The organism is Nocardioides marmorisolisilvae, assembly GCF_003725775.1.
Taxonomy (GTDB): Bacteria; Actinomycetota; Actinomycetes; order Propionibacteriales; family Nocardioidaceae; genus Marmoricola; species Marmoricola marmorisolisilvae.
In genome coordinates this window covers 728,625-950,947 of the sequence record NZ_RJSG01000002.1, presented here as the reverse complement: position 1 = coordinate 950,947, position 222,323 = coordinate 728,625, and the positions used below count along the sequence as shown (strand labels likewise).

Annotated in this window: 238 protein-coding genes, 3 tRNA genes, 1 other RNA gene and 1 pseudogene (2 of these 243 cut by a window edge); 102 read left to right on the top strand and 141 right to left on the bottom strand. The window is 69.7% G+C overall.

Annotated features, from left to right (window positions below):
• Positions 1-638: the 3' portion of a DegT/DnrJ/EryC1/StrS family aminotransferase gene (locus EFL95_RS08515; RefSeq protein ID WP_123233573.1), read on the top strand. The gene continues 502 nt to the left of window position 1, outside the view; the window shows 638 of its 1,140 coding nt (coding positions 503-1,140); the start codon falls outside the window, past its left edge; it ends in the stop codon at positions 636-638.
• Here EFL95_RS08515 and EFL95_RS08510 read toward each other — a convergent pair.
• The 6 genes from EFL95_RS08510 to EFL95_RS08485 are packed head-to-tail and all read right to left on the bottom strand — an operon-like array spanning position 610 to position 6,952.
• Entirely contained in the window at positions 610-1,686 is a 1,077-nt protein-coding gene (locus EFL95_RS08510; protein WP_123233572.1) for an ATP-grasp domain-containing protein, read from the bottom strand. The genes EFL95_RS08515 and EFL95_RS08510 overlap by 29 nt on opposite strands.
• Positions 1,683-2,342, bottom strand: a complete 660-nt coding sequence (locus EFL95_RS08505; protein ID WP_148045013.1) for a metallophosphoesterase family protein — start codon at positions 2,340-2,342, stop codon at positions 1,683-1,685. The genes EFL95_RS08510 and EFL95_RS08505 overlap by 4 nt, the downstream gene beginning before the upstream one ends.
• Before the next feature lie 11 nt (positions 2,343-2,353).
• A complete protein-coding gene (locus tag EFL95_RS08500; protein ID WP_183407097.1) occupies positions 2,354-3,229 on the bottom strand; it encodes an NAD-dependent epimerase/dehydratase family protein in 876 nt (291 codons plus the stop codon).
• On the bottom strand, positions 3,226-4,182 hold the full coding sequence (locus EFL95_RS08495; protein WP_123233569.1) for an NAD-dependent epimerase/dehydratase family protein: 957 nt from the start codon (positions 4,180-4,182) through the stop codon (positions 3,226-3,228). The genes EFL95_RS08500 and EFL95_RS08495 overlap by 4 nt, the downstream gene beginning before the upstream one ends.
• Entirely contained in the window at positions 4,179-5,162 is a 984-nt protein-coding gene (locus EFL95_RS08490; protein ID WP_183407096.1) for a glycosyltransferase family 2 protein, read from the bottom strand. The genes EFL95_RS08495 and EFL95_RS08490 overlap by 4 nt, the downstream gene beginning before the upstream one ends.
• Positions 5,159-6,952 carry a hypothetical protein gene (locus EFL95_RS08485; protein ID WP_123233567.1) on the bottom strand — a complete coding sequence of 598 codons (1,794 nt, stop codon included), beginning with the start codon at positions 6,950-6,952 and terminating at the stop codon, positions 5,159-5,161. Before EFL95_RS08485 ends, EFL95_RS08490 begins: the two co-directional genes overlap by 4 nt.
• A 152-nt stretch (positions 6,953-7,104) precedes the next feature.
• On the opposite strand from EFL95_RS08485, the gene EFL95_RS08480 reads away from it, so the two are divergent.
• Genes EFL95_RS08480 through EFL95_RS08450 form a run of 7 tightly spaced genes read left to right on the top strand, consistent with a single transcriptional unit; the run spans position 7,105 to position 14,127 of the window.
• A complete protein-coding gene (locus tag EFL95_RS08480) occupies positions 7,105-8,580 on the top strand; it encodes a DUF2142 domain-containing protein (RefSeq protein ID WP_148045012.1) in 1,476 nt (491 codons plus the stop codon).
• 37 nt (positions 8,581-8,617) lie between these two features.
• Positions 8,618-9,550 carry a glycosyltransferase family 2 protein gene (locus tag EFL95_RS08475; RefSeq protein WP_183407095.1) on the top strand — a complete coding sequence of 311 codons (933 nt, stop codon included), beginning with the start codon at positions 8,618-8,620 and terminating at the stop codon, positions 9,548-9,550.
• Positions 9,547-10,149 carry an acyltransferase gene (locus EFL95_RS08470; RefSeq protein WP_123233564.1) on the top strand — a complete coding sequence of 201 codons (603 nt, stop codon included), beginning with the start codon at positions 9,547-9,549 and terminating at the stop codon, positions 10,147-10,149. The genes EFL95_RS08475 and EFL95_RS08470 overlap by 4 nt, the downstream gene beginning before the upstream one ends.
• Entirely contained in the window at positions 10,142-11,227 is a 1,086-nt protein-coding gene (locus tag EFL95_RS08465) for a DegT/DnrJ/EryC1/StrS family aminotransferase (RefSeq protein WP_123233563.1), read from the top strand. The genes EFL95_RS08470 and EFL95_RS08465 overlap by 8 nt, the downstream gene beginning before the upstream one ends.
• Positions 11,220-12,215 (top strand): Gfo/Idh/MocA family protein, encoded by a 996-nt coding sequence (locus tag EFL95_RS08460; RefSeq protein WP_123233562.1) that lies wholly within the window; start codon positions 11,220-11,222, stop codon positions 12,213-12,215. Before EFL95_RS08465 ends, EFL95_RS08460 begins: the two co-directional genes overlap by 8 nt.
• A gap of 2 nt (positions 12,216-12,217) precedes the next feature.
• Positions 12,218-12,832: a hypothetical protein gene (locus EFL95_RS08455; RefSeq protein WP_123233561.1), complete on the top strand. Its 615-nt coding sequence runs from the start codon at positions 12,218-12,220 to the stop codon at positions 12,830-12,832.
• A gap of 38 nt (positions 12,833-12,870) precedes the next feature.
• Entirely contained in the window at positions 12,871-14,127 is a 1,257-nt protein-coding gene (locus EFL95_RS08450; protein WP_246004860.1) for a lipopolysaccharide biosynthesis protein, read from the top strand.
• 3 nt (positions 14,128-14,130) lie between these two features.
• Here the strand turns inward: EFL95_RS08450 and trpD are convergent, their stop codons facing one another.
• From trpD to EFL95_RS08435, 3 genes are all read right to left on the bottom strand, one after another.
• A complete protein-coding gene (gene trpD, locus EFL95_RS08445; RefSeq protein ID WP_123233560.1) occupies positions 14,131-15,162 on the bottom strand; it encodes an anthranilate phosphoribosyltransferase in 1,032 nt (343 codons plus the stop codon).
• 3 nt (positions 15,163-15,165) lie between these two features.
• Positions 15,166-15,576, bottom strand: coding sequence for an Rv3143 family two-component system response regulator (locus tag EFL95_RS08440; protein WP_183407094.1), 411 nt, complete (start codon positions 15,574-15,576; stop codon positions 15,166-15,168).
• Positions 15,577-15,671: 95 nt separating this feature from the next.
• The gene (locus EFL95_RS08435; protein WP_246004859.1) at positions 15,672-16,622 is read right to left on the bottom strand and encodes a cytochrome c oxidase assembly protein; all 951 of its coding nucleotides are present in this window, start codon (positions 16,620-16,622) and stop codon (positions 15,672-15,674) included.
• Positions 16,623-16,749: 127 nt separating this feature from the next.
• Here EFL95_RS08435 and ctaE point away from each other — a divergent pair, with 127 nt between their 5' ends.
• The 8 genes from ctaE (at position 16,750) to EFL95_RS08395 (ending at position 24,639) form a co-directional block, all read left to right on the top strand.
• Positions 16,750-17,388 (top strand): aa3-type cytochrome oxidase subunit III, encoded by a 639-nt coding sequence (gene ctaE, locus EFL95_RS08430; RefSeq protein ID WP_123233559.1) that lies wholly within the window; start codon positions 16,750-16,752, stop codon positions 17,386-17,388.
• Between the two features lie 22 nt (positions 17,389-17,410).
• On the top strand, positions 17,411-18,271 hold the full coding sequence (gene qcrC, locus EFL95_RS08425) for a cytochrome bc1 complex diheme cytochrome c subunit (RefSeq protein ID WP_123233558.1): 861 nt from the start codon (positions 17,411-17,413) through the stop codon (positions 18,269-18,271).
• On the top strand, positions 18,268-19,299 hold the full coding sequence (gene qcrA, locus EFL95_RS08420) for a cytochrome bc1 complex Rieske iron-sulfur subunit (protein ID WP_123233557.1): 1,032 nt from the start codon (positions 18,268-18,270) through the stop codon (positions 19,297-19,299). Before qcrC ends, qcrA begins: the two co-directional genes overlap by 4 nt.
• A gap of 4 nt (positions 19,300-19,303) precedes the next feature.
• Positions 19,304-21,043 (top strand): cytochrome bc1 complex cytochrome b subunit, encoded by a 1,740-nt coding sequence (qcrB, locus tag EFL95_RS08415; protein WP_123234870.1) that lies wholly within the window; start codon positions 19,304-19,306, stop codon positions 21,041-21,043.
• A gap of 152 nt (positions 21,044-21,195) precedes the next feature.
• Positions 21,196-21,702: an RNA polymerase sigma factor gene (locus EFL95_RS08410; RefSeq protein ID WP_123233556.1), complete on the top strand. Its 507-nt coding sequence runs from the start codon at positions 21,196-21,198 to the stop codon at positions 21,700-21,702.
• Positions 21,695-23,107 carry a hypothetical protein gene (locus EFL95_RS08405; protein ID WP_123233555.1) on the top strand — a complete coding sequence of 471 codons (1,413 nt, stop codon included), beginning with the start codon at positions 21,695-21,697 and terminating at the stop codon, positions 23,105-23,107. The genes EFL95_RS08410 and EFL95_RS08405 overlap by 8 nt, the downstream gene beginning before the upstream one ends.
• Positions 23,108-23,173: 66 nt before the next feature.
• Positions 23,174-23,920 (top strand): FadR/GntR family transcriptional regulator, encoded by a 747-nt coding sequence (locus tag EFL95_RS08400; protein ID WP_123233554.1) that lies wholly within the window; start codon positions 23,174-23,176, stop codon positions 23,918-23,920.
• A complete protein-coding gene (locus tag EFL95_RS08395) occupies positions 23,917-24,639 on the top strand; it encodes a sterol desaturase family protein (protein ID WP_123233553.1) in 723 nt (240 codons plus the stop codon). Before EFL95_RS08400 ends, EFL95_RS08395 begins: the two co-directional genes overlap by 4 nt.
• 56 nt (positions 24,640-24,695) lie before the next feature.
• Here the strand turns inward: EFL95_RS08395 and EFL95_RS08390 are convergent, their stop codons facing one another.
• The 4 genes from EFL95_RS08390 to ctaC all read right to left on the bottom strand — a co-directional run bounded on the left by EFL95_RS08390 (position 24,696) and on the right by ctaC (position 29,064).
• Positions 24,696-25,892, bottom strand: coding sequence for a L,D-transpeptidase (locus tag EFL95_RS08390; protein WP_123233552.1), 1,197 nt, complete (start codon positions 25,890-25,892; stop codon positions 24,696-24,698).
• A gap of 144 nt (positions 25,893-26,036) precedes the next feature.
• Positions 26,037-26,432 carry a cytochrome c oxidase subunit 4 gene (locus tag EFL95_RS08385; protein ID WP_123233551.1) on the bottom strand — a complete coding sequence of 132 codons (396 nt, stop codon included), beginning with the start codon at positions 26,430-26,432 and terminating at the stop codon, positions 26,037-26,039.
• On the bottom strand, positions 26,429-28,168 hold the full coding sequence (ctaD, locus tag EFL95_RS08380; RefSeq protein WP_123233550.1) for an aa3-type cytochrome oxidase subunit I: 1,740 nt from the start codon (positions 28,166-28,168) through the stop codon (positions 26,429-26,431). The genes EFL95_RS08385 and ctaD overlap by 4 nt, the downstream gene beginning before the upstream one ends.
• Positions 28,165-29,064: an aa3-type cytochrome oxidase subunit II gene (gene ctaC / locus EFL95_RS08375; RefSeq protein ID WP_246004857.1), complete on the bottom strand. Its 900-nt coding sequence runs from the start codon at positions 29,062-29,064 to the stop codon at positions 28,165-28,167. Before ctaC ends, ctaD begins: the two co-directional genes overlap by 4 nt.
• Before the next feature lie 153 nt (positions 29,065-29,217).
• Between ctaC and EFL95_RS08370 the strand changes: the two genes are divergently transcribed.
• Together EFL95_RS08370 and EFL95_RS08365 are read left to right on the top strand one after the other, a co-directional pair.
• Entirely contained in the window at positions 29,218-30,342 is a 1,125-nt protein-coding gene (locus EFL95_RS08370) for a cysteine desulfurase family protein (RefSeq protein ID WP_123233549.1), read from the top strand.
• On the top strand, positions 30,339-30,581 hold the full coding sequence (locus EFL95_RS08365) for a sulfurtransferase TusA family protein (protein WP_123233548.1): 243 nt from the start codon (positions 30,339-30,341) through the stop codon (positions 30,579-30,581). The genes EFL95_RS08370 and EFL95_RS08365 overlap by 4 nt, the downstream gene beginning before the upstream one ends.
• A 73-nt stretch (positions 30,582-30,654) precedes the next feature.
• On the opposite strand, the gene EFL95_RS08360 is transcribed toward EFL95_RS08365, so the two are convergent.
• Entirely contained in the window at positions 30,655-31,629 is a 975-nt protein-coding gene (locus EFL95_RS08360) for a carbohydrate kinase family protein (protein ID WP_123233547.1), read from the bottom strand.
• Between the two features lie 125 nt (positions 31,630-31,754).
• Here EFL95_RS08360 and EFL95_RS08355 point away from each other — a divergent pair, with 125 nt between their 5' ends.
• The gene (locus EFL95_RS08355; RefSeq protein ID WP_123233546.1) at positions 31,755-31,982 is read left to right on the top strand and encodes a hypothetical protein; all 228 of its coding nucleotides are present in this window, start codon (positions 31,755-31,757) and stop codon (positions 31,980-31,982) included.
• A 52-nt stretch (positions 31,983-32,034) separates the two neighbouring features.
• On the opposite strand, the gene erpA is transcribed toward EFL95_RS08355, so the two are convergent.
• Positions 32,035-32,409 carry an iron-sulfur cluster insertion protein ErpA gene (gene erpA, locus EFL95_RS08350; RefSeq protein WP_123233545.1) on the bottom strand — a complete coding sequence of 125 codons (375 nt, stop codon included), beginning with the start codon at positions 32,407-32,409 and terminating at the stop codon, positions 32,035-32,037.
• 71 nt (positions 32,410-32,480) lie between these two features.
• Positions 32,481-33,578: a glycerate kinase family protein gene (locus tag EFL95_RS08345; RefSeq protein WP_123233544.1), complete on the bottom strand. Its 1,098-nt coding sequence runs from the start codon at positions 33,576-33,578 to the stop codon at positions 32,481-32,483.
• Positions 33,579-33,666: 88 nt separating this feature from the next.
• Between EFL95_RS08345 and nadA the strand changes: the two genes are divergently transcribed.
• Together nadA and EFL95_RS08335 are read left to right on the top strand one after the other, a co-directional pair.
• On the top strand, positions 33,667-34,839 hold the full coding sequence (gene nadA / locus EFL95_RS08340; protein ID WP_123233543.1) for a quinolinate synthase NadA: 1,173 nt from the start codon (positions 33,667-33,669) through the stop codon (positions 34,837-34,839).
• A gap of 50 nt (positions 34,840-34,889) precedes the next feature.
• Positions 34,890-35,444 (top strand): DUF3043 domain-containing protein, encoded by a 555-nt coding sequence (locus EFL95_RS08335; RefSeq protein ID WP_246004856.1) that lies wholly within the window; start codon positions 34,890-34,892, stop codon positions 35,442-35,444.
• 6 nt (positions 35,445-35,450) lie between these two features.
• On the opposite strand, the gene EFL95_RS08330 is transcribed toward EFL95_RS08335, so the two are convergent.
• On the bottom strand, positions 35,451-35,702 hold the full coding sequence (locus tag EFL95_RS08330; protein ID WP_342773190.1) for a hypothetical protein: 252 nt from the start codon (positions 35,700-35,702) through the stop codon (positions 35,451-35,453).
• On the bottom strand, positions 35,702-36,796 hold the full coding sequence (gene gcvT / locus EFL95_RS08325; protein WP_123233541.1) for a glycine cleavage system aminomethyltransferase GcvT: 1,095 nt from the start codon (positions 36,794-36,796) through the stop codon (positions 35,702-35,704). Before gcvT ends, EFL95_RS08330 begins: the two co-directional genes overlap by 1 nt.
• 86 nt (positions 36,797-36,882) lie before the next feature.
• Between gcvT and EFL95_RS08320 the strand changes: the two genes are divergently transcribed.
• Entirely contained in the window at positions 36,883-38,367 is a 1,485-nt protein-coding gene (locus tag EFL95_RS08320) for a leucyl aminopeptidase (protein ID WP_123233540.1), read from the top strand.
• Position 38,368: 1 nt separating this feature from the next.
• Here the strand turns inward: EFL95_RS08320 and EFL95_RS08315 are convergent, their stop codons facing one another.
• Entirely contained in the window at positions 38,369-38,746 is a 378-nt protein-coding gene (locus EFL95_RS08315) for a hypothetical protein (protein ID WP_246004855.1), read from the bottom strand.
• Between the two features lie 122 nt (positions 38,747-38,868).
• On the opposite strand from EFL95_RS08315, the gene lpdA (EFL95_RS08310) reads away from it, so the two are divergent.
• The 4 genes from lpdA (EFL95_RS08310) to EFL95_RS08295 are packed head-to-tail and all read left to right on the top strand — an operon-like array spanning position 38,869 to position 43,592.
• Positions 38,869-40,260 (top strand): dihydrolipoyl dehydrogenase, encoded by a 1,392-nt coding sequence (gene lpdA / locus EFL95_RS08310; RefSeq protein ID WP_123233539.1) that lies wholly within the window; start codon positions 38,869-38,871, stop codon positions 40,258-40,260.
• Positions 40,261-40,274: 14 nt separating this feature from the next.
• Positions 40,275-42,059, top strand: a complete 1,785-nt coding sequence (sucB, locus tag EFL95_RS08305; RefSeq protein WP_123233538.1) for a 2-oxoglutarate dehydrogenase, E2 component, dihydrolipoamide succinyltransferase — start codon at positions 40,275-40,277, stop codon at positions 42,057-42,059.
• Between the two features lie 28 nt (positions 42,060-42,087).
• Positions 42,088-42,861, top strand: a complete 774-nt coding sequence (locus tag EFL95_RS08300) for an alpha/beta fold hydrolase (RefSeq protein WP_123233537.1) — start codon at positions 42,088-42,090, stop codon at positions 42,859-42,861.
• A 47-nt stretch (positions 42,862-42,908) separates the two neighbouring features.
• Positions 42,909-43,592, top strand: a complete 684-nt coding sequence (locus EFL95_RS08295; RefSeq protein ID WP_123233536.1) for a YwaF family protein — start codon at positions 42,909-42,911, stop codon at positions 43,590-43,592.
• A 78-nt stretch (positions 43,593-43,670) separates the two neighbouring features.
• On the opposite strand, the gene lpdA (EFL95_RS08290) is transcribed toward EFL95_RS08295, so the two are convergent.
• A complete protein-coding gene (gene lpdA, locus EFL95_RS08290; RefSeq protein WP_123233535.1) occupies positions 43,671-45,068 on the bottom strand; it encodes a dihydrolipoyl dehydrogenase in 1,398 nt (465 codons plus the stop codon).
• A 60-nt stretch (positions 45,069-45,128) separates the two neighbouring features.
• Between lpdA (EFL95_RS08290) and EFL95_RS08285 the strand changes: the two genes are divergently transcribed.
• The 6 genes from EFL95_RS08285 (at position 45,129) to EFL95_RS08260 (ending at position 50,483) form a co-directional block, all read left to right on the top strand.
• Entirely contained in the window at positions 45,129-46,025 is an 897-nt protein-coding gene (locus EFL95_RS08285) for a TIGR01777 family oxidoreductase (RefSeq protein ID WP_123233534.1), read from the top strand.
• Position 46,026: 1 nt separating this feature from the next.
• Positions 46,027-46,755 carry a lipoyl(octanoyl) transferase LipB gene (gene lipB / locus EFL95_RS08280; protein ID WP_123233533.1) on the top strand — a complete coding sequence of 243 codons (729 nt, stop codon included), beginning with the start codon at positions 46,027-46,029 and terminating at the stop codon, positions 46,753-46,755.
• A 25-nt stretch (positions 46,756-46,780) separates the two neighbouring features.
• On the top strand, positions 46,781-47,773 hold the full coding sequence (locus EFL95_RS08275; RefSeq protein WP_123233532.1) for an ABC transporter ATP-binding protein: 993 nt from the start codon (positions 46,781-46,783) through the stop codon (positions 47,771-47,773).
• Positions 47,770-48,729 (top strand): hypothetical protein, encoded by a 960-nt coding sequence (locus tag EFL95_RS08270; RefSeq protein WP_123233531.1) that lies wholly within the window; start codon positions 47,770-47,772, stop codon positions 48,727-48,729. The genes EFL95_RS08275 and EFL95_RS08270 overlap by 4 nt, the downstream gene beginning before the upstream one ends.
• 41 nt (positions 48,730-48,770) lie before the next feature.
• A complete protein-coding gene (gene lipA, locus EFL95_RS08265; RefSeq protein WP_123233530.1) occupies positions 48,771-49,709 on the top strand; it encodes a lipoyl synthase in 939 nt (312 codons plus the stop codon).
• Positions 49,710-49,787: 78 nt separating this feature from the next.
• Positions 49,788-50,483: a DUF4191 domain-containing protein gene (locus tag EFL95_RS08260; protein ID WP_123233529.1), complete on the top strand. Its 696-nt coding sequence runs from the start codon at positions 49,788-49,790 to the stop codon at positions 50,481-50,483.
• Positions 50,484-50,530: 47 nt separating this feature from the next.
• On the opposite strand, the gene EFL95_RS20030 is transcribed toward EFL95_RS08260, so the two are convergent.
• From EFL95_RS20030 to EFL95_RS08240, 4 genes are all read right to left on the bottom strand, one after another.
• Positions 50,531-53,455, bottom strand: a complete 2,925-nt coding sequence (locus EFL95_RS20030; protein WP_123233528.1) for a helix-turn-helix transcriptional regulator — start codon at positions 53,453-53,455, stop codon at positions 50,531-50,533.
• A 16-nt stretch (positions 53,456-53,471) separates the two neighbouring features.
• On the bottom strand, positions 53,472-53,681 hold the full coding sequence (locus EFL95_RS08250; RefSeq protein ID WP_123233527.1) for a hypothetical protein: 210 nt from the start codon (positions 53,679-53,681) through the stop codon (positions 53,472-53,474).
• A 141-nt stretch (positions 53,682-53,822) separates the two neighbouring features.
• A complete protein-coding gene (locus EFL95_RS08245; RefSeq protein WP_123233526.1) occupies positions 53,823-54,533 on the bottom strand; it encodes an SCO4651 family lipoprotein in 711 nt (236 codons plus the stop codon).
• 9 nt (positions 54,534-54,542) lie between these two features.
• On the bottom strand, positions 54,543-54,938 hold the full coding sequence (locus EFL95_RS08240; RefSeq protein WP_123233525.1) for an RDD family protein: 396 nt from the start codon (positions 54,936-54,938) through the stop codon (positions 54,543-54,545).
• A 201-nt stretch (positions 54,939-55,139) separates the two neighbouring features.
• Here EFL95_RS08240 and glnA point away from each other — a divergent pair, with 201 nt between their 5' ends.
• Positions 55,140-56,561, top strand: a complete 1,422-nt coding sequence (gene glnA, locus EFL95_RS08235; protein ID WP_123233524.1) for a type I glutamate--ammonia ligase — start codon at positions 55,140-55,142, stop codon at positions 56,559-56,561.
• 142 nt (positions 56,562-56,703) lie between these two features.
• Here the strand turns inward: glnA and EFL95_RS19865 are convergent, their stop codons facing one another.
• Complete coding sequence (locus EFL95_RS19865; protein WP_246004854.1) at positions 56,704-57,753, bottom strand: alpha/beta fold hydrolase; 1,050 nt, start codon at positions 57,751-57,753, stop codon at positions 56,704-56,706.
• The gene (locus tag EFL95_RS08225) at positions 57,750-58,502 is read right to left on the bottom strand and encodes a hotdog family protein (RefSeq protein ID WP_123233523.1); all 753 of its coding nucleotides are present in this window, start codon (positions 58,500-58,502) and stop codon (positions 57,750-57,752) included. Before EFL95_RS08225 ends, EFL95_RS19865 begins: the two co-directional genes overlap by 4 nt.
• Positions 58,503-58,611: 109 nt before the next feature.
• On the opposite strand from EFL95_RS08225, the gene EFL95_RS08220 reads away from it, so the two are divergent.
• Positions 58,612-59,253, top strand: a complete 642-nt coding sequence (locus tag EFL95_RS08220; protein ID WP_123233522.1) for a class I SAM-dependent methyltransferase — start codon at positions 58,612-58,614, stop codon at positions 59,251-59,253.
• Between the two features lie 47 nt (positions 59,254-59,300).
• On the opposite strand, the gene EFL95_RS08215 is transcribed toward EFL95_RS08220, so the two are convergent.
• Positions 59,301-60,380, bottom strand: a complete 1,080-nt coding sequence (locus EFL95_RS08215) for a calcium-binding protein (protein ID WP_123233521.1) — start codon at positions 60,378-60,380, stop codon at positions 59,301-59,303.
• Between the two features lie 186 nt (positions 60,381-60,566).
• On the opposite strand from EFL95_RS08215, the gene EFL95_RS08210 reads away from it, so the two are divergent.
• Complete coding sequence (locus tag EFL95_RS08210) at positions 60,567-61,079, top strand: hypothetical protein (RefSeq protein ID WP_123233520.1); 513 nt, start codon at positions 60,567-60,569, stop codon at positions 61,077-61,079.
• Here EFL95_RS08210 and EFL95_RS08205 read toward each other — a convergent pair.
• The 4 genes from EFL95_RS08205 to EFL95_RS08190 form a co-directional block, all read right to left on the bottom strand.
• Positions 61,071-61,322, bottom strand: a complete 252-nt coding sequence (locus EFL95_RS08205; protein ID WP_123233519.1) for a (4Fe-4S)-binding protein — start codon at positions 61,320-61,322, stop codon at positions 61,071-61,073. The genes EFL95_RS08210 and EFL95_RS08205 overlap by 9 nt on opposite strands.
• 31 nt (positions 61,323-61,353) lie before the next feature.
• A complete protein-coding gene (locus EFL95_RS08200) occupies positions 61,354-62,733 on the bottom strand; it encodes an MFS transporter (protein ID WP_123234865.1) in 1,380 nt (459 codons plus the stop codon).
• 61 nt (positions 62,734-62,794) lie between these two features.
• Positions 62,795-63,358, bottom strand: coding sequence for an LOG family protein (locus tag EFL95_RS08195; RefSeq protein ID WP_123233518.1), 564 nt, complete (start codon positions 63,356-63,358; stop codon positions 62,795-62,797).
• A gap of 13 nt (positions 63,359-63,371) precedes the next feature.
• Positions 63,372-63,917 carry a sugar O-acetyltransferase gene (locus EFL95_RS08190; protein ID WP_246004853.1) on the bottom strand — a complete coding sequence of 182 codons (546 nt, stop codon included), beginning with the start codon at positions 63,915-63,917 and terminating at the stop codon, positions 63,372-63,374.
• Positions 63,918-64,024: 107 nt separating this feature from the next.
• Here EFL95_RS08190 and EFL95_RS08185 point away from each other — a divergent pair, with 107 nt between their 5' ends.
• Genes EFL95_RS08185 through EFL95_RS08175 form a run of 3 tightly spaced genes read left to right on the top strand, consistent with a single transcriptional unit; the run spans position 64,025 to position 67,245 of the window.
• Entirely contained in the window at positions 64,025-65,527 is a 1,503-nt protein-coding gene (locus EFL95_RS08185) for an NAD(P)/FAD-dependent oxidoreductase (RefSeq protein ID WP_123233516.1), read from the top strand.
• Positions 65,524-66,639, top strand: a complete 1,116-nt coding sequence (locus EFL95_RS08180; protein WP_123233515.1) for a hypothetical protein — start codon at positions 65,524-65,526, stop codon at positions 66,637-66,639. The genes EFL95_RS08185 and EFL95_RS08180 overlap by 4 nt, the downstream gene beginning before the upstream one ends.
• 3 nt (positions 66,640-66,642) lie before the next feature.
• Positions 66,643-67,245 (top strand): TetR/AcrR family transcriptional regulator, encoded by a 603-nt coding sequence (locus EFL95_RS08175; protein ID WP_123233514.1) that lies wholly within the window; start codon positions 66,643-66,645, stop codon positions 67,243-67,245.
• Positions 67,246-67,249: 4 nt separating this feature from the next.
• Here the strand turns inward: EFL95_RS08175 and EFL95_RS08170 are convergent, their stop codons facing one another.
• The 6 genes from EFL95_RS08170 to EFL95_RS08145 all read right to left on the bottom strand — a co-directional run bounded on the left by EFL95_RS08170 (position 67,250) and on the right by EFL95_RS08145 (position 74,465).
• Positions 67,250-68,761: an acetyl-CoA acetyltransferase gene (locus EFL95_RS08170; RefSeq protein ID WP_123233513.1), complete on the bottom strand. Its 1,512-nt coding sequence runs from the start codon at positions 68,759-68,761 to the stop codon at positions 67,250-67,252.
• Positions 68,762-68,839: 78 nt separating this feature from the next.
• A complete protein-coding gene (locus EFL95_RS08165; RefSeq protein WP_123233512.1) occupies positions 68,840-69,256 on the bottom strand; it encodes a nuclear transport factor 2 family protein in 417 nt (138 codons plus the stop codon).
• 87 nt (positions 69,257-69,343) lie between these two features.
• Complete coding sequence (locus tag EFL95_RS20025) at positions 69,344-70,864, bottom strand: HD domain-containing phosphohydrolase (RefSeq protein WP_123233511.1); 1,521 nt, start codon at positions 70,862-70,864, stop codon at positions 69,344-69,346.
• Between the two features lie 21 nt (positions 70,865-70,885).
• The gene (locus EFL95_RS08155; protein WP_123233510.1) at positions 70,886-71,245 is read right to left on the bottom strand and encodes a cupin domain-containing protein; all 360 of its coding nucleotides are present in this window, start codon (positions 71,243-71,245) and stop codon (positions 70,886-70,888) included.
• A gap of 84 nt (positions 71,246-71,329) precedes the next feature.
• Positions 71,330-72,523, bottom strand: a complete 1,194-nt coding sequence (locus tag EFL95_RS08150) for a cation:proton antiporter (protein WP_123233509.1) — start codon at positions 72,521-72,523, stop codon at positions 71,330-71,332.
• Positions 72,524-72,533: 10 nt separating this feature from the next.
• Positions 72,534-74,465, bottom strand: a complete 1,932-nt coding sequence (locus EFL95_RS08145) for a thiamine pyrophosphate-binding protein (RefSeq protein ID WP_123233508.1) — start codon at positions 74,463-74,465, stop codon at positions 72,534-72,536.
• 113 nt (positions 74,466-74,578) lie between these two features.
• Between EFL95_RS08145 and EFL95_RS08140 the strand changes: the two genes are divergently transcribed.
• The gene (locus tag EFL95_RS08140) at positions 74,579-75,193 is read left to right on the top strand and encodes a hypothetical protein (protein ID WP_123233507.1); all 615 of its coding nucleotides are present in this window, start codon (positions 74,579-74,581) and stop codon (positions 75,191-75,193) included.
• Here the strand turns inward: EFL95_RS08140 and EFL95_RS08135 are convergent.
• Complete coding sequence (locus EFL95_RS08135) at positions 75,190-76,134, bottom strand: DMT family transporter (RefSeq protein WP_123233506.1); 945 nt, start codon at positions 76,132-76,134, stop codon at positions 75,190-75,192. The two genes, EFL95_RS08140 and EFL95_RS08135, sit on opposite strands and share 4 nt — an antisense overlap.
• A 52-nt stretch (positions 76,135-76,186) precedes the next feature.
• On the opposite strand from EFL95_RS08135, the gene EFL95_RS08130 reads away from it, so the two are divergent.
• Positions 76,187-76,717: a CGNR zinc finger domain-containing protein gene (locus tag EFL95_RS08130; RefSeq protein ID WP_183407092.1), complete on the top strand. Its 531-nt coding sequence runs from the start codon at positions 76,187-76,189 to the stop codon at positions 76,715-76,717.
• Here the strand turns inward: EFL95_RS08130 and EFL95_RS08125 are convergent.
• The 5 genes from EFL95_RS08125 to EFL95_RS08105 are packed head-to-tail and all read right to left on the bottom strand — an operon-like array spanning position 76,677 to position 80,197.
• Positions 76,677-77,081, bottom strand: a complete 405-nt coding sequence (locus EFL95_RS08125; RefSeq protein WP_123233504.1) for a hypothetical protein — start codon at positions 77,079-77,081, stop codon at positions 76,677-76,679. The genes EFL95_RS08130 and EFL95_RS08125 overlap by 41 nt on opposite strands.
• Positions 77,081-78,244 (bottom strand): molybdopterin-dependent oxidoreductase, encoded by a 1,164-nt coding sequence (locus EFL95_RS08120; protein ID WP_123233503.1) that lies wholly within the window; start codon positions 78,242-78,244, stop codon positions 77,081-77,083. Before EFL95_RS08120 ends, EFL95_RS08125 begins: the two co-directional genes overlap by 1 nt.
• Positions 78,241-78,882 (bottom strand): class I SAM-dependent methyltransferase, encoded by a 642-nt coding sequence (locus EFL95_RS08115; RefSeq protein ID WP_221176354.1) that lies wholly within the window; start codon positions 78,880-78,882, stop codon positions 78,241-78,243. Before EFL95_RS08115 ends, EFL95_RS08120 begins: the two co-directional genes overlap by 4 nt.
• Complete coding sequence (locus tag EFL95_RS08110; RefSeq protein ID WP_123233502.1) at positions 78,879-79,541, bottom strand: TIGR04282 family arsenosugar biosynthesis glycosyltransferase; 663 nt, start codon at positions 79,539-79,541, stop codon at positions 78,879-78,881. Before EFL95_RS08110 ends, EFL95_RS08115 begins: the two co-directional genes overlap by 4 nt.
• A complete protein-coding gene (locus tag EFL95_RS08105) occupies positions 79,538-80,197 on the bottom strand; it encodes a glycosyltransferase family 2 protein (RefSeq protein WP_123233501.1) in 660 nt (219 codons plus the stop codon). Before EFL95_RS08105 ends, EFL95_RS08110 begins: the two co-directional genes overlap by 4 nt.
• A 112-nt stretch (positions 80,198-80,309) precedes the next feature.
• On the opposite strand from EFL95_RS08105, the gene EFL95_RS08100 reads away from it, so the two are divergent.
• Positions 80,310-81,641, top strand: a complete 1,332-nt coding sequence (locus EFL95_RS08100; RefSeq protein WP_123233500.1) for a hypothetical protein — start codon at positions 80,310-80,312, stop codon at positions 81,639-81,641.
• Here the strand turns inward: EFL95_RS08100 and EFL95_RS08095 are convergent, their stop codons facing one another.
• Genes EFL95_RS08095 through EFL95_RS08085 form a run of 3 tightly spaced genes read right to left on the bottom strand, consistent with a single transcriptional unit; the run spans position 81,642 to position 84,327 of the window.
• Positions 81,642-82,691, bottom strand: coding sequence for an NAD-dependent epimerase/dehydratase family protein (locus EFL95_RS08095; protein ID WP_123233499.1), 1,050 nt, complete (start codon positions 82,689-82,691; stop codon positions 81,642-81,644). It lies immediately after the preceding gene.
• Positions 82,688-83,473 carry an S-methyl-5'-thioadenosine phosphorylase gene (locus EFL95_RS08090; RefSeq protein WP_123233498.1) on the bottom strand — a complete coding sequence of 262 codons (786 nt, stop codon included), beginning with the start codon at positions 83,471-83,473 and terminating at the stop codon, positions 82,688-82,690. The genes EFL95_RS08095 and EFL95_RS08090 overlap by 4 nt, the downstream gene beginning before the upstream one ends.
• Positions 83,470-84,327: a GNAT family N-acetyltransferase gene (locus tag EFL95_RS08085; RefSeq protein WP_123233497.1), complete on the bottom strand. Its 858-nt coding sequence runs from the start codon at positions 84,325-84,327 to the stop codon at positions 83,470-83,472. Before EFL95_RS08085 ends, EFL95_RS08090 begins: the two co-directional genes overlap by 4 nt.
• 80 nt (positions 84,328-84,407) lie before the next feature.
• Here EFL95_RS08085 and EFL95_RS08080 point away from each other — a divergent pair, with 80 nt between their 5' ends.
• Complete coding sequence (locus tag EFL95_RS08080; RefSeq protein WP_221176353.1) at positions 84,408-84,878, top strand: GNAT family N-acetyltransferase; 471 nt, start codon at positions 84,408-84,410, stop codon at positions 84,876-84,878.
• Here the strand turns inward: EFL95_RS08080 and egtD are convergent.
• Both egtD and egtB read right to left on the bottom strand, forming a co-directional pair.
• Positions 84,856-85,836 (bottom strand): L-histidine N(alpha)-methyltransferase, encoded by a 981-nt coding sequence (egtD, locus tag EFL95_RS08075; protein ID WP_123233496.1) that lies wholly within the window; start codon positions 85,834-85,836, stop codon positions 84,856-84,858. The genes EFL95_RS08080 and egtD overlap by 23 nt on opposite strands.
• Positions 85,833-87,137, bottom strand: coding sequence for an ergothioneine biosynthesis protein EgtB (egtB, locus tag EFL95_RS08070; RefSeq protein WP_123233495.1), 1,305 nt, complete (start codon positions 87,135-87,137; stop codon positions 85,833-85,835). Before egtB ends, egtD begins: the two co-directional genes overlap by 4 nt.
• Before the next feature lie 137 nt (positions 87,138-87,274).
• Between egtB and EFL95_RS08065 the strand changes: the two genes are divergently transcribed.
• From EFL95_RS08065 to EFL95_RS08055, 3 genes are all read left to right on the top strand, one after another.
• Entirely contained in the window at positions 87,275-88,453 is a 1,179-nt protein-coding gene (locus tag EFL95_RS08065) for an aminotransferase class V-fold PLP-dependent enzyme (protein WP_123234862.1), read from the top strand.
• A 46-nt stretch (positions 88,454-88,499) separates the two neighbouring features.
• Positions 88,500-89,207: a flavodoxin family protein gene (locus EFL95_RS08060; protein ID WP_123234861.1), complete on the top strand. Its 708-nt coding sequence runs from the start codon at positions 88,500-88,502 to the stop codon at positions 89,205-89,207.
• 179 nt (positions 89,208-89,386) lie between these two features.
• Positions 89,387-89,734, top strand: coding sequence for a COG4315 family predicted lipoprotein (locus EFL95_RS08055; RefSeq protein WP_246004852.1), 348 nt, complete (start codon positions 89,387-89,389; stop codon positions 89,732-89,734).
• Here EFL95_RS08055 and EFL95_RS08050 read toward each other — a convergent pair.
• Both EFL95_RS08050 and EFL95_RS08045 read right to left on the bottom strand, forming a co-directional pair.
• On the bottom strand, positions 89,731-90,345 hold the full coding sequence (locus tag EFL95_RS08050; RefSeq protein ID WP_123233493.1) for a class I SAM-dependent methyltransferase: 615 nt from the start codon (positions 90,343-90,345) through the stop codon (positions 89,731-89,733). The genes EFL95_RS08055 and EFL95_RS08050 overlap by 4 nt on opposite strands.
• Before the next feature lie 5 nt (positions 90,346-90,350).
• Positions 90,351-90,941 (bottom strand): hypothetical protein, encoded by a 591-nt coding sequence (locus EFL95_RS08045; protein ID WP_123233492.1) that lies wholly within the window; start codon positions 90,939-90,941, stop codon positions 90,351-90,353.
• 172 nt (positions 90,942-91,113) lie between these two features.
• Between EFL95_RS08045 and EFL95_RS08040 the strand changes: the two genes are divergently transcribed.
• From EFL95_RS08040 to EFL95_RS08030, 3 genes are read left to right on the top strand one after another with little or no spacing between them, the layout of a single operon-like run.
• The gene (locus tag EFL95_RS08040) at positions 91,114-91,836 is read left to right on the top strand and encodes a response regulator transcription factor (RefSeq protein WP_123233491.1); all 723 of its coding nucleotides are present in this window, start codon (positions 91,114-91,116) and stop codon (positions 91,834-91,836) included.
• Positions 91,833-92,954 carry a sensor histidine kinase gene (locus EFL95_RS08035; protein ID WP_123233490.1) on the top strand — a complete coding sequence of 374 codons (1,122 nt, stop codon included), beginning with the start codon at positions 91,833-91,835 and terminating at the stop codon, positions 92,952-92,954. Before EFL95_RS08040 ends, EFL95_RS08035 begins: the two co-directional genes overlap by 4 nt.
• A gap of 8 nt (positions 92,955-92,962) precedes the next feature.
• Positions 92,963-93,253, top strand: a complete 291-nt coding sequence (locus EFL95_RS08030; protein WP_123233489.1) for a putative quinol monooxygenase — start codon at positions 92,963-92,965, stop codon at positions 93,251-93,253.
• Here EFL95_RS08030 and EFL95_RS08025 read toward each other — a convergent pair.
• Positions 93,250-94,374 carry a glycosyltransferase family 4 protein gene (locus tag EFL95_RS08025; protein ID WP_123233488.1) on the bottom strand — a complete coding sequence of 375 codons (1,125 nt, stop codon included), beginning with the start codon at positions 94,372-94,374 and terminating at the stop codon, positions 93,250-93,252. The two genes, EFL95_RS08030 and EFL95_RS08025, sit on opposite strands and share 4 nt — an antisense overlap.
• On the bottom strand, positions 94,371-95,453 hold the full coding sequence (locus tag EFL95_RS08020) for a lysylphosphatidylglycerol synthase transmembrane domain-containing protein (protein ID WP_183407091.1): 1,083 nt from the start codon (positions 95,451-95,453) through the stop codon (positions 94,371-94,373). The genes EFL95_RS08025 and EFL95_RS08020 overlap by 4 nt, the downstream gene beginning before the upstream one ends.
• A 112-nt stretch (positions 95,454-95,565) precedes the next feature.
• Between EFL95_RS08020 and EFL95_RS08015 the strand changes: the two genes are divergently transcribed.
• From EFL95_RS08015 to EFL95_RS07995, 5 genes are all read left to right on the top strand, one after another.
• A complete protein-coding gene (locus tag EFL95_RS08015; protein WP_246004851.1) occupies positions 95,566-96,339 on the top strand; it encodes a PIG-L deacetylase family protein in 774 nt (257 codons plus the stop codon).
• Between the two features lie 33 nt (positions 96,340-96,372).
• Positions 96,373-96,621, top strand: a complete 249-nt coding sequence (locus EFL95_RS08010) for a DUF2630 family protein (protein WP_123233486.1) — start codon at positions 96,373-96,375, stop codon at positions 96,619-96,621.
• A 96-nt stretch (positions 96,622-96,717) separates the two neighbouring features.
• The gene (locus tag EFL95_RS08005; RefSeq protein ID WP_123233485.1) at positions 96,718-97,029 is read left to right on the top strand and encodes an STAS domain-containing protein; all 312 of its coding nucleotides are present in this window, start codon (positions 96,718-96,720) and stop codon (positions 97,027-97,029) included.
• A gap of 3 nt (positions 97,030-97,032) precedes the next feature.
• The gene (locus EFL95_RS08000) at positions 97,033-98,763 is read left to right on the top strand and encodes a PP2C family protein-serine/threonine phosphatase (protein WP_148045011.1); all 1,731 of its coding nucleotides are present in this window, start codon (positions 97,033-97,035) and stop codon (positions 98,761-98,763) included.
• The gene (locus EFL95_RS07995) at positions 98,760-99,137 is read left to right on the top strand and encodes an ATP-binding protein (protein ID WP_123233483.1); all 378 of its coding nucleotides are present in this window, start codon (positions 98,760-98,762) and stop codon (positions 99,135-99,137) included. Before EFL95_RS08000 ends, EFL95_RS07995 begins: the two co-directional genes overlap by 4 nt.
• Before the next feature lie 55 nt (positions 99,138-99,192).
• On the opposite strand, the gene EFL95_RS07990 is transcribed toward EFL95_RS07995, so the two are convergent.
• Positions 99,193-99,528, bottom strand: a complete 336-nt coding sequence (locus EFL95_RS07990; RefSeq protein ID WP_123233482.1) for a plasmid stabilization protein — start codon at positions 99,526-99,528, stop codon at positions 99,193-99,195.
• Between the two features lie 89 nt (positions 99,529-99,617).
• Positions 99,618-100,229: a flavodoxin family protein gene (locus EFL95_RS07985; protein WP_123234859.1), complete on the bottom strand. Its 612-nt coding sequence runs from the start codon at positions 100,227-100,229 to the stop codon at positions 99,618-99,620.
• Positions 100,230-100,544: 315 nt separating this feature from the next.
• Here EFL95_RS07985 and EFL95_RS07980 point away from each other — a divergent pair, with 315 nt between their 5' ends.
• Positions 100,545-101,225, top strand: a complete 681-nt coding sequence (locus tag EFL95_RS07980) for a GAF and ANTAR domain-containing protein (protein WP_246004850.1) — start codon at positions 100,545-100,547, stop codon at positions 101,223-101,225.
• Positions 101,226-101,343: 118 nt separating this feature from the next.
• The gene (locus tag EFL95_RS07975) at positions 101,344-101,535 is read left to right on the top strand and encodes a CsbD family protein (RefSeq protein WP_123233481.1); all 192 of its coding nucleotides are present in this window, start codon (positions 101,344-101,346) and stop codon (positions 101,533-101,535) included.
• Between the two features lie 68 nt (positions 101,536-101,603).
• Here EFL95_RS07975 and EFL95_RS07970 read toward each other — a convergent pair whose 3' ends face one another.
• Complete coding sequence (locus EFL95_RS07970; RefSeq protein WP_123233480.1) at positions 101,604-102,467, bottom strand: sigma-70 family RNA polymerase sigma factor; 864 nt, start codon at positions 102,465-102,467, stop codon at positions 101,604-101,606.
• A gap of 121 nt (positions 102,468-102,588) precedes the next feature.
• On the bottom strand, positions 102,589-103,269 hold the full coding sequence (locus tag EFL95_RS07965; RefSeq protein WP_183407090.1) for an HAD family hydrolase: 681 nt from the start codon (positions 103,267-103,269) through the stop codon (positions 102,589-102,591).
• Between the two features lie 103 nt (positions 103,270-103,372).
• On the opposite strand from EFL95_RS07965, the gene EFL95_RS19480 reads away from it, so the two are divergent.
• Positions 103,373-103,540 (top strand): hypothetical protein, encoded by a 168-nt coding sequence (locus EFL95_RS19480; protein WP_183407089.1) that lies wholly within the window; start codon positions 103,373-103,375, stop codon positions 103,538-103,540.
• 20 nt (positions 103,541-103,560) lie between these two features.
• On the opposite strand, the gene EFL95_RS07960 is transcribed toward EFL95_RS19480, so the two are convergent.
• From EFL95_RS07960 to EFL95_RS07935, 6 genes are read right to left on the bottom strand one after another with little or no spacing between them, the layout of a single operon-like run.
• Positions 103,561-104,277 (bottom strand): hypothetical protein, encoded by a 717-nt coding sequence (locus tag EFL95_RS07960; protein ID WP_123233478.1) that lies wholly within the window; start codon positions 104,275-104,277, stop codon positions 103,561-103,563.
• Positions 104,277-105,506: an NRAMP family divalent metal transporter gene (locus EFL95_RS07955; protein WP_123233477.1), complete on the bottom strand. Its 1,230-nt coding sequence runs from the start codon at positions 105,504-105,506 to the stop codon at positions 104,277-104,279. Before EFL95_RS07955 ends, EFL95_RS07960 begins: the two co-directional genes overlap by 1 nt.
• Positions 105,503-105,967 carry a hypothetical protein gene (locus tag EFL95_RS07950; RefSeq protein WP_123233476.1) on the bottom strand — a complete coding sequence of 155 codons (465 nt, stop codon included), beginning with the start codon at positions 105,965-105,967 and terminating at the stop codon, positions 105,503-105,505. Before EFL95_RS07950 ends, EFL95_RS07955 begins: the two co-directional genes overlap by 4 nt.
• 17 nt (positions 105,968-105,984) lie before the next feature.
• Complete coding sequence (locus EFL95_RS07945; protein WP_123233475.1) at positions 105,985-106,524, bottom strand: hemerythrin domain-containing protein; 540 nt, start codon at positions 106,522-106,524, stop codon at positions 105,985-105,987.
• Positions 106,525-106,568: 44 nt separating this feature from the next.
• Positions 106,569-107,327, bottom strand: a complete 759-nt coding sequence (locus EFL95_RS07940) for a class I SAM-dependent methyltransferase (protein WP_123233474.1) — start codon at positions 107,325-107,327, stop codon at positions 106,569-106,571.
• A gap of 28 nt (positions 107,328-107,355) precedes the next feature.
• Positions 107,356-107,697 carry a DUF1801 domain-containing protein gene (locus EFL95_RS07935; protein WP_123233473.1) on the bottom strand — a complete coding sequence of 114 codons (342 nt, stop codon included), beginning with the start codon at positions 107,695-107,697 and terminating at the stop codon, positions 107,356-107,358.
• A gap of 29 nt (positions 107,698-107,726) precedes the next feature.
• On the opposite strand from EFL95_RS07935, the gene EFL95_RS07930 reads away from it, so the two are divergent.
• On the top strand, positions 107,727-108,050 hold the full coding sequence (locus tag EFL95_RS07930) for a YbjQ family protein (protein WP_123233472.1): 324 nt from the start codon (positions 107,727-107,729) through the stop codon (positions 108,048-108,050).
• Here EFL95_RS07930 and EFL95_RS07925 read toward each other — a convergent pair.
• From EFL95_RS07925 to EFL95_RS07910, 5 genes are all read right to left on the bottom strand, one after another.
• Positions 108,047-108,859: a pseudouridine synthase gene (locus tag EFL95_RS07925; protein WP_425463966.1), complete on the bottom strand. Its 813-nt coding sequence runs from the start codon at positions 108,857-108,859 to the stop codon at positions 108,047-108,049. The genes EFL95_RS07930 and EFL95_RS07925 overlap by 4 nt on opposite strands.
• 118 nt (positions 108,860-108,977) lie before the next feature.
• Positions 108,978-110,579: an AMP-binding protein gene (locus EFL95_RS07920; RefSeq protein ID WP_123233470.1), complete on the bottom strand. Its 1,602-nt coding sequence runs from the start codon at positions 110,577-110,579 to the stop codon at positions 108,978-108,980.
• Between the two features lie 32 nt (positions 110,580-110,611).
• The gene (locus tag EFL95_RS07915; protein ID WP_123233469.1) at positions 110,612-110,971 is read right to left on the bottom strand and encodes a hypothetical protein; all 360 of its coding nucleotides are present in this window, start codon (positions 110,969-110,971) and stop codon (positions 110,612-110,614) included.
• Positions 110,958-111,098 (bottom strand): hypothetical protein, encoded by a 141-nt coding sequence (locus EFL95_RS19475; protein ID WP_183407088.1) that lies wholly within the window; start codon positions 111,096-111,098, stop codon positions 110,958-110,960. The genes EFL95_RS07915 and EFL95_RS19475 overlap by 14 nt, the downstream gene beginning before the upstream one ends.
• Entirely contained in the window at positions 111,095-112,093 is a 999-nt protein-coding gene (locus EFL95_RS07910) for a DNA topoisomerase IB (RefSeq protein WP_246004849.1), read from the bottom strand. The genes EFL95_RS19475 and EFL95_RS07910 overlap by 4 nt, the downstream gene beginning before the upstream one ends.
• A 106-nt stretch (positions 112,094-112,199) precedes the next feature.
• Between EFL95_RS07910 and EFL95_RS07905 the strand changes: the two genes are divergently transcribed.
• From EFL95_RS07905 to EFL95_RS07845, 13 genes are all read left to right on the top strand, one after another.
• Complete coding sequence (locus EFL95_RS07905; RefSeq protein WP_123233467.1) at positions 112,200-113,120, top strand: NAD(P)H-dependent flavin oxidoreductase; 921 nt, start codon at positions 112,200-112,202, stop codon at positions 113,118-113,120.
• Between the two features lie 82 nt (positions 113,121-113,202).
• Complete coding sequence (locus EFL95_RS07900) at positions 113,203-114,909, top strand: putative Ig domain-containing protein (RefSeq protein WP_123233466.1); 1,707 nt, start codon at positions 113,203-113,205, stop codon at positions 114,907-114,909.
• A 171-nt stretch (positions 114,910-115,080) separates the two neighbouring features.
• Complete coding sequence (locus tag EFL95_RS07895) at positions 115,081-117,312, top strand: beta strand repeat-containing protein (protein ID WP_123233465.1); 2,232 nt, start codon at positions 115,081-115,083, stop codon at positions 117,310-117,312.
• Positions 117,313-117,376: 64 nt separating this feature from the next.
• The gene (locus EFL95_RS07890; protein WP_123233464.1) at positions 117,377-118,066 is read left to right on the top strand and encodes a response regulator transcription factor; all 690 of its coding nucleotides are present in this window, start codon (positions 117,377-117,379) and stop codon (positions 118,064-118,066) included.
• Positions 118,063-119,418 (top strand): sensor histidine kinase, encoded by a 1,356-nt coding sequence (locus tag EFL95_RS07885; RefSeq protein WP_123233463.1) that lies wholly within the window; start codon positions 118,063-118,065, stop codon positions 119,416-119,418. Before EFL95_RS07890 ends, EFL95_RS07885 begins: the two co-directional genes overlap by 4 nt.
• Before the next feature lie 103 nt (positions 119,419-119,521).
• The gene (locus tag EFL95_RS07880) at positions 119,522-121,051 is read left to right on the top strand and encodes an ArnT family glycosyltransferase (protein WP_183407087.1); all 1,530 of its coding nucleotides are present in this window, start codon (positions 119,522-119,524) and stop codon (positions 121,049-121,051) included.
• Between the two features lie 28 nt (positions 121,052-121,079).
• The gene (locus tag EFL95_RS07875) at positions 121,080-121,859 is read left to right on the top strand and encodes a polyprenol monophosphomannose synthase (RefSeq protein ID WP_123233461.1); all 780 of its coding nucleotides are present in this window, start codon (positions 121,080-121,082) and stop codon (positions 121,857-121,859) included.
• Between the two features lie 147 nt (positions 121,860-122,006).
• Entirely contained in the window at positions 122,007-122,456 is a 450-nt protein-coding gene (locus EFL95_RS07870; protein WP_183407086.1) for a CAP domain-containing protein, read from the top strand.
• A 26-nt stretch (positions 122,457-122,482) separates the two neighbouring features.
• Positions 122,483-123,445: an alpha/beta hydrolase gene (locus tag EFL95_RS07865; RefSeq protein ID WP_183407085.1), complete on the top strand. Its 963-nt coding sequence runs from the start codon at positions 122,483-122,485 to the stop codon at positions 123,443-123,445.
• A 106-nt stretch (positions 123,446-123,551) separates the two neighbouring features.
• Entirely contained in the window at positions 123,552-124,406 is an 855-nt protein-coding gene (locus tag EFL95_RS07860) for an LLM class F420-dependent oxidoreductase (RefSeq protein ID WP_123233458.1), read from the top strand.
• 4 nt (positions 124,407-124,410) lie between these two features.
• A complete protein-coding gene (locus EFL95_RS07855; RefSeq protein WP_123233457.1) occupies positions 124,411-125,046 on the top strand; it encodes a TetR/AcrR family transcriptional regulator in 636 nt (211 codons plus the stop codon).
• Complete coding sequence (locus EFL95_RS07850) at positions 125,043-126,548, top strand: FAD-dependent oxidoreductase (protein WP_123233456.1); 1,506 nt, start codon at positions 125,043-125,045, stop codon at positions 126,546-126,548. Before EFL95_RS07855 ends, EFL95_RS07850 begins: the two co-directional genes overlap by 4 nt.
• On the top strand, positions 126,545-126,979 hold the full coding sequence (locus EFL95_RS07845; protein ID WP_123233455.1) for a nitroreductase/quinone reductase family protein: 435 nt from the start codon (positions 126,545-126,547) through the stop codon (positions 126,977-126,979). Before EFL95_RS07850 ends, EFL95_RS07845 begins: the two co-directional genes overlap by 4 nt.
• Positions 126,980-127,012: 33 nt before the next feature.
• On the opposite strand, the gene EFL95_RS07840 is transcribed toward EFL95_RS07845, so the two are convergent.
• The 6 genes from EFL95_RS07840 to EFL95_RS07815 are packed head-to-tail and all read right to left on the bottom strand — an operon-like array spanning position 127,013 to position 134,858.
• Complete coding sequence (locus EFL95_RS07840) at positions 127,013-127,351, bottom strand: DUF4288 domain-containing protein (protein WP_123233454.1); 339 nt, start codon at positions 127,349-127,351, stop codon at positions 127,013-127,015.
• A 27-nt stretch (positions 127,352-127,378) separates the two neighbouring features.
• Positions 127,379-127,813 (bottom strand): alternative ribosome rescue aminoacyl-tRNA hydrolase ArfB, encoded by a 435-nt coding sequence (gene arfB / locus EFL95_RS07835; RefSeq protein ID WP_425463957.1) that lies wholly within the window; start codon positions 127,811-127,813, stop codon positions 127,379-127,381.
• A gap of 1 nt (position 127,814) precedes the next feature.
• On the bottom strand, positions 127,815-130,772 hold the full coding sequence (locus EFL95_RS07830; RefSeq protein ID WP_123233453.1) for a bifunctional [glutamine synthetase] adenylyltransferase/[glutamine synthetase]-adenylyl-L-tyrosine phosphorylase: 2,958 nt from the start codon (positions 130,770-130,772) through the stop codon (positions 127,815-127,817).
• 6 nt (positions 130,773-130,778) lie between these two features.
• On the bottom strand, positions 130,779-132,116 hold the full coding sequence (locus EFL95_RS07825) for a glutamine synthetase family protein (protein WP_123233452.1): 1,338 nt from the start codon (positions 132,114-132,116) through the stop codon (positions 130,779-130,781).
• A complete protein-coding gene (locus tag EFL95_RS07820; RefSeq protein ID WP_123233451.1) occupies positions 132,109-132,819 on the bottom strand; it encodes a type 1 glutamine amidotransferase in 711 nt (236 codons plus the stop codon). Before EFL95_RS07820 ends, EFL95_RS07825 begins: the two co-directional genes overlap by 8 nt.
• Positions 132,816-134,858, bottom strand: coding sequence for an NAD(+) synthase (locus tag EFL95_RS07815; protein WP_123233450.1), 2,043 nt, complete (start codon positions 134,856-134,858; stop codon positions 132,816-132,818). The genes EFL95_RS07820 and EFL95_RS07815 overlap by 4 nt, the downstream gene beginning before the upstream one ends.
• Positions 134,859-134,925: 67 nt before the next feature.
• On the opposite strand from EFL95_RS07815, the gene EFL95_RS07810 reads away from it, so the two are divergent.
• The 5 genes from EFL95_RS07810 to EFL95_RS07790 all read left to right on the top strand — a co-directional run bounded on the left by EFL95_RS07810 (position 134,926) and on the right by EFL95_RS07790 (position 138,237).
• On the top strand, positions 134,926-135,213 hold the full coding sequence (locus tag EFL95_RS07810; protein WP_123233449.1) for a DUF1330 domain-containing protein: 288 nt from the start codon (positions 134,926-134,928) through the stop codon (positions 135,211-135,213).
• 2 nt (positions 135,214-135,215) lie between these two features.
• A complete protein-coding gene (locus tag EFL95_RS07805) occupies positions 135,216-135,554 on the top strand; it encodes an antibiotic biosynthesis monooxygenase family protein (RefSeq protein WP_123233448.1) in 339 nt (112 codons plus the stop codon).
• Positions 135,551-136,087, top strand: a complete 537-nt coding sequence (locus EFL95_RS07800; protein WP_123233447.1) for a GNAT family N-acetyltransferase — start codon at positions 135,551-135,553, stop codon at positions 136,085-136,087. Before EFL95_RS07805 ends, EFL95_RS07800 begins: the two co-directional genes overlap by 4 nt.
• 114 nt (positions 136,088-136,201) lie before the next feature.
• Positions 136,202-137,059, top strand: a complete 858-nt coding sequence (gene panB, locus EFL95_RS07795) for a 3-methyl-2-oxobutanoate hydroxymethyltransferase (protein ID WP_123233446.1) — start codon at positions 136,202-136,204, stop codon at positions 137,057-137,059.
• A gap of 29 nt (positions 137,060-137,088) precedes the next feature.
• Positions 137,089-138,237 carry a PQQ-dependent sugar dehydrogenase gene (locus EFL95_RS07790; protein ID WP_123233445.1) on the top strand — a complete coding sequence of 383 codons (1,149 nt, stop codon included), beginning with the start codon at positions 137,089-137,091 and terminating at the stop codon, positions 138,235-138,237.
• Here EFL95_RS07790 and EFL95_RS07785 read toward each other — a convergent pair.
• Together EFL95_RS07785 and EFL95_RS19470 are read right to left on the bottom strand one after the other, a co-directional pair.
• On the bottom strand, positions 138,234-138,515 hold the full coding sequence (locus tag EFL95_RS07785; RefSeq protein WP_123233444.1) for a hypothetical protein: 282 nt from the start codon (positions 138,513-138,515) through the stop codon (positions 138,234-138,236). The two genes, EFL95_RS07790 and EFL95_RS07785, sit on opposite strands and share 4 nt — an antisense overlap.
• Positions 138,515-138,679 (bottom strand): hypothetical protein, encoded by a 165-nt coding sequence (locus EFL95_RS19470; protein ID WP_183407083.1) that lies wholly within the window; start codon positions 138,677-138,679, stop codon positions 138,515-138,517. The genes EFL95_RS07785 and EFL95_RS19470 overlap by 1 nt, the downstream gene beginning before the upstream one ends.
• 47 nt (positions 138,680-138,726) lie before the next feature.
• On the opposite strand from EFL95_RS19470, the gene map reads away from it, so the two are divergent.
• Positions 138,727-139,575, top strand: a complete 849-nt coding sequence (gene map, locus EFL95_RS07780) for a type I methionyl aminopeptidase (RefSeq protein WP_123233443.1) — start codon at positions 138,727-138,729, stop codon at positions 139,573-139,575.
• Between the two features lie 78 nt (positions 139,576-139,653).
• Here map and EFL95_RS07775 read toward each other — a convergent pair whose 3' ends face one another.
• Genes EFL95_RS07775 through EFL95_RS07765 form a run of 3 tightly spaced genes read right to left on the bottom strand, consistent with a single transcriptional unit; the run spans position 139,654 to position 140,784 of the window.
• Positions 139,654-140,064 (bottom strand): tetratricopeptide repeat protein, encoded by a 411-nt coding sequence (locus EFL95_RS07775; RefSeq protein WP_123233442.1) that lies wholly within the window; start codon positions 140,062-140,064, stop codon positions 139,654-139,656.
• Between the two features lie 43 nt (positions 140,065-140,107).
• The gene (locus tag EFL95_RS07770; protein ID WP_123233441.1) at positions 140,108-140,527 is read right to left on the bottom strand and encodes a nuclear transport factor 2 family protein; all 420 of its coding nucleotides are present in this window, start codon (positions 140,525-140,527) and stop codon (positions 140,108-140,110) included.
• A 50-nt stretch (positions 140,528-140,577) separates the two neighbouring features.
• Positions 140,578-140,784 carry a hypothetical protein gene (locus tag EFL95_RS07765; RefSeq protein WP_123233440.1) on the bottom strand — a complete coding sequence of 69 codons (207 nt, stop codon included), beginning with the start codon at positions 140,782-140,784 and terminating at the stop codon, positions 140,578-140,580.
• A 199-nt stretch (positions 140,785-140,983) separates the two neighbouring features.
• Here EFL95_RS07765 and EFL95_RS19465 point away from each other — a divergent pair, with 199 nt between their 5' ends.
• A complete protein-coding gene (locus EFL95_RS19465; protein WP_183407082.1) occupies positions 140,984-141,133 on the top strand; it encodes a hypothetical protein in 150 nt (49 codons plus the stop codon).
• On the opposite strand, the gene EFL95_RS07760 is transcribed toward EFL95_RS19465, so the two are convergent.
• The 6 genes from EFL95_RS07760 to EFL95_RS07735 all read right to left on the bottom strand — a co-directional run bounded on the left by EFL95_RS07760 (position 141,134) and on the right by EFL95_RS07735 (position 146,230).
• Positions 141,134-141,568, bottom strand: a complete 435-nt coding sequence (locus EFL95_RS07760; RefSeq protein WP_148045008.1) for a ScoMcrA-related endonuclease — start codon at positions 141,566-141,568, stop codon at positions 141,134-141,136.
• Between the two features lie 10 nt (positions 141,569-141,578).
• A complete protein-coding gene (locus EFL95_RS07755; RefSeq protein ID WP_123233438.1) occupies positions 141,579-142,157 on the bottom strand; it encodes a phosphatase PAP2 family protein in 579 nt (192 codons plus the stop codon).
• Between the two features lie 73 nt (positions 142,158-142,230).
• Entirely contained in the window at positions 142,231-143,499 is a 1,269-nt protein-coding gene (locus tag EFL95_RS07750; RefSeq protein ID WP_123233437.1) for a COG4705 family protein, read from the bottom strand.
• 101 nt (positions 143,500-143,600) lie between these two features.
• Positions 143,601-144,293 (bottom strand): hypothetical protein, encoded by a 693-nt coding sequence (locus EFL95_RS07745; RefSeq protein WP_123233436.1) that lies wholly within the window; start codon positions 144,291-144,293, stop codon positions 143,601-143,603.
• Positions 144,294-144,399: 106 nt separating this feature from the next.
• An RNA gene (gene rnpB, locus EFL95_RS07740) (RNase P RNA component class A) lies at positions 144,400-144,765 on the bottom strand.
• Between the two features lie 31 nt (positions 144,766-144,796).
• Positions 144,797-146,230, bottom strand: a complete 1,434-nt coding sequence (locus tag EFL95_RS07735) for an RNB domain-containing ribonuclease (protein ID WP_123233435.1) — start codon at positions 146,228-146,230, stop codon at positions 144,797-144,799.
• A 29-nt stretch (positions 146,231-146,259) separates the two neighbouring features.
• On the opposite strand from EFL95_RS07735, the gene yaaA reads away from it, so the two are divergent.
• Positions 146,260-147,039, top strand: coding sequence for a peroxide stress protein YaaA (yaaA, locus tag EFL95_RS07730; RefSeq protein ID WP_123233434.1), 780 nt, complete (start codon positions 146,260-146,262; stop codon positions 147,037-147,039).
• Here yaaA and EFL95_RS07725 read toward each other — a convergent pair.
• The 14 genes from EFL95_RS07725 to EFL95_RS07660 form a co-directional block, all read right to left on the bottom strand.
• Positions 147,026-147,277: an AbrB/MazE/SpoVT family DNA-binding domain-containing protein gene (locus EFL95_RS07725; RefSeq protein ID WP_148045007.1), complete on the bottom strand. Its 252-nt coding sequence runs from the start codon at positions 147,275-147,277 to the stop codon at positions 147,026-147,028. The genes yaaA and EFL95_RS07725 overlap by 14 nt on opposite strands.
• Before the next feature lie 15 nt (positions 147,278-147,292).
• Positions 147,293-147,556 (bottom strand): hypothetical protein, encoded by a 264-nt coding sequence (locus tag EFL95_RS07720; protein WP_123233432.1) that lies wholly within the window; start codon positions 147,554-147,556, stop codon positions 147,293-147,295.
• 160 nt (positions 147,557-147,716) lie between these two features.
• On the bottom strand, positions 147,717-148,895 hold the full coding sequence (locus EFL95_RS07715) for a bifunctional RNase H/acid phosphatase (RefSeq protein WP_123233431.1): 1,179 nt from the start codon (positions 148,893-148,895) through the stop codon (positions 147,717-147,719).
• The gene (locus EFL95_RS07710; protein ID WP_425463965.1) at positions 148,892-149,605 is read right to left on the bottom strand and encodes a zinc ribbon domain-containing protein; all 714 of its coding nucleotides are present in this window, start codon (positions 149,603-149,605) and stop codon (positions 148,892-148,894) included. Before EFL95_RS07710 ends, EFL95_RS07715 begins: the two co-directional genes overlap by 4 nt.
• A gap of 49 nt (positions 149,606-149,654) precedes the next feature.
• On the bottom strand, positions 149,655-150,785 hold the full coding sequence (locus tag EFL95_RS07705; protein ID WP_123233429.1) for a Nif3-like dinuclear metal center hexameric protein: 1,131 nt from the start codon (positions 150,783-150,785) through the stop codon (positions 149,655-149,657).
• A gap of 19 nt (positions 150,786-150,804) precedes the next feature.
• On the bottom strand, positions 150,805-151,443 hold the full coding sequence (locus tag EFL95_RS07700; protein WP_123233428.1) for an alpha/beta hydrolase: 639 nt from the start codon (positions 151,441-151,443) through the stop codon (positions 150,805-150,807).
• A gap of 2 nt (positions 151,444-151,445) precedes the next feature.
• The gene (locus EFL95_RS07695) at positions 151,446-152,975 is read right to left on the bottom strand and encodes an AMP-binding protein (protein WP_123233427.1); all 1,530 of its coding nucleotides are present in this window, start codon (positions 152,973-152,975) and stop codon (positions 151,446-151,448) included.
• 127 nt (positions 152,976-153,102) lie between these two features.
• On the bottom strand, positions 153,103-154,266 hold the full coding sequence (locus tag EFL95_RS07690; protein ID WP_123233426.1) for a sensor histidine kinase: 1,164 nt from the start codon (positions 154,264-154,266) through the stop codon (positions 153,103-153,105).
• Positions 154,263-154,937, bottom strand: coding sequence for a response regulator transcription factor (locus EFL95_RS07685; RefSeq protein WP_123233425.1), 675 nt, complete (start codon positions 154,935-154,937; stop codon positions 154,263-154,265). Before EFL95_RS07685 ends, EFL95_RS07690 begins: the two co-directional genes overlap by 4 nt.
• The gene (locus EFL95_RS07680) at positions 154,934-155,437 is read right to left on the bottom strand and encodes a hypothetical protein (protein ID WP_123233424.1); all 504 of its coding nucleotides are present in this window, start codon (positions 155,435-155,437) and stop codon (positions 154,934-154,936) included. The genes EFL95_RS07685 and EFL95_RS07680 overlap by 4 nt, the downstream gene beginning before the upstream one ends.
• Positions 155,438-155,593: 156 nt before the next feature.
• A tRNA-Val gene (locus EFL95_RS07675) sits at positions 155,594-155,668 on the bottom strand.
• A 188-nt stretch (positions 155,669-155,856) separates the two neighbouring features.
• Complete coding sequence (locus EFL95_RS07670; protein WP_123233423.1) at positions 155,857-156,318, bottom strand: peroxiredoxin; 462 nt, start codon at positions 156,316-156,318, stop codon at positions 155,857-155,859.
• 34 nt (positions 156,319-156,352) lie between these two features.
• Positions 156,353-156,772 carry a DUF3052 domain-containing protein gene (locus EFL95_RS07665; RefSeq protein ID WP_123233422.1) on the bottom strand — a complete coding sequence of 140 codons (420 nt, stop codon included), beginning with the start codon at positions 156,770-156,772 and terminating at the stop codon, positions 156,353-156,355.
• 100 nt (positions 156,773-156,872) lie between these two features.
• Positions 156,873-157,184 (bottom strand): hypothetical protein, encoded by a 312-nt coding sequence (locus EFL95_RS07660; RefSeq protein ID WP_123233421.1) that lies wholly within the window; start codon positions 157,182-157,184, stop codon positions 156,873-156,875.
• 83 nt (positions 157,185-157,267) lie between these two features.
• On the opposite strand from EFL95_RS07660, the gene aceE reads away from it, so the two are divergent.
• Positions 157,268-160,066: a pyruvate dehydrogenase (acetyl-transferring), homodimeric type gene (gene aceE / locus EFL95_RS07655; RefSeq protein ID WP_123233420.1), complete on the top strand. Its 2,799-nt coding sequence runs from the start codon at positions 157,268-157,270 to the stop codon at positions 160,064-160,066.
• 89 nt (positions 160,067-160,155) lie between these two features.
• Here the strand turns inward: aceE and EFL95_RS07650 are convergent, their stop codons facing one another.
• The gene (locus EFL95_RS07650) at positions 160,156-161,115 is read right to left on the bottom strand and encodes an alpha/beta fold hydrolase (RefSeq protein ID WP_246004848.1); all 960 of its coding nucleotides are present in this window, start codon (positions 161,113-161,115) and stop codon (positions 160,156-160,158) included.
• Between the two features lie 197 nt (positions 161,116-161,312).
• Here EFL95_RS07650 and EFL95_RS07645 point away from each other — a divergent pair, with 197 nt between their 5' ends.
• From EFL95_RS07645 to EFL95_RS07620, 6 genes are all read left to right on the top strand, one after another.
• Entirely contained in the window at positions 161,313-162,458 is a 1,146-nt protein-coding gene (locus EFL95_RS07645) for a PucR family transcriptional regulator (RefSeq protein ID WP_246004847.1), read from the top strand.
• Positions 162,459-162,537: 79 nt separating this feature from the next.
• On the top strand, positions 162,538-163,722 hold the full coding sequence (locus tag EFL95_RS07640; protein ID WP_123233419.1) for an acyltransferase domain-containing protein: 1,185 nt from the start codon (positions 162,538-162,540) through the stop codon (positions 163,720-163,722).
• The gene (locus EFL95_RS07635) at positions 163,719-164,738 is read left to right on the top strand and encodes a beta-ketoacyl-ACP synthase III (protein ID WP_246004846.1); all 1,020 of its coding nucleotides are present in this window, start codon (positions 163,719-163,721) and stop codon (positions 164,736-164,738) included. The genes EFL95_RS07640 and EFL95_RS07635 overlap by 4 nt, the downstream gene beginning before the upstream one ends.
• Positions 164,739-164,786: 48 nt before the next feature.
• Positions 164,787-165,035: an acyl carrier protein gene (locus EFL95_RS07630; RefSeq protein WP_123233418.1), complete on the top strand. Its 249-nt coding sequence runs from the start codon at positions 164,787-164,789 to the stop codon at positions 165,033-165,035.
• A gap of 47 nt (positions 165,036-165,082) precedes the next feature.
• On the top strand, positions 165,083-166,339 hold the full coding sequence (locus EFL95_RS07625) for a beta-ketoacyl-[acyl-carrier-protein] synthase family protein (RefSeq protein ID WP_123233417.1): 1,257 nt from the start codon (positions 165,083-165,085) through the stop codon (positions 166,337-166,339).
• Complete coding sequence (locus EFL95_RS07620) at positions 166,339-167,763, top strand: carboxyl transferase domain-containing protein (protein ID WP_123233416.1); 1,425 nt, start codon at positions 166,339-166,341, stop codon at positions 167,761-167,763. The genes EFL95_RS07625 and EFL95_RS07620 overlap by 1 nt, the downstream gene beginning before the upstream one ends.
• Before the next feature lie 111 nt (positions 167,764-167,874).
• Here EFL95_RS07620 and EFL95_RS07615 read toward each other — a convergent pair whose 3' ends face one another.
• From EFL95_RS07615 to EFL95_RS07605, 3 genes are all read right to left on the bottom strand, one after another.
• A complete protein-coding gene (locus tag EFL95_RS07615; RefSeq protein WP_123233415.1) occupies positions 167,875-168,378 on the bottom strand; it encodes a DUF3145 domain-containing protein in 504 nt (167 codons plus the stop codon).
• Between the two features lie 176 nt (positions 168,379-168,554).
• On the bottom strand, positions 168,555-169,490 hold the full coding sequence (locus EFL95_RS07610) for an alpha/beta fold hydrolase (protein WP_123234853.1): 936 nt from the start codon (positions 169,488-169,490) through the stop codon (positions 168,555-168,557).
• Positions 169,491-169,563: 73 nt separating this feature from the next.
• Positions 169,564-170,370, bottom strand: a complete 807-nt coding sequence (locus EFL95_RS07605; protein ID WP_183407081.1) for a PP2C family protein-serine/threonine phosphatase — start codon at positions 170,368-170,370, stop codon at positions 169,564-169,566.
• A 95-nt stretch (positions 170,371-170,465) separates the two neighbouring features.
• Between EFL95_RS07605 and EFL95_RS07600 the strand changes: the two genes are divergently transcribed.
• Both EFL95_RS07600 and EFL95_RS07595 read left to right on the top strand, forming a co-directional pair.
• The gene (locus EFL95_RS07600) at positions 170,466-171,830 is read left to right on the top strand and encodes a hemolysin family protein (RefSeq protein ID WP_123234852.1); all 1,365 of its coding nucleotides are present in this window, start codon (positions 170,466-170,468) and stop codon (positions 171,828-171,830) included.
• Positions 171,827-172,864: a hemolysin family protein gene (locus tag EFL95_RS07595; protein ID WP_123233413.1), complete on the top strand. Its 1,038-nt coding sequence runs from the start codon at positions 171,827-171,829 to the stop codon at positions 172,862-172,864. The genes EFL95_RS07600 and EFL95_RS07595 overlap by 4 nt, the downstream gene beginning before the upstream one ends.
• Positions 172,865-172,867: 3 nt before the next feature.
• On the opposite strand, the gene EFL95_RS20020 is transcribed toward EFL95_RS07595, so the two are convergent.
• The 4 genes from EFL95_RS20020 to EFL95_RS07580 all read right to left on the bottom strand — a co-directional run bounded on the left by EFL95_RS20020 (position 172,868) and on the right by EFL95_RS07580 (position 176,155).
• The gene (locus EFL95_RS20020; protein ID WP_123233412.1) at positions 172,868-173,053 is read right to left on the bottom strand and encodes a DUF5999 family protein; all 186 of its coding nucleotides are present in this window, start codon (positions 173,051-173,053) and stop codon (positions 172,868-172,870) included.
• A 236-nt stretch (positions 173,054-173,289) separates the two neighbouring features.
• Entirely contained in the window at positions 173,290-173,448 is a 159-nt protein-coding gene (locus EFL95_RS19460) for a GPGG-motif small membrane protein (protein ID WP_183407080.1), read from the bottom strand.
• Positions 173,449-174,061: 613 nt separating this feature from the next.
• Complete coding sequence (locus tag EFL95_RS07585; protein ID WP_123233411.1) at positions 174,062-175,249, bottom strand: SIR2 family protein; 1,188 nt, start codon at positions 175,247-175,249, stop codon at positions 174,062-174,064.
• A 99-nt stretch (positions 175,250-175,348) separates the two neighbouring features.
• Positions 175,349-176,155, bottom strand: coding sequence for a hypothetical protein (locus EFL95_RS07580; RefSeq protein ID WP_148045006.1), 807 nt, complete (start codon positions 176,153-176,155; stop codon positions 175,349-175,351).
• Positions 176,156-176,287: 132 nt separating this feature from the next.
• Between EFL95_RS07580 and EFL95_RS19200 the strand changes: the two genes are divergently transcribed.
• Entirely contained in the window at positions 176,288-176,623 is a 336-nt protein-coding gene (locus tag EFL95_RS19200; RefSeq protein WP_148045005.1) for a hypothetical protein, read from the top strand.
• Here EFL95_RS19200 and EFL95_RS07575 read toward each other — a convergent pair.
• From EFL95_RS07575 to EFL95_RS07555, 4 genes are all read right to left on the bottom strand, one after another.
• On the bottom strand, positions 176,584-176,841 hold the full coding sequence (locus EFL95_RS07575; RefSeq protein ID WP_123233409.1) for a hypothetical protein: 258 nt from the start codon (positions 176,839-176,841) through the stop codon (positions 176,584-176,586). The two genes, EFL95_RS19200 and EFL95_RS07575, sit on opposite strands and share 40 nt — an antisense overlap.
• Before the next feature lie 89 nt (positions 176,842-176,930).
• Positions 176,931-178,190, bottom strand: a complete 1,260-nt coding sequence (locus EFL95_RS19195; RefSeq protein WP_148045004.1) for a hypothetical protein — start codon at positions 178,188-178,190, stop codon at positions 176,931-176,933.
• A gap of 86 nt (positions 178,191-178,276) precedes the next feature.
• Positions 178,277-178,606, bottom strand: a complete 330-nt coding sequence (locus EFL95_RS07560) for a hypothetical protein (protein ID WP_123233406.1) — start codon at positions 178,604-178,606, stop codon at positions 178,277-178,279.
• Positions 178,607-178,895: 289 nt separating this feature from the next.
• A tRNA-Ile gene (locus EFL95_RS07555) sits at positions 178,896-178,969 on the bottom strand.
• Between the two features lie 200 nt (positions 178,970-179,169).
• On the opposite strand from EFL95_RS07555, the gene EFL95_RS07550 reads away from it, so the two are divergent.
• The 4 genes from EFL95_RS07550 to EFL95_RS07535 all read left to right on the top strand — a co-directional run bounded on the left by EFL95_RS07550 (position 179,170) and on the right by EFL95_RS07535 (position 186,287).
• Entirely contained in the window at positions 179,170-183,105 is a 3,936-nt protein-coding gene (locus EFL95_RS07550) for a DUF11 domain-containing protein (protein WP_183407079.1), read from the top strand.
• Between the two features lie 100 nt (positions 183,106-183,205).
• Positions 183,206-184,258: a phosphotransferase family protein gene (locus tag EFL95_RS07545; protein ID WP_123233404.1), complete on the top strand. Its 1,053-nt coding sequence runs from the start codon at positions 183,206-183,208 to the stop codon at positions 184,256-184,258.
• Positions 184,258-185,001, top strand: coding sequence for an SDR family NAD(P)-dependent oxidoreductase (locus EFL95_RS07540; protein WP_123233403.1), 744 nt, complete (start codon positions 184,258-184,260; stop codon positions 184,999-185,001). Before EFL95_RS07545 ends, EFL95_RS07540 begins: the two co-directional genes overlap by 1 nt.
• The gene (locus tag EFL95_RS07535; protein ID WP_123233402.1) at positions 184,998-186,287 is read left to right on the top strand and encodes an acyl-CoA dehydrogenase family protein; all 1,290 of its coding nucleotides are present in this window, start codon (positions 184,998-185,000) and stop codon (positions 186,285-186,287) included. The genes EFL95_RS07540 and EFL95_RS07535 overlap by 4 nt, the downstream gene beginning before the upstream one ends.
• Positions 186,288-186,318: 31 nt before the next feature.
• Here EFL95_RS07535 and EFL95_RS07530 read toward each other — a convergent pair whose 3' ends face one another.
• From EFL95_RS07530 to EFL95_RS07520, 3 genes are all read right to left on the bottom strand, one after another.
• Positions 186,319-188,646 (bottom strand): right-handed parallel beta-helix repeat-containing protein, encoded by a 2,328-nt coding sequence (locus tag EFL95_RS07530; protein WP_123233401.1) that lies wholly within the window; start codon positions 188,644-188,646, stop codon positions 186,319-186,321.
• A gap of 179 nt (positions 188,647-188,825) precedes the next feature.
• The gene (locus tag EFL95_RS07525; protein ID WP_123233400.1) at positions 188,826-189,734 is read right to left on the bottom strand and encodes an esterase/lipase family protein; all 909 of its coding nucleotides are present in this window, start codon (positions 189,732-189,734) and stop codon (positions 188,826-188,828) included.
• Between the two features lie 22 nt (positions 189,735-189,756).
• Positions 189,757-191,484, bottom strand: a complete 1,728-nt coding sequence (locus tag EFL95_RS07520) for a DEAD/DEAH box helicase (RefSeq protein WP_123233399.1) — start codon at positions 191,482-191,484, stop codon at positions 189,757-189,759.
• A gap of 59 nt (positions 191,485-191,543) precedes the next feature.
• On the opposite strand from EFL95_RS07520, the gene EFL95_RS07515 reads away from it, so the two are divergent.
• Positions 191,544-192,287: a PIG-L deacetylase family protein gene (locus EFL95_RS07515; protein ID WP_123233398.1), complete on the top strand. Its 744-nt coding sequence runs from the start codon at positions 191,544-191,546 to the stop codon at positions 192,285-192,287.
• A 13-nt stretch (positions 192,288-192,300) separates the two neighbouring features.
• Here the strand turns inward: EFL95_RS07515 and EFL95_RS07510 are convergent, their stop codons facing one another.
• The 7 genes and pseudogenes from EFL95_RS07510 to EFL95_RS19845 form a co-directional block, all read right to left on the bottom strand.
• Positions 192,301-192,714, bottom strand: coding sequence for a hypothetical protein (locus EFL95_RS07510; protein ID WP_148045003.1), 414 nt, complete (start codon positions 192,712-192,714; stop codon positions 192,301-192,303).
• Between the two features lie 11 nt (positions 192,715-192,725).
• Positions 192,726-193,667 carry a threonine/serine dehydratase gene (locus tag EFL95_RS07505; RefSeq protein WP_123233396.1) on the bottom strand — a complete coding sequence of 314 codons (942 nt, stop codon included), beginning with the start codon at positions 193,665-193,667 and terminating at the stop codon, positions 192,726-192,728.
• 4 nt (positions 193,668-193,671) lie between these two features.
• Complete coding sequence (locus EFL95_RS07500) at positions 193,672-194,058, bottom strand: TlpA family protein disulfide reductase (RefSeq protein WP_425463964.1); 387 nt, start codon at positions 194,056-194,058, stop codon at positions 193,672-193,674.
• A 237-nt stretch (positions 194,059-194,295) separates the two neighbouring features.
• Positions 194,296-194,368: transfer RNA gene (locus EFL95_RS07495), tRNA-Asn, on the bottom strand.
• Between the two features lie 39 nt (positions 194,369-194,407).
• Complete coding sequence (locus tag EFL95_RS07490; RefSeq protein WP_123233394.1) at positions 194,408-194,932, bottom strand: hypothetical protein; 525 nt, start codon at positions 194,930-194,932, stop codon at positions 194,408-194,410.
• On the bottom strand, positions 194,929-197,130 hold the full coding sequence (gene dnaG, locus EFL95_RS07485) for a DNA primase (RefSeq protein WP_246004975.1): 2,202 nt from the start codon (positions 197,128-197,130) through the stop codon (positions 194,929-194,931). Before dnaG ends, EFL95_RS07490 begins: the two co-directional genes overlap by 4 nt.
• A gap of 423 nt (positions 197,131-197,553) precedes the next feature.
• Positions 197,554-197,739: pseudogene (locus EFL95_RS19845) on the bottom strand (CHC2 zinc finger domain-containing protein); the annotation flags it as partial.
• A gap of 72 nt (positions 197,740-197,811) precedes the next feature.
• Here EFL95_RS19845 and EFL95_RS07480 point away from each other — a divergent pair.
• From EFL95_RS07480 to EFL95_RS19715, 3 genes are read left to right on the top strand one after another with little or no spacing between them, the layout of a single operon-like run.
• Positions 197,812-198,231, top strand: a complete 420-nt coding sequence (locus tag EFL95_RS07480; RefSeq protein ID WP_123233392.1) for a phage holin family protein — start codon at positions 197,812-197,814, stop codon at positions 198,229-198,231.
• Positions 198,228-198,437 (top strand): DUF3618 domain-containing protein, encoded by a 210-nt coding sequence (locus tag EFL95_RS07475; RefSeq protein ID WP_123233391.1) that lies wholly within the window; start codon positions 198,228-198,230, stop codon positions 198,435-198,437. Before EFL95_RS07480 ends, EFL95_RS07475 begins: the two co-directional genes overlap by 4 nt.
• 23 nt (positions 198,438-198,460) lie before the next feature.
• The gene (locus EFL95_RS19715) at positions 198,461-198,772 is read left to right on the top strand and encodes a hypothetical protein (RefSeq protein ID WP_221176351.1); all 312 of its coding nucleotides are present in this window, start codon (positions 198,461-198,463) and stop codon (positions 198,770-198,772) included.
• Between the two features lies 1 nt (position 198,773).
• On the opposite strand, the gene EFL95_RS07465 is transcribed toward EFL95_RS19715, so the two are convergent.
• The 10 genes from EFL95_RS07465 to EFL95_RS07420 form a co-directional block, all read right to left on the bottom strand.
• Entirely contained in the window at positions 198,774-200,015 is a 1,242-nt protein-coding gene (locus EFL95_RS07465) for a deoxyguanosinetriphosphate triphosphohydrolase (protein WP_123233390.1), read from the bottom strand.
• A 28-nt stretch (positions 200,016-200,043) separates the two neighbouring features.
• Positions 200,044-200,649 (bottom strand): response regulator transcription factor, encoded by a 606-nt coding sequence (locus EFL95_RS07460; protein WP_123233389.1) that lies wholly within the window; start codon positions 200,647-200,649, stop codon positions 200,044-200,046.
• Positions 200,646-201,764: a sensor histidine kinase gene (locus EFL95_RS07455; protein WP_123233388.1), complete on the bottom strand. Its 1,119-nt coding sequence runs from the start codon at positions 201,762-201,764 to the stop codon at positions 200,646-200,648. Before EFL95_RS07455 ends, EFL95_RS07460 begins: the two co-directional genes overlap by 4 nt.
• Positions 201,765-201,781: 17 nt before the next feature.
• Positions 201,782-202,570: an ABC transporter permease gene (locus EFL95_RS07450; RefSeq protein WP_246004844.1), complete on the bottom strand. Its 789-nt coding sequence runs from the start codon at positions 202,568-202,570 to the stop codon at positions 201,782-201,784.
• Positions 202,567-203,460, bottom strand: coding sequence for an ABC transporter ATP-binding protein (locus EFL95_RS07445; RefSeq protein ID WP_123233387.1), 894 nt, complete (start codon positions 203,458-203,460; stop codon positions 202,567-202,569). The genes EFL95_RS07450 and EFL95_RS07445 overlap by 4 nt, the downstream gene beginning before the upstream one ends.
• 75 nt (positions 203,461-203,535) lie before the next feature.
• Positions 203,536-204,465: a GTPase Era gene (era, locus tag EFL95_RS07440; protein WP_123233386.1), complete on the bottom strand. Its 930-nt coding sequence runs from the start codon at positions 204,463-204,465 to the stop codon at positions 203,536-203,538.
• Positions 204,458-205,228 (bottom strand): siderophore-interacting protein, encoded by a 771-nt coding sequence (locus EFL95_RS07435; RefSeq protein WP_123233385.1) that lies wholly within the window; start codon positions 205,226-205,228, stop codon positions 204,458-204,460. The genes era and EFL95_RS07435 overlap by 8 nt, the downstream gene beginning before the upstream one ends.
• A 14-nt stretch (positions 205,229-205,242) precedes the next feature.
• Positions 205,243-206,535, bottom strand: coding sequence for a class I SAM-dependent methyltransferase (locus EFL95_RS07430; RefSeq protein WP_123233384.1), 1,293 nt, complete (start codon positions 206,533-206,535; stop codon positions 205,243-205,245).
• The gene (locus tag EFL95_RS07425; protein WP_342773186.1) at positions 206,532-207,914 is read right to left on the bottom strand and encodes an FAD-binding oxidoreductase; all 1,383 of its coding nucleotides are present in this window, start codon (positions 207,912-207,914) and stop codon (positions 206,532-206,534) included. The genes EFL95_RS07430 and EFL95_RS07425 overlap by 4 nt, the downstream gene beginning before the upstream one ends.
• A gap of 43 nt (positions 207,915-207,957) precedes the next feature.
• Positions 207,958-208,293, bottom strand: a complete 336-nt coding sequence (locus EFL95_RS07420) for a cytidine deaminase (protein ID WP_123233383.1) — start codon at positions 208,291-208,293, stop codon at positions 207,958-207,960.
• Between the two features lie 33 nt (positions 208,294-208,326).
• On the opposite strand from EFL95_RS07420, the gene EFL95_RS07415 reads away from it, so the two are divergent.
• The gene (locus EFL95_RS07415; protein ID WP_123233382.1) at positions 208,327-208,704 is read left to right on the top strand and encodes a DUF6054 family protein; all 378 of its coding nucleotides are present in this window, start codon (positions 208,327-208,329) and stop codon (positions 208,702-208,704) included.
• Positions 208,705-208,856: 152 nt separating this feature from the next.
• Here the strand turns inward: EFL95_RS07415 and EFL95_RS07410 are convergent, their stop codons facing one another.
• From EFL95_RS07410 to EFL95_RS07390, 5 genes are all read right to left on the bottom strand, one after another.
• A complete protein-coding gene (locus EFL95_RS07410; protein ID WP_123233381.1) occupies positions 208,857-210,182 on the bottom strand; it encodes a hemolysin family protein in 1,326 nt (441 codons plus the stop codon).
• Positions 210,179-210,661, bottom strand: coding sequence for an rRNA maturation RNase YbeY (gene ybeY, locus EFL95_RS07405; RefSeq protein ID WP_123233380.1), 483 nt, complete (start codon positions 210,659-210,661; stop codon positions 210,179-210,181). Before ybeY ends, EFL95_RS07410 begins: the two co-directional genes overlap by 4 nt.
• Complete coding sequence (locus EFL95_RS07400; RefSeq protein WP_123233379.1) at positions 210,658-211,692, bottom strand: PhoH family protein; 1,035 nt, start codon at positions 211,690-211,692, stop codon at positions 210,658-210,660. The genes ybeY and EFL95_RS07400 overlap by 4 nt, the downstream gene beginning before the upstream one ends.
• An 88-nt stretch (positions 211,693-211,780) precedes the next feature.
• Complete coding sequence (locus EFL95_RS07395; RefSeq protein WP_123234849.1) at positions 211,781-212,950, bottom strand: hypothetical protein; 1,170 nt, start codon at positions 212,948-212,950, stop codon at positions 211,781-211,783.
• Positions 212,947-213,297 carry a histidine triad nucleotide-binding protein gene (locus EFL95_RS07390; protein ID WP_123234848.1) on the bottom strand — a complete coding sequence of 117 codons (351 nt, stop codon included), beginning with the start codon at positions 213,295-213,297 and terminating at the stop codon, positions 212,947-212,949. Before EFL95_RS07390 ends, EFL95_RS07395 begins: the two co-directional genes overlap by 4 nt.
• Positions 213,298-213,398: 101 nt before the next feature.
• Between EFL95_RS07390 and EFL95_RS07385 the strand changes: the two genes are divergently transcribed.
• From EFL95_RS07385 to EFL95_RS07375, 3 genes are read left to right on the top strand one after another with little or no spacing between them, the layout of a single operon-like run.
• Positions 213,399-213,926 (top strand): RNA polymerase sigma factor, encoded by a 528-nt coding sequence (locus tag EFL95_RS07385; protein ID WP_246004843.1) that lies wholly within the window; start codon positions 213,399-213,401, stop codon positions 213,924-213,926.
• The gene (locus tag EFL95_RS07380; RefSeq protein ID WP_123233378.1) at positions 213,923-214,933 is read left to right on the top strand and encodes a Gmad2 immunoglobulin-like domain-containing protein; all 1,011 of its coding nucleotides are present in this window, start codon (positions 213,923-213,925) and stop codon (positions 214,931-214,933) included. Before EFL95_RS07385 ends, EFL95_RS07380 begins: the two co-directional genes overlap by 4 nt.
• A 15-nt stretch (positions 214,934-214,948) precedes the next feature.
• A complete protein-coding gene (locus EFL95_RS07375; protein WP_148045002.1) occupies positions 214,949-216,010 on the top strand; it encodes a winged helix DNA-binding domain-containing protein in 1,062 nt (353 codons plus the stop codon).
• Here the strand turns inward: EFL95_RS07375 and EFL95_RS07370 are convergent.
• From EFL95_RS07370 to hrcA, 3 genes are read right to left on the bottom strand one after another with little or no spacing between them, the layout of a single operon-like run.
• On the bottom strand, positions 216,007-216,741 hold the full coding sequence (locus EFL95_RS07370) for a 16S rRNA (uracil(1498)-N(3))-methyltransferase (protein ID WP_123233376.1): 735 nt from the start codon (positions 216,739-216,741) through the stop codon (positions 216,007-216,009). The genes EFL95_RS07375 and EFL95_RS07370 overlap by 4 nt on opposite strands.
• Positions 216,738-217,895 carry a molecular chaperone DnaJ gene (gene dnaJ / locus EFL95_RS07365; protein ID WP_123233375.1) on the bottom strand — a complete coding sequence of 386 codons (1,158 nt, stop codon included), beginning with the start codon at positions 217,893-217,895 and terminating at the stop codon, positions 216,738-216,740. The genes EFL95_RS07370 and dnaJ overlap by 4 nt, the downstream gene beginning before the upstream one ends.
• Positions 217,896-217,915: 20 nt before the next feature.
• Positions 217,916-218,938: a heat-inducible transcriptional repressor HrcA gene (gene hrcA / locus EFL95_RS07360; protein WP_123233374.1), complete on the bottom strand. Its 1,023-nt coding sequence runs from the start codon at positions 218,936-218,938 to the stop codon at positions 217,916-217,918.
• 68 nt (positions 218,939-219,006) lie between these two features.
• Here hrcA and EFL95_RS07355 point away from each other — a divergent pair, with 68 nt between their 5' ends.
• On the top strand, positions 219,007-219,861 hold the full coding sequence (locus EFL95_RS07355) for an MBL fold metallo-hydrolase (protein ID WP_123233373.1): 855 nt from the start codon (positions 219,007-219,009) through the stop codon (positions 219,859-219,861).
• A gap of 4 nt (positions 219,862-219,865) precedes the next feature.
• On the opposite strand, the gene EFL95_RS07350 is transcribed toward EFL95_RS07355, so the two are convergent.
• Together EFL95_RS07350 and EFL95_RS07345 are read right to left on the bottom strand one after the other, a co-directional pair.
• Entirely contained in the window at positions 219,866-220,285 is a 420-nt protein-coding gene (locus EFL95_RS07350) for a DUF1707 SHOCT-like domain-containing protein (RefSeq protein ID WP_123233372.1), read from the bottom strand.
• A 4-nt stretch (positions 220,286-220,289) separates the two neighbouring features.
• Positions 220,290-220,937: a PadR family transcriptional regulator gene (locus tag EFL95_RS07345; protein WP_221176349.1), complete on the bottom strand. Its 648-nt coding sequence runs from the start codon at positions 220,935-220,937 to the stop codon at positions 220,290-220,292.
• A 176-nt stretch (positions 220,938-221,113) separates the two neighbouring features.
• Here EFL95_RS07345 and EFL95_RS07340 point away from each other — a divergent pair, with 176 nt between their 5' ends.
• Positions 221,114-221,956, top strand: coding sequence for a DUF3097 domain-containing protein (locus EFL95_RS07340; RefSeq protein WP_123233371.1), 843 nt, complete (start codon positions 221,114-221,116; stop codon positions 221,954-221,956).
• Between the two features lie 43 nt (positions 221,957-221,999).
• On the opposite strand, the gene hemW is transcribed toward EFL95_RS07340, so the two are convergent.
• On the bottom strand, positions 222,000-222,323 hold the end of the coding sequence (gene hemW / locus EFL95_RS07335) for a radical SAM family heme chaperone HemW (protein WP_123233370.1). The gene runs 876 nt beyond the window's last position; only the last 324 of its 1,200 coding nucleotides appear in the window; the start codon falls outside the window, past its right edge — the gene reads right to left on this strand; it ends in the stop codon at positions 222,000-222,002.

Sequence of the window (222,323 nt, the reverse complement as noted above, 5' to 3'; positions counted from 1 at the left end):
AGGGACGTCCATGCGGCTCCTTCGGCGACGTCGCGGTCTTCTCCCTCCACGCCCGCAAGGGCATCACCTCTGGCGAGGGCGGCGTCATCGTCACCGACGACGCCGATCTGGCCGCCCGCATGCGCAGCCTGTCGTGCTTCGGCATGCGTAGCGCGCTGTCGCGGCAGAACGCCGCAGTCCTGGAGATCCCCGAGTTCGCTGACCTCGGCTACAACTACAAGCTCTCGGACGTGTTGGCGGGGGTCGCACGGACGCAGCTCGGCAAGCTCGACGGCTTCCTCGACGAGCGCTGCCGAATCGCCGCGCGCTACTCCGAGCTGCTCGGCCAGATCGAAGGCGTCACCGTCCCGGCCACGCTCGACGACCGTCAGCCGACCTGGCAGACCTATGCGGTCACGCTCGCCGACGGTGTGGATCGGAATCGGACGGTGGTCGAGCTTCGTGAGCGAGGCATCGGCAGCAACATCGGTACCTACGCCCTTCACCAGCAGAGCGTCTACGAGCCGTCGACGAGCTGCCCGTCGTCAGCCCGGCTCTTCGCCCGGCACCTGGCGCTACCGATGTACGTAGGACTGCGCGAAGCCGATCAGGTCCGCGTCGCCTCAGAACTCACCAGCGTTCTGGCCGGTCTGCGCTGACTCCGATGCCCTCGACGAGGCCCCGCATAACGAGTCCAGATCGATATCCGATCCTGCCCTCCAGATCCTCACCGAGAACGTGGCGCCGCAAGAGCCAGCCGGGCTCGTTGTAGCCCACCAATGCACGTACCGAGGTCGTGCCAGAGAATCGCGGATTGATCTCGAAAACGACCGGGCGGCCCTCGGACAAGCGGCACTGAATGTTGATCGCACCGGTCGAACCGAGGTCGGCTGCAATTCGCTCAGCCTCGGCTGTGACCTCGCGATACGTATCGACCTGCCCTTGCGAGACGCCACTGCTGATGGACAGCATCGGGCCAAGCTCGGCCCGCGACGTTCGGTTGGGCACACGGATTCGGTTGCTCAAGCCGCTCGTGATGTCCCGGCGAACCGCGATCGAGTCCACCAGGTTTCCGTCGAGGTCGCTCAGCACACCTACCGTGAACTCGTCCGACTCGGTGCCGACGTACTCCTGAACAATGAAGGAACCGAGGCTCGCGAGGAGGAATCCACCGAAGACAATCAACTCCTCCGCGGTCTGGGCAAGCATGATGTTGGCCGAGCCGCCGCCACCCAAATGAGGCTTCAGGACTGCCGGGAAGTAGTCGATCGAGGCCAGATCGTCCTGACTCTCCACAAGCGTGGTCGCTGGTACTACGTATCCGTGATCGCGAAGCCACGCGGTGCTCAGATGCTTGTCCATGCACAGGTCGATGACGTGTGCGGGGCTGATCGGGAGGACGATCCCGCGATTGATGAACGCGTCCCGATCGGCGCTGATGCGTCTCAGCTCGGGCTCGCTGCCGGGAAACACCGCCTGAACCTCGTGCGTCGCACAGAGATCGAGCAGGGCTTCGAGGTACTCATCGTGATCGGCCGGAGGAATCCAGTAGCAGTGCTGTGCGGACGAGAATCCGAGGCTCATCTGGCGGGAGTCGGTGACGACCACCTCGAGCGGCAGACCACTCAGCTTGAGTGCCTTGAGGATCTGTTCGCCGACCCCAGCGCCGCCGACGCCCGTGACCAGGACGACCGTCTCGCGGGTCACGTTGGCCCCCGATCCAGGACGGCTCTGACAGATGGATGAGCCTCAGGGTAGTTACGCCGAACGAGGTCGACGTTCATCGGGACCTCCTCGATGCTCAACTGATCGGTGCTGGCGTCGTACACGCCGAACGTGGATCGACTTCCGATGTCCCGGGAGAGGCCAACCGATCCGACATTCACTACGGTGACCTGGCCTGCTTTTCGAAGCATGGCGCGATGGGTGTTACCCATGACGACGTAGTCGAACGTCAGGTTCTCGAACGCCGCCAGATCGCCGTCTGGATACGCGTAACCCTCCAGCGGGTCATCCGGAGTTCCGTGCACGAGCAACCACCGTCGGCCACCGAGCTCGAGCTCGCGACGAGGCTCCAAACCGGCCAGGAACCTGCGCTGCTCGGCTGACAGCTGCTCACGCGTCTCACTAAGCCGGTACACCGATTCAGCCCCAGCCGGAACATCGAGATCCCCGAGCAGCATCGCCTCGTGGTTTCCACGGAGGAACGACGCTCCCACGGAGCGCAGGCGGTCCAGGCACGCGATCCCGTCGTCCCAATAGCCGACAACGTCTCCGAGCACCAGCAGGTGTTCGCAGCCCCGTCGTTCAGCGTGTGCCAGACACGCATCAAGAGCCGGCAAGTTCCCGTGGACGTCCGACATGAAGGCAGTTCTCACGATGATCTCACCAGCGAGCGGAGACCCGTTAACAGGTCGATCGTGGGCACCCAGCCGAGCACCTCAGCAGCTCGCCGGATCGAGTAATTGGCTCGTTGGTGCTCTTGCGGGTCCGGCGTTCCAGACGCGCGCGCAAACCCGCCAAGTCCGGCCTCCTCTACGAAAAGCTCCGCCAGCTCTCGCATGCCGATAGGCCGCCCAGATCCGATGTTGAAAGGACCGGAGGCGCTCTCCGAGCCCAAGGCACTTACACAGGCACGGGCCACGTCAGCCACGTGGACGAAGTCTTGGGTCCGGGTGCCGTTTCCGAAGTAGATCACCGGCCCGCCTGCGCGGGCTTGCTCGGCGAAGATCGTCAGCACGGTGCGTTTCGTCATGTCCAGGCCGTACGGAGACGTGATCCGGAGTGAGACGCTCCCGCTTCCGAGCCCTGTAAAAAGGAGTTCGCTTTCTAGCTTCCCTCGGGCGTACGGGCCCTCCGGACTCGTTGGCCCGAACTCCTCGACCTCGTCGTCAGTGCTATGCGGTCCGTAGACGGATGCGCTTGAACACATGACCACCCTGCACAAGCGTTCTTGTGCCAGGCGAGCCACATGCGCGTCCATGGTGGCGTTGGCCAGTCTGCACGCCTCCGCCCCGTCTCCACTGTCGACCGCGGGGAAGACGGCTGCGCAGTGAATGACACCGCCGATCTCGCCGAGCTTCGCGAGGTCACTCTCCGCTTCCCGCGACACCAGGTCGATGCGAGCCTCACCGGACGCACGCCGACTCACGCCGATCACGCGCTGACCGGAGTGCTGCAGCTCGCGGACAACCGCAGAACCGACAAGGCCGGTTGCCCCGGTGACGAGAACCGGTGCTGCGGGACTCACGCCTGCGGATGTCCTGAACTCTTCAGCCAGTCGATGACCGTGCCGATGCCGTACTCGAAATCGATCGCTGGTTCCCAGCCCAGGACCTGATGAATGCGGTCGATCGAGGCCTCGCGCTGCGTCACGAGGACCTCACGCGGTGAGAACGTCGGCTGGACGTCGACGCCGAGGTGCTTGATCAGCACCTCAGCAAGCTCGGCGATCGTGGTCTGTCGTCCGGTCCCGACGTTGAGGGCCTCGCCTGTCGCCTCCGAATCGAGGGCCAGCGCCACGGCACGAGCCACGTCCTCGACGTGGACGAAGTCCATGGACTGACTGCCCTTGCCGTCGATCACCGGCGCCTCTCCACGGGCGATCCGGTTCAAGAAGGTGTTGACGACCGAGGTGTAGTACGCGTCCGTCGGCTGACCGGGCCCGTAGACGTTGAAGAAGCGCAGTGCGAGCCACGACATCTTCGTCCGTCTGCCGTAGAAGTCGAGCATCTGCTCACCTGCTAGCTTCGCTACGCAGTACGGAGTGATCGGTGCGAACGGGCCGCTCTCGAACATCGGCAGCGACTTCGGATCGCCGTAGACGGAGGCGGACGAGCCGTAGACGATGCGGCGCACTCCTGCCCGACCCGCGGCGTCGAGCACGTTCTGTGTCCCCATCAGGTTGACGTCGAGGCTCTCGGTGGGATCAGCGATGCTCTTGTTCATGCAAACCGCTGCAAGGTGAACGACCGCCTCGACGCCGCGGGTCGCCGACTCCACCATGTGCGCGTACCGGACATCGCCCTCGATGACCTCGACACGATCGAGGTCTGCGATCTGGCGCGCAACACCCGGGTCGGAGCGATAGCGGTTGTCGAGGACCCGGACCTTCCAGCCACGGTCGAGCACCTGGCGCACGACGTGCGACCCGATGTAGCCCAGTCCCCCAGTGACGAGCACAGTACTGTCCTGCGACTTCATGATTGCTCCCCTCCGTGCGAGCGCTCCGGTCGCTTCTCGATCCCTCGGACCACGTAGAGAGGTCTTCCCCTCACCTCTTCAACGGCTCGCCACACGTACTCTCCCATGATCCCGATGACCATGAGCTGGATTCCGCCGAGCACGAGGACGACGACAAGAATCGTCGGCCAGCCCGAAGGGGTCTCCACACCGAAGAACGAACGCACGACCAGGAACGCGGCGTAGATCATTCCCAGAGCCGCTACCGCGAGGCCCGTGAAGGTGCCTGCGCGGAGCGGCATCGAGGAGAACTGGATCAACGAGTCGACGGCCAGCTTCACCATCTTGCGTCGCGTCCAGCGAGACTCCCCATGTTCCCGAGGAAGCTGGTCGTAGGAAACCCGGACTTGCTGGTAACCCAGCCACGCGATGAGCGCCAGGACATTGCGGTTGCTCTCCTCGAGCTTGTTCAGCTCGTCGATCACCGCGCGGTCCACCAGCACGCCCGAAGGACCCTCCGGCGGGTAGTTCGCCAGATCGGCATACCTGGTGAAGAGGTAGGAGAAGGCGCGCGAGGGCAGTTCTGAACGCCAGCCACGGGTACGTGAACGTCGCACTCCCCAGACGACGTCGGCACCTGCACGCCACTCGTCCACGAAGTCGGCCACCAGGCTCGGCGGCTCCTGCACGTCCGCTCCCAGAACTACGGCGCAGTCACCGTGCGCCTCGCGAAGGCCGGCGCTGATGGCCTGGTGCGACCCGAAGCTTCGCGAAAGCCTCACGGACGTCACCGGTAGCCAGGCAGGCGCCTCGGCGTTCAATCGCTCGACGGTGCCGTCGGTCGAGCCGTCGTCAACAAGAACGAGCTCAAGCTCGCAGCCATCGAGACCGGCGCGCAGATCCCCGAGCCGTGCGAGGAGTGCCGGGATGCTGTCGAACTCGTTCAGTGCGGGCACGACGATGGAGATGCGCCGTCCTCTGGTGACACTCGAGTCGTTCACGATCGCTCCCTCGGTTCGATCGGACGGTAGACCAAGATCGACTTACCCGCGAGAAAAGGAACCAGGACCAGTCGATACCCGACACCCAGATCGATGCCGCAGCTACGCAGCGCCGTGAGGTCTTCCGGCTCAGGATCACGGTCGAAGAGAACCACGGGACGACGACCCGCGAAGGGGTTCGGCCTTGAGCATGCGTCTTCGATCCCGACACGAGTGCGGTGATGGTCGAGCGCCGAGTACCAGGCTTCACCCACCGAGCGACCGTCCAGAGCCAGCACGAAGCCGGCCATCTCGTCGAACCCGAGGATCGGGGTTCCCCGGCCGGGGTTACCTGCCGCTTGCTGCACTTCGGTCAGAATGCGAGCCTGGAGCTTTCCGACTCGAAGCCCCGCGGTGATGCCCTTACCGCCCAACTGCTGATCCGAGTCCGCGTACGACGACGTCCGGTACGGAATCTCGAGAAGGCCTGACGTCCCCACGGCGAGACAGACGGCGACGGCAACGGCCGTCGCCGTCCTCGCGACGACACGCAACGCCCCATCCAGACCTGCGCCGAGGATGACGAGGGCAGCGACCCAGCAGCCGAACGCATTGACGGCGATGAGGTACAGGGCGTTCCCGGTGCCGATCGCCTGCACCAGCGGCGCGAGAAGGAGCAAGACCAGCACGAGGGGTTCTTCCGACGCCTGGTCGGGGAGGTCGGCACCGGAGCGCTTCCTGTTCAGGACCGCAGCTCCCGCTGCCAGAGCGCCGAGCGCGATCAGAACCGCTGTGTAGCGCTCGACATTCGCCGCGCCACCCAGCGGCACAGCCCATCGGCTGGGCCAGGCAACGAACGGGACGGTTATCGGGGCCAGGACCAGGACGATCGCGGCAGACCGGACCGCACCACGGGTGGAAAGAACACGTCCAACGCCGACACAGACCAGTGCGGGGACTGCCAACAGCAAGGCCTGGCCAAGCGCGTGGGCACCGGTGTTCAGGTACATCCGGACGAGCTCAGCCGGCGAGTTGCCGGTCCTCGCCGCCAGCTTGTTCACGTCGACGATGGTGGAGATCACCGAAGTGCCTCCGGCCATGGACAGGAACCCGGCACCCAGGAACAGGACGCTGCCGAGGCCAACGAGCAGGAACCGGATCCATCCGCGCGCGCCGAGCCGTCGCAGTGCGATGGCTCCAACCACGACCACGAGAGCCAGGACAAGGGCTGCCGAGGACCACTTGGCCACGACCAAGAGCGTCGCGCAGAGGCCGGCAGCAACAGCGGGCAGCACCGGCAGCGGTCGGCCCAGATGGGCGGCTCGCATGCAGCGGAGAAGAGCCGCCACGAGTCCGAGCGAGGTGAGGACCGCGACATCGTTGTATCCGGGACTCAGGGGCAGCCATCCGTACTGAACCGCTCCGGCAGCCGTGATGGCGCCCACCGCGACCAGCTCCCCCGATGGGCTGAGCCGCCGAGGCGCGCCCCGGGCGCGCAACCAGGTCACGACTGCCCAGCCGAGCGTCGCGTGCAGGGCTATCACCGAGACGAGCCGGACGAGGCGCAACGCCGGCACGCTGTCCCCGACAGCATCGAGGACAGGCCCGTAGATGTACTGGACACCCGTGAACACCCTGGGCGTGCTGTCCCACCACCGGTACGAGAGGAGGTAGAAACCCTCGTCCGAGGTGTCCAGACCACGGTCCGACATCAGGGTCGCCGCCCCGACCCAGGCTGCGATTCCGAACCCGAGGCCGGCCAGCGCAGCCGTCTGCAGACGGTTGGCCCGTCGCCTCCCCGGTGTCGACATAGCCCAAAAGCGTACGGGCGGCCGGTCACAGTTGTGGGCATAACGGGTTACTGGACGCCCAGGAGTTCCTACGATGGGTGGTCGGCGACGTTGCACGAACAACCGGGGAGGACGCCATCGCACACGACCGCGCAGCAAGCCTGCCGTTGAGCATGCGCCGCCTTGTGCTCGCCGCGACCGGCATGCTGGTGCTCCAGCTGGCCTGGATTCTCGCGATTCCTGCCTTCGGTGGCATCGACGAGTTCGACCACGCCTATCGGGCGGCCTCGGTGGCCAGGGGTGAGTGGGCACCGAGACCCGTCGACGCCACACGAGGAACCGGCGCTTGGGTGCACGTGCCGGCGAGCTTCGTCGACGCGGCGCGCCCGGAGTGCCAGCTGCTGAAGTACACGACTGACGCTGACTGCGTCGGCACCCGCACCGGCGACACCGTGCGGATCGCGACGGGGGCCGGGCGCTACCACCCGCTGTTCTACGCGATCATCGGGTACCCCTCGCTGCCGTTCCACGGAGAAGCCGCCTTGTACGCGATGCGCGCGGCCAACGCGGTGCTGTGCTCAGCGCTCTTCCTGCTCGGCCTTCTCGCGATGCGCCGCTGGGCCAGGAGTGCCTGGGCCTACGCAGGCGCTATCGCCGCATGCACACCCGTCGTCCTGTACAGCACGGCGATCGCGTCACCGAACGGGTCCGAGATGCTCGCTGCATTCGCGTTCTGGAGCTCGCTGATCGGTCTGGTGACAGCTGCACCGGCGGCGATCGCCCGCCGGGTCGACGGGAGCCTGTTGGCGATCGCGACCACCTCGGGAGTCCTGCTCGCGACCATTCGGTCCCTCGGGCCCCTGTTCTGCGTGCTGATCGCTGTAACCGTCCTGATCACTTGTCCCGCCCCGGTGGCTAGGGTCCGCGAGCTGATCAGGACTCGTTCTGTCCAGGTCGCATCAACGATTCTCGTTCTCGCCGCGATAGGGAGCGTCGTGTGGATCGAGACGATGAAGGCCCTCGTGGTCGGCACCGAGCCGACCCGAGCGGTCACTCTGGGCGACAAGCTCTCGACTACGGCCGGATTCCTCCCGCTCTGGTTGTTCCAGTCGATCGCAGCATTCCCTTTCCGCGACCAGCCGAGTCCCGCGCTGGTCTACGTCCTGGTTCTCGCGATCGGAGTCACCGTCGTCGTTCAAGCGCTGCGAACCGGGGGCCACCGGAACCGCATCGCGATGATCACCGCGGTCCTGCTGTCAGGCGGCGTTCCGTTCGTCATCAGCCTGGGGACGATCGACCAGCACGCGGGCGCATGGCAGGGGCGCTACGGCCTCCCGTACTCACTCGGGCTACTGCTCCTCGCCGGTCAGGCGCTCGATTCCCGGCCTCGCGGACCGCACCGCCTTCTCATCGCCGGGGCCGCGACCTTCACGGCGATCGCGACGTACGTCGCCTTGAGCCGCGTGCTCGACATCGAGCGCGGGGTGAGCCCTTCGTACGCCTCCGGCGCCTGGAACGCCCCCTCGGCGATCCTGGTCCTGTCCCTGGCGTTGGTAGGTGCTGGTCTGATGTGGTCGGTCGCGGCAGATCTGGGCGCCGACTCGGCCGAAGACCGGCAAAATCCTCTTCCCGCGGCCGCGCATCACTAGCCTTGCTCCAGCAAACCGACCGAGGAGACGCGTCGTCGTGTACAGGAACAACCGCATCGCCGTGGTCGTCCCCGCGCACAACGAGGAACGACTGATTGCCCGGGTCATCCAGACGACGCCCGAACTCGTCGATCACATCCTGGTCATCGACGACGCGAGCTCGGACAACACGGCGGAAAACGCTGCTGCGGTCGGCGACGTCCGCGTCGAGGTGCACCGCCTGGACCAGAACCAGGGCGTCGGGGGCGCGATCCTGGCCGGTCATCGCCGCGCGTTGGAACTCGGCGCCGACATCTCCGTGGTGATGGCCGGCGATGCTCAGATGGACCCGGCGTTCCTTCCGGCGCTGCTCGACCCGATCGTCGACGGGGCAGCCGGGTTCACCAAGGCGAACCGGTTCTACGACGCCACCTCGTTCGAAGGGATGCCGCGCCACCGGATCGTCGGCAACATCGCCCTTTCGTTCCTCACCAAGGCTGCCTCGGGCTACTGGAACCTGTTCGATCCGCAGAACGGGTACACCGCCATCCATCGGACCGCCCTCGAGCGGCTTCCCCTGGACCGGATCGCCCGCCGCTACGAGTTCGAGAACGACCTGCTGATCAACCTGAACATCCTCAGGGTCCGCGCTCGCGACGTACCGATCCCGGCGGTGTACGGCGACGAGGTCTCCGGGATGAGACTTCACAAGGTTGCTCCCCGTTTGCTGCGCGCTCTGTTCCGGGGGTTCTGGCACCGGATCTGGTGGAAGTACGTCCTGCAGTCGTTCTCGGCCGTCGCGCTCCTGCTGTTCGCCGGGATCGGCTGCGTCCTCTTCGGCCTGGCGGTCGGCGTGTTCGTCATCATCAACACGCTCGGCGAACCGGTCGCGAGTCCCGGTACCGTCCTCCTTGCTGTCGCTCCGATACTCACGGGGCTGCATTTCCTCATCTCAGCCTTGATGCTCGACATCCAGGAGGGCAACCAGTGAGCTCTCCGTACGTCGATGCAGACGCCTTGGTCTCCCCCGACGCCTCGATCGGCGAGGGCACCAAGGTGTGGGGCCTGGCCCAGGTGCGCGAGGGAGCAGTCCTCGGCACCGGGTGCATCATCGGTCGTGGCGCCTACGTCGGCGCCGGCGTACGCATCGGTGACCGGGTGAAGATCCAGAACCTGGCTCTGGTCTACGAACCGGCTGTGGTGGAGTCGGGAGTGTTCATCGGCCCCGCCGTGGTGCTGACCAACGACCACTTCCCGCGCGCCGTGACCCCCACGGGCGAAGCCGCCACCGCTTCCGACTGGGAAGCTGTCGGCGTGACGATCCGCGAAGGCGCCTCGATCGGCGCCCGGGCGGTCTGCGTCGCCCCGGTGACGATCGGTCGCTGGGCCATGGTGGGCGCCGGCGCGACCGTCACCGAGGACGTGCCCGACCACGCCCTGGTCGTCGGCACCCCGGCTCGCTTCCTACGCTGGGTGGGCCGCGCAGGCCGACCACTCACCGAGGGCACGGACGGCCGATGGACGTGCCCGGTGACCGGCGAGACCTACACGTTGACCGACGGAAAGATGGAGCTGACCTCTGATGACTGACGCACGCATCGCAGCGGTCGTGGTCGAGCTGGGCGAGGAGGAGCGCGAGGCGGCCCTGGGGGTGCTGACCTCGGGCAAGCTCGTCCAGGGCGAGCAGGTCGCCGCGTTCGAGTCCGAGTTCTCCGAGGCTCTCGTCGCCGGCGCGGAGTGCATCGCCGTCAACTCCGGCACCAGCGCCCTGCACCTGGGACTGATCGCAGCGGGGATCGGACCGGGTGACGAGGTGATCGTGCCGTCGTTCACGTTCGCGGCATCCGCCAACTCCGTCGTGATGGCCGGGGCGACCCCGGTGTTCGCCGACATCGACCCCGCGTCGTTCGGCCTGGACCCGGTGAGCGTCGAGAAGGCGATCACCCCGCGGACGCGCGCGGTCATGCCGGTCCACCTGTACGGGCACCCGGCGGACATGACCGCACTGAACACCGTCGCCGAGAACCACGGACTGGTCGTCGTCGAGGACGCCTGCCAGTCGCACGGAGCACTCCTGGACGGCCGCCCGGTCGGGTCGCTCGGCGACGTGGCCGCCTTCAGCTTCTACGCCACCAAGAACATGACCACCGGCGAGGGCGGCATGGTCGTCTGCCGCGATCCCGAGGTGGCCCGCCGGGTCCGGTTGCTGCGCAACCAGGGCATGGAGCGGCGCTACGAGAACGAGGTTGCCGGTCTGAACAACCGGATGACGGAGGTCGCCGCAGCGATCGGGCGGATCCAGCTCACCCGGCTGCCCGCGTGGAACGCCCGTCGGCGCGAGATCGCCGCCGCGTACGACGCCGGCCTCACCACGGTCGTCGCTCCCCCGGTCGCCGAGGGGGTCGAGCCCGTCTACCACCAGTACACGGTGCGTTCGAGCGAGCGCGACCGCCTGCTCGAGGTTCTCGCGGCCGCGAACATCGACGCCGCGGTCTACTACCCGACCCCGACGCACCGGCTGCCGTCGTACGGTGATCCGGTGCTGCTCCCCGAGACCGACCGCGCCGCCGCTGAGGTCCTTTCCCTGCCGATCCGTCCGGGCCTGACCGACGCCGAGGTCGACCGGGTCATCGCGACCTGCAACTCCCTCGGAGGCTCTCGTGGCTGATCTGCGCGCCGGCCTCGTCGGCTACGGCCAGATGGGCCGCAACCACGCCCGGGTGCTCCAGCAGATGGCCGGCGTCGAGCTGGTCGCCATCGCGGAGCCCGACCCGCCGACGGTGCACGCCCCCGGGTTCGCGTTCGTGCCCGACGTGGACGCGCTCATCGCCGCCGGCATCGACCTTGCGGTCGTGTCGGTGCCGACCGCGGCGCACGAGGAGGTGGCGCTCAAGCTCGCGTCCGCCGGCGTGCACACTCTGATCGAGAAGCCGATCGCCCCGGACGTGCCGACCTCGTTGCGGATCGCGGAGGCCTTCGACTCCGCTGGTCTGGTCGGCTGCGTCGGACACATCGAGCGCTACAACCCGGCGCTCCAGGAGCTGAAGAAGCGCCTGAAGCAGGGTGAGATCGGGACCGTCTACCAGGTCGCCACCCGGCGGCAGGGGCCGTTCCCGTCGCGGATCGCCGACGTCGGCGTCGTGCTCGACCTCGCCACCCACGACATCGATCTGACCAGCTGGGTCACCAAGCGCGCCTACGTGAACCTCTCCGCCCGTACGGCGAACCGGTCGGGTCGCGAGCACGAGGACCTCGTCGCCGCCGTCGGAACGCTCGAGGACGGCATCGTCGTGAACCACCTCGTCAACTGGCTGTCTCCGCTCAAGGAGCGCGTCACCGTCGTCACCGGCGAGCGCGGGACGCTGGTCGCGGACACCATCACCGCCGACCTGACGTTCTTCGCGAACGGCGTCGAGCCGGTCCGCTGGGACTCCATCGCCCGGTTCCAGGGCGTGGTCCAAGGTGATGTGACCCGGTACGCGTTCGAGAAGCGGGAGCCGCTTCTGGTCGAGCTCGAGGCCTTCCGCGACGCGGTCCTCGGCGAGGACGTTCGGACGGTGTCCATCGCCGATGCCGCCCGTACCGTCGCGGTCGCCACCGCGATGGTCGCCGCCTCCGCGTCCGAGGAGACCCAGACGCCTCGCGAGCCGGACTGACCATGTCCTGGCTCGACGCCGTCGGCTGGCTCGGCTCCGCGCTGCTCATCTACTCGGTGATGCAGGCGCGGGTCCTCCGGTTCCGGGTACTCAACCTCGCCGCCTGCGTCGTCCTGATCGGCTTCAACGCGGCCCTCGGCATCTGGCCGATGGTGGCGATGAACATCGCCCTGTGCCTGATCAACATCTGGCACATCCGCCACCTCGTCCGGACCCGTGACGACGAGGCGTCCTACGCGGTGCTCGAGGTCGGTGGGCAGGACGAGTACCTCCGGCACGTGCTGCGGGTGCACGAGGACGACATCCTCGCCTTCCAACCGGACCTCGTCTGGGACGGCGCGGGCACCGATCACCTGGCCTTCGTCGTGCAGCGGGGGGACGAGACCGTCGGTATCGTGCTGCTGCGGGTCGAGGGCACGACGGCACGGGTGCTGCTCGACTACGTCACTCCGCGCTACCGCGACTTCTCCCCCGGCCGGTTCGTCTGGCGCAGCAGCGGCGTCCTGGCCGGACGCGGCATCAGCACGGTCGTCACCTCACCGACGATGGTCGGCGCCTACTACCAACGACTGGGCTTCTCGCCCCGCGACGACGGCTCGTACGAGCTGGCGCTTTAGACCCGCCGCGACGCCCACCTGCCCCTAGGGTTGGCCACGTGGAGGCGGGAAGCGGATCGGCGTCGACGCGCGACCGCCTGCGAGGGGGTGCCGCGATCACGCTCGCGCTGGGCGTGATGAACATCGCGATCTACGCGTTCACGATCCTCGCAGCGCACGACCTCGGCCCCGACCCGTTCGGCGCCCTGACCGCCCTGCTCAACGTGACGCTGGTGGCTGCGGTGCTCTCGCTGGCGCTCCAGGCCACCGCCGCACGTCGGATAGCCCGGGAGCCCGACGACGCCGCCCTGGTGGAGGACATCATCCTGAAGGTCGGGCTGCGCACGGCGCTCGGCCTCGGCGCCTTCTTCCTGGCGCTCTCCCCAGGCGTCAACGCCGTGCTCAAGCTGCACAGCCTCCCGACCGCGATCATGCTGGCGGTCGCCGTGGTGCCCCTGACGGTGATGGGGGCGCAGGCCGGGGTCCTCCAGGGGGAACGCCGCTGGGTCCCGCTCGCCGCCCTCTACGTCGCGGCCGGGGTGCCCCGCCTGATCATCGGCGTAGCACTCCTCGCGTGGCGTCCGGACGAGAGCGTGGCGTTCCTCGCGGTCACCATCTCAGTCTTTGCGCCGGTACTCGTCGGGTGGTGGGCCCTGCGTGACCGCCCGCACGGCCAACCACCCACCGGCGACCACACGGCGCGTGCGCTGTGGAGCGAGACCGTCTACAACTCTCAGGCGCTGCTCGCCTTCCTCGCCCTCTCCAGCCTCGACATCGTGATCGCGCGCAACACGCTCGAACCCAAGGAGGCGGGCCTCTACGCGGCCGGTCTGATCCTGGTGAAGGCGGTGGCCTTCCTGCCGCAGTTCGTGGTGGTGCTGGCGTTTCCCGACATCGGAGCCGATGAGGCACCGCGGGCAGCTCTCCTCGTCAGCCTCCTGATCATCAGCGTCATCGGTCTCGTCGCCACGCTCGGCGTGAAACTGCTCCCGGACCTGGCGCTGGTGTTCGTCGGGGGTGACCAGTACGACGCCGTCAGCGGACGGCTCTGGGCCTTCGCCCTGCTCGGCACCGTGATCTCGCTGGTGCAGCTCCTGGTCTACAGCGTGCTGGCGCGGCCGACCCGCCTGTCGGTGGCAGTCCTCTGGGCAGGGTTGGTCGCACTCGTCGCCGTGGGCTCGAGCAGCTCGTCGGTGACCGGACTCATCGAACGCGTCCTGGTCATCGACGCCGTGCTGCTGGTGGTGCTGCTCGCGGTCAGCCTGCGTCGCCTCGGCCAGCAGGCACCGGTGACGCCGGCTGTCGGAACCGACTGACGCTCAGCCGGCGGCAGCGGCGACCCAGCGGTCGAGCACCGCCTGTGCCGACCCGGAGTCCAGGGCCTCGTTCGCTCGGGAGATGCCGACCGCCACCCGGTCCTCCAGCGTCCCGTCGTCGGCCGCGTGCACAGCGAGAGCGGCGCCCGCGTTGAGCACGACGGCGTCACGCACCGGCCCCCGTTCGCCGGCCAGCAGCCGGCGTACAACGTCGGCGTTGTACTCGGCGTCCTGACCACGCAGCCCCTCAGCCGTCCCGCCCGGGATGCCCAGCCTCGTCGGGTCGAGGGTCGACTCGACGACCTCGCCACCGCTGACCTGCCAGACCTTCGAGGTGGTCGTCGTGGTCAGCTCGTCGAGCCCGTCGTCGCCGCGGAAGACCCAGGCGTCCACGCCGCGTCGCGCGAAGACACCGGCCATCACCGGCGCCATCCGGACGTCGGCGCACCCGATCGCCTGCGCCGCGGGTTTGGCCGGGTTCGCGATCGGGCCGAGGAAGTTGAAGGTGGTGCCGATGCCGAGCTCGCTGCGGGCCACCGCGGCGTGACGCAGGGCCGGGTGGAACGCAGCCGCGAAGCAGAAGGTGATACCCGCTTCCTCGGCGACACGGCGCACGTCGTCTGCGGGCAGGTCCAGCCGGATACCGAGCAGCTCGAGCACGTCGGCGCTGCCGGCCTTGCTCGACGCCGAGCGGTTGCCGTGCTTGACCACGGTCACCCCGGCGCCGGCCGCCACGATCGCGGCCATCGTCGAGATGTTGACCGAGAAGGAGCGGTCGCCCCCGGTACCGACGACGTCGAGCGTGCGCCCGGGCACCGAGAGCGGCGTGGCGTGGGAGTACATGGCGTCGACGAGGCCCTGCATCTCCTCGACGGTCTCGCCCTTGGAGCGCAGCGCGACCGCGAATCCGGCGATCTGCACCGGCGTGGCGTTGCCCAGGAGGACCTCGCCCATCGCCCAAGCGGTCTGGTCGGCGCTCAGGTCCTCACGACGCACCAGCGTGGTGAGCACGTCGGGCCAGGTGTGGCCGGCCACGGGTCAGGCCTGGGCAGGGACCCGCGAGCGCAGCAGGCGGGTGACCGCCTCGGCGAGCTCGATCGGGTCCAGCGGGTGCGACACGGCAGCCTCGGCGCGCGACCACGTCGCCAGCCAGCGGTCGTCGGGACGGCCGGTCAGCACCAGTACCGGCGGCGACTGGTAGACCTCGTCCTTGAGTTGGCGCGCGATGCCCATGCCACCGGCCGGGGTCGCCTCGCCGTCGAGGATCGCCAGGTCGATCGCCCCGGAGTCGAGCTGCTGCCAGACGACCGGCTCCGTCGCGACCTCGACGAACTCGAGCTCGGGCAGGTCAGGGTGCACCCGGCGACCGAGCGCGAGGATGACCTGCTGGCGCACGTCGGAGTCGTCGCTGTAGACGAGAACGCGGAGCGGAGCGGTGGTGGCAGTCACGGCGTTGATGCTACTAGGACCCCTGTGCGGTAGGTCACCAGGTTTCGACAAGCTCAACCAGCAAGAAGCACGGCTCAACCAGCAAGAAGACCGGCTCACCCACCGGGGGCGGTGCGCTGCTGGCGCTCGAGACGGTCGAGGCGCCGGTCCTCGCGCTTGGCCTCCTGCATCGAGGCCCGCACCCACTGCACGAAGAGCACCGCGAAGAACAGCAGGCCGATCAGGTCGCCCGAGCTCCAGAGGATGCCGCCGGCCACGTGCTGGTCGTCGAGTGGGTCCGGGAGCCAGGACATCGTCCGGTGCAGGTTCGGGTACCAGTCGCCGCCGATGAGCTTGGACTGGCTCATGATCGTGACGCCCAGGAACGCGTGGAACGGCAGGGTCAGGAAGATCATCAGCAGCCGGAACGGGTACTGCAGCCGACCGGGCAGCGGGTCGATGCCCATCAGCGGCCAGAAGAACAGCGACCCGACGAGCACCAGGTGCACGTGCATCAGCTCGTGCACGAAGGTGTGGTGCAACGAGGCGGAGTACCAGCCGGAGAAGTACAGCGCCCAGGGGCTGGCGATGTAGAGGGCCAGCGTCAGCGGGGCGAAGGTGAGCACCTTCGCGAGCCGGGAGTGCAGCAGCGCCATCAGGACCCCGCGCGGGCTGCTCGGCAGCGTGCGCAGGGCCAGCGTGACCGGGGCCCCGAGCGCCAGGAACAGCGGGACCACCATCGACAGGATCATGTGCTGGACCATGTGCGCGCTGAGCAACGTGGTGTCGTAGGCGCTCAGCCCGGACTGGGTGGCGAAGTAGAACGAGCCCATGCCGCCCACGACGAAGGCCAGCGTCCGACCCACCGGCCAGGCGTCCCCGCGGTGGCGCAGCATCCAGACCCCGACCAGGTAGAGCCCCGCGACCCAGACGGTCACCACGAACAGGATCGGGTCGATCCCCCACTGGGTGAAGATCGTCCCGACGGTGAATCGGGGCAGATCGGGCGTCGCGTCCGAGGCCGGCACAACCAGGGCGGGGAGGGTCTGGAGCAGGGGGTTCAGCACCAGAACAGGGTAGAAGGCCGGTGTTTCTCGTGAGTCACACCACCCCCTGCCGTAACCCTCCGCGAAACACGTCCGCAAAACAGGGGGTCGGGGTGGCACTGCGCTCGGCTCACGACATAATGACCGCGTGGCGACAGCATCTGTGATCCCAGCGTCCCGTCTGCACGGGCACCACGACCGTCCGAGCATGGTCTCCGTCGGAACGATCATCTGGCTCTCGAGCGAGCTGATGTTCTTCGCGGCCCTGTTCGCGAGCTACTTCACCATCCGGTCGGTCAGCCCGGACCTGTGGCACCAGACCACCGAGAGCCTGAACATTCCGTTCGCCTCGGTGAACACCACGATCCTGGTCCTCTCCTCGGTCACCTGCCAGCTCGGCGTCTTCGCCGCGGAGCGCGGCCAGGTCGGGCGCAAGGGCAGCGTGCTGAACGCCCGTCTCTGGGGCCTGCGCGAGTGGTTCGTGCTCACCTACATCATGGGCGCGGTCTTCATCGGCGGTCAGGCCTTCGAGTACACCAAGCTGGTCCACGAGGGCATCACCATCCCCTCGTCGGCGTACGGAACGATGTTCTACCTGACCACCGGCTTCCACGGTCTGCACGTGACCGGCGGTCTCATCGCCTTCCTCTTCGTCCTGGGTCGCACCTTCGTCGCGCGCCGCTTCACCCACGAGCAGGCAGTCACCGCGATCGTCGTGTCGTACTACTGGCACTTCGTCGACGTGGTCTGGATCGGCCTCTTCGCGACCATCTACCTCATCAAGTAAGCCTGAACCGATAGGACCTGTTGTGCGACTGCTCACGCGCAAGATCTCAGCTCGGCTCTCGGCCCGTCGCCGCAGCCGATTCGCCGCACCCGCGGTGCTGATCGTCGGCCTGCTGGCCAGTGGAGGCCTCTACGCCGCGCTGGCTCCGGCGAACGCCGACAACTCGACGGACGACGCGGCCACCATCGCGAAGGGCCGCGCCCTGTTCGCGGTCAGCTGCTCGTCGTGCCACGGCCTGAACGCCGAGGGCATCCTCACCGAGAAGGGCGGCAACTACGGTCCGTCGCTGATCGGTGTCGGTGCCGCTGCGGTCGACTTCCAGGTCGGCACCGGCCGGATGCCGATGGCCCAGCCGGGCTCGCAGGCCGCCCGCAAGCGTCCCGTCTTCAACGACGACGAGGTCGCGGCCCTCGCGGCGTACGTCGCCTCGCTCGGCCCCGGCCCGGCGATCCCGACCAAGGCTGAGACCGACACCTCGGACCTGAGCAACGAGGAGATGGTGCAGGGCGGCGAGTTCTTCCGCACCAACTGCACCGCGTGCCACAACTTCGCCGGCAAGGGCGGCGCCCTGCCCAAGGGCAAGCAGGCTCCCCCGCTGACCGGCGTCTCGGCCAAGCACCTCATCGAGGCCATGCTGACCGGCCCGCAGCAGATGCCGGTCTTCTCCGACGGCGTGCTGTCCATGAAGGACAAGCGCGAGATCGTCGCCTACCTGAAGAAGAACGAGGACTCCCCCGACTACGGCGGGTTCTCGCTCGGCGGCATCGGCCCGGTGTCCGAGGGCATGTTCGCCTGGCTGGTGGGTATCGGGGGCCTCGTCGGCGCCGGTATCTGGATCACCTCCCAGACCGCCCGGATCAAAAAGAAGGGGAACGCTGCGTGAGCGCCCACGACGACCACACCCCGGCAGTGATCGAGGAGCCGATCGCCAATCCCGGTCTCCCCGAGCACCTGCCGCGCCCGACCGACGTCGACGAGGCCGCTGCCAAGCGCGCCGAGCGCCAGGTGGCCACCCTGTTCGGCCTCTCCTCGGTGTTCGCGGTGCTCTTCTGCGTCGCCTACTTCACCCTGAACATCGGTGACGACCCGACCGTGTTCCTCGGCCTGGGCGCCTCCACGGTCGGCCTGGGCGCCTGCCTCGGCGCCGCGCTGATGTGCATCGGCATCGGTGCGATCCAGTGGTCGCGCAAGTTGATGAGCGACCACGAGATCGTCGAGTACCGGCACCCGGCCGCCTCCTCCGAGGAGGACCGCGCCGAGGCTGTGGCGTCGCTGATGACCGGCATCGAGGACTCCGGCATCGGCCGTCGTCCGCTGGTCCGCAACTCGCTGCTCGGTGCGATGGGCTTCCTGGGCCTGCCGGCCATCGTCGCGCTGCGCGACCTCGGCCCGCTGCCCGGCGACAAGCTCGCGCACACCGTCTGGAAGAAGGGCATGCAGGTCGTCCAGGACGTCGACGGCGCCCGGATCAAGCCCTCGGACATGGAGGTCGGCCAGCTCGTCAACGCCGAGCCCGCCGTGTTCTTCCCCGAGGGTGACCAGGAGGCCGAGTACGAGGGCACCGCGCTGCTCCAGGCGAAGGCCAAGGCCGCGGTCATCCTGGTCCGGATGAACCCCGACGACCTGCGCAACAAGCGCAGCGCCAACTGGGGCGTCGAGGGCATCCTCTGCTTCTCGAAGATCTGCACCCACGTGGGCTGCCCGATCTCCCTGTGGGAGCAGCAGACGCACCACCTGCTCTGCCCCTGCCACCAGTCCACCTTCGACCTGGCCGACGCCGGCAAGGTTGTCTTCGGCCCGGCCGGCCGGCACCTCCCGCAGCTGCCGCTCGCCGTGGACGAAGAGGGCTACCTGATTGCGACCAGCGATTTCCATGAGCCGGTCGGCCCGAGCTACTGGGAACGTGGGTGATCTGATGAGTACCGCTGCAAACACCAACGGCACCACCCCGGCCGCCGCGGCCAAGCCGAACCCGGCCGCCGCCGTCGCCACCTGGGCCGACGAGCGTCTCGGCATCGCGACCGCGACCAAGAAGCAGATCCGCAAGGTCTTCCCGGACCACTGGTCCTTCATGCTCGGCGAGATCGCGCTGTGGAGCTTCGTCATCCTGCTGCTGACCGGCGTCTTCCTGACGCTGTGGTTCAAGCCGAGCATGGGCGAGGTCGTCTACAACGGCTCCTACGACCAGCTGCGCGGCATCCCGATGTCGGAGGCCTACGAGTCGACGCTGCACATCAGCTTCGACGTCCGCGCCGGCCTGCTGATGCGGCAGATGCACCACTGGGCAGCCATGCTCTTCATCGCCGCGATGCTCGTGCACATGATGCGCGTCTTCCTCACCGGCGCGTTCCGCAAGCCGCGTGAGCTCAACTGGGTGATCGGCGGGGTCCTGATCCTGCTCGGCATCCTCGAGGGCTTCGCCGGCTACTCGCTGCCGGACGACCTGCTCTCCGGTACCGGTCTGCGCATCGCGGACGGTCTGGTGAAGGCCACCCCGGTCCTCGGCTCGTACATGTCGTTCTTCATGTTCGGCGGCGAGTTCCCCGGTGACGTGATCATCCCGCGGCTCTACATCGCGCACGTGCTGCTGATCCCGGGCCTGCTGCTGGCGCTGATCGCGGCGCACATGCTGCTGCTCGTCTACCACAAGCACACCCAGTGGCCTGGCCCCGGCCGGACCGAGGAGAACGTCGTCGGCTACCCGATGATGCCGGTGTACGCCGCGAAGGCCGGTGGCTTCTTCTTCATCGTCTTCGGCACGGTCGCCCTGATGGGTGGTCTGATGACGATCAACCCGGTGTGGCGCTTCGGTCCGTACAACCCGTCCGAGGTGACCGCAGGCTCGCAGCCCGACTGGTACATGGGTATCGCCGAGGGCCTGCTCCGCATCATGCCGGGCTGGGAGACGCACATCTTCGGCATCACGCTGAGCTGGAACATCTTCCTGCCCGGTCAGGTGGCGCCGATCGCACTGCTGATGGTGGTGCTGGCCTACCCGTTCATCGAGCAGTGGGTCACCGGCGACAAGCGGGAGCACCACCTGCTCCAGCGTCCGCGCAACGCTCCGACCCGGACCGCGTTCCTGGCCGCGATGATCTCCGTCTACGGCCTGCTCTGGGCCGCCGGCGGCAACGACATCCTGGCGACGCAGTTCCACCTGGACCTGAACACGATCACGTACTTCATGCGGGGTGCGATCTTCGTGATCCCGCCGCTCGTGTTCATCCTGACCAAGCGTTGGTGCATCTCGCTGCAGCGTCACGACAACGACATGCTGCTGCACGGCTACGAGAGCGGCGTCATCATGCGCGACGCCGTCGGTGGCTACAGCGAGAAGCACCTGCCGCTGTCCCCCGACCACGCCTACACCCTGACCGCGCGCGAGCGTGACGAGGTGTACGCCGGGATCAGCGGTCCGGACGCCAACGGCGTGCCGGCCAAGAAGCTGAAGCTCGACGGTCTGCGCGCCAAGGCCTCCCAGGCCTGGTTCGCCACCAACGTGCAGAAGCCGACGGTCGAGGAGCTCGAGGAGGGTCACCACCACGCCGAGCTCGAGCACGAGCACGACGCTCCCCTCGAGGGCCACGCCGCCGACGGTCACCAGTTCGACGGTCGTCACGACGTCGCCGACGAGAGCCTGCGGCCCTCGCACTGAGGTCTCGACAAGCTCGACCAACACATCGCAGAAGAGCCCGGAAGGAAACTTCCGGGCTCTTCTGCGTTAAAAAGGTTCTCGGTGGCTGCAACCCCGGGCCTCCCCCACGCGTATCTCCCTCGACAGCTCACTACTAGCTCGGGAAGGGCCCCATGGACGAGGCGGAGTTCGACGAGTTCTACACCTCCTCCTTCGGGCGCATCACCGGTCAGCTCTACGCGATGATCGGTGACCGCGACGAAGCACAGGAGTGCGTGCAGGAAGCATTCGTGCGTGCCTGGCAGCACCGCGGCAAGCTGGCCAAGGCCGACCATCCCGAGGCCTGGGTCCGCACCGCGGCGTACCGCCTGGCAGTGAGCCGCTGGAGGCGCAAGAAGCTGGCCGCGAGGCCGGCCGACCGGGCCCTCTCCTCCGCGCCGTACGCGGCACCCGTGGACGAGACCCGGGTGGCGCTCCTCGCAGCGCTCCAGCAGTTGCCCGACAAGCAGCGCCAGGCCCTGGTGCTGCACCACCTGGTCGATCTGCCGGTCCAGGACGTCGCCCGCGAGGTCGGCGTCCCCGAAGGGACCATCAAGGCCCGCCTCTCGCGCGGCCGCACCGCCCTGGCAAGCCTGCTGGCCACCGCCGGCACCGACGCGACCGGAGCCAACCATGTCTGAACCCACCCGCGACCCGATCGAAGCACTGACGAACTTCGGGACCGGAGGTGTCCCCGTGAACCCCCTCGACCCTGCCGCTGTCCGCCGCCTCGGCGACCAGCGCCGTCGGCGCCAGAACACGATGTACGGCGTCATCGCCGCCGTCGTGGTGGCCGCAGCCGTTATCCCGACTGCCCTGATCGCCACCAAGGACGACGGCAAGGCTGCCCCGCCCACCGGCGAGGTCACCCCGACGCCGACACCGAGCCCGACGCCGAGCACCACGATCGTCGCGTTCCCCAACGGCGGAGTCGCCATCAAGGCCCCGGAGGACACCGCGAAGCTCGTCGGTACCAGCGACGACTTCAAGACCTTCATCAAGGGCGTCTGGCAGAAGGACTTCGACTCCGGCTGCAAGACCGCCGAGATCGACGTCATGAAGTACAGCTCGGCCGGCCTCGGTTGGGGCGGAGTGGGCGGCTGTGGCGGGTACCAAGCGATCTGGGCGCTGAAGGACGGCACCTGGCGGGAGGCCCTGTACACCCAGGACGAGTGGGTGTGTGCCGACCTGGAGCGGTACGACGTCCCGGACGGGTTCGCCGGCGACTGCTACACCCCGGCCCCTGCCCCAGCGGTGGTTACCTTCCCGGGCAACGGACAGGGCGTACACAAGGAGTCCGACGCGGCTCTGCTCCAGGGCACCACGGACGACTTCAAGGAGTTCATCATCGCGGAGGTGGCTCGGCTGCACGCCGACGCAGAAAAGACCGCTGCCACCGACCCCGGGGCCTGCGCCGATGCCAACAACGCCGCGGTCTACGTGAGCAAGTTCGCCCAGGCGGGGTACGCCGTCGGCAGCGTATTCCTCTGCCCGACCGGCTACGCCGCGATCTGGAAGAAGGTCGACGGGACCTGGAAGGAGGTCGTCACCACCCAGGAGCAGTTCACCTGCGCGGACCTGGACCGCTACGACATCCCGCACTCGTTCATCGAAGGAGACTGCTTCGACGCGAGCAAGCAGTTCGGCCCGACATGGGCCTTCGCCTTCAAGATCGGCCAGACCACGGAGCAGGTCCGCGGCGTCGGAGGCACCATCACCGGAGATCCAGAAGGCGACTGCGCAACGGTGACGAAGCCGAACGTCGTCGGCAGCGACAACGACCCGCTCAAGGAGGTGGCGATGACCCGGGGAAAGGTGATCGCGATCTTCGCGAACGACGGCTTCTACACACCCGAGGGCATCGGGATCGGATCGACCGAGGACGACGTCAAGGCCGCGTACCCGAACGGCCACCGGGACGGCGTCGACGGGTACTGGCACGTGCCCATCAGTACAGGGAGCGAGTACGAGATCGGGATCGGCCAGGACAAGAAGGTCTCCGAGCTCCTGATCCAGACGACCGGCTCGCAGCGCTGCTACGGCTGAGTGAGGTGTCTCACTAACTGGTCTGACCACTTGACCACCTGACCTCTCGGGGGCGAGAGTGGTCTCGTGGAACTGACGCCCATCACCAAGCGCCTGGTGCCCGACGACGTCTTCGAGCAGCTGATCAGCTCGGTCGTCGACGGGTCCCTGGAGCCCGGGGAAGCCCTCCCCAGCGAGCGCCGGCTCGCGGAGCTGCTCGGGGTTTCGCGGCCGGCCGTTCGGGAGGCGCTCCAGCGCCTGTCCGCCACCCGCCTCGTCGAGGTCCGTCACGGCGGGTCGACCACGGTGCGGGACTACCAGAAGCACGCCGGGCTGGACCTGCTCCCCCGGCTGCTGGTCCGCGACGGCGAGCTGGACACGGCGGTCGCGCGCAGCATCATCGAGGCGAGGCTGGCCATCGGCCCGGACGTGGCCCGGATGGCTGCCGAACGGGCCGCCCACGCGCCGCAACCGGCCGGAGAGGCGCTGGGAGCCGCTCTGACCGCCCTGGAGGCCGCAGAGACACCTGTCGAGCGTCAGCACGCCGCCCTGGCGTTCTGGGACGTGGTCGTGGACTGCGCCGACTCGATCGTGTTCCGGCTGATGTTCAACAACCTGCGCCAAGCCTACGAGCCGGCCATCGAGCCGCTGGCACCACTGCTGGACGCCGAGGTCAGCCAGCTCGAGGGCTACCAGAGCATCCGGACCGCGGTGCTCGCCGGCAACGGCGTTGCGGCTGCCGCGGCGGCCGACGCTCTGCTGCGTCCCGCCACCGTGGCCATCGTGAACTTCCTCTCCGACTACGAGGACGACCCTGAAGGAGCAACACCATGAGCAAGCCGTCCCCCGAGATCGAGGCTCTCGCCCAGGAGCGCCTGGCGGCCGAGGAGTCCCGGATCACCGGCTCGCGCCGGGCCACCGTCGGCCTCGGCCAGACCTTCGTGGAGTTCCTCAAGCACCCGAGCCCTTGGATGATCCTGGCGACCCTGCTGACCGCCGCCAGCTGGCGCGTCGCGGAGGGCGACTGGCGGCTCTCCGACCTGTGGGCACCGGTGATCCTGGTGGCGACGTTCCCGGTCCTGGAGTGGGTCATCCACGTCTTCATCCTGCACTTCAAGCCGTTCAAGGTCGCCGGTGTGAAGATCGACAGCGAGCTGGCGCGCGACCACCGCCGGCACCACGCCGACCCGCGCAACATCCCGCTGGTCTTCATCCCGTGGCGCTCGCTCATCGCGGTGATCGCCGGCGAGTTCGCGATCGCGATCTACGCATTCCCCCGGCTCGGCCAGGGGCTGACGTTCCTCTTCGCCACCGCCGCGACCGGCCTGATCTACGAGTGGTCGCACTACCTGATCCACAGCGACTACAAGCCGAAGTCCGCGACCTACAAGGCGATCTGGCGCAACCACCGGCTGCACCACTACAAGAACGAGCACTACTGGTTCACGGTGACCAGCACCGCGACCGCCGACCGGCTCTTCGGCACCTACCCCGACCCCGGCGAGGTCAAGGCTTCCGCGACGGCGAAGAACCTGCACGGGTCCAACGCCTGACCAAGAACGCGAGAAGGCCGGCGCACCTAGGGGCGCCGGCCTTCTGCTGTGTCAGCTCAGAGAGCAGAGCCCTGCTTGTACTGGCTAAAAGGCAGGTTCCAGTCACCGATGCCGTTGGTCAGCGTCATCATCCGGCTCGTGCCGGTGTACTCGACGACGTCACCGACGATCGAGTTGCTGTAGAGCCAGCCCGCGTTCGCCGTGCTCATACCCGTGCAGCCGTGGCTGACGTTGGCGTGACCCTGGGAGGCGACCGACCACGGAGCCGCGTGGATGAACTCCCCCGAGTAGGTGAGCCGCATCGCGAACTCGACGCCCTTGAGGTTGTAGCCGTTCGGGCCGTTCGGGTCGATGCCGATCGTCTCCGAGTTCATGTCGTGACGACGGTCCTTCTCGATGATCACCTTCGTGCCGGAGCGCGTGGTGAACTCGGGCTGCCGGCCGGTGGTGATCGGGATCGTCCTGATCAGCTTGCCGTTCTTGAAGACCTGCATCTGGTCGGTCTTGGTGTTGACCTTGCTGATCATGGAGCGGCCGATGGTGAACGAGCTGCTCCGGCTCTTCTGGCCGAAGACGCCGTTACCGGCCGGAACGCTGTCGATGTCGGCCCGCACGGTGACCTTGGTGCCCGGGATCCAGTACTTCGCCGGCCGCCAGTGCACCTCGGTGTCGGAGATCCAATGGAACGCGCCGGCCTGGGCCGGAACCGTGGTCACCTTCAGGTGGCGCTGGATCGAGCGATGGTCCTTGACCGGCACGTCGAACTTGATGATCGCCGGCAGCCCGACGCCGACCGTGGCGCCCGGCTGCGGGAAGAAGCTGGGGTAGGTCTGCTTGTCCAGCGAGAGCTTCTCGGTGCGGAAGCGCGCGGTGTAGATCTTCTGCAGACCCTTGTCGTCGACCGCGACGCCGTTGATCCGGTAGGTGACCCCCGGCTGGAGGCGGCCGGTGCTCTGCCAGCTCAGCTTGTCAGCGGACAGCTCGCCCGCGAGCGGGCCGCCGCCTTCCACGGAGACCGAGCTGAAGGTGCCGTCGACGACGTTCAGGCGGACCGACCGGTTCACCTTCACGTTGACCGCACCGGAGGCGATGCTGGAGGAGATCGCAGCCGCGGACGTGGCGGCTGCCGACGAGCTGGGCGCGCCACCGGGCTGCGGGTTGGTTCCGGGGCTCTTCGAGCTCCCTCCGCAGGCCGTGGCGAACGCCATCAGCAGGGCGACCGAGGACGCAGCCCAGATACGACGCGAACGCATGCTTCTCCCCAACACAATTACAAGCCTGGTGGACCTCACAAGGGTAACAAGCGAACAAGGTCCGCCCGGACCATCCGTCCGTGGAACGCATCACGCCCCGGCGGAGAGCCCGCCGGGGCGTGAGATGCGTGGGTTCGTACCGCTTTAGTGAGCGTGCTCCCCGCGGTAGTACTCGAAGATCAGGCCGGACAGCGCGACCGCGCCGAGCGTCGCCCCGATGATCACGAGCCACCAGCCGATGACCACGCCGAGGACGATGGTGGCCAGGCACATCGTGCACCACATCGGCCACCAGCTGTACGGCGGGAAGAAGCCCAGCTCGCCGGCGCCGTCGGCGATCTCGCCGTCCTTGCGGTCCTCGGGCCGCGGCTCCATCTGCTTGGCGTGGAAGCCGAGGTAGAAGCTGACCAGCAGGGTCAGCAGCGAGGTCATGACCAGTGCTGAGGTGCCCGTCGGGTCACCCGTGACCAGCCAGTACGCCGGGGCGAACAGCACGAAGAAGAAGGTGCAGACGATGAATGTCCACGCTTCGGCCTTCACTTGTCGTTCCCTTCGTTGTCCTCGAGGTTGGCCTTGCGGCCCTCCATCTCAGGGGCGTCGGCGATGCCGCCGCCCTCGAGGTTGTCGTTGTCGTCGTACTCCAGCGCCGCGATCTCCGGGTGGTGCAGGTCGAACGCCGGCGACTCCGAGCGGATCCGCGGGATGGACACGAAGTTGTGCCGCGGCGGCGGGCAGCTGGTGGCCCACTCGAGCGAACGTCCCCAACCCCACGGGTCGTCCACGGTCACCTTCGGCGAGCGCTGCGACTTGTAGACGTTGTAGAGGAACGGCAGCGTCGAGGACGCCAGCAGGAAGGCGCCGATCGTGGAGATCTGGTTCAGCGTCGTGAATCCGTCCTTGGCCGCGTAGTCGGCGTACCGGCGCGGCATGCCCTCGACACCCAGCCAGTGCTGGACCAGGAACGTGGTGTGGAAGCCGACGAACAGCAGCCAGAAGTGGATCTTGCCCAGGCGCTCGTCGAGCATCTTCCCGGTCATCTTCGGCCACCAGAAGTAGAAGCCGGCGAACATCGCGAACACCACGGTTCCGAAGACCACGTAGTGGAAGTGCGCGACCACGAAGTAGGAGTCGGAGACGTGGAAGTCCAGCGGCGGCGAGGCCAGGATGATGCCGGTCAGACCACCGAAGAGGAAGGTGGTCAGGAAGCCGACGGACCAGAGCATGGGCGTGTCGAAGCTCAACGACCCGCCCCACATGGTGCCGATCCAGTTGAAGAATTTCACGCCTGTTGGCACCGCGATCAGGAACGTCATGCCGGAGAAGAACGGCAGGTCGACCGCGCCGGTGACGAACATGTGGTGGGCCCACACCGCGACCGAGAGGATCGCGATACCGAGCGTCGCCGCGACCAGGCCGACGTAGCCGAAGATCGGCTTGCGGCTGAAGACCGGGAGGATCTCGGTCACGATGCCGAAGAACGGCAGCGCGATGATGTACACCTCGGGGTGGCCGAAGAACCAGAACAGGTGCTGCCACAGGATCGGGCCGCCGTGGACGGCGTCGAAGACGTGCGCACCGAGCTTGCGGTCGGCCTCCAGGGAGAGCAGCGCGCCGGCGAAGATCGGGAACGCGATCAGCACCAGGAGGCTGGTGACCAGCGTGTTCCAGACGAAGATCGGCATCCGGAACATGGTCATGCCGGGTGCGCGCATGCAGATGATCGTGGTGATGAAGTTGACCGCACCGAGGATGGTGCCCAGACCGGCGAGCCAGAGGCCCATGATCCAGAGGTCACCACCGACGCCCGGCGAGCGGACGGCGTCGGAGAGCGGCGCGTAGGCGAACCAGCCGAAGTCGGCGGCACCGCCCGGGGTCAGGAAGCCCGAGGCGGCGATGAGGCCGCCGAAGAGGAACATCCAGTAGCTCATCATGTTCAGTCGCGGGAACGCGACGTCGGGAGAGCCGATCTGCAGGGGCATCACCACGTTGCCGAAGCCGAAGAACAGCGGCGTCGCGAACAGCAGCAGCATGATCGTGCCGTGCATGGTGAAGAGCTGGTTGTAGACCTCGTCGTTGACCAGCTGCTGGCCCGGGAACGCGAGCTCGGAACGGATCAGCAGGGCCATCAGGCCGCCGACCATGAACCACGCGAACGACGTGATGAGGTAGAGCTTCCCGATCAGCTTGTGGTCGGTCGTCGTCAGGATGCGAACGACCTGCTGACCCAGGGTCCGGGTGGGTGCGCCCACGGCGGGCGCGTCAGAGACCGCGGTCACTCTTCTCCTCCGTTGCTCTTGAGCCCGGCGACCGTGGTGACCTGCGAGCCACCGAGGTTCATGCCGACGTTGCCCTTGTCCTTGAGCTCCTGCATGTGCTGGTCGAACGACGCCTGGTCGGTGACCTTCACGTTGAAGAGCATGCGCGAGTGGTAGACGCCGCAGAGCTCGGCGCAACGACCGTCGAACGTGCCGGAACGGTCAGGGGTCAGGGTGAAGTGGTTCTGCGCCTGGCGACCGGGGACGACGTCCATCTTGAACAGGAACGCCGGCACCCAGAACGAGTGGATGACGTCCGGCGAGAACAGGTCGAAGGACACGCTCTGGCCCTTGACCAGCCACAGCGTGGGCCGGTTGGCGGTGGTGCCCGACTCCCACAGCGCGTGCTTGTCGGCCGGCAGACCGTCGATGACCGAGCTGCCCTTGGCGTAGTTGAAGGTCCACGACCACTGCTGACCGACCACGGTCACGTTGAGGTCGGCCTTGGCGTTCGCCGCGGTCAGGTCCTTCGGCGCGTGCAGGACGTCGTCCTGGGTCTGCACCGTGAAGAAGAAGAAGACGATGACCATCATCACCGGGGCGACGGTGTAGAAGATCTCGATCGGCAGGTTGTACCGGGTCTGCACCGGGATCTCCGACTCGGAGCGGCGCCGGTAGCGGACCACGCAGTAGAAGATCAGGCCCCAGACGATGACACCGGTGATGATCGCGGCGAGCCACGACCACAGCCACAGGTCGAACATGCCCTGGGCTTCCTTGGTCGCCGGCACCGGCATCGCGAGGCGCTTGACGTCGTTGTGCTCATCGACCGAGCAACCGCTGAGGAACAGCACAGCGGAGCCGGCAAGGACTCCGATGATGAGCTTCCGCGCGCGCTTGGGGACTTCCAGACCCACGAACGAGCCCTCTCTCTGAGGCGAACATCCTGCTTGAGACGAACAGGGGAACCCTACTACTGGCCGAGCCGGCAGTGACGCACAGGTGGCCCCTTGGACGCGTGTGCCTTTCACCACCCGTCGCCGTACCCCGCTGAGCGCTAGTTTTCCCTTGTGACCACCTATCTGGACAGCGCCTCGGGCGAGCCGTTGCACCCGGCTGCCCGTGCGGTCCTCGAGCAGGCCCTGGACGCCGGGTACGCCGACCCGCGCCGGCTGCACGGCCCTGCCCGGAATGCCCGGATCATGCTGGACAACGCCCGCGCCGCGACCGCGGAGGCGCTCGGCGTGCGCCCGGACGAGGTCACCTTCACGGCGTCCGGGACCCAGGCGGTGCACCTCGGCCTCCTCGGACTGCTCGCCGGGCAGGCACGCCGCGGTCGCCGGTTGCTGACCTCAGCGGTCGAGCACTCCGCCGTCCTGCACGCCGCGCGCTGGCACCACGCCCAGGGCGGCAGCCACGACGAGCTTCCCGTCGACGCGTTCGGGCGCGTCTCCCCCGACACCGTCGCGCAGGCCCTCGGCCGGTCCGATGAGCGCGCGGTGGTGGCGATCCAGTCGGCCAACCACGAGGTGGGCACCCTCCAGCCGCTCGGCGAGATCGCCGCGGTCTCCGGGGAGCACCCCCTCTTCGTCGACGCGGGCGCCTCGGCCGGACGCTTGCCACTCCCCCCGGGCTGGTCGGCCGCAGCCGCGTCCGCGCACAAGTGGGGCGGGCCCGGCGGAGTCGGGCTGCTCCTGGTCCGCAAGGGAGCGCGCTGGCGCCATCCGTTCGTCGCCGACGACGTCGACCAGTTCCCGATCGAGGGCGAGAGCGTCCCCCTGGCGCTCGCCGCAGCCGCCGCGCTCCAGGCCGTGGTCGCCGAGCGGGACGAGCTGAACCGCCGCCAGTTCGCCCTGGTCGACCGCCTCCGGGCCGGCGTCGCCGCGATCCCGGACACCGAGGTGGTGGGCGACCCGGTCGACCGGCTCCCCCACCTAGTCACCTTCTCCTTCCTCTACGTCGACGGCGAGAGCATCGTCGGTGAGCTCGACCGCCGTGGGTTCGCGGTCGCCAGCGGGTCGGCCTGCACCGCGAGCACGCTGGAGCCGAGTCACGTGCTGGCCGCCATGGGCGCCCTGACGCACGGCAACCTGCGGGTCTCGCTCGGCCGGGACACGACCGAGGACGACGTCGACCGTCTCGTCGCAGCCCTGCCCGAGGTCGTCGGCAAGATCCGGCAGGACGCGGGCCTGTGAGCGATCCGGAGATCGGGCTCGAGCTGGACTGTCGCGGGATGCTCTGCCCCCGCCCGATCATCGAGCTGGCCAAGCACCTCACCGACGTCGCCGTCGGGGATCAGATCGCCGTCGTCACCGAGGACATCGCGGCGGGCGTCGACGTACCGGCGTGGTGCCGGATGCGTGACCAGGAGTACGTCGGCGCCGACAACGCAGAAGACGGCGTACCCCGGTACCGGGTACGCCGCCTCTCGTAGGTCTGCATCGGTCTCACCCGGTTTTCGACGGGCTCACTTCGACAGGCTCAGTACAAGCAACCAGCACGGACGGTCAGCTGAGGTACTTGCCCACCTCGGCCGCGGCGTCGTCGCCGTAGGACGCGCCGAGGCGCGCGACGAACTCCTCGCGGGTGAAGGTGTACTCCTGGGTGCCCACCGTTTCCACGACGTACGCCGCGATGGTGCAGCCGACCTGCGCAGCACGCTCGTGCGAGAGGCCCCACTCGGTCGCGGCCAGGAAGCCGGCCCGGAACGCGTCGCCGACGCCGGTCGGCTCGACCGCGTTCACGTTGTTCAGCGCCGGGACCACGATCGGGTCCTGGCCCTTGGCAACGATCTTCACGCCGTCCTTGCCCAGGGTGATGACCTGGGTGCCCACGAGGTCGAGGATCTCCTCGGCGCTCCAGCCGGTCTTCTGCTCGATCAGGTGCGACTCGTACTCGTTGGAGAACAGCAGGGTCGCGCCGTCGATCAGCTGGCGGATCAGGTCGCCCTCGCCGAAGGCGAGCTGCTGGCTCGGGTCCGCGATGAACCGGTAGCCGCGCTGGCGGCACTCGTCGGTGTGGCGCAGCATGCCGTCCGGGTCGTCGGCACCGATCAGCACGAAGTCGGGAGCCCCGACGCGCTCGACGATCGGGGCGAGCTCGATCAGCCGGGCCTCGCTCATCGCGCCCGGGTAGAACGAGGCGAACTGGGCCATCGTGGTGTCGGTCGTGCAGACGAACCGGGCGGTGTGCTTGGAGTCCGAGACGTGCACCGACTCGCAATCGACGCCGTGGCGCTGGAGCCAGGACTTGTAGTCGGCGAAGTCCTCGCCCACGGCACCGACCAGGACGGGCGCGAGACCCAGCTGGCCGAGGCCGAAGCAGATGTTGGCCGCGACACCGCCGCGGCGGATCTCGAGGTCGTTGACCAGGAAGCTCACCGACAGCTTCTCGAGCTGCTCGACGACGAGCGAGTCGGCGAACTTCCCGTCGAAGGACATCAGGTGGTCGGTGGCGATGGAACCGGCGATCAGAAGCGGCATGGGTCCTCAGTCTGGGGCGGGGAAAGGGGTGCGAACGTTGCGCGTTTGTTAGCGCTCCGTGAACTCTGGAGCCTACCGGCCGGTAGACGTAGGAGTACTCAGAAGTAGCCAATAACGTCGCTGGTATGACCTACGAGCGACTCGCGTACGACGACCAGGACACCGCGGTGCAGATGCACTCCGACTGCTCCGCCTGCGCGTCCGAGATGGGCATCCCGGAGCAGCGCTTCTCGCCCAAGGCCCTCGGCCTGCCGGCAGCGACCGACGTGATCCGCGTGTTCACCAAGCCGGTGTTCACGGTGACGGAGACCGCCGCCCAGCTGGCGAACCGGATCCGTCTGCACCTCGACTGACACGCAAAGAAGGGCCGCACCCACCGGGGGTGCGGCCCTTCTCTGTTTCAGATCAGTGGAAGCTGTCGCCGCAGGCGCAGGAGCCCGTGGCGTTCGGGTTGTCGATGGTGAAGCCCTGCTTCTCGATGCTGTCGACGAAGTCGATCGTGGCGCCGTTCAGGTACGGGACGCTCATCCTGTCGACCACGACGTTGACGCCGTTGAAGTCGGTGATGACGTCGCCGTCGAGCGAGCGCTCGTCGAAGAACAGCTGGTAGCGCAGACCCGAGCAGCCACCCGGCTGGACGGCGATGCGCAGGGCCAGGTCGTCGCGACCCTCCTGCTCGAGGAGGCTCTTGACCTTCGCAGCAGCACCGTCGGTGACGTTGATGCTGTCCGCGCGAGTCTCAGTCGCGCTCTCGGGGGCGGTCTCGACCTGCTCGGTCATGGTGTCTCCAATGTGATCGTGGGGGTCCCTCGCGGAACCGTTCAACAGGCTCAATCTTCGCACATCTGTGGTTATTCCCGGCCCCACGTTCGCGCCACGCGCTCGGCCAGGTCGGCCAGCGCGTCGGCCGGGGCGGCGAAGGCCCGCTCCTCCCCGACCCGCTCGACCAGCGAGTAGGCGGCCTCGATCCCGAGCGCCCGCATCTCCCGGGAGCCGACCAGCACCTGACCGGCCAGTGCGATGCACGGCCGCAGGGCCTCGCCTGCGAGCTGCGCCACCCCGTAGGGCACCTTCCCGGCCCGCGAAGAGAAGTCGAAGGAGCCCTCGCCGGTGATCACCAGGTCGGCGCTCGCCAGGGCGGCCGCGAGATCCACCGCCTCGGCGACGATCTCCACGCCCGGCTTCCGGATGGCACCGAGCAGGAGCAGCGCGAACCCGATCCCGCCGGCGGCTCCGGCCCCCTTCTCTCCGGCCAGCTTGCGGTCGGTGGCCTCCGCGAACCGCTGGAGACGCGCGTCAGCGACCAGCAGCTCCTCCTCGGACAGGCCCTTCTGCGGCCCGTAGGTCTTGGTCGCGCCGACCAGCCCGAGCAGCTGGGTGTCGACGTCCGAGGCGAGCACCAGCTCGACCCCGGCCAGTGCGGCCCGCGCCGGCGCGAGGTCGACGGTGTCGAGACCCTCCAGCCCCGCCGGTCCGGCGTCCAGGACTGCGCCGGTCGCGGTGGCACCGAGAGCGGCCAGGAGCCCGGCTCCCCCGTCGTTGGTAGCCGTGCCGCCAGCCCCGACCACCACCCGGGTCGCGCCGGATCGGACGGCCGCGAGGATCAGCTCCCCGAGACCGCGGCTGGACCCGAGCATCGGGCGCCGCTCCTCCGGCGGGGTCAGGTGCAGCCCCACGGCTTGCGCCGACTCGAGGTACGCCGTTCCGCCGACCAGCAGGACCGCGGCGGGTACCGGGTCGCCGTACGGGTCGGGCACGGTGACCGCGATCAGCTCACCACCGAGGCCGGAGTGCAGCACGTCGACGAACCCGGGGCCGCCGTCGGACATCGGCACGGTGACGACCTCGCTGCCGGGAAGCCGTCGCCGCCAGCCGGTGGCGATCGCCTCCGCGGCCTCGACGGCGGTCAGGGTCCCGGCGAACTTGTCCGGAGCGATCACGACGCGCACCCGATCATCCTTGCCTATCCGGAATCACCGGCTCGCTGCGGCTGTTCCCCAGACGTTGGGCACAGATCCACCGTGGGAGGATGGACGCATGACCACGATCGACCTGCCGCTGCTCCCGCTGGGCAAGGGCACCGACCTCTCCGCCGAGCGCGGGGTCGAGTGTCCCGGCGACCTGCCGGCCGCTTCCGACCCGGACCTGGTCGCGCGCGCGGAGGCCGCGAAGGCCGCCCTCGGCGAGAAGGTGTTCGTGCTGGGGCACCACTACCAGCGCGACGAGGTCATCCAGTTCGCCGACGTCACCGGCGACTCCTTCAAGCTCGCCCGGGACGCAGCAGCGCGCCCGGACGCCGAGTACATCGTCTTCTGCGGCGTGCACTTCATGGCCGAGTCCGCCGACATCCTGACCTCGCCGGACCAGAAGGTGATCCTCCCCGACCTCGCCGCCGGCTGCTCGATGGCCGACATGGCCCGGCTCGCCCAGGTCGAGGACGCCTGGGACGCGTTGGTCGACGCGGGCGTGGCCGACCAGGTCGTGCCGATCACGTACATGAACTCCTCGGCCGACATCAAGGCGTTCTGCGGCAAGCACGACGGCGCGGTCTGCACCTCATCCAACGCCGACGTGGCCCTGGAGTGGGCGTTCGCGCAGAAGCCGGACGCGAAGGTGCTGTTCTTCCCCGACCAGCACCTCGGCCGCAACACCGCGGTGCTCAAGCTCGGGTACTCGCTCGAGGACTGCGTGGTCTGGAACCCGCTGAAGCCGAACGGTGGGCTGACCGCCGAGGAGCTGCGGGCAGCGAAGATGATCCTCTGGAAGGGCCACTGCTCGGTGCACGGCCGGTTCTCCGCCGACGTCGTCGACGAGCTCCGCGCGACCATCCCGGACGTGCAGATCCTGGTCCACCCGGAGTGCGCGCACGAGGTCGTCCTCAAGGCCGACCTGGTGGGCTCCACCGAGTTCATCATCAACACGATCGAGGCGGCCCCGGCCGGTTCGTCGTGGGCCATCGGCACCGAGCTCAACCTGGTCAAGCGACTCGCGAACGCGCACCCGGACAAGAACATCGCCTTCCTGGACAAGACCGTCTGCTACTGCTCGACGATGAACCGGATCGACCTGCCGCACCTGGTCTGGGCGCTGGAGTCCCTGGTCGAGGGCAACGTCGTGAACCAGATCGAGGTCGACGGCGAGACCGAGCGCTGGGCCAAGGTGGCGCTGCAGCGGATGCTGGACCTGCCGGGGCGTTCGCACAAGGACTGACCGGTACCCTTCAACGCGAACCCGTTCCTCGTAGTTGAGAAGGCTTGACGTTGTCCGGTAGCACCGAGAACCAGTCCCCCGCCACCTCCGGCAAGGGTCGACCGACCCCCAGCCGCAAGGAGGCCGAGGCCGCCGCTAGCGAGCGGGCGCGCGCGGGCATGGACAAGAAGGCCGCCCAGAAGCTGCTGCGCGAGAAGCGCACCGAGTCCAACCGCAAGATGCGCGAGGGCATGAAGGCCGGCGACGAGCGCTACCTGCCGGCCCGCGACCAGGGCCCGGTCAAGCGGTTCGTGCGCGACTACGTCGACTCCCGGATCACCTTCGCCGAGTTCCTGCTGCCGGTCCTGATCCTGATCATGGTCGGCTCTGCGGCGAAGACCGGCAGCACCGTGGCCGCGGTGACCAGCTACATCTGGTCAGCCAGCATCCTGCTGCTCCTGGTCGACACCCTGCTGCTGCGCTTCCGGCTGCGGCGCGCGCTCAAGGCGAAGTTCCCCGACGAGAACCTGCGCGGCACGACCTTCTACGCGTTCGTGCGGATGCTGCAGCTGCGGTTCATGCGGCTGCCGAAGCCGAAGGTGAAGCTCGGCGGCAAGCCGGTCTGAGGTCGGTCAGGCCTCGAGGCTCATCGGGCCGTAGACCTCGCGCTCACCCTCGAACAGGGTGACCGCGGCGATGCCCTCCTCGGCCAGGTCTGCGTAGAACTCCCCGACCCACGACTCGGCGTCGCTGCGGGTGGGGAACTCCTGGCGGCCGTCGGCCGGCTCGACGACGCGACCGTCGGAGTCCGTGCACGACCACCACCACGGCACGGTGGAGGAGGACGACACGAACGCGGTGTTCGGCTCGGGGACGTTGGTCATCAGGACTCACGGACTCCTGTCTGGACGAACGGCGGCTTGGTGACCACGAAGATCTCCGCGCGTCCACGGACGTCGACGGTGACCTCGGCCCCCTCCTCGATCTGCGCGTTGATCAGCGCCAGCGCCACGCCCTTCTTCAGGGTCGGCGAGAACGTGCCCGAGGTGACCTCGCCGACCGGAAGGTCGCGGGTCATCAGCACCGACATGTGCGGGCGGGCGATGCCGCGGCCGGTGGCGACCAAGCCCCGCAGCAGCACCTTCGGGCCGGCCTCCTTCTCGGCCTCGAGCGCGGCCTTGCCCCAGAACGCGTCCTTCTTCCAGCCGACGGCCCAGCCCAGGCGCGCCTGCACCGGGGTGATGTCCAGGCTGATGTCCTGGCCGTGCAGCGGGTAGCCCATCTCGGTCCGCAGGGTGTCGCGGGCACCGAGGCCGCACGGCTGGATCCCGTACGCCGCACCCGCGGCCAGCAGCGCGTCCCACAGCGCCGGTGCCACCGCGTTCGGGGCGATCAGCTCGTAGCCGCGCTCGCCGGTGTAGCCGGTGCGGCAGACCACCACGTCCTCGCCCTCGTACGGGGCTTCCGCGAACGCCATGTAGTCGTGACCCGTCGGGAACCCGAGGGCGGCGAGCACCTCGTCGGACTTCGTGCCCTGCACCGCAAGCACCGCGTGGGTCTCGTGGTGGTCGGTGACGGTGATGCCGGCCGGGGCCTTCTCGGTCAGCCGCCGGGCGACCTCGGCGGTGTTGGACGCGTTCGGCACCAGCAGCAGGTGGTCGTCGTCCTTGAGGTAGACGATCAGGTCGTCGACGACACCGCCGGACTCGTCGCAGCACAGCGTGTACTGCGCCTGCCCCGGCGCGATCCGGCCGAGGTCGTTGGTGAAGCAGGAGTTGATGAACTCCCGGGCCCCGTCACCCCGCACCACCAGCTTGCCGAGGTGGCTGACGTCGAAGATGCCGACGGCCTCGCGGACCGCCGTGTGCTCGGGGACGACGCCGGCGTACTGGAGCGGCATCTCCCAGCCACCGAACTCGGAGAACTTCGCCCCGAGAGCGACGTGGCGGTCGTGCAGGACGGACTGCTTGAGGGCCATGCGCAGAAGTTACCGCAGGGAGTCGGGACCCACGCTCTCGGCCAACCCGTCCTCGTCGCCGGGGGTGTTGGCTCTAGCATCGCCTCGTGACGACCTACACAGTGCGCAAGGGCTCGGCGGAGAAGGTGCGCACGGATCTGGTCGTCATCGGGGTGGCCGTCGGCAAGGCCGGCGCGCTGGTCCCCTGCCCCGGCGGTGAGCCCGTGGCGCAGGCCTACGGCCGGTCGTTCGCGCCGATGCTCGCCTCGCTCGGGTTCTCCGGGGGCTTCGGCGAGATCGCCCGGATCCCGACCAACAAGACCCTGAACGCCGCCCAGCTGCTGGTGGTCGGCCTCGGTGACCGGAACGCGCTGACCACCGAGAAGGTGCGCCGCGCAGCCGGGACCGCCGCGCGCTCGGTCGGCAACGCCGCCTCGGTGGCGCTGGCCCTGCCGGCCGAGGACGGAGCACACGTTCGTGCCGTCGTGGAGGGCTTCGCCGCCGGGCTCTACCGGTTCGAGGAGTTCAAGTCCAAGCCCCGTCGCGGCAGCCTGGCCGACGTCCTGGTGCTGACCGACGCCGCGCGCCGGGCCGAGGTGGTCGACGCCCTGGACGCTGCGGTGACGCTGGTCGAGGCGACGGACCAGGTCCGCGACTGGGTGAACACCCCACCGAACGCGCTGGTGCCGAGCACCTTTGCCGCGCAGATCGAGCGCTGGGTCAAGGGCTCCGGTCTCGCGTACGAGCTCGTCACCACCGCGCAGCTCAAGCGCCAGGGCTGCGGCGGGATCCTCGGGGTCGGCCTCGGCTCGACCGAGCCGCCCTGCCTGGTGAAGCTGACCTGGACGCCGCCGGACGCGCGCGGGTCGGTGGCCCTGGTCGGCAAGGGCGTCACCTACGACTCGGGCGGACTGACCATCAAGCCCGGCGGGTCGATGGCCAGCATGAAGTTCGACATGGCGGGCGCGGCCGCGGTGACCGCAGCGATGCGCACGATCGCCACCCGCAAGATCCCGGTCGCCGTGTCCGCCTATCTGCCGCTGGTCGAGAACATGATCAGCGGCTCGGCGATGCGCCCGGGCGACGTCCTGACCACCTTGTCCGGCAAGACCGTCGAGGTGACCAACACCGACGCCGAGGGCCGGCTGATCCTCGCCGACGCGCTGACCATGGCCGCGCGCACCAAGCCGGACGCGATCTTCGAGATCTCCACCCTGACCGGGCCGTGCGTCGTCGCGCTCGGCGACCGGATCGCCGGGCTCTTCGGCGACGACACCACCGTCGCCGAGGTGCAACGGGCCGCGGAGACCACCGGCGAGCTGTTCTGGCACCTGCCGATCCGCGACCTTCAGCGCAAGAACGTCCAGACCTCCTCCAAGGTCGCCGACGTCCTGCAGCACGACTGGGTGCGCTGGGGCTCCGCGATCTACGCCGCGGCCTTCCTCGAGCAGTTCGTCGAGGACGTGCCGTGGGCGCACTTCGACATCGCCGGCCCCGCCTGGAACAGCGGTGGTCCGTGGGGCCACGTCCCGACCGGCGCCACCGGCTTCGGCGTGAGCACGCTGGTGGAGCTGGTCAGCTCCCGGGCCTGAGTCAGGCAGACGGCGGCGGCGAGGAGAACGGGTTCGGTGCCTTCGCTTCCTTCTGCCGGCGGTTGTAGTCGCGCATCCGCTGCGGGATGCCGACGACGGCTGCGTCGTAGGACGGCAGGCCGAGGCGGTTGCAGAAGTCGTGGGCCCACGGGACCGACGGCACCCGGCGCCGGGTCCACTCCCCGTCGCGGGCGACCAGGAGCAGGGTCACCTCGCTGACGGTAGTCCGCGGCTCGACGAATCCCTCGACCCCGGGACGGCTCGTCGCCCAGTCCCGCAGGTAGGTGGCGTCGGCGGAGTCGGCAGCCCGGACCGTCGAACCGGTCGGACCACCACGACTCATGCCGCCGCCGCGGCGGAAACGATCGAGCAGACCCATGCGCGCAATTGTGCGTCATCACGGGTAACGATCCAGTGCCGACCCGGCGTGTCGGCCTGCCGGTGGACATCAAGGACAGAAGTGCAAGGATGGCCCGAGTCAACGCAAAGGAGCGAAGAACCGTGGCTGACGCCAACCACTTCGACGTGGTGATCCTGGGAGCAGGATCGGGTGGCTACGCGTGTGCGCTCCGCGCGGCACAGCTCGGGCTGAGTGTCGCTCTGGTCGAGAAGGGGAACCTCGGCGGCACCTGCCTGCACGTGGGTTGCATCCCGACCAAGGCGCTGCTGCACGCTGCCGAGGTGGCCGACGCGGCGCGCGATGCCGAGCAGTTCGGCGTGCGCGCGACCCTCGACGGAATCGACATGGCCGGCGTGAACGCCTACAAGGACGGCGTCGTCCAACGACTGTTCAAGGGCCTCACCGGGCTGATCAAGGGCCGCGGCATCACCGTCGTCGAGGGCTCCGGCCGCCTGACCGCTCCGAACACCGTCACCGTCGACGGCCCCGAGGGCAGCGCCGCGTACGTCGGCACGAACGTGGTGCTCGCCAGCGGCTCCTACTCGCGCACGCTCCCCGGCCTGGAGATCGACGGCGAGCGGGTGATCACCTCCGAGCACGCGCTGACCCTGGACCGGGTGCCGGCGTCCGTGGTCGTGCTCGGCGGCGGCGTCATCGGCTGCGAGTTCGCCAGCGTCTGGAGCTCCTTCGGTGCCGAGGTCACGATCGTCGAGGCGCTCCCCCGGCTGATGGCCGCCGAGGACGCCGACTCCTCCAAGCAGCTCGAGCGCGCCTTCCGCAAGCGCAAGATCAAGGCCCTGACCGGGACTCCGTTCCAGAAGGTCGAGCTGCTGGACACAGGCGTTCGGGTGCACGTCGAGGGCGCCGACCCGATCGAGGCCGAGCTGCTGCTCGTCGCCGTCGGGCGCGGACCGACCACCGACGACCTCGGGTACGCCGAAGCCGGCGTCGCGATGGACCGCGGCTTCGTCCTGGCCGACGAGACGTGCCGCACCAGCGTCCCGAACGTGTTCGCCGTCGGCGACATCGTGCCCGGACTCCAGCTGGCCCACCGCGGGTTCGCCCAAGGCATCCTGGTCGCCGAGGAGATCGCCGGGCTGAACCCGAAGCCGATCGACGAGGCCGGCATCCCTCGGGTCACCTACTGCGACCCCGAGCTGGCGTCGGTGGGTCTCACCGAGGCCCAGGCGCGCGAGCTGCACGGCGACGCCGTCGAGACCCTCACCTACGACCTCGGTGGCAACGGCAAGAGCCAGATCCTGAAGACCCAGGGCAGCGTGAAGCTCGTCCGTCGCGCGGACGGCCCGGTCATCGGCATCCACCTCGTCGGAGCCCGCGTCGGCGAGCTCATCGGCGAGGCCCAGCTGATCTTCAACTGGGAGGCGTACCCCGACGACGTCGCCCCGCTGGTCCACGCCCACCCGACCCAGAACGAAGCCCTCGGCGAGGCCCACCTGGCCCTCGCCGGCAAGCCACTCCACGCCCACTCCTGACACGAAGGACGCACATGTCGACTCCCGTCACTCTCCCTGCCCTGGGTGAATCGGTCACCGAGGGAACGGTCACCCGCTGGCTCAAGCAGGTGGGCGACACGGTCGCCGTGGACGAGCCGCTGCTGGAGGTCTCCACCGACAAGGTCGACACCGAGATCCCCTCCCCGGTGGCGGGCGTGATCCTGGAGATCAACGCGTCGGAGGACGAGACCGTCGAGGTCGGTGCCCAGCTGTGCGTGATCGGCGACCAGGGCGAGGGTGGCGGCTCCGCACCGGCTCCGGCAGCCGAGGAGGCGCCCGCGCCCGTCCAGGAGGAAGCGCCGGCCGCTCCGCCCGCCGAGCAGGAGGCAGCTCCTGCGCCGGTCGAGCCTGTCGAGACCCCCGCTCCCGCCGCGCAGCCGGCCGCCCCGGCGGCGTCCGGCGGTGGCGGCGCCGGCACCCCGGTCACCCTGCCCGCGCTGGGCGAGTCGGTCACCGAGGGCACCGTGACCCGCTGGCTCAAGCAGGTCGGTGACGCGGTCGCCGTGGACGAGCCGCTGCTGGAGGTCTCCACCGACAAGGTCGACACCGAGATCCCCTCCCCGGTCGCCGGCACCCTGCTGGAGATCAACGTCAACGAGGACGAGACCGTCGAGGTCGGGGCCCAGCTCGCGGTGATCGGCGCCGCCGGCGCCGCTCCTGCCGCGGCCCCCGAACCCGCTGCTCCCGCGCCCGCCGCCGAGCCCGAGCCCGCTCCGCCGGCCCCGCCCGCCGAGGCCCCGGCTCCGCCGGCTCCGCCGGCTCCGCCCGCTCCTCCGGCTCCTCCGGCCCCGCCGGCTCCCGCTCCTCCGGCCCCGCCGGCTCCCGCTCCGGCCGCGCCCACCCCGGCGGCCGCCGCGCCGTCGGGTGACTCCGGTGGCTACGTCACCCCGCTGGTGCGCAAGATGGCGGCCGAGCGTGGCGTCGACCTGGGCTCGATCCAGGGCACCGGCGTCGGCGGCCGGATCCGCAAGCAGGACGTCATCGCCGCCGCCGAGGCCAAGCAGGCGAGCGCCCCGGCTGCCGCGGCTCCGAGCTCCGCTCCGGCCGCGCCGGCCACACCGAGCCCGCTGCGCGGTACCACCGAGCAGATCAGCCGGTTGCGCAAGGTGATCGCCGAGCGGATGACCGAGTCGCTGCACATCTCCGCGCAGCTGACCCAGGTGATGGAGGTCGACGTCACCAACGTCGCCCGCCTGCGCGACAGCGCCAAGGCCGACTTCGCCGCTCGTGAGGGCGTGAAGCTGACCTACCTGCCGTTCTTCGCCAAGGCCGCGATCGACGCCCTCAAGTCGCACCCGAAGCTGAACGCCCACCTCGACCAGGAGAAGGGCGAGGTGACGTACTGGGACCGCGAGAACGTCGCGTTCGCCGTCGACACCGACCGCGGCCTGCTGACCCCCGTGGTCAAGGACGCGGGCGACCTGTCGATCGCCGGACTGGCCAAGAAGATCGCCGACCTGGCCGAGCGGACCCGGACCAACAAGATCACCCCGGACGACCTGACCGGTGGCACCTTCACGATCACGAACCTGGGCAGCTTCGGCGCCCTGTTCGACACCCCGATCATCAACCAGCCCCAGGTCGCGATCCTCGGCCCCGGCGCCGTGGTGAAGCGGCCGGTGGTCATCGACGACCCGAACCTGGGCGAGACGATCGCGATCCGCTACATGGTCAACCTCGCGCTCACCTACGACCACCGCCTGGTCGACGGTGCGGATGCGGGTCGGTTCCTGCAGGCCGTGAAGGCCCGCCTCGAGGCCGCGCAGTTCGAGGTCTGATCGAAGCCTCGGAGAGAGGGTCACGGACATGAGCACGGTGCGACTCGGCGCTGACGAGCTCTGGTACGACGAGATCGGCGGGGAGGGCACGCCGCTGGTGCTGCTGCACCCGGGCGTGACCGACTCGCGGATCTGGGACCCGATGCTGTCCTTCCTCGTCGGACGTCAGGTGATCCGCTTCGACCGTCGCGGTTACGGGCGCTCCCCGCGGGCGACAGAGCCCCACAGTGGGCTCGGCGACCTCGTCGGCCTCCTCGACGCCCTCGGCATCGAGAAGGCGCACCTGGTCGGCAACAGCATGGGCGGCGAGACCAGCCTGGCGCTGGCCGTGACCGCCCCGCAGCGGGTCGCGTCCCTGACCCTGCTCTGCCCGGGCATCGGCGGCTACCCCTGGGAGGACGGAGCCGAGGACCCGGAGGTCGAGGCCGCCTGGGCGACGGCCAAGGACGCCAACGACATTCCCGCGATGGCCGCCGTGCTCGGTCGCGTCTGGTTCGCCTCGGGCAGCGACGACTACCTCGACGAGCAGATCCTCGCGGCCACCACCCTGGACTACGGCCCCGGCGAGAGCTTCGAGCAGGACAACCCGGAGCAGTGGGACCTGGTCGACCGGATCAGCGTGCCGACGGCGATCGTGGCCGCGGACCTCGACCCGGCGGACTCGCTCAAGGCCTCGATCGACCTGGCCGCGAAGATCCCCGGCTCGGTCCTCGTCCGTCTCGCCGCCGATCACGTCCCGCAATACCGCGAGCCGGAAGCCGTCGCCGAGGTCGTGCTGGCCACGGTCGACCGCGCTATCTGAGTACCTGCACTCATGACGCCGCGCTGACGGCGTTCCAGGCTCGAGGCATGCCTCTGGTCGTGAACCGATTCCAAGCCTTCTCCCCCGAGCACTTCGTGCTGATCGGGCTGTTCCTGCTGGTGTTCGCCGCTCTCGTCGCGATCGGCCGCCGGCACGGCGACAACGAACGCTTCCGCCGGGCCTTCGCGATCGCGATCCCCTGCTTCACGGTGCCGATGCAGGTGCTCCAGCTGCTGCCCGGCGACTTCGACCTGGGCACCTCGCTCCCGCTGCAGTACTGCGACCTGGCCTGGGGCATCGCGGCGTACGCGCTCTGGACCCGCAGGCCGTGGGCGGTGGCGCTGACCTTCTTCTGGGGGCTGACGCTCACCACCCAGGGGATCATCACGCCGGCGCTGGCCGAGCAGTTCCCGGACCCGCGCTACGTCATGTTCTTCGGGATGCACTTCTGCACCGTCTGGGCCGCCGGTTATCTGGCGGCGACCGGCAGCACCCCGACCTGGCGGCTGTACCGGTTCACGGTCGCGGTGACGGCCGCCTGGGCCGCCTTCGTGATGGTCTTCAACGAGATCGCCGACACCAACTACGGCTACCTCAACGGCAAGCCGAACAGCGCCTCAGCCCTGGACCTGTTGCCGTCGTGGCCGACGTACGTCGTGGTGGAGATCGTGATCATCGCGGCCGTCTGGGCGTTGATGACCTGGCCGTTCGCGCGGACCACGAACTGGTGAGGCTGCGTCGCGTCAGCGACAGGCGCGGAGCGCCAGACAAGCACTGCGATCGAAGATCAACCTGTAAGCCCTCCGGGCTTACAGGTTGATCATGTGGCCGGCGATGCCTTCGACCGCTTCCTTGACCGCTTCGGAGAGGGTCGGGTGCGCGAACACGTTGCGGGCGACCTCGTCGGCGGTGAGGTCCCACTTCTGCGCCAAGGTCAGGGCCGGGAGCAGCTCGGTGACGTCCGGGCCGATCAGGTGCGCGCCGAGGATCTCGTTGTACTTCGCGTCGGCAACGACCTTCACGAAGCCAACCGCGTCGCCGAGGCCCATCGCCTTGCCGTTGGCCGAGAACGGGAACTTGGCCGTCTTGACGTCGTACCCCTTCTCGCGCGCCTGGTCCTCGGTGTAGCCGAAGGAGGCGATCTGCGGTTGGCAGTACGTCGCCCGCGGGATCATGTCGAAATCGATCTCGATGGTCTCGGCACCCGCGATCGTCTCTGCGGCGACGATGCCCATCGCCTCGGCGGTGTGCGCGAGCATCAGCTTGCCGGTGACGTCACCGATTGCGTAGACGCCCTCGACGTTCGTACGACCGCGCTCGTCGACGGCGATCGCGCCGCGCTCGGTGGTCGCCACGCCGGTGTTCTCGAGGCCGTAGCCGGTCAGCCGTGGCGCGAAGCCGAAGGCGGCCAGGAACTTGTCCGCCTCGAGCACCTGAGCGTCACCACCGCCGGCCGGCGCGACGGTCACCCGCACGCCGGAGCCGGTGTCCTCGACGCCCTTGACCGCGGTCGAGGTGAGGATGTTGATGCCGAGCTTCTTGTAGTGCTTGAGCAGCTCCTTGGAGACCTCGGCGTCCTCGGTCGGCACCATCCGGTCGAGGAACTCGACGATCGTGACGTCGACGCCGAAGTTCTTCATGACGTAGGCGAACTCGACGCCGATCGCGCCCGAGCCGCCGATGATCATCGAGCTCGGCAGGTTGCTGTCGAGGATCTGCTCCTCGTAGGTGACCACGTTCTGCGAGAGCTGGACGCCCGGGACGAGCCGGACGGTCGCGCCGGTGGCGATGATGATCGTGCCCGCGGTGACCTCGCGGGTGCTGCCGTCCTCCTGCGCCACCGAGATCGTCTTCGGGCCGGTGAAGGTGCCCCAGCCGTTGATCTCCTCGATCTTGTTCTTCTTCATCAGGAAGTGGACGCCCTTGACGATGCCGTCCGAGACCTGGCGGCTGCGCGCGTGGGTCGGGCCGAAGTCCATCGAGGCGTCGCCGGTGATCCCGAACTTGTCCTTCTCGTGCGTCAGCACGTGCGCCAGCTCGGCGTTCTTCAGCAACGCCTTGGAAGGGATGCAGCCGACGTTGAGGCAGACACCTCCCCAGTACTTGAGCTCAATGACCGCGGTCTTCAGGCCGAGCTGGGAGGCGCGGATCGCAGCTACGTAGCCACCGGGGCCGGCACCGAGGACAACAACGTCGAAGTCAGTCACGGGACGAGACTATCCAGCGGCAAGGCTCGCGGGTAACCCGGCGGGTGGCAGGGTGGGGCAATGCACTTCCTGATCGCCGGAGCCTCCGGTTTCCTCGGCAGCCACCTGACCGCCAGCCTGCGCACGGCGGGACACGAGGTGACCACGCTGTCGCGCTCCGGCGCGGGCGCCGAAGCCGTCACCTGGGACCCGTACGCCGGTCCGCTGGACCCCGCGGTCGTCGACAAGGCGGACGTCGTGGTCAACCTGGCCGGCTCCCCCACGGCCGGGAACCCGCACTCGCCGAAGTGGGCCCGGGAGCTGCGCAAGAGCCGGGTGACGACCACCCGGGTGCTGGCCGAGGCGATCGCCGCGAGCGCCACGAAGCCCGCGTTCCTGGCGGGCAACGCGATCGCGATCTACGGTGACCACGGCGAGGAGACGGTCAACGAGGCCGACGACAGCCGCGGCTCGAGCTTCCTGACCGAGGTGACCCTGGAGTGGAAGGCAGCGACCCAGCCGGCCGTCGACGCGGGGGCACGGGTCGCCGTGCTCCACACCGTCCCGGTGATGGACCGGCGCAGCGCCCCGCTCAAGCAGCTGCGGCTGCTGTTCAAGACCGGGCTCGGCGGCCGGATCGGCAGCGGGCAGCAGTACATGCCGATGATCTCGCTGCGCGACTGGGTGGCAGCGGCCACCTTCGTCGCTGAGCACGAGGAGATCGCCGGGCCGGTGAACCTGTGCTGCGCCAGCACGCCGACCAACGCCCAGTTCACCTCCGAGCTCGCGGGGCTGCTGCACCGCCCGGCGTTGGCCCCGGTCCCGGCGATCGTCCTCAAGCAGGCCGCCGGCAAGCTCGCCCCCGAGCTGCTCGGGTCGATCCGCGCGGTGCCGGAGAAGCTGCTCTCCGCCGGCTTCCGGTTCGCCGACCCCGACGTCGGCTCGGTCCTGCGTACCGGGCTCGGCGTAGGCTCCTGACATGACCTTGCTGCACCGCCCGCTCGGACAGGTCGAGTACCGCGCCGCCTGGGACCGGCAGCGCGCCGAGCACGCCGAGGTCGTCGACGGCGGCCAGGACCGGGTACTGCTGCTCGAGCACCCGCCGGTGTTCACCTGCGGCAAGCGCACCACTCCCGACGAGCGTCCGCTGGACTCCGGCGGCGCGGACGTCATCGACGTCGACCGCGGCGGAAAGATCACCTTCCACGGTCCTGGCCAGCTGGTCGGATACCCGATCGTGACGCTTCCCGACCACGTCCTGGTGGTCGACTACGTGCGTCGCGTCGAGGAAGCCCTGATCGGCGTGTGCACCGAGTACGGCGTCACCACCGCCCGCGTCCCGGGCCGGAGCGGGGTCTGGCTCCAGGCCGATCCCGCGCGCGGTCTGGGCGAGCGCAAGATCGCCGCCCTCGGCATCCGGGTCAGCCGCGGGGTCACGATGCACGGGTTCGCGTTGAACTGCGACGTCGACCTACGCTGGTACGACCGGTTCGTGCCCTGCGGGATCGCCGACGCCGGGGTCACCTCGCTGTCGGCCGAGCTGGGGCGCGACGTCACGGTCGCCGAGGTGCTGCCGGTGGTGCAGCGCCACCTCGACGAGCTCCTCGCCTGGGCCCCGTACACCCCGACCCCGGACTACGAGGCCAGGCCCGAACCGGGCAGGGCGACCTCCGGTCTGCGTGTCCCCGTTCTCAATCCGCTTGCCTGAACGCCGCTTGGGGAATGCTGGACGAATGAGCGACCTCGTCGTCGAGACGCGCGGCCTGCGCAAGGTCTACCGGGACGCCGGACGCAAGGTCGTCGCGGTCGATTCCCTGGACCTCGCCGTCGAGCGCGGCGGCGTGCACGGCTTCCTGGGCCCGAACGGCTCCGGCAAGACGACCACGATCCGGTTGCTGCTCGGTCTGGCCAGCCCGGACGAGGGCAGCATCACCGTCCTCGGGCAGAGCTACCCCGAGCAGGTGCCGGCGGCGCTCACCCGCGTCGGCGCCCTGCTCGAGCGCGGCCTGTTCTCCCCCGGGCTGAGCGGCCGTCGGAACCTCGACCTGCTGGCCCGGGCCGCAGGCCTGCCCAAGTCGCGGGTCGGGGAGGTCATCGAGCAGGTCGACCTGGGCGAGGTGGCCAAGCGCCGCTACCGCGGCTACTCCCTCGGCGTGCGGCGCCGGCTCAGCCTGGCCGCGGCCCTGCTGAAGAAGCCCGAGCTGCTGATCCTCGACGAGCCGTCGAACGGCCTGGACCCCGCCGGGATCCGGGACGTGCGCGACACCATCCCGCGCCTGGCCGAATCCGGGGTGAACGTGCTGCTGAGCTCGCACATCCTGGCCGAGGTGCAGGAGGTGTGCGGCTCGGTCTCGATCATCGACGCGGGACGGCTGGTCGGCTCGGGCAAGGTCGCCGACCTGCTCGGCGAGAGCACCGCACGCACCCGGGTCGGCGTCGCGGAGCCGGACCGCGCCGACAGCGTGCTCAGCGGAGCCGGCTACCAGGTCCAGCGCGAGGGCGACTTCCTGGTCGTCGAGGGCCACGAGCACCCGGAGATGATCACGCGCCTGCTCGCCGACAGCGGGCTCTACGTCAGCGAGCTGCACGCGATCCGGCCGACGCTCGAGTCCTACTTCCTCAAGCTCACCGGCCATCGTCCGACCAGCCCGGAGGACCCCCAGGCGCGCGCCGCCGACCAGACCGCGGAGCACCTGCGCGACCTCGAGGACGGTGCTGACTCGTGATCAGCCTCGTCGGGGTCGAGCTCACCCGCTACCGCGCCCGCCGGGCGATCGCGCTGCTGCTCCTGCTGGCGGCACTGCTGGCGGCGTTCATCGCCTTCAAGTCCGCCTGGGACACCCGCCCGCCCAGCAAGCTCGAGATCGCGACCGCCAAGGCGGCCGCCGAGCACGAGGCCAACCGGTCCGACATCCGTGCGGACATGGCGACCTGCCTGAAGAACCCCGAGGACTACCTCGGCACCGGCGCCACCCAGCAGGAGTGCCGCGACCAGCTCGCCGCCGCCAGCGCCAGCTACCTCCCGCGCCAGGAGCTCGACCTCACCGGCACCCTGAAGGGCAACGGCCTGGGTCTGGCGATCCTGGTGATCGGGCTGATCATCATCGCCGCCAGCACCTTCGCGGGCTCGGACTGGGCCTCGGGCTCGATCGCCAACCAGCTGCTCTTCGAGTCGCGCCGCAGCAAGGTGTGGGCCGCCAAGGCGATCTCGGTGACGCTCGCCAGCGGGCTCGCCGCCGTGGTCGTCCTGGGCGGTTTCTGGCTGACCATGTACCTGGTCGCCGCCGACCGCGACGTGCCGCACGGTTCCGCGGTGGTCAACGACATCGCCTGGCACGTGGTGCGGGCCGTCGTGCTGGCGATGGCGGCCGGACTCGGTGCGTACGCGCTCACCATGCTGTTCCGGCACTCGGTGGCGACGCTGGCGGTCCTGTTCGCCTACGCCATCGGCGGTGAGCTGGTCGTGGAGCTCCTGCCGATCGACGACATCGGGCGCTGGTCGGTGGGCAACAACGTCTTCGGCTGGCTGGAGACCCGGCTGGAGATCAACGGCTGCTCGTCCCTGGTGCCGGGCTGCACCCAGACCCACATCAGCCACCTCGACTCGGGGCTCTACCTGCTGGTGCTGCTGCTGGTCGCGGTCGCCGCGTCGTTCCTGGCGTTCCGGCGCCAGGACGTCTGACGCGGTTCGGATCGTCACGCTCCACGACGTAGGCTGGTCCGGTGACTGACGTGCTGCCGGAAGGACGAAAGCTGCTGCGCCTGGAGGTGCGCAACGCGGAGACCCCGATCGAGCGCAAGCCGGAGTGGATCAAGACCCGCGCGAAGATGGGCCCGCAGTACCGCGAGCTCCAGCAGCTGGTGAAGTCCGAGGGTCTGCACACGGTCTGCCAGGAGGCCGGCTGCCCCAACATCTTCGAGTGCTGGGAGGACCGCGAGGCCACCTTCCTCATCGGCGGTGACCAGTGCACCCGGCGTTGCGACTTCTGCCAGATCGACACCGGCAAGCCGGAGCCGCTGGACCGCGACGAGCCGCGCCGGGTCGCGGAGTCGGTCCAGGCGATGCAGCTGCGCTACGCCACGATCACCGGCGTCGCGCGCGACGACCTGCCCGACGGCGGCGCCTGGCTGTACGCCGAGACGGTGCGCGCCATCCACGAGCTGAACCCGGGCACCGGGGTCGAGAACCTCGTCCCGGACTTCAACGGCGAGCCGGACCTGCTGGCCGAGGTCTTCGAGTCCCGACCCGAGGTCCTGGCCCACAACGTCGAGACCGTCCCGCGGATCTTCAAGCGGATCCGCCCGGCCTTCCGCTACGAGCGCTCGCTCGACGTCCTGACCCAGGCCCGGGCGTTCGGCCTGGTGACCAAGTCCAACCTGATCCTCGGCATGGGCGAGACCCGCGAGGAGGTCAGCCAGGCGCTGGTCGACCTGCACTCCGCCGGCTGCGAGCTGGTCACCATCACCCAGTACCTGCGCCCCTCGGTGCGCCACCACCCCGTCGAGCGCTGGGTGAAGCCCGAGGAGTTCGTCGAGCTCCAGGCCGAGGCCGAGCAGATCGGGTTCGCCGGTGTGCTCTCCGGGCCGTTGGTGCGGTCCTCCTACCGGGCCGGGCGGCTGTACCGCCAGGCGATGGACGCCCGCGCGGAGACCGCGAGCTAGGTCTCGACTACCCTCGACCGGTGGGCCACGCGCGTCGCCCACCGGCAATCACCTGACTGAGCAAAGGCATCACCACTCATGGCTGAGAAGGACCCGAACAAGCCCGGCAGGATCAAGCAGATCCTGCAGAGCTACCAGATGACCAAGAAGGCCGACCCGCGGATCGGACTGATCCTGCTGGGGACCTTCCTCCTCGTCGCGGTCGTCGGGTTCGCCCTGGTCTACCTGCTGATCGGCGGCATGGTCCTCCCGATCATCTTCGGCGTCCTGTTCGGCACGCTCGGGGTGCTCATCGTCTTCGGCCGACGCGCCCAGACCGCCGCGCTCAGCTCGATCGAGGGTCAGCCGGGCGCCTCGGTGGCCGCGCTGAGCATGCTGCGCCGCGGCTGGAAGGTCGAGACCAACCCGATCGGGTTCACCAAGCAGCAGGACGTCGTCTTCCGGGTCGTCGGCCCGCCCGGGATCATCCTGGTCGCCGAGGGCAACGTGAACCGGGTCCGTCCGCTGCTCAACGACCAGCGCCGCAAGCACGAGCGCGTCGTCAGCGAGGTCCCGATCCACGAGGTCGTAGTCGGTGACGGCGCGAACGAGGTCCCGCTGCGCAAGCTGGTCCGGCACGTGAGCAAGCTCGGGCGCAACATCAAGCCCGCACAGATGACCGACATCCTCGCCCGCCTCAAGGCACTGGACGCGAACCGGTCGAACATCCCGCTGCCCAAGGGGCCGATGCCGACCTCGATGAAGGGTGCGCGCAGCAACCTGCGCGGCCGCTAGGTTTCGACAGGCTCAACCAGCGCAGGGTCGCGCAACCTGCGCGGCCGCTAGATCCCCCGGTCGCGGCCGATGGCGGCCGCCTCGCCGCGGTTCGCCGCGCCCAGCTTCGCCAGGATGTTGGAGACGTGCACGCTGGCTGTCTTCTCGGAGATGAACAGCTCGGTGCCGATCTCGCGGTTCGTCCGCCCCTGACCGACCAGGCGCAGCACCTCGCGCTCGCGTCCGGTCAGGCCGGCCGCACCCTGGGTCGTCGCGATCCCCGGGAGCTTGAGCCGGTGCTTGCGGGCGAGCATCTCGACCTCGGCCGCCAGCGGTACGGCGCCGATGGCGAGCGCCGCCTGGTGGGTGCGCCCAGCCTGCTCGGTCGCCTCGTCGAGGCGATCGGCCGACCCCAGCGCGTCGGCCAGCCGTACGCCGGCGTACAGGGCGTGCTCGGCCTGGACGCGCTCGGTCATCGCTGCGAGCGCTGCGGCCCACAGCTCGGGGTCGTCCTTGCCCTCGGCCCGCGCGATCTCGGCGGCGACCACGCTGAGCCAGCCCGCGATGTTGCCGGCCTGCACGGCGTTCGCGCCGTCGGACCGCTTCTCGAAAAGCTCCTGGATGCGGCGCAGCCCGGTGATCCCGCTCGGATCACCGGCGAGCGCCGCCACCGTGCAGACCCGGGCGGTCAGCGCCAGCGGGCCGTAGGTCTGCGCGTCGAGGATGTGCGGCGCAAGAAGGTCGATCGCGTCCCCGACCTCGTGGCGACCCCGGCCGAGCTCGATGAGCATCCGGACGCCGACCTGCGGGGCGATCGCCTGCGGGTCGCGGATGATCGGCGCCAGCTCGTGGGAGCGACGCAGGTGGTCCTCGGCCTCCTCCAGGTTGCCCTGGGTGACGGCGAGCAGTCCGTGACTGACCTCGAAGTACAAGCCCGAGACGCCGGTGCTGAACCCGGTGCGAACCTCGGTGAGCACGTCCTCGGCCTCGGCCCACCGACCGAGCCGGATCAGCACGTCGCCGTACTCCATGCGGAGCCAGTCGCACATCGACCCGGTGATGCCGTGCTCCTTGGCGAACGCCATCCCCTCACGCGCCCAGACCTCGGCCTGGGCGACGTCGTCGATGGGCGTCTTCAGGCTGGAGACCAGGTTGATGTAGCCGCGGACGGTGTCGGCGCCGATGTTGTTGCGGCGGCCGATCTCGATCGCTTCCTTCAGGCGCGGTAGACCTTCGTCGATCTCTCCCAAGGAGGCGAGCGAGGTGCCGAGCGCGTTCTCGGCACGGCTGAGCTCCAGCGGCGCATCGACCTCGCGGGCGATCTCGACGCCCAGGCGACCAGGCTCGACCGCTTCGTCGAACCGGCCCAGCAGCATCAGCAGGCGCGCCCGGAAGCCGAACGCCTCCGCGGCCTCGCGGGTGCGGTACCCGGTCAGCAGGCGCACGCCCTCCTCAGCGGCCACCAGCGCCTCGTCGCCCTCGCCGTTGATCCAGAGGCCCTCGCTGAGCTCGGCGTACAGGCCGCCGATCGCGACGCGGTCGGTCTCCTCGTCGAGCAGGGAGATCGCCTGGCGCAGGTGTCCGACGCCGATGGCGGGCTCGCCGCTCTGCCGGCAGCAGAACGCCGCCGCCCGCAGCAACTCCCAGGTCGGCGGGACCGAGGCGGCCGCGTCGGCGGAGACCTTCCCGGCCAGCTCGATGGCTCCCTGGTAGTGCCGACGTGCCTCGTTGAAGGCGAACAGCGAGCGTGCCCGTCGGCCGGCGCGGACCAACGAGGTGAACGCCAGGTCCAGGTCGTGGCTGGCAGCGGCGTGGTGCGCGAGCTCGGCGTCGACCGCCGCGGCACCACCTCCGGCCAGCGACGGATCGGCGAGCAGCGCGTCGGCGAACGAGCGCGCGAGCCGGGTGCGCTCCCCCGGCAGCAGCTGCTCGTGGACAGCCTCCTGGAGCAGCGCGTGACGGAACCGGAACCCGTCGCTCTCGGCGACCAGCGCCTGTTCCTCGACGGCAGATCGCAGGCCGGCGTCGAGCTCGTCGGGACCGAGCGACGCGACCACTTCGAGCAGACGGTGGTCGACCCGACGGCCGGCCGCGGCGGCGATGCGGAGCACTTCCTTCGCCGGCTCGGGCAGCTTGTCGAGGCGCGCGGACAGGATGTCGCGCAGGGTCAGCGGCATGCTTCCGCTCCCGACCGCGGCGAGCAGCTCCTCGGCGAAGAACGGGTTGCCCTCGGACCGCTCGACGACCTGGCGGGTCAGCTCCGCCGGCAGGGCATCGCCCTGGATGTCGTTGAGCAGCGCGACCACGTCGGCCTCGCCGAGCGGCTCGAGCTCGAGGCGCTCGACCTGCGGCAGCCGGCTCATCTCCGCGAGCACGGCGCGGAGCGGGTGGGAGCGGCGCATCTCGTCGGACCGGTACGTCGCGACCAGCAGCACCGGGGAGGTCACGACGGTGCGGCTCAGCCAGGTGAGCAGGTCGAGGGTCGAGCGGTCGGCCCAGTGCAGGTCCTCGAGGACCAGCACCAGAGGCCCCTGGGACGAGAGCCGGTCCAGCAGCGCGCTGAAGGCCTCGAACAGCGAGGCCTGGCCGCTCCACAGCGACTCGACGTTGCCCCCGGATCGGCCCGGCAGGAACGCGGCCAGCTCGGGGCCGACCTCGGCTGCCGCCTGCTCGTCGCCGAGCTCCTGGCCCAGCTGGCGCAGGATGCCGGCGAGCGGCGCCAGCGGCAGCAGCGCCTCGCCGAGCTCGAGACAACCGCCGAGGAGGACCCGGGTGCCTTCTCCGAGCCCGTCGACGAACTCGGTGACCAGGCGCGTCTTCCCGGCGCCGGCCTCACCGCCGACCACGACCACGCGTCCGCCGGTGGCCGCGAGCGCGGCGACCGAGCCGCGCAGGGTGTCCAGCGGCGCGTCGCGGCCGACCATCACGGTGGCGGAGACGCGCTGCGGCATGGCGCCGAGTATGTCAGCGCCGGCCGGGAGGGTGGACGTCATCTGCGTCCGCCCCGGATCAGCGGGCGCCGATGATGTCGCTGGTGAACAGCACCGGACGGCGCTGGGCGCGGCGGACGACGCGCTCGGTGGTGCCCGAACCGGTGTTGCCGGCCTGACCCGAGGATCGGCGTCCCCGGACCAGACGGGCGCGACGGCCGGTCTCGGCGTCGCGGACCCGGTCGGCGACGATCTGGCGGGCGATGGCGGGGGTGAACATGGTGTGCATGGCGTGCTCCTCAAGACGGATTCGGTGGTGCTTGCTGACACCGTCAAATCTGTCTCTAAGGCCCCCTTCCCCACATGGGTAGGACGCCTAGTCCCACACTCACCGACCCCTCAGATACGGGGCCTGAGGGCCTTACCTACCTCAGTGCTTGATGATCTGTGAGGCCGGCGGCACCGTGATCGTGACCGGTTTGCCCCAGTCCGACACCTTCATCACCAGCGTCTGCCCCGAGACCCTCAGCTTGGCCTGCCTCAGAAGGCCGTCGCCGTCGAGCCAGAACTCGTACTTCACCGACGCCGGGGTCTTGGCCGAGCCCTCCGGCACCCCGAAGAGCGAGGACGCCTTCTTGGTGTCGACGGTGAGCACGTACCGGTCCAGCTTCACGCCGTCGATCGTCTCGGTGCCCTTCGGGGTCACCTTCGTGACGGCTCCCCGCAGGCTCTCCACCGCGGTCTTCGGACCGAACCCGCCGAGCTGGCTGGCCAGGTTGCCCAGCGCCGGGTCGGACTTGTCGATCTTGAGGTACTTGCTGCCCTTGGTCTGCTGCAGGTACATCACGCCGTCGGCGAGCACCACGTTCACGGTCTGCGGCCCGGTGACCATCTTCACCGCCATCGAGGTGTCCTTGTCGGTGTACTCGACGACCGCGGTCGCGCTCAGCGAGCTGCCGAGCTCGAGGTCCCGCTTCGCGGTGTGCTGCTTCGCCATCGCGGCGGTCACCCGCTTCAGGAACGCCGCCGGGTTCTCGGTCTTCGGCTTGTCGCTGCCGCCGCACCCGGCCAGCGGGACGAGCAGGGCGACGGCCGCCAGGACGGCTACGAACGCGCGATTGCGGGGCAGGACGCGGAACATGTCTCTCCTTCAGGCCTTCGGGTAGGCGCCCGAGTCGGTCCACAGGTCGTGCAGCCCGCGACCGTCGGGGCGGAACACCAGCGGCGGGATCACCAGGCAGATCAGGAGCTGGCGCCCCAACGCCGCGAGCAGGCTCAGCGGGCGACCGTCCGGGTGGCGGACCTGGATCTTGAGCACGGTCTGCCCGAAGGAGGAGCCGGTCAACGCGATGCCGACCGCCGACTCCAGGCAGAAGACGATGAGAGTGAGAGCACCGAACGCCGGGTGCTGGACGTCGCGCAGGATGAAGAACGCGACCAGGTAGCAGGCGATCCAGTCGATCAGCAGCGCGCCGATCCGGCGCAACCAGGAGGCTGTTTCGGGGTGATTTGCCGGGTGCTGGGACGCGGCATGAGGCTCGGACATCACCGTGACCCTACCGAGCCTCCCCAGGGCTTCCGGGAACCGCCCTGGTCCGCGTACTGGTACGTGTTACATCGCCGAAACAATCCGGATACGGTCGTTTAATCGGTTCGCCGTACGCTTCCCACTCGTGGGTGACGCATCGTCGCCTCCCCACACTCACCACTCCCTGATCTCGGTCGCGGGTGCGACCAAGGAGGACGAATGTTCCAGAACAGCGAAGAGCTGCTGAAGTTCATCAAGGACGAGGGCGTCGAGATGGTCGACGTCCGTTTCTGCGACCTGCCCGGCGTGATGCAGCACTTCACCGTGCCGGTGTCGTCCTTCGACCAGTCGGTGTTCGACGACGGCCTCGGCTTCGACGGCTCGTCCATCCGCGGTTTCCAGGCGATCAACGAGTCCGACATGCAGCTCTACCCGGACCCGACCACGGCGTACATCGACCCGTTCCGCAAGTCCAAGACGCTGAACCTGAACTTCTTCATCCACGACCCGATCACCGGTGAGGCCTACTCCCGCGACCCGCGCAACATCGCCAAGAAGGCGCTGGCCTACCTCGCCAGCACCGGCATCGCGGACACCGCGTTCTTCGCCCCCGAGGCCGAGTTCTACATCTTCGACAACGTCCGGTACTCCACCGGCGTGAACGAGGGGTACTACCACATCGACTCCGTCGAGGGCTGGTGGAACTCCGGCAAGGACGACGGCGACAACAAGGGCTACAAGACCCGCCTCAAGGGTGGCTACTTCCCGGTCGAGCCGTACGACCACTACAGCGACCTGCGCGCCGACATGGTCAAGAACCTGGAGGCCGTCGGCCTGCAGGTCGAGCGCGCCCACCACGAGGTCGGAACCGCCGGCCAGGCGGAGATCAACTACCGCTTCGACACGCTGCTCAAGGCCGCGGACGACGTGATGAAGTTCAAGTACATCATCAAGAACACCGCCTGGGAGCAGGGCAAGTCGGTCACCTTCATGCCGAAGCCGATCTTCGGTGACAACGGCTCGGGCATGCACGTGCACCAGTCGCTGTGGAACGGCGGCCAGCCCCTGTTCTACGACGAGACCGGCTACGGCGGCCTCTCGGAGATGGCCCGCCACTACATCGGCGGCATCCTGGCCCACGCCCCGGCGCTGCTGGCGTTCACCAACCCGACGGTGAACTCCTACCACCGCCTGGTGCCGGGCTTCGAGGCCCCGATCTCGCTGGTGTACTCCTCGCGGAACCGCTCGGCGTCGGTGCGTATCCCGATCACGGGCACCAACCCGAAGGCCAAGCGCATCGAGACCCGGTTCCCGGACCCGTCCGCGAACCCGTACCTCGCGTTCTCCGCGCTGATGCTCGCCGGCCTGGACGGCATCAAGAACAAGACCGAACCGGCCGCTCCGGTCGACAAGGACATCTACGAGCTGCCGCCGGCCGAGATGGCCGAGATCGCTCAGGTCCCGACCTCGCTCGGCGCCGTTCTCGACGCACTGGAGGCCGACAGCGACTTCCTCACCGTCGGCAACGTGTTCACGCCGGACCTGATCGAGACCTGGGTCGACTTCAAGCGCACCCAGGAGATCGCGCCGGTGCAGCTGCGGCCGCACCCGCACGAGTTCGAGCTGTACTACGACATCTGATCAACCACCAGCCCTGGCTGGTTGAGCTTGTCGAAACCCCGGACGGGCCGTCGATCTTCGGATCGGCGGCCCGTTCGTCGTTTGCCACACCAGGACCCTGAATTCGCTCCGACGAGGGTCCTGGCGTAGCGAACGGCTGGGCCTAGACGCCGCGCACCGCAGCCGCTGCTGCGGCCCGCGACCGCACGCCGAGCTTCACCCGAGCGTTGGCCACGTGCCGGTGCACCGTGTGCGGGCTGAGCACCAGCCGCTCCCCGATCTGGGTGTCGGTGAGACCCTCGGCGACGAGCTCGAGGATCTCGCGCTCACGATCGGTCAGCGCCTGCGGCCCCGGAGCCGGGACCCGGGTCGGGACGTGGTGCCCCAGCCCGCGCAGGGTCGCGTCCGCGACGCCGTCGGAGTCGCCGAGCCAAGGGAAGTGGTCCTCCCCCTCGAGCGCCACGAACGACGCGTGCGGCACCCGCTTGGCGACATCGACACCGAGTGCGAACGGCACTGCGCGGTCGTCGCGTCGGTGCAGCACGGTCGTCGGCACCTTGATCTTCGCCAGCGCCTCCCGCGCGTCGAGCCGGTACGTCGCCTCCAGGGCGTCGTGAGCCTGGTCGCTGCGCGCCGACTGCCGCTGGAAGGCTGCGAACTGGTCCCGCTCGGCGTTGCTCGCACCCGGGACGAAGACATCGGCCAGCAGCCGGGAGCCGAGGCCCCAGTGACCGGCGACCGCGTCCAGCATCGCCTGGCGGGCGGAGGCCGGCGCGATCTCCTCACCGTGCGCGAACGCGCCGTACAGGACCAGGTGCGAGACCCGCGAGGGGTGGGCGGCGGCGAACGCAGCGGCAACCCCGCTCCCGGAGGACGCGCCAAGCAGGTCGGCCCGGGCCAGACCCAGCTCGTCGAAGAGCCCGAGCAGCAGGGCGGTCTCGTGCTTGAGGTCGCTCGGCGGATCGTTGTCCGGCTCCGAGGCTCCACGGCCGGGCTGGTCGTAGCGGATCACCGTGTGGTGCCGGGCGAGCCGCGAGATGTAGTCGCGGAAGGCCGGGTCCTGCCAGTTCAGGACCAGGTGGGAGCACCACCAGCCCCCGATGACCAGCGGCGGCCCGTCGCCGACGACGGAGTAGGCGACGTCGCGGCCGCCGATCTGCGCGTGCCGGACGACCTGATCGGTGTGCTCGAGCACCGCCAACCTCCTCATCATCCGACGAACCTCGCGATCGTCTTGACGGCCCACTGGTGCCGTACGGCGACCCAGACCGCTCGGGCGGAGGCCACGACCGCTCCGTCCTCGTCGATCATGGCAGAGGCGGTCTGCACCGAGCGGTTCCCGGCGCTGCGGGTCCAGCCGACGACGACCAGGTTCTCGGTGACCTCGATGGGCCGGACCTGGTGACCTTCCAGGCTGCCCAGCAGGCAGAACCGGCGTGAGCGGTAGTCCGCGGCCGAGTAGCTCGTGCAGTCCAGCGCGCCCCAGACGGCTGCGGGACGGACCACCCCGTTGATCGCGTAGCCCGCGGTGGGCCGGAACGGCGCCGCCAGGACGTCGGGGTCGGTGGCCAGCGGGCCGGGCGTCACGCCCAGACCGTCGGGGCGCTCGGGGCCGCAGACCACGCAGTTCGAGAGCGGGTGCCGTACGCCGCGCAGCGGGTGCTGCGAACGCGCGAACTCCGCCTGCGTTGCGGTCGGTCGCACCGGCGGTTCGAGCACAAACGGCTCGACCGTCTCGGCGACGGCGATCAGGGTCTCGCCGTTCAGCACCGTGGCCTGGTGGCCCGAGATCCGGGCGACCAGGTCGGTCTCCAGCGGCACCTTCTGGTGCAGGGTCACCTTGGCCGTGCCGCCGAGGAGGCCGGCGAAGGTCCCGCAGGCGAAGCCGCCGTTGGACATGCCCTTGGGCCCGTTCTCGCGCCCCGACAGGCGCAGGGGTGTGGTCATCATCGTGTTCGTCATGGGACAAGGACACAGGCGAACCGACCGACCAGACTTCGCCGGTTCCGGCCATTCACAGATGGCCGGTTCCGGCCATGTGCGGCGGCCCGCGGCCGAGCAGGATCGAAGCATGACGAACTCAACTGCAACCCGTGGTCAGCGCTTCTTCGCCTCCTGGTACCCGTCCCTGATGGGCAAGTCCGAGGAGGCCGGTCAGGGCGAGATGCGCCGTGAGCAGCTCGCCCAGGCGAAGGGCAAGACCCTGGAGATCGGCGCCGGCAACGGCTTCTCGGTCCCGTACTACACCGACAAGGTCAAGGAGCTGACCCTGATCGAGCCGAACGCGGTCTTCCGCGAGCAGCTGATCCCGACGCTCGCGACCGCGGTGCCCAAGAACGTCGCGGTCGTGGACGGCGACGTGCACGCACTCGCCTACCCGGACGCCTCGTTCGACACCGTTACTGCCTCGCTGGTGTTCTGCTCGGTGACCGACCCGCAGCGCGCCCTGGCCGAGATCCACCGGGTGCTCAAGCCGGGTGGCCGGTTCCTCTTCCACGAGCACGTGCGGGGTCACGGCCTGCGCGGAGTCGCCCAGGACCTGATCACCCCGCTGCAGCGTCGGCTCGCGGACGGCTGCCACGCCAACCGCGACTTCGAGGCTCTGCTCTTCGAATCCGACCTCGAGCTCGATGAGCTGGTCCGGACCCGGATGCCGGCCGGCGCTCCGACGATCGTGCCGCTGGTCGTCGGCGCAGCCCGCAGGGTGGCCTGAGCGCGGCGTACGGGCCGCCGATCGTCTGATCGACGGCCCGGCCGCGTTCAGCGCTGCCCCGTGCCGAGGTCGACAACGAGGTCGACCAGCGCGCGGGCTGCGTCGGACGCGGCGACGCGGTCGTCGCCGTCTCCGGTGCTGACCTGGAGCTTGTCCTTGCTCGCCGCGTTGGTGTCCATGCCGCTGATGACCGTGCGGGCGGCGAGGCCGTTCACGGCGACAGCGCCCGCGTCAGCCGCGACGTCCACGTGGTCTGCGGCGTTGCTGCCCGCCACCACGACCGTGTCGACCGCGCCGTCGCCGGCGCCGGAAGCGGCGGACAGGTGGATGTCCGCCTCGGCGATGTCGGTGCCGCTCAGGTCGCCGACCGTCACCGTGTCCGCCCCACCCAGGGTCGCGAGGTCGAGACGTTCGACGTCATTCAGGTCCATCCGGATGTTGCCCAGGTTGCGCAGGAACACTGCGTGCTGACCGCTGGCGGCCAGCGACATCTGCTCGGCTCCGTCAGAACCGTTGAACACCAGGGTGTCAGCGCCGCGGCCGCCCTCGATCGCGTCGTTCCCCTCACCCGGGTTCCAGAGCGCGACGTCGTCCCCGGAGCCGAGGAGCTCGGTGTCCGTGCCGACGCCGCCGTCCACGAGGTCGGCACCCAGGCCGCCCAGGACGAGGTCGTTGCCTGCTCCACCCAGGACGGAGTCGTTCCCGGTCCCGCCGTCCAGGACGTCGGCGGCAGCACCACCGGCCACGGAATCGTTGCCGGCTCCGCCGGCGACGTACAGCGGTACGTCGGTCTGGGTGCTCCCGCCGCTGACGGCGTGGAAGGCGTCGTCACCGGCGCCGAGGAACACCGACGCCGAACGGAACGTCGTTGCGTCGAACCGCTGCGCACGGCCGTCGCCGAAGGTCACGGTTGCCGCGCTCGAGGTGAGCTCGGCGCCGAAGTCGAGCGTGATCTGGTCCGCTGCGTTCGTCCCGTGCACGACCAGCACGCCGTTGACGACCTGGGCGGAGGCCTGGAGTGGAGTGGCCACGGACGGGGCGGCGGTGACGGCGACGGCGACCGCGGCCAGGGTCGTGGCGGTGGCGGCCTTCTTGAAGGTCCGGGGAAGCTTGTACTGCTCTTTCATGGGCTGCTCGTTTCTCGGTGTTCTCCAACGGGTCGGCAGATGCCCACCTCGCCTGTCGACACGAGTGCCGAACCCTGGTGGCTCATGTGATGAATTCGTGCGAACCACGGAGCGCCGGCATCCGTAAAGCACTCCGAGCAGCCGTCCTGAGCCCGGTCACAGCCGCCGTCGGTGCAGGATGGCCCTGTGCGCAAGCCGTCGATCCTGGTCCCGCTCGGAGGCGCCGTCGCGACCGTCGGGATCTACCTGCCGATCGTGACGGTCGGGCTGCACGTGCCCGGGTCGAAGCTCCCGGTGCTCTCGGACATGGTCGACTCGATCCCGGACAAGGGGCTCGGCGCCTCCACCGACCAGCGCCTCTACCTGCTGGGCATGCTGGGGCTGGCAGTCGCCGCGTGGCTGCTGCCGCTGCTGGTGCCGCGGACGAAGGCCGTCGGCATCGGCCTGGCGATCGCCGCTGCGGCGATCGCCGCGATCGGCGCCGTCCGCGGCTGGGTGATCGCGGTCCGGGGACCCGGTGCGGTCATCGACGACCACTCCTCGTTCCTGGAGCGGACCGCGCTGAGCGCGCTCGACAAGCTGCACTCCTACGGCGTGCTGGTGATCCACCCCGGATCGGGGCTGTGGACGTTGAGTGCCGGGGCGCTGGTGCTCATCGCGGGCGCGCTGCTCGCGCTGCGCCCGGCTCCGTCAGCCTGACGCTTCCGGTGCCGTCCTGACGCGACCATCGTCCGTGCGGTAGCCGAGCGCGAAGCTCGGGCAGCGGTCGACGACCTCGACCACCTCGTCGACCGTCGCCGCGTCCGCCGCGATCCACGGACGTCGCTCGCGATCGAAGACGGTCGGCAGGCCCCGCACGCACTCGGTCGCGTGCCGGCAGCGGCCCGGTTCCCAGGTGATCGTGACGCCCGGGGCGACGTACTCGCGGATGCCTTCCTGCACCTCTCGAGGATACGGCGGCGCCGGCGACCGGTCAGGCCGACGGTGCCGGGTCGGTCGCGGTGATCGGTTCGGCTGGGTCAGCGACCTTCGCGGGCACCGGTGGTTCGACGTCGGCTCCCTCGGCCGCTTCGTCCTCGTGGAGCTCGGGGAAGTTGCGCTGCGCGAACCGCTCCGCGATCTTCACCGAGGGCACCAGGCCGGCCGAGGCTGCGACCACGATCGCCGCGATGACCAACCAGCCCTGACCGTCCGAGCCCCACTTCATCGCGAGGAACGTGTACAGCGCCGGGGCCCACATCGACCCCAGGGTCCGGCTGACGTCGGCGACGCCCTGGTACTCACCGCGGCGGCGCGGATCCATCAGCTCGGCCTGGAACGACCAGCTGGCGCCGGAGATGAACAGCTCCGCGCCGGTCACCGTGACGTGGCCGAGCCAGACCAGGAAGATCGTGAGGAAGCCGGTCGTGGAGTGGGTGACCATCGTGATCAGGCAGGAGCCGACGAAGAACGCTGTCGAGATCCACACGTAGCGCATCGCGTCCCGCAGGTTGCGCACGCCCTTCGACGTGTACGCCGGCAGGAAGATGCACAGCACGGTGTTGGTGCCGAACAACCAGGCCAGCAGCACGTGCGGGGCGTCGGTGGCCTCGACCAGCCAGAGCGGGATGACGATGTTGAGCAGCACCTGGTTGGTCCACAGGGTGCCGTTGAAGAAGGAGGCCAGGATCCAGCCGGGGTTGCTCAACGGTCCCGGACCGACGGGTCTCTCGCGCACTTCTCCGCTGGCCACCCGCAGGTCGTGCGGTGCGGCCGGCAATCGACTGATCCACCACCCGTTCGCGGTGAGCAGGGCCGCGGCGAGCAGCGGCGTCCAGCGCACGACGGTGAGGCTGTCGAACGCCAGCGAGACGCCACCGATCAAGGCACCGAGGGTGAAGCCGACGTTGAGCGCGGAGTACAGGTAGGCCTGCGTCTCGATCCGCTCCTTGGTCGGCAGCGCGTCGAGCACGTAGGCCTGGAAGCTGGAGTGGCCGGCAGACCCGGTGAGGGCGAACAGCAGTCCCACCAGCAGGTACTCGCTGAAGGACCCGACGAAGGGCAGCGCGACGAACGCAGCCGCGCGTCCCCAGGTCGTCAGGGCCCAGACCCGCTTGGGACCGAAGCGGTCGACCACCCGACCTGCGGGGTAGGCGAACAGGAACTCCGCGACGCTCGTGATCGTGATGGCCAGCCCGACGCGGGAGGCCGACATCCCGACCACCTGGGTCAGGAAGACCGCACTGCCGGTGTTGAACGCTCCCTCGCCGGTGGAGAAGAGCATCGACTGGACCGCCAGCCGTCGCGACATCGGCGTCGGCGGGATGAGCCGGCGGAAGAATCCTGGTCGTGGTTCCGAGACGGAGGTGGTCATCACCGGCATTCTCACGGCGTACGGGTCGGTTGTCGCCCCGTTTTCCCGGCCGGTTCCGGACTCAGCCGGAGGGGTTCTCCAGACCCTCGAGCTCGGCCAGGACCGAGTCCACCGACCCGTGGAAGCTGATCAGCTCCTGGTCGCCGTGGGTGAAGAATCCGCTGTCCAGCGCGTGGTCCAGCAGCGCCCGCAGCGGCGCGTAGTAGCCGTCGACGTCGAGCACCAGGCACGGCTTGCGGTGCAGTCCGAGCTTCGTCCAGGTCGCGGTCTCGAAGAACTCGTCGAAGGTGCCCAACCCACCGGGCAGCGTGACGAACGCAGCCGACAGCTCGTACATCAGCGCCTTGCGCTCGTGCATGTTCGCGACCACGCGCAGGTCGGCGATGTCGGTCCGGCCGAGCTCGAGGTCCATCAGCGCCTGCGGGATCACCCCGGTCACGTGACCGCCGCGGCTGAGCGCGCCTGCGGAGACGTCACCCATCAGCCCGGCGGCTCCCCCGCCGTAGACCAGGCCCATCCCGGCGTCGGCCAACGCCGCGCCGAGCTCGGTGGCGGCGGCTGAGAACGCGGGGTTGGTGCCCGGCGTGGATCCGGAGAAGACGCAGACGTTGAACACGGCGCTCATGCTCCCAGGTGGGTCAATCGAGTTGCTTGCGCTGCACGACGCCGGCCCCGGTGACCACGCACATCGGCGGAACGTCCGTCGCCACCACCGCTCCGGCTCCGACCACCGATCCGTGTCCGATCGTGACGCCGGGGGTGACGGTGGCGCCCGCGCCGATCCACACGTCGTCCTCGATCACGATCGGGGCGTGGGTGATGAACTCGAACCGTTCGGCGACCTCGACCGGGTGACCGGCAGTGCTCAGCGTGACCCCGGGTCCGATGAGGACCCGGTCCCCGACCGTGATGCCGCCGAGGTCGAGGAAGTAGCAGCCCTGGTTGATGAAGACCTTCTCGCCGAAGGTCGCGCCGAGCCCGTAGTCGCAGTAGAACGGCGGCAGGATCGACAGCGAGTCCGGGACCGGGCCGTCGAAGATCTCCGTCAGCAGCACACGGCGGCCGTCGAGGTCGTCGAACGGCAGCGCGTTCAGACGCGCGGTCAGCCCCATCACGAGCTGCACCCGCTCGGCGAACGCCCGCGACTCCGGCGTACCGGTCCTCAGGCGTTGCTCGTTGCGCACGGGGTCGATGCTCGCACGCGGTTCCGGGGGTCCCGCGCGAGGCTCTTGACACACTCTTTCCGCATTCATACATTCATCCATACTTTGTATGAATGACAGGAGTTCGCATGACGCTAGGTCGGACCGCAGTCGTCCTCGGCGGGAGCATGGCCGGGCTGTGCGCGGCCGGCGCGCTCGCCCCGCACTTCGACGAGGTGGTCGTCCTCGAGCGCGACGTGCTCCCGGCGGACGCCGAGCACCGCCGCGGCGTCCCGCAGAGCAAGCACCCGCACTTCCTGCTCAACTCCGGGCGTCGGGCCATCAGCGACCTGTTCCCCGGGTTCGAGGACGACTTGATCGCCGCGGGCGGGATGCACCTGATGCCGTCGATGGACGCCGCCTACCTCGAGCGCACCGGCTGGGCCTCGCGCAAGCAGTCCTCGATGACGATGGTCTACAGCTCACGGATCCTGATCGAGCGGGTGCTGCGCGACAAGGTCCGCGCCCTGGGCAACGTCCGTATCCGCGAGGGGGTCTCGGTCACGGGGGTCAGCACGACGGGCGGTGGCACCTCCTCCGGCCGGGTCACCGGGGTGAGGTTTCGACAGGCTCAACCAACGGAGGACGGCGGGGAGGAACGACTGGACGCCGACCTGGTCGTCGACGGGCTCGGCCGCGGTTCCTCGGTATCGGCCTGGCTGGCGGCAGCCGGCTGGGACGAGGTGCCGGTGCAGACCCTCGACGCCGGGGTCACCTACACCTCGCGCTGGTACGACCTCCCCGCCGACCGCCCCGAGTCCTGGTGGTGGCAGCACCTGGTGATCATGCCGACCCAGGACACCGGCGAGCACCCGGACGAGCACGAGTACCTGTGCAACTTCTTCCCGGTCGAGGGCGACCGCGCGATCGCCTGCATGGGGTCCTGGGGCTTGGAGATGGCGCGCTCGGTCGACGACTTCACCGCCTCGGCCGAACGGGTGCGCACTCCCCTGTTCGCCGCTGCGATGGCAGCCTGCGAGCCCACGTCCGAGGTGCACCTGACCCGCTCGACCGGCAACAAGTGGCGCCGCTACGACCGTCTCTCCGTCGTACCGAACGGGATCGTCTTCATCGGCGACGCAATCTGCGCGTTCAACCCGTTCTACGCCCAGGGCATCAGTGCGGCGGCCGGCTCGGCGCTGATCCTGCGGGCGCAGCTCGCCGGGACTGCTGCCCTCGACCAGGCGTTCCACCGGCGCTTCCTGGCCGCGCAGCGCAAGGAGCTCAAGGTGCCGTGGGGCATGGCGATGGCGCGCGACCGCGGCTACGAGAACGCCACCGGGACCGAGACCCTGCCGGCCTGGCAGCGCAAGGTGCTGGCCTCGATGACCTGGCCGGTGTTCAACCTGATCACCGGAGCAGCGCGCGAGGACCCGGTCGTCGACGACCACTTCGGGCGGGTCTTCAACCTCGACGAGTCGCTCGGCACGATGATGAGGAACCCGCGGGTGCTCTACGGGCTGGTCCGCCACCAGGTGAACTCGGCGCTGGGACGGCGTACCGTCCCGTTCGGCTTCGACCCGCAGTCCGACCCGCCCGGTACCGACTGGACACCGGGCGCAGCTGCGCAGGAGAAGGAGGCAGTGGGATGAGTGCGACCTGCGACCACGCGGCCGAGAAGGTCACCGCCGCGCTGGGTTTCGACTGCCACGACGTCAGTCCGGTCGTGTCGGTGCACAACCCGTTCGACCTGGCCAGCTGGACCATGCCGATCCTCGAGCTGGTGATCATCGGCGGTGCCGTCTGGGCCCTGGTGCACGCCGTCCGCCGCTTCCGCGCCGGCGACCCGGTCAACCTGGCGCTCTGGTGCGCCTCCCTCGTCTACCTGTTCGTCACCGAGCCGCCGCTGTACTTCCCGGAGTGGTTCGGCCTGGACAAGCAGTACGGCTTCATCTTCGCCCACAACATCTTCTCGGTGCAGTTCATGTGGGACCGGCTGCCGCTGTACATCGTCGCCTGCTACCCGGCCTTCTCCACGCTGGCCTACGAGACCGTGCGGGTGCTCGGGATCTTCAAGCACCGCGGTGCGCTGGTCGGCTCGATCGCGGTCGCGTTCGTGTGCCAGGTCTTCTACGAGATCTTCGACCAGCTCGGCCCGCAGCTGAAGTGGTGGGCCTGGAACGACGCCAACACCGACGTGAACCACCCGTCGCTCGCCTCGGTGCCGATGAACAGCATGCTGCTCTTCGCCTCGGTCTCCTTCGGCGTGATGACCTTCCTGGTCGTGAAGCTGGCGGGGACGCGCCGTGGCTGGCCGCTGGCCTGGCGGATCGTGCTGGCGGGGGTCCTCGCGCCGCCGGCGATGGGCGTCTTCGGGATCCCGTCCGGGGTCTTCGGCGGGGACGACCCGAACGTGACCGCGCAGGCCTGGGTGCTCGGCATCGAGCTCGGACTGGTCTGGATCGCCGGCGCCTGGATCGTGCTGTCCCAGGTCCGGCGCCGCGGCACCGACGAGGCCGAGCCGATGACGGCGTTCGCGCGGATCTACCCGACGACCTACCTGGTCGTGCTCGGTGGCCTGTGGCTCGGCTCGCTGCCCGACTTCCTGGACGCCACCAACGGCATCACCAGCGACGGCACCCCGATCGGCAGCGGCTGGTACACGCTGGCCTGCTTCGTCGGCGCGGGGCTGGTGCTGGTCGCCCTGCACACCGGACGACGCCGTACGCCGGCACCGGCCGCGCTCGCGACGACGGCGGCCTGACCGGTGGGACACCACGGCTGGCAGGGCAACCCTCCCCGGACCGAGGAGGACGCGCGGCAGCGGATCGTCGCCGCCGCGTCGTACTGCGTCGAGAAGTACGGTCCCGCGAAGACCACGCTCTCCGACGTCGCCTCCGAGCTCGGCGTCACCCGCCAGACCGTGTACCGCTACTACAGCAACCTGGCCGAGCTCCTCGGCGCCGTCGCCGAGGCCGGGCTGGCCGACTTCGTCGAGCGCTTCGAGAAGCACCTCACCGGGTTCACGACGCCGGCCGAGGTCGCGATCGAGTCCGTCGTGTACGCCGTTCGGGCGATCGCATCCGAGCTCCGGATCGGGGCGCTCTTCCAGGCGGGCGAGACTGAGATCTTCAGCCGCGGCGCGACCACCGCGAACGCGTTCTCGCTCGGCGCCGACATCCTGCGCCGGGTGCCGGTGGACTGGTCAGAGATCGGTGTGGCCGACGACGAGCTCGAAGGGCTCGCGGAGATTCTGATGAGGCTCTTCATCTCCTTCCTCCAGTCGCCGGCCGACCCGCCGCGCTCGGAGGACGAGCTGCGGGCACTCGTACGCCGCTGGCTCGGCCCCGCGCTCCAGGCTCGCCGTTGACAGCTCAGGCGAGCCGGACGGTGTTGATCCCGTCGGCCGAGGTCGCCTTCACGGTCGCCCCGATGGCCTCGCCGCTGCGCATCAGGTCGAACAGCGGGTCGTCGGTCGGGACGTGCGCGACGAACCGCTCGCCGCTGTCGAGCCGGCCCAGCACCGTGCCGAGCTGCTCGTCGCCGGAGTAGGTGTAGGTGTCGATCACGCCGCTGCCCTCGGCGGCCAGCGCGACGGTGAGCCGCTCACCCTCGTCGCTCAGCGACGGGGCGTCACCGGGCCAGGCCACCGGGGTCGTGGAGTAGATGCCGACCGAGTACTTGTGCATCGCGCCCCCGTTGGCGCCGACGAAGCCGTAGCCGCCCGGGTTCTCCCGCATCCGGTTCACCGTCTCCACGACCGCGTGCATCGAGTAGTTGTTGCCCGGGCCGCCGAAGAACGGCAGGCCGCCGGTGACGGTCAGCCGGCGCGGGTCGTCGAGCGCGATGCCGAGGGCGTCGGTGATGTTGAAGACCGGGATCGCGAAGCAGCTGTAGAGGTCGAACGTCGTCAGGTCCGCTGCGCCGACGCCGGCCATCTCCAGCGCCTGCTGCGCGGCCCGGACCGCGACCGGACCCGTGCTCAGGTCGGGCCGCTCGAGGAACGGGAGCTCCTTGCCGTCGGCGTGCCCGTGCAGGTACACCCACTTCTCCTCCGGTACGCCGGCAGCGCGGGCCGCCTCGACCGACATCAGCAGCACCGCGGCACCGAGGTTGACCTTCTCCCGGGCGACCACCCAGCGGGTGTACGGGTCGGAGATCAGCGGGTTCTTCGCCGACGGCACGGCCAGGTCGTCCGAGCTCCGGACGTGGCGTGTGGACGCGAGCGGGTTGGCCGCCGCGACCTCGGAGAACGGCGCGAACAGCTTGCCGATCTGCTGGGCGTAGTCCGCCACCGACAGGCCGAGCCGTGCGCGTCGGGCGTGGTCCATCAGCGCGTAGGTCGTCGACATGATGAACAGCGCGTGGGCGATCTCGTTGTCGGTGAGCAGGCCCTCCCACTTCGCGCCGCGGTCGTCCCACTCCCCGTCCGGGTGCTCGGTGAAGTCCGGGGCGTCCTCGCGACCACCGAAGTGCGCCTGGGTCGACAGCGACTCGCCACCGGCCAGCAGCACCGCCTGGTACTCACCTGCGGCGATGCGCCCGGCGAACTCGTTGACCAGGTGCTGCGGGCTCTGGCCACCGACGACCTCGAGCACCGCGTGCTCGGGAGTGATGCCGAGCCGGTGGGCGACCGAGCGCGGGAACTTGGTCGAGACCCCGAGGGCCGGCGGCAGCGGGGTCGAGAGCTCCATCGGCCGCACGCAGGCGATCACGTCGATCAGCTCGCCGATCCCGTTCCCGGCGGCGTCCTCGATGGCCGCCCGGGAGGCTGCGGCCGCGAGGTCGGCGCTGGACAGCTGCGCGTAGTCGTCGCTGCCGAAGACGTCGGTCGCCTGGCCGACGCCGACGAGGACCGGGGTGCGGGGATCGATCGAGGTGCTCACGGTCAGTGAAGATAGTTGATCTACGCAACGAACAGGCCGCCGGTCCACGGACCGGCGGCCTGTCGCCCACTCAGGCGGTCAGGCCCAGAACGCGGTCACCGCGGGCGGGTCGCCGATGTACTGGTCGACCGAGCGGACCTTCCCGTCCTCGAGGGTGAAGTACAGGATCTGGGTGTCGCTGAAGGTGCGTCCGTCGGGACGTTCTCCGCTGATCTGGGTGACCACCGCGACGTGGCCCTCGCCGTCGGGCAGGTAGCGCGTCGGGACCGGCGCCAGGGTGCCGGCGGTCAGCTCGATCGACTCGAGCAGGAAGGCGACGACGGCCTCGATGCCGTCGTGCACTCCCCCGAGCCGGTCGGGGTTGCGGTGGTTCCAGGTCGCGTCGGCGTGGAAACCGTCGGCGAAGGCGGCGATGTCGCGGTCGCGAACGGCAGCGAAGCCCTTCTGTACCGCCGCGATGTCGGCCTCGGCCTGGCTGGTGATCATCGTGTTCATGGTTCCTCCTGAGTGTTGGTGCTGCGTCGAGGAGGAACCTAGGAATTCGGCGTGCGCCGCCGCATCGACTGTTCGATCGATATCGGCCTAGGGGGTCGCGGCGAGTCCGTGGCGCATCGCGAACATCGCCAGCGCCGCCCGGGTGCTCACCTCGCACTTGCCGTAGATGTGCACGGTGTGGGTGTGCACCGTCGAGGCCGAGATGAACAGCCGCTCGGCGATCTGCTTCTTGGTCAGGCCGGCGGCGAGAAGCTGGAGCACCTCGAGCTCGCGCTCGGTGAGGTCGACCGGGAGCGCGGGGAGGCTCGGCTTCGGGCCGTCCGCCGCGGCCAGCACCGCCCGGACGGCGTCGCGGTCCAGCGGGAGCTCGGAGAGTCGCCGGGCCGCCTCGTCGGGCGGAAGCGCCGGCCGGTGCGGGCGCGGCTCACCGAAGGTGTGCCATGCCTCAGCAGCCGCGAGCAGGCGGGCGACCGGGTCGAGCTCGCCCGCCTTCACGCCCATCGGGTAACCGGACCCGTCCATCCGCTCGTGGTGGCGGCTGACGGCGCCAGCGAGCGGCTCGAGCTCTGGCGATCGGGCCAGGATCCGGCCCGAGTGGTACGGGTGCAGCCGGACCAGCTCCCACTCGTCCGGGCTCAACGGCCCGGGCTTCTCCCAGATCCCGGTCGGGATCGCGACCCGTCCCAGGTCGTGCACCAGACCCGCCCGGTACGCCGTGACCGGATCCACCCCGTCGACCTGAGCGGCCGCGGCCCGCATCAGGCCGGCCACACCCCGGGCGTGGCCCTGGAAGTAGGGCGACTTCAGGTCAGCGGCGTCACCGAATCCGGCGAGCACGTCGTCGAGCTGGCCGTCGTGGTCGAAGTACCGGTGCGGGGCGGGCTCGGCAGCCACGACCGCGGACCAGGCGTCGTCCGCCCGGGAGAGCGTGAGGAGCTCGCCGGCATCGGCGAGGAAGAGCTGCGCGATCGCCGGGTCCAGCGCGCGACCGGACCAGCGGCCGACGACCTCCGCGGCCTGGTCGGCGCCACCGACCGCGTCGAACATGACGGCGGTGAACCCGACCGCGGCGAACCGGGCCGGTTCCGGGAGATCCGCGCCCGATCGCCCGCTCGGGGCTCCCTTGCCGTCGTACCGCTCGAAGGCGCAGAGCACGGACTCGCTGACCGCGGACGGCAGCCCGAGCAGCCCGACCAGTCCGGCTCCGACCTCGCAGTCGGCGCGGGCGGCCTCGGCGACGAGCCCCGGGACGCGCGGCATGCTCGCCAGCATCCGGAGCTTGTCGGTGCCCTGCACCAGTCCGGTGAGGAACCGGATCGCCTCGAGGGGTCGGCCGGTGTCGGTCAGGTCGCCGGTCGCCCGGAGCGCGACGTCGTCGCCACCGAAGTTCGCGGCGGCCTCGTGCGAGGTGGCCGCGCACCCGGCGAACCGGAGCAACGTCGAGTAGTAGACCTCCGACTGCCGTGCCGGGCTCAGACCGCTGCGGCGCGCCAGCTCGGTGGCGACCAGCGCCGCGCGCATCGCCTCACCGGGCGGGTGCCCGCGCGTCAGGTCACTGGTGACCGACAGCGCGGCCACCACACCGGCGACCCGCACCTGGCTCGGCACGAGCGAATCGTAGCGACGCTGTCAGCCCCGCGCGAAGGTCTCGGCGGCGTTCGGGTCGAACTCGTAGCCGACCACCGGCTCGTCCCCGACCACCCAGGCGTCGTGACCCGGCTCGATGACGTAGGCGTGGCCCGGGATCAGGCGCAGCGTCGTCCCGTCGTCGTGCTGGATCTCGAGCTGGCCGGAGATCAGCGCACCGACGTGGTGCACCTGGCAGGAGTCGGTCCCGGCGACCGGCTTGATGCACTCCGACCAGCGCCAGCCGGGCTGGAAGGTGGAGCGGGACACGGTCGCGCCGGGCAGGCGGACGACGTCCACCTGGGTCTTGTCCGGCGCCCGGCGCTCGTCGGGTTCCTCGAAGCTCTTGGAGTGGATGGACATGGCGGTTGCCCCCTTCAGGGATGGGTTTCACCGACCATCTCGCTCCCCGCCCCGGCCCGGTAGAGGGGCGCGGTTACGAGCCTCTTACGGGCTGATCGGTTCCGCTTCGACCTGCTGGGCGCGGCCGATCGCCAGCCCCGGGAAGACCACCACGGACAGCAGGCCGGCGCAGACCAGCGCGGTCGCGGTCGTCTCCGACATCCGCCCCGTGAGCAGGCCGATCTGGGTCGCGGTGACGATGAACGGCAGGCTCGTGGCCAGCAGCAGTCCCGAGGCGATCGTGTGCCGGCGGCCGAGGTCACGGAGGAAGAGCAACGCCGGAACACCGCGGGCGAGGAGCAGTGCCGCGAGGAACACCGGCACCCGGAGCAGGTCCGCCGGGTGGTCCAGGAGCCCCGCGACGTCGAGACGCATCCCGCTGGTGATGAAGAAGACCGGCACCAGGAACCCGAACCCGACGGCCTCGAGCTTCAGCCGGAAGTGCGGGTGCGAGGTCGCGTCGCGATCGAGGGCCGCGACCACGGCTCCGGCCAGGAAGGCACCGAGGATGCTCTCCAGCCCCACCTTCTCGGCGAGCACGACGAACCCGACCATCAGCAGCACGGCAGCGCGCACCCGGATCTCCGCGGTCCCGTCCTGCAGCGCGACCAGCACGTCGGCCAGCCGTGTGCTCCGGGCGGAGAGCGTCGCCGCGATCACCACCAGGCCGATCAGTCCGACGAACAGCGCCAGCAGCGTCAGCCGCGACGCCGTGCTCCGTCCGTCGGCGGAGAACAGGATCGACAGCAGCACCACGGCCGCGAAGTCGGCCAGCGACGCTGCGGTGATCGTGGTCCGCGCGACCCCGCTCTCCAGCAGCGCCGCGTCCTTGAGCACGGCGACGACCAGGCCCAAGGATGTGGCAGAGAGCGTCACCGCGAGCAGCACCGGGTCACTGATCCAGCCGGCTCCGTCGAGCGCGAGGCCCACCGCGAAGCCGACGAGGAGCGAGATCCCGTAGCCGGCCACCACCACGCCGAGCAGCCGCCCTCGCCACTCGCGGACGTCGACTTCCAACCCGGCGAGGAACAGCAGCATCGCCAGGCCGAGCAGCGCGACGATCTGGACCACGAGGTCGGGACGGAGCCAGTCCAGGGCGTGCGGGCCGACCGCGACCCCGAGCACGATCTCGAGCACGACCGCGGGCAGTCGCAGCCGTGGGAGGAACGCCGTGACGATCGGAGCGAGCGCGGCGATGACCAGCACCCCGAGCAGGTTCACGAAGGCGACATCGGGCATCGTCAGCTCCTCACAGCAGGGCGGCGTCCTGCTCGACGACGAGCAGCGCCGGGCCGTCGGTGGCGAAGAGCCTGCGGAACGCGTCATCGAGGTCCTCGCGCCGGGTCACCTTGATGCCGGTGGCTCCGCACAGCTCGGCGTACGCCGCCCAGTCGGGGTTGTGCAGCGAGGTCTGCCAGACCGGGAAGTCGCCGGCGACCTGTTCTTTGGAGATCTTGCCGAGCGCGTTGTTGTTCAGCAGGACGTGCTTGATGCCGATGCCGTACTTCACCGCGGTCGTCAGCTCCATCGCGTACTGCCCGAAGCCGCCGTCGCCGGTCACCGCGACGACCGGGCGCGACGGGTCTGCGGCCCAGGCGCCCATCGCCGCCGGGTAGCCGAAGCCGATCGAGCCGAGGTAGCCCGACATCAGCACCGGTTGTCCCTTCGACTCCAGGTACCGGCCGAGTGAGTAGGCGTGGTTGCCGACGTCGACGCTCACCACGGCCTCCGCCGGCAGGTGCTCGGACAGCGCCTCGAACACCGCAGCCGCGGAGACGCCCTGGCCACGATCGTCCTGCGCCCGGCGCGCCTTCTCGGCGCGCCAGAGCGCCCACCGCGCGGCGACGTCGGCACGCTGGTCGACCGGTGCGGCCGTCCGGGTCGCCTCGTCCAGGGCTCGAAGACCGGCGGCGGCGTCCGCCACCACCGGGACCGCGACCGGGTGGAACCGCCCCAGCGAGGAGACGCGGTCGTCGATCTGGATGATCGGCTTGTACGCCGCGATGCCGGTGTGGTTCGAGAAGGAGGCGCCGACCACGACCAGCAGGTCCGACTCGTTCATCAGCCAGCTCGCCACCGGCGTCCCGCTGCGTCCGAGCACCCCGGCGCCGAGCGGGTGGTCGTCCGGGACCAGCCCCTTGGCGCGGAAGGTCGTGAGCACCGGAGCGTTCAGCCGCTCCGCCAGAGCTAGCAGCTCCGTACGCGCACCCCGCGCGCCCTGCCCGACCACAAGAACGGGTCGCTGCGCCTGGTCCAGCAGCGCCGCTGCGCGCTCGATGTCGGCCGGCGCGGGTACCTGGTGCTGCGACCCGAACCGTCCGTCCGGACCGGAGGCAACCGCGTCCGAGGCCAGCTCCTGGACCTCGTCCGGCAGGACCAGGTGGGCCACCCCGCGACCATCCACAGCGTGCTTGACCGCCAGCGCGGCGAGCTCAGCGTGGTCCGACCCCGCCTCGACCGAGGCGGTGGACAGCGCGACGTCACGGAAGACCGCGGCCAGGTCGAGGTCCTGGAAGGCCCCGCGACCGCGGACCTTCGACGGCACCTGGCCCGAGATCGCGATCACGGGCGCACCGTCGAGCTTGGCGTCGTACAGGCCGGTGAGCAGGTTGGTCGAGCCCGGGCCGGCGATGGCGAAGCAGGCGGCCGGGCGGCCGGTCAGCTTTCCGTACCCGCTTGCCGCGAACGCAGCAGCGCCCTCGTGACGGATGCCGATGAAGCGGAGCTCGCCGCGCTCCTCGGCGCGGCGCAGTGCGTCCGCGAAGCCGAGGTTGGAGTGCCCGACCATGCCGAAGACGGTGTCCACGCCGTGCGCGACCAAGGTCTCCACCAGCACGTCTGAGACCGTGCGGACCTTCTCGTGCTGCGGCGGGAGCTGGACGTAGACGCCGTCCTCGCGCTCCTCGACCTCGTACGCCGTCACCGCGTCGGTGAACCCTTCCGGCGGGGTGCCGGTGGTCGGGTCGTAGTCGTAGCCGTGCCACGGGCAGCGCAGCCAACCGTTCTCGATGGACCCCTCTCCGACGGGCCCACCCTGGTGCGGGCAGCGGTTCTCCAGCGCACCGAGGCGACCGGCCCAACGGGTCAGGGCGACGGACCGACCGTCCACCACCGAGGTCGTCACCCGCTCGTCCTCGGGGACGTCCTCGGGCGCGACGCGGTACCACGAGCTCTCGTTCATGGGGTCAGCCTCGTGGCCGAGCCGGGCCGGGCGGAAGAGGGCGGCGGCAGGTGTCCTCGGTACGTAAGCATTTGCGCGGGGCCGCCGGGAGCGCACCGGACTAGCCTCCAGACATGGCCGACCTGACCACCACCCGCCGGTCCCTGCACGCGGTTGCCGAGCTGCTGCTCGCCGGTCCGCAGCACGGGGAGCACGGCACGATCAAGCTCGCAGCCCGCCCCGGCGGGTTCGGGACCGTGCGCGAGCCGTTCGTCTCCGTGGCCGGCAACCGACTGCGCGCCGACGGCGTCGAGGTCCCGCTGGACGGCCGGACGATCCTCGAGGTCGGCGCCGAGGCCGGCGTGACCCCACGTCCGCTGACCGCGGTCTACACCGACGGCTGCGGACTCGACGAGCACCACCGGCTCCAGATCGACGCCGCCTGCGCCGCCGAGATCCATGAGGGGTTCCGCCGCGGCGAGGAAGCCCTCGCAGCCTTCGCGCCCGAGCACGAGCGGGTGCTCTGGCCGGAGCACTTCGACCTCGGCATCACCGTCGCCGAGGTCAACTACGGAGTCTCCCCCGGCGACGGGTTCCTCGAGGTCCCCTACGCCTACGTCGGGCCGTGGAGCCTCGAGGGCGTCGCGGGCGATTTCTGGAACGCACCGTTCGGCGCAGCGTTGCCGCTGAGCGAGATCGACGATCTGGCGTACTTCTTCACTCAGGGCGCAGAGCTCCTCCGCCGCTAGGCAGCCTCAGCCCGGACCACGTCCTCCACGGGCTCGACCGGTGCCGGCTCGTCGGCCTCCACGAACCGCACCAGCACGGCGACCGCGAGCAGCACCAACGCTCCCCCGGCGTACTGCAGGATCGAGGGGGACTCCCGCAGGAACACGATCGCGGCCAGCAGACCCACGACCGGCGTGAGGTTCAGCAGCTGCGAGGCGCGTACGCCGGGAACGCGGCTGATGCCGAAGTTGAACGCCACGCTGCCGATCGCGGTGCTGGCCAGGACCGCGAGCGCGAACGCCCATCCGGACCAGCCGGCGGTCGCCAGCCCGCTGCCTCCGTGCGACCAGCCGATGAGCACGAACGGGGAGGTGCACACCGCAGCTCCCACGGTCTGCCAGGTCGAGGCGCCCAGTCCGTCGGCGCCGTTGAAGGTGCGGGTCAGCACCAGGTAGATCGCCGAGGCGGACACCGAGGCGACCACCAGCAGGTTGCCGAGCGTGGTGGCCATCCCGCCCGCGTCGCCGCCCAGGGCGACCACGGTGCTGCCGAACAGACCGAGCACCATCGCACCCAGGCCCCAACCGCGGAGCCGCTCATGCAGGAACAGCAGTGCCAGCAGCACCGACATCGGCAGCTCTGCGGCCAGCAGCAGGCTCCCGGCGGTGGCGCTGGTCCGGCTCAACCCCGAGTCGCCGAGCACGAAGGCGAGACCAGGCATCAGTGCCCCGATCGCGAAGTTCCGCCGCGCGCCCTCGCGGGTCAGGGTTCCCCGTACCAGGCCGACCAGGACCAGCACGACGGCGGCACCGGCGAGCTCGACGGCGACCAGGTCGGCGGGTCGAATCCGGTGCAGCGCTGCCACCGACACCGTCGTGCTGATGCCGTAGGCGACGGCGGAGACGAGCATCGCGGCTTCGCCGGCCCGGGATCCGTGGCTGCTCTGCAAGGTCGTTGACATGGCTTCTCACTGTTCTGACGTGCTAACCGTCTAACTGTGTATGATGGTTAGTATGCCCGTCAACCCGATTCCGCTGCCGCCCGAGGACGAGGACCTGCTCGCCGCGTTCGCCAACCTCGGGCACGGAGAACCGGACCTGCTCGACGACCCGGTCGGACTCAGGTCCTGGTGGTCCGACCTCGGCGGTTCCGCGATCCCCGGCAGGAGCACGGACCTCGAGCTCCTGCGCGCCCTCCGGCGGTCCGTGCGGGCACTCGCGCTGGCGAACAACGGCGTCGACGTCGAGCTGGAGGAAGACACCTGGGAAGCGATTCCGCTGCGTCTGGTCCTCACCGGTGGTCCGCACCTGGAGTCGACGGGGCCCACCGACCTGACCGGGACGATCGCGTCCGCGGTGGCATCAGCACTGGTCCGTTCCTCGGCTCGCGCGACCTGGCCGCGCTTCAAGGCCTGCCCCGGGCCGGAGTGCGAGTTCGTGTTCCGCGACCGGACCCGCAACGGGTCCCGGCGCTGGTGCCTGATGAGCGAGTGCGGCAACCGCGCTAAGGGCGCTGCCTTCCGCGCACGAGCAGCACGAGACTGACCGCCACCGTGACGCCTGCGAACACCAGCCAGCCGACGAGGTAGTTGCGATCCAGCAGGGTGGCGTTGTCGGCGCGTTCACCGAACCTCCCCAGGACGGGGATCGCTGCGATCGAGACCGACGCGAGCACCACGCCGCCGATGACCAGTGGAGCGATCCGGAGCCCCGCTCGCCGAGCGCGCACGAAGACGGCACCGACCACGATCGTCAGGGGCGCGAGCACCGCGTCGTGGAGCAGCACTCCCCCGACCAACCACTCCAGGGTGGCCCGCAGATTGGCGAACCCGAGGTCCAGCAGCAGGCTCACGCCGTACGCAGCGATCGCGACGCCGGCCGCTCCGAGCAGTACGCGGGTGGCGCGCATCAGAGCACCTCCACCTGGTCGAGCCACTTCGTCTGCAGCACGCCCGGCCGGTCCGGTGCGATCAACCGGCACGGGTAGCCGTGGTCCAACGCCAGCTTCTCGCCGTCCAGTCCGAGCGCCACCAGCGTCAGCGGGTCGTCGGCGAACTGGCTCGGCAGGGTGGTGACCTTGTAGGGACCGTGCTGTTGCAGCGAGGTGAACCGGACGTCCCGGCCGCGTGGTGCACCGACGAGGTCGAGCAGGTCGCGCAGGCGCACGCCGTCCCAGGTCCCGTTCGCGCTCCAGCCCTCGACGCAGGCGATCGGCAGCACGCCGGTCCGCTGGCGCAGCCCCTCGAGATCCGCGCGCGAGAGCTCGACGGATCGGGCTCCGTGGCGCACGGTCAGGCGGTACGACGGGCTGAGCGCAGCTGCCACCACGTCCGCGGCGCGGGCGCTCTTGTTGATCGGGACGCCGCCCGGACCGCCCCCGGACCGGACCCCGAACACCGACACCCGCCGGAGGACCGGAACGGCGGAGCCGGCGGTGGCCAGCACCGCGACCCCGGCAGCGAGCAGGCTGCCGCGCACCAGGGTGCGTCGGTCCAGAGGACCGGACTCGGCGGTGCTGGGGCGGTCGTGCTCGGCGGACTCGATCGGGGAACCGAGGACCGACCGGATCAGCGGGAGCTTCACCGCGACGTGCACCGCCAGGGCCCCGAGCGCGATCCAGGCCATCGCGTAGTGGGTGGCCCGGAAGTGGAAGCCCCACGGGTACCACTGGGCCGTGTTCGCCACGCCCGAGGCCAGCTGGAAGATCGCGGCACCGACGAGCACGGCGATCGAGCCGCGCTCCAACGACTCGACGGCAAGCTCGGTGATCCGGCGCGGTGGACGGGCGAAGAGCTTGGGGAAGACCGACCACAGCTTGACCAGCAGCAGCGGGATCGCAGCTGTCCCGGACGCGACGTGCAGGGCCTGGGTCCAGCGGTAGAGCCAGACCGGACGGGTGGGGAAGCCGACGAACGGGTGGGTGACGTGGGCCTCGTGACTGATCAGCCCGGTGACGAACGCGATGACGAAGCAGATCCCGAGCCAGACGCCCACCCGGGCGGCCACGGCCGGGCTCCGCAACCGGGAGGTGAAGTCCGCCTCGCGGGGCGGCGCCAGTGCCTCGAGCTTCATCGTCCGTCCTTGAGGAGCACGGCGACCCAGCGGTCCCCGAAACGCTCGAGCCGGTCGACGACCAGACCGACGCCGGCACAGACCACGCCGACCTGGTCGGCGGCCACCGTGCTCCACGCGAACAGCTCGCTCTGCACAGCGCTCGTCCGCAGGCGCAGCCGTCGCGTCTCCAGACCGCTCCCCGGTGGCGCCAGGTCGACCACGACGCGTCCCCCGGGTGCGAGCAGGGCGGCCACCCGGGTCAGCAACCGCCGCGGGTCGCCGCCGATGCCCACATTGCCGTCCGCGAGCAGCACGGTGCTCCACCGGCCCTCGCCGGGAACGTGGTCGTAGACGTCGCGGACCAGAGCAGCGGCCCCGCGAGCGCGCGTCTGACGCACCGCCTCGGGCACCACGTCGATCCCCAGTGCCGCGTTCCCCGACCGGGTCAGGTGCTCGGTCATCCGCCCCGGGCCGCACCCGACGTCCAGGGTCGGGCCCTCGCACAACGCCAGCACCGCCCGGTCGGACCCGTCCGCTGTCCGGGACCACGCCGCCACAGGGAGCTGCACCGCGCCCGCCCGGCCGACGACGTGGCAGCGTTCGCCGCGCAACGCTGCGCTGTAGACCTCGGAGAACGGTGCCGCCAGGGCGCTCACGCGACCACCGACCGGTGGCGGCGCCAACAGGCCGCGAACTGCGTCCACGGGGCCTCGGCCGCGACCGCGACCGCATCCGCGAGGGTGTCGACGTCGCGGAGCCGCGGCGCCGGGTCGACCAGCAGACCGGCGGCCCGGAGGGCCTGCGCGGTGAGAGCCCCGGTCACTGCGGTGGACATCGGCACGTCCACCAGCGACCGCGCTGCGTCCGGGTCGGCCAGACCGAGCACCCACCATCCTCCGTCCTCCGCCGGACCAAGCACCGCAGTCCCCGGACGGCTCCGCTCGGCCACCGCGACCAGGTCGCCGGCGGTCAGCTGCGGGGTGTCCATGCCGACCTGCACCACCGGCCCCGGCCCGGCCTGCGCCACCCGGGCGTGCGCGTGGGCCAGACGGTCCCCGAGTACACCGGAGCACTGCGGGAACACCTGCCAACCCGCCGTCGCCTCGCGCAGCGCCGGCCACGACGCGGCATCGGCGAGGTCACCATCGAGGGCCAGGTGGCACTCGGAAAAGGCCTCGGAGCACGCGGCCAGCGTGTCCAGCAGGGCGCGCGCCGCCAGCTCCGCAGCAAGCTCGTGGCCGACATCCGCCGCCAGCCGGGTCTTCACCCTCCCCGGGACCGGAGACTTGGCCATCACCAGGGCGCGGCCCGTCATCGCAGCACCGCCAGGAAGTCGCGCGCGGTGCGGAAGGTCCCGCGTACTGAGCCGCTCACCTTCGACCGCGTGCCGCGGGCCCGCGGGTGGTAGGCGAGGTCGCGCTCGACGATGCTCCAGCCGGCCGCGGACGCGCGGCTCATCAGCTCGAGCGGATACCCGAACCGGCGGTCCTCGACCCCGAGGATGATCAGGTCGTCCCGCCGGCAGACCCGCGCGGGTGCGATGTCGTGCAACCCGAAGCCGCTGCGCGAGCGCAGGATGGCGATGGCGACCTGGTTGCCGAGGCGCGCGTGCCAGGGCCAGATCCCGCGACGAACCGGACGCCTCCGTCCGACCGCCATCTGCGCCCGCCCTTGCGCCACGTCGTCGATCAACGGGACCAGGTCGTCGGCGTGGAAGGACCCGTCGCCGTCCATCACCGCGACCAGCTCGGTCCGGGCGGCCTCGACCCCGGCGTGGACCGCGGCCCCGTAGCCCGGTTGCGGCTCGGTCACGACCCGAGCGCCCAGGGCACGGGCAACCTCGGCCGTGCCGTCGGTCGAGCCGTTGTCGACCACGAGGATCTCCACGCCCGCGGGAACCCGCGCGATCACCTCCGGCAACGCGGCCGCCTCGTCGCGGCAAGGAAGGATCAGCGTGCAGGTCGGGTCCATCCAGCCAACGTAGGCAGCCGCCTCCCCGGGCCGGGGCGGTCAAGCCTTACGGAACACTGACGTCGGTCGCCGCGACCCCGGTTTCGCACCGCCGACTGCCTAGCGTGGGGGCATGCCGACCTCGACGCCCCCGCTCTCGCGCGCCGCGTGGTCCGGCCTATTGGCGGCGATGGGCCTGGTGGCGCTCGCGATGGCGGTGCCGGCGATCACCGGCTGGGACGTGCACGTGAAGTCGTTCCCGCCGCTGCACGCGGTCTGGGACCCACGGCTCGGTCCCGGTACCGCCCCGGCGGTCCTGGTCGCCCTCCTGGGCCTTCGGTACGCCGCCACGACCGCCGCGACGCTGAGCTGGGGCCGCCTGCTGGCCGTCGCCTGGGTCTCGGGTCTGGCGTGGATGCTGTCGCTGGCGCTGGTGGACGGCCGCGACGGAATCGGCGTCATCCTGCAGACGCCGTACGAGTACCTGCGCACCGCGCGCGCCACCACCGACCTGCACCACACGCTGCAGGAGTACGTCAGCCGGATCCCCTTCAGTGCGGCCCCGGACAACTGGCCGGTGCACATCGCCGGGCACCCGCCCGGCGCGCTGACCTTCTTCGTGCTGCTGGTCCACCTCGGGCTCGGCAGCGGACTGGCGGCTGGACTCGTGGTCACGGCGCTCGCGGCGACGACCGCCCCGGCCGTGCTGGTCACGGTCCGCCGGCTCGGCGCCGAGGACCTGGCTCGCACCGCAGCGCCGTTCCTGGTCCTCGGACCGGCCGCGATCTGGCAGTGCGTGTCCGCGGACGCGATGTTCGCCGCGGTCGCCGCCTGGGGGCTGGCCGCCCTTGCGTTCGCCGCGACCTCGACCGGTGGCCGCCTCCTGGGCTGGTCGGTGCTCGCCGGCCTCCTGCTCGGGTACGCCGTGATGCTCTCCTACGGACTCCCGCTGCTCGGCATCCTCGCGCTCGCCGTGCTGATCCTCGGTCGATCGTGGCGCCCGCTTCTGCCGACCGCCGCAGCGGCCGCCGCCGTGGTGCTGACCTACGCCGCACTGGGGTTCAACTACCTCGCGGCGCTGCACGCGCTGCACGGTCGGTACTGGGACGGGGTCGCGCACGTCCGTCCGACCGGCTACTGGCTCTGGGGCGACCTGGCGGCCCTGACGTGCAGCGCCGGTCTGATCCTGGGCGCCATCGTCGCCGTCGCCTGGGCACGCCGGTCCGAGCGCACGGAGCCCGCGCCACGGGTCGTCCTGGTGCTCGCCGCAGCGGCAGCGACGAGCGTGCTCGCCGCGGACGCATCCTTGATGAGCAAGGCCGAGGTGGAGCGGATCTGGTTGCCGTTCGTGCCCTGGCTGCTGCTCGGCAGCGCGCTGCTACCGCCGCGGTGGCGTTCGGGAGGCCTGGCCCTCCAGGTCGGGACGGCGCTGCTGCTCCAGCACCTGCTCCGAACCGGGTGGTGATCAGGCGCGCAACGGTGCGGTCGCGAACGCCCGCAAACCCTCAGCCGGTGCGACCTCGGCGACGAAACCGAGCTCGTCGGCCGCCCGCCGCGGCGAGGCCACCACGTGGCGCACGTCCCCGGCGCGGAACTCGCCGGTCACGACCGGATCGATGCCGGTCCGGCCCGAGCCCTGGCAGATCAGTCCCGCCACCTCGCCGATCGAGATCGGTTCCCCCGAGCAGACGTTGAAGGTGCGCATCCCGCTCTCCGCCGCCGATCCTGCGAGCTGCTCGATCGCGAGCACGTTCGCGCGGGCGACGTCGTGGACGTGCACGAAGTCGCGGACCTGACCACCGTCCTCGAAGACCCGAGGAGCCTCGTCCCGCTCCAGGGAGGAACGGAACATCGCCGCGACCCCGGAGTACGGGGTGTTGCGCGGCATCCCGGGGCCGTAGACGTTGTGGTACCGCAGCGCGACGGCTGCTCCCCCGGCCTGCCGGGCCCACGCGGAGGCGTAGTGCTCCTGGGCGACCTTGCTCGCGGCGTACCCGCTGCGTGGGTCGAGCGGGGCCTCCTCGACGACGAGCGCCCAGTCGAGCGCCCGACCGCAGTCCGGGCAGCGATTGTCGAAGGAACCGTCCTCGAGGTCCACGATCGCGCGCGGTCCCGGCCGGCGATCGCCGTGCTCCGGGCAGCGGTACCGCCCCTCGCCGTAGACGACCATCGAGGACGCCATCACCAGACGGTCCACGCCGTGCCGGTGCATCGCCGCCAGCAGCGCCGCCGTGCCGAGGTCGTTGTGCGCGGCGTAGTCCGGCAGGTCCGCGACCCGTACCCCGGCGCCGACCATCGCTGCCTGGTGGCAGACCAGGTCGACGCCTGCGAACACCCGGCTCCAGGCGCCGGCGTCACGGACGTCGAGCACGTGGGTCCCCTCGGGTGCGGCGGTCGCGCCGTGCGCCTGGGGCAGCATCAGGTCCACCCCGACGACCTCGGCTCCACGCGCCGTCAGCGCCTCGGCGATCGCCCCGCCGATGAACCCGGCCGAACCGGTGAGCAGCACCTTCACGGGACGTCGTACCCGAGCTCGATGCCGTCGGCCCAGGTCGAGCACGTGCAACCGTCCGGGTCGGGCAGGCTCGCGATGATCGAACCCAGGGTGCTCTTGAGTCGCTCGACGTTGGCCGCGAACAGCGCGAAGACCTCGTCCTGACCGACGCCTGCCCCCTGCTCGATGCCCGCGTCCATGTCGGTGACCAGCGCGAGGGCGGCGTAGCAGAGGCGCATCTCGCGGGCGAGCACGGCCTCCGGGTGTCCGGTCATGTTGATCAGCGACCAGCCCTGGGCGGCGTAGTGCTGCGACTCGGCACGGGTGGAGAACCGGGGGCCTTCGACCACCACCATCGTGCCGCCGACGGTGACGCCGTCGCGTACCCGGAAGGTGTCCAGCAGCCGGGAGCAGTACGGGTCCGCGAACGGGACGTGCACCGCGCCTTCCTCGACGAAGGTCTGCACCCGGCCGGAGGTCCGGTCGACGAGCTGGTCGGGAACGACGAGATCACCCGGTGTGACGACCGGCGACAGCCCGCCGACCGCGCACGGCGCCAGGACCTGCCGGACCCCGAGCGAGCGCAGCAGCCACAGGTTCGCGCGATAGTTGATCCGGTGCGGCGGCAACGCGTGCCCGGCCCCGTGCCGCGGCAGGAACGCCACCCGGGTGCCTCCGACCGTGCCGACACTCACCGGCCCGGAGGCATCGCCGTACGGCGTGCTCAGCTCGACCTGCTCGGGATCGGAGAGGAACTCGTAGAACCCGGTCCCTCCGATGATGGCCACCTCTGCGCGGGTCACCTGACCTCCTTCACCAGGACCGCCCGGGTGTACCCGAGATCGAATCCCATCCGTTGGGTGTTCGCGTGCGAGGGCGATCCGGGTTGGGTGGTCACGACGGCGAGATCGCAACCCGCAGCCGCGGCGTCCTCGAGACGGGCAGCGACCAAGGCGGTCTGCACACCGCGGCGCCGGTACGCCGGCACGGTCCCGGCGCCGGCCATCTGGGCGATCCCGTTGACGAGACGCACTCCGGCTCCGCCGGCAGGAACGCCGTCGACGAGCGCCAGGTAGGTGCGCACACCGGCATCGAACCCGGCGAGCTCGGCCTGCTCGAGGACCTCCCGGGAGAACTCCTCGTGCTGGGCGAGCCCTTGGGTGTCGGGCTGGAGCGACGCCTCGACGACGGTGTCGAGCCAGGCGCGGATCCAGCTGTCGTCGACGTCTGCGGGTTCACGACGCACGACCACCCCGTCCGCCTTCACCTCCGGTGGATCGACGAGGTCGCGCACCAGCACGTCCTCGAACGAGACCAGCCGGTAGCCACGCGAGGACAGTCGCTCCACCAGTGCCGGATCGGCCAGCGCAGCGACCTCGAACGAGACCGGGGCATCGTGCTCCGCGAACCGCGCTTCCATCTCGGACAGCTCGTGGTCGTCCGGGATCCCGGCGAAGCCCACGCCCGACACCTTGTTGTACGGCGAGTCCGCGCCGGCGAACGTGGCGAACCCGCCACGCACTGCCACCTGGAAGTGCTCGACCCCGAACCGCGAACCCACCGCGCTGCTGCACGCCGCCATCAGCTCGGCCTCGGCGCGCTCGATCCGCGCCGCCGTGGCTTCGTCGACGAAGTACGACGTACGTCTGGAGTGCATCCGTCCATCCTCGGCACCGGGACGCGCGGACAACAGGCGATCGCCTTACGGATCGCTGACGTGCCGACTAGCCTCCCAGCGTGGGCCGGCCGACCGTGCGCAGCGCGACGCCCAGCGACCTGGACGTGCTGCGCGAGATCTACCGACGTGCGTCGTTGAGCAACGAGGGCGACCGCGCGGCGTTGCTCGGCGCCCCGGACGCGTTGGTCTGGGCGGGCGACGGCATCACCGACGGCGGCACCCTGGTCGTCGAGGACGGTGCGGGGCAGGTCGTCGGATTCGCCACGACCGTTCGCATCGACGAGGGGCTCGAGCTCGACGACCTGTTCGTGGACCCGGCGTCGATGCGCCAGGGGCTGGCGACGCTCCTCGTCGACGCGCTGGTCGTGCGCGCCGCCGCCGACGGGGCGCCGTGGATCGAAGTCACGGCGAATCCCCACGCAGCGGACTTCTACGCCTCGGCGGAGTTCACCCCGGTCGGCACGACCGAGACCCGTTTCGGACCCGCCCCTCGGCTCCGGCGCGAGGTCAGGGCTTCGTCGCCAGGGTGAGGGCGAACTCGTTGTCCGGGTCGGTCCAGACCCGCGTGACACCGAACCCGGCCTGCTCGAGCTCCGAGGCGATCTTGCTGACCCGGAACTTGGTGGAGATCTCCACGCGGATCTCCTCACCGACGGAGAGGTCGAGGACCATGTCAGCGCCGGAGATCGTGACCCGTTGCGGGGCCTCGGAGCGCAGCCGCATGTCCATCCGCTCCATGTGCGGGTCCCAGAACGGGATGTAGGAGAACGCACCCGGATCGAAGTCGGCGCCCAGCTCGCGGTTCAGCACCACCAGGGAGTTGCGGATGAACTCGTCGGTGACGCCGGCTCCGTCGTTGTACGCCGCGATCAGGCGGTCCGCACTCTTGACCAGATCGGTCCCGAGCAGCAGCGAGTCACCGGGTTCGAGGAGGTCTGCGAGCGCCCCGAGGAAGGCCCGGCGCTCCTCCAGGTAGAGGTTGCCGATGGTCCCGCCGAGGAACGCCACCATCCGCCGCCCGCCCTTGGGCAGGTGGGCCAGGTGCAGGGTGAAGTCGCCCACGACCGCCGCGACCTCCAGGCCCGGGTAGCGGTGGGCGATCTGGTCGGCGGCGTCGCGCAGGGTCTGCTCGGAGACGTCGACCGGCGCGAAGCGGGTCAGCTGACCGGAGGAGACGAAGGCGTCCAGCAGCAGCCGGGTCTTCTCGCTGGTGCCCGAACCGAGCTCGACCAACGTCGTCGCGCCGCTCGCGGTGACGATCTCGTCGGCGTGCTCGGTGAGGATCGCGTGCTCGGCGTTGAACGGGTAGTACTCGGGCAGCCGGGTGATCTCGTCGAACAGCTCCGACCCACGGTTGTCGTAGAGCCACTTGGGCGGCAGCGTCCGCGGGTGCTGGCTCAGGCCACGGCGGACGTCCTCGACCAGGCTGCCGGCCGCCCAGTTCGGGTCGAGCAGCACGGAGACCGACGGTTCTTTCGCGGCGGTCATGCCGCCACCTCCTTCGTAGGGGCACCGCCGTCGGCGAGCCGCAGGCCCGAGAGCGCCCAGCGCGCCGCGGACGGGAAGAAATTGCGATAGCTGGCGCGGGTGTGACCTGGTGGCGTGAGCGCGCAGCCGCCACGCAGCACCATCTGGTTCGACATGAACTTTCCGTTGTACTCCCCGATCGCACCGGCAGCCGGGTGAAAGCCGGGGTAGGGCAGGTAGGCCGAGGAGGTCCACTCCCAGCAGTCGCCGTAGGCCTGGCGCAGCTTCCCGGTCGCCGGCCCGGCAGCACGGGGGTGATAGCTCTCGGTGTCGGCGAGATTGCCGACCGAGTCCGGGTCCTCGCCAGGACCGGCCTGGCGGACGCCGTGCTCCCACTCGGCCTCCGTGGGCAGCCGCTTGCCGGCCCAGGCGGCGTACGCGTCGGCCTCGTAGTGGCTGATGTGGCTCACCGGCAGCCCTGGGTTGACCGGCCAGGTGCCGTTCAGCGTGTGCTCCAGCCAGACACCATCGAGATTGAGCCAGTAGAACGGGGCGTCCCAGCCCTCGGTCTTGACCTTGGCCCAGCCGTCGGAGAGCCAGAACTCGGGCCTGCGGTAACCGCCGTCGGCCATGAACGCCAACCACTCACCGTTGGTGATCAGCCGGTCGGCCAGGCGGTAGGGCTCCAGGTAGACCTGGTGCTCGGGCAGCTCGTTGTCGAAGCTGAAGCCGGCGCCACGATGGCCGATCTCGACCAACCCGCCGGCGATGTCGACCCAGCCGAGCTGGTCCGGTTCGCTGGCCGGCTCCGGAGCACCGGCGTACACGGGCTGCAGCGGGTTGAGCGACAGCACGTGCTTGATGTCCATCAGCAGCAGCTCCTGGTGCTGCTGCTCGTGGTGGAAGCCGAGCTCGATCGTGCTGGTCAGCTTCTCCAGGGCTCCCTGGTCCAGGGTGGCCACGAGGTCGCGCATCCGGGTGTCCACGTTGCCCCGGTAGACGCCGACGTCGTGCGCGCCCGGTCGGCTGACCACGCCGCGCTCGGCCCGGTTGTAGCGCGGACCGACGGCCTCGTAGTAGCTGTTGAACAGGAACCAGTACTTGTCCTGGAACGGGGCGAACCCGGACTCGTTCTCGGCGAGCACGAAGGTCTCGAAGAACCAGGTCACGTGCGCGCGGTGCCACTTGGTCGGCGAGACGTCGGGCATCGACTGGACCGTCTGGTCCTCCGGCGAGAGCGGCGCCGCCAGCCGCTCGGTGTGCGATCGGACCTGGTCGTAGCGCTCCACGAGCGCGTCTGCGGTCCAGGGGTTGCTGGTCATGGGGGAGCCTCCTCCTCGGCTGCGTTCGAGCCTAGGGAGCGCCACGGACAATTCCGAGGCTGCAGAGCGAACGTCAGATTTTGTTCATCTCTTCCCGTTCCCGGGATCCGCATGCGACGTACGGCAGCATGGAACCCGTGATCGACCTCGAGCGGGAGCGAGCGCTGACCCCGGGCTGCCACGGCCAGGCGTTCCTGGACAGCGCCGGCTCGTCGCTGTCCCCCAGGCCGGTCGTGGACACCGTCATCGCCCACCTGCGGCGCGAGGAGGAGGTCGGGGGCTACCGCGCCGCGGCCGAGCGTTCTGACGACCTGGTCGCCGTGCGTGCGTCGGTGGCGCGCCTGATCGGCGGAACCACCGACGAGGTCGCCCTGGTCGACAGCGCCACCCGGGCCTGGATCCAGTTCGTCTCGGCGCTGCGCTGGCGAACCGGCGACCGGATCCTGATCTGCGGCAACGAGTACGCCAGCAACGCGATCGCCTTCCTGCAACGCGCGCGTGCCGACGGCTGCAGCGTCGAGGTCGTGCCGTCCCTCCCCGACGGCACCCCGGACCGGGAGGCGTTCGCCCGCCTCCTCGACGACCGCGTCCGGCTGGTCTCGCTGGTCCAGGTGCCGACGAACTCCGGGACCGTCGCACCGGTGCGCGACCTGGCCGGCCTCGCCCGCTCGGCGGGAGCGCTGACCGTTCTCGACGCCTGCCAGTCCGTGGGACAGCTCTCCGTCGACGTCGCCGACCTCGGGGTCGACGCGCTCTCGGCGACCGGGCGCAAGTGGCTCCGAGCGCCTCGCGGCACCGGATTCCTCTGGGTGCGCCGATCGTTGCTCGAGACCTTGGAGCCGTTCGCGGCCGACATGCACGGAGCCGACTGGACCGACTCCGAGGACTACCGCCTCCGTCCGGACGCCACCCGGTTCGAGCTGTTCGAGAGCGACGTGGCGGCGACGCTCGGGCTGGGCGTCGCACTGGACCACCTGCTCGACCTCGATCCGGCCGAGGTCGAGGCCTCCGTCCGGGCTCGCGCCGCCGTGCTGCGCGAAGGACTCGGAGCGCTGCCGCAGGTGGCGTTGCACGACCGCGGGGACGACCTGGCGGGAATCGTCTCCTTCACCGTCGCCGGGCTCGCGCCCGCCCAGGTCGAGTCCCGCCTGGGAGAGACCGGGGTCACGGTGTCGGTGAGCGGTCGGAGCTCGACGAGGCTCGACATGTCCGACCGTGGCCTGGACGCTGTGGTCCGGGCATCGCCGCACTACTTCGTCAGCCCGGACGACCTCGACCGCACGATCTCCGCGGTCGCGGCCGTCACTGGGTCGTAATCCTCGGGGCTCCCCCCGGCGGCGCGCAGGCACCATGCTGGCTGCCATGGACACCGACTTCAGCGACCTCAAGGCCACCTTCATCAACTGCACCCTGAAGCGCTCCCCCGAACCGAGCCACACCGAGGGGCTGGTGGAGACCAGTGCGTCGATCATGCGCAAGCACGGCGTCGACGTGCAGGTGATCCGCGCGATCGACCACGACATCGCCACCGGCGTCTACCCCGACATGACCGAGCACGGCTGGGCGACCGACGAGTGGCCCCAGATCTACCCGCGGGTCCTGGACAGCGACATCCTGGTGATCGCCGGACCGATCTGGCTGGGCGACAACTCGAGCCAGACCAAGGTGATCATCGAGCGCCTTTACTCCCTCTCCAGCCTGCAGAACGAGAAGGGGCAGTACCTCTTCTACGGACGTGTTGCCGGATGCCTGATCACCGGGAACGAGGACGGCATCAAGCACTGCGCGCAGAACATCCTGTACTCGCTGCAGCACGTCGGCTACACGATCCCCCCGAACGCCGACGCGGGCTGGATCGGCGAGGCCGGCCCCGGCCCGTCGTACCTGGACCCGGGAAGCGGTGGTCCGGAGAACGACTTCACCAACCGCAACACCACCTTCATGACCTGGAACCTGATGCACCTGGGCCGGATGCTGAAGCAGGCCGGCGGGGTTCCCGGGTACGGGAACCAGCGCTCGGAGTGGGACGCGGGGGCTCGGTTCGACCACGAGAACCCGGAATACCGCTGATGCGAGCCGCCGCGGCCGCCGCAGTGCTCGCGGCTGGCCTTCTGACGGCGTGCGGGACCGAGGACGACCGGACCGCGTCAGCTCCGCGGACACCTGGGCCTACCGCGACGAAGCCCTCGACGCAGCCCTCGACGCCGGCCCCGTCGGTGACCGCGAGACCCGCCCGCACGGGAACGGTCGTGATCAGCGCCGACAGCCAGTACGGGACGATGCTGTACGACGCCGGCGGACAGCCGATCTACCTGTTCGACAAGGAACACGGCCGGTCACCGCGCTGCTACGGGGACTGCGCCGAGGCGTGGCCGCCAGTGCTGACGAAGGGGCTTCCCCGCGCGAGGAAGGGCACCCGCGAGGCGCTGCTGGGCACCACGCGACGCAAGGACGGCAGCACCCAGGTCACCTACGCCGGCCACCCGCTGTACTTCTACGCCCACGAGGGCAAGTACCAGGTGCTGTGCCACGACGTGCGCGAGTACGGCGGCCTGTGGCTCGCCGTCCGACCGGACGGCGAGCCCGTTCCGCACTAGGCGGCCGCGACCCCGATCTTGAAGGCCGACATCGGCTTGGGCGCGCCCGGTGCGTAGAACTCGTCGAGCTCCTTCATCGTGAACCCGGCGCCCGTCACGAGGTCCGCGATCGGCCGGCTCAGGTGGCACCCGCCCGCGATCCGCTTGTTGAGCGGTTCCAGACGGTGCTGCCAGGTCTGCACGCCCTCGTCCGGCGCCAGGCCGTGCTCGACGAAGTGCAGGGTGCCGCCCGGCTTGAGAACACGACGCAGCTCGCGCAGCGCCTGGCCGGCGTCCGGGATCGTGCACAAGGTCCAGGTCGAGACGGCGCTGTCGAAGGTGTCGTCCTCGAACGGCAGGGACTGGCCGTCCAACCCGGCACGCTCCACGGGGACGTCGGAGGCGGCCAACCGGTCCGCCGCGAGACGCCACCCCAGGTCGGCCGGCTCGATCGCGGTCACCCGGGCGATCGAGGCCGGGTAGGACGGCACATTCAGGCCGGAGCCGAACCCGACCTCGATCACCTCGCCGGAAAGCCCGGCGCAGACGCGGTCGCGGTACTGGCGGAGTTCTTTGTTACCGCACGCGACGTTGACGATCCGCGGGACCACGTGGTCCCCGTAGAAGCCCATCGGGATCAGCTCGCACTCTCGAACCAGGGGCTGCGCAGGTCGTAGAACGACGCGCCCGCCATCATCTCCTGGATCGCGTCGCGGACATCGGCCGGCGGTTCCTGCTGCTCCCCCTGGCGAGCGCTCTCCTCGCTGGTGAAGTAGACGGTCTGCGTGAAGCTGCCGTCCGCCGCGATCGCGAAGGACCCGCCGATGATCTCGGGGCGCATCGCCTTCAGCTCACCTTCGTCGCCGGCCGCCACGACCGCCTTGGCCTGGGCCGCGTCGCCGACCTTGCCGCGGATCACCTGGACGAACCCGGCGTCGTCCGAGCCGCCGTCGAGGAACTGGCTGACGTCGTCGTAGTCCGCGAAGTCGATCGGACCGTCCATCAGCCCGGCGAACTCCTGGGACAGGGCATCGGTCTCGGGCCGGGCCGAGTTGGCCGCCGCAGCATCGGCCGACGTGAAACGGACGATCCCGAGGAACTGTCCGTCGTCGGTCACGCCGAACGTGCCCCCGAGAAAGCCTTCGGCGACGTCCTGGCTCCACTTCTCAGCGAACGCGCGCACCTCGGCGGCCCGCGAGCACTTCGCCTGCATCACCTGGATGAACATGACTCCACCTCACTCCTGCGCCGGCACCTCCGGCTGATTGCGATCCTGCTCCCGGATCCGCGGTACCGGAAGACGTCATCGCTTACGTGCCGGTGACGTGGGATTCCGGCTCGTTACAGGTCCGTAAGAAGGATCGTGGCCGTTGACGCTTCCGACGCCCTAGCGTGGGAACGTGGCCAAGATTCTTGTCGTCGACGACGACCACACGGTGCGCGAGGTCGCGGTCTCCTACCTGCGTGCCGGCGGGCACGAGGTGGCCGATGTCGACACCGGCGAGGCTGCTCTGAAGGCGATGCGCGAGGACCCCGCCGACCTGGTCGTGCTGGATCTCATGCTCCCGGGCATCGACGGGCTCGAGGTCTGCCGTCGGCTGCGCGAGCAGCGCGACGTGCCGGTGATCATGCTGACCGCACTGGGCAGCGAGGCCGACCGGGTGGTCGGGCTCGAGCGCGGTGCGGACGACTACGTGACCAAGCCGTTCAGCCCCCGGGAGCTGGTGCTCCGCGTGGACTCGGTGCTGCGGCGGGCCGGTGAGCGGACCAAGCCGCGGGGCGAGGTGCTGGTCGACGGCGACCTGGTGGTCGACGAGAACCAGCACACCGCGATGCTCGGCGACCGGGCGCTCCAGCTCACGGTCCGCGAGTTCGACCTGCTCCGGTTCCTGCTCTCGAACCCGGGGCGTGCCTACTCACGGGAGGAGCTGCTCCAGGAGGTCTGGGGCTGGTCCTTCGGCGACCACTCGACCGTGACGGTGCACGTGCGCCGGTTGCGGGAGAAGGTGGAGGACGACCCCACCCGCCCGGTCCGTCTGGTGACCGTGTGGGGCGTCGGTTACCGCTGGGACGCGGCCGAGACCATCGCCGCGGCTGCGGGCACCGCCCGGGGTGAGGCATGACCCGCGACCAGGTCGACATCGTCCTGATCGCGGCTGGCTGGACCGCAGCGGTCGGTGCGGCCGGTCTCGTCGTCAGCCGGGTGATCGCCGCGCGTTCGCTGCGCTGGCTGGTCGCCCTGGTCGCCCTGGTCGCGGTCGGCGGCGTGATCGCCGGGGTGATCGGGACCGCCGACGCGATGTTCCTCTCCAGCCACGACCGCGGCGTCGTACTGCTGGTCTGCCTGGTCGCGGGGCTCGTCGCCGTGTTCTTCTCGTTCGTCGTCTCCTCCTCGGTGGTGCGTGGCTCGGACGCTCTGCGCGAAAATGCCCGCAGGTTCGGCGAGACCGGCGAGTACGCCGCCTCCACCACCGGTCCGGCCGAGCTGCAGGCGTTGTCCGCCGAGCTGGCCCGCACCGCGGAGAAGCTGCGGGACTCCCGGGAGCGCGAGGAGATGCTGGAGACCTCGCGGCGTGAGCTCGTCGCCTGGGTCTCGCACGACCTGCGCAGCCCGCTGGCCGGACTGCGTGCGATGACCGAGGCGCTCGAGGACGGGATGGCCGAGGACCCGACCCGCTACCACCGACAGATGCGTTCCGAGGTCGACCGGATGGTGCGGATGGTCGACGACCTCTTCGAGCTGTCCCGGATCCATGCCGGGGTCCTCCAGGTCTCGTTGCAGAACGTCGACCTCGGCGACATCGTGTCCGAGGCGATCGCCGGAGCCGACCCGGTCGCCCGCGCTGCCGGCGTACGGCTCGGGGGCATGGTCGAGCCCGGGGCGATGGTCAACGCCGATCCCGCCGGGCTCTCGCGCGTGGTGGCCAACCTGGTCACCAACGCGATCCGGCACACCCCCACCGACGGCGTCGTCTCCATCACCGGCCGCGTGGTCGAGAACACCGTCGAGCTCGCGGTGACCGACGCCTGCGGCGGGATCCCGGACGAGGACCTGCACCGCGTCTTCGACGTCGCCTGGCGCGGCACGAGTGCCCGCACGCCGGAGGTCGACCAGCAGCACGGCACCGGCGCCGGGTTGGGCCTGGCGATCGTGAAGGGCATCGTCGAGGCGCACCACGGGATGGTGCAGGTCGTGAACGAGTCGCCCGGGTGCCGGTTCCTGGTCCGACTGCCGGCCTAGGAGGTCCGATGCTCTTCGCCCGCTTCAGCGTGCAGTGCCACCCCGAGCACACCGAGGAGATGGCGCGCCGGATCGCAGCCGTGGAGGCGCCCAGCCGCGCCCTGCCCGGCGTTCTGCACTTCGACACCACCCGGAGCCTCACCGACCCGGACACGTTCGTGGTGCTCGAGGTGTTCACCGACGAGGACGCGTTCCACCGCCAGAACAACCAGTCCGAGGTGGCGGCGGTGCTCGCCCTCGCCAACGCCGGCGCGCTCACCCGGGACCTGGAGTGGGCGATCTGGGAAGCCGGCTCCTAGGCCAGGCGAGGTGTCGGCCGCCGCTTGCCCATCGCGCGGACGACGACCGGTTCGAGAACCGACCGGTAGACAGCATCGTGCTCCGCGAGCACGCGTTCCCAGGTCATCGCGACCGGGGTCGTCACGTTGTGGTGACGGATCGTCGTCCGCAGCTCCGGGTCTGCCGCCAGCCGCGCCAGGCACCGCGCGAGGTCGTCGTCGGAGTCGGCGAGCAGACCTTCGACACCGTCGGTGACGAACTCGGTGACCCCGCTGGCCGCCATCCCGACGATCGGTACGCCGGCGCACCGGGCCTCGAGCGCCGCGATCCCGAACGACTCCAGGGTGGCGGGCGCGACCAGCACGTCGGCACCGGCGAGGTGGCGACGGATCTCGTCCCGGGACTGGGCCCCGACGAGCGTGACGCGGTCCTGCAGGCCGTGCGCCCGGACCGCCTTGGCAACCGCACGCCTCTGGGGCCCGTCGCCGACGAACGTGGCGCGCCACGACAGGTCAGGCACCAAGGACGCGAGCCGCGCGAGCGCCTCGACCAGCACCAGCGGCCGCTTGCGGGGAGCCAGCCGACCGACGGAGAGGATCGAGAACTCCCCCGTCGGCACGTGCCGGACCTGCCACGCCGACGGGTCGATCCCGTTGTGCAGGACCCGGACCGGAACGCCCGGAGGCAGTGCCGGACGGAGCCGCGCGGCAGCGACCTCGCTGACTCCGGTGAAGGACATCCGGGACGTCGGAAGCCCGATCAGCCCGATGCCGGTCCGGAGAAGACGCGGGACTGCGGGCAGCAACGAGTGCACGCTGGCCATCGCCGGGACCCCCTTCGTGCTGCGCAGCACGGCCCAGGTGAACGGCGAGCCGACGGTGAGGTGGGCGTGCAGCACGTCGGGCTGGAAACCGGCGATCACCGGCCCGACTGCGACGCCGGCGCCGGCCCCGGTGATCCCGAGCTCCACCCGCGCGACGGGCACCCCTGGCTCCGCACTCCCGTCGGCGAGCATCGGCTCCCCGGTCAGGACGAGCACCTCGTGCCCGGCCGCTCGCTGACGAGCGGCGAGGTCGGCGACGTGCAGCTCGATCCCCCCGACCCGGGGCAGGAACGTGTCGGTGACGTGCAGGATCCTCATGCCGCCACCTCGGTCCGCGCGCGATCGGGCTCTATGACGAGTGCGGCCTGAGCCTCGGCGGCGCGCCGTCTGCGGTGGCCGCGCAGCCAGGAGAGGGCGATCGTCCCGCCGACCGGGATCTCGATCGCGAACATCAGGATGCGGTACAGCAGGACCCCAGCGGCGGCATGGACGGGGTCGACGCCGAAGGAGTGCAGCGCAGCGACCGTTCCCAGCTCCGCGACTCCGGAGGCGCCGGGAGTGATCGGCGCGAGACTGATGAGGCGCTCGATGGCAAAGGCGATGAGCACGACCGTGATCGGCGCGCCTGCGCCGACGGCCGCGAGACAGGCGAACATCAGGCTGGCCTGCAGAGCCAGGTAGAGCAGCACTCCGGCACTCATCCGTCGCCACCCGGCCCGCACGGCGGTCACGAGCTCGGCACGACCGTTGAGCAGCCACTCGGAGGCCGCGACCGGGTTCTCCCGTGGCCGGAGCCGACGCCGGAACCGGTCCAGCCGTCGCCCGGCCGCGGCCGTCGCGCCCTCGGTGCGCAGGACCAACGCGGCCAGACCGGCAGACACGGAGATGAAGACGCTCGCCCCGATCACGACCGCGCCCAGACCGGACGGAAGGCGCTGGTCGAGCAGCGCAGCGGTCGCGAGCACGGTGAGGCCGACGACGAACTTCCCGAGGGCGTTCCACAGGTTCGTCGAGACCGTGTACGACGCGAACCGGTCCGAACCGAAGCCCCAGCTGCGCGCCATGGCGTAGCCGAGACCCATCCCGGCCGGGCCCCCGACCGGCAAGACGTTCGAGACCGCGGAGCCGGACAGGTTCAGCGTGAGAGCCTGCCGCGTCGTCAGGCCCGGCATCGCGGCCCGCAGCACGGGAACGTGCACCAGCAGACCGGCGAACCACAGCAGCACGAGGCCACAGAGGACCAACGGCGGGACAGCCCCGAGGGTGGATCCGATGGCCACCCAGGAGGCACCGACGAACCGTGGCAGCAGGCCGATCAGGCCGCAGCCGAGGAGAGCGACCACCGTGCCTGCGACGAGGTGCAACCACCTCAGCGACGACTTCCCTCCGACGTCCATCCGCCCCTCCTCGCGAGCTTCGCTGCCCGATACCTGAACCATGCGGCTCGGCACCTGACTGCTCGCTGACAGCGATGAACGGTCAGGCCGTGCAGCGATGCATGCTGGGCTCGTGCCGTTCACCCTGGTCGCGTTCCACGCCCATCCCGACGACGAGTCGCTGCTGATGGGCGGCACCATCGCGCGTGCTGCGGCCGAGGGTCACCGCGTCGTCCTGGTCACCGCGACCGACGGCTCGGCCGGTCTCGCCGACGCCGAGCACGGCACCCATGCGGAGCTGGGCCGGAGGCGTCTGGAGGAGCTCGAGGATGCCGCCGAGCGCCTCGGTGCGGCGCGCGTGGTGCACCTCGGCTTCCCCGACGGGACCTTCGGATCTGTCGGAGTGACCGAGCCGAGCGCCGCCCTCGCCGCAGTTCTCGAGCAGGAGTCCGCGGACGTCCTGACCGGCTACGACCCGTCCGGGGGCTACGGGCACCCGGACCACGTCCACGTCCACCACGTCGCGCGCGCCGCGGCCGCCACGACCGGCGTCGCCCTGCTCGAGGCCACGGTCGACCGCGCCCTGATCGTCGCCGGCGCCCGGCTGGTGCACGCGGTGCCCGGCTCGCCGCCGATCGACCTCGCCAGGATGCGCGACTCCTACCTCCCCCGGCCGGAGCTCACCCACAAGATCGACGTCCGTCCCTACGTCGCCGCCAAGATCCAGGGACTGGCCGCGCACGCGAGTCAGCAGGGCGGGAGCTCCGGCTTCCGCACGGTCACCCTGCTGCACCGGTTGCCCGGGCCTGTCGCCCGGCGCGTGCTGGGCCGCGAGTGGTTCCGCGAGGTCGGGCGCGAGCCGGGCGGCCGGCTGCTCGACGACGTCTTCGCCAGCTGTCGCCAGTAGCGCGCCTCGCACGGCAGGCGAATACTCGACGCCATGACGACTGACCGTGGCATCCACGAGCAGATCTCGGACCTGGTCGCCCAGGAGCACGAGCTGCGCACCCAGCTGCAGAACCACGAGATCGAACCGGCCGAGGAGCAGGCGCGCCTCCGCGACCTGGAGGTCCAGCTGGACCAGGCCTGGGACCTCCTCCGGCAGCGCCAGGCGCTGCGCGCCTCAGGCGGAGACCCCGACGCGGCGAGCACCCGGCCGGCGGGCGAGGTCGAGGGTTACCTGGGCTGAGGCGCGTCGTAACCGACCTGCACTAGGGTCGTTGAGCGACCCAGGGGTGGGATTCAGAAGCGAGTCGGAGCACCCCTTTCAGTTTCGGGAGCGCGGATGCCTGAGTTCACCACCGGCGTGACGCCTGAGGGCGGCTGCACCCTCACCGTCTCCGGAGAGGTCGACATCGCCTGCGTCGAGGAGTTCCTCGCCGCGGCCCGCGACTGCGTCGACTCCGCCGCCACCGACGTCGAGATCGACCTCGGCGGGGTGAGCTTCATCGATTCCAGCGGCCTCGGCACCCTGGTGCGGATCCGGAACCAGATCCGCGAGCGCGGCGGGAAGGTGCGCCTGACCCACGTGCCCGAGGTCGTGGCCCGGGTGCTCGAGGTCAGTGGACTCGCGCAGGCCTTCGAGGCAGAGGCCTGATCCGTGGCGAGCACGCAGGCCAAGCCCTCGACGCCCCCACCGGTCATGCGTGCGCCTGCCCCGGACCGCCCGGGCGTCGAGCCGCGTTCGCCGCGACGTACCGAGCAGAGAGCCCTCGACTCCTCGGACGACAACCGCGGCCGCAATCCACGACGAGCCGCGGCGCTCATCGCCGCCGCCTGCCTGGTGCTCACCGCCACCGGAACCTGGGCCGCCGCTCGCGTCGACCACAGCTCCGAGGACCGACTGCTCCAGGTGCAGACGCGACAGGCAGCCGCCGTGCTCTCGACCGCGATCCTGCTGATCCAGCAGCCGCTGAGCACCGCGCTGGATGCCCAGCAGGTGGTCTCGCGCTCCGATCAGGGTCCCGCGTTCGGCCAGCTGATGGCTGGCTCGGTCGGCCCGGACCGGGTCTTCAGCTCGGCCTCGCTGTGGCACCGCTCCGGCAGCGGGTTGACCCGGATGGCCTCGGTCGGCGCGAGGCCCGCGCTGCCCGCCAGTAGCACCCAGGCCTACCTCGCCAAGGCCTTCACTGCGAAGACCTTCACGGTTCGGTCGGTGAAGAAGGGCGATCGCCTCTTCGTGGCCTACGCGCTGGCGAGTCCGACCACCGGGTACGTCGTCTACGGCGAGCGCGCGCTGCCGGCGAGTCGCCGGGCGCCGGTCGACAAGGACTCCGCCTTCGCCGACGTGCACTACGCCATCTACTTCGGGCGCACTCCCACGGCCGCGAACCTCTCGACGACCGACGTGCGACCGGGTTCGCTGCCGTTGGACGGGCAGACAGCCAGCGTCACGATCCCGTTCGGCGACTCCGAACTCACGCTCGTGACCCAGCCGCGGCGCCACCTCGGCTCGACGCTGGGCCAGCGGCTGCCGTTGATCGTCCTGCTGGTCGGGCTGCTGCTGAGCCTGGTGGCGGCGCGCAGCGGTTTCCAGCTGGTCCGCCGCCGTCAGGAGGCCGAGGCAGACACCGCGACGATCACCGGTCTCTACGAGCGCGTCGACTCCCTGTACGGCGAGCAGCGCGACCTCTTCGTCCGCCTCCAACGAGCCTTGCTCCCGCACGTGAACCCGGACGTGCCGAACCTGGAGATCGCCTCCCGCTACGTCGCCGGCACCCAGGGGATCGACATCGGCGGCGACTGGTACTCGATCATCGGCCTGGACGAGGACCAGTTCGCGTTCGTCGTCGGCGACGTGTCCGGACGCGGCGTCGATGCCGTGGCCGTGATGGCGCACGCGCGGTTCACGGCACGGGCCTACCTGCTCGACGGCGATCCGCCCGCGGTGGCGCTGGAGAAGTGCTCACGCCAGTTCGACATCTCCACCGACGGGCACATCACCACCGCGCTGGTCGGTATCGGCAACGCCCGGACCGGTGAGATGACGGTCGCCAGCGCCGGGCACCCGACGCCGCTGCTGATCTCCCCCGGGGCCCGCGAGTTCGTGCAGGTCAAGCCGGGCCTTCCGCTGGGTGCTGGGGCGGCGACGTACCACTCGACGCGGTTCACGATGACCCCCGGCTCGACGCTGTTCTGCTTCACCGACGGACTGGTGGAGCGTCGTGGCGAGGGGATCGACACCGGATTGCAGCGCCTGGCGGACACGATGACCCCGGTCAGCGGCTCGCCGGTTGAGGAGATGGTCGACCACGCACTGCAGAAGCTGCGCAGTCCGAACGCCTCCGACGACATCGCCATCCTCGCGATCCGCTGGGAGCCGGAACGATGAAGCGGCGCTTCTCCGGAGACCTCAAGGCACCGGCCAGTGCCCGGTCGTTCGTGATCGGACAGCTGGAGGCCGCCCTTGCGGGCCACGCGGAGGCGTGGACCGGCGACGTGGTCCTGGTGGTCAGCGAGCTGGTCACCAACTCGGTGCGGGCCGGCGCCGGCCATATCGACGTGGATCTGCGCGCCGACGCCCGCCGGGTCGACCTCAAGGTCGCCGACGACGCTCCCGGCTGGCCGACCCCGCGCACCGCTGCCTACGACGACCTGGACGGTCGCGGCCTGGCGATCGTCGACGAGCTGGCGCACCGGTGGACCACCAGTCCCGGGAACCCCGGAAAGTCCGTGACCGCGACCTGGTTCCGCGCCGGCTCCTGACCGATCCGAGCGAGGGCGCAGCCGGGAGGGAGACCGTGACCCGACGAGGTGCGGATCAGGACGACCGGCGCCCGACCGCCTTCTCGAGCTGGGCCTTGTTCATCTTCGACCGGCCACGGACGTTCTTCTCCTTGGCCTCCTCGTACAGCTGATCGAAGGTTCGGCCACCTGAACCCCGGTGGGAGCGCAGCCCGCCACGCCGTCCTGAGGAGATGTCCTCGGTCGACGTCCGACTTGCCTGTTCGGACTCGCCGTGGCGGGCGCGCTCCTTGTTGACCGTGCGGGCCGCGATCTCCTCGGCCACGTCCTCGGCGCGGCCGCGGTCCTCGAGGCCGTCCTTGATGTGCTCGTACTGGCGCTCACGCTTGGCGCTCCACTGTCCACGGGGCATGTTGGTCCTCCTCGAGGTTCGTGACGGTGCGGTACCCGTGCCCTGGAGGACGAAACGACCGTCAGTGCCACCTCCGCAGGGCGTCCCGCTCAGGTCGGGACGGGGTAGTTGGCTGCGCGCAGCATTCGCGCCAGGTGCGCCGCGTTCGCCGCCAGGGTTCGGGTGGTGCCCGCGGTCTTCTCGGGCGTCTTGTCGAGGTCCTGGTAGTCGGTGGAGCCCATCGCCTCCCCGACCCAGTACGTCACCGCCTGCGCCGGGATGCTGAAGCCCACGTCGAGCAGGGCCTGGGAGACCTCGGCCGTCACGTGGTGCGCCCCGTCCTCGTTGCCGACGACAGCCATCGCCGCCACCTTCCCGAACATGCTCGGCCGACCCTCCGGATCAGTCTCGCTGAGCTCGGCGTCAAGACGCTCGAGCGCCATCTTGCACACCGAGGAGGGCTGTCCCATCCAGATGGGAGTCGCGATCACCACGATGTCGGCGGCCAGCACCTTCTCGCGCAGGGCCGGCCAGCCGTCGCCCTCGCCTTCGTCGGCGCTCACCCCGAACGCGATGTGCTCGTCGACGACGCGGACCACCTCGCCGGAGCACTCGTGCTCAGCGAGCTGCTCGAGAACCTGCTCCGCGAGCAGCTGCGAGCTCGAGGATCCGGGCGACTTCGTCAGGGTGCAGACCAGGGCAACTGCGTGCAGGTTCGTCATGGACGTCCAGTGCCCGATCTCCCTCGCCTCACACGCGGCGACCATTTCGGGCACCTTGCGTCGAAGCGGGGACCGGGCGTGCCAGTATGTGCGCAGCACGTCACGGATCCAGGTCATGCAGCTGGCCAGCGGATCCCCTGCGCAACGGGAGAACGGTCGATGGCCTTCGCCACGTCTCCACGGTTCGAGTCCGAACCTTCGTGGGTTCCGCCGCCGGAGCTCGGCTGACCCCGAGCCCGCCCCGCTGTCCCCTCCCCCTGCTCGCGCACGCCCGCTCAGCCCGGGCGTACCATCCTCGCCCAGGAGATCCAAGCCGTGCCCTCGTACCGTGACGCCGAAGAGTTCGCCGAGATGGCCCTGCGCCTGCACGACGAACCCGGGGTCGAGGAGACCGTCGACCTCGTCCTCGAGTACGCCCTGAAGGCGGTGGGCGCCGACTACGCCGGCGTGATCTTCGTGCACTCCAAGACCCGCGTGGAGACCGTCGCGGCGACCGACCCGCTGATCGAGAGGCTCGACGAGATCCAGGTGGAGACCGGTCAGGGACCGGACTTCTCCGCCCTCGGCGACGTGCTCAGCATCATCGTCGACGACACCACCACCGACCGACGCTGGCCGGCCTGGGCCGACATGGTGGCCCGCGCCGGCGTGCGCAGCCTGCTCAACGTCCGCCTCTACACCACCGCCTCGGTCATCGGGACCTTGAACCTGTACGGCAGGAACCCGCACCAGTTCAGCGCCGACGACCAGGCGGTCGCGCACGTGATCGCCCGGCACGCCGCGGTCGCGATCGGAGCAGCCCGCAAGGAGCGGCACCTGTGGCAGGCGGTGGACGCCCGCAAGCGGATCGGTCAGGCGCAGGGCATCCTGATGGAGCGCTACGACCTCACCCCGGACAAGGCGTTCGCGGTACTGCTGCGCTACTCCCAGGACAAGAACATCAAGCTGCGCCTGGTCGCCGACCAGCTGGTCGAGAACGGTTCGCTGCCCGAGTAGCCACCGATGCCCGTCTGACCGTGCGCCCGCCGGAAACGCTGCGAGGAGTGACAACCCTCACGGATGCACCTCCCGATCCCGGGTAACGACCAGGGGACACCAACACGAGGAGGTACCCATGGGTCTCGAGGACCGCATCGAGAACAAGGCGCAGGACATCGCCGGCCGGGGCAAGGAAGCCGCCGGCGCTGCGATGGACGACAACGACCTCAAGGCGGAGGGCAAGGCCGATCAGACCAAGGCCTCGGTGAAGGACAAGGTCGAGGACGTCAAGGACAAGGTCCAGGAGAAGGTCGAAGACATCCTCTAGGACGTCGCCCGATGTCGAAGCCGCCCGTCCCCACCGGGGGACGAGCGGCTTCGACGTTCCCGGAGTTCTTAGGCTGCGCCGTGCGTGTGCACGACCGAGAGGGTCGAGGTCTCCCCCAGGTCACCGATCTGGCCGCGCAAGGTGTCCAGGATCCGGGTCTGGATCCGCGAGACCTGCATCTGGCTGACACCGATCCGCTCGCCGACCTCGCGCTGGGTGAGCCCCTGCACGAAGCGCAGCTCCACCACCCGGCGGTCGCGCGGGGCGAGCCGTGCCAGCAGCGGCTCGAGGATGGCCCGAGCCTCGGACCGGTCGAACTCTGGGTCCTCGTGCCCGACGACCTGACCCAGGCTCTGCTCGGGCTGGTCCGGTCCCGGACGGATGCTGCCGTCCAGGGACACCGGCGAGTAGCAGTCGTTCACCTCGAGCGACTCCAGCAGGGTGTCCTCTTCCAGGCCGGTCTCGGCGACCAGCTCGGCCACGGTGGGCTCCCGCCCGAGGCGCTGCACCAGGTCCGGTCGGACCCGGGAGATCAGCTGGTGCGCCTCCTGGACCCGCCTGGGGGGACGAACGGTCCACCCGGCGTCGCGGAAGTGCTTGCGGATCGCGCCGAGGATGCTCGGAACGGCGTAGGCGAGGAAGTCCTTCCCGAACTCGGGACGGAACAGCGGGACGACCTTGACAAGGGCCAGCCGTGCCACCTGGCACAGGTCCTCGGGATCGAGCCCGCGGCGGGCGTAGCGGGACGCGAGCGCATCGGCGACGCCGATGTTGAGCTCGACGATCTCGTCGTGCAGCGCCGCGCGATGATCGCCGCGGCAGGTGCGGGCTCGTTCGAAGAGCTCGCGGGTTCGGTCGGCGCGACCGGGGCGGTCCGGGTCGGATGAGCGCGGACGGGACGGAACGTGCGGATCGGCGATGGCCGGCTCCATGAGGGTGCTCCTGACAACTCTGACGCCTCGGGCCACAGATTGGACCCGCGTCAGCAACGCCCCTCATTCCTACCCGCTTTCGCCCGGTGCTCAAACCTCGACCGGGCCGGACGCGGTCGGATCAGCGCACGGTGCTGACCGGGGAGCTCCCGAACACCGCGAGCAGGTCCGGCAGCGCCTCGCGCACGGCCGCGACGTCGGCGAAGACCCGCATCGCCCCGGCGTCGTGGAGCGCAGCGCGGCTGACGCCACCGGTGAGCACACCGATCACCGGGACGCCCACCGCGTCGCCGGCCTGCACGTCCCACACGGTGTCCCCGACCATGGCGGCTGTGTTGCCGTGGACGACGTCCAGCGCCCGCTCGACGAGGTCACCCGCGGGCTTGGTCGACGCGACGTCGGCGCTGTTCACCACGGGGTACTCGTCGTGACCGGCGCCGAGGATCTCCAGCGTCCGGCCGACGTGGTCCTGGTTGCCCGAGGTGGCCAGCACGACCGCCAACCCGGAACGGCGGCAGGCTTCGAGCACGGCCAGCGCGTCGGGCAGTGGCCGGACCTCGTCGATGAGCTCGCCGTAGCCCGTGCGCCAGCGGTCACGGATCTCGTCGCCGACCGCGTTCTCGACCGCGTCCCCGGCCGCAGCGGCGACCAGGTGGTCTCCGCCCATGCCCATGCACGCGTGCAGGCGCCAGGTCGGGACCCAGACGCCGACGTCGCTGAACGCCCGGGTCCAGGCGCGCAGGTGCAGGTAGCTGGAGTCGACGAGTGTCCCGTCGACGTCGAAGACGATGGTGTCGAGCATGCTGAACCTCCCCCCGCTTGGTGCCCGGTTCCCGTGCCGGCCATGCACGTCGGACGCGTGACCTCGGTCGCATGGCCGCTCCCGGCGCGGGTACGTGGGGCCCATGAGTGAGACAGGCAATCCGGACGTGGAACGGGGCATCGACCCCGACGGAGCAGACCCCGACACCGTCTCCGACCCCGCACACGACGACGAGCCCGGCGGCGACTGGTCGACCGAGGGTGGCGCGACCGAGCAGGGACCGGCGACGAGCTCCGACGACGACCACTGACCGGTCACTCCGACAGCCGGTCAGTCGAACGAGACGTCATCGACGGTGGTGTCCTCGCGCAGGTGGACCACGCCTGCGTCCCAGTCGATGTCGGCTTCCGACACGTTCGCACAGGAGGCGAGCCGGATGTGTCGGTGCAGCCGCTCGACCACCACGGCCACCAACCAGGGTCCGTTGAAGTCGCCGCGGTCGTAGCCGAGCAGCGAACCGGGCCGTCCGGGGCCGACCACGAAGTGCCGCAACAGGTACCGGCCCTCGACCGGTTCCAGGCGCACGTCGAGCACCTTGCCGCGCAGCTCGGGGTGGTTCGACTCGACCTTCATCCCGAGGAGCTCGCCCAGGCGCCGGATCCGGACCCCGTCGTCCGGCGGCGGTTGCCGGTCCAGGAGTCCTTCGCGCGAGACGTCGAGGTGGACGCCCGAGCCGAGGTGCACGACGTGGTCCAGCGAGATCGCCAGCGGGACGTCGCGGTCGGCGTACTGGACACCCAGGCTGATCCAGCGCTTGCGCAGCAGGTGACCGGTGCGGCTCGACATCCGCGGGACCAGGGCAGCGGGCCCGGTCAGGATCCGGGTCACCGCCGGCGGCGAGCCGAAGTCGTAGAAGGAGATCTCCAGGTCGTCGACCTTGCAGACCAGCAGTCCGTCCTCGTCGATCACCTGCCGGTCCAGCAGGTGCAGGGCCGCGTCGAGCGCCTGGCCGTCGAGGCGGTTGTCCATCGCGAACCGGTCGTCCATCACGACCCCATCCCGGTGATCACGAGCAGCGGCAGTGCCGCGACCGCGGCCAGCACCACGAGCACGAGGTAGACGGTGCCGAGGGCGTTGGCCAATGGCCCGTTGATGTGCTCGCCCATGTAGTCCTTGTCGTTGGCGACGACCAGGATCGGGAAGTAGGTCAGCGGCAGCGCGACCGCCGACCCGACGACCGAGGCCTCGGTGACCAGGATCGGGTCCACGCCGGTCATCAGGATCCCGACGGCGAGGAACGTAGCGACGACGAGCACGAGGTGGAACCGGGTGGCCCCGCCCGGCTTCACGTACTTGCCCCACTGCCAGCCGAAGTACTGGCCGAGGGAGTAGCCGGTCGACAGGCCGGTCTCGCAGGCGGCGCCGAACGTGGCCGCGACGAACCCGACGAGCACGACGGCCAGGCCGATCTTGCCCAGCGCGACGCCGACCGGCAGCGCGACCTGGCTGAGCGAGGCGACGTCGACGCCCAGCGGTCCGAACAGCGTCGAGGCACACCCGGCGATCGCCAACGAGAGCAGACCACCGAGTGGGAAGCCGACGAAGACGTTGGCGCGCATGGTCGAGAGGTCCTTCTCCTCCCATCCCTCCTCGACCCCGCCGGAGGAGAAGAAGAACACCTCGTACGGCGTCATCGCGGCGCCGAACAGCGCCACCGCGTAGTAGGCGTAGGTCGTCCACGTCTCGTCACCCGGCTTGGCCGCGGTGAACATCTGGTGGCCCAGGTCGCCCCAGTCCGGGCCGAGCTTCCAGAGCGCGACGGCGAAGACGATCAGTGCCAGACCGAGGAGGCCGAGGACGTTCTCCATCAGGGAGAACTTCGCCCGCCACAGCACCAGCCACACCATCAGGCCGACGAGCGGGACGATCAGCAGCGGGTTCACCGAGGAGATCAGTGCCAGTGCCAGCGCGACGCCGCCGATCTCGGCGACGAAGGTCAGCGCGGTCACGATCAGCGAGGCGACCAGGTTGAGCAGCCCCATCCGTGGCCCTAGCCGTTCGCGGACCAGGTCGAACGTCGGTCGCTTGCTGCACACCGCGACCCGCCCGGACATCTCGGCGAACACGCAGATGCCGAGCACGCCGACCGCAACGACCAGACCCATCGACAGGTCGAAGCGGGCCCCGACCTGGGCGTTGACCACCAGGTCGCCGATGTCGACGAAACCGCCGATAGCGGTGAGGATGCCGAGCGCGAGCGAGAGGAGCTTCTTCATCCGCCGCCCCCGGTGAGCCTGGTCTGCAGCGTCGAGAGCTCCTGGTAGGTCCGCTCGACCTCGAGCAGCGCCGTCCGGCGAGCGGCGATGTCAGCCCCCGATGCGGCGTTGCTGGCGGAGTCGAGCACCGCCAGCGCGTGCCCGAGCGCCCGCATCGCAGTGCGCTTGTCCGCGACCTTCGAGGCCGGCGGCTGCTTGGAGCCGAAGGTCTGGACCTCCTTGGCCAGCGTGCGCTGGGAGTCGCGGACCGCGACCACGACGTAGCTGCGGGTCAGGTGGCCGTTGGCCTGGTTCTTCAGCACCACCTCGGTGGTCCCGAGGCTGCTGATGGCCGCGCCGAGGGTCTGGTCGACCTTGTCGGTCCACCCGGACTCCGAGACGGCCGCACCCGAGCGCAGTCCGCAGCCGGTCAGCACCGGCAGCAGGACCGCCAGGATCGCGAGGGCGAGCGGACGTCTCACGGGTACCCGATACCCGATCAGCCGTCGAGGAAGCCCTCGTCGCGGGCTTCGGCGACGACGGCGCGCAGGTTCTCGACCGTCCCGCAGTTGTCCTCGATGTGCGCGTTGCGCACCTTGAGGAACGCGGCACCCAGACGAGCGCGCTCGTCGACGTCGACGTCCTCGCGCGCGGGGTTGAGGATGGTCAACTCCTCCTCGGTGAGGTGGTGGTTCACCAGCTTCGCGAGCTCCTCGAGCTTGTCGTCGAACTCCTCGCTCTGCACGTCGGCGACCTCGAGCACGTCGAGCAGCGCCTGGTTGCCCTCCGCGTGCTCCTCGCGGCCGTGGTCGGCCTCGTGCTGGTCGATGGCGTCGTCGTGCCGCAGCGTCGGGTAGACCTCCGCCTCCTCGGCCTCGGCATGGGCGACGTGCAGGGTGGCGAAGACGTGCCGCACCTCCGCGCGGTCGCTGGTGGAGTCGCGCAGGTCGCGCAGCAGCTCCTCGAACCGGCGGTGGTCCGCGAGGATCAGGTCGACGACGTCGCCCTCGCTCGGCAGGGTCAGGTCAAGGTCGGTCATGGACCGCCGTTACCCGGTCCCGCTCGTCCTCACACGAGCGGGGATCAGCGCACCGCCGAGCCGAGGACCCGCCGGAACTTCTCGAAGGTCTCCATCGACCGGACGCCCTCGTCGTGGAACGAGGTCAGCGCCGGATCGCCGCCCGGGTCCAGTGCCGCGGCCTCGGCCCAGAGCCCGCGTTCGACCTCGCGCCAGTCCGACCGCTCGACCACCCGGACCTCGCGCAGGCCGGCACCGCTCAGGCCGCCGTCCAGGTCGACGTTCCGGATCCGCTCCGGCACCGCCTCGTCGCCGCGGTCCCGCGCCTCCCAGCAGGTCAGGACGACCCGTCCGCCCGGACGCAGGATCCGCGCGATCTCCTGGTACGCCGCGGCCGGATCAGCCGGGAACTGGATGGCGTCGACCACGACCACCGCATCCGCGCTGCCGTCCTGGAGCCCGGTCGCCACCAGGTCGCCGACCCGGAACTCGGCGCTCTGCCCCCGAGCTGCCGCCAGGGCGCGAGCAGCGTCGAGCGCCGCCGGGGCGAAGTCGATCCCGATCAGCTCCGCGCCGGACCGGCCGGCCAGCTCGAGTCCGTAGCCGCCGCGGCCGCAGGCGAGATCGACGAGGGCCTGCCCCGGCTCGAGGGCGAGCAGCTCGGCGACCGTGCCGATCCCATCCCAGGTCAGCAGACTGGTGGAGAGCAGCTCCGGCGGCAGACCGAGGTGCCGTTGCTGGATCGCGTCCGCATTCGTCTCACCAGCCATGTCGGCGTACCACTGGTTGAAGTAGCCGGCCAGCTCGTCGTGCTCGGAGACCATGGGCCGAGTATGGCCCGGGTCGGGGCGGTCAGCCCAGGTTGAGCGCGACCGCCTCGCGGATCAGCGCGACGAACGCGTCCTCGTCCAGGTCGTCCGGTCCGAGCATGTCGACAGCACGACGGGTGCCGCCGTCGAGGCTGGAGTTGAACACCGAGCTCGGGTCCGGCAGCGAGGCGCCCTTGGCGAAGGTCACCTTGACCTTGTCCTTGTACGTCTCCACCGTGCAGATCAGACCCGAGTGCGAGAACGTCGGGACGCCGTCCGGGTTGGACGCCTTGCGCCACTTGGACTCCTCGACGACCTCCGGGTCGGCCTCGAGGATGAGGGCACGGATGCGGTCGACCTGATCGGCTCGCCAGTCTGCGGTCATGGCCTGGAACCTACCCCTACGCTCGGACCATGATCATCGTGACCAGCAACGACATCCCGGGGTCCCGCGTCGAGCACACCTACGGCGAGTGCTTCGGGCTGACCGTTCGTTCGCGCAACATCGGCTCGAACATCGGCGCGGGCTTCAAGTCCATGGCCGGCGGCGAGCTCAAGGGCATCACCTCCCTGCTCACCGACTGCCGGCGCGAGGCCCTCGCCCGACTGTCCGCCGAGGCCGAGGCGCTCGGGGCGAACGCGGTCGTCGCCTTCCGCTTCGAGACCACCGAGTACGGCGGCACCGGCATCGAGGTCTGCGCCTACGGCACCGCCGTACGGGTCGTCCCGGCCGGCTAGAGCGGGAGTCGGCGGGCCGAGACGAACGTGCGCTCGGTCCCGTCGACCGGGTCGGTGAACGCGATCTCGCTGGCCAGCAGCTGGAGCGGGTGGCTGAAGTCGTCCACGGCGACCTCCCGCACCTCCGGGTAGAGCGGGTCGTCGACGATCGGGATGCCCAGACCGTTCAGGTGCAGCCGGAGCTGGTGGGTGCGCCCGGTCCTCGGCGACAGCCGGTAGACCGCGTGCTCCCCCACCCGTGACTCCAGCTCGACCAGGGTCTCGGCGTTCACCGGGGCACCCTCGACGACGTAGGCCTGCCAGGCGCCGCGGTCCTTCTGGATGTGGTTGCGCACCGTCAGTGGGAGCTCGAGGTCCTCGCGCCAGCCGGCGAGTGCGCGGTAGGTCTTGGTGACGGTCCCGTGCTCGAACATCGACTGGTACGGCCCGCGCCAGCGACGTTCGACGGTGCACATCAGCACCCCTGAGGTGACCCGGTCGAGTCGGTGCACCGGCGCCAGCTCGGGCAGGCCGAGCTCGTCGCGCAGGCGCACGACCACGCTCTGCAGCACGTGGTTGCCGCGCGGGATGGTGGAGAGGAACGCCGGCTTGTCGACGACCACCAGTCGATCGTCGCGGTGCAGCACGTCGATCGTGCCGGGGACCGGCACCTCCTCGCGCAGGTCGCGGTGGAACCAGACGAAGGTGTTCGGTCGGTAGGGATCCGTCTGCCCCACCGCGGTGCCGTCGTCGTAGACGAAGCGGCTCGCCGCCAGCATCGCGTCGACGTCGACGTGCTCGGGGAACTTGTGGTGCAGCCAGTCCGCGATCGTCGCCCAGGGAACCGGCGCCGCGCGGTCCCGGTCCGGGGTGCGCGCCCAGGCAGCGTTCAGCCCGTGACGGAGCGGGAGCGGTGAACGCGGCACCCGAGAAGGCTATTCGTCCTGCTCAGAGCCCGAGCTGCTTGACCGACTCCTCGCGCATCTCCACCTTGCGCACCTTGCCGGTGACCGTCATCGGGAACTCGTCGACGACCAGCACGTAGCGCGGGATCTTGTAGTGCGCCAGCTTGCCGGTCGCGAACTCGCGCACGGCCTCCGCGGTCAGCGGCTCGGCGCCGGCCCGCAGCCGGACCCAGGCGCACAGCTCCTCGCCGTACCGCTCGTCCGGTACGCCGACCACCTGGACGTCCTCGACGTCCGGGTGGGTGTAGAGGAACTCCTCGATCTCGCGCGGGTACACGTTCTCCCCGCCGCGGATGACCATGTCCTTGATCCGGCCGACGATGAGCGCGTAGCCGTCCTCGCGCATCACCGCCAGGTCGCCGGTGTGCATCCAGCCGTCCGCATCGATCGCCTCCGCGGTCTTCTCCGGCTCGTTCCAGTAGCCGAGCATCACCGAGTACCCCCGGGTGCAGAGCTCCCCCGGCTCGCCGCGCTCGACGGTGCTCCCGGCAGCGTCGACGATCTTGATCTCCACGTGCGGGTGCACCCGGCCGATCGTCGCCGTGCGCCGGTCCAGGTCGTCGTCGGCCCGGGTCTGGGTGGAGACCGGGCTGGTCTCGGTCATCCCGTAGGCGATCGAAACCTCGGCCATGTTCATCTCGTTGATGCAGCGCTTCATCACCTCGACCGGGCACGGCGAGCCGGCCATGATCCCGGTGCGCAGGTGGGAGAGGTCGAGGTCGGAGAAGCCCGGCGCGTTCTGCATCCCGATGAACATCGTCGGTACGCCGTACACGCCGGTGCAGCGCTCCTCGACGACCGCGCGCAGGGTGAGCTCCGGATCGAAGCCCGGCGCCGGGATCACCATCGTCGCGCCGTGGGTGGTGCAGCCGAGGTTGCCCATCACCATCCCGAAGCAGTGGTAGAAGGGCACCGGGATCGCCAGCCGGTCCTCGTGGCTGAAGTTGATGGTCTCGGTGACGAAGAAGCCGTTGTTCAAGATGTTGCGGTGCGAGAGAGTCGCGCCCTTGGGGAAGCCGGTGGTGCCCGAGGTGTACTGGATGTTGATCGGGTCGTTCGGGTCGAGCTCGGCCATCCGGTCGGCGAGGCCCGAGTGCTCGGCGCCGGCGGTGACCAGCGCGGTCCAGCCGTCGGTGCCGATGAACACGACGCGCTCCACCGGGGTCTCGGCGAGCACCTCGCCGATCATCGTGCGGTAGTTGCTCGTCTTGAACTCGGTCGCCGAGACCAGCAGCGAGACGCCTGACTGGTTGAGCACGTACGCCAGCTCGTGGGTCCGGTAGGCCGGGTTGATGGTGACCAGGACAGCGCCGATCTTGGCCGTCGCGTACTGGACCATCGTCCACTCGGCGCAGTTCGGCGCCCAGATGCCGACCCGGTCACCCTTCGCGACGCCGGCTTCGAGGAACCCACGCGCCAGGGCGTTCACGTCGTCGTTCAGCTCGGTGTAGGTCCAGCGCCTGCCGGTCGCGAACTCGACGAGCGCTTCGGAGTCGCCGTGCTCGGCCACGGCGCGCTCAAAGTTCGCCCCGATGGTCTCCTCGAGCAGGGCCGGACTGTCTTCGCCGCGAGCGTAGGACTCCATGTCCCGACTCTAGGGCTTGCCGGACAGCGGGATCAGCCCGTGAGCCCGGCGGCCTCGTCGAGGTCCTGCAGCAGCTGGTGCGCGGCGAGCTCGACCTTCTTGTGCCTCCACTCCGCAGCCCGGTAGACACAGGCGATCAGCGCGGTGCGGTGGACCCGGCGGAAGTCGCCGACGACGAACGCGTAGCGCGCCTTGGTCTCGTCGTTCGCCCTCTCGGTCAGGCCGAGGTGCCAAGCCGCGTAGTCGTCCCACGAGTGCCGCTCCAGGAAGGTGTTGGCGTCCTCGGCACCCGGCTGCACCTCTCCCCAGTCGCTGTCCAGCACGTACTGGTGCGCGGCGATCAGCGAGCGGGTCTTGTCCACTGCGGCCGCGTTGACCTCATACCTGGCCATGCTCGGGCTGCGGCTCCGGATCGGGCTGGGTGGCGGGGTCGCCGTTGGGCTGGACCTCGGGCTGGACCGGGATCGGGCGGGACGTACCGGGCACGATCTCCGGCTCGGGTGCGGTCGGAGTGGTCATCGTTTCCTCCTCGGGCTCCCCGCTCGGGTACCCCGGCCACCGTCGAGCAAACGCACGACCGCGCGGTCCAGGGCGTCCGGTCCGCGGGGAACCGGGTCGAGCACCGTGCCCGACTCGAACAGGTCGATGACGCGCGGGTCGACGTAGGAGGACCGCGCCACCGTCGGGGTGTTGCCGAGAAGCTCGGACGCCTCGGTGACCGCTTCGCGGATGCGCCGCCGGCGCTTCGCGTCGGACGTCGGCACGGGACCGTCGGCCAGCGCGACGGCCGCTGTCACGGTCGCGTGCCAGGTGCGGAAGTCCTTCGCGGTCACGTCGAGGCTGGTCACCGTGCGGATGTGCTCGTTCAGCTCGTCCGCGGAGACGGGCTGCCAACGCCGGCCCACCTTCGAGGCGAGCAGGCGGGCGTCGACCGGGCGGCGCCACGGCAACGCCGCGACGACGTCGGCGTCCTCGATCAGCACCTCGTGCTCGATGCCGGCCTTGCCCACGAACTCGAAGACCATCGCCCCGTTCTCGCGGCGCACGTGCCGGCGCTCCAGGGTCGTCAGGCCGTGGCTGCCGAACTCCTCGGCCGACTCGTCCGAACCGGGCCGGAAGCACCCGAGGTCGATCAGGCGGACCCCCGCGGCCAGGATGCGCTGCCGCTCGACGTCGTCGTCGCCGGGCGCGGCGCGCAGCTGGTGGCGCAGCTTGCGGCGGACGCCGGGCAGCCGGTGCGCGAGCCGCACCACCCGCTCGAACTTCTCCAGGTCGCGCTGCTCCCGCCAGCTCGGGTGGTAGAGGTACTGCCGCCGCCCGGCCTCGTCGGTGCCGACGGCCTGCAGGTGCCCGTTCGGGTACGGACAGATCCAGACCTCCGCCCAGGCCGGCGGGATCACCAGCTCGCGCACCCGCTGCACCTGGTCGTCATCGAGCGGATCCCCCGAGGCGTCGACATAGCTGAACCCGCGACCGCGCCGGATCCGGCGCCACCCGGGCTGCTGGCTGGACACCGTCCTCAACCTCACGTCGCAGGACTACCCAGGACCCGGACACCGGACGCGTCCTGGTGCTGGTCTCCCTGATCGTGCACCCGGCAGATCTGCCACGCTGTGCTGCGTGACCAACCGCGTACAGCAGCTCCTCGGCGTCGAGATCCCGATCGTCCAGGCTCCGATGACGTTCATCGCCAACGCTCCCCTGGCGGCCGCCGTCTCCGAGGCCGGCGGCATGGGCGTGATCGAGACGCTCTCCCCGCAGGGCCGTGAGGACCTGGCGCGGGTCCGCGAGCTGACCGACAAGCCGGTCGGCGCGAACCTGATGATCCAGGGCTGGAAGAACGACCCCTCGATCGTGGAGACCATCGCCGAGGCCGGCATCACCTACGTCGCCTCGTCGGCCGGCGACCCGGCCCTGTTCACCGACCGTCTGCACGACGCCGGCATGACGGTCTTCCAAGTCGTCGGCTCGATGCGCGCTGCCCAGAAGGCGATCGACGCCGGCGTCGACGGCCTGGTCGTCGAGGGCGTCGAGGGCGGCGGCTTCAAGGGTGCGCTCGGCGCCTCGACGATGGTGCTGCTCCCCCTGGTCGCGTCCCGCACCGACCTGCCGATCATCGCGGCGGGCGGCATCTGCGACGCCACCTCGATGGCGGCGGCCTTCGTGCTCGGCGCCGAGGGTGTGCAGATGGGCACCCGGATGCTCGCGACCGAGGAAGCGACCGTGCACGGCAACTTCAAGGACGCGATCGTCGCCGCGGGCGACGACGGAACCGTGCTCATCAGCGTTCCCGGCAACCCGACCATGCGGGTGCTGCGCAACGCGATCACCGAGCGCCTCACCGAGGGTCAGGACGTCAAGCTGCTGGGCCAGATCACCGACCTCTACTTCGGTGGCGACATGGACATCAGCGTCGCCAACACCGGCCAGGTCTCCTCCCGGATCGACACGGTGCTGCCCGTCTCGCAGGTGATCAAGGAGATGTGGTCGGGCTGCACGGCCGCGCTGGACACGGCCCGAAACCGGCTGGGTGCTTCCTAGTCACGCCGGTTCCGCTTAGTGTCGCGGAGAGCGTGCCCTGCACACGCCCTCCCTCTCTGCAGGCACAAGGATTGGAACTCTCATGGCTTCTCTGGGGTACAGGCGCTGGTCAGCGCTCGCAGTCGTGCTGGGCGCGACGCTCGTCGTCGTCGGGCTGGTCGGCCCGGCGCAGGCGTTGACGGCGCGCACGGTCTACATCAAGGCGAGCCCGACCTCGACGTACGGCGGCACCAAGGTCACCTACTCCGGATCGGTGACGCACACCGGGTCCGGCAAGACGGTGCGGTTGCAGCGCTGGAACGGCAGCTCCTGGATCAACGTCGTCAGCACGACGACCAAGACCGGCGGCGCCTACTCGCTCAAGGCGACCATGTACTCCACGGCGGGCACCTACAAGATGCGCACCGTCGCTCCGAAGACCAGCACCCTCGCCACCGCCTACTCGCGCACGATCAGCGTGAAGTCGCTCGGCGTGAACCCGAACATCCCGGTGATCACCACGACCTCGCTCCCGGAGGGCGACAAGGGCATCGACTACTCGACGACTCTCCAGGTCAACGGCGACCCCGGCACCTGGTCGGTCTCCTCGGGTGACCTGCCCGCCGGCATCGACCTCGACGCGGACACCGGCCAGCTCGCCGGCAACCCGACCGCCGGTGGCACCACGCACTTCACCGTGAAGTACACTGAGACCTCGGGCGGCCTGTCGGACACCCAGGCGCTGACCCTGGTCGTGACACCCGACCCGACGATCACCTCGCCGACGACGCTGCCGGCGGCAACGCGGCTGTCCCCGTACTCGACCACGCTGACCCACACCGGTCACGCCGGCACCTGGTCGGTCCCCGACAACAGCCTGCCGGCGGGTCTCGAGCTCGACGCCGACACCGGGTCGCTGCACGGCACCCCGACCGCGTCCGGCACCTTCGGGATCTACCCGACGTTCACCGAGACCTCCACCGGCCGGACCGCGTTCAAGGCTCTCAGCCTGACCGTGAACGGCGCGGCGCTGGCCATCACGACGTCCTCGCCCCTGCCGGCCGGCAACGTCGGACAGGCGTACTCCGTCACGTTCACCAAGACCGGCGGCGCGGGTACCTGGTCCTCGCTCGACCTGCCGGACGGCCTGACGCTCGACGAGAACACCGGCACGCTCTCCGGTACGCCGACCACCGGCGGCGACTACGCGATCTTCATCGGCTTCACCGAGACCGCGACCGGGGACCTCGTCACCAAGGGCTTCGCGCTGCACATCGCGGCTCCGGTGATCACCACGACCAGCGTTCCCGACGGCACCACCGGGACGGCGTACAGCCAGCAGCTGGCGAAGACCGGCCTGGCCGGTACCTGGTCGGTGAAGCAGGGCAACCTGCCGCCCGGCATCACGCTGTCGTCCGGCGGACTGCTCGCCGGTACGCCGACCCAGGCCGGTGACTACGGCTTCACCGTGACCTTCACCGAGACCTCGACCGGGGCCAGCGACAACCAGGTCTACCTGCTGCACGTCTCCGACCCGGGCTCGCCGGTGATCAGCACGCCGAACCAGCTCCCCGACGGCGAGGTCGGGACGGCGTACAGCACCACGCTGGCCGCCACCCCGACCGGTGGCACCTGGTCGATCGTCTACGGCAGCCTGCCCGTCGGACTGACCCTGGACCCGGCCACCGGTGAGATCAGCGGGACTCCGGAGTTCGCGGAGAACGCGATCTTCATCGCGAAGTACACCAAGGGAGCGACGAGCAACACGAAGGCGTTCAGCCTCAACGTCGCCGACGCTCCAGCCGGCTGAACCACCCGGGAAAACGCCCGAATCGGAAGGCCCAGGACAAACCTCCTGGGCCTTCCGGCAATTCTCAGCAGAAAGCCATCCAATAACGGTCCCAATCAGGGTCGTTCGCCCTAGCGTCGGGTGCGGGTGCGCGTGGGGCGTGCCCTCCTCTCGGTTGAAGAAGGTTGGGCGATGAGCTCCTTGCGGATCAGGTACACCTCGGCGATCGCAGTCCTGGCAGGGCTGCTCGTCCTCACGACGGGTCTGATCGGGCCCGCTCACGCTGCCACGGCGCGGAGCATCTCGATCACCCCGAGTCCGACCTCGGCGTACGGCGGCGTCAAGATCACCTACACCGGCACCGTGACCCACACCGGCTCCGGCCAGACCGTCCGCCTGCAGCGCAAGAACGGCGCCAGCTGGGTGAACGTCAGCTCGACGACGACCACCAGCGGCGGCGCCTACAGCGTCAAGGGCACCATGTACGAGACGGCGGGCACCTACACCCTGCGCACCGTGGCTCCCGCCACCGGCAGCCTCGCCACCGCGTACTCGCGCACCGTGAACGTGACCTCGCTCGGCGCGAACCCGAACACCCCGGTGATCACGACCACCTCGCTGCCCGACGGCGACAAGGGCGTCGCGTACTCGGCGACGCTGGCCAAGACCGGCGGCGCCGGCACCTGGTCGATCTCTGCCGGTGCGCTGCCGGCCGGGATCACCCTGAACGCGAGCACCGGAGCGCTGACCGGCACCCCCACCGCCGGCGGCACCGCGTCCTTCACGGTCAAGTTCACGACCACGGCGGACTCCCTGTCCGACACCCAGGCGCTGACGCTGCTCGTTACGCCGCCGCCGACGATCACCAGCCCGACCACGCTCCCGGCCGCTACCCGCGCCGTGGCGTACACGACGACGCTGACCCACTCCGGCAAGGCCGGCACCTGGTCGGTCCCGGCCAACACCCTGCCGTCGGGCCTGAGCCTGAACAGCGCGACCGGCACGATCTCCGGCACCCCGACCGTGGTCGGCACCTTCGGGGTCTACCCGACCTTCACCGAGACCTCGACCGGCCGGACCGCCTTCAAGGCGCTGAGCCTGACGATCAACGGCGCGGCGCTGGCGATCACCACGGCCACGCTGCCGAGCGGCACCCAGGGCACCCCGTACTCGGTGACGCTGACCGAGAACGGCGGCGCGGGCACCTGGTCGCAGCTCGGTCTTCCCGAGGGTCTCGCCCTGAACCCGACCACCGGTGAGATCTCCGGCAACCCGGCCGTCTCGGGTGACTACTCGGTCTACGTCGGGTTCACCGAGACCGCGACCGGCACCGTCGCCACGAAGGGCTACGCGCTGCACCTGAACGCCGGTTCGGTGCCGCCGGGCTACCCGACGATCACGACCACCTCGCTGCCCACCGCCAGCAAGGGCGCCCCGTACTCGGCGACGCTGGCCAAGACCGGCGGCGCCGGCACCTGGTCGAAGACCGCGGGCAACCTGCCGCCGGGCATCACGCTCGACGGTGCCACCGGCGCGTTCTCCGGAACCCCGACGACGCCGGGCAGCTTCGGGTTCACGGTGAAGTTCACCGAGACCAGCAGCGGCCACTCGGTCAGCAAGACGTTCGCCATCTACGTCGACCCGGGCCCGAAGGTGACCACCACCTCGCTGCCGGACGCGCACGTCGGCCAGGCGTACTCGGTGACGCTGACCAAGACCGGCGACGACGGCACCTGGTCGTCCTACGAGCTGCCGGACGGCCTGACCCTGGACGAGAACACCGGAGAGATCTCCGGTACGCCGACCACCGGTGGCGTGTACCCGATCTACGTCGCCTTCACGGAGACCGACTCGGGCAACTACTCCACCGCCAGCCTGTCGCTGAACATCATCGCCCCGGTGATCACGACGACCTCGGTCCCGGACGGCACCACCGGCTCGGCGTACAGCCAGCAGCTGCAGAAGACCGGCCTGGCCGGCACCTTCGAGCAGACCGCCGGCTTCCTGCCGGACGGGATCACGCTGTCCTCGGGCGGCCTGCTCGCCGGCACCCCGACCGCGGCCGGTGACTACGGCTTCACGGTGACGTTCACCGAGACCGCCACCGGCGCCTCGGACAAGCAGGCCTACCTGCTGCACGTCTCCGACCCGGGCTCGCCGGTGATCAGCACGGCCTCCCAGCTGCCGGACGCGACCGTCGGCACGCCGTACACGACCACCCTGTCGGCCACGCCGACCGGCGGCACCTGGTCGATCACCTACGGCAGCCTGCCGCTGGGCCTCACCCTGAACGCGAGCACCGGCGTGATCAGCGGGACGCCCACCTTCCCGGACCCGGAGATCTTCATCGCGAAGTACACCAAGGGTTCGACCAGCAACACCAAGGCCTTCAGCCTGAACTCGAAGGCCGCGCCGACCCCGTGATCGACCTGAACCCCGCCTGAACGCTGCTGTCGCGGCGTTCGGGCGGGGTGCCAGACTGGCGCCCATGCGGATCCTGGTCGTCGAGGACGAGAAGCGCCTCGCTGCGAACCTGCGTACCGGCCTCGAGGCCGAGGGCTTCGCCGTCGACGTCGCGCACGACGGAGGCGAGGGGCTCTGGTACGCCCGGGAGAACGCGTACGACGCGATCCTGCTCGACATCATGCTGCCGGTGATGAACGGCTACAAGGTGTGCGAGACGTTGCGCGCCGAGGAGAACTGGACGCCGATCCTGATGCTCACCGCCAAGGACGGCGACTGGGACCAGGTCGAGGCGCTGGACACCGGGGCGGACGACTACGTCACCAAGCCGTTCTCATTCGTGGTGCTGCTGGCCCGCCTGCGCTCGTTGCTGCGCCGCGGTGTCACGGAGCGCCCGACGGTGCTGAGCGTCGGCGACCTCAGTCTGGACCCGGCCAGCAAGACCGTGACCCGTGCCGGAGCCGAGGTCAGCCTCACCTCGCGGGAGTTCTCGCTGCTGGAGTTCCTGATGCGCCGTGACGGCACCGTCGTCACCAAGGCCGACATCATCGAGAACGTCTGGGACTACGCCTACGAGGGCGATCCCAACATCGTGGAGGTCTACATCGGGCGGCTGCGCCGCAAGATCGACAAGCCGTTCGGCCGCGACGACATCCAGACCCTGCGCGGCAGCGGCTACCGGCTCGGCGGCGCGCCCGGAGCGAGCGGCGCGTGAGGCTGCTCGAGCGGATCAGCGCCTCGACCCGGGCCCGGGTGACCGGACTGGCCACGCTGTTCGTGCTGCTGGTGCTCTCGCTCGGCTCGGTGGTCCTGGTGCTCGCCCTCAGCCACTCCATCAGCAACAGCCTGATCAACTCCGCACAGCAGGACGCGCAGTCGATCGTCGCGCAGCTCAAGACCGGGGTGAGCCCCGCCGAGGCCGCCACCACGGGGCGCAACGACGTGGTCGTCCAGCTGCTCGACGCGCACGGCACCGTGATCGCCAGCGACCACTCCGCACGCCTCACCGTGCCGCTGCTCACCAGCCCGGGGGTGCACAAGTCGCAGGTCGTCCCCGGTGAGCACGACAAGTTCACGGTGGTCGCCCTGCGGGCTGCGGACGAGCAAGGGGTACGGCTGGTCATCGTCGGCCGATCGACCGAGCAGCGCGACGAGACCCGGGCGGAGGCGGCCGGAGTGCTGGCCGTCTCGGTGCCGCTGACCGTCGCCGCGCTGGCCTGGATCATCTGGTTCAGCGTCGGCCGGGCGCTCCGCCCGGTCGAGGTGATGCGCCAGCAGGCGAACAAGATCAACGCCGCGCACCTGCCGGACCGCCTGGCCCTGCCTGAGGGTGACGACGAGATCCCGCGCCTGGCCCGGACCCTGAACGAGATGCTCGACCGGATCGAGGACGGACAGCGACTCCAGCGCCAGTTCGTCTCCGACGCCTCGCACGAGCTCCGCTCTCCGCTGGCCGTGATCCGGCAGGCCGCGGAGATCAGCCAGAGCCACCCGGAACGGATCAGCACCGAGGAGCTGGCCGCCGACGTGCTCGCCGAGAGCGCCCGCCTCGAGGGCCTGGTCTCGGCGCTGCTCACGCTGGCCCGCATCGAGAACCGGACGGACGCTCCGCACGAGCAGGTCGACCTGGACGACCTGGTCTTCACCGAGGTGTCCCGCCAGCGCGACAAGGCCGGCAGCGTCACTCTCGACGTGTCCGACGTCGGCGCCGGACGCACCATCGGCAACCCGGTCCTGCTGGCCCAGGTCATCCGCAACCTGCTCGACAACGCGGTCAGGCACGCCTCGGGTGTCGTCCGGATCGGGCTGCACCAGGGCGGCGGAACCGCGACCCTGGTGGTCGAGGACGACGGTTCCGGCATCGCGGCTGCTGACCGCGCCCGGGTCTTCGAGCGTTTCGTGCGTCTGGACGAGGCGCGCGCCCGCGACGACGGCGGCAGTGGGCTCGGTCTGGCGATCGTCGCCTCGATCGTGCACGAGCACGGCGGTTCGGTCCGGATCGAGGACGCGGCGGACGGTGGCGCCCGGTTCGAGGTGCGGCTTCCGATGGCGCCCGGGGACGACTGATCCTTCCGTCGAAACTGATCACTGTCTGACGGTCACCTGAACGCGCGATGGACGTCGGAAGGCGTTCAGGTTGGGTTCAGCGGGGAACTGTCAGTTTGTGACCGTGACCGCCGAAGTGCTCCAACCGACCCGTCGCCTCGTGGAACGGGTCCGGACCGTGCCCACCCTGCCGGTGGTGCTCGGCCTGCTGGCCATCGGCCGTCTCCTCGAGTTCCGCCAGGGCGGCTCCCCCGACGAGGGCGGGTTCCTGGTCGTCGCGAACCAGTGGCACGCCGGCGGCACCTCGCTCTACGGAAACTACTGGGTGGACCGCCCACCGCTGCTGCTGGTGATCTACCGGATCGCGGACCTGCTCGGCGGTCTGGGAGCGCTGCGGGTCATCGGCATGGTCGCCGCAGTCGCGACCGCCGCTCTGGTCGCCGACACCGCCCGGGTCGCGTTCGGACGCCGCGCCGCGAACTGGTCCGTCGTAGTGGCGGCGGCGCTGCTGCTCTCGCCGCTCTACGGCGCGGTCGACGTCAACGGCGAGCTGCTCGCGGCGCCGTTCATCGCCCTGGGCATCCGGGCCGCGGTCGAGGTCTTCCACACCGACGAGCAGCTGCGCTCGCGGCTCGCAGCGCTGTTCACCGGAGCAGCCGCCGTCGCGGCCCTGCTGATCAAGCAGAACATGGCCGACGTCGTGATCTTCGCCGCGATCTGCTGGATCGTCGCCTGGCGCACCCACCGGCTGAAGGGTCGCGACCTGGTCGACAGCATCCTGTTCGCCGGCGCCGGCTTCGTGGCCGGCTACGCCGTGGTGATGCTCTGGGCGTTGGCGCACGGCTCGTCGCCCGGAGACATCTACCAGGCCACCTACCCCTTCCGGATCACCGCTGCCCACGTGATCGCGCAGGGCTCGGCCCACGCGTCGGGCATCCGCCTGGAGAAGCTCGTCGACGCGTTCACGTGGTCGTTCGTCCCACTGCTGCTCGTCGCCTTCGCCCTCTTCGGCATCCGGCGGTCACGGCAACCCGCGATCGTGGCGGCCCTGGCCGTCGTGCTCGTCTTCGACGCAGCGTCGGTCTTCGCCGGCGGCAGCTATTGGCTGCACTACCTGATCCAGAGCGCCCCGGCCGTCGCCCTCGCCGCTGGCGCCACGTCGCTGGCCGCGCCTCGGGTGATCCGTGCAGCCACGGCTCTGGTCGCCGCGTCCGCGATCATCGCGACCGGCAGCGTGGTCGCACACCCGACGGCCACCCCGGGGACGACCGTCGGCGACGCGGTCAGGAGCGTCGCCCAGCCGGGCGACACCCTCGTGCTCGCGTTCGGCGACGCGGACATCCTGCGTAACAGCGGGCTCACCTCGCCGTATCCCTACCTGTGGAGCATCCCGTCGCGCGGACTCGATCCCGACCTGACGCTGTTGCGCGGCCTGCTCGCCGGACCGAGCGCGCCGACCTGGATCGTCGTGCACGGCGACAGCTTCAAGCAGCGGCTGCACACCACCGGCACGGCCGCGCTGATCATCCAGCGCTACAAGCTCGTGAGCCGGATCTGCGGCCGCTCGATCTACCTGCTCGACACCGTGCACCGCGCCGTGCCCACCCAGGACCGGACCTGCACCGGCGGCACGTTGCTGCCGAACCTCCCCTGACCTTCGATCCGAGAACAACCGAGAAGAGATGACGATGACGCCCCACGTACGCCGCCTGGTCGTGATGCCGACCTACCAGGAGGCCGAGACGATCACCACCGCCCTGGACGCCGTGCTGCGCGCCGCTCCGGGCGTGGACATCCTGGTCGTCGACGACAGCAGCCCCGACGGCACCGCCGACCTGGTGCGCTCGCACCCGGCGTACGGGTCCTCGGTGCACCTGCTGGTCCGCCCGGAGAAGAACGGGCTCGGTGCGGCGTACCGTGCCGGCTTCGCCTGGGCGCTGAACGAGGACTACCACCAGATCGCGCAGATGGACGCCGACCTGTCCCACCCGCCGGGGCGCCTGCCCGCTCTGTTCGAAGCGCTGGGCGAGGCCGACGTCGCGGTCGGTTCGCGCTACGTGCCGGGCGGCGCGGTCGACAACTGGGGTCTGCACCGGCGGCTGCTCTCCCGCGGTGGCAACGTCTACGTCCGTGCCGTTCTCGGCACCGGCGTGCGCGACAACACCGCTGGTTTCAAGGCGTTCCGACGCGACGCGCTGCTCGTCATCGAGGTGCTCGCCAGCGAGTCGAGCGGCTACGCCTTCCAGATCGAGAACACCTGGCGGGCGCACCGGCGCGGTCTGCGGATCGTCGAGGTGCCGATCACCTTCACCGACCGCACCGCCGGGACGTCGAAGATGTCCGGCCCGATCGCTCGCGAGGCGCTGCGCCGCGCGCTGCAGTGGAGGCTCGCCGAGCTGCGCGAGCGGCCGGCCGCGGTTCCGTCTGTCGGAAGAGACCGAGACCTGCTGAATACGCGGTAAATACCAACCGCGTAGTTAGTAGTTCCTTTTGCCTAATTGTCCCGAATCCGTTGCGCACCCCCAGCAACATTCGCCACAGTGGTGCGCATGCATCGACGCGCGTGGGGTACGTCGCTCCTTCTGGGCCTGCTCGTTCTGACGAGCGCTATGCCCGCTTCTGCCCGGTCTGCGACCACGCAGACCTCGGCCCGGACCACTGCGGTCTCGGCTCCGACCAAGTTCGAGTCCGATCTCCTGGGCATGATCAACCGCCGACGTACCGCGATCGGATGCTCCGCGCTGAGCTACCGCTCGACGCTGGCGTACGCCGCCCGGCAGCACACCAGCCGGATGATCGCCGCCCACGAGGTCTCGCACCAGCTCTCGCGGGAGCCCTCGCTGGCCACCCGGATCACCAACGCCGGCTACACGCCGTGGCGGTGGCTGGCCGAGAACCTGGCTGAGGGCACCAAGGGTCCGTACGCGACCTACACGCTGTGGATGCACAGCGCGCCGCACCGCGCGAACATCGAGAACTGCAACCTGCGCAACGCCGGCATCGGGTCCTCGTGGGCCTACGGCGTCACCTGGAACACCATCGACTTCGGTCGTCAGTAGGTCGATCTCGTGGCACGCTGCCCTGCGTGAGCATCAGCCGTGCAGCACATCTCGGGGTCGCCGTACTGGCCACCTTCCTCGTCCGCGTCCTGGTCCGGTTCAAGCCGCAGCGCTGGTGTCCACCGGCGATCAGCCTGCGCCTGTTCCGGCTCTCCTCCCAGGCGACCAACGCGATCACGACGGCCGACCTGCGCCGTCGGGTGCCGGCGGCCGGATGGACGTCGAGGACCGACCTGTCCTACGGGCCAGGACGGTTCGACCGCTTCGACCTCGCCGTTCCTGACCGGCCCGGCCCGCACCCGCTCGTCGTCTGGGTGCACGGCGGTGGCTGGCACTTCGGCGACAAGCGCGACGTGCTCCCGTACGGCGAGATGCTGGCCGCGCGCGGGTTCGCCGTCGCCGCGGTCAACTACCCGCTGGCGCCTCGGGTCCGGTACCCGGCCGCCCCCGACGCAGTCCGCGCGGCGCTGAACCACCTGCGCGAGCACGCAGCCGAGCTCGACCTCGACCCGGAGCGGATCGTGCTCGCCGGCAACTCGGTCGGCGCTCAGATCGTCAGCGAGCTCGCGGTCTCGGGCACCTCGCCGTTGCGCGGGCTGGTGCTGTTCTGCGGCATCTACGACCCGGTCGGGCTGGACGACAGCGACCGGATGTTCGAGGCGGTCCTGGAATCGGCGATGTGGTCGGTCACCCGCAGCCGGCACTGGCAGCACTCCCCGGTGTGCGCCGAGATGACGGTCGTCGACAAGGTGACCGCCGACTTCCCGCCGACGTTCCTGTCCGGCGGGAACCAGGACCCGCTGTTCCGGCGCCAGACCCCGCCGATGGCACAGCGCCTCCACGAGCTCGAAGTGGCCGTCGAGGAGTTCTACCCCGGCGACGAGGCCGCGCCCTGCTTCCACGAGTACCAGACGTGGCTCGGGACCCCGGCAGGCGCCGAGGCGTTCGAGCGCGTGGTCGCGTTCCTGGAACGCAATCTTGGTTCCTGAGCGCGATCTTGGTTGTTGAGCCTGTCGAAACACAATTCTCATTGAGTCCTCTATGATTCTGGCCGAGAGCCTCCGCGCCTGCGGGGACCGACGACCAGGAGAGTCCATGCGCCACGGCATCGTGCTGTTCACCAGCGACCGCGGGATCACCCCGGCCCAGGCGGCCAAGGCCGCGGAGGACGCCGGCTTCGACACCATCTACGTGCCCGAGCACACCCACATCCCGGTCAAGCGCGACGCCGCGCACCCCGGCACCGGGGACGAGACGCTCCCGGACGACCGCTACATGCGCACCCTTGACCCGTGGGTCTCACTCGCGACCGCTGCCGCGATCACCACGAAGATCCGGCTGTCCACCGCGGTCGCGCTGCCGGTCGAGTCCGACCCGATCACCCTCGCCAAGACCATCGCCACCCTCGACCACCTCTCCGGCGGTCGTGTGACCATCGGCGCCGGCTTCGGCTGGAACACCGACGAGCTGACCGACCACCACGTGCCGGCCGCCAAGCGCCGCACCGTGCTGCGCGAGTACCTCGAGGCCATGCGCGCGCTGTGGACCCAGGACGAGGCCGCCTACGACGGTGAGTTCGTGAAGTTCGGCGCCTCCTGGGCCTGGCCCAAGCCCCCGCAGGGACACGTGCCCGTGATCATCGGCGCCGGCGGTGGCCCGAAGACCTTCGCGTGGATCGCCAAGAACGCCGACGGTTGGATGACCACGCCGATCGAGGCCGACATCACCGGCAAGGTCGAGGCGCTCAAGGCCGCCTGGGCCGCCGAGGGTCGCGACGGCGCTCCTGACATCCGCGTGCTGATCGCGATGAAGCCGTCCCCCGAGGACCTGGCCACCTGGGCCGAGATCGGCGTCACCGAGCTGATCTGGGGCCTGCCGGACAAGTCCGCCGAGGAGGTCGTCGCGTTCATCGGGCGCCACGGCGAGCGCCTGGGACTCTCGGGCTCCTGACGCCATGACCCTCGACCCGGTCCTCTCGGCGAAGGGCACGCGCCTGAACAAGCGCGGCCTGGAGACGCGGCAGTCGCTGCTCGCGGTCGCGCGCCGTTGCCTGGCTGCGGGCGGACCGGACGCGGTCAGCGCGAGTCTGATCGCGCGCGAGGCCGGGGTCACCTGGGGCACCGTGCAGCACCAGTTCGGTGACGTGGACGGGCTCTGGGCCGCACTGCTCGAGGACGTCCTCGGCGAAGGAGCCGCGACGGCGCTGCCGGTGCCGGCCTCCGCCGATCTCGGCAAGCGGGTCGAAGCCGTCATCGGCTCGCTCTGGGCCGCGATGGACCTGCCCGCGTTCCGGGCGATCCACAACCTGCGCCAGGCGCTCCCCCGCTCGCGCGACGAGCTCGAGGCGACCTACCCGCTGACCGCGGCGGCGATCGTCCGGTGGGACGAGTCCTGGCGCTCGACGATGGAACAGGCCTTCGCCGGCCTGGCCGTCGACCCGGTCAAGCTCGAGCGCGTGCGCAGCCTGCTGCCCGGCGCGATGCGCGGCCTGCACTCCGAGCAGTACCTCTCCTCCTACACCGACCTCGCCGAGGCCCGCCGCGGCCTGGTGGAGGCCGTCACCAGCTACCTCGAGAAGGGCAACCGATGAGCAGCGAGTTCGACGTGATCGTGGTGGGCTCCGGTGGCGGCGCGATGACCGCGGCCCACCTGGCGCAGAAGCACGGCCTGCGCACCGTCGTGGTCGAGAAGACCCCGTACGTCGGCGGCACCTCGGCCTACTCCGGGGGTGCCTGCTGGCTCCCCGGCTCCTCGGTCCAGCAGAAGGCCGGCATCAGCGACTCCACCGAGGGCGCCCGCGACTTCCTCGGCGCACTGCTGGTCGACCCGGACACCGTCAAGGTCGAGGCCTTCCTGGCCGAGTCGCCGCGCCTGGTCGCCGAGCTCCTCGAGGACGACGCGATCGACTTCGAGTGGCTGCCGTTCCCCGAGTACTACGACGGCCCGGGCCGGGTCAGCTGGGGTCGCTCGATCCAACCGACGAACATCAAGCGCGCCGAGCTGCCCGACGACGTCGCCGCGCTGGTGCGTCCCCCGGTCGAGCTCGACCGGATGGGTCAGCCCGGCCGGAACACGCTCTCGGGCGGGCAGTCGCTGATCGCCCGCCTGCTCTGGGCCTTCACCCGTGACGGCGGCACCGTGCTGACCGGCCACGCGGTCGACACGCTGGTCACCGACGGCGACCGGGTCGTCGGAGTCTCCGCGACCACGGACTCCGGAACGGTCGGGCTCAGCGCGAGCAAAGGCGTCATCGTTGCGGCCGGCGGGTTCGAGCACAACCAGGCCTGGCGCTCGGAGTACGGCGTACCGGGTGACTCGGCGTGGTCGATGGCCCCCGACGGCACCAACACCGGCGAACCGATCGCGGCGGCCCGGGCCATCGGCGCCGCGACCGCTCTGCTCGACCAGGGCTGGTTCTGCCCCGGCCTGGAGCACCCCGACGGGCACGGTTCGTTCACCCTCGGCTTCCGCAGCGGCGTGATCGTGGATGCGACCGGCAACCGCTACGCCAACGAGTGCCTGCCCTACGACCGCTTCGGCAAGGAGATGGCGAAGGCCGCGAACCGGATCCCGTCCTGGTTCGTCTTCGACAACCGCGAGGGCGGCGGCCTGCCGGCGATCGCGATGCCCGAGGGCAACCGCGCCGACCACCTCGCGGCCGGCACCTGGGTCGAGGCGGACAGGCTCGAGGCCCTCGCCGAGCAGCTCGGACTGACCGACCTGGTCGCCACCGTCGAGCGCTTCAACGGCTTCTGCGAGACCGGCGTCGACGAGGACTTCGGACGCGGCGGCGACGAGTACGACACCTTCTTCGCCGGGGGCGACGGCCCGAACAAGGCGCTGGTCGGCGTCCACCAGGGTCCGTTCACCGCGGCGCGGTTCGTGCTCTCCGATCTCGGCACCAAGGGCGGCATCGTCACCGACGCAGCCGGGCGGGCGCTGCGCGAGGACGGCTCGGTGATCACCGGCCTGTACGCGACCAGCAACTCGGCCGCGAACGCGTTCGGTGCCTTCTACCCCGGCCCGGGCGCCCCGCTCGGCACAGCCATGGTCTTCGGATCCCTGGCCGTCTCCGACATCATGGGGTCGTGAAGCTCAGCACCCAGGTGTTCATCACCTCCCTCAAGGTCCACCAGGAGATCTACGAGCGCAGTGGCGGCCTCCTCGGCCACCGCCTGCTGCTGATGCCGACCCTGCTGCTGCGCACCACCGGGCGGAAGAGCGGTCTCACCCGCACCAACGCGCTGGTCTACGGCCGCGACGGTGGCCGCTACCTGGTCTGCGGCTCCAACGGTGGCCACCACCTGCCGCCGGCCTGGGCGCTGAACATGGAGGCCAACCCGGACGTCGAGATCCAGGTCGGCATCAAGAAGATGAAGGCGGTCGCCACGACGCTGCGACCGGGCGATGCCGACTACGAGCGGCTGTTCGCGATCTGCAACAAGGCGAACCGCGGCCAGTTCGCGGCGTACCAGAAGAAGACCGTGCGCCCGCTCCCGGTCTTCGTCATCACCCCCGCCTGAGGCTCGATCGACGCACCTCGACGACGCGGGGTCTTAGTCGTCGCCGTGGCTCTGGTGCTCGTCGCCGGTGTCGAAGAACGCGTCGAGATAGTCCTCGGGGTCGAGGTCGCTGTCGCGCATCAGGGAGAAGATCTCCGCGCCGTCCACCGGATCGTCGAAGAGGTGGAAGCACTGAGCGAGCCCGACGTACTCGATCTCGGCGTCCTCGATGGCTGCGGCGTACTCCTCCGCCTCGGCCTCGGCACGCTCGATCGCCTCGTCGGTGCTCGCGGCCTGCCAGAGGGTGATCCGCTCCTCGTAGGTGGTCACGCCGACCTCCACGATCGAACGGAAGACGCACCGCACCGCGTACCAGTCGGAGTCGAGGGTCACACGCTCATCGTGCACCCGCGACCGCCCTCAGTCGCCCGTGACGCGCCCGCGCAGCTGCTTGGTCTGCCCACGCTGCTTCTTCGCCTCGACCCGTCGGCGCTGGGAGGCCTTGGACGGCTTCGTCGGTCGCCGCGGGGGCGGTGGCGGAGCCACGGCCTCGCGCAGGATCGCGACCAGGCGGTCCCGGGCGGCGTTGCGGTTGCGCAGCTGCGAGCGGTGCTCCGAGGCCGTCACCGAGACGGGTCCGGGCGGGAGCGCCTTGAGGATCCGGCGCAGCTGAGGCTCGGTGAACGCGGTCGAGGCCGCGGGGTCGAAGAGCAGCTCGACGCGGCTGTCGGTGGTGTTGACCGACTGACCTCCGGGACCGGAGGACCGCGAGAACCGCTCGGTCAGCTCCTCGGCCGGGATCGTCGTGCCCGACGGCAGACCCGGACCGGGTGGGACGACGAGGTCGTCGGGCACCTCAGCCGCCCCAGAACAACCGGTCCACGACGCCGTACGCGCGGCGCGTGGTGCGCTGGTAGTCGTTGACCATCGCGGTGGTCTCCCCCGGCCCGTAGCCGAGAACCTTCGCGACGGCCGCGCGCTCGCGCGGGTCGTTGGGCAGCTGGTCGCTGGCCTTGCCGCGCACCAGCACCGCCGCGTTGCGAGCACGGCTGGCCAGCGTCCAGGCGGCCTTGAGCGCCTCGGCGTCAGCGGGCTCGACGAGCTCGTGCGCGACGGCAGCGTCCAGCGCGTCGAACGTCTTCGGCGTGCGCAGCTCGGCGATCCGGCCGGCGTGCTGGAGCTGGAGCAGCTGGATCGTCCACTCGACGTCCGCCAGACCGCCGCGGCCGAGCTTGAAGTGCGTCGCCGGGTCTGCCCCGCGCGGCATGCGCTCGTCGTCGACCCGGGCCTTGATGCGACGGATCTCGACGAGGTCGCGCTCGCTCAGACCGGACTCGGGGAAGCGCAGCGGGTTGATCAGGTCGGTGAACCGACCCAGCAGCTCGCGATCCCCGGCGACCGGCTCGGCCCGCAGCAGCGCCTGGGCCTCCCAGACTGCCGACCACTTCGCGTAGTAGGCAGCGAACGAGTCGAGCGTGCGGATCAGCGGACCGTTCTTGCCCTCCGGGCGCAGGTCGGCGTCGACCTCCAGGGGCGGGTCGGTGGCCGGCAGCGCCAGCAGCCGGCGCAGCTCGTTGACCACGGCGATCGCCATCTTGCCGGCCAGCTCGTGGTCGGAGTCGGGCTCCGGGTCGTGCACGAACATCACGTCGGCGTCACTGCCGTAGCCCATCTCGTAGCCGCCGTACCGACCCATGGCGATGATGCCGATCTTCGTGGCCAGCCTGGTGCCCCGCTGCTTCTCCACCGACTCGATCGCGACGGCGAGCGCGGCCTCGAGGGTCGCGTCGGTGAGATCGGTGAGCGCGTAGCCGACCTCGGCGACCCCGAACGGCACGCACAGGTCGGCGGCACTGATCCGCAGCAGCTCACGCCGGCGGATTCCCCGGATGCTGCGGATCGCCTCCTCGGCGTCACCGCGCCGCGACGCGTTCGCGAGCATCTCGGTCTGGATCGTGTCGCGGCCCAGCGGGCGCAGCTCCTCGTCAGCGAGGATCTTCACCCCCTCCGGCTCACGCTCGAGCAGATCGGTGGCGTACCGGCTGGTGGCCAGCACCTGCGCCAGACGCTGGGCCGTCTCGCCCTCGTCACGCAGCAGCGTCAGATACCAGGGGGTCGATCCCAGCGCGTCGGAGATGCGGCGGAACCCGAACAGCCCGGCGTCCGGGTCGGGGGCATCGGCGAACCACTCGAGCAGGACCGGGAGCAGCGTGCGCTGGATCGCGGCGGTCCGGGTCACGCCGCTGGTCAACGCCTCCAGGTGCCGGATCGCCGCCTCGGGGTCGAGGTAGCCGAGCGCTGCCATCCGCTCGATCGCGGCGTCGGTCGTCAGGCGGGCCTCGTCACCGGGGATCCGGGCCACCGCAGCCAGCAGCGGACGGTAGAAGAGTTTCTCGTGCAGTCGCCGCGCCTCGCGCCGGTGGTGGCGCCAGTCCTTCTCCAGCTCGCTGACCGGGTTCTTCAGGTGCCCGAGTGAACGGCCGAGCCGACGCAAGGACGTCTCGTCCTCCGGCACCACGTGCGTACGCCGCAGCTGGTAGAGCTGGATCCGGTGCTCGAAGGTGCGCAGGAAGGCGTAGGCATCGTGCAGGGACTGGCCGTCCTCGCGTCCGACGTACCCGCCGTTCTTGAGCTCCGAGAGCGCGCTCAGCGTCGTCGGCGAGCGGACCGAGGAGTCGGTGCGGCCGTGCACGAGCTGCATCAGCTGGACCGCGAACTCGACGTCGCGAAGCCCACCGGACCCGAGCTTGAGCTGGCGCCCGGCCTCGTTCGCCGGGATGTGGTCGAGAACGCGGCGGCGCATCGCCTGCACGTCCTCGACGAAGCCGTCCCGCTCGGAGGCCTGCCAGACCATCGGAGCGATCGTCTCGACGTAGGCGCGCCCGAGCTCGAGGTCGCCGGCGACCGGGCGGGCCTTGAGCAGCGCCTGGAACTCCCAGGTCTTCGCCCAGCGCTCGTAGTAGCCGCGGTGGCTGGCCAGCGTGCGCACCAGCGGACCGTTCTTGCCCTCGGGCCGCAGGTTCGCGTCGACCGGCCAGATGGTCCCCTCGGCGGTCTGGTCGCCGCAGACCTGGATCAGCATCGAGGCCAGCTGGGTCGCCACGCGCAGCGCGGCAGCCTCCTCGACGCCCTCGGCAGGCTCGGCCACGAAGATCACGTCGACGTCGCTGACGTAGTTCAGCTCGTGCCCGCCGCACTTGCCCATCGCGATCACCGCCAGCCGGCACTGGCCGGCCTCCGGTCCGACCTTGGCGCAGGCGATCGCCAGCGCCGCGTCCAGGGTGCCGGCGGCCAGGTCGGAGAGCTCAGCGGCGATGTCGTCGACCCCGACGTGGTGGGCCAGGTCGCGGCTGGACAGCCGGAGCAGCACCCGGCGGTACTCCACGCGGAGGGCGTTCAGCGCCTCGGCGTACGGCAGTCCGTCGACGGCGGCGATCAGGTCGGCCCGGACCGCGTACGCCGCCGGCCGGGTGGAGCCCAGCGTCGGGTCGCGCAGCTCGTGCCAGTGCTCCGGGTGGCGGACGAGGTGGTCCCCGAGCGCCTGGCTCATCCCGATGACCGAGAGCAACCGCATCGCGGTGCCCTCGTCCTCCTCGAGGACCTCCAGCAGGGTCCCCGCATCCGGAGCCGCCTCGTGCAGCCGGGTCAGCACGTCGAGCGCCAGGTCCGGGTCCGCGGTCTGCCCGAGGATGGACACGACCGGCCAGGCCGGCGGTCCGAGCGCGGTCAGCCGCTCGGCAGCGAGCTCACTGTTCTCGAAGCCGACCCGGGCGAGGTTCCCCGCCGAGACGATGCCGCCTGGTCCACGCGCCATCAGCGGCTAGATCACCGGGAGCATCCGGTCGCGCTCGAACGCGGAAACCTGGCCGCGGTACTCCTCCCACTCCGCGCGCTTGTTGCGCAGGAAGAAGTCGTAGACGTGCTCGCCCAGGGTCTCGGCCAGCAGCTCGGAGCGCTCGGCCACGCCGATGGCCTCCCAGAGCGTCTTCGGCAGCTGCTGCAGCCCGAGCGCCTGCCGCTCGCGGTCGGTCAACGACCAGACGTCGTCCTCGGCCTCGCGCGGCAGCTCGTACTTGTTCTCCAGGCCCTTCATGCCCGCGGCCAGCACGACGGCGAACGCGAGGTAGGGGTTGCAGGCCGAGTCGATGGTGCGCAGCTCGATCCGGGTCGACTGACCCTTGTTCGGCTTGTACATCGGGACCCGGACCATCGCCGAGCGGTTGTTGTGGCCCCACGAGATGTAGGAGGGGGCCTCGCCGCCGCCGATGAGGCGCTTGTAGGAGTTGACCCACTGGTTGGTCACGCAGGTGATCTCTGCGGCGTGGTGCAGGATGCCGGCGATGAAGTGACGTCCGGTCGCGGACAGCTGGTACTCCGCCCCCGCCTCGAAGAAGGCGTTGCGGTCGCCCTCGAAGAGCGAGACGTGGGTGTGCATGCCGGAACCCGGGTGCTCGGTGAACGGCTTGGGCATGAAGCTCGCCCAGACGCCCTGGCCGAGCGCCACCTCACGGACCACCGTGCGGAAGGTCATGATGTTGTCGGCCGTGGAGAGCGCGTCCGCGTAGCGCAGGTCGATCTCCTGCTGGCCCGGGCCACCCTCGTGGTGGCTGAACTCCACCGAGATGCCCATCGCCTCGAGCATGGTGATGGCCTCGCGGCGGAAGTCCGAGCCGGCGCTCGTCGAGGTGTGGTCGAAGTACCCGCTGCGGTCCACCGGCACCGGGACCGTGCCGGCCTCCGGCTGGCCCTTGAACAGGTAGAACTCGATCTCGGGGTGGGTGTAGAAGGTGAAGCCCTGCTCGGCGGCCGACTGCAGGGTGCGCTTGAGCACGTAGCGCGGGTCGGCGTACGACGCCGAGCCGTCGGGCATGGTGATGTCGCAGAACATCCGGGCAGTGGCCGGGCCGTCGCCGCGCCACGGCAGGATCTGGAATGTCGAAGGATCAGGGCGGGCCAGCATGTCGGCCTCGGTGACGCGGGCGAAGCCCTCGATCGCGGACCCGTCGAAGCCGATCCCCTCGGTGAAGGCACCTTCGAGCTCGGCCGGCGCGATCGCGACGGACTTGAGGTACCCGAGCACGTCGGTGAACCACAGCCGCACGAACCGCACGTCGCGCTCCTCGAGAGCGCGGAGAACGAAGTCTTCCTGCTTACCCATGACGCAAACGATAGGGGTTCTCGGAGCAGAGCGTCGCGAAGGCCACCGCCACCGGCTGCCAGGAGGCGTCCAGGTCGGCGCGAGCTGCGGCGACCGCGGCCAGGAAGCCGGCGACGTCGACTCCGTCCTCCTCGGCCCAGAGGGCCAGGACCTGCTCGTCGACCTCGGGGTGCGACTGGATGCCCCACGCCCGTACGCCGAACCGCAACGCCTGCACCTCGCCTCCGGACGCGCGGGCCAGAACAGTGGCGCCGGGCGGCGGCTCGGTCACCACGTCGTTGTTCCAGTGCGCCGCACGAGCGGGCCGCGAGCCGAACAGCGGGTCGTCGGCAGCCGACTCGGTCCAGCCGTGCTCAAGCAGGTCGCGCTGGGTGCCGTTCGGGTTGGGCTCGACGGTACCCCCGAGCGCGTCGGACACGATCTGGTGGCCGAGGCAGATCCCGAGCACCGGCGTCTCGTGCGCGACGGCCTCGCGGACCAGAGCCTTGGTCGGCACCAGCCACGGCGTCGCCACCTCGTCGGTCGCGTTCATCGCGCCACCGAGGACCAGCAGCCCGGAGTGCTCGGATAGGTCGACCGGCAGCACCTCGCCGACGTACGGGCGACGGACGTCAAGGGCCGCGCCGGAGGCGGTCATCCAGGTGCCGAACCAGGCCGGCGGGCAGCCGTCCTCGTGCTGGACGACCAGGACGGGCGCGGTCACGTACCCGGCACGCGGTCCAGGTCGGCCAGCCACACCTTCGCGTTGGCGTCCGAGGGCATCCGCCAGTCACCGCGGGGCGAGAGCGACCCGCCGGCGGAGACCTTCGGGCCGTTCGGCAGCGCCGAGCGCTTGAACTGGCTGAAGCCGAAGAAGCGGTTCACGAAGACGCCGAGCCACTTCTTGATCTCGGGCAGGTCGTAGGCGACCCGCCGTTCCTCGGGGTAGCCCGAGGGCCACAGGCCGGTTCCGGCATCCGACCAGGCCGACCGGGCCAGGAACGCGATCTTGCTCGGCCGGAAGCCGTAGCGCAGCACGTAGTACAGCGCGAAGTCGTGCAGGTTGTAGGGCCCGATGGTGCCCTCGGTGCTCTGCGCGACCTCGCCCTCCTTCGTAGGGATGAGCTCGGGCGTGATCTCCTGCTCGACGATCTCGGCCAGCACCGCGTCGACCTCGGCATCGAACTGGTCGGTGGAGATCGCCCAGCGGATCAGGTGCTGGATCAGCGTCTTCGGCACTCCGGTGTTCACCGCGTAGTGCGACATCTGGTCGCCGACGCCGTAGGTGCACCAGCCGAGCGCCAGCTCGGAAAGGTCCCCGGTGCCGAGCACGATGCCGCCACGGTGGTTGGCCAACCGGAACAGGTAGTCGGTGCGCAGCCCCGCCTGGACGTTCTCGAACGTCACGTCGTAGACGTCCTGACCGTCCGCGAACGGGTGGCCCAGATCCTCGAGCATCTGCTTCGCCGCCGGCCTGATGTCCAGCTCCTCGAAGCTGACGCCGAGCGCCTTCGCGAGCCGGGTGGCGTTGTTCTTGGTGGTCTCGGTCGTCGCGAACCCGGGCATCGTGAACGCCAGGATGTCGCTGCGCGGCCGGTCGAGCCGGTCCATCGCCTTGGCCGCGACGATCAGCGCGTGCGTCGAGTCCAGGCCGCCCGAGACGCCGATGACGACCTTGGGCTGCCCGATCGCGCGCAGACGCTGCTCGAGCCCGGAGACCTGGATGTTGTAGGCCTCGTAGCAGTCCTGGGCGAGCCGCTCGGGGTCGTCGGGCACGAACGGGAACCGGTCGACGGTGCGCCGGAGCCCGATGTCGCCAGCGGGCGGGTTGAGCTCGACGTTGATGTGGTTGAAGGCCTCGTAGTCCATCCCGGTCGCCCGACGATTGTCGTCGAAGGTGCCCTGGCGCATCCGGTCCTGCCGGATCCGGTCCAGGTCGACGTCGACCACAGTCCGGCGAGGTCCGTCAGGGAAGCGCTCGGACTCCCCCAGCAGGTCACCGCACTCGTAGACCATCGTCTGGCCGTCCCACGACAGGTCGGTGCTGGACTCTCCTTCACCAGCCGCTGCATACAGGTAGGCGCCCAGGTATCGCGCGCTGGCCGATCGCACCAGGAGGCGCCGGTCCTCGGCCCGCGCAACAGTGATGGGCGAACCCGAGAGGTTGGCGAAGACGGTCGCACCTGCCACAGCTGCTCGCGCACTGGGCGGAACCGGGACCCACATGTCCTCGCAGATCTCGACGTGGAGCTCGAGTCCCGGCACGTCGTCCGCGACGAAGATCAGGTCGATACCGAACGGGATGTGTTCCCCGCGCAAGATGATCGTGTCGTCCGGCAGCGCCCGACCCTCGGCGAACCAGCGCTGCTCGTAGAACTCACGGTAGTTCGGCAGGAAGGCCTTCGGGACCACACCGAGGAGCTCACCGTCGTGGATCACGGCGGCACAGTTGTAGATCCGGTTCATGCTCCGCAGCGGGAGGCCGACCACGATGATCGGCCGGAGGCCGCTGCTCGCCTCGACGAGGTCGAACATCGCCTTCTCGGCAGCTTCGAGCACGACGTCCTGGAGGAACAGGTCGTCGATCGCGTACCCGGTCAGGCACAGCTCGGGGAAGACCGCGACCGCGACGCCCTCGTCGTGGCACGCCCGGACCTCCGCGAGCACGCTCGCGGCGTTGGTCGCGGGGTCCGCGATCGCCACGGGGATCGTGCAGGCGGCAACCCGCGCGAACCCGTGGGCGTAACAGGAGTCAAAGTCCACCCCACCAGTCTCCCGGATCACAGGAAAGGTGTCGAACGAATCCGGAGGTCGCCTCTACCCTCTGCCCATGACTGCCTACTGGGTGAGCGTGTACAAGGAGATCTCCGACGCGGACAAGATGGCGGCGTACGCGGCCCTCGCGTTCCCGGCGCTGACCGAGGCAGGCGGCCGTTTCATCGCCCGCGGACTGCCCGAGGCGTACTACGAGGACGGTGACGCCGGGCGGGTGGTCCTGATCGAGTTCGACTCCGTCGAGCAGGCCGTCGCCGCCCACGACAGCCCGGCCTACGCCGAGGCGCTGGCCGCCCTGGACGGCGGAGCCGTGCGCGACATCCGGATCGTCCCCGGCGCCTGAGCATGACTGGCATCGCGGAGCTCCCCGAGCCGCCGTACACGGCGGTGATCTTCAGCAGCCTGCGCACCGAGGGCGACCAGGGCTACGGCGTGATGGGCGCCCGGATGCAGGAACTCGCCAAGTCCCAGCCCGGCTACCTCGGCTACGAGTCGGCCCGCGACGCGAACGGCTTCGGCATCACCGTCTCCTACTGGGTCGACGACGACGCCGCCCGCGCCTGGAAGAAGGTGCACGAGCACTCCGTGGCCCAGCAGCGCGGCAAGGAGGTCTGGTACGCCGACTACCAGGTCCGCGTCGCCACCGTGCAGCGCAGCTACGGTCCGGGCTCGTCCGGCTCGTGAGGGCACTGACCACCGAGCGGCTGCTGCTGCGGCAGTGGCGCGACGACGACCGCGAGCCGTTCGCCGCCCTGAACGCCGACCCGGAGGTGATGGCGGACTTTCCCCGCACCGTGACCCGCGAGGAGGCCGACGCCCTCATCGACCGGCACCAGGTGCGGCTGGCTGCCGGCGAGCCCGGCCTGTTCGCGGTGGAGGTCCGCGACAGCGGCGAGTTCATCGGGTTCGTCGGCCTCTCGGTGCCGGCTTTCGAGGCCGCGTTCACCCCGTGCGTCGAGGTCGGCTGGCGTCTGGCCCGCAGCGCGTGGGGCCACGGCTACGCCAGCGAGGGCGGCCGCGCAGCGCTGGAGCACGGTTTCAACACCTTGATGTTGAACGAGATCGTCTCCTTCACCTGGGAGGGCAACCTGCGCTCCCGCGCGGTGATGGAGCGGATCGGGATGACCCGCGACCCGGCCGACGACTTCGAACACCCGAATCTTGAGCCCGGACACCGACTACGGCCGCATGTGCTCTACCGGGTCAGCCGGTCGTGAGGCAGGACACAGGTACAAAACCGCCCATCCGGGGCTAGCGTTGTCGGTACCAATTCGTGCAGAGGTCCGTGGACTCCGTCAGGGAGCTGCGAGGCGAGCACAAGAAGGAGCTCGATGATGAGCGAAGAGACTGCGCCGTACGGTTCTGGCGCGGCGAGGCCTGCGGAGGCCGGTCCCCGCAAGCGGGTGCGTACGCACCATCTGCGCGAGATGAAGGAGCGCGGCGAGAAGTTCGCCATGCTCACCGCGTACGACATGTACACCGCTGCGGCGTTTGACGAGGCCGGCATCGAGGTGCTCCTCGTCGGGGACAGCGCCTCTAACAACGTCCTGGGCAACGAGACGTCGATCCCGATCACGGTCGACGAGCTGCTGCCGCTGACCCGCGCCGTCGCACGCTCCGCCCAGCACGCGCTGGTCGTCGGCGACCTGCCCTTCGGGTCCTACCAGGGCTCCCCCGAGCAGGCCTACAACACTGCCGTCCGGTTCATGAAGGAGGGCGGCGCCCACTGCGTGAAGCTCGAGGGCGGTCGCGAGATGACCGGCCAGATCGAGCTGCTCACCCGTGGCGGCATCCCGGTGATGGCCCACATCGGCTTCACCCCGCAGAGCGAGCACGCTCTGGGTGGCTACCGGGTCCAGGGGCGCGGCGAGACTGCGCAGCGGATCCTGGCCGACGCCAAGGCGATCGAGGCCGCAGGCGCGTTCGCCGTCGTGATGGAGATGGTGCCGGGTGACGTCGCTGCCCAGGTGACCGCCGAGCTGACGATCCCGACGATCGGCATCGGTGCCGGCAACGGCTGCGACGGACAGGTGCTGGTCTGGCAGGACGCTTTCGGATTGCGCACCGGCAAGATGGCACGCTTCGTCAAGCAGTACGCCGACGTGCACGCGGTCCTCACCCAGGCTGCCGAGGCGTACTCCGCCGACGTGAAGGCCGGGACTTTTCCGGGACCCGAGCACACGTTCTAAACGGATCCCTCGCGGGTACCGTCGAGGACATGCGCCGCCTCGGAACCGTTGTCCTCGTCTCGGCACTCGTTGCCGTCGTCCCGCTCGCCTCGACGCCGAAGGTGGAGGCCGCCGACCAGGCGACCACCGCGTTCCCGTCGCTGACCGTCACCAAGCTGGTCGGCGGCCTGGACATCCCCTGGGACGTCAAGGAGCTCCCCGGCGGGCGTCTGCTCATCGGTGAACGCACCAAGAAGCGGCTCATCGTGTGGCACAACAGCGCCAAGCACGTGCTGAACTTCCCGGCGAACATCTGGGCCTCGGGAGAGACCGGTCTGATGGGTCTCGCGGTCGACCCGAACTTCAGCGCCAACCGTCGGATCTACACCTGCCAGGGCGGGTACACCTCCAACGGCGGCCACGACGTCCGCGTGGTCGCGTGGCGGATGAGTGCGGCCTACACCTCGGTCGAGAAGGTCCGCACGATGGTCTCCGGCTTCCCGACCTCGTCGGGCCGGCACGGCGGCTGCCGGCTGCTGGTCGACGGCAACGCCATCTACGTCGGCACCGGCGATGCGGCGATCGGCACCAATCCGCAGAACAAGTACTCCCTCGGCGGCAAGACGCTGCGGATGAGCCGGACGACCGGCGCGCCGTACCCGGGGAACCCGTTCATCAGTTCCAGCAACCACAACGCCCGGTACGTCTACACCTACGGTCACCGCAACGTGCAGGGCCTTGCGCGCCGATACGACGGCACCATCTGGTCGGTCGAGCAGGGCACCGACCGCGACGACGAGGTGAACCTGCTCAAGCGGGGCGGCAACTACGGCTACAACCCGGTCCCCGGCTACAACGAGAGCGTGCCGATGACCGACTTCAAGCTTCCTGGTGCGCAGATCGGCGCCAAGTGGTCCTCAGGCGACCCGACGCTCGCCACGTCCGGCGGCACCTTCGTCAGCGGTGCGCCGTGGGGTGACTACCGCGGCATGCTCGCCGTCGCGGCCCTCAAGGCGAGCCGGGTCGTGTTCCTGAAGTTTGACGGGAGCGGGGCGCTGGTCTCGACCCGAACGCCGTCGGAGCTCGAGAGCTTCGGCCGGCTGCGCTCGATCACCGTGGCCTCGAACTACGACCTGCTGATCACCACCTCGAACGGGTCGGGTGGCGACTACGTCCTCCGAGTGCACCCGCAGAACTAGCGGGTCAGCAGCACCACACCGAGCCAGCTGGCGAACCCGACCAGCGCCAGGTAGATCACCCTCCGCGGGTACGGCAGGAACCAGCGCGTGCTCTGGGCCAGCAGGAGCGTCCAGAACACGAACAGCCCGATGGCGGCCAGCCACCCGTAGACCTTGAGCGCGCCGAAGATCAGGAAGGGCACGCACGCCAGCATCGACATCCCGATGAAGGAGTCGCGGTAGACGCGGATGTCCTTGATCCGCCCGCCCGGCTCGAGCGGGTCGACAGGGTTGGGCATCAGTCCCAGTCCTCCGCGTCCCACTTGGCGTTGCGCTCGGCGACCTTCTCCAGCGCCCGCCAGGCCTCCGCCTCGGTCGGGTACGGGCCGAGCCGGTCGGCCCAGGCGCAGCCTTCCTTCGGCTCGACCTGCTTGTGCTTGAGGCAGTACCAGAACTCGTCCACCGGAACCCTTTTCGTCGCGCTCTTGGGGCGAAACTACACTCGCCGACGTGACTCCTGTGGTTCCCGGCACCATCTCGCCGCGTCGACCCGTACCCGCGCACATCCCGCGCCCCGAGTACGTCGACAAGCCGGCGCCTGCGCGCTTCACCGGCTCGGAGGTGAAGGACGAGGAGACCATCGAGAAGATGCGGATCGCCGGGCGCATCGCCGCCCAGGCACTCCAGGAGGTCGGCAAGCACGTCGAGCCGGGCGTCACCCACGACGAGCTGGACCGGATCGGCCACGAGTTCGTGCTCGACCACGACGCCTACCCCTCCACCCTCGGCTACCGCGGCTTCCCGAAGTCGCTGTGCACCAGCGCGAACGAGGTCGTCTGCCACGGCATCCCGGACAGCCGGGTGGTCGAGGACGGCGACATCGTCAACATCGACATCACCGCGTTCATCGGCGGCGTGCACGGCGACACCAACGCGACCTTCATGACGCCGGGCGTCAGCCAGGAGGTGCGCGACTTGGTCGAGCGCACCGAGGAAGCGCTTCGCCGCGCGATCCAGGCGGTCCGCCCCGGCCGGCAGCTCAACGTGATCGGCCGCGTGATCGAGTCCTACGCCAAACGGTTCGACTACGGCGTGGTCCGGGAGTTCACCGGGCACGGCATCGGCACCGCCTTCCACTCCGGCCTGATCGTGGCGCACTTCGACGACCCGTCGTACGACACCGTGATCGAGAAGGGCATGACCTTCACCATCGAGCCGATGCTCAACCTCGGCACCCACGAGTGGGAGATGTGGGACGACGACTGGACCGTGGTCACCAAGGACCGTCGCATCTCGGCGCAGTTCGAGCACACCCTGCTCGTGACGGACACGGGCGCGGAGATCCTGACGCTGCCGTGACCACCCCGATTTGCTACGCAAGCGTCGTCGAACCATCCGCCTGACGACGTTCCTGTAGCAAGCGGGCGGACGCAGGGCTCAGATCGCCCCGGACAGCCTTTCCACCCGCAGCACCGCGAGCTCGTGCTCGGGGTCGGCGGACATGGCGGCAGCCAGACGCAGGTGCGGCAGCGCCTCGGCGTACTTGGACTGGCGCTCCAACGCGCGGCCGAGCGCGAACCGCAGCCAGTCGTCGTCCGGGTGCTCGTCGACCAGCGACCGGAGCTCGGACTCAGCCGGGCCGAGCTGGACGCGGATCAGGTAGGCCCAGGCGCGCAGGGTGCGGAGCCCCGTGTTACCCGGGTCCTGGTCCAGCGCCGGCTCCAGGATCTGGAGGGCCTCCTCAGGCGCCCGCCGGGCGAGCAGGTCGAAGGCGACGCGGTACGCCGAGGCTGGGTCGTTCTGACCCGGGAAGATGACCGGCGGAGCCGGGAGCGTGAAGTCCTCCATGACGCACCCAACGTACGCCGGGACGGTGAACTTCCGAGGCAGATCAGTCCTGCTCGAAGACCATGGCTTCCATGTTCCACCAGCCACGCAGGTTGGTGATCAGGTGGTCCTCGTTCAGCGTGTAGGTGAACACACCGCGGACGTGACTCTTGAGCCCGCCCTCGAAGGCGCTGTGCAGGGTGAGGATGTGCGCGATCTCCAGCTCGGAGCTCGACGGGAACGTTTCCTCGCACTCGACCCGGAGGTTATTCGTCGCGATGTTCTTGTCGAAGAACTCCTCGACGGCGGCCTTGCCACGAACACCGGTGCCCTCGGGGTTGGTGATGGCCTTGCCGATCGGGTCCTCGATGACGATGTTGTCGGCCATCAGCGAGAGCCAGCCCTCCTTGTCGCGCGCCTGGACGCAGCGCCAGGAGGCCTGCGAGGCAGCGAGGGCGGGGCTGATGGTGGTCTGCTCGGTCATGAGCGTCAGAATCTCACAACGAGCGCGAAATTAGAACAGGTTCCAGTTGGCTACTGCTGCTCGGCCGGACCGGTCCACGTGCGGCGGCCGCTGATCCGGGACTCGCGCAGGCGGTCACGGCGGCGGGCAGCGCGCTCACCGCGCAGGCGGGCCATGGTGGCGTCCGCCTGACGCTGCGCCTTGCTGGCAGAGACCAGGTGACGACCGTGCCACGTGGCACCGAGGTCGTCGTCCTCGAACTCCTCCCGCTCCTCCATGCAGCAAACGGTAGTGAACCTTTGGCGTCTGCACACGCGTCGGTCTAGTCAGCGTGTCGTGACTGGTAGGGCTCACTAGGCCACCGCGGGAACTCCGCCCGAAATCTCCCTCAGAAACCCACGCCACGGGTCGATCGGGCAGTTGACGAGGGAGAACGTCTGCGCGGGCACGCTCGCGCACGATCCTCTCGGAGGGGTCATGAGCAGCAACCACCGACCCGGACCTTCCCACGCCAGCCCCGGACGCGCTCTCGTCGCCCGGATGCTCCTGCTGCTGACCGTGAGCTTCCTGCTCGCCGGCGGTGGCATCGCGGCGCTGATGTCGCTGGGGGCGCACCCCATCCGGTGACTAGTCGCAGTTGTCGCAGGTGCCGACGACCGAGAGCTGCATGAAGCAGGTCGGGCAGAGCCTGACCTCGGGCTCGGGCTTCGAGCGGGACGGTGCTGCTGCGCGCGGAGTCCGCGGGGTCGACGTACGGGTCCGGGTGGCTGCCGCCTTGGGCCGGTCGAGCTCGTCGCGGGAGGCGACCTTGAACTCGAGGTCGCGCAGCACGCCGAGCGACTCGTACGAGATCTCCTCCGGGTCCAACGGGGTGCCGGTGGCCTTGCCGTAGGCGTAGGCAAGCAGGGCGCGGGCGTCGTACCGCTTGCCGCGCTCGACGAGGAGCTCGTCGCTCGGCTCGGCGAACCCGAGGGCCTCGCGGAACTCCACTGCGCCCTGGAGGTCGTGGTCCCGGATGGCTGTCAGCACGTTGATGCGGGTCACGCGTCCGAGGGAAGGCACGTGCTCGAGCCTATCTCCGTGCCGGCACCGGCTCCGCGGCAGCCTCGTTGCTCACGGTCCAGGTGCGCGACCACCAGATCACCGACAGACCCCAGGCGGAACCGATGACGAGTGCGCCGATGACGTCGGTCGCCCAGTGGTAGCCGAGGTAGAGCCGCGAGGCGCCGACGCCCAGCGCAACCAGCGCCGCGCCCAGGACCGCAGCGATCTGCGCACCCGGCCGGCTCACCCGGGGCAGCAGCACGGCGACCAGCAGGATCACGAACACCGTCGCATCCAGGGTGTGACCGGACGGGAACGAGTACGAGTGGTCGGCAGCCGCGGTCGGTAGACGGAACTGCGCCCCCGGGCGGGAGCGCTGCACGAGGTGCTTGAGGCCGAAGATGAGGCTGACCGAACCACCCATGCCGACGAACACCATCAGCGCGTCGCGGTGCCACCCGCGCCAGTACGTCACGGCGATCAGGGCGACGGTCACCAGCGCGATCGTCACCTCGTTGCCGAAGCCGGTCACGAACCAGGCCACGTGCGTCAGCGCCGCGGATCGGTGGTGGTCGATGTATGTCGCCACGGAGTGGTCCAGGCTCATCAGTCCCCCTTCTCGAGGATCAGCAGGACGGCAGGACGCCCCGCGTGGGGCTGGGGCGCCCTGCCGTGCGCGGTCAGCCCAGCGTCGTGAGCAGGCTGTTCAGCGCGTGCTCCTCGGTCACCTGGTTGGGCTTCGAGGCGCGGATGGAGCTCAGGACCGGGTCGATCTGCTGGTCGACGTACGTCCAGGCCTGGCAGTTCTTCGGCTGCAGGGCGGCCTGGTCGGCGTCCCAGGCTGTCTCGAGGTCCTTGATCCGGGTCTTGGCGCCGGACTGGTCGCCGCTCTTGACCAGGGCCAGCGAGTCCGTCGCGATCTTGCGGTAGCCAGCCACCTTCGCGGACGGGAACTGTGCGACCTGCGTCTTGGCCTGCGTCGCGTTCAGCGGCTTGCCGGTCTTGCAGGTAGGCGCCGGAGCATCGTCCAGGGCGCTCACGTGCGGCTGGTTATTCGCCCAGGTGAGCAGACCGCCGGTGCCCATCGCGACGAGGGCGAGCACCGCGCCGGCGAGGCGCTCGCGGCGCAGGTTGGTCGTGACGACCGGGGTGTGCGTCGCGTCGTAGGTCTCGATCACGTCCGACTTCGTCACGGTCAGGAAGATGACGGTGGCGAGGATCGCGCCGAGGAACAGGATGCTGGTCACGAAGGTGCCCAGGCCGAGTCCGTGGTCCTTGTGCGGGGAGCCGAGGAAGTCGCCGATGTTCGCGCCCAGCGGACGGGTCAGGATGTAGGCGACCCAGAAGGAGAGGACGGCGTTCATGCCGAACCTCCACAGCACGCTCACGATGGCGATCAGGGCCAGCGGGAGGAGCACCGCCTTGCCGGGACCCCAGCCGGTCAGCTCCAGGGTCCAGTCGCCGGTCGCGGTGCCCAGGGCGAAAGTGACCAGGACCGCGAGCCAGTAGAAGGCCTCCCGCGGGAAGGTGACGATGCTGTGGATCGACAGCGTGCGCTCACGGGAGTACCAGATGCCGAAGACCACGGCGAGCACGGCGGAGAAGATCGTCGAGCTGATCCAGAGGGGAACGCCCTTCTGGTCGGTCAGGATGTCGGTGTAGAGCGTGCCCGTGACGCTGACGACCACGACGTTGAGCCAGTACACGAACGGCACGTAGCGCTTGGTCCGCAGCTGCCAGGTCAGGGTGGCCGCGAAGACCGCGGTGAAGATCCAGGCCGTGTTCACCAGGCCGACCCCGAGCTGCATGTTGATCCAGTCGGCGAAGCTCTCGCCCACGGTCGTGCAGAGGATCTTGATCACCCAGAACCAGACGGTGACCTCGGGAACCTTGTTGAGGAGCTGGCGGGCGTCGGGCGCGTGGCGCGGCGTTGTCGTCGATGCACTCATGGGCCCGAGTTTGGGGAGGCGAACCTGACACCAGCCTGACCCGACCTGACAGAGCGTTCAGGTTGAGGGCCCGCGAGCCTCGGAGCCGAAACGCGAGCGGCTCAGGAGAAGGGCACCTTGAACTGGTACGCCTGGAACGAGGCGAGGTAGTTCGTCGAGTCGTTCGTCCACACGTAGAACGGTGTCCCGGCGACGGTCACTGCGCGGCGGGGCAACGTGCACGTCGCGACGCCCTGCGCGTCGGTCACCGCGCTGCACTGCGTGCGGGTGCGGGGCCCGAGTCCGAACACGGTCGCGATCCCCGCGGCAGGAACAGCCCCGGCCAGGGTGAAACGAGCGGTGTAGGTGACCTTCCCGGTTCTCACCGAGGTCAGCATGCCGGTCACGCTCGCCACCGGGTTCGGCGGGAAACGACGGACCACCACGAACGGACCGGCGGCGTAAGCGGCCGTGTAGCCCGCTGCGCCAGGGCCCTTGAACGTCGCTCCGGAGCAGCTCGCGGGGTCGATCGTGTACGTCCCGGTCTGCAGGGTCAGATCCGCCGGAATCGTCTGACCGGTGGTGAGCCGCGTACAGCTGGGCCACTGGTCGATGGAGATCCCGGCGGGGAATCCGCCCTGGGGATGGGCGTCGAAGAACGCCGGGATGCTGGTGACCCCGTAGGTCTGGGAGCCGTTCATGGTCAGGGTGATCACCGTCGGCGGAGGATCCGCCGACGCGGAGACATCCCAGGCCGAAAAGCCGACCAACGCCAGCACGGCGAGCACGAACAGGATGAACGGACGTCGGGCCATCACGACTCCCAAGGTCGGAAAGGTGAGCGCCCCCGTCCCTCCGACGGTCCCACCGGGTGCCCACCGGCGCCAGCCTCCGATCCGAAGGGGCTAGACCGGCGGGATGCGGATGGGCTGGCTCGTAGGCCGGGTTCTGTTCCCCGGGCCGCCTCACGACGACCCGGCTGGCGACCATCCATCTAGCGGTGCCGTTGCCGACACCGTCCTGCGATCTACCCGTGAGCTCGGGCGGGCCGCCCTCGAACGCTCACTGTCTGATCTTGCTCCAGGTGGGGTTTGCCGAGCCGCGACGGTCGCCCGCCGCGCTGGTGGTCTCTTGCACCACCGTTTCACCCTTACCTCCGAAGAGGCGGTCTGTTTTCTGTGGCACTTTCCCGCGAGTCACCTCGGGTGGCCGTTAGCCACCACCCTGCCCTGTGGAGCCCGGACCTTCCTCGGTGGGTTTCCCCAACGCGGTCGCCCGGCCAGCCCATCCGCAGCGATCAGGATAGCGGTGCGCGGCCTCAGCCCGCGTGGGTGAAGCGGACCTTCCGCGTTGCAGGGTCGGCTTCGGCCAGGACGGCCGTCAGGTCCTCGCCGACCGGCAGCGCCGCTCCCCCGCTGATCGGAGCAGTCACCGCGACGTCACGGACGACGACGTCCCCCTTGCGCGGGTCCTCGTGGTCGGCCTCGACCACCACTCCGGTGAACGACTCCCCGATCCTGCCAGCGAGGGACGCGGCCTCGACCAGGTTGAGCACCGCGTTCTCGTACGCGTTCGCCTTGTGACCCGATTCGCGCATGATCTCGGGCAGCTCGGCGAGACCCTCGCGGGCCCAGTCCGGGACCGGCGTACCGGCGCACAAGGCGGCGCAGACCTCGAGCCCGAAGCGGTCGACGAGACGTCGCAGCGGTGCGGTGACGTGGGCGTACTCCGAGGCCAGCGCGGCGTGCTCGGGCTGCTCCGGGATCGCACCGTCGAAGTTCACGTAGCCGGCGCCCCGCAGCAGCATCGTGCAGGCGGTGACCATCGCCAGGTGGTTCGGCTTCGTCGGGTCGAGGGAGCGGATGAAGTCCGGGTAGTGCTGCTCGGCCGGCCAGTCGATGCCGAGCGCACGGGCGGTGCGGTGCAGGCGCTTCACCGCGTCGGGTTGCGCCGGCGGCAACGTCCGCAGCACGCCGACCTTGCCGTAGACCATCATCGAGGCCGCAGCGAAGCCGGTCAGCAGCGAGATCTGGGCGTTCCAGTTCTCCACCGGCAGGACGGCACGGAACTCCAAGGTCCACGGATCGGTCGAGCAGTCGATCTCCTGCTCCGGCATCGGCAGGTTCACCCCGCCGCGTTCGGCCTCCTGGTGCAGCCGGAGCTCGCCGACCTCCTTCAGCAGCAGCATCATCGGGTCCGCGGAACCGTCGTCGATCGACTTCTGCACGCCCGCGTAGTCGAGGCGGGCCACCGACCTCACCCGGGCACGCTCGACCTTGGCGTCGACCTGGGCACCCTCCGCATTGAGCTTGATGGTCCACAGGAACGCGGGGCGCACCTGGTCGGGCAGCAGCGAGGCCGCGCCCTCGGAGAGCTCCGTGGGGTGCAGCGGGATCTTGTCGTCGGCCCCGTACATCGACTCCCCGCGCCGCCGCGCCTCGAGGTCGATCGGACCACCGGGGTCGACGAAGGCCGCCACGTCGGCGATCGCGTAGTGCACGACGTAGCCGTCTCCGTCGCGCTCGAGGTGCATCGCCTGGTCCAGGTCCATCGATCCGACCGGGTCGATGGTGACGAACGGCAGGTCGGTGCGGTCGAGGTCGGGCAGGCGTGGGTTCTTCGCTGCCTCGACCGCCGCGGCGACCACGTCGGCCGGGAACGCCGGCTCGAGCTTCTGCTCGGCCTGAATGGCCTTGATGCCCTCCTCCAGCAGTGCGGTGGAGTTGGCGACGCGTAGTACCCGATTGCTCACGCGTCCACCCTATGCAGGAGACTTCAGCCGTGCTGATCCTGCTGCCGCCGTCCGAGGGCAAGTTCTCTCCGCGACGCGGCAAGCCGCTCAGCCTCGACGCCCTCGAGAGCCCCGAGCTCACCGGTGCTCGCGCGACACTGCTCGCCGCACTCGTCGACCTGTGCGCGAACGACCCGGACAAGGCTGCGGCAGCCCTCGGGCTCGGGCCGACCCAGGCCCACCATCTCGACGGGAACACGCTGCTGCACGAGGCGCCCACCGCCCGGGCGGACAAGATCTACACCGGGGTCCTGTACGACGCCCTCGACCTGGCAACGCTCACCGGAGCCGCCCGCGGGCGCGCGACGCGGTGGCTGGCGATCATGTCCTCGCTGTTCGGGGTGGTGCGCCCGAGCGATGCGATCCCGTCGTACCGGCTCTCGGGCGACACCAACCTGCCGGGCATCGGCATCGTCAGCAGCTACTGGCGCGACCACCTCGACACGGTCCTCGCGCCGGCCGCTGGCAACGGCCTGGTGATCGACCTGCGCTCCTCGATGTACGCCGGCTTCTGGCGGCCCTCCCCGGAGATCGCGAAGAAGGTCGCGACCGTCCGGGTGCTGCACGAGCACAACGGACAGCGCAAGGTGGTCAGCCACTTCAACAAGGCGACCAAGGGCCGGATCGTGCGCGACCTGCTGCTCGACGGCCGCAAGCCGGAAACGCCGACCGCCCTCGCCAAGCACCTGACGGATCTGGGCTGGAACGTCGAGCTGCACCCGGTCACGAAAACCGGTCAGCAGCTCGACGTCGTGGTCAGCGAGCTGTAGCAGAACCAGCGCGAGCCTTGGCGCCGAGCGTCTCCTCGGCCAGGCCTTCCGGTGCCGTGAGGCTCAAGCTGTACTCGCCCGGGCCGACTCGCACAAACTCGATCTTCGCGCCCGGCGATAGCTTCAACTCGTCGCGCAGGAACTTCGGCACCGTAACGCGCCCCTTGGTTGTCATCGTGGCTGTCACCATGCTCAGACGACGATGGCCCGGCAGCGGTATTACGTCGATCGCGGTCAAGCCTGCGAACGTGCGTTACTGAGCAACAGGCGCGTCGCCGCCACCCAGGTCGACGTCGCCGTCCACGGTCGGCGGGGTGCCGATGTCGTAGCTCTCCGGGTCCTGGGTGCCCGGCAGCGGGTCACCGGGGCAGGTACCAGGCACGCACTGCGCCGGCTTGTCGGCACCGCCGTTGCCGTGGGCGTTGCCGTTGGCGAACGTGGCCGGGACGATGACGGTGATCGAGGCTCCGGCGACAGCGAGGGCGGCCACGGCGGTGGCGATGCGAGTGCGGGTCATGGGAGAAGCGTGACGGCTCAACCACATGCGGATCAAACATCCAAAAGGGACGGTCTAGTCCATACCAGATTCAAGCATGAGATATCGGTCGAGAGTTTCTCGACTCACGCGTAGAGAAACGGACAAACCGGACTAGACAGATCGCGGCCGTTCCGAGGGCTCACACTGCGAACGGCGCGTCGGTCGGACGCCCGTTGTACAGCCGGAGGCTCGCCAGGAGGTGGTCGTCCTCGCGTCCGGAGTTCGGCGGGTTGCCCCGGAAGTACGAGATCACGGTGACCGAGGCGGGCGAGAGCTCCATCTTGTAGATGGCCTCCAGCGGCGCGCCCAGAGCGTCCGCGACGAGGGTCTTGATCGGCGTCACGTGGCTGACCACCAGCACGGTCTGGCCGGTGTGGTCGGCGAGGATCCGGTCGCGTCCGGCCAGCACACGCTCCTGCACCACGCGGAACGACTCTCCCCCGGTGGGCGCGAACTCCAGGCTGCCCAGCCACGAGGAGAGGTCGTCGGGATAGGTCTCCTGGATCTGCACGAACGTCATGCCGTCCCAGGCACCGAACTCCATCTCGGCGATCCCGTCCTCGACCTTCGCGGTCAGGCCCAGTCGCGAGCCGAGGATCTCCGCCGACTCCGCCGTACGGCGTACCGGGCTCGTGACCAGAGCGTCCACCGCGCCCGCGAGCGGGGCCAGCCACTCCCCGGTCGCGCGCACCTGCTCACGACCCTCGTCGTTCAGCGGCGGGTTGGACCCGCCGAGTCCACCGGAGAACAGCCGGTTCGCGGTGTGGTCGGTCACGCCGTGGCGGACCAGGACCAGGGTGGTCGGAGGATCCCCCGGGGGCATCCAGCCACGGGACGGTGGCGCCTGGCTGGGATCCGGCTCGGCGATCTTCGCGGTCCCACCGTCGGCGGGCGAGCTCGCGAAGTACGTCGGTGAGCCGTCCAGCGCGTCGTTGACCAGCCGGTCCGCGTGGCTGTTCTCGGCCCGCGGCACCCAGGTGTACGTCGTACCGGCCGGCGCGAGGGTGGCTGCCTGGGCCTGCAGCGGCTTCATCGAGGGGTGCTTGACCTTCCAATTGCCGGCCATCTGCTCGATGACCAGCTGGGAATCCATCCGCACCTCGAGCGCGGCTCCCGGCGCGTGCTCGGCCGCCAGCTCGAGCCCGGCGATCAGCCCGCGGTACTCGGCGACGTTGTTGGTCGCGGTCCCGATCGTCTCGCCGACCTCGGCGATGGTCTCCCCGGACTCGGCGTCCTTGAGGACCGCACCGAAGGCGGCCGGTCCCGGGTTTCCGCGCGAACCGCCGTCAGCCTCGACGACGACGCTGGACCAGGTCACAGCCCGGATTCGGGCGTGCGGACCAGGATCCGGTCGCACTCCTCGCAGCGAACGACGTCGTCCGCGGGCTTGGCGGCGATCACGGCCAGGTCAGCGGCGTTCAGCGTCAGCCGGCAGCCCTGGCACTCCTTGCGGTGCAGTGCCGCGGCGCCGACACCGCCCTTGGAGGTGCGCAGCTTCTCGTAGAGCGTCATCAGGTCCTCGGGCATGCCCTGGACCGACTCCTGACGCTCGGCCGCGACCTGGGCGAGCTCGGCCTGGAGGTCGGTCGCCTTGTGGGCTCGGGTCTCCTCGAGCTGGGCGGCCTCGGTGTCGATCTTCTCCAGCGCCGCGCTGCGGTGCTCCAGCTCGGCCTGGGCGTTCTCGAGCCGCTCCATCACGTCGATCTCGACATCCTCGAGGTCGCTGATCCGCCGGGCCAGCGACTCCAGCTCGCCCAGCATCCGCTCCAGGGCCTTGGGGTCCGAGATCGAGCCGGCGTCGATCATGCCCTGGTCGCGCTCGCGACGGGCCTTGACCTGCTCCACGTCAGCGTCGGCGCGCGCCTGCTCCTCGGTCAGGTCGGTGACCAGGATCCGGGCGTCACGGGCGGCGTCGTCGACGTCGGACCGACCCCGCATCAGCTCGGCCAGCGCGGTCGCCTCAGGGATCGAGGAGAGCTGGTGGCGGACGGAATCGAGCTTGGAGTCGAGGTCCTGGACGTCGAGCAGTCGCAGCTGGACGTGGGGGTCGGCTTTCAGGACGTGTCTCCTCAGGCTTTCAGACCCGGAAGGTCCAGGGGTCTGTGGTGGCGGTGCTGATGTGCACGGCCACCGTATCGCCCAGGCTGTCGACCAGCCGATCCCGGAGTACCGGGAGCCACAGCGACTCGGCCGCCGAGTGCGCGACGTCGACCAGTGCGGGGCCGCCGTAGACCTGGGCCGCTTCCATCGACTCCGAGGCCGGGTGGTGCCGGAGGTCGGAGGTCACGTAGACGTCGGCACCCGCCGCTCGAGCCCGATCGAGCAGGAAGTCGCCCGAGCCACCGCAGAGCGCCACCGTCTCGACGAGCCGGTCCGGGTCGCCGGCGACGCGTAGTCCGATCGCGGTCGTCGGGAACACCGCAGCCGCTGCTTCGGCGAACGCCCGCAGGGTGATCGGCTCCGGCAGCCGGCCGATGCGTCCCGAGCCGCAGTCCGCGTCCGGGAGGTCGACCAGCTCGAAGACGTCGTACGCCGGCTGCTCGTACGGGTGGGCCGCGATCATCGCCGAGACCAGGTCGCCGCGCAGGTGGCGGTCGGCGATCACCTCGATGCGGACCTCCTCGACCACCTCGAGGTCGCCGATCGAGCCGATGGTCGGGTTCGAGCCCGGCAGCGGCCGGAAGCGCCCCTCGCCCGGCGAGGTGAAGCTGGCGGAGTCGTAGTCGCCGATGCGCCCGGCCCCGGCCTCGGTCAGCGCCGAGCGCACCGCGTCGGCGTGGGTGATCGGCACGAAGACGACGAGCTTGTCCCGCGGGCTGAGCGGGTCCGGCTCGAGCGGCACCACGTCGAGCAGGCCCAGGGCCGAGGCGATCGCAGCACTCACTCCCCCGGTCGGCGAGTCCGCGTTCGTGTGAGCGGTCAGCAGTCCGCAGCCGGCGCCGAGCAGCCGGTGCACGACGCGGCCCTTCGGCGTGCTGGCGGCCACCGTGGTGGTGCCCTTCAGGTACAGGGGGTGGTGCACGACGAGCAGGTCGGCATCGAGAGCGACCGCCTCGTCGGCCACGGCGAGCACCGGGTCGACCGCGAGCAGCACCGTGCGGACCTCGGCATCCGGGTCGCCGCAGACGAGCCCGACCGCGTCCCAGTCCTCGGCCCGGTGCGGCGGGTACCAGCCCTCGATCAGGTCGATGACGTCGGCGACTCGCATGTGCCGAAGGCTATCGGGCTCACACGCCCAGGAGGGACGCCGCTTCGAGGATCGCGGAAGCGACCGCGTCCGGGTCGTGCAGCTGGTGCAGGTGCTCGCCGTCGAGGATGTGCACCGGCCAGTCCTGTTCCTGAGCGAACGCGATCTCCTCGGCGTACGTCTGACCGAAAGCGACGTACGCGCACGGCTTCCTCGCCCAGCCGACCGCGACCGGCACCCGCTGCCGGAAGTAGTCGAGCGGCAGGCGCGGCTCCTCCGCCTCCACCGCGCGTCGAGTCTCCTCGTCGGGGAACACCTCGCCGAGGTCGTCCCACCACTGCGTCCACGGCGGCAGGATCCCGTCGGCGTCGGCGAGCCCTGCGAGGAACTCCAGGAACGCCGCTGGCGCCAGTGTCGTCTCGCTGGCGTCGGCCGGCGGCAGAGCCGCGTCGACGTACACGGTCGGCACGGTGCCGAGCTGCTCAGCCAGGTACGACGCGCGGTAGCCCGCATTGCTGTGCGGCACCAGCACCACGGTGCCCAGGTTGGCCGCGACCGGTACGACGTCGTCGACCGATGCGATCACCACGCCGTGCCCACCCGCGTGCAGGCGGGTGGCGACCGGTGCCCAGGTGGCTGGTCCGAGAAGGGGGCTGGGCACCAGCAGGTAGGTGACCACGATCAATTGACCTGGCGGTCGCGTCCTTCCCAGTACGGCGCCCGCAGCTTGAACTTCTGGAGCTTGCCGGTCGCGGTACGGGCCAGCACGTCGCGGAACTCGACCGTCGTCGGCGCCTTGTAACCGGCGACCTTGGTCTTGCAGTAGGCGATCAGCTCGGCCTCGGTGAGCGCCGACCCCTCGGCCTTCACCACGAGCGCCTTGATGGTCTCGCCCCACTTCTCGTCCGGGACGCCGATGACGGCGACCTCGGCGACGTCGGGGTGGCTGAAGATGACGTCCTCGACCTCGATCGAGGAGACGTTCTCGCCACCGGTGATGATCACGTCCTTCTTGCGGTCGCTGATCGTCAGGTAGCCCTCGTCGTCGATCACGCCCCCGTCGCCGGTGTGGAACCAGCCGCCCTCGAGCGCCTTCGCGGACTCCTCCGGCTGCTCCCAGTAGCCCTCGAGCACGACGTTCGAGCGGGCCAGCACTTCACCCTCGGCGTCGATCTTCAGCGTCACGCCGAGAGCCGGGTTGCCGGCACGCACCAGCTTGGCGGCCTGCTCCAGGGGCGGCAGGTCGTCCCACTCGGCACGCATCCGGTTCACGGTCAGCACCGGCGAGGTCTCGGTCAGGCCGTAGATCTGCAGGAACTCCCAGCCGAGCTCCTCCTGCACCCGCACGATCGTCTTGGTCGGCGGCGGGGCGCCGGCGACGATGATCCGGGTCTTGTCGCGACCCGGGATCGGACCGTCCCAGTCCTGGGCGGCCTCGAGCACCGCGTTGACCACCGCGGGCGCCGCGCACATCACGGTGACGCCGTACTTCTCGACCCGGCGCAGGATCTCGGCACCGTCGACCTTCCGAAGGATCACGTGCGGGACGCCGAGACCGGTCATCGCGAACGGCATTCCCCAGCCGTTGGCGTGGAACTGCGGCAGCGTGTGCAGGTAGACGTCGCGGTCCGTGACCCCGGCGTGCAGCGCGAAGGTCAGCGCGTTGGTCCAGATGTTGCGGTGGGTGATCTGCACGCCCTTGGGCCGCGCGGTCGTGCCCGAGGTGTAGTTGATCGTCGCGGTCGCGTTCTCCTCGTGCTCCCACGGCTGCGGCTCGACGCCGTCCAGGTAGAGGTCAGCGTCCTCGCCGAGCACGAACGTGAACTCGCACTTCACCTCCGCCAGGGAGTCGGCCAGCTCCGGGTCGACGTACAACACGCGCGCACCCGAGTGCTCCACGATGTAGGCGACCTCCTCGACGGAGAGCCGGAAGTTCACCGGCACCAGCACCCGGCCGTAGCCGCAGACGCCGAAGAACGCGCTCAGCAGGCGCGCGGAGTTGTGCGAGACGAACGCGACCCGGTCGCCGACACCGATCCCGAGCGCGTCGTGCTTCGCGGCCATCGCCTTCGCGCGTTCCCCGAGCTGGGCGTAGGTCAGCTCCCCCAGCGAGGTCGCCGGCTGGTCCGGCTCGTCGTGCACCCCGATCCGGTCCTTGTAGACGGCCAGTGCGCGGTCGAGGAAGTCAGCGGCGCTGAACGGAACGATCATGCGGCCAACCTAGTGCGGGATCGGGAACCGATCCATGGGGCTGGCCGGTCCTAGGACGCCAAGCTGCGCATCACTGCCCTCGGTCTCGTGCCAGGCACCGGGTAGCCGTTTCAGGTGGGTGGACGGCCTAGTCCCAGACCACCGACGCGACGGCACCGTGGGTGCCGTTGACCAGGACCAGATGAGCACCCGAACGCTCGGCGAGAGCAGCGCAGATGCTCAGTCCCAGCCCCGAACCTGCGGTAGGCCCGTGGGCGGCGAACCTCTGCGGGCCTGACGCGATCAGTGCCTCCGGAAACCCGTTGCCGTGGTCGCTGACCCGGATCGTCTTGTGCTCGACCTCGACCGTCACCGGAGACCGTCCGTGCCGCAGCGCATTGCCGACGAGGTTCGCCACGATGCGGTCGACGGCGATCGGGTCCAGGTGCACCGCAACCGAGCCGCGGACGACCAGGTCGACGCCCCGGAACTCCGACGTCACCTGGGCGGCGATCACGGCCAGGTCTGCGTGCTCCAGCTCTCCATGCACGTCGCGTTCGGCGCGCGCCAGCTCGAGCAGGTCCTCGACCAGCCGGCGCAGACGAGCGATCTGGCGGCGGACCAGGTCGTTGGCATCGCCCTCGGGGAGCAGCTCTGCGGCGGAGACCAGGGCCGTCATCGGGGTGCGCAGCTCGTGCGCGACGTCGGCGGAGAACTCCCGCTCGCGGTCCAGGCGTGTTCGCAGCGCGGCGGTCAGGCCCTCCACCCGGTTGACGAGAGCCGAGACCTCGTCCCCGTCGGAGCCGTCCTCGGGACCGCTCGACCCGAACCGTTGCGCTGCCTGACGCAGTCTGAGAGTGAGCGAACCGGCGACCTGCCACCCCAGGACGGCACCGATCAGCGCGACCAGTGCCGCGGAGGCGATCAGCGCCGCGTGCAGGCCCTTGCGTTGCGCACGGATGCCCGCGTCAGGAACCTGCACGCTGAGCACGACACCATCCGGCCGGCGCAGCGCGGCCCACATCACCTGGCCGTCGTACTCGGTGCTCGCCTGACCGGGCCGGATCGCTGCGACCAGGTCTGCCGGGACGGCTCCGGGGCTCACCGACGAGCCGAGAGGCGCGCGTCCGGTGAGGTCGTACGTCGCGGTCGCGACCCTGAGCTCGTCGAGGGCCTGGACGCGGAGCTGGGACCGGGCCGCGGGAGCCACCTGGGCGTCGACCACGAACCCGTTGACCGCGGAAGACAGGCACGCCAGGAGCAACATCGTCGCGGCGACCCGCAGTCGGATCGACCGGTGCCACGGAGTCACCGGGCGACCAGCTTGTAACCGAAGCCGCGCACCGTGACGATCAGCCCGTCGCCGAGCTTCGACCGCAGCCGGAGGACGTTGGTGTCGACGACCCGCTCGTCGATCCAGTCCTCGTCACCCCACACCCGCCGCAGCGCTTGCGGTCGACTGACGACGATTCCGGCGTGATCGAGAAGCAGCTCGAACAACCGGAATTCGGTCGAGCTCAGGAGCACCGGCTCACCCTTCCGGGTGATCGAGCGGGAACGGCGGTCGATCTCGACATCGCCGACCAGCTCCACGGATCCGCTTCCTCCGCGCCGTACCAGTGCCCGCAGACGAGCCGCGAGCACGTCTCCGTCGAACGGCTTGGTGACGTAGTCGTCCGCTCCTGACTCGAGCCCGGTGACGACGTCGCCGGGGAGGTCGCGCGCGGTCAGCAGCAGGATCGGGATCGAGGACTCGGCACGCAGGCGCTTGGTGAGGCTCAGCCCGTCCAGCCCCGGCATGGCGATGTCCACCACCAGGACGTCGAAGGGTTCCGCGGCGAAGATCTCTTCGCCGCGGAACCCGTCCGCCGCCGTCCGGACGTCGAATCCGTGCCGCCCCAGAACTAGGGCGGTGGTCTCGCGGACGTCGGGGTCGTCCTCGACGAGGAGGACCCGAAGCCCGGACGCGGACGAGGACGTCACGGGGTCTCGGGGTTCCCGTCACGGTTGTCCAGGTCGAAGGTCGCGCTCCCGCCCGGGGCCGACGCTGGCGCCGTACCGGTGAAGTGGAGCTCGATCGATCGGTACTGCGCCGTTCCGCCCTTGACCGCCCGGTTGGTGGCGACCACGGTGACCGGGTAGGAGTGGAAGCTGCCGTCCGCGCACGTGGGGGTGCAGTCGTTCTCCTCGAAGGTCGCGGTGCCCTGCGCGCGGTCCCCGCCCCAGTTCTTCCAGTCGACCGCCTTCAGGTCGGCATTCGCGTCGGCACAGGCGAGGGCGACCTCGCTCGGGCGAGCGATCGGCTGACCGAGGCAGGTGAGCAGATAGGTGTTGGCGGAGGACGCCGCGTCGAGCTTGGCGTTCACCGGAGTTCCGTCGACGCCGGTCGAGGACCACTGCCTCGAGACGACGGCGATCAGGGCGATCAGGGCTGCCGCCACCAGGGCCAGGGTCCGGGTGCGATTGATGGAGATGGATGACATGACTGCTCCTCACGTGGGCTCCCGGTCGGGAGCGAGTGCCCAGACGTTAGGAACCTGATGTCGCAGTGACGTCCCAGGAAGGTGGCGGTTACGTGACAGACCGCAGCGAGTTCCGACGGCGCGGGTCGCGATGCCTCAGCGCCGTCGTGCAGCTGGTGGTGGGCGCGGAGGGGATCGAACCCCCGACATCCTCCTTGTAAGGGAGGCGCTCTACCGCTGAGCTACACGCCCCGATGAAATCGGTACTGGAACCGGCACAGACTAGAGGCCGGGGCGCGGGCAGAAGAAATCCTGGAGACAAAAAAGCTGCGACCGCTGACGTCTCGGGTCATCAGCGGTCGCAACACGGCAATCTTGTCAGACCTGCTGTCAGATTCAAGCCTCCGACGCCAATCGGGTGATCAAATGGCCCGAAAGGACTAGACGGCCTGCCGCAGGTGGGTGGCTTGGGTGTCCAGATCGCGCGCTTCGCCCATTTGGTTGTGCACCGACCAGGCGATCCGACCGGCCTTGTCGACGACGAACGAGGAGCGCGTCGGGCAACCCTGCTCGGCATCGAAGACCCCGTACGCCGAGGCCACCTCGCCGTGCGGCCAGTAGTCGGCGAGCAACGGGAAGAACAGTCCGTCGCGGTCGGCTACGGCACGCTGGGTGTAGACGGAGTCGCAGGAGATCGCGACCAGCGTGGTGTCATCGGTCTCGAACTCGCCGAGCCGGTCACGGAAGCCGGTCAGCTCCCCGGTGCACACGCCGCTGAAGGCGAAGGGGAAGAACACCAGCAGCACGGCCTTCTCGCCGAGCACCGAGGAGAGCTTGAACTCGGCCCCGTGCTGGTCGCGCAGGGCGAAGTCGGGTGCGTGGTCCCCCACCTGGAGCGGCATGGTCTCAGTGTGCACTGCGGGCGAGGTCGCCCGGTCAGCGGGACTTCGGGGCGACCAGCTTGGTCGCCGACCAGTCAGCGCTGACCGAGACCGTGGTGGTCGTCGAGAGACCCGCGATCGGGGCCGCCTCGGTGATCTCCGAGGGCTCCACGGCGTTGGGGCGGCCCACCTTCGGGCACAGCAGCCAGACCGAACCGCCACCGACGAGGTCGGTCAGCGAGTCGACGAGCGCGTCGACCAGGTCGCCGTCGCCGTCGCGCCACCAGAGCACGACCGCGTCGACCACGTCGCCGTAATCGCCGTCCACGAGATCGGCGTCGACCGCGTCCTCGATCGAGACGCGTACGGAGTCATCGACGTCTTCGTCCCAGCCCAGCTCCTGGACCACCATGCCGGACTTCAGTCCCAGTCGGTCGGCCGCCAACTGGCCGGCGTCCCCTGCGGGCGGGTTCACGTCGATGCCTCGTTTCTTCGCTCGTTCCGCGCCCTTGGTTGGATGCGGATGCCCAAGTTCAGCGGACTCACGTGTCCGAACGCAAGCCCGCGACCGTGTGTCACGGCTCGATCCGGCCCTTGAACCGCTTGAGCGCGTCCGCGACGAGGGGCGGGACGAAGAACAGACCGAGCACAACTCCGGTCACCTCGGCACCCGTCGCGAGGCCCTCGTTGTCGTGGTCGAGCACCCCGGTGACGAGGCCGACGAGCCCGATCCCGGCGAACAACCAGATCCGCCAGGCGCTCCACGTCAGCAGCGCACGCGAGCGCCAGCGCATGAAGTCTCCGAATCCGTCGCCCCAGGGCGCGACGACCTCGGGCTCCTCGGCCGGTTGGTCAGCGCGGTGGCTGGCTGGCTGCGGATCGGACACCCGCTCATCGTGGCCGCTTGCGGGGCGGTGGACGTACTGATCGGTAGATTTCGTCGCTCGTTTGATCGTGCCAAGATGCAAGGGTGCCCGATGAGAACACAGACTCTGAAGCCCGCCCGGCTCCGGCAGCACCCCCCGTCATCCACGAGGGACTGCCGACCCAGCTGCCCGACATCGATCCTGACGAGACCACCGACTGGATCGACTCCTTCGACGCGCTGATCGACGACCGCGGACGCGAACGCGCCCGGTACGTGATGCTGCGCCTGCTCGAGCGAGCGCGCGAGAAGGCCGTCGGCGTGCCGGCCCTGCGCAGCACCGACTACATCAACACCATCCCGCCCGAGCGCGAGCCGTGGTTCCCCGGTGACGAGGACGTCGAGCGCCGTATCCGCGCCTTCATCCGCTGGAACGCGGCGGTGATGGTCTCCGACGCGAACCGGCCGGGCCTGGAGGTCGGCGGCCACATCGCGACGTACCAGTCCTCCGCCTCGCTCTACGAGGTCGGCTTCAACCACTTCTTCCGCGGCAAGGACCACCCGGGAGGCGGCGACCAGATCTACATCCAGGGTCACGGCTCCCCCGGCATCTACGCCCGTGCCTTCCTCGAGGGTCGACTCGACGAGCAGCAGCTGCTGAACTTCCGCCAGGAGGTCCAGCACGGCATCGGCAAGGGCCTCTCGTCCTACCCGCACCCGCGGCTGATGCCGGAGTTCTGGGAGTTCCCGACGGTCTCGATGGGCCTGACCGGCATCAACTCGATCTACCAGGCGCGGTTCAACCGCTACCTGGCCAACCGCGGCATCAAGGACACCGCCGACCAGCACGTGTGGGCGTTCCTCGGTGACGGCGAGATGGCCGAGCCCGAGTCCCTCGGCGCGATCCGGATCGCGGCCCGCGAGGAGCTCGACAACCTCACCTGGGTGATCAACTGCAACCTGCAGCAGCTCGACGGACCGGTGACGGGCAACGGCAAGATCATCCAGGAGCTGGAGGCCAACTTCCGTGGCGCCGGCTGGAACGTGATCAAGGTGATCTGGGGTCGCGACTGGGACGAGCTGCTGGCCCGCGACGTCGACGGTGTGCTGGTCAACAAGATGAACACCACGCCCGACGGCCAGTTCCAGACCTTCTCGGTCGAGGACGGCGCCTACAACCGCGAGTACTTCTTCGGGCCGGACCCGCGGCTGCGCAAGATGGTCGAGCACATGTCCGACCGGCAGATCGAGAAGCTGCCGCGCGGCGGTCACGACTACCGCAAGGTCTACGCCGCGTTCGACGCTGCCACCAAGCACGTCGGCCAGCCGACCGTGATCCTGGCGCACACCATCAAGGGGTGGACGATCGACGCACTGGAGGGCAAGAACGCCACCCACCAGATGAAGAAGCTCAAGCTCCCGGACCTGCTGAAGTTCCGTGACCGGCTCTACCTGCCGATGAGCGACAAGGAGATCACCGAGGCGTACGAGACCTCGGGCACGGCTCCGTTCTTCCACCCGGGCGAGAAGTCGCCCGAGATCGAGTACATGCTGGAGCGTCGCCGTTCGCTCGGGGGTTCGCTGCCCAAGCGCGTCATCCGCGCCAAGCCGCTCAAGGTCCCCGGCGACGAGATGTACGCCGAGCTCAAGCAGGGCTCGGGCAACAACAAGATCGCCACCACGATGGCCGTCGTCCGGTTGCTCCGCGACTGGATGAAGGATCCGGAGATCGGCAAGCGCATCGTCCCGATCGCGCCGGACGAGTACCGCACCTTCGGCATGGACTCGATGTTCCCGACCGCCAAGATCTACAACCCGGGCGGCCAGCAGTACGAGGCCGTCGACCGTGCCCAGCTGCTGAAGTGGCGCGAGTCGACCGACGGCCAGATGCTGCACGAGGGCATCTCCGAGGCGGGCGCGATGGCTTCGGCCACGGCTGCCGGCTCGTCGTACTCGACGCACGGCGAGGCGATGATCCCCTTTTACATCTTCTACTCGATGTTCGGGTTCCAGCGGACCGCCGACTCGATCTGGGCGATGGCCGACCAGCTCTCGCGCGGTTTCCTGATCGGCGCCACCGCCGGCCGCACGACGCTCACCGGTGAGGGTCTCCAGCACGCGGACGGTCACTCCCCGCTGCTGGCGGCGACCAACCCGGCCGTCGTGCACTACGACCCGGCGCACGCCCACGAGATCGCGCACATCATGCAGGACGGCCTGCGTCGGATGTACACCGTCAGCGACGAGCACCCGCTCGGCGAGGACGTCATCTACTACGTGACCGTCTACAACGAGCCGGTCAGCCAGCCGGCCGAGCCGGAGAACCTCGACCTCGAGGGCCTACTCAAGGGCATCTACAAGTTCGGCAGCGGTCCGGACCTGGGCGGTGCGCCGAAGGTGCAGCTGCTCGCCTCGGGCGTCGGCTTCCCGTGGATCCTCGAGGCGCAGAAGATGCTCGCCGAGGAGTGGGGCGTCAGCGCGGACCTGTGGTCGGTGACCTCGTGGAACGAGCTGGCCCGTGACGCGATCGCGACCGAGCACGACGCGCTGCTGAACCCGGAGGCCAGCCCGCGGCTGCCGTTCGTGACCGGTCGCCTCGACGGCGCCCCCGGCCCGTTCGTCGCGGTCTCGGACTACATGCGTGCCGTGCCGCTGCAGATCGCGCGCTGGGTGCCTGGCGACTTCCACGTGCTCGGCACCGACGGCTTCGGTTTCGCCGATACCCGTCCGGCCGCGCGTCGCTTCTTCAACGTCGACGCCCCGTCCGTGGTCGTGCAGGCGCTCCAGGCGCTCGCCGCTCGGGGACAGGTGAAGCCGGAGACGGTGACCGAGGCGTTCAACCGCTACCGGATCAACGACCCGACGGCTGTGCGCGGCGTGATGCAGGAGGGCGGCGACGCCTAGCGCTCACCTATGCGCGCTTCTCACCGGGTTTCGACAGGCTCAACCAGCACGTGTCGGTTGAGCCTGTCGAAACCCGGTGACGTACGCAGCTACGCAATCGGGCCGGACGCAGCCGGGACGAGCTGGAGCTGCTCGCTGACCGGCGTGCTCGGCCCGTTGCGCAGCAGCGTGCGCCAGCGTCCCCGGTGGTAGGTGGCGGGCCGGGTCGAGCGGATGAAGTCGTTGACGATCTTCACGAACCGCTCGGGGTGGTCCTTGTGCGGGAAGTGGCCGGCGTTGCCGAGCACCTCGACCTGGGCTCCGGGCGCGATCACTGCGGCGCGGTCTGCGTGCTCGACGGGGATGACCTTGTCCTCGGTGCCCCAGACGACCAGCATCGGCATCTCGCGGGTCAGGTAGGCCCGGTCGACCATGGTCACGATCTGACCCCGGACGTCGACCACCGCCCGCACGACGTGCGAGATGGCGGCGCGGGCGCCCGGGTCCTTGAAGGAGTCGTAGATCTCGGCGACCTCGTCGAGGTCGTGGGTCAGCGACATCCCGGTCCGCGACAGGGCTCGCATGCCGGCCATGCCGACGTGCCGCACGCCGGGAACGGTCAGAGCCGCCATCGCCATCTTGAAGCCGGGCAGCGACACCGCGCGGATCATCGGGGTGACCTCGGGGCCGAGCCCGCCGGGCGCGACCAGGATCATCCGCTCGGTGCGCTCGGGGAACTGGTAGGCGAACTGCATCGCCACACCGCCGCCGAGGCTGTGCCCGACCACGGTGACCTTGTCGATGTTCAGCACGGTCAGCAGGTCGCGCATCCCGTTCGCGTAGCCACCGACCGAGTAGTCCGCGCGCGGCTTGGCGCTGCGGCCGTGGCCGAGGAGGTCCGGGGCGATCACGGTGTACTTCTTGGCCAGCGAGCGGATCACCGGGTTCCACGTCGTGTGGTCGCAGCCGAGTCCGTGCAGCAGCAGGAGGGCGGGGCCCTGGCCGGCCATCACGTAGGCGCGTTGGTGTCCGTGGATCGTGACGTGCTGGACCTCGAGCGACTCGGCCACGCGAACCCTCTCTGAACCTCGGTTGTGCAGCCCCGTTCTGGCGCCAACTGGATGACGAGTCAACCAGAGGAAGATGACGCCTTTGTTGCGAGGTTCGTCGACTCGCCCGAAGTTGTGACTGCTGTGACGCCTGTGGCGGACGGGAACCACTGGTCTAGAACCTGCGGGTAACCGTCGCCAGGCGGCAGGATGGCCCCGTGACCCGGACCCGCGCCCAGATCGCCCAGCGCCTGACCCGCTCCAGCGGGGCGCTGTCGACCGCGGCGCTGTCGCGCATGGAAGTGGACATGCCGTGGGTGACCGAGCTCCCGGCCGAGGACCGGTCCTTCATCGGGCTCATCGTCCAGGCGGGCATCAAGTCCTTCATCGACTCCTACCGCAACGAGAAGGAGTCCTCGCCGCTGATCGCCGAGGTCTTCGGTGTCGCTCCGCGCGAGATGGCCAGCGAGATCACCCTGGAGCAGACCGTCGCCATGGTCCGGCTCTCGGTGATCGTGGTCGACGAGAACCTGGACGAGCTGCTCGGCGAGGACGCGGAGCACGCCCGCAGCGCGCTGAACCGCTATGCCCGCGAGATCGCCTTCGCCACCGCCGAGGTCTACGCCCGGGCAGCCGAGCAGCGCGGCGCCTGGGACGCCCGGCTCGAGGCCCTCGTCGTCGACGCCCTCTTGCGCGGCGAGGACCCGGAAACCATCTCCAGCCGCGCCAGCGCGCTCAGCTGGGACGTGTCCGGCAACGTGCTGGTGATGATCGGCAACCTGACCAGCCGCAGCGCGATGGACCACGTACGCCGGGTCGCCCGCGACAAGAACCTCGGCTGCCTGTGCGCGGTCCAGGGAGACCGGCTCGTCGTTGTGCTGGGCGGGGTCGACAAGACCGGCCGACCGGCCAACACCGTCGCGGAGGCGTTCGACCCGGGTCCGGTGGTGCTCGGACCGGTGGTGGCCACGTTGACCGACGCCAAGATCTCCGCCGACGCGGCGCACTCGGGGCTCCGGGTGGCCCACGGCTGGCCCGACGCCCCGCGCCCGGTGCACGCCGAGGACCTGCTCCCCGAGCGGGCTCTGGCCGGCGACGAGGACGCGCGACGGGCGTTGATCGAGGCCGTCTTCGCACCCCTGGCGGCGGCCGGTGGCTCGGTCCTGGAGACCGTGGAGTGCTACCTGTCCTGCGGATCCTCGATCGAGACGACCAGCCGCACGTTGTTCGTGCACGCCAACACGGTCCGGTACCGCCTCAAGCGGGCCGCGGAGGTCACCGGGCTCACCCCCTCGCATCCACGGGACTCCTACACGCTCAGGCTCGCCGTGACGTTGGGCCGCCTGGAAACCCCGGAGTTGTAGGAAACCTCCAAAGTTTCGGTCTCGGATTTCGTGCGCTGCGCACCCGTGGCGGCACCACGAGGTCGGCGACAGTAGTGGGGTGCTGATCATCGTTGCTCCCGGACAGGGTTCCCAGACTCCAGGCTTCTTGCTGCCCTGGATGGAGGACCCGCAGTTCGCCGAGCGTCTGCACTGGCTCAGCGCGGTGGCGGGCCTGGACCTCGGCCACTACGGCACCGAGGCCGACGCCGACACCATCCGGGACACCGCGATCGCGCAGCCGCTGATCGTCGGCTCCGGCCTGGTCGCAGCGCTCTCACTGTTCCCGCACCCCTCCGACGCCTTCGGCCGGATCGGCGCGGTCGCCGGTCACAGCGTCGGCGAGCTGACGGCCGCAGCGGGTGCTCGGGCGATCAGCGCCGAGCAGGCCATGGTTCTGGTCCGCGAGCGTGGCAACGCCATGGCTCGCGCGGCCGCGGTCACCCCGACCGGGATGACCGCCGTCCTCGGCGGCGACGAGGCGGAGGTGATGGCCGCACTTACGCAGCACGGTCTCACCGCCGCCAACGTCAACGCCGAGGGCCAGATCGTGGCGGCGGGGACGATGGAGCAGCTGGCCGCGTTCGCCGCCGCTCCCCCGGCGAAGGCCCGACTGATGCCGCTGTCGGTCGCCGGGGCGTTCCACACCGAGCACATGGCGCCGGCGGTCGGGGTGATGGGCAAACTCGCCCTTGCGGTCTCGACGCACGACCCGCGGACCGCAGTGATCTCCAACTACGACGGCCAGGTCGTCCACGACGGCCGCGACGTGGTCCGGCGGATCGTCAAGCAGGTCGCCCGGCCGGTGCGCTGGGACCTGTGCCTGGCCACCATGCGCGACCTCGGCGTCACCGGCATCCTGGAGATGCCGCCGGCCGGGACCCTGACGAACATCGCCAAGCGCGCGCTCCCGGGCGTGGAGACCTTCGCACTGAAGACCCCCGACCAGCTCGACGACGCCCGCGCCTTCGTGAACAAGCACGGCGACCCGTCCCCGATGGACATCCACCCGACCTGGCGGATGCTGGTCTCGCCGTCGAAGGGCACCTTCGTGAAGACCGCCGGTGACGAGGGCGACTCGCTCCTGGCCGCCAGCTCGATCGGTTCGGTGCGCTCCACGCGCGACGAGACCGCCGTGCTGGCGCCGTACGGAGGCACCATCGTGGAGTGGCTCGTCGAGGACGGCGACCTCGTCTCCCCCGGCCAGCCGCTGGTGCGGCTGCACCCGGAGGGTGTCGCGGTATGAGCCCGCAGGCAGGCACCGTCGCCTGGGAGATGCCGACCGGGGCGCCGCACGCGGCGATCCTGGGACTCGGCGTGCACCGGGCCAAGCGGGTCGTGCCGAACGCCGACGTGATCGCGGCGATCGACTCCAGTGACGAGTGGATCCAGCAGCGCTCGGGCATCAAGGAGCGGCGCTGGGTCGGCCCCGAGGAGACCCTGGAGTCGATGGCGCTCGCCGCCTGCGAGCAGGCGCTCGCCCACGCCGACATCGACCCGGCTCAGATCGACGCGATCGTGGTCGCGACCTGCACGCACACGATGCAGACCCCGGCCCTGGCCGCCAAGCTCGCGCACCTACTCGGCACCCAGGCCCCGGCCGCCTTCGACATCTCGGCCGCCTGCGCCGGCTTCTGCCACGCGCTCAGCCTCGGCTCGGACATGGTCCGCGCCGGCACCGCCCGCCACGTGCTGGTGGTCGGCGCCGAGCTGCTCTCGGAGATGACCAGCAAGACCGACCGCAGCACCGCCTTCATCTTCGGTGACGGCGCGGGCGCGGTCGTGGTCGGTCCGTCCGAGACGCCCGGCATCGGTCCGGTCGTCTGGGGCTCCGACGGCGAGCAGTACGACGCCATCCGGCAGAGCACCGACTGGCGCGAGGTCCTCGCCGACGAGCACCCCGTGATGCCGCACATCGCGATGGACGGCGCGACGGTCTTCCGCTGGGCCTCCTTCGAGATGGCCAAGGTCGCCGCCGCCACGCTGGACCGCACCGGGATCTCGGTCGAGGACATCGACCTGTTCATCCCGCACCAGGCCAACATGCGCATCATCGACGCGATGGCGCGGGCGATGAAGCTTCCCGAGCACGTCCGGATCGCGCGGGACATCGCCGAGCAGGGCAACACCTCGGCAGCGTCCGTCCCGCTCGCACTCGGCCGGATGTACGAGGACGGCACCGCGAAGAGCGGGGACATCGCCCTGCTGATCGCCTTCGGCGCCGGGCTCTCGTACGCCGCCCAGGTCGTCCGCATCCCCTGAATTTCCCTATCAGAAATCGCTCCACCCAACACAGAAGAGGAACCAGCAATGGCTACCACCGAAGAGATCCGCACCGAGCTCGCCGACATCGTCAACGAGGTCACCGGCATCCCCGCGGGCGACGTCCAGCTCGAGAAGTCGTTCACCGACGACCTCGACGTCGACTCGCTCTCGATGGTCGAGGTCGTCGTCGCGGCCGAGGAGAAGTTCTCCGTGCGCATCCCCGACGACCAGGTCAAGAACCTGAAGACCGTCGGCGACGCCGTCAGCTACATCGAGAAGGCCCAGGCGGCCTGAACCGAGCAACACCCGTCAGCACCGAGCAGGAGTAAGGAAGGGTCGGCATGAGCCGAAGACGAGTCGTCGTCACCGGGATGGGTACCACCAACCCGGTCGGCGGAGATGTGCAGAGCACCTGGGAGGCGTTGGTCGCCGGGCGCTCCGGCATCCGCCGGCTGCCCGAGGACTTCTTCCCCGACCTGCCGGTGCAGATCGCCGGCACCGCGGCCGTGGACCCGGCCGACGTGCTGGACCGGGTCAAGGCGCGCCGGCTCGACCGGTCGGCCCAGCTCGCGATGGTGGCCGCGCTCGAGGCCTGGGCCGACGCCGGTCTGGCTGAGACCGAGGGCGTCGTCGACCAGGAGCGTCTCGGTGTCGCCGTGGCCTCCGGGATCGGTGGCGTCACCACGCTGCTGGCGAACTACGACACCCTGCTCGAGAAGGGTCCGCGCCGGGTCTCCCCGATCGCGGTCCCGATGCTGATGCCGAACGCGCCGGCCGCCAACATCGGCCTGCACATCGGCGCGCGGGCCGGGGTGCACACTCCGGTCTCGGCCTGCGCGTCGGGCAACGAGGGTGTCGCCCTGGCCGTCGACCAGATCCGGCTCGGCCGGGCCGATGTCATGGTCGCCGGCGGTACCGAGGCCGCGATCCACGCCCTCCCGATGGCGGCGTTCGCCCAGATGATGGCGCTGTCGAAGACCGGCAGCGAGCCGGGCGGCGACCCGACCACGGTCTCGCGTCCGTGGGACACCGCCCGCGACGGGTTCGTCCTCGGCGAGGGTGCCGGGATCCTGGTGCTCGAGGAGCTCGAGCACGCTCAGGCCCGCGGCGCCCGGATCTACGCCGAGGTGCTCGGCGCCGGGATCACCAACGACGCCCACGACATCGCCCAGCCGGACCCCGAGGGCCGCGGTGGCACCCGGGCGATCCAGCGGGCACTCGACGACGCCGGGATCTCGCCGGGCGACATCGCGCACGTCAATGCCCACGCCACCTCGACCCCGCAGGGCGACGTGGCCGAGGGCCTGATGATCCACGCGACGCTCGGCAAGTACGCCGACGAGGTGGTGGTGACCAGCACCAAGTCGATGACCGGCCACCTGCTCGGCGGAGCCGGCGCCCTGGAGTCGATCGCCACGATCCTGGCGATCCACCACCGGCTGGCGCCACCGACGATCAACCTCGACAACCTCGATGCGGCCGTCGAGCTGGACATCCCGACCACGGCCCGCGAGCTGCGCGGTGGCGACATCGCCGCTCTGAACAACTCGTTCGGCTTCGGCGGGGCCAACGTCGCCGTCGCCTTCGGGAGCCTGTGATGACCACGATCGCACCCCCTCCGGTCGAGAAGCCGGCCCGCGAGGAGGACCCGCGGCACCCGCTCCAGCGCCTGGCCGCGTTCTTCGACGACGGGATGTTCTCGCCGATCTCCGCGGTCGACGACTCCGGCATGCTCGCCGCGGTCGGCCGGGTCAACGGCAAGACCGTCGCCGCGTTCTGCTCCGACCCGACCGTGATGGGCGGGGCGATGGGCGCCGAGGGCTGCAAGGTCGTCGTGGCCGCCTACCAGCGCGCGCTGACCGACCGGATCCCGATCGTCGGTCTGTGGCACTCCGGCGGCGCGCGGCTGGCCGAGGGTGTGCTCTCGCTGCACGCGGTCGGCGAGATCTTCCACGCGATGACCAAGGCCTCGGGCACGATCCCGCAGATCTCCGTCGTCCTCGGCCCGGCTGCCGGCGGTGCGGCGTACGGGCCGGCGCTGACCGACGTCGTCATCCTCGGTCCCGAGGGTCGAATCTTCGTGACCGGCCCGGACGTGGTCCGCTCGGTCACCGGCGAGGACGTCGACATGCTCCGGCTCGGCGGCCCCGAGCCGCACGGCCGTCGCTCCGGCGTCGTGCACGTGCTCACCGACTCCGAGCGCGAGGCCCTGGACAAGGCCCGTGACCTCGCCTTCCTGCTCGGCGCCCAGGGCACCCTGGACGTGAAGGCGGTCGAGGACATCGATCTCGGCGCGCTCCTGCCCGAGTCGAACAAGCGCGCCTACGACGTGCACCCGCTGGTGGAGAACGTCCTGGACGCCGGCACCGCGATCGAGCTGCACGCGAAGTGGGCGCCGAACATCGTCACCGCCCTCGGACGCTTCGGCGGCCGCACCACCGGCGTGATCGCCAACAACCCGCTGCGGCTCGGCGGCTGCCTGGACTCCGCCTCGGCCGAGAAGGCCTCGCGGTTCGTCCGGATGTGCGACGCGTTCGGCATCCCGCTGATCGTGCTCGTCGACGTGCCCGGCTACCTGCCCGGCGTCGGCCAGGAGTGGGACGGCGTCGTACGCCGGGGCGCGAAGCTGCTGCACGCCTTCGGCGAGTGCGTGGTCCCTCGGGTCACCGTGGTCACCCGCAAGACGTACGGCGGCGCCTACATCGCGATGAACTCGCGCTCGCTCGGCGCCACCAAGGTGTTCGCCTGGCCGGATGCCGAGGTCGCCGTGATGGGCGCCGTGGCCGCCGTCCGGATCCTGCACCGCCGCAAGCTGGCCGACGTCTCCCCGGAGATCCGCCCGCAGGTCGAGGCCGAGCTGGCCGAGGAGCACGCCCGGATCGCCGGCGGCGTCGAGAAGGCTGTCGAGATCGGTGTCATCGACGAGATCGTCGAGCCGAATGCCACCCGGTCGGCCATCGCCCAGGCGATCGCGGCGGCCGGGCTGGTCCAGCGCGGGGCGCACACCAACATCCCGCTCTGAGCCGAACGGTCGCTCCCTCACCGTCGAACGGTCGCTGATCACAGAAGCACGTTGGGCCCGGCCACCAGGCCGGACCCAACGCTCTCTACTCCCTGAGAAGAAAGTTCTTGTTCACACGACCTGGTGCAGCCAGCGGACGGGCACGCCGTCGCCGGCGTACCGGAACGTCTCCAGCTCGTCGTCCCACGGCTTGCCGAGCAGCTTGTCGATCTCGAGCTCGAGGGTGGTCTCGCCGAGCGCGGCCTTGATCACCGCGGCCTTCAGCCGGTCCTCGGGGATCATCAGGTCGCCGTGCAGCCCGCTGACGCCGTGGAAGACGCCGAGGTCGGGCGTGTAGGAGAAACGGGCGCCCTCGGTCGCCGAGGTCGGGTCCTCGGTGACCTCGAAGCGGAGCTGGTTCCAGCCGCGCAGGGCCGAGGCCACGGCCGCAGCCGTGCCGGCGTCGCCGCTCCAGGAGTACTCGGCACGGTAGGTACCGGCCTGGGCACCCTGCTGGGTCCACGCCAGGTTCACGGCGTTGCCGAGCACACCGCCCACGGCCCACTCGACGTGCGGGCACAGCGCAGACGGCGCCGAGTGGATGTACAGGACTCCACGGGTCGCAGTGCGTGTCACGACAGACCTCCTTCAAAACCGGCGTTGAGCTACGCCTTCCCCAGCGGGCTCATCGGACGAAAGAGGTCCTGTGACGATTGTGCACTTGTGTTCTCATTGTGACTGAATCCAGGCGTGAACGCCAGATAACACGGTCAGATTTCCGTGCCGGATTTCAGGACAAAACGGGGCAGGATTCAGCCCTTGCGAGCGCCGGCGGCCTTCTTGACGGCCTTGCGGGGGCCGAGCTCCATCAGTGTCTGGAGCACCTCGGTCGCCACGCCCATGCCGCCCAGGTGGGACTCCCCGTCGATGGTCGCGAACTGCGCGTCCGGCAGCCGCTCGACCATGTGCACGCCGTGGGCGTGCGGGATGATGTGGTCCGCGTCGCCGTGCCACCAGCGCACCGGGACCGAGACGTCGGCAGCCTCGAAGCCCCAGGGGCGGGTGAACAGGATGATGTCGGCGAGCGGGGCGCCCACCTGGAACCGGGCGCCGTTGATCAGGTCGTCGAGGAACATCGCCTTGAACTCGGGCCGGCCGAGCAGCTCCTTGTCGCCGCGCGGCTGGACCGCTGCGTAGCCGTCGATGGCGACACTGGCGAGCGGCTTCACCAGGCGGATGCCGAGGGCGAGCGCGTAGGAGAGCGGGATCCGGGTCGCGGCGACGATCGGGGCGGCGTACGGGGCCACCTCGACCAGTCCCCCGCGGATCGCGTCCGGGCCCTTGGTCGGGGCGACGCCGCCGAGGACGCCGATGCCGTGCACGCGCTCGGGCAGCGCCGCACCGGCGGCCAGCGCGTACGGGCCACCACCGGAGAGGCCGATCACCCGGAAGGTGTCGACGCCGAGGTTGTCGGCGAGGACCTCGAGGTCACCGGTCCAGTCGAGGATGTTGTCGTACAGGTGCGGGGTCGAGGTGCCGATGCCGGGACGGTCGACGCCAATGATGCGGACGTCGTGCTGCTCCGCGAACATCCGGGCCTCGACCGGGACCTGCCGGCGACCGCCCGGGGTGCCGTGCAGCCAGAACACCGCGGCACCGCGCGGGGTGCCGAACTCGGCGAAGGACAGCCGTCGGTCGTCGCGCACGGCGACGGTGCCTTCGAGGCGGGGGCGGGCCAGTTCGAACATGCGGACCATTCTCCCCTGCGCGCGCCGGATCTGGAACACGTTCCAGTGTGGGACGCAGCACGCCCCGGGCGGGCTAGGCGGACTCGGCGCGGACCGCGGCCAGGTCGACCACGTTCTCGAAGGACCGTACGGCGCCCAGCAGCAGCCCGTCGGCGTTGATCTGCGGCCCGTCGACGATCGTGGCCACCACGCAGGTGACGTTGTCGCGCCCGCCGCGGGAGAGAGCGCCGGCGATCAGCGTCGCCACCGCCTCGTCGTCCGAGCGGGTCGCCAGGGTGCGGGTGAGCTCGGGCTCCCCGATCAGGTCGGTCAGGCCGTCGCTGGCCAGCAGGATCCGGTCCCCGGGCACCAGGTCGAGGTCGAGCAGGTCCGGCTCGGAGTCGCGGGTCGAGCTGACCGTGCGCATCACCACGTTGCGCCACGGGTGCTCGGCGACCTCCTCGGGGCCGAGCCGCCCCTCGTCGAGGAGGTCCTGGACGTAGGTGTGGTCGCGGGTGACGCGGGCCAGCTCCCCGTCGCGGAACACGTAGCCACGGGAGTCGCCGAGGTGGGCGAGCGTGAACCGCTTGCCGTCGGTGACCAGGGCCGTGAGCGTGGTCGCCATGCCCTCGCGGGTCGGGTCCACCTCGACCCCGGCGTGCACCTGGGCCTGGGCGAGCCTGACCCCGGCAGCCAGGACCGTCGCCGGGTCCTGCCCGAACATCATGTTCGCGGTCGCCGCCACGGCGTACGCGGCTGTCGCCGAGGCGACCTCACCGGCTGCTCCCCCGCCGACACCGTCGGCCACCAGCGTGCAGTACGGGCCGACGAACGCCGAGTCCTCGTTGTTGCCCCGCACGAGGCCCACGTGGGTCTCGCCGGTGCCGGAGATGCGGAGCACGGTGCCTCCTCGCAGGACTCGGGGGTGGCGGCTCGGACAGCCTGCCACGGTTCCCTGTGCGGCGCATGTGGGCCCGACCCGCAAGAATGGGCGCCATGGAGTGGGTGCTGCTCGGCGTCTCGCTGATCCTCGTGGTGATCTGCGGGCTCTTCGTCGCGGCCGAGTTCGCCCTGGTAACCGTCGACCGGACCGACGTCGAGCGGGCCGCCAGTGAGGGCGACCACGGCGCCGCCGGCGTCTTGGTCGCGCTGCGCACGCTCTCCACCCAGCTCTCCGGTGCCCAGGTCGGGATCACGCTGACGAACCTGGCCATCGGTTTTCTGGCCGAGCCGTCGGTCTCCAGCCTGCTCGAGACGCCCTTGGGCGCGCTCGGGCTCTCGGACGGGGCGGTCACCGCCGTCGCCGCGGCGCTGGGCCTGGTGCTCGCCACCTTCGCGACGATGATCCTCGGCGAGCTGATCCCCAAGAACGTCGCCATCTCGCTGCCGCTGGCCACCGCCAAGTTCACCCAGGCCAGCCAACGCGGCTTCACCTCGGTGATGTCGCTCCCGATCAGGCTGCTCAACGGGTCCGCGAACGCCCTGGTGCGCTCGTTCGGGGTCGAGCCGCAGGAGGAGCTGCGCTCGGCCCGGTCATCGGAAGAGCTGTCCTCGCTCGCCCGCCGCTCGGCCTCGGAGGGAACGCTGGACACCGAGACCGCCGCCCTGGTGCAGCGCTCGATCGCCTTCGGGCCGCGCACCGCCGGCGAGATCATGACCCCGCGGATCCGGATGGCCACCGTGGACGCCACCGACCCGGTCAGCGCGATCATCGAGCTGTCCGCAGCCACCGGGTTCTCCAAGTTCCCGGTGACCAAGGGCAGCAGCGACAACATCGTCGGCTCGGTGCACATCAAGCAGGCCGTCACCGTCCCCCGGGGCGATCGCGGCTCGACGCTGGTGCGCGAGGTGATGGTGCCCGCGACCGTCGTCCCGGAGTCCCTGAAGCTGGACCCGCTGCTCTCGCTGCTGCGCGGTGAGGGCTTCCAGATGGCGATCGTCTCCGACGAGTACGGCGGCACCGCCGGCGTGGTGACGCTGGAGGACGTGGTCGAGGAGATCGTCGGCGACATCGCCGACGAGCACGACCGCAGCGCCGCGCGCCTGCGACAGCGACCGGACGGATCCTGGATCGTCTCCGGCCTGCTGCGTCCCGACGAGGTCAAGGACGCGACCGGGCTGGCACTGCCCGAGCACGAGGACTACGACACCGTCGCCGGCCTGCTGGTCCAGGCGCTCGGCCGGATCCCGGCCCGCGGCGACTCGGTGCTGGTGCCGCTGCCGACGCCGGTCCCCGAGGACGACGACGAGGAGCCGGTCCAGGAGTACGCCGAGCTCCGGGTCGAGCTGATGGACAACCTGCGGGTGGACCGGATCTCGATCCGGCGCGTCGAGCAGCAGCCGAGCGAGGTGCAGGCATGAGCACCCAGACCGCGATCCTGCTCGGCGTCGTCCTGCTGCTCGGAAACGCCTTCTTCGTGGGCGCCGAGTTCGCGCTCGTCTCGGCCCGGCGTACGCAGATCGAGCCGGCGGCCGAGCAGGGCTCGCGCCTGGCGCGCTCGGCGATCATGGCGATGGAGCAGGTCTCGTTGGTGATGGCCGGCGCGCAGTTCGGCATCACCGCCTGCTCCCTCGGCCTCGGTGCCGTCGCCGAGCCGGCGCTCGCCCACCTCCTGGAACCGGTCGCCAAGGCGGTCGGGCTCCCCCACGGCGCGGTGCACCCGGTCGCGTTCAGCATCGCGCTGGCGCTGGTCGTCTACCTGCACGTCGTGCTCGGCGAGATGGTGCCGAAGAACCTCGCGCTGGCCGGTCCGGAACGAGCCGCCCTGGTCTTCGGCGCGCCGATGATCATGATCGTCACGATCCTCAAGCCGATCGTGTTCGTGCTCAACGCGACGGCGAACGCAGCCCTGCGCCTGGTCGGCATCGAACCCCGTGCGGAGATCTCCTCGGTGTTCACCCGCGAGCAGGTCGAGGCGCTGGTCGACGAGTCGCGGGCGGAGGGCCTGCTCGGCGAGGGCGAGTACGAGCGGCTCTCCGGCGCCCTCGGGTTCACCGCCCGGACGGTGGCCGACGTCTACCTACCGATGGACGGCCTCCAGACCGTCAGCCGAGGGGCGCGGGCGATGGAGGTCGAGGCGATCTGCGCGGAGACCGGCTTCTCCCGCTTCCCCGTCGTCGGGGACACCGGGGCGCTGATCGGGTACCTGCACATCAAGGACGTGCTGGCCGACGACGGCCACGGTCGGGCTCAGGTCGTCGAGGACCGGTGGATCCGGTCGTTCGCGAACGTGCAGAGCGACGACAGCCTGGTCGACGCGCTGCAGACGCTGCAGTCCAAGGGCGCGCACATGGCGCGGGTCGTCGACGCGAACGGCACCGTCATCGGCGTGGCCACGCTCGAGGACGTGATCGAGGAGCTGGTGGGTGAGATCCGCGACGCGGCTCACCACTGATCGTCAGGCGGAGAGCAACGGGACGGGCTCGACGTGTCCGTCCGGCGCGAGGTAGCTGCCGTCGTCGAAGAGGATCACGCCGTTGCAGAGCTGGCACCAGCCCTGCTCGGAGTGGTCCGACACGGTGTGAGCGCTGCAGCAGTTGGCAGCCGTCGCCTCCGGACAAGCCGGGGAATGGGTGCACGTCATTGTGGTCCCCCCTTTTGGAACGATCTAGGTGCTCTCCCTATAGAACACCCTGATCGGCCACCGATACAGCGAAACGCGCAATTCGGACAGACTATTTTCCGAAACGTGACCGGTCCTGGCTGCCCGGACTAGTCAGAACGACCGGATCCTTGCGCTCGGCCGAGCTGGTCGATCCAGACGACGACGCGGCCCGCACCCGGTTCCCCAGGTGCGGGCCGCGTCGTTCGGACGTGCCGCTAGACCGTGCGACGTCCGTTGAAGATCGACACCCCACCCGGACCGACGAGCAGTCCGAGGACGATCAGGACGATCCCGAACAGGATCGCGCCCGAGATCAGCTCGACGATGCCGACGATCACCAGGATCACAGAGGCCAACCACAACAACGTGCCCATCGAAATCTCCTCACTCCGGACCGCTGGTGCGGTCACTCTTCCGGCGGTACCCGACGTCGCCCGGAAGAAAACGGTCTTCTTCGAGGGCTACCCGGCCCGTTTGCATCCCTCCGCGCCGGGTACGGCGGGTGCATCGGACTCCCGCTGGTCCACGAGCCGGCGGGACCCAGCGCGACCGACCGAGGGTGCAACGAGGTTCCGCGCTGAAGAGTCCGTCCACCCCGGTCTCGCCCCCACGCGCGTCGGGGTGGGCGGTCTTCGGTCAGAGGAGGATTCAGATGTCAGTCGACCCGGAGATCACGCCCGAGGTTCCCGAGACCCCGGACGACCCCGACCAGCAGGAGCCCGACCCGCAGCCGGTCCCGGCGACCGAGCCGCTGACCGAGCCGCACTGACGCATCGTTCGTAGGGCGGGTGGGGCTCGAACCCACGACCCAAGGATTATGAGGTCTGCCTGCCCGACACGATCGCTCCAGGTCAGAGGCGATTTGCGCCTAGAGCGAGGGAGAATGATTGTCGTCCAGTGTCGCGCGCCGACGCATGATTCGGTCCGGCTGCGGTTGAAGGCCTGAGCCCCAGCCGGTCAAAAGGCAGTGGCGCCTATCGGGCCGGGTTAGAAATCTAGATAGCCGGAGTTGATGTCACCGATCTCCGAGTTGTCTGGCGGCAGCCCGTTTCCGGGATCGCGACCCGACCACTGCGCGAATCCTTGAGTGTTCGTCAGAATCTCGTGAAGCGTGAGGGGATCCCGCCGTGCACCTATGCGAGATCCAAGGGTCTCGCCTCCAGTTCCGGTAAAGCCCGTGAACCCGTAGGCGCCGATCGCATAGCGGTTGAACCGACCCGTCTTCCAGAGTTCTTCGACAGTTTCGGTTGCGCTTTCGACGCTCTCGGCAACCGCTATCAACTGCGCCGGGGATGATCCCAAATGGTCTTGGAGTAGATCGAGAAAGTGTCGCTCCCGGGCACGCCAGCCGACGGAAATCACCGTCGTCACCTGGCGGAGATCCTCCTTCATGCGAGCGAGATGGGACGAAGGCATCGTGAAATTTGCTTTTCGCCGCATGGGAATCGACAGCGCTGGCATCCAGATTCGTCGCGACGACCCCTTGTCGTGGAAGTCCGGTTGCCGATAACGGAACCGGTCTTCCTCCCACTGGAGCGAAGTGGCTAGCTGGATCGCCCGTTGCGTTCCGTCCGGACGGCGATACACGTTCGAGTCGTCCCACACAGCAGCTTGCTGCCAGGTGACAGATCCATGGGGCTTGTAGATGCGAAAATCCGCATTGGACACATAACTGTCCAGGGAGTTCAGTCGAACACCAAACACGCTCTCAGCAGCTGCCTCAAGCAAGGAGTCGTAGTTGAACGTGATGCAGACAATCGGCTCGTCACTATGAACTGCTTGATTCCATCTGTCCGCCTCTTCGAGAGCGCGAACGTAGTTGGTCAGCCCTTGGCACTCATCCGCCCATCGCGCAGGGACATCCGTTATCAGGTCAGCTAGGTATGCGCTCAGCGCCACAAGTTGCTGCTTTGTGCGCGGGTAACTCTCCTCGCCGCCCGCGATCGTTTGGAGAACCTCCTCGACATCCTGCTTCTGGCGCGTCGCTTCTCGTAGCCGCATTATCAGGGCGCCCGCCTGCGGATAGCGTTTGACGATTTCCTGTCCAACGGCGCTGGCTGGGGCAAATAGATCCGTCGCGAGTGGGGGCCGATGATCTTCGGAGGGGTGCATCAGCGGCGTTCGTTCGGGGTCACTGTCATACGACGCGCCGGCCCCGAAGACGAACATCAGCATGAGCTGATCCTCGCAGCAACCGTCCGATACATCTCGGTTCTTCAGCGAGCGTCGGCGGTCCGGCAGATTCCCGGGCAGGGGCGCCTGAGCATTCGTTGCTTAGTTCCACAAAGGCATTACCCAGCCTAGGGAGCCTGAAGGGATCGCCTTGATGACAATGGGGTTGTTGTTGTCCTGACCATCCAGGCCTTGCGTGGTGACCTCCATGTTGTTGCCGAGGCTCACGGCAACGTGGCCGTGGTAGGCGTTCGAGGAGGTGGCTGCCCAGTAGATGAGTGCGCCCCTCGGGGGAATGCCCGTCTTGTTCACCCACCCGCGGGACTTGTAGACGTTGTAGGAGCCGATCGCGTCCCCTCCGGGAACGCCTCCGTAGCCGCCCAGGTACCAGGCCAGTTGAGCAAAGCCGATGCAGTCGCCCGGCCAATCGCCGTGTGTTCCAGCCGAGCTGCTGTCGTTCGGGTGCCCGAGGCTTGCTAGCAACTTCGCATCAGAGGCGCCGATGAACGTCTGGTCGGTTCGGTTGAGCGCCATCTGAGCTGCGTTGATCCGATAAACGCTGGAGCAGGCCGGCGCGCTCCTGTCGGCGCCCGCAGTGGCGACGGCAGGAGCTGGGATGAAACCCGAGCCGCCGAAATCCAACTCGACATAAAACCACTTCTGCTGCGAGTAGGCAGTACGCCCCTGTTCCCAACAGATGACATCGGCGTAGTTGCTCGACGCAGCGGTCGTCGCGCCCTTGGATCCGGTGGCGGTGCAGACATACCAAGTGGAGGTGCACTGGTAAAGCGTCGAGGTTCGATTCACTTTCGACGGGAAAGACGCGGCATCGGCTCGGGTCGCAGGCACAAGAAGAGTTGTTAGTGCTACGACGGCAACGGAAATCAGGACAGCAGCTCGGTTTTTCACGTCATACCCCTTGACGTCTGATTCGCCCGAGCGAGTCCTGGTTGAAGTGAGAAAAAGGCTAGCGGGACGACAGGAAGGGACCAAAGGGTTTTAGCGTGAACTGTGCGGGCGATGAGGTGCCATAGTTTCCGCATGGGGAAGCGCCGCTTCAGTTATGGAGAACTCAGGGTTACGAGGCTCCCGAAGGAGCCCAACGCGACGGGCCAGTGGCGCGTCACGGCAAAGTTCCTAACCTCTGGAACAGAGGGGGTCGAGTTCGATCTTGAGCGATATGGAACAGGGCAAGAGATCGTGGAAACCCTCAACCGGCTTGGCGAGAAGGGCTGGGAACTAGTCGGGCCACCTGAAGTGCAAAGGTACGTCTACAAGATGTCCAGTGGCACCAAGTCGGAGTACAAGAACACCGCGGCCGGCTGGGTTGAGAGGTCCTACCTGATGAAGCGTGAGGAAGAGGAAGAGGTCTCGTGACTTTCGGCCCGGGCGGGATGCCCCATGAGCTCATCCAGAAGGAACACGATCGCCAATACCGGCAGCAGCTCGCGGATCTCGAGAACGCTCGCCTCAAGCGCGAGCAGGAGGCTGCTGCTGCGGAGGAACGCGAGCAGGAAAACCTGTTGCTCCTGCTCGCGCCCTAGGCACACGGCGTTCGACTCTTGAATGGCGCGCCGCGCAATACGCAGCGCCATCGTTCGTCCTAAGACAGTGTCCGGCGGTTCAGGTAAGCGATCAGCAGTGCGTCAAAGCCCCGGCCCGGAGGTGTCGCCAAGGGCACTGGTTACGGACCGATCTTCGTCAGGTCCTTCGCGCCGCTGTTCCAGACGATTCGGAACTTGCCCAACGATGGGACCAACGCCACTGCGCCTCCCGAGTGACTGGAGTTGGTCACAGTCGTGGTGGCACCCGGCGAGCCACCGTATGGGATCGCGCGTACCCGGAATGAGCTGGCGAAGTCGTCGCAAGAACCGATGCACATGATGGTGAACGTCCGGCCAGTTGCGTCGAGTGCAGTGTCGGCCTGGACGATGTACGGAGCGGAGGCCAAGAGGTGAGGTGCGCCAACGGCGTTACTGGTCGAGACGGTTCGGACGTACACCGAGTTCTTGCTGGTTCCATACCCGCTGATCCAGGTCGCTGCGATGATGCCCTTGGGGCTGATTGCAAGGTTCGCATCGGCGGCCTGCACTGCCGTCGCCGCGGCGAACGTGCCTCCTGCGGAAACCCGACGGAATCGCTGTTTCGTGTCGTGCCAACCAACGATCCCACCGCCGCTGCGCATAATCGCAACTTGAGGGTTAAACGCCAGCACTCCGGAGCTTGAGACCTGCTGGATCGGTCCGAGCGAGCCGCCTGGGGCAACTTGGCGCGCCTTAACAACGCCCTGGCCGTCCACCCGGCTGTCGTCGACCTCGACCCACGCGACAGTAAGCATCCCAGCCGAGTCGATACCACCCGCGGCCGCGGAAGCAGAGGCTTGCGATACGTCAAGATCGCTCAAGGTCTGCGCTGGTCCGACCACCCCGGATGCGCTAAGGCTGCGAACCTCAGCTTGTAGGGAACCTTCGCCAAAAAGGTAAGCAACGCCTGACGGCCCCGCGACCACGCCCTCAGGGGAGAAATGCTTTCCTACAAGCGCAGTTGTAGGACTCAGGGATCCAGCGGCGCTCAAGACGCGGGCGAATCCACTCAGTTGATTGTTTTGGAAACCGAACCACGTCATGTAGGTGTTGCCCGCCGCATCTATTGCCACTTGGTAGTTGATGACGTTCGAGGCGACGTTTTTGATCGCCGACCAGGTGCCTCCCGCGGACATAACTCGAAGCTTCAGGTTGAAGTGGTGGTTGTATGTCTGGCCCCACAGAACCGCTGTAGCACCCTTCGAGTTGACCGCGAGCCTGGGCAATAGCGGCTGGGTGATCGTCGAAGAGATCGTCGTGGTGGATCCCCAGGCGAAAGCCGGAGCCGTCGTAGCAAACACCAGCGCGATCGAGCTGAGGACGATCCCGAGACGCTTGACGTGGGAGGGGGTCAGACGCATGTGCGGAAACTAGCAGCCCCTCTTCGGTCAGGGAGCGGGACTGGCAGGAGTACTTGCTGCTCATCGACCGACATCTAGACCAGGCCCTATCGCACCTGACTTGGGCAGTCGACCTTCACGTCCGGGGACGAGCAGTCCTTCCAGTTGCCGAAGCCCAGGAACATCGTGGTCACGATGAAGGCGCCTCCCGCGACGATCACCACTGGCGCGATCAGCACGGCCCCGATCCCGTCTCCGAAGTGCGCCCCTGGGACTCGCGAGAGAGCCGCCACCAAGACCATTGCAATGACCGAGCCGATGAACCAGTACGCAGCCTTGTTTACCTCGTGATCCTTCGAGTCGAGCGCGTCCGGGAGGTTGTGCACGCCGTAGGCCAGGAAAACGAGGAAGATTCCAACACCAAAGAAGATTCGCATGGCGGCCTTTAGGGGCGGACGCCCACCACCTCAACGGTCAGATTTCTGTCGTTGAAGGCTCATTCGCACGTGAAGGCTGTTCGGAGGATGCTCGGACACCAGTCCGCAGCAATGACTCTCGACATCTATTCGGGCCTGTTCGACAGCGATCTTGAAGCCGTCACCGAGGAGCTCGATCAGGGCATTTCTGCGGCGCATGCGGATTTTGCGGACTGGCGACCAGGTTCAGTCTCTCCGACCGGCAGGCGATCAGAGCGCCGAAGCGCTCTGACCTGCCATTTCACCGCAGTAGGGCGGGTGGGGCTCGAACCCACGACCCAAGGATTATGAGTCCTCTGCTCTAACCGACTGAGCTACCGCCCTTCAGGGGCGAGAGCCTAGCCGGGTCGTCCCCACCTCGGCGTCGGGCAACGCACGCCGGAAGCCACACCGGAAGCGATCCGCAGTGTTCCCCCGTTTGCAGAAATATGACCCGGATGGGGGGCTTGCCAAAAGATCAATTCCGGGACGAGAGTGCGTCTTGTTTGGTCACTCGGGCCAGACCTCGATGCTTGGGGGCAAGCATGCACGTATCCTCCCGTCTGCGCTTCGTGGTCCCCGCGACGATCGTCGCGATGACCGTCGGCTTCCTCGCAGCCGTCACCGCTCCGGCTCTTGGTGCGCCGCACGGCGACGACACCCCCGTCCTGCTGACCCCGAAGGGTGAGATCGCGGACGAGGTCGCGGAGAAGGACGAGCAGGGAAGCTTCGACAAGCTGCGGGATGCGTACTACTGGAGCCGGCTCCTGGCGGGTGACGACCCGATCACCGTCCAGGAGGCGGCGTCCTTGCGCACCAAGGCCGCCAAGGCCGCTGGCAAGGCGGACAAGGGTGCCCCGGTCGGCGCGGCCAAGGGTGGCGCGTGGACCGGCCAGGGCCCGAACCCGATCGTGCAGAACGGTCGCACCTCGAACGCGTTCCAGGCCGTGTCCGGTCGGATCAGCGCACTGGCGATCCGCAACAACGGCTCGATCATCCTCGGCGCCGCCCAGGGCGGGGTGTGGACCTACGACGCAGGCTCCGGAACCTGGACCCCCCGTACCAACGCCTCGGACACCCAGTCCGTGGGTGCGCTCGCGATCGCCCCGAGCAACGACAACGTCGTCTACATGGGTTCCGGGGAGGGAGCGCTGTCCGGCGACAGCTACTACGGCGACGGGTTCTACCGCTCGACCGACGGTGGCCTCACCTGGAGCCACGTGTCCACGCTCTTCACCGGTCAGGCGGTCTCCGCGATCGCCGTCGACCCGACCAACTACCAGCACGTCTACGCGGCGACGGTTCGCGGCCGCGGCGGCAACCACCGCACCAGCAGCCCGACCGCAGCTGCCTACGGTGTGTACGAGTCGACGAACGGTGGCACGACGTGGACCCTGCGCAAGGGCACGCACGACGAGCTGCACGGTGCCACCGACCTGGTGATCGACCCGCAGAACCCGAGCGTGCTGTACGCCTCGTTCTGGGGTGACGCGATCTACAAGTCCACCAACGGCGGCCAGACCTGGGCGACCGCGATGACCGGACTTCCGGCCGGCAACTTCCTCGAGGGCGGCACCCGCTTCGCGCTCGGCATCTCGCACCCGTCCGCGACGGCTGCGGCCACGCTGTACACCGGCTTCGACTACTTCGACAGCTCCGACGTCTACCACAACGGACGCGTCTACAAGTCGACCGACGGCGGATCGACCTGGGCGGCGACCGCGACCGGCACCGGCACCAACTCGATCCTCGGGTACTGCGGCACCCAGTGCTTCTACGACAACGTGGTCAAGCCCGATCCGACGAACCCGAACGTGGTCTACGCGCTCGGGTCCTACGGGTACAACAACAGCCCGCAGTCCGGTGGCGTCTACCGCTCGACCGACGGAGGTGCCACGTGGAAGAACCTCGGGTACGACCTGCACCCTGACTTCCACGCGTTCGCCTTCCAGCCGACCAACACCCAGCACATCGCGATCGGCAACGACGGCGGCATCTGGGAGTCGCAGACCGGCGGCGGGCGCAACAACCCCGGTGACCCGCTGTCGGCAGCGGACTGGCAGGACCTCAACGGCCAGGTCAACCCGACCACGGCGGCGCTGATCCACTCGACCGGCTTGGCGATCACCCAGTTCTCCTCGATCGCGACCGTGCCGAACGTGCCCGGTCAGTTCTGGGGCGGCACCCAGGACAACGGCACGCTGCGCAAGTCGACGGCGAACTCGCGGTGGTTCGACCAGGCCAGCGGCGACGGCGGCCAGGTGATCGTCGACCAGACGACACCCAACACGTTGAACCCGAACGTCCCGGCGTACGTCTTCGGCACCTACACCGGAACCTCCATCTACCGGTATGACCCGTCGGAGACCAACACGTTCTTCGGCAACGAACCGATCGACGGCGGCATCGACACGACCGACCGCGCGGAGTTCTACCTCCCGTGGGTGCAGAACCGCGGCAACGTGAACCAGCTGTTCCTCGGTACCTACCGGGTCTACCGCACGAACAACGCGGAAGCCGCGAGCGCCGGGGACGTCACGTGGGACCCGATCAGCCCCGACCTGACCAGCGGCTGCACGGGCAGCGCTCCGAACGGTGCGCGCGGCTGCCTGATCTCCGCCCTCGGCGTGGCTGACGGCGGCGAGGGCGTGTACGCCGGCACCGACGAGGGCTGGATCCAGGTCAGCCCGGACGCCGTGGTCTCCGACACCCCGACCTGGCACCGCACCGGCGTCGGCACCCTGCCGAACCGGCCGGTCGACCAGATCGCCGTCGACCACTCGAACTGGCGAGTCGCGTACGCGGCGTACGGCGGCTTCGGTGCGGCGACGCCGGGCAACAGCGGCCACCTGTTCGCGACGAGCAACGGAGGCGGCAGCTGGACCGACATCGGCACCGGTCTGCCCGACGTGCCGATCAACACGGTCGTCATCGACCCGGCCAACGCCAAGACCCTGTACGTCGGAACCGACGTCGGTGCGTTCTTCACCACCAACGGCGGGAACAAGTGGTTCGCCCTCGGCAGCGGGATGCCGAAGGTGTCGGTGTGGCAGATGGACTTTGACGCCACCAACGGTGTTCTGGTGGCGGGCACCCACGGTCGCGGCGCGTACACGATGACCAACAGCACGGCCCGGCCCGCCCTGGTCGTCTCCACCGCTGACTCCGGCCGACCGGTCGGACCGGGCAGCACCATCGACTACACGATCACGGTGCGCAACATCGGCAACGCCGCTGCCAATGCGGTCTCGGTGACCGACCCGGTGCCGGCGCACACGTCCTTCGTGTCCGCGGGCAATGGCGGCACCCTGGGTGGCAAGACCATCCACTGGGACGGGAAGACGGTGCCTGCGGGCGGCAGCATCACGCTGACGTTCAAGGCGAAGATCGCCACGAACCTGTCGAGCTCGGTCTCCGCGATCGTCAACGACGGCGTCGGCGTCAAGATCGGAAGCGTCCCGGTGGCGAACGGAAGCCCACACACCACGCGGATCGCACCGGCCCACGCCGCCACGGTCGACCCGGCCGCGGACACCGAGGGCGGTAAGGACGGCGACTTCGCGACGTTCACCGAGCACATCACCAACGACGGCTACCAGTCCGACACCTACACGGTGAGCACCTCGGGCGGCAGCTGGGCGTCGACGGTTTACGACGCGTCCTGCACGACTCCGATCACGACCACGGCAAGCGTTGCCGCGGGCGACACGGTCGACGTCTGCGTCAAGGTCGCGGTGCCTGCGGATGCGGACGAGGCGGCGTCGAACGACACCACGCTCACGGTCACCTCGAGTGCCGACTCCAGCGTCACAGGAGCGGCCACCCTGACCTCGCTCGCAGCCAAGTACGACACGCTTGTGGTGGACCAAGACACCAACGATCCGATCGATTCGGCGCCGTACTACGAGGACGCGCTGTCGGCGAACAGCACCGCGTACGGGTACTGGGACCTCGGCGAGGACCCGGAGCTGCCCGCGTCCTACCTGGCGGCGCACAAGAACGTCGTGTGGTTCACCGGCAACAGCTACCCGGCACCGATCACGCCGTACGAGGCCGCGCTCAAGGCGTTCCTCGACGGTGGCGGCCGGCTGTTCATGTCGGGCCAGGACATCCTCGACCAGGCGGCGGGCACGACCGACTTCGTCTTCGACTACCTGCACATCGACTGGGACGGCAGCGAGGTGCAGAACGACAAGGCGACTGATGCGGTCCACGGCGTCAGCGGAAACGCGGTGACGGACGGGATCGGAGACGTGCCGCTCGACCACTCGGTCCTGGGCGCGAACTTCGAGGACCAGATCACCCCGGTCGGTCCGGCCACCGCGGCCTTCACCGACGATGCCGCCGACGCGGATGCGCTGACGGTGTCGACCGACGGCTACAAGGTGATGTTCCTGGCGTTCCCGTACGAGGCCTACGGGAACGCGGCGGACCGGGCGGACCTGATGAACCGGGCCATCACCTGGTTCAACGCTCCCTGACGGCTGGACAGCCGGTCGACCCACGAGGGTCGACCGGCTCCCGGCCTGCCCGTGAGACGAACCCTGGCGTCGAGGCCCGCGCCACCCTAGGTTTCCGGACATGACCGGACTCGACGGACTCGTCGACCTCGATGCCCTGACCGGCTGGCTGCACACCGAGGGCCTCGGGAGCGGACCGGTCCTCGACGCGACCCTGCTGACCGGGGGCACCCAGAACATCCTGGTGCGGTTCAGCATCGACGACCAGGTGCACGTGCTGCGTCGCCCACCGCGGAACCCGCGGCCGGCGAGCTGGCCGACGCTGCTGCGCGAGGCGCGGGTCCTGGGGGTCCTGACCGACCAGCCAGTTCCGTCCCCTGCCTGGCACGCGACCTGCGAGGACGAGTCGGTGCTCGGCGCGCCGTTCTTCCTGATGGAGGCCATCGACGGCTTCCACGCCGCCTCCGGCGTTCCCGAGCTCTACCTGGAGCGCGCGGACCTGCGGCACCGGATGGGGCTCAGCGCCGTCGAGGGCATCGCGGCGCTCGCAGCCCTGGACTACGAGGACCTCGGCCTGGCCGACTTCGGCAAGCCGGACGGGTTCCCGGAGCGCCAGGTCGGCCGCTGGACCCGCGAGCTGGAGTCCTACGCCGACCAGGACGGCTACGACCCGGCTTCGTTCCCCGACGTCTCCCCGATCTCGGCGTGGCTCGAGGCGGGTATCCCGGCGAGCTTCCGTCCCGGCATCGTGCACGGCGACTTCCACGCAGCGAACCTGCTCTTCTCGCACACCAGCGGCGATGTGGCGGCGATCCTCGACTGGGAGATGGCCACGATCGGCGACCCGCTCCTCGACCTCGGCTGGTTCGTCTGCACCTGGCCCTCGGACCGCGCACCCGCCGTCAGCGCCGCCGTCGGGCAGCTCGCCACCGCGGGAGGGCTGGCGACCCGCGCCGAGCTGATCGAGCACTACGCGGCGCGCTCCGACCGGGACGTGAGCAACATCGACTGGTACGGCGTCCTGGCCTGCTTCAAGCTCGGGATCGTGCTGGAGGGCAGCTACGCCCGGGCGTGCGCGGGGAAGATGGACCGCGGCGTCGGCGAGTTCCTGCGCACGATGGCCCTGGCCCTGGTCGAGCAGGCCCACCTGTTCATGGACGAGGGAGTCGTCTGATGGCGGAGCTCACCGGGAAGGTCGCCGTCGTCACCGGAGGCAGCCGCGGCCTGGGACGCGAGATGGTCCTCGCCTACGCCGAACGCGGAGCCGATGTGGTGATCGCGAGCCGCAAGGTCGAGTCGTGCGAGGGGCTCGCCGCTGAGGTCACCGAGCGGTTCGGCGTACGGGCTCTGCCCCTGGCTTGCAACGTCAGCGACTGGGGCCAGTGCGACGCGCTGGTCGAGCAGGTCCATGCCACGTTCGACCGGGTCGACATCCTCGTGAACAACGCCGGACTGTCGCCGCTCTACCCGAGCCTGGAGGAGGTCTCCGAGGCGTTGTGGGACAAGGTCATCGGGGTGAACCTGAAAGGCCCGTTCCGGCTCTCGGCCGCCATCGGCACCCGGATGGCGGCGGCGGGTGGCGGCTGCATCCTGAACATCTCCTCGATCGCCTCGATCCGCCCGGACGCGATCTCACTCCCCTACGCCGCCGCCAAGGCCGGCCTGAATGCGCTGACCGAGGGCTTCGCCCAGGCCTTCGGGCCGAACGTGCGGGTCAACGGCATCATCTGCGGCCCGTTCGACTCTGACATCTCGCTCGCCTGGCCCGACGAGATCCGCAGCATGGTCGAGGGCCAGATCGCCCAGCGCCGCGTCGGCCGACCCGACGAGGTCGTCGGCGCTGCGCTGCACCTCACCACCGACGCATCCACCTACACAACCGGCGCGCTGCTGCGCGTGGACGGAGGCACCCGATGAGCTGGGACTTCAGCACCGACCCCGAGTTCCAGGCCGAGCTCGACTGGATGAACACGTTCGTCCGCGAGGAGCTCTGGCCACTGGACTCGATCTTCGACGAGCTGGAGATGGACCAGATCGACCGGGCGCTCAAGCCCCTGCAGGACCAGGTCAAGGCCCGGGGGCTCTGGGCCGCGCACCTGGACCCCGAGCTCGGCGGCCAGGGCTTCGGCCAGGTCAAGCTCGGGCTGATGCACGAGATCCTCGGCACCTCGATGCTCGCGCCGGCCGCGTTCGGCTGCCAGGCCCCGGACAGCGGCAACAGCGAGATCCTCGCGCTCGCCGGGACGCCGGAGCAGAAGGACAGGTGGCTCACTCCCCTGCTGGCCGGTGAGCTGAAGTCGTGCTTCTCGATGACCGAGCGGGACACCCCCGGGTCGGACCCGACGCAGCTGGCGACCCGGGCCGTCCAGGACGGGGACGAGTGGGTGATCACCGGCCGCAAGTGGTACTCCTCGAACGCCTCGGTCGCGGACTTCCTGATCGTCGTCGCGGTCACGGATCCCGAAGCCGCGCCGCACAAGCGGGCCACCATGTTCATCGTGCCGGCGGGGACGCCCGGCCTCGACATCGTCCGCGACGTCGGCAGCATGGAGGCCACCAACCACCGGTTCGGCCGCTACGGCAACCACGCGGAGATCGAGTACAACGGCGTCCGGGTCGGACCGGAGGCCATCCTCGGGGGTGTCGGCGCCGGGTTCCTGATCGCGCAGATGCGGCTGGGCCCCGGCCGGATCCACCACGCGATGCGCTGGCTCGGCCAGGCCAAGCGGGCCCTGGACATGCTCTGCGAGCGATCGACGTACCGGTTCGCCCACGGCAGCCTGCTCGGCGAGAAGCAGACGATCCAGAACTGGATCGCGGACTCCGCCGCGGAGATCCAGGCGGCCCGCCTGATGACGCTGCACGCGGCCTGGGTGATCGACACCCAGGGCACCTCGGCCGCTCGCCAGGACATCGCGATGATCAAGTACTACGGCGCGAAGGTGCTGCACGACGTGATCGACCGCTCGCTGCAGGCGCACGGTTCCCTGGGCTACTCCTCCGACCTGCCGCTGGAGCAGATGTACCGGTGGGCGCGCGCAGCCCGGATCTACGACGGCCCGGACGAGGTGCACCGCCAGTCGGTGGCCCGAGCGGTCCTCAAGGACTACACGGCACCGGCCGACGGCGTGCCCACCGAGCACGTGCCCACACGGCAGGCACGTGCTCGGGAGAAGTTCGCCGAGCTGCTCGCGAACAGCTAGCGGTTACCGGGTTTCGACAGGCTCAACCAACTCAGCGCTGGGCCACGCTGTACGCCGCCGCGGCGCCGTACAGCTTGTAGAGCGCGAACGGACCGGCGTAGCTGGTCGAGCAGCGCTCGTTGAAGAGCTTGGTCGCGTTCGCGTTCGTCAGCACGTTGCCGTAGCCGATGATCTTGTCCACGCCGTTGCTGCCGGACCCGGTGACCGAGCCACCCGCGAAGTTGCGGATGCGCTGGACCATGCCGGCCTTCGCCGAGTCGTCGGCCTTGCGCCACCACTCGCAGGTGTAGAGACCCAGCGGCTTGCGCGTGGTCACGGCTGCGGTGGTGGTGTCGGCCGGCTGCGGCTGCAGCGTCGCGGCGACCCATCCCAGGTTGTTCAGGATCGTGGCGAACGGCGCACAGGTCCTCGAGAGCGTCTCCGCGGACGCACAGAGCTCGGCGAAGGCCTGTTTCTGGGCGTACGTCGAGGTCTGTGAGGTGCCGTCCGAGGCGACGAACTCACCCGACGTCGCCATCCTGGCCGCGCTGGCCGAACCGGGTTTGGCCGGCGTCTTGGACCAGGAGCAGATGGTTCCGTTGCCGTTCGGGTAGCCGGAGACCTGGTACCCGGCCAGACAGGCGACCAGCTCGGCCTCGGCCAGGACGTTGCCCAGACCGATGCTCGTCGCCGGCAGCGTGCCGTTGGCGCAGTTCGGCAGCAGACCGTTCGTGGTCACCTTCTTGCCCGCAGCCGCGGTGTTGCCCCACCAGCAGTTGCCGGTGTTGGTCGGGAAGGAGTCCCACCAGAAGTCGGTGCCGTTGGGCTTGGCCACGCCGCCCGGCGCGACACCCATCACGTTGCCGCTGAACTTGTTGCGGAACGAGGTGGAGATGCCCAGCACCGAGCAGCCGGGGATCGGCGTCTTGGTGTCGCCGAGGACCGGGCCGCAGACGGTGGCGTCCGGAACCGCGAACAGCATCAGGCCGCGACGCCAGTTGTCGTAGAAGTGGTTGCCCTGGACGACGTTGTCGTTGCCGCCGGCCAGCCACAGGCCGGTGCCGACCGGGGCGCCGATGAACGGGGCCACGTCCGAACCGGGGGCGAAGGCGTTGAAGTTGTTGGAGTAGAAGTTGTTGTTCCGGATGACGTTGCCCTCCTGCGGGAAGCCGGGGTGGCCTGCCGCGGTGAACACGTCGGTGGTGAAGCCCAGGGAGTTGTCGAAGAAGTTGTTGTACTGGATCAACGTCCCGTGGCTGTCGGTGCCGGAGAAGCCGCCGGTGTTGTGGTGGCTGTCGCAGTACTGCACCGTCTGGCTGTAGCGCGCTGTCGGGTAGAACGAGACGTCGCGGTGGGTCAGCGTCGGCGCGCCGGCACCGGGGTAGATGCCGGAGTCGCCGTTGCCGGCGGCCTCGCAGTTCTGGATCAGACCGTGGTCCTCGACGAAGGTCAGCACGCCGTAGGAACCGGCGTAGAAGGTCTTGAACTTGTCGAAGACGTAGCCGTCGGTCTCGAGGATGTAGATGTCGTGCTCGCGGGCGTGGCGCACGGTCAGGTTGCGCAGCACGAAGCCGTCCGCGCGGTCGACGAAGATGCCGACGTCCTTGGCGTGGCCGACCGCGGACGGGCCGCCGTTGCCGGCAGCAGCGTCGCCGGCCTCGACGACCACGTCGTTGTCGCTGACGCCCGAGCCCTCGAGCTGGAGGTTGCAGCGGATGCACTTGCCCGGGTTCGGGATGCCGTGCCGGTCGACCAGCGGCGGCGACGGGTCGGCGGCCTGGCCGGCGCCTCCGTCACGACCGACGACCGAGATCAGGTTGGCGTCGTTCGGGCAGTGGATCTGGTACTCGTGGCTGAGCGCGCCCGGGTCACCGCCGTCGGACTTGGTCTCGTACTTGTCGCACGCCGGGTCGAACGTCGGCGCCGCGCGCGAGGCCGGCTCGGTGTACAGGCCGGGCATCACCACGACGCGGTCGTTGTTGCCCGAGGCCGTCACGGCCGGCTGGATGTCGCTGTAGGAGCACATCGCGAACAGCGCGGTGTTGACCTGGAGCAGCTGGGTCGCCTGCGCAGCGGTCAGCGTGGAGAGCACCGTCGCGCGGTTGCGGTAGCCCCACTGGCGCGCGTTGGCGATGGACGCCTTGAGCCGCGTCAGCGAGTCCGGCTTGCAGACGACCCGGGTGGTGCCCGGTGCTGAGGCGGTGAGCGCGCTGGCCAGACTGCGGATCGCCGGGATCTTTCCGCCCGCGCACGGGCTGATCGTGCAGTCCGGCTTCGGGTCGGGCCAGTACGACGGCCGCTCGACGTGCGCGGAGGCCAGCTGGGGAACAGCCAGGACCGCGGTGAGGGCAACGATCAGAGCAAGGAAGAAACGCCGCACGCTGTTTCCATTTCTACAAGCACCGTAGTGCGCCAAGCCCCTCAGCCCACCCGCAACGTAAGCGGGCTAACGGCCTCTGTCAAACATCTGAGGCTTGGCGCGTCTCGAAACGTGTTCTACCCCTGTCCGGGCGCCCAGAAGTGCCCAGCTGGTCCAGTCAGACCCGGGCCGGCAGCCGGTCAGAGGCCCCCGACGAACGGCAGCACCAGCGAGCACACGAGCGGCCGCGGGTGGGCCGGGTCGAGCGCGTTGAGCACGAAGATGCTGGCGTTCTTGTCGGCCGCGATCTCGAAGTGCTCGGTGTAGTCCTGCTTGCAGTGGTCCTGGATCACGATGTTCGTCATTCCGGGCTCGCTGCCCGAGGTGTACGGCTTCACCAGCTCGTCGTACTTGGTCATGATGTTCACGTAGGTGACCCCGGGGACCTTCACCCCGGCACCGCTGCGCATCTGGGTGATGAACTCCGAGCCGGCGCTCATCTGGCTGAAGGCCGGTCCGATCGAGTCCAGCGGGTTCGGGAACGCGAAGCCCATCTGCGCCGGCGGTCCGGTGATCGAGGTGCCGTGCCACAGCGGGGCCAGCGAGATGTAGCTGCCGACCTGGCCCGCTCCCCCGAGGTACTTGATCCAGTAGTCGGGCATGAGCGTGCCCTGCGAGTGGCCGATGATGTCGACCTTGCTGGCACCGGTCGCCGTCAGCACCTGTGCCACGAAGTCCTTGAGCTGCTGCGCGCTTGCCCGGATGTCGCCCAGGCCGCCGAAGGCGCCCGGGAACGGGATCGGCAGGGTCGAGCCGTAGGTCAGCGAGAAGACGCAGTAGCCGTTGTTCTTCAGCAGCGGACCGTAGGTCTGCCAGTTCGTCGACCGGTTGCCCAGGGTGCCGTGCACCAGGACGACCGGTCGCGGGTGCGCCGCGGTCGGCTTGCAGGTCCAGTCGTTGGTGCCCGGCGCGTCCGCGTTCGGGGTGCCACCGAAGATCGCCGCCGGCAGGAAGTTGTACGGGACCGGCAGGGCCTTGGCCTGCGCCGGGGATGCCGCCAGCACGAGGCCGGAGACGAGACAGATAACGGCAGCAGTTAGACGGCGCATGACCGGAGCATAAGCCCGGGAGCTACGGGTGCTTCTTGTGTCTCGGCTTCTTTCCACCCGCCGAGCTGAACGACTTGTTCGGACTCTGCGCAGGACCGGAATGACCGCGCTTGTGACCGCGGTCGAACTTGTCCGGCTTGATGTTGATCAGCACGCCCGAGATCCGGGTGCCCGACAGCTTGTCGAGGACGGCCGGGTCCAGGTCGACCGGGAGCTCCACGATCGAGAACGCCGGCTTGATGTCGATCTTGCCGAAGTCCTCGCGCGACAGGCCGCCCTCGTTCGCCAGCGCGCCGACGATCTGGCGCGGCTCGACGTGGTGGCGCTTGCCGACCTCGATCCGGTAGCTGGCGAAACCGCCCCGGTCGCGCGAGCGCGGGCCGCGGTCGTTCGAGCGCTCCTTGGGCGCGGTGCGCAGCGGCTCCGGCATCTCCTCGAGCAGCAGCGGCTGACCGTCCTGGGCGAGCACAGCGATCGCTGCAGCGATGTCCAGAGCGGGAACGTCGTTGTTGCGCTCGTAGTCCTCGATGAGGTCGCGGAACAGCGCGTGCTGGGAGTCGTCCATGGCCTGGCCGATGGCCTCGGTGAACTTCTGGACCCGGAACGCGTTGACGTCGGAGACCGTCGGCAGCCGCATCTCGACCAGGGTGGTCCGGTTGGTCTTCTCGATCGCCCGCAGCAGGTGGTTCTCCCGCGGCGTCACGAACGAGATCGCCACGCCCGAACGGCCAGCGCGACCGGTGCGACCGATCCGGTGCACGTAGGACTCGGTGTCGGTCGGGATGTCGTGGTTGATCACGTGGCTGATCCGCGGCACGTCCAGACCGCGGGCGGCGACGTCGGTGGCGACCAGGATGTCGAGCTTGCTCTTGCGCAGCTGCTCGACGGTGCGCTCGCGCTGCACCTGGGCCACGTCGCCGTTGATCGCCGCAGCGGAGAACCCGCGGGCGCGCAGGCGCTCGGCCAGCTCCTCGGTGGCGTGCTTGGTGCGGACGAAGATGATCATCCCGTCGAAGTTCTCGACCTCGAGGATCCGCGTGAGCGCGTCCAGCTTCTGCGGGTGGCCGACCTTGAGGAAGCGCTGCTCGACGTTGGCCGCCGTGGTCGAGGTCGACTTGACCTGGATCTCGGTGGCGTCCGGCGCGTGCCGCTTCACGATCCGCTTGATCTGCGCCGGCATGGTCGCGGAGAACAGCGCGACCTGCTTGTCGTCCGGGGTGCCTGCCAGGATCTGCTCGACGTCCTCGGCGAAGCCCATGTTCAGCATCTCGTCGGCCTCGTCGAGGACCACGAAGCGCAGCTCGCTCAGGTCGAGGGTGCCCTTCTCCAAGTGGTCCATCACGCGGCCCGGCGTACCGACGATGACGTGGACGCCGCGGCGCAGCGCGGAGAGCTGGACGCCGTAGCCCTGGCCGCCGTAGACCGGCAGCACGTGCAGGCCCTTGATCTGGGCGGCGTACTTCTCGAAGGCCTCGGAGACCTGGAGCGCGAGCTCGCGGGTCGGCGCCAGCACCAGCACCTGCGGGGTCTTCTGGGACAGATCGATGCGCGACAGGATCGGCAGCGCGAACGCCGCGGTCTTGCCCGTTCCGGTCTGCGCCAGACCGACGACGTGGCGTCCGGTCAGCAGTGCGGGGATGGCCTCGGCCTGGATCGGTGACGGGCTCTCGTAGCCGACGTCCTTGATGGCCTTCAGGACTTTGGGGTCGAGGCCGAGGTCGTCGAATCTGATGTCTTCGGTCTCGCTCACCGATCAAGGGTAGTGGCGCTGGGCCCTGCGACCTATTCCGTGAGGGTACGTTCGGTCACATGGACAAGCCTGAGCCGCTGCAGCCCGTCGACGAGAGCTGGGAGCGCGCCCTCTGCATCGTCGCCCACCCCGACGACATCGAGTACGGCGCGGCCGCCGCCGTGGCCCGCTGGACCGGCCAGGGCAAGTGGGTCGGCTACACGATGGTGACCAGCGGCGAGGCCGGGATCGACGGGATGCACCCGGACGAGTGCCGCCGCGTCCGTGAGCAGGAGGAGATCGACTCCGCCCGCATCGTCGGCGTCGACACGGTCGACTTCCTCGAGCAGCCCGACGGGATCCTGGAGTACAACGTCGCTCTGCGCCGGGTGCTGGCGGCCGAGGTACGACGGCACCGACCCGACATCGTGATCACCGGCAACTTCCGCGACACCTGGGGCGGGGCGAACCTGAACCAGGCCGACCACATCGCGGTCGGCAAGGCGGTGCTCGATGCCGTGCGCGACGCGGGCAACCGCTGGATCTTCCCCGAGCAGCTCACCGACAGTGTCGAGCCGTGGGGCGGGGTCCGGGCGGTCTGGGCGTTCGGGTCCCCCCAGTCGACCCACGGCGTGGACACCACCGACACCTTCGACACGGGCGTGGAGTCGCTGAAGGCCCACGCCGCCTACATCGACGGACTCGGCTGGGAGAACTGGGATCCGCGCGAGTTCCTCGAGGGCGGGGCGCGGGCTGCCGGTCAGCGTCTGGGCGTCGCGTTCGCGGCGCCGTTCGAGGTCTTCCCGATGGGCTGGGGCGACTAGCCCGAGATCCGGCTCAGCGGATCGCGATCCGCTTGCCGTCCACGGTGAAGTCGTTGACCTTGCCGTCGGAGAGCGTGACGGCGGCGAACGTGTGGCAGACCGTCGGCTTGTCGGCCTGGCAGAGCTTGTAGGTGCCCTGGTCCTCGGTCATGGTGTCGGCCGTGCCGGCAGCGGTCAGGCCGTCGTGGACAAGCTTCAGGTAGCTCAACGCTCGCGACGCCGGCGCGGCCAGGTCGTAGGCGGCTTCCACCGTGGCCGGGTCGTTGCTCGCGACCGCGGTGAAGAACTGGGTGCCGACCGCGGCGTTCTTCGTCGGGTCCATGCCGGGGCCCTGCTGGTGGGCGTCCGACTTCCCGGAGTCGCCGCACCCGGCGAGGACCGTGATGGCGGCAAGGGTCACGAGGATGGCTGCAAGGGGACGTCGCACAACCCGATTGTCTACCCGACGAGGTCGGAAGGATCGGTGTTCGCCCCACAAAGTACGACGACCACCCGCTCCCCCGGTTCTGGGACGTAGCCGCCGCTGGTCAGTGCCGCCAGCGCCGCAGCGGCCCCGTGCTCGACAGCGATCCGGCGGTGGTCCCAGAGCAGCCGCCGGGCGTGGATGAGGTCGTCGTCGCTCACCAGCAACGAGCGTGCGCCGGTACGCAGGGCGACGTCGAGAGCGATGTCACCGATCCGACGTGCGCCGAGCGAGTCCGCGGCGACCCCGGAGACCGGTACGTCGACCGGGGATCCGACTCGCAGCGCCTCGGCGAGCGTGGGTGCTCCGGTCGGCTCGACCCCGACCACCCGGGCCGTCCCTTCGACTGCGGCGGCGACCCCGGCCAGCAGCCCGCCCCCGCCGACGGCGATCACCACGGTGTCGACCTGCCCGTCGAGGTCCTCGAGGATCTCCAGACCCAGCGTCCCGGCGCCCGCCGCGATCGGAGCCTGGTCGTAGGCGTGGCAGAACAGCGCCCCGGTCCCCTCGGCGTGGATCCGCGCAGCTTCGTAGGCTCCGGCGTACTCGTGACCGGCCTGGATGACGTTCGCACCCAGGGCCTGCAGCTTGGCCAGCTTCACCGGCGAGGTGATCGTCGGCACGAAGACCGTCACCGGCACACCCAGCTGAGCACCCGCGTAGGCGTGCGCAAGCCCGGCGTTCCCACCTGAGGCCGCCACCGTGCCGACGGCCGGGTCGAGGTCGCCGTTGGCCTGCGCCTCGAGGATCCGGTTGAACGCGCCGCGGGCCTTGAAGCTGCCGGTGTGCTGGAGGAACTCCAGCTTCATCCAGGTCTGGCCACCGAACGCCCCCGGGTCGACCGCGATCAGCGGCGTACGGCGCACGCGGCCCTCGATCCGGGCGCGGGCCTCGTCGACGTCAGCGCGGGTGATCACGGGTTCATGGTGTCAAACGGTTGAGCACAGAGCGGTGAAGCTCCGAGTACGACGCGAACGCGCCGATGTGCACCCATCGGACGCGGCCGCCGCTGACGACGATCGTCGTCGGGATCCCGTTCGGGTAGAGAACCTTGCTGAGCCCGAACATGACGTCCCCCGAGGCGTCCGAGTAGTTCGGGAACGTGACCTTCCTGTCCCGGATCTCCTTGCGGGCGTACTTCAGCAGGTTGTCCCGGCTGACACCCACGACCTGGACGCCGTCGTGACTCAAGCGTTCGAGCATCGGCATCTCCTTCCTGCACGGGCCGCAGGTGCTCGACCAGAAGTTGATGACAATCGGTCGGTCGGTCCGGATCTGTAAGGGACCAGCGCTGCCGATTCGCTTCATGCGAGCAGCGGCTTTCGGCACAGCCACGTCCGTCGCACTCCACCCTGTGCGCAGGACATGGTCATCAGAGGCCTGCGAGACGCCGCCGAGCGAACAACCCGAGCCGAGGGCGATCAGCAGGACCGGCATCAGGGCGCGGAGCCTCACCGATGCTCGACGCGCCACCATGGCGCTGATGATGCCAGGAATGAATGAGGGCCTGACCAGCGGTTTTCACCGCAGTCAGGCCCTCTCGAGCTCCCCCGGTTGGACTCGAACCAACAACCCTCCGATTAACAGTCGAATGCTCTGCCAATTGAGCTACAGGGGATCGCGCCCGCAAAGGTTAGCAAGCCCTCCCGGGTTGGGACTAATCGGTACCCGACACGTCTCCGACGTCCGCGCGGGCCTGGGCCAGCGCCTCTGCGGCAGCGCGGACGACGTCCGGTTCGTCCGGGTCGATCCCCGCGTCGTACTCGTGCATCCAGGTGATCGGTCCGCCGTCCGGGGACCGCCTGCCGATCACCTTGAAGCCGCGCTTGCCCGAGACCAGGAACCCACGCTGCACGACCACGCTGGCGGTCACCCGCTCGCGGATCAGCTGGAGCAGCAGCGCCGGGTTCTCCAGCGTGAACTCGTACGACGCCCGCGGCCGGCCGTACTCCCCGACCTCGCTGACCTTCAGTCTCGACTCGTCCTGGTCCCAGTCGGCCGCCTGCACGGTCTCCCAGGGCAGCCGGACGGTGTCCTCGCCGACCAGCACCAGCGCCAGCCGGGTGCCGAGCAGCCAACGATCGCCGTCGTTGACGAAGGCCAGGACCTTCTCGCGGCGCCCGAGCCCGGCTCGGTCCACGACCAGCGCGGGAGCGCGGTCGGCCCGATGGAACAACGTCACGAGGGATCCATGGCGAGCTCGCGCAGAGTCCGCCGGTGCTGCTCGAGAGCGACCAGCTCGCCGAACATCCGGTTGTACTCGGTTGCCTCCTCCACCGGGTTGGTCCGCTGGAGCTTGGACTTCAGGTCGGCGATCCGGCGCAGTGCGGTCAGCTCACGAAGCCGGTGCACGTAGACCGCGGCGTACTCGGCCGTCGGCTCCTGCTTGGTCGGCAGGGGCTCGACGCTCAGCGCGCTCAGCAGCGACTGCACCCGCTCGTCGGCGGTGTTCGCCTGGAGGCGGGATGCCCACATCGCGTCGGCGGCTGCCACGCCGCCGGCGAGGGTCACGACCGCCCATACCGCCTTGTAGGCGGGGTGGGTGAAGTCCTCGTCGCTGACCTCGCCCAGCGTCGGGCCGACGATCGCGGGGTGCTGCACGACCAGCTTGAGCGCCTCACGCTCGAGGAGGAACCTCGGGTCACGCGGGTCCGGCAGTCCTTGCGGTCCGGACGGGGCCACCGGCGCGCCCGGAGCCGCAGCGGCGGCCGCCTGCTCGCGATTAGCGGCTCGCCGGACCTCCCGCTGCACGTCGACCGGGTCGATGCCGATCATCCCGGCGAGCTCGCGGGCGAAGGCGTCGACCTTGGAACGGTCCCGGATGGCCCGGACGAGCTTGGCCGCCTCGCGCAGCGCGTCCACGCGACCATCGGCCCGGTCGAGGTCGTATCGCTCGACCACGTTGGCCAGCACGAACCGGTACAGCGGCACCCGCCGCGCGACCAGCTCGCGGACCGCAGCGTCGCCCTGTTGCAGGCGCAGGTCGCACGGATCCAGCCCGGACGGCTCGACGGCGACATAGGTCTGGCCGGCGAAGTTCTGGTCACCCTCGAACGCCCGCAGCGCTGCCTTCTGCCCAGCAGCGTCGCCGTCGAAGGTGAAGATCACCTCGCCGCGGAACTCGTCGTGGTCCTGAAGCAGCCGGCGGATCACCCGGGCGTGGTCGTCACCGAACGCGGTGCCGCAGGTGGCAACTGCGGTCTTCACGCCGGACAGGTGGCAGGCCATCACGTCGGTGTAGCCCTCGACGATCACCGCCTGGCTCCCCCGGGCGATCTCCCGACGGGCCAGGTCGATCCCGTAGAGGACCTGGCTCTTCTTGTAGATCGGGGTCTCGGCGGTGTTGAGGTACTTGGCCTCGATCCGGTCGTCCTCGAAGATCCGGCGGGCGCCGAAGCCGATCACGTCCGCGCTGCTGTCGCGGATCGGCCACATCAGCCGGCCGCGGAACTTGTCGTAGAGGCCGCGGTTGTTGTCGCCCGCGAGGCCGGCACTGACCAGCTCGGCGTCGGTGAAGCCCTTCTGCTTCAGGTACTTGACCAGTTCCTCGCCGCCGCGTGGGGAGAAGCCGACGCCGAAGTGCTCGGCTGCGTCCTTGTCGAAGCCGCGCTGGTCGAGGAATTGCCGCGCGGTCATCGCGTCGGGGGTGGCCAGCTGCTCGGCGTACCAGGCGGCGGTCAGCTTGTGCGCCTCGACCAGCCGCGGCCGCTGCGGTCCCCCGCTGGGTCGAGCCGGCCCGCCCTCCTCGTAGTGGAGCTCGACGCCGAATTTCTCCGCGAGCCGTTCGACGGTCTCGGTGAAGCTGGTGCCGTCGATCTCCTGGACGAACTTGATGACGTCGCCACCAACCCCGCACCCGAAGCAATTCCCGGTGAGAATGTTGTCGGCCAGCGTGAATGCGTGCCCGTCGTCCACCTCGGCGCAGAAAACTTCCTCGATACGGTCGGTACGTTCGACTGACTGGACGACCCAGCCGCGACGAGCGAATTGCTTGTTCGCCGCGTCGAACCGCTCCTGATGAGTGGGGATCAGGAAGAACTCGCTGGTCAGGTCCTCGTTCACGAGATGCACGCGGAAGATGTCGGACATCCTGCCGTCGATGCCACGACGGTTCTGCGAGGTGATCCCGTAGGTACCGATCCCGAGGCGAGTGCAGACCGCCCGCACGAACTCCAGATTCTCGCGCTTAGCGGAATTGAGGATCACTGTTCCGTCGGCAGCGACGCACCCGTCTGCCGCGAAATAGCCAGCGAGCCAGCCGTAAAGGTAGGGCCGTGACTCGTTCAGATCAGGCCATGCCTTGAAGAACCTCGGAAGGTGGTGGACGAGCAGGTTCTCGCCGGACGCAGAGGTGACGCTGTTCGGGAACCACTTCAGCATTGCCAGGTCCTTCGGGGGACACAGCAATGCCATGGCGCCGGTCCCGTTCAGGGTTCCGTCGCCGCAAGTGAAGCCGTGAGCTATTCCGAACGGCGAAGGCGTCGTCCGCCGGATCCCGTTCCTCGGGTAGGTGTAGGCAAGCCTGTCACCTCGCTTTAGCTCCTTGGTCAGCGCCTCGCGTCGCCTGGTCCGATCGTCACCGTTGCCAACTCGAACGAACCACCGATGCTCGTCTGTCGCAAAGATCTCCTTGACCTGGCGGTTTCTCGTCAGCGTGATCTTCATCAGCGGCTGGACGCCGTAGGACTTGAACGGCGCTTCGATCCAGTTCGCCCGCGCTCCCAGAATCTTGTGCGTGCCTCCGGCCAGTTCGCGGATCGGACGGACTCCGTCGAACGTCAGGACTTCTGTTTCGCCGGCGAGACAGTGATACATGCCCCGGCTGGGCGTCACGTTGAAACTCGGCGACTTCTCGTCGTGGAACGGGCACAGGCCCTTCATGTTCCCGCCGCCAGCGCTGCGCAGCGTGACGTAGGACCCGATGACGTCGTCGATGCGCGCGGTCTCGCGCACCTTCGCGATGTCCTCGTCCCTGATCCGGCCCGCCACGCGCCGATCCTATGTCCCCGCACCGACGCCGGGCAGCGGGTTCATTTCCACGGCAGCGGGTAGGGGTCAGACATGGCTGCCCAACACCCAGCACCCGGACGTGAGAACCCACCCGATCCGACGATCGGCGCGCTCGTGCACGACCTGACCGAGCAGGTGCCCGCGCTCGTCCGCTCCGAGATCAGGCTCGCCCAGGCCGAGGTCGCCCAGAAGGGCAAGCGCCTCGGCGTCGGGCTCGGCATGTTCAGCGCCAGCGGCCTGCTGGCATTCTTCGGCCTGGCCAGCGCGATCACCACCGTGGTCCTGCTGCTCGACCTCGCGCTGCCGGCGTGGGCGGCAGCGCTGATCGTGACCATTGCGCTGTTCGCCGTCGCGGCCGGCGCCGCCGTCCTGGGCAAGTCGAAGGTCGAGCAGGCCACGCCGCCGATCCCCGAGAAGGCGATCGCCGGCACCAAGGAGGACCTCGCCACCCTGAAGGAGATCAAGCCGTGACCACGACCAGCCCCGAGCACCTCGAGCAGAAGGTCGCCCTCCAGCGCGACCAGCTCGCCCAGACCGTGGACCAGCTCAGCGCCAAGCTCGACGTGAAGCACCGGGCGGCGGACCGGGTCGCCCGCACGCCGAAGCCGGTCCTGCTCGCCCCCGTCGTCCTCGCCGTGGCCGTGGTCGGCCTCGTCGTGTGGCGCCGCAAGCACTGAAGCACCCGAGGAGAGGAACCGAGATGATCAAGCGACTGACGCACCTGACCGCGTTCGGAGCCGGCTACGTGCTCGGCGCGCGCGCCGGCCGGGAACGCTACGAGCAGATCCGCGCGCTGGCGCTGCGGGTCAAGGACGACCCGCGCGTGCAGGAGAAGGCCCACGAGGCCGCCGACGCGGTCAAGGCGGAGACCGCGACGCTGAAGGACCGCGTCTCCGACAAGCTGCACGGCGAGGACCTGGACCACGGCTCGAGCGCCGGGCCGGCGGTGGACGACGGTGCCTCCGGCTTCCAGGTCGGTGGCGATCCGCTCCAGGCGAGCTCGCGGCGGTAGCTCAGCGGCAGAGGCGCTGGTGCCACGCCACGGCGCTGGCATCGGTGAGTGATGCGATCTGGTCGACGACCACCCGGAGACGGGCCTGGTCGTCGACCGCCTCGCGGTAGTCGGCGCGCAGGCTCGGGTCGAGAAGCGCTCCGTCGGAGTCCACCAGCACGGCGAACAGCTCGTCGATGAGTTCGCGCTGCTGCTGCATCGCGGCGACCCGGACGTCGGTGCGCATGACGTAGTGCGCGGCGATCCCCTTGAGGACCGCGATCTCCTCGGCGGTCTCGCTCGGCACGATCAGGTCGGCCTCGTGCCGGACCAGCGTCCCGTCCCCGTACGCCGCCCGCGTGGCCGAGTGCACGCTGCCGCAGAAGACGCCGATCAGGTCGCTGGTCAGGTTCTTCAGTACCGCGAGGGCCGACCGGCTGCCGTCGTACTCCTGGTGCAGCCACGCCCCGACCGAGCGCACCCGTCCGAACGCCTCGGCGAGCTCCTCATCCGTCGCACCCGGCAGGTACCAGTCGCGCACGGTCTCCCAGACGCCGGTGAGCTCGGTGGTCGAGTCCAGCCGGGCGAGGTCGATGTGCCCACCGACGATGCCGTCCTCGAGGTCGTGCACCGAGTAGGCCACGTCGTCGGCGAAGTCCATGACCTGTGCCTCGATGCAGCGACGCGGGCCGTCCACGCCCTTGCGCAGCCACTCGAAGACGGGCAGGTCGTCGTCGTAGACCCCGAACTTGCCGCCAGCGTCGGGGCGTCCCCACGGGTACTTGGTGCAGGCGTCCAGGGTCGCCCGGGTCAGGTTCAGACCGATCGAGCGCCCGTCCTCGTCGACCGACTTCGCCTCCAGGCGGGTCAGGATCCGCAGGGTCTGGGCATTGCCCTCGAACCCACCGCAGTCAGCGGCCAGCCGGTCGAGCGCCTCCTCGCCGTTGTGGCCGAACGGCGGGTGGCCGAGGTCGTGCGCGAGCGCAGCAGTCTCGGCGAGGTCCGGGTGACAGCCGAGCGGGTGCGCGAGGTCGCGGGCGACCTGGGCGACCTCGAGGCTGTGGGTGAGCCGATTGCGGACGAAGTCGTCGGCCTGCGGCCCGAGCACCTGGGTCTTGGCGGCAAGTCGGCGCAGCGAGGCCGAGTGCACCACCCGGGCGCGGTCGCGCTCGAACGGGGTGCGGACCGGCGCCGGGACGCGCTTGGCCGGCTCCTCGACGAGTCGCTCGCGCGCGGCGTCGTCGTAGAGCTCGTCCCAGGTCACCGGTCGAGACTACCGAGGACGTCCGGCACTAGAGCCAGCCGTTCTCCGTGGCGATGAGGACGGCCTCGGCCCGGGTCGCCGCCCCGGTCTTGCCGATCGCGCTGGAGAGGTGGTTGCGCACGGTCCCCTCGGAGAGGAACAGCTTCGCCGCGATCGCCGCTGCCGTGGACCCGTCGCTGGCGGCCCGGAGGACCTCGGTCTCGCGCGGGCTGAGCGGAGACTCCCCCGCGACCAGGCTGTCCGCGGCCAGGGCCGGGTCGACGACCCGCAGGCCGGCGTGCACGCGGCGTACGGCGTCGGCGAGCTCGGCCGCCGGGGTGTCCTTGACGACGAACCCGGAGGCGCCGGCCTGGAGCGCCCGGCGCAGGAAGCCGGGCCGGCCGAAGGTGGTCACGATCAGCACCTTCACCTCGGGCAGCACGCCCCGCAGGGCGGCGGCCGCCGCGATGCCGTCCATCCCGGGCATCTCCACGTCGAGCAGGGCGACGTCCGGTCGGTGCTCGAGAGCGGCGTCGACCACCAGGTCACCGGACCCGACCTCGGCGACGACCTCCAGGTCAGGCTCCATCGCGAGCAGCGCGGAGAGTGCGCCGCGGACGAGCGCCTGGTCGTCGGCCAGCAGGATCTTGATCACCCGACGACCACCTTCAGCGAGAACCCGGGCTCCAGCGCGGTGGTGACCACGGCCCCGCCCAGGGCGTTGGCGCGCTCGCGCAGACCGACCAGGCCGTTGCCAGGCACCGAGGAGCCCGGACCGGCGCCGTCGTCGGCGACCTCCGCGCTGGTCGCGGTCAGCCGCACCGCGCAGCTCCGGGCGCCGCTGTGCCGGATGACGTTGGTGATGCCCTCACGGACGGTCCAGGCGAACAGCTCGCGGACCTCGCTCGGCACGTCGTCGGTGGAGTTCGGCAGGTCGGCCTCGATCTCGGCCGCCTGAAGAGCCATCCGGGCACGGGCGAGCTCACCGGGCAGCGTCATCTCGCGGTAGCCCTCGACCGCGCGGCGGACGTCGGCCAGGGCATCACGCGAGAGCCGCTCGAGATCGGCGACCTCGGCCTTGGCCCGTTCCGGGTCGACGTCGAGCAGCTTCTGGGCGAGCTCGGCCTTGACGGTGATCACCGTCAACGAGTGCCCGAGGATGTCGTGCAGGTCGCGGGCAAAGCGGTTGCGCTGGTCGTCCAGGGCGAGGCGGGCGTTCTCCTCACGGACGGCGAGCACCTCGATGTTGCGGTTGATCGCCTGGCCGATCCCCCAGATCGCCAGTCCGGCGACCAGGATCCCGAACAGGATGCCGCGGTCCTCGCTCCAGCCGTCGACCACCAGCGTGGCCCCGTACGTCGCTCCGGCCACCAACGCGGTCAGCGCCCAGGCCAGGCGGGTCTCCAGGCAGATCATGCAGGTCACGGCGATGTAGACCGCGGTCGCCGTTCCGCTCTGTCCGACCGCGACGCAGATGACGACGCCCAGAGTGACCTCGGTGACGACGGCTCCGAGCCCGACGAGCGGGCTGGCGGTGGCGGTGAACGGTGATCCCGGGACCCGCTTCCAACGCAGCATGAGGAACATGGCCGCGTAGACGACCGCGAACGCCAGGGTCGCGACGATGCCGACCCAGCCCGAGACGGTGTCGCGCTGCTTCCAGGCGTCCTCGAGCGGGTTCAGCAGGTAGAAGAGCCAGACCAGCGCGAAGACCGGACCCCACAGAGGGGCGGCCGGCGGTGGGTCCAGGTCGATCGGGCTGGTCGTCATCGCAGTCACGGTAGCGATCAGACCCGGGCCGTGTCCTTGCTCATCCGCCACGCGGCGCCGGCCACGAAGACGATGAGCCAGCCGAGCAGGTTCAGGATCCACACGAGGTGGGGCGCGCCCCCGTAGAGCGGCCACCGGGCCAGGTTCGCCAGACCGTAGATCGGGGTGCAGGCGGAGATGTGACCGAGCACCGAGTCCGACTTGATCGGGAACCAGAGTCCACCGAGCGCAGCGAGTCCGGCGAGAGCCGGGCCGAGGACCTGCATGACGTTCTCGCTCGGGAGCAGGTAGCCGACGAACAGACCGAAGGCACCGAACACGATCGAGCCGAGCCAGGCGATCACCCCCGCCGCGATCCACACGTGGGTGGGCATCTCGGCCTTGCCGTTGAGAAGGCCGACGATGTTCACCGCGAGCACCGAGCTCAGCCCGAGGAACAGCGCGACGATGGCCTTGACCATCACGTAGGCGATCGGCGAGAGCGGCGTGAGTCGCAGCTGGCGGGACCAGCCGAGGGCCCGTTCGGTGGCGACCATCGCGCCACCGCTGGTGGTCGCCAGGACCGCGCCGTACGCCGCCATGCTGATGAGGATGTACGCCGACACGTTGCCGGAGCCGGCCTTGTCGCCGGTGTACTGGGAGTTCGTCCCGATGATCAGGTAGAGGATCACCGGCATGATCAGCGTGAAGATCACCGCGCGACGGTTGCGCAGGATCCGGCGCATCTCGATGCCGAGCATGGTCAGGTTGAACCCGCCCAGGGGCGGCACCCGGCGCTGGGTCGGGTCGATGGTGGTGGCGCTCACGTGGCGTCTCCCGTCAGGTTGAGGAAGGCCTCCTCGAGGCCCTGGGCAGTGATCTCGAGGTCACGGGCACTGGTCTCGTTCAGCAGGTACCGGGCGACCACGTCGCTGTCCTTGGCGTGCACGTAGACCGACTCGCCCCGCACCTCGACGTTGTCGACGCCCGGCAGGCTCGCGAGCGCGGCGGTGTCGGGCTGGTTCAGAGTCGCGCGCACCGTGCGACCGGACGCCAGCGACTTGATCTCGCTGCCCGAGCCGTCGGCGACGACCTTGCCGTGGCTGATCAGCACGATCCGGTCGGCGTACTGGTCGGCCTCCTCCAGGTAGTGCGTCGCGAACAGCACGGTGCGGCCCTTCTGGGCGTCCGAGCGGATCGCCGACCAGAACGTGCGCCGACCCTCGACGTCCATGCCGGTGGTCGGCTCGTCGAGCAGCAGGAGCGCGGGGTCGGAGAGCAGTGCCATCGCAAAGCGCAGCCGCTGCTGCTCACCGCCCGAGCACTTCTCGACCTTGCGGTCGGCGATCCCGGTGATGCCGGCCTCGGCGAGCACGTCGTCGATGTCGCGGGTGTGCACGAAGAGGCTCGCGGTGTAGGCGACCGTCTCGCGGACCGTGATGTCCTTCAGCAGGCCACCGGTCTGCATCACCGCGGACACCAGGCCGCGCGCGATCGCGTCCCGCGGCTCGAGCCCGAGGATCTGCGCACTACCGCTGGTCGGCTCGGAGAGGCCGAGCATCATGTCGATGGTGGACGTCTTGCCGGCACCGTTGGGGCCGAGGAAGGCCACCACCTCGCCGGGCTCGATGGTCAGGTCGATCCCCCGTACGGCTTGGACGGCACCGAAGTGCTTCGTCACGCCCGAGAGGCTGACTGCAGGGATGGATGAACTCATGGCTCCAGCCTGCCCTGACCAGCGGCCGAACGCCTCGCCCGACCGTCACGATCCGGCCATGACATTTGTCAGTGCCTAGAAGCCGAGCTTTCGCAGCTGGCGGGGGTCGCGCTGCCAGTCCTTGGCGATCTTCACCCGCAGGTCCAGGTACGCCGGAGTGCCGAGGATGGCCTCGATCTGCTTGCGCGCAGCCATCCCGACCTCCTTCAGGCGGGAACCCTTGTGGCCGATGATGATGCCCTTCTGGGAGTCGCGCTCGACGTACAGGTTCGCGTGGATGTACAGCAGCGGCTTGTCGGCCGGCCGGTCCTCCTTGAGCCCCATCTCTTCCACCACGACGGCGATCGAGTGCGGCAGCTCGTCGCGCACACCCTCCAGTGCGGCCTCGCGGATCAGCTCGGCGACGATCGCCTCCTCGGGCGCGTCGCTGAGCTCGCCGTCCGGGTAGAGCGCAGGCCCCTCGGGCAGGCGGGCGACCAGCAGGTCTGCCAACAGGTCGACCTGGTCCCCGGACTGCGCAGAGACGGGCACGATCTCGGCCCAGTCGGTCCCGGTCTCGCGACCGAGCTCGGCGATGGCCAGCAGGTGCTCGGCGAGCTGGTCCGGGCTGACCTTGTCGGTCTTGGTGGCGACCGCGATCTTCACCGTGCGGCGCACCTTGCCGAGCTCGTTGACGATGAACCGGTCGCCCGGGCCCGGCTTCTCGTCGGCGGGGAAGCACACCGCGACGACGTCGACCTCGGCCCAGGTGGTCTTGACCAGGTCGTTGAGACGCTCCCCCAACAGGGTGCGCGGCTTGTGCAGGCCCGGGGTGTCGACCAGCACGAGCTGGGCGTCCGGGCGGTGCACGATCCCGCGCACGACCGTGCGCGTGGTCTGCGGCTTGGAGGAGGTGATCACGACCTTCGAGCCGACCAGGGCGTTGGTCAGCGTCGACTTGCCGGCGTTCGGGCGGCCCACGAAGCAGGCGAACCCGCTCCGGAAGGTCTCGTCCTGCTCAGCCACTGTTTCCCCTTGCCTGGTCGTAGTCGTCCCAGATCTGCTCGTCACTCTTCCCGGCCGCCTTGCCGGCGGCGTAGATCGGGCCGGGGTCGACGGCCCGGCGCTGCCGGCCGCGGCTCCCGCTCCAGTAGCCCATCACGTCGTACGCCGTCGATGCCCTGCCGAGGTCGTGCCGGACGTGGCGCCGGATCTCGCGCATCTGCGCCGACTCCCCGGCCATCCAGAAGTAGCCCGGTCCCTCCGGCCAGTCGAGCCGCTGGACCAGCGTCGCCAGGCCGCTCTGCTCAGCCCCCGGGGCGTCGACCCAGGAGATCGGCAGGTCGGTGTAGTCGTCGAGCGGCTCGTCCGGCGTCTCGACGTAGGCGGTCACCGGGAGCCCGACCGTCTCGCCGATGCGTGCGATCGCGGGCAGCCCGGTGAGATCCCCGACGAGCACCACCCAGGAGGCGTCGTCGGGAAGGTCGAAGGAGCCCTTCGGCTCCGAGATGCCGACGACGTCTCCGACGCACTCGGTCTGCGCCCACTGCGTCACCAGACCCTCGTCGTGGATCACCACGTCGAGCACGATCCGCTCACCCTCGTGAGCGCGCACCGTGTAGTAGCGGGTCTGGAACTGTCCCGGGACGGTGAGCGCCACCCACTCGTCCGGGACACCGGTGCTGCGGAACCCCGGGACGTCGATCGTCACCCGGACGAGATGGTCCCCGAGGACCTCGCGACCGGTGACGGTGCCCGAGAGGGCACGAGCGTCGGGGCGGGCGTTCACCCAGGAAGGTTAGTTCAGGGGGTCCACTCCGGGCGAAGCGGGAAGCCGCTCTGCCCGTCCACGGTCTTCGTCGCCAGCACCTGGTGGAGCTGGATCTCGTTGGTCACGAAACCCATCCGCGAGCCGGCGATGTAGAGACCCCAGACGCGCGCCGTGGCCTCTCCGACCTCGGCGACGCACTCGTCCCAGTTCTCGACCAGGTTCTTGTTCCAGCCCGCGAGCGTCATGGCGTAGTGCATCCGCAGGTTCTCCTCGTGGTGCACCTCCAGCCCGGCGTCCTGGATCTCCGTGATGATCTTCCCGGAGCCGGTCAGCTCGCCGTCCGGGAACACGTAGCGGTCGATGAACGCACCGGTGCTGGTCCGCTTGTTGTCCGCGCGGGTGATGCAGTGGTTCAGCAGCCGGCCCTGCGGCTTGAGCTTGTCGCGCAGGAACCCGAAGTACGCCGGGTAGTTGGCCACGCCGATGTGCTCGGTCAGTCCGATCGAGCTGACCGCGTCGAAGTCGCCCTCGGGCACGTCGCGGTAGTCCAGGTGCCGCACCTCCGCCAGGTCCTCGAGGCCCTGCTCCTTGATCTTCTGCTGGGCCCAGTAGGCCTGCTCGGCCGACAGCGTCACGCCGAGAGCCTTCACGCCGTACTCACGCGCGGCGTGGCGGACCATGCCGCCCCAGCCGCAGCCGACGTCCAGCAACCGCTGACCGGGCTGCAGCTGGAGCTTGTTCGCGACCAGGTCGTACTTGTGGAACTGCGCTTCTTCCAGCGTCGCGTCCTCGCTCGGGAAGCAGGCGCAGGTGTAGGTCATCGACGGCCCGAGGACCAGCTCGTAGAAGCGGTTGGAGACGTCGTAGTGGTGGTGGATCACCTCGGCGTCGCGCTCCGGGGAGTGCAGGAAGCCTTCCATCATCCGGCGCCAGCGCGGCGCGTGCTCCTGCGGCGGGATCGGCGGCGGCTTGAGGTTGGTGATGCCGACCGTGCGCATGATGTTCAGCGCCTCGATCGGGTTGGGGGTGCGGAACTTCAGACCGGTCTTGCTGCCCTTGACCTGCATCAGGGCCGAGTAGGGGTCGCCGGGGTGCGCGCCGACCAGCTCGAGGTCCCCGGTCGTGTAGGCGCGGGCCAGGCCGAGGTCGCCAGGAGCGGTCACCAGGTAGGCCAGCCCGCGCTCGTTGCGCAGGTGCAACCCGTACGGCGAGTCCTCAGGGCCCGCGCTGCTGCCGTCGTACGCCGTGAACCGGAACGGCAGGTCGCCGATCAGGAGGGAGGTGAACGCATCCGCGATCGTGGTCGTGGGCGTGAGGATGCTCATCGTCGTGCCACCGCTTTCTCGTACAGGCTGATGAACCGGCCATCAGGGTCGTAACGCTTCTTCACCGCCTCGAGATTCCGGCCGTCGTAGAGGCGGTCGAAGGTCTCCCGGTCGTAGAAGGAGTCGGAGTACAAGGACTTGTGCCCGTCGAGCTCGTGCACCTTGGTCTCGATCGCCCGGTTCTTCGGGGCGTTCACCCGGTCGGGACCGACGTGCACGGTGCCCCAGAAGCCGGCGTTGACGTAGGTGCGCCCGGGCTCGAGCGGGTAGGTGGACCAGGGACGGCTCGCGCGAAGCGGGCAGAGCCACACCGGGCGCATCCCGATCTCGGCGTCGAACCAGTCGAGGAACTCACCGATCCTCTCGACCGGGACCTCCACGTCCTGGACCACGCGCTCACGCTCGGGGCGACCGGCGCGGCGGTCCAGGCGGTCGGCGATCCCGAACCGCAGATCGAGCTTGAGCAGCTTCATGTACGCGTCCGAGCGCTTCCACTTCCGCGGCCAGAACCGGCGGATCCGCGGGTCCTGCGCCCCGAAGGCACCCGAGCACCAGAACCAGTCGGTGTCCCAGCGCCACAGGTAGTCGTGGATGGTCAGCAGGTCGGTCTCGCGCTCCTGGATCGAGCGGAAGTAGATCTGGTCCCGGGTGTAGTCCGACGGCCCCTGGTTGGGTGAGCCTGTCGAAACCCCCTCGGTCCAGCGCGCCAAGGTCAGGTAGTACTCCCCCGGCTCGAACGCGACGCCGTCCATGCCGTCGACGCGCTCGCCCTGCCACTCTCCGGACTCGGAGATCTCCGCGATCGCCGCCGCGAGCTTGTCGGTCTCGTGGAAGCGGACATGTCGCAGCGCGACGTACGGCGGCACCTTCTCCAGCTTGATCCGCAGCCGGGTCGCGTAGCCGAGTGAGCCGTAGGAGTTCGGGAACGTCGAGTAGAGGTCGGCGTGCTCGTTGTCGGGTGAGGCGGTGATGACTTCGCCGGCGCCGGTGAAGACGTCCATCTCGAGCACCGACTCGTGCGGAAGACCACTGCGGAAGGACGTCGACTCGATGCCGAGGCCGGTCACCGCACCGCCGAGGGTGATCGTGCGCAGCTGCGGCACGACCAGCGGGATCAGCCCGAAACGGAGGGTCTGCGCGACCAGGTCCTCATAGGTGCACATGCCCTGGACGTCCGCGGTCAGCGCGTGCGCGTCGATGGAGATCACGCCACCGAGGCCGTCGACGTCGAGCCCGGGCGCGGTCGTGGCCGCACGCTGCCGGAACAGGTTGGTCGTCTTCTTGGCCAGGCGCACCGGCGAACCCGGCGGAATGGCGGCATACGACGCGCGCAGCCGGTCCACGGCCGCTTGATGACGTGAGGTCCCGATCAAGCCCACGCCCCGAGCCTATGCCTAACGGAGGGTGCCTCCGCAAGCCGATTCAGGTCGCGACGGACTCCGTAATCGATCCGTTAGGGGCACCGAGGTGCACCGGCACTCCCTCGCCGGCGAACTCGCGCAGCGCGTCCAGCGCGCCGTCTCCCGCGCCCAGGACAACCGCCGCCTCCGCGCCCTTGGCCCCGCTGGCCACCGCCATCGCGATGCAGACGTCGAGCGCCGAGACCTGCAGGGAGGGCAGGTCCACGGTCGCACCGGCGTAGGTGCGGCCGTCGAGGTCCCGCAGTGCCGCGCCCTGAGCCGCACCGGTGCGGGCGCGGGTCGCCTTGGCGAGCACCACCAGCTTGGAGTCCTCGGGATTGCTGAGCTCAATCGTCACGCGGAGGAGTCTAGGCAGTCCTACCCTGCGGACATGAGCCACTACGAGTGCGAGCTGTCCGGGGACGCCGAGGCGCTGATCGCGCACCTCGACGCGGCGATCATCGCGGGCAGCGTGAGCGCGAACATCGAGGACGGCGCCGACCGGCGGATCGGTGACGCGCGCATGGTCGTGCGCGTCTACGAGCGCTACAGCGCGATGGGTGGCAACCGGGTCAGCCTGAGCATCGCGGTGCTCGCGGTCGGGCAGCAGCTCGCGGTCAGCGCGATCACCTCGGGCGGCAGTCAGGCGGTGTTCTGGAAGCTGAACACCTTCGGCGAGGAGGCCTTCATGGAGAAGGCCAAGCAGGCGCTCGCCTCGTTCACCGGCGGACTCCCGCCGGCCCACGGCACCGAGAACGCGCTGCTCTAGATACTGCCGAGGAACATCCACAACAGGCCGACGGCGACGACCAGGAACGCGCCGAGGTCCACGCGCTCATGATCGCAGGGTCGACCGCTTGCTACAGAAATGCTCCTGCGAGGGTCATCTGACAGCGCAGGTGTAGCAAATGGCGACGAGCGTCAGTCCTTGCGAGCGGATGCTCCGGCGGGCGCGGGCTCGGGCTCCGGCTCCACCACGATCGGGGTGATCAGCACGGTGCCGATCTTGTTGCGCCGACCCTTGGCCTCCTCCGCGGTGAACCGAAGTCCGGCCACCTCGACGCTGGAGCCCGGGATCGGCACCTTGCCCAGGTGCTTGGCGAGCAGACCGCCCACCGAGTCGTAGTCCTCGTCCTCGGCGATCTCGACGGCCTCGAGCAGCTCGTCCAGGTCGTCGACCGGGAAGCGCGCCGGCACCCGGACCGAGCCATCCTCGAGGGTCTCGACCGGGACCTCGTTCTGGTCGAACTCGTCGGTGATCTCGCCGACGATCTCCTCGAGGATGTCCTCGATCGTCACCAGGCCCGCGGTGCCGCCGTACTCGTCGACCACCACCGCGACGTGCTTGCGCGAAGCCTGCATCTCGCGGAGCAGGTCGTCGGCCGGCTTGGAGTCAGGGACGTGCAGGACCGGGCGCATCAGCGAGTCGACGTGCTCGGTGGACTCGGCGTCCTTGCGGTCGAAGACCCGACGGCTGACGTCCTTGAGGTAGAGGAACCCGACGATGTCGTCGAGGTCCTCGCCCACCACGGGCACGCGGGAGAACCCGCTGCGCAGGAACAGCGACATCGCCTGACGCAGCGTCTTGTGCCGCTCGATGAAGACCACGTCGGTGCGCGGCACCATCACCTCGCGGACGATGGTGTCGCCGAGCTCGAAGACCGAGTGGATCATCGCCCGCTCGTCGGACTCGATCACGCTGCTGGCCTCGGCGAGGTCGACCAGCTCACGCAGCTCGGCCTCGGATCCGAACGGGCCCTCGGAGAAACCCTTGCCGGGGGTGAGCGCGTTGCCGACCAGGATCAGCAGGTGCGGGACGGGTCCGAGCACCCGGGTCAGGCCGATGATCAGCGCCGCCGACCCCAGGGCGATCGGCTCGGCGTGCTGGCGGCCGAGGGTGCGCGGGCCGACCCCGATCACCACGAACGAGACGACGAGCATGATCCCGAGGGTGATGAACACGGTCTTCCAGCCGTGGCTCCCGACCGATCCGGAGACCATCAACGTCACCAGCACCACCGCCATCAGCTCGGCGAGCAGGCGCAGGAACAGGACGGTGTTCAGGAAGCGCTGCGGGTCGTCCAGGATCGCCAGCAGTCGCTTGGCACCTGGCTTCGACTCGGCCGCCAGTCCCTCGGCGCGGGCACGGGAGAATCCGGCGAGCGCAGCCTCCACCGCGGTGAGCAGGCCCGCGGCCAGCACCAGACCGATGACGGTCAGCAGCAGGCCCGGACTGTCGGCCCTCATTTCGAGGCGGCCTCGCCGGCCCAGGCGGCCAGCAGCCGCGCTTGCAGGCCGAACATCTCGGCGTGCTCCTCGGGCTCGGCGTGGTCGTAGCCGAGCAGATGCAGGATGCCGTGGACGGTGAGCAGGTCCAGCTCATCGGTCACGGTGTAGCCGGCCTGGCCCTTCTCGACGGCCTCCTCGGCCTGGCGGACGGCGACCGAGGGGCAGAGCACCAGGTCGCCGAGCACACCCTCCTCCGGCTCCTCGTTGACCTTGCCGGGCCGCAGCTCGTCCATCGGGAAGGCCAGCACGTCCGTCGGACCGTCCTTGTCCATCCACTTGCCGTTGAGCTCGGCGATGGTGTCCTCGTCGACCGCGGTGATGCACAGCTCGGCCTGCGGGTGGACCCGCATCTGCTCGAGAACGAAGGCGGCCAGGGACTGGGTACGCCGGACGTCCGGGAAGTCCAGCCCGGACTCGTTGAGCACCTCGATGGTCACTCTGAGGATCCTCGCAGGTTCTGGCGCCGGGACTCCGCAAGCTGGTCGAACTCGTCGTACGCGGCGACGATCTTGCCGACCAGGCGGTGCCGGACCACGTCGTGGGCGGTCAGCCGGTTGAACGAGATGTCCTCGATGTCGTCCAGGATCCCCTCGACGACGCGGAGACCGGACTTGGTGCCACCGGGCAGGTCGACCTGGGTGACGTCACCGGTGACCACGATCTTCGAGCCGAAGCCGAGGCGGGTCAGGAACATCTTCATCTGCTCGGGCGTCGTGTTCTGCGCCTCGTCGAGGATGATGAACGCGTCGTTCAAGGACCGACCCCGCATGTAAGCCAGCGGCGCGACCTCGATGGTTCCCGAGGCCAGCAGCTTCGGGATCGTCTCCGGGTCGATCATGTCGTGCAGGGCGTCGTACAGCGGCCGCATGTAGGGGTCGATCTTCTCCCCCAGCGTGCCGGGCAGAAAGCCGAGGCGCTCGCCGGACTCCACCGCAGGGCGGGTCAGGATGATGCGGTTGACCTTCTTGGCCTGGAGCGCCTGCACGGCCTTGGCCACCGCGAGGTAGGTCTTGCCGGTTCCAGCCGGGCCGATGCCGAAGACGATCGTGTGCTTGTCGATCGCGTCGACGTAGCGCTTCTGGTTCAGCGTCTTGGGTCGGATGGTGCGCCCGCGGTTCGAGAGGATGTTGAGGCTCAGCACGTCGGCCGGGCGCTCGCTGGTCTCGGCACGGAGCATGCCGATGACGCGTTCGACGGTCTCGGCGGCCAGACCCTGGCCGGTGCGGATGATCGTGACCAGCTCGTCCAGCATCCGCTCGGCGAGCGCGATCTCGCTGGGCTCGCCCTTCAACGTGATCTGGTTGCCGCGGACGTGGACGTCCGCCTCGAGCGCGTTCTCGATCAGGCCGAGGTACTCGTCACCGGGTCCGAGCAGGGAGACCATGTTGATGCTGTTCGGCACGACCACGGTGTGAACCGTCTGGGGACGGTCTGCTTCGTTGCCGCGCGGCTTCTTCGTCTCACTCATGCGTGCCCGGGTGGGCGACCCTTCGGTCGGGGAAAACTGACGCCGTCAATGCTACGGGAGTACCCGATTCCGGGCACCTGGTTAGCGCTCAGGGCCGCGTGACCAGCAGGATCCCCAGGCACATCTCGTCGGTGGTGCCGTCTCCCCAGACGACGTACTTGTCCGGGATGCCCTGGAGGGCGGGCAGGCGGTCGCGCAGCGCCTGGGTGTGGGTGCAGGTGACCTTGACGGTGTCGCCGTTCTTGAGGTGGATCGGCGGGGTCGGCACGCTGCCCTGGTTGTCGAAGTCCCAGACCTTGATGTTGAGCACCGTGCGGGCGCGCGGTGTCCCCGGGTTCACCTCGATCTTGATCGAGCGCCCGAGCAGGTGCATGTGCCCGGCGACGCCGCGGATCGTCTCGGGCGACTGAATGGTGCGGGTGCAGGACTGGGTCGGGCCTGCCGGGGCGCCGCCGCAGAGCAGGTGCAGCAGGTCGGCGAGCGAGCCGGGTCCGTCCCCGAACCGCTTCTTCACGTCCGCCACCGCCGCAGCACGGTCGCACAGCTTGTTGCTGGTGTGGCCCGGACGGCAGGGCAGCTCGACAGGCGCCGGGAGCAGCACCGTCTCCAGCGCCTTCGTCGACGGGTCCGAGGTCAGCCGCAGCTCGGCCGCGCTCCGGTCGGGCTCGGCGCCGTTGAGCAGGTTGTAGTGGACCTGCATCACGATCATCGAGCCGGCCTTGAACTCCTCGCCCAGCCCCTTGCCGTAGACCTGCTCGGACCCGCCCGGTGCCCAGGCCCCGAGCCAGGGCGCGTCGTCGATGGTGCGGTCGTTGCCGAGACCGGAGGTCCCGAAGCAGGTCCAACCCTGGCCGGGCGTCTCGGCGTCCTTCCTCTTCGCCTCGGCCACGCGGTCCGGTGGCACCCGGAACAGGATCACGTGGTGCACGACGTCGGGGTTGCCGGGCCTGATGTTGAACCCGGTGACGAACGAGTCTTTCGTGACCTTCGGGTCCAGCAGGAAGCAGTGGTAGTCGTCGGTGCCCACGCCGGTCGGGGGCGAGGGCGTGTAGGTCTTCGGGACCTTCACCTCGACGCGGCGCTCGCCGGGCCGCAGCGCCTTGTTGACCACCGGTGCCGCGGAGTGCGACGCCGCGTGGGTGGGCGCGTGGGTGGGCGTCGTCGTGGTGTGGGCGCTCGGGTGGTCGTGCGCCGTCGAGCCGCAGGCGGCCAGCGCCGTGGCGGTCAGCAGCGCGGTCGCGGCAGCGAGGACCCTCATCCGGGAGGCCACCCCATCGCGCGCCCCCCGAGCAGGTGCATGTGCACGTGGAAGACCGTCTGGTGCGCATCGGCACCGGTGTTGAAGACCAGCCGGTAGCCGTTCTCGAGCCCTTCGGAGGCCGCGATCTCCCGGGCAGCGTCGAACAGGTGGGCGGCCGTGGCGGGCTCGCCCTCGGCCAGCGCGGCGGCGTTCGGGTAGTGGCTGCGCGGGATGACGAGCACGTGCGTCGGCGCTTGCGGGGTCAGGTCGCGGAAGCCGATCACGGTGTCGCTCTCGAGGACGATGTCCGCCGGGATCTGGCGGGCGACGATCTTGCAGAAGATGCAGTCCGGATCGGCGGTCATGGGATCGAGCATAGGTGGCGGGTTTCGAGGCTCGCAGGCTCGGACCTCAACCACCGCCGCCGGCGTGTAAACCAACCGCGCCGTCCGCGCGTACAAGTAGCGTGAACTCGATCGCAGCAGTCATCGGCGAACAGGAGTCGGTCATCGACGCTGACACCGCGCTGGCAGAGCTGTACGCCGGCCACTACGCGCGCCTGGTGCGGCTGGCCGTGCTCCTGCTGCGCGACCAGGGCCTGGCCGAGGACGTCGTCCAGGACTCGTTCGTCGCCGTGCACCAGAAGTGGCGACGCATCGACCAGGGCTCCGCGCCCGCCTACCTGGCCCGGACCGTGGTGAACCGTTCGCGCAGCGCTCTGCGGCACCGCACCGTGGTCGCCCGGCACCGCCCTGAGCCCCTGCCCGACGTGGCGGGAGCCGACGTCACGGTCCTGGCCTCCGAGCGCCGCTCGGCGGTGATCGACGCGCTCGCCGACCTGCCGACGCGGCAGCGCGAGGTGCTGGCGCTGCGCTACTACCTCGACTACTCCGAGCGCGAGATCGCCAACGCGCTCGGCATCAGCCAAGGGGCCGTGAAGGCCCACGCATCCCGGGGCGCCGCTGCCCTGCGCACCAGTCTGGAGAAGCCATGACCGAGCGAGACCAGCACGACGACCTGCGTCAGCTGTTCCAGGACGCCACGTCGGACGTCCGACCCCAGGGCTCCCTGGACGACATCCTCGACCGCTCGAAGAAGGTGGACCCGATGACGCGACGCTGGTTCCTTCCCGTGGTCGCCGCAGCAGCCGTGATCGGCTTCGTGATCGGCGGGGCGGTGTGGATCGCCCACGACTCGAACACCCCCAAGAACGGGCAGGGCCCATCCGGCCCGCCGACGTCGGGCACCGACGCCGGCACCGTCTACGCGCACCTGCCGATCTACTACCTCGGCGACACCGCGCACGGGACGAAGCTCTTCCGGGAGGTCCAGAGGATCCAGGTGTGCGACAAGCTGCCTGAGTGCGGGGTCGAAGCCGCCGCCCGCGAGGCGGTCGCCGGTACGCCGCAGGATCCGGACTACCGGAACCCCTGGCCCGCCGACACCACGGTGATGAGCGCGACCTACGACGGAAACGTGCTGACGCTGAACCTGCACACACCGTGGCCCGAGGCGACCGGGAACGGTCCCCGCCCGACCGCCGACGAGAAGCTGGCCGTCCAGCAGCTGATCTACACCGCCCAGGACGCGCTCGGCCGAGGACGGCCGCCGGTGCAGCTCATCATCGACGACCACAAGGTGCCGATGATCCTGGGCGTTTCGACCGAGGCACCCCTCCAGCCCGAGGACCCGGACACGATCCTGGCGCCGGTCCAGATCGAGAGCCCGGCCCAACGCGACACCGTGCCCGCCGGCGACCTCAAGGTCACCGGAGTCGCCTCGACGTTCGAGGCGAACGTCCAGTGGGAGCTCCTGGTCGGCGGCGACGCCGTGGTCCAGCAGGGCCACACGACCGCCACCGAGTGCTGCACGCTCTCGCCGTTCGAGTTCACGATCAAGAACCTGGAGCCGGGCACCTACACGCTGGTGGTCCACGACGAGGACATGTCCGGCGACGGGCGGGCGGTCAACCAGGACACCAAGGAAATTGTCGTCGAGTGACGCCATGATCAGGGGGTGACAACGCTCTCCCTCCGCACGCTGACCCGGACCCTCTGGCTTCGCCAGCAGCTGGTGCCGGGTCAACGTGCTGTTCAGGGCGTTCCCGCCGTGGTCGAGCACGTGATGGGGCTCCAGGCGCAGGACAATCTGCCGCCGTACCTGTCGCTCGCAGCCCGGGTCGACGGCTTCTCCCCTGCCGACCTCTCGGACCTGATCGAGGACCGCACCCTGGTCCGGTTGTTCTCGATGCGCGGGACCGTGCACGTGCTCACCGCCGCCGACGCGCTCACACTCCGCGGCTGGGTGCAGCCGGCGCTGGACCGGGTGAGCGGTACCAACCAGACCTCACGACCGGCCAACCACCTGACCACCGAACAGCTCGACGCCGTGGTCGGGCCGTTCCTCGCGGACGGCCCGCAGCCCCACCCGGAGATCGGCAAGGCGCTGGCCGCGGCCTATCCCGATGTGGCGGAGGAGGCGCTGCGACACGTCAGCCGGGAGCGTCTGCCGCTGCTCCAGGTGCCTCCGCGCGGCCTGTGGAAGCGAAGCGGCGGAGTGGTCTACCAGTACGTCGACCGCTACCTCGGCCAGCCGTTCGTCGAGGCGGACGTGCAGGACCTGGTGGTCCGCTACCTGTCCGCGTACGGGCCGGCGACCGCGGCCGACATGACCAAGTGGTCGCTGGTGACCCGTCTCGGTCCGGTCTTCACCGCGATGGCCAAGGACGGGCGCTTGGTCACGGTGCAGGACGACAAGGGTCGCACCCTGTACGACGTCCAGGACGCGCCGGTCGCTGACGAAGCCCTCGAGCTCCCGGCGCTGCTGCTCGGTATGTACGACAACATCTTCCTCTCCCACGCCGACCGCGACCGGATCGCACCCGATGACGCGCGGAAGGCGTGGATGGGCGTCAACGGCGGCGTCGGCTCGGTGCTGTTCCTCGACGGGATCCTGGCCGGGTTGTGGAAGGTCGACGACGGCCGCGTCGTCGTGGAGCCGTTCACCAAGCCGACCAGGGCGCAGCAGGCAGGCATCGAGGCCGAGATCGCGCGGGTCGAGGCCCTGCTTGCGTCCTAGCGCCAGCGGTCCGTGCGCGACAGGATCGCCGCCACGGCAGCAACCCCGGCCGTCGAGGTCCGGAGTACCGAAGAACCGAGCCGGACGGCCCGGGCCCCTTCGAAGGCCGCCAGCTCTTCGTCGCTGATCCCGCCCTCGGGCCCGACCACGACCAGCACGGACGAAGCCCCGTCGAACGAGACCTCGGCCAGCGCCTGCTCGGCGTCCTCGTGCAGCACCAGCGCCACGTCGACCTCGCCGATGAGCGCAGCGACCTCCGCCGTGGACGTCAGCTCGGCGACCTCCGGCAGCCAGGAACGCCGCGCCTGCTTGGTCGCCTCGCGGGCAGTCGCGCGCCACTTCGCCAACCCCTTGGCCGCACGCTCGCCCTTCCAGACGGCGACCGACCGCGAGGCGGCCCAGGGCACGATCCGGTCGACGTCGATCTCGGTAAGGACCTCGACAGCGAGCTCGCCCCGATCGCCCTTGGGCAGTGCCTGGACCACGGTGATGGTCGGGGTTGCGCGCTCGGCGAACGAGGTCGAGACGACCGAGAGCGTCAGCGAGGACTTCGCTGTGCCAGTCACCGAGCACACTGCCGACGTGCCGGAACCGTCGGTGAGCACGACCTGCTCACCGACGCGGATGCGCTTGACCGTCGCCGCGTGCCGACCCTCGTCCCCGTCGAGCAGCACGCTCGCGCCGACCGCAGCTCCGCCCACGGCATCGGAGAGGAAGGCGGGGAGGGTCATTGCTTGAACGCGTCCCGCATCCGCCCGAAGAGGCCCTTGTGGGCCGGTTGGATCCGGCCGTCCGGCGACTCCTCGTGGCGCAGCGCGGCCAGCTCGCGGAGCAGCGCCTCCTGGCGCTCGTCGAGCTTGTTCGGCGTCTCCACCTCGATGGTCACCACGACGTCCCCGCGCGACTGGCCGCGCAGGCTCGGCACGCCGCGACCACGGAGCACGTGGTCGGTGCCGGACTGGGTGCCCGGGCGGACGTCGACGGTGACGGAACGCTCGACGTCGATCTCCTCGGTGTCCAGGTCGCTCTCCAGCAGCGGCAGCTCGATGGAGGTGCCCAGCGCTGCTGCCGTCATCGGCAGGCTGACCGTGCAGTGCAGGTTCAGGCCCTCACGGGTGTAGGTCCTGTGCGGGGCGACGTGCACCTCGACGTACAGGTCGCCGGCCGGGCCACCGCCCGGGCCGACCTCGCCCTCGCCGGAGAGCTGGACGCGGGTGCCGGTGTCGACGCCGGCCGGGATCTTCACGGTGATGGCGCGTCGCGAGCGCAGCCGGCCGTCACCGGCGCAGTCGCGGCACGGGTCCGGGATGATCTCGCCGTAGCCGCGGCAGGCGGCGCACGGGCGCAGCGTGCGGATCTCGCCGAGGAACGAGCGCTGGACGTGCTGGACCTCGCCGCGACCGTGGCAGGTCTCGCAGGTGACCGGGTGCGACCCCTCGGCAGCACCCGATCCGTGGCAGGTGCTGCAGACGACGGCGGTGTCGACCTTCAGCTCGCGGGTGGTGCCGAACGCGGCCTCCGCCAGCTCGAGGTCGAGCCGGACCAGCGCGTCCTGACCGCGGCGCTGGCGCGAGCGCGGGCCGCGACCGCCCTGGGGCTGGCCGCCGAAGAAGGCGTCCATGATGTCGGTGAAGGAGAACCCGGCGCCCTGGCCGAATCCGCCCTGGCCACCGAACGGGTCGCCGCCGAGGTCGTAGACGCGGCGCTTCTCCGGGTCGGAGAGGATCTCGTAGGCCGCGGAGACCTCCTTGAACTTCTCCTGAGCCCCGGGGTCGGAGTTCACGTCCGGGTGGTACTGGCGCGCGAGCCGACGGTAGGCCTTCTTCAGGGTGTCGGCATCGGCGTCCCGGTCGACACCGAGCGTTGCGTAGGGATCAGTGGGCATGCGTGAGGTCCGGGTCCTTGTCAGGCTTCGTCGAGGATCGTGGAGAGGTAACGGGCGACCGCGCGGACCGCGGCCATCGAGCCCGGGTAGTCCATCCGGGTCGGGCCGACCACGCCGAGCGCGGCCAGCGCCTCGTCCGAGGCGCCGTACCCGGTGGCGACCACCGAGGTCGAGGAGAGCTCGTCGATCGGGCCCTCGGTGCCGATCCGCACGGTGACGGTCTCGGACGTGGTGGCCTCGCCGAGGAGCTTGAGCAGCACGACGTGCTCCTCGAGCGCTTCCAGCATCGGGCGGATGGAGTGCTCGAAGTTGTCGCCGAAGCGAGCCAGGTTGGCGGTGCCACCCACCACGACCCGGTCGTCGGTGCTGTGGTTCGACATCGCCTCGACGAGGGACGCGACGATGACCGTGTAGGCGCTGGACTTGGCGCCGTCGGCCTGTTCGGGAAGCGCTCCGAGGGCCGTGGCAGCCGTGGCGATCCGCTCGCCGGCCGCAGCGCTGTTCAGCCGCAGACGCAGCTCGCCGATCAGCTCGTCGGTCAGCTCGACCGGCAGCTCGACGACGCGCTGCTCGACCCGGCCGGTCGACATGATCAGCACCGCCAGGAGCCGGTTGGTGCTCAGCGCGACCAGCTCGATGTGCCGGATGGTCGACTTCGCCAGCGACGGGTACTGCACGATCGCGACCTGCTGGGTCAGCTGGGCGAGCAGCCGCACGCTGCGCTGGACCACGTCGTCGAGGTCGTGGGCGTCCTCGAGGAAGCTGGAGATGGCGCGCTTCTCGGCGGCCGACATCGCCTTGAGCGTGGTCAGCCGGTCGACGAAGAACCGGTAGCCCTTGTCGGTCGGGATCCGCCCGGCGCTGGTGTGCGGCTGGGCGATCAGACCCTCGTCCTCGAGCGCGGCCATGTCGTTGCGGACGGTGGCCGGCGAGACGCCGAGCTTGTGCCGCTCGACCAGGGTCTTGCTGCCGACCGGCTCCTGGGTGGCGACGTAGTCCTCCACGATGGCGCGCAGCACGGCGAGCTTGCGCTCCTCGACCATGGCACCTCCTCTCGCGGCTCGGCTGGCACTCGGGTCTCCGGAGTGCCAAGTCTACTAGGCTCGCTGCCATGGCTGACTTCACCGAGGTCGGCGACCGTGTCTGGGTCGCCCGCTACGACTGGTTCGACGTCAACGTGGGCCTGGTCGCCGGCTCTGAGGGCTTCCTGGTCATCGACACGAACGCGACGACCGCCCTCGGACGCGACGTGCTCGAGGCAGTGCGACGGGTCTCCCCGGCTCCGATCGTGGCTGCGCTGAACACCCACCTGCACTTCGACCACTCCTTCGGGAACGCCGTGTTCGCGGCGGAGGGCGTCGAGCTGATCGCCCACGAGGACGCGGCTGCGGCTCTTCCCGAGCACGCGGCCGAGGTCCGCGAGGCAGCCGCCGAGGACCCGGACCCGCGCACGGACGACCTGGCCGACGTCGAGGTGGTCGTACCCGGACGCACGTTCTCCTCCGCCCTGACGTTGGACCTGGGCGATCGCGTCGTCGAGCTCGTGCACCCGGGTCGCGGCCACACCAGCGGCGACGTCGTGGCGCGCGTGCCCGACGCCGACGTGCTGTTCGCGGGCGACCTCGTCGAGGAGTCGGCGAAGCGGAACGCAGTTCCCGGCTTCGGCAGCGACTGCTACCCGATGGAGTGGCCGGCCACCCTCGACCTGGTGCTCCAGCTGACCGGCACCGGCACCCGGATCGTCCCGGGGCACGGGGCGCCGGTCGACCAGGACTTCGTGCACGAGCAGCGAGCAGCCCTGGGCGTGGTAGCCGAGACGATTCGCGACCTGGTCACGCGTGGCGTTCCGGAGGTGCAGGCGCTGGAGGCGGCCGATTGGCCCTACCCGCGCGAGGAATTGGAGAACGCCGTACGCCGGGGCTACGAACAGCTCCCCGGCGTACGGCGCCAGTTGCCTCTGATTTAGGACGTCAGCAGGCCCAGCCGGCCCGACCGCCCCAGCGACGTCGCCGCACGCTGATGCGCAGCGGCGCCACCACGAACAGCAGGAACGCCAGGATCCCCAGCGCGACCCACGGCACGTGGCTGGTCGCCGTGGCGACGATCGCCACGACGATCAGCAGCGGCACGATCGGGAAGAACGGGAAGAGCGGGAACCACCCACGCCGCAGCGCGGGTCCGCGGAACCGGGAGCCGTAGGGCTCCAGGTCGGCGAACACGGTGCGCAGGTCGCCGCGGTTGCGGGCGAACCCGACCGCGTCGGTGCGCTCCTCCAGCTCGACCGCGTCGATCCGGCCGCTCCGGTGGTGACGACGCAGGCGACGCAGTGCCGCCTTGCGGTCACCGTCGGAGAGACGGACCTGGTCGTTGCGCGAGTAGTTCTCGTTCATTGCCTCACTCCTCCTCAGCGGCCTCAGGCCCCTCGGCGAGGAGCCCGTAGAGCTTGCGTCGGGTGTCGGCCAGGATCTCGACGGCACGATCCTGCTGGGCAGGGGTGCCGGTCGAGGCGACCTGGACGATCGCGCCGACGGTCTGCTTGATCACCTGACGCAGGTCCTGGTGACCGTCGTCCTCGGTGCTGTCCTCGTCGAAGGCCCGCCAGACGGCGGTGATCTCCTCGACGTTCTCGGCGACGTGCGCGTGACCGGCCTCGGTCAGCTGCACCGTCTTGCGTCCGGTCGCGGCGTCCTCGATGAGACCCTCGTCGGCCAGAACCGCCATCGTCGGGTAGACCGAGCCGGGGCTCGGCTTCCAGGCGTCGTTGGTGCGCTCGGCGATCTGCTGGATCACCTGGTAGCCGTTGATCGGCTCGGTCGCGTCGGCGAGGACGCTCAGGATCGCCGAGCGGACGTCGCCACGGCGCACCCGCGCCCGGCCGCGTCCACGGCCTCCGCCGGGTCCGCCCCACTGCGGGCCGAACATCTGGCCGACCCACGGCGGCGGGCCGCCCATCGGGCCGCCCCAGTACTCGGTGCGGCCACGTCCGCGGCCGTGACCGCGCTGGCGTCGAACGGGTTCGAATTCGGTGTGGTTGTGCTTCATGTCGTGCTCCTTTGTCGGTGATCGAGGCGGCGCTTCTGAACTGCGCCGAACTTCTCGATGTGTTAACGATATATCGTGAACAGTACCGATGCAAGTTCTATTTCCCGGCGGACGCAGCGACCTCACGGTCAGCGCGCCTGCAGTCCCCCGGCCCCGGGCTTCCGTAGCGTTGCCGGGTGAGTTTCGACCGATACGGCAGCGACGTCCTCAACAGCGACTGGCGCAAGCCGAAGAACGGCCGCTCGGTCGAGGTGAGCGCCGACACCGGCCTGGTCGTCGAGGAGGTGCAGACCGACTTCTGCGGCGAGATCGTCAAGGTCGAGCGCGACCTCGGGACGGTGATCCTGGAGGACCGCCGGCAGAAGCGCCGCACGTTCCCGCTCGGTCCCGGCTTCCTCCTGGACGGCGTCCCGGTCATTCTCGTCGCCCCGACCCGCAAGGGACCGGCCCAGCCGACGCGGACGGCCTCCGGCTCGGTGGCCGTCGCGAACGTCAAGGCCCGCGTCGCCCGCGCCAGCCGGATCTTCGTCGAGGGCCGCCACGACGCCGAGCTGGTCGAGAAGGTGTGGGGCGCCGACCTGCGCATCGAGGGCGTGGTCGTGGAGTACCTCGAGGGCATCGACGACCTGTCCGCGCACCTGCGCGACTTCGGCCCGGGACCGGAACGCAAGGTCGGGGTGCTGGTCGACCACCTGGTCGCCGGGTCCAAGGAGAGCCGGATCGCGGAGTCGGTACGGAAGTCACCGATCGGCCAGCACGTGCTGATCGTCGGCCACCCCTACATCGACATCTGGCAGGCGGTGAAGCCCGAGCGCCTCGGGGTGGAGAAGTGGCCCTCGATCCCGCGCACCATCGAGTGGAAGAAGGGCGTCTGCCAGAGCTTCGGTTGGCCGCACCGCGACCAGGCGGACATCGCCCGGGCCTGGCAGCACATCTTGTCCAAGGTGACCTCGTACGCCGACCTCGAGCCGGCGCTGCTCGGCCGGGTCGAGGAGCTCATCGACTTCGTGACGGTCTGACTCGGCTCCCGCCGGGTTTCGACAGGCTCAACCAGCACGAGGCTCAGTCGAGCAGGTCGCGCACCACCGCGTCGGCGAGTAGCCGGCCACGGCGCGTCAGCACCAGCCGATCCCCCTCGAGCCCGCCCAGCCCGTCGGACACGACCTTGTCGACACCGGCCGGCTCGACAAGCTCCACCGGCAGCCCGTCACGTAGCCGCACCTCGAGCAGCACCCGCTCGACCCGTCGGGTCTCCTCGTCGAGCAGCTCCCGGGCCAGTGCCGGCGACTCCCCCGCGGCGAGGCGGTCGGCGTACGCGGTCGGGTGCTTCGCGTTCCACCACCGCACCCCGCCGACGTGCGCGTGCGCCCCGGGACCGATCCCGAG

Excerpts from the sequence above, each read along its gene's own strand:
- EFL95_RS07970 (WP_123233480.1), bottom strand. The coding sequence starts at position 102,467 with ATGGAGCCGGCCATCGCCGATCCGCACGTTCCGTCCCGTCCGCGCTCA.
- EFL95_RS07875 (WP_123233461.1), top strand. The coding sequence starts at position 121,080 with ATGACGATGACGCCCCACGTACGCCGCCTGGTCGTGATGCCGACCTAC.
- EFL95_RS08395 (WP_123233553.1), top strand. The coding sequence starts at position 23,917 with ATGAGCAAGCCGTCCCCCGAGATCGAGGCTCTCGCCCAGGAGCGCCTG.
- EFL95_RS08355 (WP_123233546.1), top strand. The coding sequence starts at position 31,755 with ATGACCTACGAGCGACTCGCGTACGACGACCAGGACACCGCGGTGCAG.
- EFL95_RS08185 (WP_123233516.1), top strand. The coding sequence starts at position 64,025 with ATGACGCTAGGTCGGACCGCAGTCGTCCTCGGCGGGAGCATGGCCGGG.
- EFL95_RS07940 (WP_123233474.1), bottom strand. The coding sequence starts at position 107,327 with ATGGTCTCCGAGCACGACGAGCTGGCCGGCTACTTCAACCAGTGGTAC.
- EFL95_RS07755 (WP_123233438.1), bottom strand. The coding sequence starts at position 142,157 with ATGAGCCTGGACCACTCCGTGGCGACATACATCGACCACCACCGATCC.
- EFL95_RS07480 (WP_123233392.1), top strand. The coding sequence starts at position 197,812 with ATGGCTGCCCAACACCCAGCACCCGGACGTGAGAACCCACCCGATCCG.
- EFL95_RS07355 (WP_123233373.1), top strand. The coding sequence starts at position 219,007 with ATGGCTGACTTCACCGAGGTCGGCGACCGTGTCTGGGTCGCCCGCTAC.
- EFL95_RS08330 (WP_342773190.1), bottom strand. The coding sequence starts at position 35,702 with ATGACCAACGTCCCCGAGCCGAACACCGCGTTCGTGTCGTCCTCCTCC.
- EFL95_RS08275 (WP_123233532.1), top strand. The coding sequence starts at position 46,781 with ATGAGCGACCTCGTCGTCGAGACGCGCGGCCTGCGCAAGGTCTACCGG.
- EFL95_RS19460 (WP_183407080.1), bottom strand. The coding sequence starts at position 173,448 with ATGGGCACGTTGTTGTGGTTGGCCTCTGTGATCCTGGTGATCGTCGGC.
- EFL95_RS07515 (WP_123233398.1), top strand. The coding sequence starts at position 191,544 with ATGGACAAGCCTGAGCCGCTGCAGCCCGTCGACGAGAGCTGGGAGCGC.
- EFL95_RS07415 (WP_123233382.1), top strand. The coding sequence starts at position 208,327 with ATGAGCCACTACGAGTGCGAGCTGTCCGGGGACGCCGAGGCGCTGATC.
- EFL95_RS08410 (WP_123233556.1), top strand. The coding sequence starts at position 21,196 with ATGGACGAGGCGGAGTTCGACGAGTTCTACACCTCCTCCTTCGGGCGC.
- EFL95_RS07890 (WP_123233464.1), top strand. The coding sequence starts at position 117,377 with ATGCGGATCCTGGTCGTCGAGGACGAGAAGCGCCTCGCTGCGAACCTG.
- EFL95_RS08100 (WP_123233500.1), top strand. The coding sequence starts at position 80,310 with ATGCCGACCTCGACGCCCCCGCTCTCGCGCGCCGCGTGGTCCGGCCTA.
- EFL95_RS07955 (WP_123233477.1), bottom strand. The coding sequence starts at position 105,506 with ATGAAGAAGCTCCTCTCGCTCGCGCTCGGCATCCTCACCGCTATCGGC.
- EFL95_RS07500 (WP_425463964.1), bottom strand. The coding sequence starts at position 194,058 with ATGAAGCGAATCGGCAGCGCTGGTCCCTTACAGATCCGGACCGACCGA.
- EFL95_RS07575 (WP_123233409.1), bottom strand. The coding sequence starts at position 176,841 with ATGGCGCTGCGTATTGCGCGGCGCGCCATTCAAGAGTCGAACGCCGTG.
- EFL95_RS07850 (WP_123233456.1), top strand. The coding sequence starts at position 125,043 with ATGAGCAGCGAGTTCGACGTGATCGTGGTGGGCTCCGGTGGCGGCGCG.
- EFL95_RS07695 (WP_123233427.1), bottom strand. The coding sequence starts at position 152,975 with ATGATCGTTCCGTTCAGCGCCGCTGACTTCCTCGACCGCGCACTGGCC.
- EFL95_RS08130 (WP_183407092.1), top strand. The coding sequence starts at position 76,187 with ATGCCCGTCAACCCGATTCCGCTGCCGCCCGAGGACGAGGACCTGCTC.
- EFL95_RS08300 (WP_123233537.1), top strand. The coding sequence starts at position 42,088 with ATGAGCACGGTGCGACTCGGCGCTGACGAGCTCTGGTACGACGAGATC.
- sucB (WP_123233538.1), top strand. The coding sequence starts at position 40,275 with ATGTCGACTCCCGTCACTCTCCCTGCCCTGGGTGAATCGGTCACCGAG.
- dnaJ (WP_123233375.1), bottom strand. The coding sequence starts at position 217,895 with ATGCCCACTGATCCCTACGCAACGCTCGGTGTCGACCGGGACGCCGAT.
- EFL95_RS19195 (WP_148045004.1), bottom strand. The coding sequence starts at position 178,190 with ATGCGTCTGACCCCCTCCCACGTCAAGCGTCTCGGGATCGTCCTCAGC.
- EFL95_RS07410 (WP_123233381.1), bottom strand. The coding sequence starts at position 210,182 with ATGAGGGCCGACAGTCCGGGCCTGCTGCTGACCGTCATCGGTCTGGTG.
- EFL95_RS07550 (WP_183407079.1), top strand. The coding sequence starts at position 179,170 with ATGCACGTATCCTCCCGTCTGCGCTTCGTGGTCCCCGCGACGATCGTC.
- EFL95_RS08125 (WP_123233504.1), bottom strand. The coding sequence starts at position 77,081 with ATGCGCGCCACCCGCGTACTGCTCGGAGCGGCCGGCGTCGCGATCGCT.
- lipB (WP_123233533.1), top strand. The coding sequence starts at position 46,027 with ATGACCTTGCTGCACCGCCCGCTCGGACAGGTCGAGTACCGCGCCGCC.
- EFL95_RS07805 (WP_123233448.1), top strand. The coding sequence starts at position 135,216 with ATGACTGGCATCGCGGAGCTCCCCGAGCCGCCGTACACGGCGGTGATC.
- EFL95_RS08455 (WP_123233561.1), top strand. The coding sequence starts at position 12,218 with ATGTCCTGGCTCGACGCCGTCGGCTGGCTCGGCTCCGCGCTGCTCATC.
- EFL95_RS07920 (WP_123233470.1), bottom strand. The coding sequence starts at position 110,579 with ATGGAGTCCTACGCTCGCGGCGAAGACAGTCCGGCCCTGCTCGAGGAG.
- hrcA (WP_123233374.1), bottom strand. The coding sequence starts at position 218,938 with ATGGTCGAGGAGCGCAAGCTCGCCGTGCTGCGCGCCATCGTGGAGGAC.
- dnaG (WP_246004975.1), bottom strand. The coding sequence starts at position 197,130 with ATGCTGAAGTGGTTCCCGAACAGCGTCACCTCTGCGTCCGGCGAGAAC.
- EFL95_RS07975 (WP_123233481.1), top strand. The coding sequence starts at position 101,344 with ATGGGTCTCGAGGACCGCATCGAGAACAAGGCGCAGGACATCGCCGGC.
- EFL95_RS07770 (WP_123233441.1), bottom strand. The coding sequence starts at position 140,527 with ATGACCGAGCAGACCACCATCAGCCCCGCCCTCGCTGCCTCGCAGGCC.
- EFL95_RS07625 (WP_123233417.1), top strand. The coding sequence starts at position 165,083 with ATGAGCCGAAGACGAGTCGTCGTCACCGGGATGGGTACCACCAACCCG.
- EFL95_RS08295 (WP_123233536.1), top strand. The coding sequence starts at position 42,909 with ATGCCTCTGGTCGTGAACCGATTCCAAGCCTTCTCCCCCGAGCACTTC.
- EFL95_RS07830 (WP_123233453.1), bottom strand. The coding sequence starts at position 130,772 with ATGGCGCGTGGACCAGGCGGCATCGTCTCGGCGGGGAACCTCGCCCGG.
- EFL95_RS07610 (WP_123234853.1), bottom strand. The coding sequence starts at position 169,490 with ATGTTCGAACTGGCCCGCCCCCGCCTCGAAGGCACCGTCGCCGTGCGC.
- EFL95_RS08215 (WP_123233521.1), bottom strand. The coding sequence starts at position 60,380 with ATGAAAGAGCAGTACAAGCTTCCCCGGACCTTCAAGAAGGCCGCCACC.
- EFL95_RS19200 (WP_148045005.1), top strand. The coding sequence starts at position 176,288 with ATGGGGAAGCGCCGCTTCAGTTATGGAGAACTCAGGGTTACGAGGCTC.
- EFL95_RS07895 (WP_123233465.1), top strand. The coding sequence starts at position 115,081 with ATGAGCTCCTTGCGGATCAGGTACACCTCGGCGATCGCAGTCCTGGCA.
- EFL95_RS07620 (WP_123233416.1), top strand. The coding sequence starts at position 166,339 with ATGACCACGATCGCACCCCCTCCGGTCGAGAAGCCGGCCCGCGAGGAG.
- EFL95_RS08140 (WP_123233507.1), top strand. The coding sequence starts at position 74,579 with ATGGCCGACCTGACCACCACCCGCCGGTCCCTGCACGCGGTTGCCGAG.
- egtD (WP_123233496.1), bottom strand. The coding sequence starts at position 85,836 with ATGACCGCCGCGAAAGAACCGTCGGTCTCCGTGCTGCTCGACCCGAAC.
- EFL95_RS08485 (WP_123233567.1), bottom strand. The coding sequence starts at position 6,952 with ATGTCGACACCGGGGAGGCGACGGGCCAACCGTCTGCAGACGGCTGCG.
- EFL95_RS07810 (WP_123233449.1), top strand. The coding sequence starts at position 134,926 with ATGACTGCCTACTGGGTGAGCGTGTACAAGGAGATCTCCGACGCGGAC.
- EFL95_RS07855 (WP_123233457.1), top strand. The coding sequence starts at position 124,411 with ATGACCCTCGACCCGGTCCTCTCGGCGAAGGGCACGCGCCTGAACAAG.
- EFL95_RS08200 (WP_123234865.1), bottom strand. The coding sequence starts at position 62,733 with ATGACCACCTCCGTCTCGGAACCACGACCAGGATTCTTCCGCCGGCTC.
- EFL95_RS08035 (WP_123233490.1), top strand. The coding sequence starts at position 91,833 with ATGACCCGCGACCAGGTCGACATCGTCCTGATCGCGGCTGGCTGGACC.
- EFL95_RS07400 (WP_123233379.1), bottom strand. The coding sequence starts at position 211,692 with ATGAGTGAGACGAAGAAGCCGCGCGGCAACGAAGCAGACCGTCCCCAG.
- EFL95_RS08465 (WP_123233563.1), top strand. The coding sequence starts at position 10,142 with ATGACTGACGCACGCATCGCAGCGGTCGTGGTCGAGCTGGGCGAGGAG.
- EFL95_RS08260 (WP_123233529.1), top strand. The coding sequence starts at position 49,788 with ATGGCTGAGAAGGACCCGAACAAGCCCGGCAGGATCAAGCAGATCCTG.
- EFL95_RS07860 (WP_123233458.1), top strand. The coding sequence starts at position 123,552 with ATGCGCCACGGCATCGTGCTGTTCACCAGCGACCGCGGGATCACCCCG.
- EFL95_RS07370 (WP_123233376.1), bottom strand. The coding sequence starts at position 216,741 with ATGACCCTCCCCGCCTTCCTCTCCGATGCCGTGGGCGGAGCTGCGGTC.
- EFL95_RS08285 (WP_123233534.1), top strand. The coding sequence starts at position 45,129 with ATGCACTTCCTGATCGCCGGAGCCTCCGGTTTCCTCGGCAGCCACCTG.
- EFL95_RS20030 (WP_123233528.1), bottom strand. The coding sequence starts at position 53,455 with ATGACGTCCACCCTCCCGGCCGGCGCTGACATACTCGGCGCCATGCCG.
- EFL95_RS08195 (WP_123233518.1), bottom strand. The coding sequence starts at position 63,358 with ATGAGCGCCGTGTTCAACGTCTGCGTCTTCTCCGGATCCACGCCGGGC.
- EFL95_RS07670 (WP_123233423.1), bottom strand. The coding sequence starts at position 156,318 with ATGCCGCTCCAGGTGGGGGACCACGCACCCGACTTCGCCCTGCGCGAC.
- EFL95_RS08155 (WP_123233510.1), bottom strand. The coding sequence starts at position 71,245 with ATGTCCATCCACTCCAAGAGCTTCGAGGAACCCGACGAGCGCCGGGCG.
- EFL95_RS08250 (WP_123233527.1), bottom strand. The coding sequence starts at position 53,681 with ATGCACACCATGTTCACCCCCGCCATCGCCCGCCAGATCGTCGCCGAC.
- EFL95_RS07540 (WP_123233403.1), top strand. The coding sequence starts at position 184,258 with ATGGCGGAGCTCACCGGGAAGGTCGCCGTCGTCACCGGAGGCAGCCGC.
- EFL95_RS07585 (WP_123233411.1), bottom strand. The coding sequence starts at position 175,249 with ATGCTGATGTTCGTCTTCGGGGCCGGCGCGTCGTATGACAGTGACCCC.
- EFL95_RS07445 (WP_123233387.1), bottom strand. The coding sequence starts at position 203,460 with ATGAGTTCATCCATCCCTGCAGTCAGCCTCTCGGGCGTGACGAAGCAC.
- EFL95_RS08180 (WP_123233515.1), top strand. The coding sequence starts at position 65,524 with ATGAGTGCGACCTGCGACCACGCGGCCGAGAAGGTCACCGCCGCGCTG.
- EFL95_RS07720 (WP_123233432.1), bottom strand. The coding sequence starts at position 147,556 with ATGACCCGCACTCGCATCGCCACCGCCGTGGCCGCCCTCGCTGTCGCC.
- qcrB (WP_123234870.1), top strand. The coding sequence starts at position 19,304 with ATGAGTACCGCTGCAAACACCAACGGCACCACCCCGGCCGCCGCGGCC.
- EFL95_RS07985 (WP_123234859.1), bottom strand. The coding sequence starts at position 100,229 with ATGACGAACCTGCACGCAGTTGCCCTGGTCTGCACCCTGACGAAGTCG.
- EFL95_RS08495 (WP_123233569.1), bottom strand. The coding sequence starts at position 4,182 with ATGAAGTCGCAGGACAGTACTGTGCTCGTCACTGGGGGACTGGGCTAC.
- EFL95_RS19715 (WP_221176351.1), top strand. The coding sequence starts at position 198,461 with ATGATCAAGCGACTGACGCACCTGACCGCGTTCGGAGCCGGCTACGTG.
- EFL95_RS08105 (WP_123233501.1), bottom strand. The coding sequence starts at position 80,197 with ATGGACCCGACCTGCACGCTGATCCTTCCTTGCCGCGACGAGGCGGCC.
- EFL95_RS08085 (WP_123233497.1), bottom strand. The coding sequence starts at position 84,327 with ATGCACTCCAGACGTACGTCGTACTTCGTCGACGAAGCCACGGCGGCG.
- EFL95_RS08405 (WP_123233555.1), top strand. The coding sequence starts at position 21,695 with ATGTCTGAACCCACCCGCGACCCGATCGAAGCACTGACGAACTTCGGG.
- EFL95_RS07915 (WP_123233469.1), bottom strand. The coding sequence starts at position 110,971 with ATGGCCAGGTATGAGGTCAACGCGGCCGCAGTGGACAAGACCCGCTCG.
- EFL95_RS07995 (WP_123233483.1), top strand. The coding sequence starts at position 98,760 with ATGAAGCGGCGCTTCTCCGGAGACCTCAAGGCACCGGCCAGTGCCCGG.
- EFL95_RS07560 (WP_123233406.1), bottom strand. The coding sequence starts at position 178,606 with ATGCGAATCTTCTTTGGTGTTGGAATCTTCCTCGTTTTCCTGGCCTAC.
- EFL95_RS08150 (WP_123233509.1), bottom strand. The coding sequence starts at position 72,523 with ATGCCCGATGTCGCCTTCGTGAACCTGCTCGGGGTGCTGGTCATCGCC.
- EFL95_RS08165 (WP_123233512.1), bottom strand. The coding sequence starts at position 69,256 with ATGAACACGATGATCACCAGCCAGGCCGAGGCCGACATCGCGGCGGTA.
- EFL95_RS07930 (WP_123233472.1), top strand. The coding sequence starts at position 107,727 with ATGATCATCGTGACCAGCAACGACATCCCGGGGTCCCGCGTCGAGCAC.
- EFL95_RS08245 (WP_123233526.1), bottom strand. The coding sequence starts at position 54,533 with ATGTTCCGCGTCCTGCCCCGCAATCGCGCGTTCGTAGCCGTCCTGGCG.
- EFL95_RS08220 (WP_123233522.1), top strand. The coding sequence starts at position 58,612 with ATGACGAACTCAACTGCAACCCGTGGTCAGCGCTTCTTCGCCTCCTGG.
- EFL95_RS07870 (WP_183407086.1), top strand. The coding sequence starts at position 122,007 with ATGCCCGCTTCTGCCCGGTCTGCGACCACGCAGACCTCGGCCCGGACC.
- EFL95_RS07600 (WP_123234852.1), top strand. The coding sequence starts at position 170,466 with ATGGAGTGGGTGCTGCTCGGCGTCTCGCTGATCCTCGTGGTGATCTGC.
- EFL95_RS08045 (WP_123233492.1), bottom strand. The coding sequence starts at position 90,941 with ATGTTCATCCAGGTGATGCAGGCGAAGTGCTCGCGGGCCGCCGAGGTG.
- EFL95_RS07750 (WP_123233437.1), bottom strand. The coding sequence starts at position 143,499 with ATGAGTGCATCGACGACAACGCCGCGCCACGCGCCCGACGCCCGCCAG.
- EFL95_RS07350 (WP_123233372.1), bottom strand. The coding sequence starts at position 220,285 with ATGAACGAGAACTACTCGCGCAACGACCAGGTCCGTCTCTCCGACGGT.
- EFL95_RS07935 (WP_123233473.1), bottom strand. The coding sequence starts at position 107,697 with ATGACCGCAGACTGGCGAGCCGATCAGGTCGACCGCATCCGTGCCCTC.
- EFL95_RS07945 (WP_123233475.1), bottom strand. The coding sequence starts at position 106,524 with ATGACCGACCTTGACCTGACCCTGCCGAGCGAGGGCGACGTCGTCGAC.
- EFL95_RS08360 (WP_123233547.1), bottom strand. The coding sequence starts at position 31,629 with ATGCCGCTTCTGATCGCCGGTTCCATCGCCACCGACCACCTGATGTCC.
- EFL95_RS07395 (WP_123234849.1), bottom strand. The coding sequence starts at position 212,950 with ATGAGGGTCCTCGCTGCCGCGACCGCGCTGCTGACCGCCACGGCGCTG.
- egtB (WP_123233495.1), bottom strand. The coding sequence starts at position 87,137 with ATGACCAGCAACCCCTGGACCGCAGACGCGCTCGTGGAGCGCTACGAC.
- EFL95_RS08225 (WP_123233523.1), bottom strand. The coding sequence starts at position 58,502 with ATGACGAACACGATGATGACCACACCCCTGCGCCTGTCGGGGCGCGAG.
- EFL95_RS07455 (WP_123233388.1), bottom strand. The coding sequence starts at position 201,764 with ATGACGACCAGCCCGATCGACCTGGACCCACCGCCGGCCGCCCCTCTG.
- EFL95_RS08060 (WP_123234861.1), top strand. The coding sequence starts at position 88,500 with ATGGACACCGACTTCAGCGACCTCAAGGCCACCTTCATCAACTGCACC.
- EFL95_RS08110 (WP_123233502.1), bottom strand. The coding sequence starts at position 79,541 with ATGACGGGCCGCGCCCTGGTGATGGCCAAGTCTCCGGTCCCGGGGAGG.
- EFL95_RS07390 (WP_123234848.1), bottom strand. The coding sequence starts at position 213,297 with ATGACCGCCGATCCGGACTGCATCTTCTGCAAGATCGTCGCCCGCCAG.
- EFL95_RS08010 (WP_123233486.1), top strand. The coding sequence starts at position 96,373 with ATGACGACTGACCGTGGCATCCACGAGCAGATCTCGGACCTGGTCGCC.
- EFL95_RS07545 (WP_123233404.1), top strand. The coding sequence starts at position 183,206 with ATGACCGGACTCGACGGACTCGTCGACCTCGATGCCCTGACCGGCTGG.
- EFL95_RS19475 (WP_183407088.1), bottom strand. The coding sequence starts at position 111,098 with ATGACCACTCCGACCGCACCCGAGCCGGAGATCGTGCCCGGTACGTCC.
- EFL95_RS08005 (WP_123233485.1), top strand. The coding sequence starts at position 96,718 with ATGCCTGAGTTCACCACCGGCGTGACGCCTGAGGGCGGCTGCACCCTC.
- EFL95_RS07630 (WP_123233418.1), top strand. The coding sequence starts at position 164,787 with ATGGCTACCACCGAAGAGATCCGCACCGAGCTCGCCGACATCGTCAAC.
- EFL95_RS07635 (WP_246004846.1), top strand. The coding sequence starts at position 163,719 with ATGAGCCCGCAGGCAGGCACCGTCGCCTGGGAGATGCCGACCGGGGCG.
- EFL95_RS07775 (WP_123233442.1), bottom strand. The coding sequence starts at position 140,064 with ATGGAGGACTTCACGCTCCCGGCTCCGCCGGTCATCTTCCCGGGTCAG.
- EFL95_RS07900 (WP_123233466.1), top strand. The coding sequence starts at position 113,203 with ATGGCTTCTCTGGGGTACAGGCGCTGGTCAGCGCTCGCAGTCGTGCTG.
- EFL95_RS07745 (WP_123233436.1), bottom strand. The coding sequence starts at position 144,293 with ATGGCCCGACGTCCGTTCATCCTGTTCGTGCTCGCCGTGCTGGCGTTG.
- EFL95_RS19865 (WP_246004854.1), bottom strand. The coding sequence starts at position 57,753 with ATGATGAGGAGGTTGGCGGTGCTCGAGCACACCGATCAGGTCGTCCGG.
- EFL95_RS07430 (WP_123233384.1), bottom strand. The coding sequence starts at position 206,535 with ATGAGCATCCTCACGCCCACGACCACGATCGCGGATGCGTTCACCTCC.
- EFL95_RS07825 (WP_123233452.1), bottom strand. The coding sequence starts at position 132,116 with ATGGGTAAGCAGGAAGACTTCGTTCTCCGCGCTCTCGAGGAGCGCGAC.
- EFL95_RS08025 (WP_123233488.1), bottom strand. The coding sequence starts at position 94,374 with ATGAGGATCCTGCACGTCACCGACACGTTCCTGCCCCGGGTCGGGGGG.
- EFL95_RS07705 (WP_123233429.1), bottom strand. The coding sequence starts at position 150,785 with ATGCGAGTCGCCGACGTCATCGACCTGATCGAGGGCTGGTACCCGCCG.
- EFL95_RS20020 (WP_123233412.1), bottom strand. The coding sequence starts at position 173,053 with ATGACGTGCACCCATTCCCCGGCTTGTCCGGAGGCGACGGCTGCCAAC.
- erpA (WP_123233545.1), bottom strand. The coding sequence starts at position 32,409 with ATGACCGAGCAGGTCGAGACCGCCCCCGAGAGCGCGACTGAGACTCGC.
- EFL95_RS08020 (WP_183407091.1), bottom strand. The coding sequence starts at position 95,453 with ATGGACGTCGGAGGGAAGTCGTCGCTGAGGTGGTTGCACCTCGTCGCA.
- EFL95_RS08480 (WP_148045012.1), top strand. The coding sequence starts at position 7,105 with ATGCGCCGCCTTGTGCTCGCCGCGACCGGCATGCTGGTGCTCCAGCTG.
- EFL95_RS07790 (WP_123233445.1), top strand. The coding sequence starts at position 137,089 with ATGCGCCGCCTCGGAACCGTTGTCCTCGTCTCGGCACTCGTTGCCGTC.
- panB (WP_123233446.1), top strand. The coding sequence starts at position 136,202 with ATGATGAGCGAAGAGACTGCGCCGTACGGTTCTGGCGCGGCGAGGCCT.
- EFL95_RS19465 (WP_183407082.1), top strand. The coding sequence starts at position 140,984 with ATGAGCAGCAACCACCGACCCGGACCTTCCCACGCCAGCCCCGGACGC.
- EFL95_RS07525 (WP_123233400.1), bottom strand. The coding sequence starts at position 189,734 with ATGCGCCGTCTAACTGCTGCCGTTATCTGTCTCGTCTCCGGCCTCGTG.
- EFL95_RS07990 (WP_123233482.1), bottom strand. The coding sequence starts at position 99,528 with ATGCCCCGTGGACAGTGGAGCGCCAAGCGTGAGCGCCAGTACGAGCAC.
- EFL95_RS07785 (WP_123233444.1), bottom strand. The coding sequence starts at position 138,515 with ATGCCCAACCCTGTCGACCCGCTCGAGCCGGGCGGGCGGATCAAGGAC.
- EFL95_RS19480 (WP_183407089.1), top strand. The coding sequence starts at position 103,373 with ATGAGTGAGACAGGCAATCCGGACGTGGAACGGGGCATCGACCCCGAC.
- EFL95_RS08315 (WP_246004855.1), bottom strand. The coding sequence starts at position 38,746 with ATGGGTCTGCTCGATCGTTTCCGCCGCGGCGGCGGCATGAGTCGTGGT.
- EFL95_RS08050 (WP_123233493.1), bottom strand. The coding sequence starts at position 90,345 with ATGGGCTTCTACGGGGACCACGTGGTCCCGCGGATCGTCAACGTCGCG.
- EFL95_RS08390 (WP_123233552.1), bottom strand. The coding sequence starts at position 25,892 with ATGCGTTCGCGTCGTATCTGGGCTGCGTCCTCGGTCGCCCTGCTGATG.
- EFL95_RS07965 (WP_183407090.1), bottom strand. The coding sequence starts at position 103,269 with ATGCTCGACACCATCGTCTTCGACGTCGACGGGACACTCGTCGACTCC.
- EFL95_RS07595 (WP_123233413.1), top strand. The coding sequence starts at position 171,827 with ATGAGCACCCAGACCGCGATCCTGCTCGGCGTCGTCCTGCTGCTCGGA.
- EFL95_RS07345 (WP_221176349.1), bottom strand. The coding sequence starts at position 220,937 with ATGAAGCACAACCACACCGAATTCGAACCCGTTCGACGCCAGCGCGGT.
- EFL95_RS07680 (WP_123233424.1), bottom strand. The coding sequence starts at position 155,437 with ATGTCATCCATCTCCATCAATCGCACCCGGACCCTGGCCCTGGTGGCG.
- EFL95_RS08120 (WP_123233503.1), bottom strand. The coding sequence starts at position 78,244 with ATGAAGCTCGAGGCACTGGCGCCGCCCCGCGAGGCGGACTTCACCTCC.
- EFL95_RS07535 (WP_123233402.1), top strand. The coding sequence starts at position 184,998 with ATGAGCTGGGACTTCAGCACCGACCCCGAGTTCCAGGCCGAGCTCGAC.
- EFL95_RS08135 (WP_123233506.1), bottom strand. The coding sequence starts at position 76,134 with ATGTCAACGACCTTGCAGAGCAGCCACGGATCCCGGGCCGGCGAAGCC.
- EFL95_RS08505 (WP_148045013.1), bottom strand. The coding sequence starts at position 2,342 with ATGTCGGACGTCCACGGGAACTTGCCGGCTCTTGATGCGTGTCTGGCA.
- EFL95_RS07765 (WP_123233440.1), bottom strand. The coding sequence starts at position 140,784 with ATGGAGGAGCGGGAGGAGTTCGAGGACGACGACCTCGGTGCCACGTGG.
- gcvT (WP_123233541.1), bottom strand. The coding sequence starts at position 36,796 with ATGGCCCTCAAGCAGTCCGTCCTGCACGACCGCCACGTCGCTCTCGGG.
- EFL95_RS08145 (WP_123233508.1), bottom strand. The coding sequence starts at position 74,465 with ATGAACGAGAGCTCGTGGTACCGCGTCGCGCCCGAGGACGTCCCCGAG.
- nadA (WP_123233543.1), top strand. The coding sequence starts at position 33,667 with ATGACCACGATCGACCTGCCGCTGCTCCCGCTGGGCAAGGGCACCGAC.
- glnA (WP_123233524.1), top strand. The coding sequence starts at position 55,140 with ATGTTCCAGAACAGCGAAGAGCTGCTGAAGTTCATCAAGGACGAGGGC.
- EFL95_RS08240 (WP_123233525.1), bottom strand. The coding sequence starts at position 54,938 with ATGTCCGAGCCTCATGCCGCGTCCCAGCACCCGGCAAATCACCCCGAA.
- EFL95_RS08030 (WP_123233489.1), top strand. The coding sequence starts at position 92,963 with ATGCTCTTCGCCCGCTTCAGCGTGCAGTGCCACCCCGAGCACACCGAG.
- EFL95_RS07960 (WP_123233478.1), bottom strand. The coding sequence starts at position 104,277 with ATGGACGACCGGTTCGCGATGGACAACCGCCTCGACGGCCAGGCGCTC.
- EFL95_RS07380 (WP_123233378.1), top strand. The coding sequence starts at position 213,923 with ATGACCGAGCGAGACCAGCACGACGACCTGCGTCAGCTGTTCCAGGAC.